Origin of the sequence: Neptunitalea lumnitzerae (assembly GCF_027924185.1) — a bacterium.
GTDB lineage: Bacteria > Bacteroidota > Bacteroidia > Flavobacteriales > Flavobacteriaceae > Neptunitalea > Neptunitalea lumnitzerae.
In genome coordinates this window covers 865,073-1,095,758 of record NZ_BRVO01000002.1, presented here as the reverse complement: position 1 = coordinate 1,095,758, position 230,686 = coordinate 865,073, and the positions used below count along the sequence as shown (strand labels likewise).

Sequence of the window (230,686 nt, the reverse complement as noted above, 5' to 3'; positions counted from 1 at the left end):
CGTGGATAGATTGAGTTTCGTGCTTACCAGTTAAACGCATATGGTTGTCTGCTCCATATACTTCAATGTGTTCTTTAACAACAGGTCTGAAAGCTTCACATATTTTCTCATAAGTTTCTTTAGAACCACATGTTCTAAGAACTTCATTAGAGAAGTTAGCGTGCATACCAGAACCATTCCAGTCAGTATCACCAAGAGGTTTTGGATGCCATACGATAGCAATACCATACTCTTCACCTAATCTTTCTAATAAATAACGTGCTACCCAGATATCGTCACCAGCTTTTTGAGCTCCTTTAGCAAAACATTGGAATTCCCACTGTCCAGCAGCAACTTCAGCGTTGATACCTTCAACATTAATTCCTGCATCAAGACATAAATCTAAGTGTCTTTCAATAATTTCTCTACCAAAAGCATTTTTAGCACCAACAGAACAATAGAATTGTCCTTGAGGAGTTTGATCTCTTGGGAAACCTAAAGGAAGGTTAGAGTCAACATCCCATAAAAAATATTCTTGCTCAAAACCAAACCAAAAATCATCATCGTCATCATCAATAGTAGCTCTACCATTAGATACGTGTGGAGTTCCATCAGCGTTTAAAACCTCTGTCATTACTAAATATCCATCTCTTCTAGCAGGGTCAGGATAAATAGCAACTGGTTTTAATAAACAATCAGAAGAGTTACCTTCAGCTTGTTGCGTAGAACTACCGTCAAAAGACCACATAGGGCAATCTTCTAACTTACCACTAAAATCAGTTTCAATTTTTGTTTTACTTCTAAGATTTGCTGTTGGTTTATAACCGTCTAACCAAATATACTCTAGCTTTGCTTTGCTCATTGTTAATTAGTATTGGATTGAACTTATTTTTCGCTGTAAAAGTAATTTTTTTTTAACATACCTCCTTATTTCTAGGGGGTAAATATTAAAAAAATATTAATTTTTACATTTAGTGTATCAAAATAAGGGGTGTGATGATTTTTTTTAAAAAATACCGTTTTCAATTTATATTTTTGTAAATAAATTAAAGTTTAGCTAGGATGTCGTCAGTAAGATTTGAAGTATTAAGAGAAATCTATAATAAAAAACCCATTTTTGTAGATAAAATTGAAAGAAGATCTGAAATCTTTGGGGAAAATGTGTTTAATCAGGCTGCAATGCGACAATATGTTAGCGAAGAGGCCTATCAAAATATTAAAAATGCCACCGAGTTTGGTAAAAAAATAGAAAGAAAACAGGCAGATCACATTGCCATTGGAATGAAAAATTGGGCAGTAGCTAAGGGAGCTACGCATTATACACACTGGTTTCAGCCTTTAACCGGGGCTACTGCCGAAAAGCATGAAGCCTTTTTTAGCGTTAGTGATGATCATATTCCGTTAGAGAAATTTGATGGAGAGCAATTGGTGCAACAAGAACCAGATGCTGCTAGTTTTCCTAGTGGTGGTAATAGAAATATGTTTGAAGCAAGAGGGTACACCGCTTGGGATCCTACTTCTCCTGCTTTTATTTATAATGGTACATTGTGTATACCTACTATTTTTGTATCGTACACAGGGGAGGCTTTAGATACTAAAACCCCTTTGTTAAAAGCATTGAATGCTATTGATGAAGCCGCAACCGAGGTGGCAAAGTATTTTGATAAGGCAGTTGAGCGAGTAAATGCTACGTTAGGTTGGGAGCAAGAGTTCTTTTTATTAGATAAAACATTGGTGCATGCCAGACCCGATTTATTGTTGGCTGGTAGAACGTTGCTAGGACACGTTGCTGTGGAAGGGCAGCATCTTGGAGATCATTACTTTGGTAGTATACCTGATAGAGTTATTGGTTTTTTACGTGAGTTGGAAATTGAGTGTATGCGCTTAGGAATTCCTGTAAAAACAAGGCATAACGAGGTAGCGCCTAACCAGTTTGAGTTAGCACCTATACACGAAGAAGCAAATAGAGCAGTAGATCATAACTCCTTAATAATGGATGTTATGGATAAAATTGCAGATAAGCATCAGTTTAAAGTGTTGTTTCATGAGAAGCCTTTTCAAGGGGTTAATGGTTCCGGAAAACATAATAACTGGTCGTTAACTACTAATGAAGGTGTAAACTTATTAAGTCCGGGGTCTACGCCCATGAAGAATCTTCAGTTTTTGACCTTTTTTATTAATACCATAAAGGCAGTACATGATTATGAAGAGTTATTGCGAGCCTCTGTGGCCACCGCGGGGAATGATCATAGATTGGGGTCTAATGAAGCGCCACCGGCTATCATCTCTGTTTTTATAGGGGACCAATTAACCAAGGTGTTAGATGAACTTGAGGGAGTTTCTAAAGGAAAATTGTCTCCACAAGAAAAAACAGAACTAAAGTTAAATGTAATAGGTAAAATACCTGATGTACTTTTAGATAATACCGATAGAAACAGAACTTCTGCTTTTGCATTTACAGGTAGTAAGTTTGAATTTAGAGCGGTTGGCGCTAAGTCTAATTGTGGTAGTGCTATGACGGTATTAAATACTATTGTAGCCAAACAATTGCACGACTTTAAAAAAGAAGTGGATGCTTTAATAGATAAAAAAGGACTTAAAAAGGATGAGGCTATTTTTAATATTCTGAGAGAATATATTAAGGCTTCTAAAAAAATACGTTTTGAAGGAGATGGCTACAGTGTAGATTGGGTGCAGGAAGCTAAAAGAAGAGGATTAAGTCACCATTCTATTGTACCAGAAGCTTTAAAAGTATTGCTACAGAAAAAAACTGCTACCCTCTATAAGGAAATGAAGGTTTTTAACGAGGCTGAAATTAAGGCACGTTATGAAATTGAGCTATTAGATTATGCGAGAAAATTACATATTGAAAGCCAAGTGTTGTATGAAATGGCTCATAATATGGTAATTCCGGCGGCATTACGTTACCAAAATGTATTAATTGAAAATGTGCAAGGATTAAAAGAAGTGTTTGGTGCTACTTACAGAGAATTGGGTACAGAACAATTAAACCTGATAGAACATATAGCTAATTCGGTTAAAGAAATTAGAAAGAAGCTCTTATTGATGAATACAGAAGCTGAAAAAGCAAAAAAAATAACTGATGTACAAAAATGTGCAGAGGCATATGGGTACAGAGTAAAGGCTTATACAATACAAATAAGAGAGTTGTGTGATGGTTTAGAAAGAATAGTAGCAGATGATTTTTGGCCATTACTAAAATTTAGGGAATTACTTTTTAGTAAATAGATTTAGATAATTGAAAATATTTGAAGAGGTAGCCTTTTTAGGCTACCTCTTTTTTTAGATTCGTACCAGTTATTATTTAAGTGGCTTGCGATTTTTCTTTAAAGTATTCTTTTAAAGTGTGTTTGCCGTAGGTAGGAGCAACCATATCTATATTCATGGTAGTTAAGAAAAATTCATAGGGTCCGTAAACTTTAGGTGTAGAGAATGTTCTTAAACTCCATAAGGTTAATTTTCTAATCCAATCGGGTAGGTGTATAATTTTTTCTTTTTTGCCATAGGTGTTTAAGGCAAGCTTACCTATTTCGTTTTGAGAAACTATTTGAGGACCACCAATATTAATTTCTTTACTCTTGTCTTTAATAGCGGTAATACAAATTTCAGCTAAATCTGCACCGTGAATAGGGTTTAGTTTTAGAGTTCCGTTCCCAAATAAATAAACTTTACCCATTTTAGCCATACTTAAAAAGTCGCCCATGTCGGAGAAAAAACCATTGGGGCGTATAATACAGTAATCTAAACCACTATTTTTTAAATAAGTAACCAGTTTTTCTTTGGCTTCACAAATTTTGGTTTGAGTTAATTGGTTTCCTTTAAAAACAGAAACATAGATAAATTTCTTAACACCAGATTTTTTAGCTTCTTCTATCAAATTTACATTGGCCTGATAATCTACATCCATATAGGTCAACCCGTCCTTTTGTCTAGTGATACCAATAGTGCTTATGACATAGTCAATGTTCTTGCAACTATCTTTTAAAGTTTCGGGCTGTGTTACTTCAGCCTCTTTTAATATAATATCCTTATTCTTAAAAGCGATTTTCTGTTTATTACGTACTAAGGCAACCGTTTTGTAGCCCATTTTTGGGAGCAACAACGTTATATAAGTTCCTAAATATCCTGTTGCTCCTGCAACTAATACTTTTTTAGGTATCATGTTTTTTATAATTATATTTTCATGTAAAAGTATGTGTTACTGTAGAAGAACTGCTTGACGATGATCAAGAACGTATTTTTAGTAAGGTTCTTTTTTTTATTCTGCTTAATGTCTCGGGGGAAACTCCTAAGTATGTGGCAATATATTGCTGAGGTACCTTTTGAAAAAGCTCTTTATTATTTTGTAGTAGTTGAATATAGCGCTCTTCTGGAGATTTTGTGATAAATGATTTTACCATGTGCTGATAATTAATTAGTTCAGTCTCTACCGCTATTCTTGCAATAATTTCAAACTTTGGGAAAGAAGCTAATAATTTTTCAATGTGTTTTCTTTTAAAAATGATAACCTCGGAGTTTTCAATGGCTTGAAAATTTTCAGAAGAAGGAGTTTGGTAAGTATAGCTTTCGCCTGCACAAATAAATTGATTAGAAAGATAAAAGAACGCTGTTTTTTCGTTTCCGTCTACATTATAGAATAAGCGGATTGCTCCTTGATTTAGAAAATATAGCTCGTTTGCAACAGCTCCTTCTTTAAAAAGTAGTTCATTTTTTTGTAAAGTAATTATTGTACAAAAAGGTTCAAGTGCTTTAAGCTCTTGATTAGTGAGTTTAATATAGGATGAAATATAGTTTATAAATTTGGTACTCATATTACAATATATGTCTTATATAAAGATACGCATTTATAATAGTATCTTTGAAGATATGGAGCACATAAAAATTATTAGCGCTGAAGAAACTATTGTAGTAAGACACCCTGTTTTAAGAGAAGGGAAACCTGTAGACTCTTGTGTTTTTGCTGGAGATGAGTTAGAAACTACGGTGCATTTAGGGTATTTTCAATCGGATAACCTACTGGGGGTGGTAACCTTGTTAGAGAAAAATTTTGACACCTACCAAGGTAATGGAATACAGTTAAGAGGTATGGCTGTAATGCCAAACCAACAAGGTAAGGGCATAGGGGGAAAACTGGTGGTACAGGCAGAGCAGGCAATGCAAAAAAAGAATGCCGCTTATATTTGGATGAATGCCCGATTGATAGCTGTTCCTTTTTATGAAAAATTGGGTTACCAAACTGTCTCTTCTCTTTTTGATATACCCTTGGTTGGACCCCATTATACAATGCTAAAAAAATTAGCAAAATTAGAGGATATTTAACGGTAATATATGATTTAATACAGTGAATAACCGGCAAATTGTTGCTATATTTGACGGTAAAACAACAACTAGAAAATTTAATTTTAATGAATAAAAAAGTTCTTCTAATGATACTTGATGGTTGGGGAAAATCTCCTAATCCGGAAGTGTCTGCAATCGACAAAGCCAATACTCCATTTATTGACAGTTTATATACAAAATATCCAAACGCTAGTTTAAAAACATTCGGTATGAATGTTGGTTTGCCAGATGGGCAAATGGGAAACAGTGAAGTAGGGCATATGAACCTTGGAGCTGGTAGAATTGTGTATCAGGATTTTGCTAAAATTAATATGGCAGTAAAAGAAAATACACTAAAAGATGAAAAAGAATTAAAAGATGCATTAGCTTATGCTAAAGAGAACGGTAAAGCAGTTCACTTTTTAGGTTTGGTTAGTGATGGTGGGGTACACTCACACATTAATCACTTAAAGGCATTGTTAGATGTAGCAGCTAAAGAAAATTTAGAAAAAGTGTTTGTACATGCTTTTACCGATGGTAGAGATGTAGACCCTAAAAGTGGGAAAGGTTTTATAGAAGAAGTACAAAAACATTGTACTAAAAGTAATGCTCGTTTAGCTTCTGTTATTGGTAGATACTACGCAATGGACAGAGATAAAAGATGGGAGCGTGTAAAATTAGCTTACGACTTATTAGTAAACGGAAAAGGGCAACCTGCTTTAAATGCACTAGAAGCAATACAAGAAAGTTATAACGAAGGGGTAACAGATGAGTTTATTAAACCTATTTGTTTACACGATGCTCATAACCATCCAATAGCTACTATTAGTGAAGGTGATGTAGCTATTATGTTTAACTTTAGAACCGATAGAGGTCGTCAGTTAAGTGATGCGTTAACGCAGCATGATTTCCCTGATTTTGACATGAAAAAATTAGATTTATACTATGTTACTATGACTAACTATGATGAGTCTTTTAAAAACGTTCATGTAATTTACGACAAAGACAATATAAAAGATACGTTAGGAGAAACCTTATCTAAGGCAGGTAAAAAGCAAATAAGAATTGCTGAAACAGAAAAGTATCCGCACGTAACTTTCTTCTTTAACGGAGGTAGGGAAGAACCATTTGAAGGTGAAGAACGTATTTTATGTCCGTCTCCTAAAGTAGCAACGTACGATTTACAACCAGAAATGAGTGCATACGATATTAAAGATAAAATTGTACCTGAATTAGAAAAAGAAGAGGTAGATTTTGTTTGTTTAAACTTTGCTAACCCTGATATGGTTGGGCATACAGGTGTTATGGAAGCTGCTGTAAAAGCATGTGAGTCTGTAGATGAATGTGCCAAAGCAGTAATTGAAACAGCTTCTGCTCATGGGTATACTAGTATAGTTATTGCAGACCACGGTAACTGTGATACGATGGTAAATACAGACGGTTCTCCTAATACGGCTCACACTACTAACTTAGTACCTATTATTTTAGTAGATGAAGATATTAAAGAAGTACATGATGGTGTTTTAGGTGATATAGCTCCAACAGTGTTAAAATTAATTGGTGTTGACCAGCCTGAGGCTATGACACAAAAACCTCTTGTAGACTAATTTTGAGAGGTTTTAAATATATAATAGTGGTTTTAGTGGTGTTGCAATTGGTTGCCTGTGGTACCAGCAATTCCACTAAAACTACTTTACCTACTTCTTCTGCTGTAGTTGATGTTAATGATGCTTCTGTAAACTTGATAGGAGTAATACATAGAGAAGATTTAGAAAGTGCGTATCCGTGGTTTTCTGAAGGGTATAACAATTATTCTGTTGACACAAAAACAATGGAAGCTGTAAAGCCTTATTTAGAAGGAGTGACAGTTAAAGTATATATGGGTACGTGGTGTAGCGATAGCCAACGAGAAGTTCCTAATTTCTTTAAGATTATGGATAGTGTAGATTTTCATAACATTCAAGTTTTTGGGTTGGATGAAGATAAAACATCACCTGATGGATTAGAAAAGGATTACAATGTGTTGAATGTACCTACCTTTGTTTTTCTTAAGGATGGAAAAGAAATCAACAGAATGGTTGAGTTTCCTTGGGATACCCTAGAAAAAGATATGCTTGCCATTTTTACTACAGAAGATTATAAAGACCCTTATAAGGAATAAAAGAGTGCTAATACAAAAAAAGAAAGTTATAGCAACTTTCTTTTTTTTGTATTATTTTAACTTTATTAGTGCTATAAAGAGTTTTGTTTGCTTTGTATTACTTCATTTAAACTCTTTATATTTGTATGATAATAATTAGATAAGTTATGTTTTTATTTATTAGTACTCCAGAGGTTATGTTTGCGTTGTTGGTGGTGGTGTTGATATTTGGGGCAGATAAAGTTCCGGAGATTGCACGTGGCTTAGGAAAAGGTATCAGACAAGTTAAAGACGCCACTAATGATATTAAACATGAAATAAGTTCCAGTGCTGAAAAAAGTGGGATAAATACGGATGTTGCTAAAGACATTCAGAACGAAATAAATGAGGTAAAAGGTAATATAGAAAGTGGAATAGAAGATATTACCGGAGGACCTATAAGTAGAAGACGCTAGTATAGATGTTTAAAAAGTTATTGACGTACGATACCGAACTATTAATTTTCCTAAATAACCTAGGATCATCGTATCAAGATACTTTTTGGTATTACATTACAAAAATTTGGTTTTGGGTGCCACTTTACATCTTTTTTATCTTCATGATTATTAAGCGTTACACCAAGCAAGAGGCGCTCAGAATTTTATATACATTTTTATCGTTACTAGCAGTAACACTTTCATTAACCTATTATGTTAAAGTGTACGTGTTACGCTCAAGGCCTGTAAATAATAAGGAGATATTTGAGTCTTTACGGATAATGATTCAGCCTATAGATTATAGCTTTTTCTCAGGGCATGCGTGTAATAGTTTTGCCATAACTACATTTTTCTATTTGTTTATGCGCAGAAAAATGAAGAATGCTTGGGTATTTTACCTTTGGCCTATATTGTTTAGTTATAGTAGGCTTTACTTTGCGGTACATTTTCCATCAGATGTACTAGTAGGTGCTTTGGTAGGTATTGCTACGGCAATTACCTCTTATAACTTATACAAGAAGTTTTCTCCTAAAATTACAAGAGATGATTTAGAGGTAGAGTCAGACTCTTAAAGTACTCTACTTATTGTTAGCCCGTCTCTAATAGGTAACAACACGGTTTCAACCCTTGGGTCTACTTTTAATAGTTTATTGTATTCTAGTAATGCATTGGTTTGCTTGTCATTACTTTTTACATCTTCTACAATCTTACCACTCCATAAAACATTATCAGATAGTAAAACTCCGCCTTTGTTCATCATCGGTAAAATAATATCAAAATAGGCAGGATAATTTTTCTTATCAGCATCAATAAATACCAAATCAAACTTTACAGGTAGGGTAGGTACAATTTCTTTAGCATCGCCAATGTGCTGTACAATTTTGTTGGCATTACCAGATTTTTCAAAATACTTTTGTTGTATTTCTTCCAGCTCCTCATTCACATCAATGGTATGTAGTGTACCACCTTCTTGCAGTCCTTCAGCAAGGCATATAGCAGAATACCCTGTATAGGTGCCTATTTCAAGAATGTTTTTAGGGTGTATAATTTTAGACAACAAACTTAACAGTCTACCTTGGTAATGGCCACTTAGCATTCTAGGTTGTAGAATTTTTAAATGCGTTTCACGGGTAAGTTCCTGTAAAACTTTTGGTTCGTTTTCAGAATGGTCTGTAGCGTATTGTTCTAAAGCTTCTGGTAAAAAATGCATTGTCTTATTTTTTGCAAAAATACACATTTCAAAAAATGAAACTAACACTCTAGTTGTTTTAGCTATTAAATTATAAAACTTATTTTTGGGAACAATTTTAAAATAGGGATGATGCAATTTCAAAATACATTAGCATTTGCTAGAGAATTAGATCAGCAAGATGAACTAAAACCATACAGACAAGAATTTCACTTTCCAAAAATTCAGGGTAAAGATGTAATCTATTTTACAGGGAATTCTTTAGGCTTACAGCCAAAGAGAGCTCAGAAATATGTAGATGATATAATGAAAGATTGGAGAGAGCTTGCGGTAGAAGGACATTTCTATGCAGAAAAGCCTTGGTGGGATTATCATGAGCGTTTTGCAAAACCACTATCTAAAATTGTAGGAGCATTACCAGAAGAGGTTACTGTAATGAATACCCTTACTGTAAACCTTCATTTACTAATGGTTTCTTTTTACAGACCTACGGCTAAACGATTTAAAATTATCTGTGAAGAGAAAGCCTTTCCTTCAGATCAGTATATGTTAGCGAGCCAAGTTCGTTTTCATGGTTTTGATCCTAAAGATGCCCTTGTTGAGGTGAAAAAGAGAGAAGGTGAGAATTGTTGGCGTACAGAAGATGTTCTAAAAGCAATAGAAGAAACTGGAGATGAACTTGCATTGGTGATGATGGGCGGTGTAAACTATTACAACGGACAGGTTTTTGACATGGAAGCTATTACCGCAAAAGCTAAAAGTTTAGGAGCTAATGTGGGATGGGATTTAGCGCACGGTGCAGGAAATGTGGAGTTGAAATTACATGATTGGGGTGTAGATTTTGCTGCTTGGTGTAGTTATAAGTATATGAATAGTGGACCAGGAAATGTATCAGGTATTTTTGTGCACCAAAAGCATTTAAATAAAAAAGACATACCAAGATTTGAAGGCTGGTGGGGACATGACAAGGAAAGACGTTTTTTAATGGAACCAGAGTTTACCCCTATGCCTAACGCAGAGGCTTGGCATATAAGTAATGCCGCTGTAATAGCTATGGCACCTTATTTAGCTTCTTTAGAGCTTTTTGAAGAAATAGGTATGGAGAAATTGATTGCAAAACGAAATGTAATTACAGCATACCTAGAGTTTATCTTGTTAGATATAGCTAAAGAAGTAGGGAGTTCTTTTGAAATTATAACACCATCAAACCCTAGTGAAAGAGCTAGCCAGTTGTCGGTATTTTTACATGGGGAAGGAAGAGCATTATTTGATTATTTAATGGAAAATGGAGTAATAACCGATTGGAGAGAGCCAAATGTTATTAGACTGGCTCCGGTGCCTTTGTATTGCTCTTTTGAAGATATGTATCATTTTGGTCAACTATTGAAAAAAGGTATTCAGAAAAATAAGTAAGTTTTACTAGATTGGTACATTTTCAGTAACTTATCTTGTTATTAAAAGTATTATAATAGCAATAACATTCAATCCCTTAGAGCTTCTAAGGGATTTTTGTTTTTATAAATGTATATTACATGAATATTTAGCATATTTGTTAGACTAAATTTACACGCCTATTTACTCAGTTGTTACATATACACCAAATTATAAAGAAGCATGGAATGCCTTTATAGCCACTGCTAAAAATGCCACGTTTCTGTTTCATAGAGATTTTATGGAATACCACAGTGATATGTTTACAGATTTCTCTTTACTTGTGTTTAAAGAGGATAAGCTAGTGGCAGTACTACCCGCTAATATAAAAGATGGGGTAGTGTATTCTCATCAAGGGTTAACGTATGGTGGCTTATTTACAAATTTCCCCATCAAGTTAGAAGACTATATAACTATCTTTTATGATATATTACAGTTTCTGAAAGAGCAACATGTAAAGAACTTAGTTATTAAAAAGATACCTTCTATATATTGTACTACTTCTAATGAGGCGTTGGAGTATGTTCTTTTTATTTTACAAGCGAACTTATTGAAAACAGAAACGCTAACCAGTATTGATAGAGGTTTAGACCTGCCTTTTTCTAGAAGTAGGGTAAATGGTAACAAAAGGGGGATTAAAAATGCCTTGACGATTAAAGAAGATGAAGATTTTGAAATGTTCTGGAAGCAAATTTTAGAGCCGAATCTTCAACATAGGTTTCAAACGCTTCCTGTTCATTCGCTAGACGAAATGAGATTGTTAAAGACTAGATTTCCTGAAAATATAAAACAGTTTAATGTGTTTAAAGAAGCTAATTTGGTAGCTGGTACCACATTATTTATAACGGATGATGTAATTCATTGTCAGTATATATCAGGGGATGAGGATAGAAATAAAAATGGTAGTTTAGATTTTTTGTTTACCAATCTTGTAAAAGATTTGTTTCCTGATAAAAGATATTTTGATTTTGGAACCTCAAATGAAAACAATGGTAAGTCTATAAATAAAGGACTCCAATATTGGAAAGAGGGTTTTGGAGGGCAAACCTATGTGCAAAACGTTTATGAGATAAATGTGAATAATCTTGATTTATTAAATTCAATCTATGATTAAGTTTTTAGACCTACATGCTATTAATGCCAGATTTGAAGCTGCTTTTCAAAGTAGTTTTAAAGCTTTTTTGGATAGTGGGTATTATGTATTGGGTACAAATGTAAAAGATTTTGAAAATGCTTTTGCATCCTATTGTGGAACCAACTATTGCATAGGGGTAGGTAGTGGCTTAGATGCCATACATTTAATCTTAGAGGGGTATAAATTATTAGGGAAGCTGCGTGATGGAGATGAGGTGATTGTACCAGCAAATACTTATATAGCTACCATACTGGCAATTTCAAGAGCAGGGTTGACTCCCATTTTGGTAGAACCAGATGAGAATACATTTAATGTAGATGTTACTAAAGTAGCAAAAGCTGTAACAGCTAAAACAGGTGCTATAATGGGGGTGCACTTATACGGTCAGTTGGCTGATATGAATGCTTTGCAACATCTTGCATCTAAACATAGTGTATTGTTGTTAGAAGATGCAGCGCAAGCCCATGGTGCTGTAGATGATAAAGGAAACAAGGCAGGGAACTTATCTGATGCCGCAGCGTTTAGTTTTTATCCAACTAAAAATTTAGGAGCCTTAGGAGAGGCTGGTGCGGTAACTACCAACTGTAAGGATTTGGCTGCCACGATAGGTAAGCTAAGAAATTATGGAACTTCACAAAAATATGTAAGTGATGTAAAGGGGTATAATGCCCGAATAGATGAAGTGCAGTGTGGTTTTTTAAATATTAAGTTGTCGTATTTAGATGCTGATAATGAAAGAAGAATAGCCATAGCAAACAGATACCTTACCGAAATTGAAAATTCTAAAATTGAGCTGCCCTATTTTTCAGGAAAAATGGATCATGTTTTTCATTTGTTTGTAATTAGAACTAAGGAACGTGAAAAATTGAAAATGTATTTAGAGGAGAACGGAGTGCAAACACTTATACATTATCCGGTGCCGCCACATAAACAATTAGCTTATGCTGAATTTAATGGGTATGAGTTTCCCATTACGGAGGCTATTCATAATGAAGTGCTAAGTTTACCAATAAGTCCTGTTATGAAAGATTCAGAGGTTTCAGAGGTGATAAAAGTTGTAAATAGCTATTAAGGTTAATTTTTTGATTGCCAGATTAAGTTTCTAGCAGCAATATTTAAAAAAATAAAATGTAATACAGAGGTAAAGCAAAATGCATAGGTAACCCCTATTAAACCAAATGTTTTAAGAAATAGATATGAGCTGCTACAAAATATAAGAGCCCATATTAACTGTAGTATTACAAAAGCTTTTGTTTTCACTTTGGCAATTAAGACGTTACCAATTACCCAAGAATGAATTCTGAATATATCTCCTAGCAATTGAAATAAGATAATTGACTTAATTGCTAAAAATTCTTTAGTAAATAATATTCTTATCAACAGATCTTTACCTAAAAAAATAGTCGCTGTAATTAGTAAGATTACAGGAAATGTAATTTTCCATATTTTAAGAACTTCATTTTTAAGTAAGGAATTTTCAATGGTTGAAAATGTTGGTAATAAGTAAAATTTAAAAGAAGAGGTTAGAAAAACAAAATATATGGCAGATAGTCTCCATAAACTATCCCATATACCTGCATCAAAAGTACTAAGTTCGTCTATAATTAAAGTTCTAATAAATAGAAGGGATAGGCTAAGAGAAATAATACCAGCTAGTGACATTAAAGAGAAGCCTAAAAGTTTAGGAACGTAGGTTTTATCTATTTTTAGTTTTATTTTTTTAAAAGGAATAAGTTCTTTTCCTCTTAAAAAAAATAAAGCAATTATTATAAATAAAATATTGTTGATACCTATAGAATAAAGGAGCCCTTGTAAACTAAATAGTTTCACTAGAATGATGGTGAGTATTGCAGAAACAACAGTTGCAGTAAGGGTTATAAACGTATGGGTTTTGATGTCTTTTAAACCATTTATAACGTGTAATAATAGGTTGTAAAGTGCTGCAAAAGTAAGTGTACTGCAAATAATTATAATGTATGAACTATAATCTTCTTTTTTGAATAGGACTTCATTTATTTGATTGTTGAATGCTAAAACAATCAACGAAGTTATAATGCTAGAAATAAGATGAATTGTTATAGAAGTACTTAAAAACTTACCATAATTGGTTTTGTTTGCTTGTGTTTCAGCAGTATACTTTACAATACCATTTTCAGTACCTAATTGACTAATGGAAGTAAGTAGTACAAATAAATCTTTAAATTGACCATATATAGCGAAATTAGCAGGGCCTACAAAAGCAATTACTTTATTCAATACAAGTCTTGCAACTATTGAAATAAGATTACTTACTGCTGATATGGTTGAGGTTTTAAAAAAATTCATTTAGTTGAAATCTTGCCATTCATTAAAATTCTTATTTGTAACAGTTTTTAAAAGTTTTACATCTTCTTCGTATAATGATTTTAACCATAGTCGTTCCTCTTTAGTGATAGTTGGATATTCTTTTGAAGTGGCTGTTAATTTGTATATAAATGTATGTATATTTTCATTGATATAGCGTCTTGTTTTTTCAGGGAAAAATGGTTTTAGTACTTTTTTAAATCCATACTCGTTAAAAGCTAGTTTTTTAGAAACTTTATATAAGAAGGGAAGTTTTAGTATTTTAGTAGAATTGCTTTTTTCCTTAATAGTTTCAGAAGCTATATTTTTTAATCCTAGAAAAGTAAAACAACTATTAAGTGTTTCCGTTTGGTTGTTAGCTAAATCTTCTGTAGTTATAATATGTATGTTAGATGCATTAAATTCATTGTAAAAACGCTGTATCCATTTGCCGTACAGACCAAATTGATAATACATTTTATAGGCGCCTTCAGCCAATTTTAAGTCTTGGTTTGGCGCTATGTTAAAATCATTTGAAATAGCTTTTTTTAAAGATAGGTTTTCACTACCTATACCTTTAAGCCACCAATAATGTGAGTATAACCTATCAATAGGATTTCTCAAAATGAAAATGAATTTAGGTGTAGTAGGGTAATGTTCTTTAATACGTTTAATAAAGAAAGGAAAACACATATATCCTGTACTTGATTCACCAAGATACTTTTTATCTTTTTCTTCAAATAAATCTAAATACTCCTGTAAATTTTTTGCAATATCAAGCTTAGGATTCGTCCAAAAATGAGGTTCTTTCATTGTAGACATGCAAATATCTGGGTGCTGATTAAGAAGTATATGAAGAGTAGAGGTACCAGATTTTCCGGCTCCAGGTATAAATAAATTAGGTAGCTTGTTATGTGATTCTTGAATCATATAGTTTTTTAGTTACTCCATTGCTTTACATATTCTTTTGCAACTGCTTTATAGTTGTGTTCTTTTTCAATAAAAGCTTTTGCATTTTTAGAAATTTCTAAAATTTTGTTCGGGTTTAAAATTAACCATTCTAATTTTTCTGCAATGATATTTTCATCAGGTACGGCATGTATGGCAACGGTATCTTCTTGTAAGTTGTAATGCTGTAACCATTGAGGCGAAGCGCCTGTAAATACAACTTTACCTCTTGCCATAGCTTCTAAGGCATTGTATCCTTGGTCATACGCTAGCGCTTGGTCTAACAGAATATGGCAACTGTTATATTTGGTCATGTATTCTTTATAAGGTAAACTTACCGCGGTTATAATGCTTACTTTATCAGGATATTTCTGCGCTACAATAGCTAAGGCTTTTTCAAAATACTCATTTCCTTTTTTATAGTAATTGACTTTATTGATACCGTGAAAAATAATTATTTTATTTTCAATTACAGGTTCTTGGTAGGCTAATAAATGCGTACGTACCGGAAAAGGTATAAGTGGTAAAGCCTTAGGGGTACCCTCATAGGCTAATACATAATCATAATCTCCTGGTATAATACCTTGCACATTCTTAAACACATATTCATATAGTTTTTTTGAAGCCTTGGTAATATAATGTAATGAATATGGATAGTATTTTTTTAAGTTATGATTATTGAAATAGGGGGTTAGAATATGATAGGGTAATTTATTTTCAAATAAATAACTGATATAGGTGTAATCGTCTCCACAAGCCGATAGAAATACTTTTTTATTATGAGTGAAAATATGTTTTAAGATACGTTTATCAACAGCACAATTTTGAGTAATGGGTTGTTCGTTAATTAAAAAAACAACATCGTAATTACTAAATAGCTCTTTATGTTTTTTAAAGATATAATAGGATTCCCAAATACCTATGTCGTACTTACTAACTTTATGGATAGCTTTTCTTATAAAAAGACCAATGCCTTTAGAGGTAAACTTAGGCTCAAAAGAAAAATCTACATCGTAGTTTTTAAAACCATCTTTTGCACCTGCTAGGGTAACATCATGTCCTATGGAAGTTAGTCCGGCTTTTAAAGAATTAAAAAAGCCACTATATTCTCCCAGTAGTAAAATCTTCATAAGATAACTATATTTGTGTGAAGATAAATGTTTCACCGAATGCGGCAAAATATAAATACAAGAATATGTTTAGTGGTAGATTGTTTGTCAACAGGTGGAGCAGAAAAGGCTGCAGCCAGACTCTCGGTTGAATTGGATAAACTAGGGTATAGTATAAGCATTATTACATTTCTAGATGATGTTGTTTATAATTATCAGGGGAAACTTGTTAATTTGGGAATTAAGGAATCTAGCATAAAACCTATACGACATTTTCAAAAGCTTTCACGATTACAACAATTTTTAAAGCAAGAACAACCTTCACTTATCATTGATTTTAGAATGCGCAATCATTGGTTTAAAGAGCGTATGCTCTATACTGCTGTTTTTAAAAAGTATGCTATGTGTTATGTAGTAAGCAGTTCTCATATAGCGTGGCATCTGCCCAAAGGTTCTTTTTTTAAGAAGGTGTACAACAATGCTCATGTTGTAGGGGTTTCTAAGTACATAGCTTCAAAATTAGCTAAAGATTATGCGTTAGAGAAAGTACATTATATTCCTAACTTTTATAATGAATTAGAAGAAGGAGTTCAAATAGCGAGACCTACAGATGTACCTGAAAATTATATTGTAGCTGTAGGCAGTTTGCGAAATGCCATAAAACAGTTCGATCAGCTAATTGCAACATACGAACGCAGTAGGTTACCTAAGCATCAAATAGCTTTGGTTATACTAGGAGAAGGGGAGGATAGAGAAAATTTAGAAAGCTTAATTTCAGCTTTAAACTTGACTAATAAAGTATTACTTTTAGGGTATAAATCAAATGTGGAAGCATATTTAAAATATGCCAACTTTTTGGTGTTAAGTAGTAAGTTAGAAGGTTTTCCTAATGTTATTTTAGAATCTTTGTCTTTGGGTACTCCGGTAGTTTCCTTTGATTGCGTTTCAGGGCCGTCTGAAATGATTACAGATAAAGAAAACGGTTTGCTGGTTGCTAATCAGAACTTCGGGGCTTTGCGTAAAGCGTTAGATGATTTTTCTACAGATAAAGAATTGTACAACCATTGTAAAACACACGCGCAACAAAATCTAACTAAGTTTTCAACAGATACCATTATGCGTAAGTGGTTAGAAATTTTAAAGTAAATGAATACAAGTATTAACGATATACAAATTATAGAAATACCTAAAATAGTAGACCACCGTGGTAATATTTCTGTAATAGAAAAAGAGGTATTACCTTATGAGGTAAAGCGTGTTTATTATTTATATGATGTACCTAGTGGAGCCGTAAGAGGTGGACATGCGCATATAGAACAGGCCGAATTTTTAATTGCAGTAAGTGGTAGTTTTGATGTGATTTTAAATGATGGTACTAACGAGAAAAAAGTTACGCTTAATAAGCCTAATAAGGGGTTGCTAATACCTAAAGGAATTTGGCGCGAATTAGAAGATTTTTCATCTGGGTCTGTTTGTTTGGTTTTGGCTTCTGATGTATATGATGAAGCTGATTATATAAGGGAGTACGCTAATTTTAAAGCACAGAAATAGTGTTAATAGGTACTTACTTTAATATTTTTTTTAAGTAGCCAAGCTTTTACAGCTTTAATGCTTTTTAAAAGTAGTAGCGGACTTTTTAATAGAAATTGCTGTTTGGAGTTGATGTTGTTAAAATTAATATCGTTTATCAATTTTTTAGCTTGCGTAGTGCTTCCTTCTAACCGTAAATTAATGGCGAAACTATACCTGTGAAAGTCTATATACTTTTGTAATGAAACATTGTTTGTAGCTAAATGTTCATACGATTTAAAATCAGGATATTTTTTGTCAGCTATAGATGAATAAACCATTTGGTTAGGGATGTCGTTACGGTACGTAACTAATGGTTTGTAACAATAGGCAAGTTTGTATTTTGAGAATGCCTTTATATAAAAATCAATATCTTCTGCATAGGTAATACTAGCATCAAACAAATGAGTAGTTTCTCCTAATATAGATTTTTTAAAGGTAAGACTACTTTGGCAAACAATAGGTTGACCTAAATTGCTGGAAAAAAAATCGTCCACTAAGAAATTAGAACCCGAACATTCAGCAGAAATTGTTTTGTTAGTTCTTAAGGTGCCAAAAAAAAATTGCTCTTCGTATTCGGTGCCGTAAAATTGAGCTTCAGGAAATTGTTGGTAGAGATTATGTATTTCTGTTAGAAAATTTGGTTTCCAAAGGTCATCGGCATCCAATAAACAGATAATTTCTCCTTTGGCATAGTTGAAACCGGTATTTCTAGAAGCAGAAAGTCCTTGGTTATTTTTGTGATGAATTATCTGTACTTGCTCGTTGGCTATAGTGGCTACCTTAGCAACACTTTTATCGGTAGAACAATCGTTTATTATAATAACCTCAAAATCAGAAAAGGTTTGATTGAGTACAGATGATAGGGTGTCCGCTATATAAAGCTCTTTATTGTAAAGAGGTATAATTACAGAGAATAGCGGCTGTTTCATGTAAGGCGTATAACTTTACAATAATTATCGTTTTTTAAGGTTTTTTTCTTTGGCCATTTGGTTGCAGAAATAACTAATTCTATACAAATCAAAAACAAATAAAGAAGGCTTGTAAGAGGTTAAATTACGCTCCATTCCTTTTCTAAAAACTTTGTAAAAGGTGTCTACTAATAATGATGCTTTTAATACATTTAATTTAGTGTACATTTTACCAAGCTTACTTTCCTTCATGTCTAAGAAGTTATAGTCGTGCAGGTAAACCAAGTTTTCAATAGCTCTATTAGTTTTCTTTAAATACTCAGATGAGTGGTCTTCAATGAAATGATAAATTTCATTTGAGATATGATGAACAGGAATGTTTCTGCGTTCTAAGTTTTTGATAAACAGATAATCCTCATAACCATATTCTGTTAGAGAAGATTCAAATCGTATAGAGTTAAAAATATTACGTTTAATAAGAATGTTAGACGTAAATGAACTTCTGTAAGGGTCTTTAATTCTTTCTTCTAATGGTAGTGCTTCTCTGTAAATACCAAAAAGCCAACGTAAATTTTGTTCTCTAGGAGTTACAGAGTATTCCCATCCTCCAAAAACTACTTCTTTGCCTTCTAAAATAGCATTGATATATCTATGAAAAAAGCTTACATTTTTAGGCAAAACATCACAATCTAAAAACAGTAAATATTCTTTAGTGGCTTTTTGCGCTAAAAAGTTTCTTGTTTGCGATCTACCCTTGTTGCGTTTAGAACGGAAATAGGTGCAATGAGGTAACTTGCTTAATTGTTTATTTTCTTCTAAAAATTGTGTAGAACCATCGTCACAACAAATAATTTCTATATCTAACTTTTCATCAAAATAGTAATTATGTAGCATAGTTACTAATTTGGTAGCATTATAATTGTAAACAGGAATAAGAACTGAAATACTAGTAAGACTTTCAATTTTTAAAGGAATTACTTTAGATTCTTTCGACTTCTTATTTGGTAAAACAGTTTGCTCTTGGTTAGCTAAGATCATTTGCTTTTTAATTTAGTTAAAAAAAGAAAGTTAGATACGATTAGGCACTTTTTTGTACTACTTCAAAAACTTTACTTCCATCACATTTTAGGGTTTTTGACGGGTATTTAAGTAGTAGCGCATAATCATGAGTAGCCATTAAAATGCTTCTTCCGTTAGCATTAATGTCTTTTAAAACTTTCATAACTTCTACACTTGTTTGCGGATCTAAATTACCGGTAGGCTCATCAGCTAGTATTAATTCGGGGTCGTTTAATAATGCTCTGGCAATAGCAACACGTTGCTGTTCTCCTCCTGATATTTGATGAGGAAATTTAAAACCTTTGGTTTTCATATCCACTTTCTCTAGAACTTCGTCAATTCTTTGAGAAATTTCTGTTTTGTCTTTCCAACCTGTAGCTTTTAAAACAAAAAACAAATTATCATAAATGGTTCTATCGGGAAGCAACTTGAAGTCTTGAAAAACAATTCCTATTTTTCTTCTTAAAAATGGAATTTCTTTTTCTCTCAAGGTTCTAAGATCAAAACCAACAATGGTTCCGGAACCTTGTGTTAACGGTAAGTCTCCATATAGGGTTTTCATAAAGCTACTCTTACCACTACCGGTTTTACCAATAAGGTATACAAACTCTCCTTTATTAATGGTTAGATTAATATCGGAAAGAACAAGACTTTCTTTCTGAAATATGGAAACATTATTTAGTTCTACAACTAATTCACTCATGTTATAGGTTGGAGCTATAAATTACAATATTCTGTAAATGTACTAACTTACTTAGTTAATTAAAAGCCTAACGTAGGTATTTATGACATATTGTATAAAGAGTGTTAAAAAATCCATTTTTATTAGCTAACTATTAACATAATTATTACAAACTTATTTCGTTATTAGATTATTGTTATAATTATATTTGTGTTATTCCTTCATAAAGACAACTTAAATGAGTAAATACTGTATTATTTTTCTATTATTTTGCGGACTTCTTATGCCCTCTTTTTCTGAGGCTCAGCAATCTGCAGTTTATGTAAACGATTTTAAAGAATATAGAGATGCTGTTTATCTGTATAACAACAAACAGTACCAAGCAGCTCAAAATATCTTTCAGCAAGTAAAAAGAACCACCGATAATAATGAGATTGAGGCAAATTGTTCTTATTACATAGCCAATTGTGCGGTGCGTTTAAACCAATTAGGAGCCGATGCACTTATGGAAGATTTTGTGCAAAGCTACCCGATGTCTACCAAACGTAATTCTGCTTATAAAGATGTAGCCGACTACTATTTTGAACAAGGTAAGTATGGCTATGCCCTTAAGTGGTATGAGAAAGTAGATGATTCTAATTTAAGCTACTCCGATAAAGAGCGTTATAACTTTAATATGGGATACGCACTTTTTAGTGCAAAGAGATATGACCAATCTAAGAAGTATTTTAATAGAGTTTCAGATTCTAAAACCTACGGCTCACAAGCAAAATATTATATAGGTTATATGGCTTATCAAGGAGATGATTATAATGCTGCTAACGAGTATTTTAGTCAAATCCAGGGGAGTAAGCAGTTAGATGAAAAGCTTGCTTACTACCAAGCAGACATGAACTTTAAACTAGGTAAGTTTGATGTTGCGTTGCAGCAGGCAACGGAGCAGTTAGAGAAAACTAGAGATCGTGAAGAAATTTCTGAACTTCATAAAATAGCCGGAGAAAGTTTATTCAATTTAAAAAGATACGAAGAGGCTATTCCGCATTTAGCAGCATATAAGGGTAAACAGGGAAAGTGGACCAATACCGATTATTATATGTTGGGGTATGCGTATTACCAACAAAAAGATTATGAAAGCGCTATAGGGCAATTCAATAAAATTATTGACGGTAGTAATTCAGTAGCACAAAATGCTTACTATCATTTGGCACAGTGTTACCTTAAAACAGATAAAAAACAACAAGCTTTAAATGCTTTTAGAAATGCTAACCAAATGGAGTTTGACGAAGAAATTCGTCAGGATGCAATGTTTAATTATGCTAAATTAAGTTATGACATAGGAAACCCTTATGAAAGTGTTTCGGCATTATTGTTATCATATTTAAGTAAATATCCAGAATCTGGACATAAAGAAGAAATTGAAACCTTGTTGGTTGATTCTTATATTACTTCTAAAAACTATGACGCTGCTTTACAATTGTTAGAGAAAAATAGAAATTATAGTAGTAAAGAAACCTACCAAAAGGTTGCTTTTTATAGAGCTGTTGAAATTTTTAACGAGGGTAATTATAAAGAAGCTATTTCTTATTTTGATAAGTCTTTAGCACAACCACAAAATGACCATTATACTGCTAGAGCTACTTTTTGGAAAGCTGAAGCTAATTACTTACTTAGTAACTATGAAGATGCGTTATATGGTTTTAAGCAGTTTGAATCTATGTCTACTGCTGGTTTATCTGAAAGTAAGATAGTTGATTATAATATAGCATATACCTATTTTAAACAGAAGAAATACGGACAAGCAGCAACCTATTTTGATAAGTATACAAAAGAAACAAAGGATACTCAGTATCTTAATGATGCTTACTTACGATTAGGTGATAGTTACTTTGTAGATAGAAAGTATTGGCCAGCAATGGAAACCTATAATAAGGCTATAGCAATGAATGGTGTAGATGCTGACTATGCAGCATTTCAAAAAGCTATTAGTTATGGTTTTGTAGATAGAAATGAAAAGAAAATAGAGGACTTAAATGCGTTTGTTGCTAGATTTAAGAAATCTGCATACCGAGATGACGCTTTATACGAATTAGGAAATGTTTATATAGCAGAAGACCAAGTAGAAAAAGGTGTTGCTGCCTATGATAAACTAGTTTCGGAGTATAAGAATAGCTCTTATGTGCCTAAGACTTTATTAAAGGCAGGATTAATATATTTTACCAATAATCAAGATGCAAAGGCATTAAGTAAGCTGAAGCAGGTAGTGGCAGATTATCCTAAAACACAGGAATCAATTCAGGCAGCTGGTACGGTAAAACAAATTTATACAGATCAGGGTAAAATTGATGAGTATGCAAATTGGGTACAGCAATATACTTTTATAGAGGTTACCGATGCTGAAATAGATAATGCTACTTATGAGTATGCCGAGAATCAGTTTGTTCAAAATAAAAATGACAAGGCCATTAAAGGTTTTGAGGAATACTTAACCAAATTTCCAACGGGCATTCATTCTACAAGTGCACATTTCTACTTAGCGCAATTGTTATATGGTAAAGATGAAAAAGCAAAATCATTACCACATTATGAAGTAGTAGCAAATCTTGAAAGAAACGAATTTACGGAGCAAGCTTTATTAAGAGTGTCTCAAATTTCCTTAGAGAATAAAAACTTTGATAAGGCTATTCCTGTATTAAAGCGTTTAGAAATAGAAGCAGATTACCCGCAGAATGTTAGTTTTGCACAGTCTAACCTAATGAAAGCTTACTACGAGAAAAAGGATTACGAGGCAACAGTTTTATATGCAGAAAGAGTTTTAGAAAATCCTAAGATAGACGACAGAATTGCAAGTGATGCACAGATTATGATTGCGAGATCTGCTATGAAAACAGGGAATGAGACAAGAGCTAAAAAGGCTTATGCCGAGGTGCAAAAAATAGCAACAGGAGCTCTTGGCGCAGAAGCCTTGTATTATGATGTTTACTTTAAAAATAAAGAAGGTAAATATGAAGCTTCTAATGAAGCTATGCAAAAATATGCGCAAGAGTATAGTGGTTATAAAGAGTATGCAGCAAAAGGACTTATTATAATGGCTAAAAACTGGTATGCATTAGAAGATTCTTACCAAGCTACTTATATTTTAAATAGTGTGATAACTAACTTTAAAACATATCCGCAAATAGTGTCGGATGCGCAAGTAGAGTTAAGTAAGATTAAAGCTGAAGAGGCTAAAACAAATGCTTCAGTAGAAACTGAAGATGTACCGGTAGAAAACCAAGAAAAAGAAGGCAATTAAAAATTAATAGAAAGATAAAAATATGCGTAAGCACATTATTCAAAGCATTAGTGTAATTGTATTAGCAATCACAGGTGTGTCTGCTCAAGATAAAGAAACAACGCAAGAAAAGGAAAAAGATTCTGTATTAGGAACCCAAACAGTTCACGTAGTACAGGCGTATAATCCATCGGTTTCTGATGCGTTCAAGATTAAAAGTAATCCTTCTATAAATGATTCGGTTACTGCTGTAAAAAAAGATATTAATTACACTATATTTTCGGTGCCCGTAGCTTCTACCTTTACACCTGCTAAGGGTAAGGCAAGTGGGGTTGAAAAAACACCACCAGAGAAAGTGTATAACTCTTATGCTTCTTTAGGGGTAGGTAATTATTTAAATGTATTGGCCGACTTTTATACCAGTCGTGCGTTAAGTAGAAATGAAACGTTAGATATTGGGTTTAATCACCATTCTTCGCAAGGAGGTATTGATGAAGTTGAGTTAGACGATCATTTTTTTGATACTAAATTAAGCGCTTCTTATTTTAAAAGAGAACGTGATATGAATTGGGGGGCAGATTTTAATGCACAACATCAGGCATATAATTGGTATGGGATACCCGAAGGTTTTTATACAGATGAGCAAATTGCTAACATAGATGAAAGTCAATCTTATTTAACCTTTGATTTAGGGGGGCATGTAAATTTTACAGATGGTTACGTAAAAGGAGGAGATGTATTGATAAGAAGATTTAGTGATGGAACTTCATCTGGTGAAACAAATATTGCTTTAAACCCTCAATTTGAGTTTCCTGTAAGAGATCAGGTAGTGAAGACTAATATATTTGTGAACTATCTTTCTGGTAATTTTGAGAGATCTATGGTAGCAGATGAAGAAGTAAAATATAGCAATGTACAATTAGGTATTAATCCTAGTATTAATTTGTTACTAAATGATGATATAGCCATTGAAGCCGGAGCTACTGTTGCTTATATGATGGATATGGAGAATAGTGATAATAAATTTTACGTGTATCCTAATGTAAAAGCTAGTTACCGTATTTTAGATGAGTTTGTAACTGCGTATGCAGGAGCAGAGGGTAAATTGGTTCAGAATACTTATTATGATTTTGTACAAGATAATCCGTTTGTATCACCTACTTTAATGGTAGCTCCATCAAGTCAACAATTTGATATTTATGTAGGACTTAAGGGGAGATTTTTACCAAACGTAAGCTACGATGTTAAAGGAGGTTATAACAGTACCGATGATTATGCCTTTTATCAAACAAATCCTGGTTTTATTCTTTCTGATGGAATTGAAGGGTATATGTATGGAAACTCTTTTGATGTAGTTTATGATAAAATGAGTACAATACATGTAAGTGGAGAGGTAAATGTAGATGTTTCTAATAAACTTTCTATTGGGGTGAATGCAGAGTACAATAATTATTCTACCGATTTTTTGTCAGATCCGTATAATTTACCAACTATTAAAGGCTCTTTGTTCTCTGACTTTACAATTGGTAAAAAATGGTTTGGAGGAGCTTCTATTTTCTTTGTTGGAGAGCGTTACGATCATATTACTTTATTAGAAAGTATTGACACCTTAGTACCTTACTATGGTGATACAGTTACTTTAGATAGCTATTTTGATGTTAACTTTAATTTAGGTTATAAAATAAATGATAAGCTTTCTGCTTTTACAAAATTGAACAATATTGCTAATAACGATTATCAACGTTGGGCAAATTACAAAGTGCAAGGTTTTCAAGTTGTACTAGGAGCATCTTATAAATTTGACTTTTAGTATTTTAAAATATAAATGAAGTGAAAAAATGCCGGCATGTCCGGCATTTTTTATGATATGTCTACCCAAATATTATCAACTTGATAATAGTAGCGTCCTTTATTACAATTGTTTAGGAGTATTATTTGAGATGTTCAAATAATACATACCTTTAGAAAGTGAAAAGAAGAAAATTCATTAGAAATTCAATATTAGGAGCACTTGCATTGGGTGCTCCTGTAGGGGTTTATAGTTGGCAAATAGAACCCTTTTGGTTGGAGTTTGTTCAATTAAAAATGCCTATAAAAAATTTACCTGATGCTTTACAAGGTAAAGTACTTATGCAGATAAGCGATATTCATGTAGGTAATGTAGTAGATACTGAATATCTGTTAGCATCTTTTAAAAAGGCACAAGGCTTTCAGCCCGATATAGTGGTTTACACAGGCGATTTTATTAGTTATGAAGATGATACTCAAATAGAGCAACTGCAAGAGGTGCTTAAACATGCTGTAAAAGGACGCTTAGGTACTGTAGGTATCCTCGGGAACCATGATTGGGGTATTGGGTTTAATGATCCTGTAGTGGCACGTAAGGTGACTAAAACTGTGGAGGCGGCTGGTATTAAAATTTTAGCTAATGATAAAGTTAATATAAATGGTTTGCAGGTAATTGGTTTTGATGATTTGTGGTCGTTAAACTTTTTTCCTGAAAAAGTAATGGATAGTTACGATGCTTCGCAAGCAGCACTAGTACTTTGCCATAACCCAGACGCTTGCGATTATGAAGTTTGGAATGGTTACAAAGGTTGGATTTTAAGCGGACATACGCATGGAGGACAATGTAGTGTGCCTCTAGTAGGGCCACCTGTATTACCTGTAGAAAATAAAAATTATACCTCAGGGTTAATTGATCTTAAAGACGGTAGAAATTTGTATATAAATCGAGCATTAGGGTATACCATGCCTGTACGCTTTAATGCTAGACCAGAAATTACGGTGTTTACCTTAGAAAAGGAATAATATAATCACTAATAAAAACAAAATAGGCTGTACGGTACCGTACAGCCTATTTTGTTTTATAATGTTGTTATCTAAAATTAGATACCTGTATAATTTGCAGGAGTGATAGCCTTTAGTTCTGTTTTAATAGCATCACTTACTTCTAAAGTGTCAATAAAACTAGCTATAGATTCTTGCGTAATTTTTTCGTTAGTTCTGGTTAATCCTTTTAACGCTTCGTATGGGTTAGGGTAGGCCTCTCTTCTTAAAATAGTTTGAATAGCTTCTGCCACAACCGCCCAGTTTCTTTCTAAGTCTTCTTCAAATTTAGCTTTGTTAAGCAATAATTTGTTTAAACCTTTAAGTGTAGATTGTAACCCTATTAATGTATGTCCAAATGGAACTCCAACATTTCTTAAAACAGTACTATCTGTTAAGTCACGTTGTAATCTTGAAATAGGTAATTTACCTGCTAAAAATTCAAAAATTGCATTTGCCATACCTAAGTTACCCTCAGAGTTTTCAAAATCAATAGGGTTTACTTTGTGTGGCATTGCAGAAGAACCTACTTCTCCCGCTTTAATTTTTTGCTTGAAGTAATCCATAGAAATATATGTCCAGATATCTCTATCTAAATCTATTAAAATGGTATTAATTCTTTTTAAAGCATCAAATAAAGAAGCAATATGATCGTAATGTTCAATCTGTGTAGTAGGGAACGAATGGTATAAACCTAATTTGTTTTCTACAAAGTCAGTACCAAAAGCTTTCCAATCAATAGATGGGTAAGCTACTTTATGAGCATTGTAGTTACCAGTTGCACCACCAAATTTAGCCGCAAACGGTATTTTTCTCATAAAGTTAAATTGCTCTTCAATACGTTTTACAAAAACTTCAATTTCTTTTCCTAAACGTGTAGGAGAAGCCGGTTGCCCGTGAGTTCTTGCTAACATAGGTACTTGGTCCCAATCTTTAGCTAAGTCCTCTAACTTATTAGTTACCTCTTTAAGCATTGGTACATAAACCGCTTCAAAAGCCTCCATTACAGATAAAGGTATAGCTGTATTGTTGATATCTTGTGAGGTAAGTCCAAAGTGAATAAACTCCTTATAGCTTTCTAAGCCTAATTTGTCAAATTCTTTTTTAATAAAGTATTCAACCGCTTTTACATCATGGTTAGTAACGCTTTCAATTTCTTTAACGGCTTCTGCATCTTCTGTAGAAAATTCTTTGTAGATGTTTCTTAAGTCCTCAAAAAGACTTTCAGAAACGTTTTCTAATTGAGGTAATGGTAATTCACATAAAGCTATGAAATACTCAATCTCAACTTGAATTCTATATTTAATAAGTGCTTCTTCAGAAAAATAAGCACTTAATGCTTTGGTTTTACTGATATAACGTCCGTCTATCGGAGAAATAGCTTGTAACGACATGATGTTAAGTTTTTTAAAGGTGCAAAGATACTTTATCTAAAGAAAAATAAAAGGTTTTGTTTAGGATTTGTTTAGGAAAAACCATTGAAACCCTATCATAGTTTTAAAATCGTTAATTTTTGTAATAAAATTTTTAGCTTCTGATACTGGAATTTTAATTAATTCAATGTCTTCATGCTCAATATCTAGTCCACCACCTTTAGCTATTTTATCAGCGCTAGTAACTTCTGAGAAGTACATATAAACGCGTTCTGTAGAACTTCCAGGAGAAGAGTAATACGTGCCAATATGGGTAAGCTCTTTAATATTATAGCCCAATTCTTCCATTGTTTCTCTCTTAGCAGTTTCTTCGGGAGTTTCTCCTTTGTCTACCATTCCTGCCGGAATTTCCGTCATCCAGAAATCACCATTGATAGAGGTCGGGTATCTAAATTGCTTGGTAAGTAAAAAGCTGTCTGAGTCTTTTTCATAGATAAGAATTCCAATAGCGTCTCCATGCGTTAGTGCCTGTCTGGTAAATGTTATAGGTGCCTCTTGGCGTGCTGTTTGTTGTTCAATTTCAGCTTTTCTTATTTTTAAATAATCTCTGTAAACTTCTTCTTCTTTAATTACTTTATAATTCATTTAGCTAGTTTTTTTAAAATTTCTTTGGCAGCGGCTTTATATCCAGCTGTGTGAAGGTGTATATTCTGCTCTAAGATAGGGTGCAATTCTTTATGAACCCAATTGTAATGTTGGCCTAGTATGTAAAGCATACGCATACTATGGCATTTTAAGGCTACTTTTTCATTACCTATCAACCAATCAAAACAGGTTTCTATTAAACGTTGCTCGTCTTTAGTGCTTAATACCTTTCTAAGCGAGTTGTTTTTATCTTCCAACTTTAAGTTTTCGTACAAGGCCCTACAAATAGGTCTTTTAATACTATCGTTGGTTAGCTTTGGTAAGTTTTTAATAATGTATGTGTAATGTGGCGTAATTAAGTAATTACGTTCCATACACACAAATTCAAAAACCCAACTGGCACGTTTAGCAATTTGTGTATCTGATGAAAAACAAAGTAATAAAAGTTCTTCAAAAAGTGCTTCGTGAGCTAGTATGTATTGAGCATTGTTGTGCCTGCTTTCTCTTGCTCCGCTAACTTTTAGTATACGTTCTTGTAAGGTTATCATTTACTAAGGCATCTCTTACAAAGATAGGGGAGCTGAGATAACTAAAAGTATGTTTAGGTTATAATTAAGAAAATCGTAATATTCTAGGTTTCCTTTATGTCTTTTTTAATCAATTCTTAAGGAAATCTTTTTTAATTGTTTCTTAATTTAGTAATCTAAAATCAAGGTGTTTCAAAAAGTTATTAAACCTTCAACTCATGGGAAAGAAAATACTATTAGCTATAGTTGTTATTGTAATTGTAATGCAATTTATTCAACCAGATAAAAATATATCAGAGGAAATTCCGCAATCAGATTTTATTGTTTTAAATACGCCACCTGCTGAGGTAGCTACTATTTTAAAAACATCTTGTTATGATTGTCACTCTAATAATACGGAATATCCTTGGTACGGAAATGTAGCTCCTGTTTCTTATATTTTGGCAAATCATGTGAATGATGGGAAACGACATTTAAACTTTTCTGAATGGGGAAAGTATAATCAAAATCAAAAGGAACACGCCCTTGAAGAAATTATTGAAGTAGTAGAACATAGAGAAATGCCTATGACTTCTTATATATCAATGCATGAAGAGGCTGCTTTAACAGACACAGAAGTTAAAGTGTTAAACGATTATATGACTACCAGTTTAAATATGACTTCTCTTTACAAACAAAAGGCAGAATAAATGCCAAAAAAACTACTTGTAATTGGTGCGGTATGGCCAGAACCTAAAAGTTCGGCAGCAGGAAGCAGAATGATGCAATTGATTGAAATGTTTCAGCGTAATGCGTATGAAGTTTCATTTGTTAGCAGTTGCTCTAAAACTGCAAATGCTGTTGATTTAGATGCGCTAGGAGTTCTAACAGGAAAGATAGTACTTAATAGTACTAGTTTTGATGATTATGTTAGAGAATTGGCTCCGGATGTAGTATTGTTTGACCGTTTTATGACCGAAGAACAATATGGTTGGCGTGTGGCTGAGGCGGTGCCTAATGCACTCAGAGTGTTAGACACAGAAGATCTTCATTGCTTACGGAAAGCTAGAGAGCAAGCTTTAAAGGATCATAATGAATTTTCAAATTCGTATTTATTTGAGACTGTAGATGCAAAAAGAGAGATAGCTGCTATTTATAGATGTGATATTAGTCTTATAATATCAACATTTGAAATGGAGTTATTGACATCTGTATTTAAGATTCCTGAAAGTATTTTGTATTATTTACCTTTTCTTTTATCTGATGAAGATATTAGTAATAGTAAGCCTAAGTTTTCTGAGAGAGTTGATTTTGTAACTATTGGTAGTTTTTTGCATAAGCCAAATTATGATGCAGTACTTCATTTAAAAAAGAATATTTGGCCTTTAATACGTAAGCAACTACCAGAAGCATCTATGCTTGTGTATGGTTCTTATGAGAGCCAAAAGGTTACTCAGCTAACAAATGCTAAGGAGCATTTTTTTATTAAAGGTTTTGCTGATGATGCTTATGAGGTAATGGAACAAAGTAGGGTGTGTTTGGCACCACTGCGTTTTGGAGCAGGATTAAAGGGGAAAATCTTAGATGCTATGGTAAGTGGTACGCCTTGTGTGATGTCTGCCATTGCTGCAGAAGGTATGTTTGACGAGCTTACTAATGGTTTTATTGCAGATGATGAGATTGAGTTTGCTAATAAAGCAGTACAACTATATACTAATGAAAATGTTTGGGAGCAGTTTCATCTTAATGGTTTTAAAATAATAAAACAGCGTTTTAGTGTGAGTACTTTTGAAAGTAACTTTATGAATGCAATAGAAACTACAACCCAAACGATACATAGTCATAGACAACAAAACTTTACGGGTGCTATGTTAATGCACCATACCTTGCAAAGTACTAAGTTTATGAGTAAGTGGATAGAAGCAAAAAATAAGTTATAATAAACTATCTACCACCTTTTTTACTCCTGAGGAAGCCTTTTCTGCAAAAATGGTTAAGTTAGGTAATTCAGATTCATTGATGTTAGGGTGAGGGTCTACAAAGTAGATAGTGGCATTGGTAGGAGCATAATGTACTAAACTAGCTGCCGGATATACTTGCATAGAAGTACCCACGATAATAACAGCATCTGCATTAGAGATTTCTGTAATAGCTTTTTCAAACATAGGTACAGCTTCTCCAAACCAAACAATATGTGGTCTTAATTGAGCACCTCTTTCACAAAGATCACCCAGATTAATGTCTTGATCGCAATATCTTATATCATTCTCGTATTTAGTACTTCTAATTTTCAATAGTTCTCCGTGTAGGTGTATAACATTAGTGCTGCCACCACGTTCGTGGAGGTCATCTACATTTTGAGTGATAACGGAAACCTCATGTTTTGTTTCTAATAAAGCTATTTGTTTATGAGCTTCATTGGGTGTAACCTCTAGGAGTTGTTTTCTTCGTTGGTTGTAAAAATCTAATACTAATTGTGGGTTTCTAACAAATCCTTCAGGAGATGCAACTTCCATTACATCATGTCCTTCCCATAATCCGTTAGCATCTCTAAAGGTTTTTAAACCACTCTCGGCACTTATACCAGCACCCGTTAAAACAATAATTTTCATTTTTTTTAATCTTCTTAAAACCAAATATAATCTTTCCTCGTATATACTATAAAAAAAGTTGTATTCTTCATAGATTCTAACAACATTTTCATAAAGTTTAGGTTAGGTTTTAGTATTAAAATTGTTTTAGTTTGGTTGTTAGAATAGTAAAGGGCTTCTTAATAAGAAGCCCTTTTTCCTTTTATACTTTTCCTAAGGTGTACAGTTGCGTGAGTGTAGGTGTTTCGCTTCCTCCTTCGGGTTCTAGTGTAATACCAAAACCTTGTGCCTCTGTTACATTGTCTATTTTAAATATTTTAATATCAGAATTCACATATCCGTCTAATACCCCTATGCTGGTAGGTACCAAAGCAGGTTCTAGCTGTAGCGACCATACTTGATATACTTTACCTTCTGGCGGCTCTGGTAGATTTTTAACATCTACATATACCTGATGCGATTCTTGATCCCAATAGATACTTGCAGATGAATTTGGAGCTACCGTTTGACCACCTAGTGCAACTCTGGTATATGTGGTTTCTCTAATCTCATTTAATACCGCTTTTTCACGGTTTAATTTTTCTACCTCATTTTTTAATTCTGTTTTTTCTGTACTTACCACTTCATAATTTTCTGTAGCTATGTTGTAGTTGTAAAAAACAAAACCTAATCCTATTAAGAATAATATAGATGCTGCATACCCAATAAAAGCGTGCGTTTTATAAGTTTTACCAATACTACGACTACTAATATTTAAGGCAGCCTTAATACGCTCATAATTTCTTGCGCTTAAGTAAGGAGATGAATATGTAGATAGCCTATATAAGGCAGTTTCAATAGCAGCAATCTCTTCTCTAATAATTTCGTGCTGCTTTGCCATTTGTATAATTTCTTCATTTTCTTCAGGGGAAAGTGATCCATATACAAATAATTCTAATTGTCCTGATGTAATTAACTCTTCTGGCGTCATTTTAATTATCTAACATGTTTCTTAATTCATTAATACAGGCTCTATTCCTGGTTTTTACAGTACCTAATGGAATATCAAGTTCTTCTGAAGCTTCTTTTTGTGTAAAACCTTTAAAAAATAAAAGGTCGATAATTTTAATACATGTGGGCTTTAGTTTTTTAATAAACTTTTTAATTCCAATAGCATCTGTACTAGCATTTAAAGAATAAGATCCTTTTATGATATCTACGAAATTTTCAGTGCTAAGGTTTTTCTTGTGGTTATTAAACCCCTTAGATCTGTACTTATCTATAGCCAAATTACGAGCAATATTTAGAATCCAAGTAAAAAATCGTCCCTTGTTATCATCGTATGCATCAAGATTGTTCCAAATTTTCACAAAGGCTTCTTGCAAAACATCTTCAGACTCTTCTTTATTTTTTAAAATAGTATGTATTACGCCAAATAAATTGTCGGCATACATATCGTATAAATAATCAAAAGACCTGGGGTCCTTTTTCTTAATTAATATCACTAACTCTTCCTGACTCATATTTTACACACTATTAATAGGGTTAATGTTTTCTTTTCCAGCTTTTGAAATCTTTAGATTTATAAAAATCAGTAATATCCGTTTTTACATAATCTATAAGATCATCTTTTGAGTAGCCATCACTAATTAAATCATCTAATAAGGTTACTACTCCTTTATTGTTTTTTAACTTATCGTAAGTTTGAATAAGCATCAGTTCTGCAGATAAAAAGGTAGGATAATTGTCTACTATATATTCAAAAGATTCTTGTGCTAAATGAAATTCTTCAATTTCATAAGCGTAGTTTCCTTTTAGGTATCGCAGAAAATCATCGTCTGTATAGTTTTCTAATTGATCTATGGCTCTAAATAAATTATTAAAGTCTTTGTCCATGTAATAATAATCAAGAGAAAGAAGTGCCAAATTAGGGTCTGAGGGAAATCGCTCTAAAACATCTTTCAAGCACTGCTTGTAATCATCATCACTTACAGTAGCAGCAGCCTTGGCTTTTAGTATCAGAAAGCTTTTACTTAAATACGTAGTGTCTTTAATTTTTTTTGCAACTTCATAAGCTTTAGAGTCCATGCCCATGTTTTTAAGCACAATAAATTTGTTATACAGGTTTTTATCGTTATCGCTATTTTTTACAAAAGAATTTCTAAAGGTATTGCCTAAAGTAGCACTTAAATACTCACCAGAGAGTAATATAAATACATCATTAATTACATAAGTACTGTCCTGTTTGCTTATTTTATATTGATGATAGTTAATACCAGTATCTTCAGAAAAGAGCCTGAATAGCGCATAATAGCTGTCTTCAGTATCTCCATCTGAGTAATTAATAAAGTCATAATAACTACCAGTAGAAATAGAAGTGTAGAGTTTGTGAGTAAATGATTTTAACCCTACAGTAATAGCTCTTTTGTATAAACTGTTGGTACTATCAGGAGATTGACTTAAAATCTTATCAATGGTATTAGTATCAAAATTATCTATAATAAAATCCTGATCATTTGTTTCAATAGCGTCATTTAAGTTTTGCACGTATTTAAAAAATACATCTAATGAATCTGTTTGAGAAACATCTTCACCTTCTTGTGCCCCTGATAATTGAATAAACAGGACATAGCAAATAAAAAGCAATGTCTTTATTTTCATAAGCTATTATAAAGTTAGTTTTTAGATTAAAGTGTTATTTGTTGATTTTTATAAAAATAACGAAATATGTTGAATAATCTTTACTATTCTTAAATAATCATATAAAATGTTTGTTATATTTAAATGCTAACTTATAAACTGTTACTAAGATGATGACCATTGTTTACATTCTTTTAATATTGATAACTGTCATTGCTTTTTTAGGCTTTATTGCTCCAAAAAATTATAATGTGCATAGGAGTATTATCGTGAAAACTGCAAGAGAAGATGTATTTGAATTTTTAAAGTATTTGAAGAATCAAGATTTGTGGTCTCCTTGGAATAAAAAAGATCCTGCTATGAAGAAAACGTATAAAGGAACAGATGGAACCGTTGGTTTTATAAGTGCTTGGGAAGGAAATAAGGAGGTAGGAGCAGGGGAACAGGAGATTTTAATGATTGTAGAAGGTGAATTGGTAGCTAGTAAATTAAGGTTTTTTAGACCTTGGAAATCACAATCAGATGCTTACCTAAGGGTAGAAGAGGTTACGGAAGGTACAAAGATAATCTGGGGATTTGCTGGGAAGAATAAGTTTCCGTTTAGCATTTTTATGTTATTTATGAATATGGATAAAGCTGTGGGGCGCGATTTTGAAGAGGGGTTAAGCAATTTAAAAGCTATATTAGAAAATAAGCCGGAACATTAAATGTTTTCCGGCTTTTCTTTTGCTAATAAAACCACGGTATGTGGCGTGGTAAATTTTATTCTTTTATGTTTTACAACTACCGGTATATGGCTATAAAACTCCAATAGCAATGTATCATCTGGGAATGTGTTACCTACAAAAAAGGATTTCTCACCCTCTGGTACATCAATACCTATTAAAACAGTATCGGTATAATCATCGGTAGTGTAGGTTCTACTAAAAAAGTAGGGGCTAGCACTTAACATTTTGTGTGCACCTGCACCTACAGCTGGGTGTTTAGCTCTAAATTGTCCTAATCGGCTATAATGCCTAAATAAATTTTTAATTAAAGGATTTCCAGATACATCTCCCCAATTCATAAATGAACGTAGGTTAGCATCTCCTTGAGCACCATCAACCCATAAAGAGCGGGCTGTTTCATCACCATAATAAATTTGGGATACTCCAGGTGCTAATAATAGTTTTGTAGCTGCATTAAATGGTCGTTCTCTGTTTCTGTCAAAAGGATCACCATCATCATGAGAGCTGGTGTAGTTCATAGTAGTATATCCTTGAAGATCGTGGTGTAAGTGAAAATCATTTTTGCTAAAAATACTTTCATAATCACCGTTAGCGTCTAGTTTAAACTGAAAATTGATAAGTGCATTAAAACCATAATCAAAATAGTTTACTTTTTTATCTCCAAAATCATACCACTGACCATCAGATATTCTATACCCATATACTTCACCAACCATAAAAAAATCGTTGTCATCTAAAACTTTATCAGGGTGTTGTGTTTTCCATTGGTCAAAGGCATAGTTGGCTTCTGCTCTTAAAATTGCCCAAACATCTTCATCTACATGTTTTACGGTATCTACTCTAAAACCATCAATACCAAATTCTCTAACATAGTCGGTTAACCATTTTACAATATGGTGCTTTGGAGATCTAGGGTATCCCGTTCTTTCAAAAAACGCATCTAACTCTTTAAGTTCTTGTTCAAGTCTACCTTCGTTTTGCCATTTTTCTTTTAAAAAATCGGGTAACTCAACATCTTCATTACTTTCGGTTCTAACATCTGGTAGGTTAGCAACCAAGGTACAGTCGGTGGTGTTTTCATAGTTGTTATAACTACATACGGGTCCGGTACGTACCCAATCTTGCGGCCATACAGGGTCTTTTTCTGTAATAGGCCCGGTATGGTTTATAACCACATCCATTAAAAGTCTAATGCCGTGGTTATGAGCAACAGTAACCAGTTCTTCTAAATCTGCTTCTGTACCAAAATTAGGATCAATAGCACTCCAGTCTTTAGCCCAATACCCATGATATCCGTAGGTGTTACCAGAACCTTCATCTACGGTTCCATGTATTTGTTCTACAATAGGAGTAAACCAAATGGCATTAACCCCTAAATCATTAAAGTAACCTTCTTTTATTTTACGAGTTATTCCTTTAAGGTCGCCCCCTAAAAAGTTTCGCAAACTACCTGTATCAAGGTTTCGTTCAAAATTAACATCGTTATCCGTTTTACCATTACAAAACCTGTCGGTTATTAAAAAATATACATTGGCACCTGCCCATACAAAGGGTGCTTTCTCTTTTTCAACGGGGGATATACTTTCAAATTTTTTAATTTCCATGCAATAGGGTATAAGTGTGAACAAAAAAAAATCTAACATCTTTTGATCGATGTTAGATTTAAAGGTAATTAAAAAATTATGTTGTTGTATTACATCTATGTAAATTAATTCGCTCTATGTAAAACTTTATACTCTTCATAACAGCCACTTATAGCATCTAGTATTTGCAAATCGTTTGCTGTTTTTATAAAACTTTTAGAGTAATTACAGTGTAATAAAATTTCTTCTAATTCACTTTCTTCTATTTGAAGTAGGGCTACTAGGGTTTCTCTATCGAATTTAGTAGCTAGCATAGATCTAATAGATTCATCATCTTTAATTTGTCTTAGCTTTCTCATTTGTTTTGGTTTTTTACCAAACATATTGTAGAGAAAGTCTGCAGGATTAAAAATGGCTCCTAAAACCTTGCTAACAGCACCCTTATTACTAGTACCAGCTTCGTAACCTAAGTTTAATCCAGCTATGCTGTAACGTTGGTTATCGTTTACTGGTGCATTTTTAGAATCTACTTCTAGATACCCAGTTAATTCATAAGGTTGTACAACTACTTCTTCTAAAGCATACGCTAATTCGGTAAGTTTAATAACCGTACCAGGTATATTAATCATATCGTTAGTTACCTTCACTTTAATAGATTTAAAACCTAAATAAGAAAAGTATAAAGTATCATTAGCAGATGCTTTTAAAGAAAACTCACCTTTGCTATTGGTAAGTGTACCTTTAACTCTACTAAGATTTAAAACATGGACACTGGAAATTGCTGAACCATCTTGCGCATTGATAACCTTACCAATAACAAGAGAATCATTCTCCTTTTCAGTTTGTCCGAAGGTTACTAACGTAAAAAATAAGAATATGCTTAAAAAGTAATATTTCATCTGTAAAACTATAGGCAATAAATGTACTAAAAGCTGCCAAAAAAAATGGCTAACTCAAGTAATTTTTAAATATTCTTTAACAAGAATAAATCTTATCTTCTGTTAGATCTTTTGCTTTTACCTTTAGAAAAGTTTTTACCAGAATCATTTCTTCTGTTAGAATTTCTTGAATCACCTCGTCTGTTAGAATCATTTCTGCGTCCGTCTCTTCTTCTTCCACCGCCGCCGTTTCCACGTCTTCCGGTGTTTTTAGAAATTTCAACATTAATAAATCTTCCATCCATTTTAAACTGGCTAAACATATTAAGTACAGCTTCAGTATGGGTAGCTTCTGTATTAAAAAATGAGAAGCTCTCTTTTACATCTACCTTAAATACGTCGTCTCTGCCTAGGCTAAGAGTTTCTTTAAGAAAATCTTTAAGTGTTTTCCAATCGTAACCATCTTTTTCACCAACGTTGATAAAGTATCTTACGTCTCCATCTGTAGGTAATTCATCTGGTCTGCTATTTCTATCTCTTTGCCCACCTGTAGCTTGTGCATTAAGGTCTTTAGCGTTTCTGTAATAGTTAGCAAATCTAGAAAACTCAACAGATACCATTTTCTTAATAAGATTTTCACGGTCTATACCTTCTAAAACATCTTGAATGGCTGGTAAAAAGTTTTCTACTTCGTCATTAATTTCAGTTTCTTTAATCTTACTAGCTAAGTGGTATAATTGAATTTCACAAATTTCTTCAGCATTAGGAATCTGCTTAGCTTCAAATTTGGTTTTGATAATACGCTCAATAGCTCCAATTTTTCTGCTTTCGCTACGCGTAATAATAACCATAGAAACACCTGATTTACCAGCTCTACCTGTACGACCACTTCGGTGTGTATAGGTTTCAATTTCATCTGGTAATTGGTAGTTAATTACGTGTGTAATATCATCTACATCAATACCCCTAGCAGCAACGTCTGTAGCTACAAGCATTTGAATTTGTCTGGTACGGAAAGATTTCATAACCAAATCACGTTGGTTCTGGCTTAAATCTCCGTGTAAAGCAGCTGCGCTATAACCATCTTCAATTAATTTTTCTGCAACACTTTGTGTGTCTCTTTTGGTTCTACAAAAGATTACAGAGAAAATATCAGGGTTGGCATCAGCTAATCTTTTCAGTGCTAAATAACGGTCACGACCACTAACAGTGTAATATTCGTGTTGTACGTTTTTAGAAGATGAGTTTTTAGTTCCCACAGTTACTTCTAGTGGAGAACTCATGAATTTTTTAGCAATTGCTGCTACTTCTTTAGGCATGGTAGCAGAGAATAACCATGTAGCTTTTTCTCTAGGCGTGTGTGATAAAATAGAAGAGATATCTTCATAGAATCCCATGTTTAACATTTCATCAGCCTCATCAAGTACGCATACATCAATATTAGATATATCAACCATATTACGGTTAATCATATCTTGCATTCTACCTGGGGTAGCTACTATAATATGAGCCCCTCTTCTTACTTCTCTAGCTTGCTCACTAATACTTGCACCACCATATATAGCTACTACTCTTAAATTATTTACAAATTTAGAATAGTTTTTAAGCTCTTGTGCAATTTGTAAACACAACTCTCTAGTAGGAGAAAGGATTAAACCTTGTGTTGTGTTGTTAAAGGTGTCAATTTTTTGAATTAAAGGAAAGCCGAATGCAGCTGTTTTCCCAGTTCCCGTTTGTGCAAGAGCAACCATATCTGTGTGTTGCTCTAAAAGGACCGGAATAGCTTTCTCCTGAACTTCTGACGGGGATTCGAAGCCCATTTCTCTAATGGCGTCTAGTAGCTGTTCGTTCAGTCCTAATTGTTCAAATTTATTCATATATGTATTTAAAATTGGCTGCAAAGGTATATTTAATTATTGGTATTGAATAATTTGTGGTTAATTATTTTAAATAACCAATTTGATAATCAAATATTTATGGGGTGTTTTTTATTCAATAATAGAGGTTAAATACCTTAATTATTTGTCTTTATTTAAAAGTATTGTTTAATAACAGCACCCTGTGAGCTTGTGCAGAAATGATAATTATTCTCTGCTGTTTAAAAATTTAATTAATTTTTGAATAGCTAAACCTCTGTGGCTTATTTTGTTTTTTTCTTCAAAACTTAGTTCTGCAAAAGTATTCTTGTATCCTGTTGGTAAAAAAATTGGATCGTATCCAAAACCTTGGTTTCCATGCTTTTCTTTAGTGATTTCTCCAGTGGCTATACCTTCAAAGGTGTACGTTTCATTGTTTAATGTTAATGCTATAACGGTTTTAAATTGTGCCTCTCTGTTGGTGTGTGAAGCTAATTCCTTTAAAAGTTTGTCCATATTAGCATTGGCATCTTTTTCTTCGCCTGCATACCTTGCAGAAAACACGCCAGGCGCACCATTAAGACTTTTTACTTCTAAACCGGTATCATCTGCAAAACAGTCGTAATTATAATTTTCCTTTATGTATTTAGCCTTTAAAACAGCATTGCCTTCAATGGTGGCTTCTGTCTCTTCAATTTCTTCAGAACATCCAATATCATTCAAACTTAAAATTTCTATGTGTTTGGGCAATAAGGCTTTAATCTCTTTTGCTTTATTTTCGTTACGGGTAGCAAAGACAATTTTCATAGTTATTTTATAAAGGTTTTTATGGTAATATGTTGTAAATTAGTGAACATGGTTTACTGTGCAAAGTTAACTATTAACCAAGAACCATCTTGTTGCTATGAAAAAAATTATTCTTATATCTATTTTAAGTATGCTTAGTGGTATGCTATATTCTCAAGAAGAAGGTAAAGTTAAAGAAACGCAAGATAAAAAAGTTGAATTTACCTTTATGCCTTATGTAAGTTACAATAGAAATCTTGAGTTTATGTTTGGGTTGGTACCTATGGTAATGTATAAGGTAAATCAAGAAGATAAATTGTCGCCAAAATCATTGTCTGGGGCAGCAGCAGTTTACACTACAAACGGTTCTTTTTTTGTAGTGGCTTTTAGTAGGTGGTATTTTAAAGAAGATCAATGGCGATTGCAATCTTATTTTGGAACGGGTGATCATAACTCTCAGTTTTTTATGTCTGATGAGTATTCAGCTGGTTTTTATGATTTTGCAACTAAAAGCACTTTCTTTAATGTAGGGGTGAAAAGAAAGGTGAGTAAAAAGCTGTATGTAGGATTAAGTTTTTCATACTTTGATTTTGAAACTGATTATTATGGAGTTACGGATGCTACTAGTAGTAAAACCTTTGCCTTAGAGCCTAACTTGCTATCAGATACTCGGGATAATGTATATTATCCAACAAGTGGGTATTTGGGTAAGTTTAGATGGCAAACATATCAAACCTGGTTAGGAAACGATGAACAGGCTAACAGAGTTTTTGTAGATTATAATAAATATTGGCCATTGCACAAAGGAAACGATGTGTTGGCAACAAGAGTTGCAGGGAGTTTTGGTTTGGGAGATATAGGTTTTGAGCAACAAGAGGTTTTAGGAGGAAAGGATATCAGGGGGTATACTGAGGGAAAGTATCGAGGGGACGGCTTGTTGTCTTTACAAGGAGAGTATAGATTGAATTTTGCCGATAGAATGGGAGTAACCGGTTTTTTAGGGCTAGCTACCATTTACGGTTCTGATACTGAAGATTTCAATTGGGATATTTACCCTGGTATAGGTGTAGGGTACAGATACAAGGCATTTAAAGATAGTCCGTTTACAGTAGGTGTAGACGGAGCTTTAGGGAAGGATGATTGGGGCGTGTATTTTAGAATAGGAGAAGCGTTTTAAATACCTTAATAATAAGTATATAATTATGTCTATTGTGGTTAAAAAGAAAATGGCGTATTTGTATTATTAGTAATCTTCCTGAACAATAGTTATTGATGGTGATAAGGCTCGTTTCTTAAAATAGTAAAAGCTCTGTAAATTTGCTCGGTTATAAATAAACGAACCATTTGATGCGAAAAAGTCATTTGTGATAATGATACTTTGCCTTGCGCTTTTTGATAGATAGCATCTGAAAAGCCATAAGGGCCACCAATTACAAAGACGAGTTGTTTAATGCCAGCATTCATTTTCTTTTGTAAATAGTCTGAAAATTGAACTGAATTAAATGTTTTTCCACGTTCATCTAAAAGAACCATAACATCGGTAGGTTGTAATTTTTTTAAAATTAAGTCACCTTCTTTATCCTTCTGTTGAGCCTCCGATAAATTTTTACTGTTTTTGATATCAGGAATAATATCAAGTTCAAAATTAACGTAGAACCCAATTCTTTTAGCATAAAGGTCAATTAGTTCTTTTAATTGCGCACTATCTGTTTTGCCTATGGCTATAATCTTAATATTCATATTGCAAATATAAGGAAGCTTTTATAAGAGATTTTGATGATGTTGTAACCTATAATTTTTTATTTTAGCTGTAAATTCTTAAAACATGATTTCAGAAACTCAATTTCAAGATGAGTTATCCATTATTATAGCCAATGCCATTAGAGAAGATGTTGGTGAAGGAGACCACAGTTCATTGGCATGTATTCCAGAAGACGCATTAGGAAAAGCAAAACTTTTAGTAAAAGACGAAGGCGTTATAGCCGGAGTAGAGTTTGCTAAAATGGTTTTAAATTATGTAGATCCTTTGTTAGAAACAGAAACCTTTATACATGATGGTCAGAAAGTTAAAAACGGAGATGTTGTTTTTTATGTTTCAGGTTCTTCACAATCTATTTTAAAAGCAGAACGATTATTATTAAATGCTATGCAACGTATGAGTGCTATAGCTACTAAGACAAAATTTTTTGTAGACCTTTTAGACGGTACAACTACAAAATTATTAGATACCAGAAAAACCACACCAGGTATTAGAGCACTTGAAAAGTGGGCGGTAAGAATTGGTGGTGGTGTAAATCATAGATTTGCATTGTATGATATGATTATGCTAAAAGATAATCATATAGATTTTGCAGGCGGTATCACACAAGCAATAAGTAAAACCCAAAGTTACTTAGAGGATATTCATAAAGATTTAAAGATTATAGTTGAAGCCCGTGATTTAGGAGAGGTTGAAGAAATCTTAAAAAGTGATGGGGTATATAGGATTTTACTAGATAATTTTTCATTTGAAGATACTAAAAAGGCGGTAGCATTAATAGGGGACAAATGTTTAACAGAGTCTTCTGGTAATATTAATGAAGAAACAATTAGACAGTACGCAGAATGTGGAGTTGACTTTATTTCTTCAGGTGCTATTACACATTCAATTTACAATATGGATTTAAGCTTAAAAGCTGTATAACCATGTCTGAAGCGGTAGAAAGTAAACTTCGGAAAATACCATTAGTAAGGAATTTAGTAGATGTTTTAAAGCGTTTTAAACTGAGTGCTTTTGAAGGTATCTCTCTATATGATGTACTTGAAATGTATATCTTAGGAATTGTAAAGGGAGCTCTTTCTTATAGAGCTGCTGCAATTTCTTATAGCTTTTTTATTGCTATTTTTCCGTTTTTACTTTTTCTGATGAACTTGATACCGTATGTTCCTGTAGACGATTTTCAGCATAATTTTCTAGGCTTCATTGAGGGTTTATTGCCGCCTAAAACTGCAAACTTTTTTGATCCTGTTTTTGAGGATATTGCCAATAGAAAAAGAGGGGGGTTGCTGTCATCGGTTTTTGTGCTTTCCATTTTTTTAATGGCTAATGGGGTAAATGCTATTTTTGGTGGTTTTGAAAACTCTTATCACAGTAAAGAAAAACGTAATTATTTTAGGCAATATTTAATGTCTATAATGGTGGCCTTAATGTTGTCATTATTGTTATTAATATTTGTAGCTGTTTTTATTTATTTTGAAGTGGATCTAGAAACTTATGTAGTTCAGAATTTAACAGATTACGGATATATAAGTAGTGATGAGATAGGAGTAACAATTGTGAAAGTTTTGTTATTTATTGTAATCACTTACCTATCTACAGCAATTTTATATTATTTTGGTACTGTTGATGGAAAAGAATCAAGGTTTTTTTCACCAGGAGCACTATTAACTACCATTCTTATTATAATTACCACCTATTTGTTTGGTATTTATATAGAAAATTTTAACAACTATAATGAGTTGTACGGATCAATTGGAGCCTTATTGATATTTATGCTTTATATATGGCTGAACTCTAATTTACTACTATTGGGATATGAGTTAAATGCTGCCCTGATGAGCCTTAAAAATAACGAATAAACTATGTTTTTAAGAAAAATTATGTTTGCAATCATAGCACTGAGCTTTGTTTGCAGCGGTAGTGCGCAATCTGTTTTGGGTAAGTGGAAAATGGTAGATGACAAAAATGGTAAAGCCCGTTGTATAGTTCATATTTATGAGAAGGACGGTATTGTATACGGTAAGATACTAGAGTTATTAAACCCAGATAAGAAAGATGCCGTGTGTAAAGATTGTGATGACCATAGGAAAAATAAAAAGGTAGAAGGTATGGTGGTTATTGAGAATATGAAGAAAGCTGGAGATAAATACGAAGGTGGTGAAATTTTGAATCCTGATTCTGGTAAATTCTACAGATGTAAACTATGGTTAGATGAGCATAATAGTGATGTTCTTCACGTGAGGGGATATCTTGCATTTTTTTACCGAACTCAGAAATGGTATAGAATAGAAGATTAACTTTGCGTTTATGACGTATTTTGTAGATGTAATTATACCAATTCCGGTAGAACGTTTTTTTACGTATGCCATAACGGAAGAAGAGGCTCAGTTTATTAAGCCAGGTATGCGTATAGCGGTACCTTTTGGTAAATCAAAAATTTACACTGCATTAGCTTATAGTTTACACAATGTACCGCCAATACATTACGAGGCAAAAGAAATACATCAAATTCTTGACGATGAACCTATAGTAACTGTTGCTCAAATAAAATTTTGGGAATGGATAGCTTCTTACTATATGTGTGCTATTGGTGAGGTTTATAAAGCGGCATTACCATCGGGTTTTTTGTTAGAGAGTGAAACTTTGGTATGCTTAAATGCCGATGTTGAGGTTGAGGAAGCAGAATTAAAAGATGATGATTTCTTAGTGTATGAAGCATTACAATACCAAGCATCAATAAGTATTCAAGATATTAATGCAATAGTAGATAAAAAGAATATACTTCCCATTATAAAAAGACTTTTAGCTAAGGATATTGTTGTTTTAAAAGAGGAAATAGTAGAGCAATACAAACCAAAGTTAGTTAAATGTATTAGGTTAAAGGAAGCATATACTTCAGAGGAAGCTTTGCAAGAATTGTTAGGTACATTATCAAGAGCCCGCAAACAGAGAGAGGTTATTCTTTCGTTGTTTACGCTAAGTGCTGTAACAGGAAAGTCTGTAAAAGTTACTGATTTAATGGCTAAGTCTGGGGTTTCCTCAGCTGTGATAAAATCTTTAGTGACTAAAGAAATATTAGAGGAGTTTTATGTTCAGCAGGATAGGGTAGAATATGATGGGGAAGAAGGAGTAGCTTCGGGAGTTTTAAATACTTACCAAGCGGATGCTTTTCATAATATAAAGTCTTCTTTTGAGAAACATACGGTAACCTTATTGCATGGAGTTACCTCTTCTGGTAAAACAGAAATCTATGTAAAACTTATTGAAGAGGTAATAGCGCAGGGAAAACAAGTACTTTATTTGTTACCAGAAATAGCGTTAACAGCGCAGTTGATACATAGATTGCAAAATTATTTTGCAGAGAAGGTAAGTGTATTTCATTCAAAGTATACTGTTAATGAACGCATAGAGGTTTGGAATAATGTTTTGAATAATAAATCTAAAGCACAGATAGTTTTAGGGGCGCGTTCTGCAATGTTTTTACCATTTCAAAATTTAGGGTTAATAGTGGTAGATGAAGAGCATGAAACTACATTTAAACAACATGATCCTGCTCCGCGATACCAAGCTAGAGATGCGGCCATAGTATTAGCTTCCCAGTTTAAGGCAAATGTTTTATTAGGATCTGCTACGCCAAGTTTAGAGAGTTATTATAATGCTATACAGGAAAAATATGGGTATGTAGTATTAAATAGAAGGTATGGCGATGTGTTAATGCCCGATATGGAATTGGTTGATATTAAAGAGGCGCACAGGAAAAAACGTATGAAAGGACATTTTTCTGAAAGGCTGATTAAAGAAATTGAAAAGACTTTAGAAGAAAAGGAACAAATAATACTTTTTCAGAATAGAAGGGGGTATGCGCCTATTTTAGAATGTAATACGTGTGGGCACTCTCCTCAGTGTCCAAATTGTGATGTTAGCTTAACTTATCACCAGTTTAAAAATCAGTTGCGTTGCCATTATTGTGGGTATCATATGGCTATGCAAGTAAAATGTCTTGCTTGTGGTAGTGACGATTTAGATACTAAAGGTTTTGGTACGGAACAGATAGAGGAAGAATTAAAAGAGCTTTTTCCAAAGGCTTCGGTGGCGAGGATGGACTTAGATGCAACTAGAGGTAAACATGCTCATGAAAAAATAATAACAGCCTTTGAACAACATGAGATTGATATATTGGTAGGAACTCAAATGGTTACTAAAGGACTAGATTTTAGAAATATTACGCTAGTGGGGGTAATGAATGCCGATAATCTCATCAATTTTCCTGATTTTAGAGCGCATGAGCGTAGTTTTCAATTGTTACAACAAGTAGCTGGTAGGGCAGGAAGAACAAAAAAACGAGGGAAGGTTCTTATTCAAACTTATAATCCATATCATCAAATTTTACAGCAAGTTACTGTAAACGATTATGAGCATATGAGCAAGGAACAACTTCAAGAACGTTATTTGTATAAATATCCTCCGTTTTATAAGTTAATAAAAATAACCTTTAAAGATAAAGATTACGCAAAAGTTAATAAAGCATCAGATTGGTTTGCTACTTCTATGCGTAATAGTTTTCAGAATCATGTATTGGGGCCGGAGTTTCCGCCAGTATCAAGAATTAGAAATTACTACTTGAAAAATGTGCTTTTAAAAGTGCCACCAAAACAGTCTTTACAGAAAACAAAAAAGGTATTAACTAAAATTAATACCAGTTTTTCTTCTATTCCTGAATTTAAAAGTGTGCGAGTTTTAATAAATGTAGATGTGTATTAACTTTTAAAGTTTTCTAAAGCCTCAGCTAGTGCTAATTTTTTGTTTCTACTTAAGGGTAATGATTTACCTCCAACTTCAACATTTTTACTGTTAAAGTTCTCTACACGTTCTAAATTGATAATGTATGATTTGTGTATACGTAAAAAACGATCTTCAGGCAATTCTCCTTCAAAAGATTTCATAGTAGATAGTACTACAATATTAGCTTCATCAGTAACAAGTTTAATATAGTCACCTAAAGCTTCAACCCATTTTATAGTTCCAAGGTATACTTTCCTCTTCTTTAAATTACTTTTAACGAAAATATGCTCATCATCGTCTGTAAAGCCTTTATTATTTTTAAGTTCGTACTGTGCAATGGCTTTTTTTACCGCCAAGTCAAAACGTTCTTTTTTAACGGGTTTGTGTAAGTAATCTGTAACATCATATTCAAAAGCCTTTAGAGCATATTCTGCTTTACCTGTAATTAAAATAATTTGAGGCGGCTCTTTTAATGATTCTAATAAATCAAAGCCACTGATAATAGGCATTTCTATATCTAGAAATATAAGGTCAGTTTTGTTATGTTTCAACGCATTTTTAGCATCCATTGCGTTGGAGTACTCTGCTAGTAGATTTAAAGCGGGGTGGCTAGAAACTAGCTTTGATATAGCAATTCTTTGAATAGCAGAATCATCAACTATGATACAATTTAGATTCATAAGTATTATTAGGGCGGTGTGTTTGAGTGTTAATTGAGAAACAATTTTAAAAAAAAATCATCACATAAACAATGAATATGGTACTTATAACGCTTTTTTTAACTTAAACTAGATAATTGTTTGTGTTTTCATTAATAAATACTACTTTTGCACTCTTAAAAATTATTATAATTATGAACCATTACGAAACTGTTTTCATTTTGAATCCCGTTTTATCTGAAACACAGATAAAGGAAACAGTTAAGAAATTTGAAGATTTCTTAATTGAAAAAGGTGCAGAGTTTGTATCTAAAGAAGACTGGGGTCTTAAAAAATTAGCGTATCCAATCCAAAACAAAAAAAGCGGTTTTTACCACTTATTTGAGTACAAAGTAGCTGGTGAAGCTATCGACGGATTAGAGTTAGAATTTAGAAGAGATGAGCGTATTATGCGTTACTTAACTGTTAGTTTAGATAAGCACGCTATCGCTTGGGCAGAGAAGAGAAGAAATAAATTAAACGCTAAAGCTTAAGAATTATGTCATCTATAGAACAACAAGCTAAAGGGAAAAAAGACGGAGAGATTAGATATTTAACTCCGTTAAACATAGAAACTAGCAAAACTAAAAAGTATTGCCGTTTCAAAAAATCAGGTATCAAATATGTAGATTATAAAGATCCTGATTTCTTATTGAAATTTGTAAATGAGCAAGGTAAAATTTTACCTCGTCGTTTAACTGGTACCTCTTTAAAGTATCAAAGAAAGGTGGCTACTGCTGTTAAAAGAGCACGTCACTTAGCATTAATGCCATATGTTGGTGATTTGTTAAAATAATAAAGGAGCAAACGAAATGGAAATTATATTAAAGCAAGATGTACAGAATTTAGGATTTAAAGATGACGTTTTAACTGTTAAAAATGGTTACGGACGTAATTATTTAATTCCTCAAGGGTTTGCTATTTTAGCTACACCATCAGCTAAAAAGGTATTAGCTGAAAATTTAAAACAAAGAGCATTTAAAGAGCAAAAAATAGTTGATGAGGCTAAACAAACTGCTGAAGCTCTTAAAGGTTTAGAAGTTAAGATTCCAGCAAAAACTGGTGGAACTGACAAACTTTTCGGATCTATTAGTAATGCTGATTTAGCAGAAATTTTTGCTAAAGAAGGTCATGCTATCGATAAGAAATTTATTAGCGTAGCAGGTGGTACTATCAAAAGAACTGGTAAGTATACTGCAGCGGTAAGACTTCATAGAGAAGTTATCCTTGATTTCAATTTTGAAGTAGTAGCTGAGGCTAACTAATTTCAAAATAATTATAAAATAGAAAAGGCTCTCCTGTTAAGGAGAGCCTTTTTTTATTGGCTTTATTGAGATGGCTTTTTTCTAATTTGATTGATTAGTTGAGCTTGGGTAGTAAAGGCTGGTTGAAGTAGAGTGCTGTTTTAAAAGGGGATAGGTGAAGTAATATGAAACTTTCTTAAATCTTATATTGTAAGATACGTTTAAAGTATATGAAGATATTTTAAAATGAAGGATAGGTAGTTATTTTAGGAATGTACCTCACTATTTTATTGAATAGTAAGATTAAGATTAATTAAAAAAAGTAAATATAGGGTACAAAAAAAGGAGCTTTTAAAGCTCCTTTTTTATATTGGGTATGTTGTTGTATTATCGTTTTAAAGCGAAGTGGCTATTAAACTCTTTTACTTGTCCAGTGGAAGGTTCTGTGTAAATAACCTTAAACCAATAGTCACTAGATGGTAATTGGTTACCGTTGAAAGTACCATTCCAGCCTTCACTGGTAGCACTCATTTGTTTCACCATTTTACCTTGGCGGTCAAAGATAAATACTTGAGCGTTCTCTTGGCTTTCTAAACCAATTACTCTCCAAGTATCGTTTACACCATCTCCGTTTGGTGTAAAGTACTTCATATAGTCTACCACGCTTACTTCTAAAGTTAGACTACCACATCCGTTTAGCTCAGTTATAGTAACTGTGTGTGTACCTGGTTCAACGTTGTTAAACGTGCCATTGTACTGCATAGAACCATTATCTAACTGGTATCCGTATTCAGATATTCCTGCTCCGTTAGCCGTTACAGAAATGGTATTCTGTCCGTCAAATATTTCAGACTGAACTACCGTTGGTGTTACTGCTGGTAAAGAAGCCTCTTCGTAATACACGTGGTTACTTTCGTAAGCACATTGGTTAATAGTGGTGTTGTCTGTTACGGTAACAAAGTATTCACCAGCTTCCGTTATTTCAATGGTAGGAGTAGTTTCTCCCGTATTCCATAGGTATGAGTATTCGTTTCCTAAATCGGTTCCTATAATAGGGTTATTAGTTGCATCGGTACAAATAATACCATCTGCATTATCTAAAGTAACCTCTGGTACTGGCTCAACTACCAACTCAATTACTATAGGATCTCCGTTAGTACATCCAGTGTTTACATTGGTTACTACTGCGTATAAAGTAATAGTTCCGGTAATATAAGGGTTTAACTCATCTGTAGGAATAGCGTTTATACCTGCTTCTGCATCTGCTAAGCTTGTGTAAATAGCTACAGGATATGTATCAGGATCTTGGCTACCTCTTATGGTTTCAATTACTGCTTCTAAATTAAACTCTTCTAAACCATCGTTATTAAAATAACCATCCGCTCCAAGCGTTTCGCAATACACCAAAGGTGCTGGTGTAAATGCTAATGGTGCTTGTTCAATATCAATTAAAAAGCTTACTATAGCAAAACATTCAGTAGTAGTGTTTTCTACCCTTGCATAAATTTGTTCAGTACTATTAATGGTAATATAAGGGCCAACATACTCAGCTTCATCATTGATAGCGTCTGATTCTGATGCATAGTAGTTAATTACTAAACCAGTAGCATCGCCACCATCTAATACAAAGCTATCCATGTCTGTTAATAAAATGGTTTCAACATCATCATTATCTACCTCACAAAGGAAGTATGTAGGCTCATCGGTTACCTCTGGTAACGGATGTACAATAAGGTCGATAGTGGTAATGGTTAAACAACCTGTGTTGTTGTTGGTAACACCTACATAAATGGTTTGAGAGAACTGTACCGAATTATAATATGCATCAGGATTAGGAATTGGGTTTGTTCCGTCAAAAGCATCTTCATAGGTTTCGTAGTACGTAGGAGTTACGTTTGTTTCTCCATTTAAAAGAGCATCTTCGTTTAAGGTTAAATCAAACTCAGCTTGTCCGTTGGTACTATCGCCATCTAAATCATCATCACACGTCTCTAATAATTCATTATTCATTAAAGGAGAAGGGTTGTTTAAAACACGTAAAGAAAGAGTTGTAGTGGTAAAACATCCTGTATTAGAGTTTTCAACTCTTACGTAAAGAGTATACGGGTTTTGATTTGTAGGATTAGTATAAGCGGTGTCATCTGCAACGGCATTTGTACCAGCTTCTGCGTCTGTTAAGCTTTCATAATAGGTAATGTTAAATCCGTTTAAACCTCCTGTTATTTCATCGTTTTCAACAGTTAAATCAAATACTGTTTGTTGATCGTTTGGTTGTCCAAAGTCATCACAAAGTGATAGGGTATGGTCATAAGTTGGATCTACAACTGGTTTAGGGTTTACTACTAAATCAAAAGTTCTAACGGTGCTACAACCAGTAATGTTGTTTTCTAAACGCACGTAAATTGGTTGTACATCTGGTATGTAGTTAGTGTAGTAGTTAGAAGGAATTTCGTTAATACCTTGTTGAGCGAACATTAGGTTATCATAATAACTAATGCTAAAGTCAGTTGTACTTTGAGATCCATAAACATTTGCATCTTGTTGACTTAAATCAAATTCAGCAAAGCCATCGTAGTTATCGTCACATACTTCTAAATCTTCTAAGTTATAAGATATTTCAGGCGTTGTGATAACGTTTAATTCTAACGGAACTACATCGTAGCATCCGGTAGTTTGGTTAAGTACACGTACATATATAGTTTGTGAATCTGGTACTGTGTTATCAAACGGACTACTAAAAGCTAAAACTCCGTTTTCTGCATCAGTTTGTGTAACGTGAAAAGATACATCATAACTATACCCGTCGTTAGGTACTACCTCCTGAGCAGGAACATCTAAATAAAACTCTCCGAAGCCATCGTTGTCATCGTCACAAAAATACATTGGAGTAGGGGTATTGGCTGTTGGTGCATCTGCTACAACTAACTCTAATGTGGTATCGTTTTTACATCCTCCAATAGTACTCTCAAGAAGTACATATATTGTTTGAGGGTTACTTGTGTTGTAATATAAACTAGGTAATTCGTTGTTTTCGGCTTGTAAATCGGCCATAGACCCATAGTAAGTAACTATTACGTCTGTTTGACCGTCTAAAATTTCTTCTGTTTTATCATTTAAGAAGAAGGCAACAGAACCTGTACCGTCATTACAACCGTATAAAGGGGTAGGTGTGTTAGCTTCTGGAATAGCTGTTACTGTTATATAGAAAAAAGTGATATTATAACATCCGGTTGCATTTTCTTCAAGTCTTGCGAATATTTGTTCAATAGGACTTGTATTTGTGTAATTGTCAGGATTGGTAATTTGGTTGATGCCATCCATGGCATCTGTTTCTGAAGTATAATATGTAACAGTATATTCTGTTGGGTCATTCACATCAAGAATAACATCTGTTTGCTCGGTTAAATCAAATACTTCCTCTAAATCGTTCAGGGTTACTTCATCACATAAATCAATGTTTTGAGGTGATCCAGGAATTGGTGATTCAACATGTATCATGAATGAAGTAATAGCATAACAGCCGTAAATATCATCTTCTAATCTTACATAGATAATCTGGTCGTCTGGAATTGTATTTTCATAAGCATCTGGTGTTGCTATAGGTGTAATTCCATAGGTAGCATCATTTTCACTAATGTAGTAACTTAAGGTAACATCTGTTTGTCCGTTTATAATTTGATTCTCTAAAACTGTTAAGTCAAAAGTGGTTAATCCGTCTAAAGTGTCATCGTCACACATAATCAACGGTTCTGTAATAGGGTCTATATTTGGTGGTTGTTCTACATACAAGAAGGTTCTTTCTACCCTTATTAAATCACCTGTAGCATTGTCAACTATTCTAGCATAAACTATTGTTGGGTTGTTTGAAGTATAAGCGTATAAGTTGTCAGGTAAAGTATTACTTGCTCCAGCTAATGCATCAGTTTCATTGTTGTAAAATGTAACGGTAATGTTGTTAGTGGAAGCAGTAATAATGTCGTTTTCAATTTCATTTAAATTAAAAAGTGCCTGTCCGTCTAGTTCATTATCACACTCGTGGTAGGTACCACCGTCAAATACACAATCAAGCTCAGCGTCTCCTCCAAACGTAATGGTAAAACCAGATTGAGATCCGCTCCATCTGTCTACAGCAATAAGAATCACATCTCCAGGAACTACATCATAGTATCTTACTAAACCAGGGTCAGGATTACCTGTAGAACCTCCTGCCTCACACAAATCGGTCGCATTTAAGTCTAATCCAATAGAATATACACCTGTAGCTGTAGGGTCGTTTTGTGAGCCTCTGTCTCCAGGCCCTAAGTTGGTCAGGTCAGGATTTTTCCAAGACGCAAAGTCAAAGTCTATGTTATTGGTTGGGGTAAGCAAAAAGGTAAATGTACTACCCGATTGTATTTGTATATAATAGAAAGCTAAGTTGCCTGATAAGGGGGTACCTGAGCAAGGCGTTAAAACGTTGTTAATTCCTGTGTTAGTAGGAGATTCTGCCTCTAGATCTTGAGAAGAACATATAGATGATATATAATCTGTCACATCTTGAGCAACAATCTGTTGGTTGATAATCAAACCAAAAAATAAAGATGTTAATAATAATTGCAGCGTTTCTTTTTTGATCATCTTTTAAGAAATTAAGAAAAAATAAGTTGTTAATGTTGGGTTGCTAATGCAATAAGTGCTTAAAAGTAAAAAAAATACTATTATTTTTTTCAAAAAAACACTTTTTTAATAAAATACAAAGGCATCTTGTTCAAAAGACGCCTTTGTGTTATTTATAGTATCATTAAATTATCGTTTAAGAGAGAAGTGGCTATTGAACTCTCGTACTTCACCACTGCTTGGTTCTGTATACACTACTTTAAACCAGTAGTCACTAGATGGCATTTGGTTGCCATTATAAGTACCATTCCATCCGTCACTAGTAGCACTCATTTGTTTTACTAACTTACCTTGTCGGTCAAAAATGAATACCTGAGCATTTTCTTGGCTCTCTAAACCTATTACTCTCCAAGTGTCATTCACACCATCTCCGTTTGGTGTAAAGTACTTCATATAGTCTATTACACTCACTTCTAATGTTAGACTACCACAACCATTCAATTCTGTTATAGTAACCGTATGAATACCTGGCTCAACGTTGTTAAACGTTCCAGAGTATTGCATAGAGCCGTGATCTAATTGATATCCGTATTCAGACACACCAGCTCCGTTAGCAGTTACCTGTACAGTATTCTGTCCATCAAATATTTCAGACTGTACTACTGTTGGTGTTACTGCTGGCAGCGAAGCCTCTTCGTAATACACATGATTACTTTCGTAAGCACATTGGTTGATAGTAGTGGTATTAGTAATTGTTACGTAATACTCGCCAGCTTCTGTTATCTCAATGGTAGGAGTAGTTTCACCTGTATTCCATTCGTAGGTATACTCAGCTCCTAAATCAGTTCCAATAATTGGATTGTTAGTTGCGTCGGTACAAATAATACCATCGGCATTATCTAAAGTAACTTCTGGTACTGGTTCAACTATCAATTCAATTACTATAGGGTCTCCATTAGTACATGTTGTGTTTACATTGGTTACTACCGCATATAAGGTAGTTGTTCCACTAGTATATGGGTTTAACTCATCTGTAGGAATAGCGTTTATACCTGCTTCTGCATCTGCTAAGCTTGTGTAAATAGCTACAGGATACGTATCAGGGTCTTGGCTACCTCTAATGGTTTCAATAACCTCTTCTAAGTTAAACACTTCAACACCATCATTGTTGTAATAACCGTCTGCTCCTAAGCTTTCACAATATACTATAGGGTCTGGTGTAAATGCCAATGGTGCTTGTTCAATATCAATTAAGAAACCAATAACGCTAATACACCCTGTTACAGTGTTTTCAACTCTTGCATAGATTTGCTCTGTGCTATTAATAGTTATATAAGGACCAACATACTCAGCCTCATCATCAATAGCATTAGTTTCCGTTTCGTAATAAGTGATAGTTAAATCAGTTGCATCACCATTATCTAATACAAAGCCATCCATCTCAGTTAACAGAATTGTTTCCACATCATCATTATCTACCTCACAAAGGAAATATGTAGGTTCATCTGTTACCTCTGGCAATGGATGTACAATAATATCAATAGTGGTAATAGTTAAACATCCAGTACTATTGTTAGTTACTGCAACATAAATTGTTTGAGCAAAAGGATCTACGTTATAATATGCTTCTGGGTTTGGTATTGGGTTGGTGCCATCAAAAGCATCATCATATGTTTCATAATATGTTGGAGTTACATTTGTTTCTCCGTTTAACAATTCACTTTCGTAAGTTGTTAAATCAAATTCTGCCTGTCCGTTGGTGCTATCACCATCAGAATCATCATCACAAACCTCTAAGTCTTGATTGTCTGCTAAAGGAGAAGGATTGTTTAATACTCTTAGAGTTACTGTAGTCAACGTGTAACATCCTGTGTTAGCATCTTCCACACGAACATGCATTGTGTAAGGACTTACCGTGTTAAAATAACTAGTATCATCAGGTACTGGGTTTATGCCAGCGTCTGCATCAGCTTCTGTTTCATAGTAAGATACTATATATCCGTTTATACCACCTGTAATTTCTTCGTTTTCAACTGTTAAATCAAATTCGGTGATTTCATCTCCTGGTTGTCCAAAATCGTCACATAACGCTAAGTCATTATCGTAACTTGGGTTAATAACTGGATTTGGATTTACAATCAAATCAAACTCACGCACTGTAAAACATCCGGTTACATTATCTTCTAATCGTACATATATTTCTTGAGAATATGGTATGTAGTTTGTGTAATATGTAGATAAAGCAGGTGTTCCTAAAACAGCATAATCGTATGTTAAGTGATATGTTATAGTGTAGTCTGTTGTACTTTGCGTACCAAATACATTGGCATTTTGTTCTGTTAAATCAAACTCTGCTCTACCATCAGCCAATTGATCATCACATATTTCTAAAGGCTCTAGGTTGTATGGAACTACCGGTGTTGGATTAACAATAAGTTCTAGTTCTACAATATCGTAACATTCTGTTAAGTCGTTTTCAACACGAACATACATTGTTTGGTTGTCTGCATAAATGTTTTCGTAAGGAGCAACTTGAGGGTTTTGGTCATATTCAGCATCTTCTTCTGTTTCGTGAATAGTTACTGTATAATTAGTAGTACCGTCAGGAATTACTTCGTCGTATACATAGTCAAAATAGAACTCTCCAAAACCATCATTGTCATCATCGCAAAAAGTTATCGTACTTGGTGTATTTGCAACAGGTGGTTCTGCAATTATTAATTCTAGTGTGGTTGTATTATAACATCCTGTCGTTCCATCTTGAAGTTTAACAAAAATAGTTTGACTAGGAGTAGCAGTGTTTACATATTGGTTTGGTAACGCTGCTGTATTAGCTTCTAAATCTGCCATACTAGCATAATAGTAAACATTCATACCTGTTTGACCATTCAATATTTCCGCGGTTTTATCACTTAGTGTAAAAGTGGTATATCCAGTTCCATCATAGTTACATCCGTACAATGGGGTAGGAGTTATAACTTGTGGTCTTGGGTTAACAATAAGTGTAAGGTCATTTGTCATAGTACAGCCAGATAAAGTATCTGTAACCGAAATGGTTAATGTCTCAGTATCTATGGTACTATTCACGTATGGGTTTGGTAGCGGTGTTGAAAGTAGGTTACCTGCAACATCGTAATATTCTACTGTATATCTTCCTATATCAGAAAAATCACTTTCTACTAAATCTTGAATGGTAGAAGTATCAAATTCAGCAAAGCCATCATCGTCTGTATCACATGTTTCAAGAGGAGTTATAGGTGTTAAGTCTAATGGAGTTACTCCAATTAAGTCAAAAGTAATGGAATCAGAACAACCTACATCTTGCTGTGCCCCACAAAAATTCTCAACTAGAACCATTTGGGTATTTGTTGCAGCACCAGTAGCGGCAGTAAAGCCCCAATAAACATATGGGTTACCTGCAAATACATCATTTAGCATATCTATAGTAGCTGTTTGTACTACAGTACCTTCATAAGTGATGGTATAAGTCATGGTGTCTGCATCCCAATTAAAGTTTACAGAATGCCATTGTCCATCTTCTATATTTCCTGCATCATAAGGAGTAGTGTATTCCGAGTGAGCTGGTAAGTTTGAAGCGTTACCATCAGAAATAATAGCAATATGATCATTAACCAATGGGTCATCTGCATTATTAAAGGTATCAAACTCTACAGCTAAAGAAGGAGCGATGCCTTCATAGCCTAGTCCACCACCAATAGTACCAGCACTTGCTGTTAATGGCTGTAATACGAAAGCTATACCATCAGCTCCCGCATTATAAAGTCCAAAATATAATTGTGCATCAATATTAAAGTCTTCCGTAATATCAAACATACTGTTAGCCCATGCACTACCCATATTACCATCAGCATCTGGTAATGATTCGTAATGAGTTAATTCAATGGTGTCATTAGTAGCAGTTGTATAATATGCGTCTCCATTTAGAGTAAAGTTAGAGCCATCAAAATTATAACATACAGGGTAACTGTCTGTTACCTGTGCTGTGATAGTTTGTGGAGCAATATCTAAAGGGTCTGGTAATTCATTACCTAAAGAGTTTCCATTAGCATCAAAGAATAAAACAGAATGCGATGCCCCATTAAGTATAGCCTCTGTAATACCATCGGTATCAAACGTAGCTAAACCTGTGGTTTCATCTAAGCAACCGTAAATATCATCTACTGGTGTTGCAGTAGGGGAATCATAAAATAAGATTTCAAAAGTTCCAATCTCGTAACAATCTTCATGATTTACATTTTCTACTCTTACATAAATAGTATGCGTTGTAGTTACAGCATTATAATTTAAAGAAAGCGGATATAAATCATCTTCTGCATTGTATAACGAACTGTGAAAGCTTACATTAAAAAGAGTATTATCTTGTGTACCTAATGCTTCGGCTATTTTGGGTGTTAAATCAATTTCCATGTAGGTTAACCCTTCGTCACATAAAGCAAACCCTTCCATTTGGTTTACAACAGGTTGTAATTCCGTACCTATTTCAAAAGCATCTATCTTTCTACATTCAGGATGGTCTGGGTTTACAATTACGGCGTAGATCATTTCTGGTGTGTTAGATGTATATGTATACGGTCCAGTAATAGGATTGGTTTCGTTTTCTGCATCTGTTTGCGTAAAGTAATAATTTACCGTAAAGTCGATAGGAGTATTACCCAAAATTTCAGCGTCTTTTTCGGTGAAATCAAATTCATAACTACCATCTAAATTAGAGGTACACGCTATCCATTCTATTAAATCAACTTCTTGATCAGGTAACTCGTATATTGTAATTTCATTCTTTACATTTTTCTCTATACATCCATCATGTATCGTAGCAATTACCTCAAAAGTTCCTGGATGTGTAAATACATGAGTAGCTGTTAAGCCCCCATTAGGCCCTACATAAATATTGTCAGGAGAATCGGGATCTCCAAAATCCCATTCAATATAGCCATTTGCTTCATTAAATTCATATAGTAATTCTATTTCTGTGGTGTCTGTCTCACAAATGTACTCTTCTTCAATATTTGTGTGCAGAAAACTAGAAATAAAAGGAGGTAAACCTTGTGTAGCTATTCCAGTTCCTAAATCAATTGCATTGTGTGTATAACCACAACCAGGGCCATAGACGTTCGGATGTTCAATTACACTTAAATAATTGGTTCCCGTAGTATAACTTAGAGGGACAGTTCTGTAAATACGACCGTCAATACCTAATTGTAGTGCACCTCTAAATACATTATTCCCTTCATGGAGGGTTATTTGCGATAGTTCAATATCATCAGCAGTTAAATCGTATTGAATTAAGTTAGATGAAGATGAACCATTATATGAATGACAATACAAAATATTACTATTGGTTGAAAATTCTAAACCGTATGGTGTGTCATTACTGGTGAATATACCCAAGTGTGTTTCATCGTATACAGCGCCCGTTGCTGGATCAAAATTGTAGAGGTATAACTCGTCTGCTGATGCCGATGCGCAGGCTATTTTAGTACCATCAGGTGAAATTTTTAAATAACCTCTAGAATCACTGTTTTGATTTAATGCTAAATTAGAAATAACTGGTGGTTGTACTCCTGCTGCAGTAATTTCGAAAGCTGCCATTGTTGTATAAGGAGGAGATGAATTTCCATAAGCGATCACCCAATAACCGTCATTATCAGATTCTGTAGCACAAATTTTTTCTGAGGTACTATTGAGTAGTAAAATGTTTTTTTGTGAAGCAACTACATCTCCAAAACCAGAGTCTAGTGACATATCCACTACGGAGTAGGCCAAAGGTCCTGAACCATCATCTACTGTGAAAATATAAAATTTTTGATCGTCGTCAGTAAACGGAACTATAATACCAGACTGCGTACTTGACGGGTCTCCAATTAAGCCTGAGCCGTTCGGCATTTGGGTATGATTACGATTGTAAACATAGGTTCCGTCTGTGTAAAATAATAAGGAACCATCTGATTTTTTACTAATGGAAGCACAACCTTCAGTAGTAGATAGCGCCCCATCATACAACACATGATCAAATTGTAAACTGTCACATGGGTCAAACGCAATTCCTGCATAGTTACCAAAGTACCAATTAGCGGCTTCTTTTTGAGATTTAACAATATTAACGGATACTGTTAAAAAAATTAAAAAAATGTACTTTTTTAGCATAGTTGGGTAGTTTAAGCCCCAAATATAATAATTAGTATTATAAATTTCTCTTTTTTAGTATGATATGTGTAAAAAAGATGAAAATAAATGTCCATGCTAAAGCAATCGCATATTCGTACCAATGTGTTAAGTAATCCTTTACAATTGTTTCTCCAATTAAGTTAGATGCTGTTTTTACAGGATTGAATCGTGTAACTGGTTCTTTCACCAAATTAGCTAAAGAATTAATAGGGAAAAAATTAAAAATTTTATCTGGTATGTTTGAATTGTCTGGAAAATAGTGGTTTAACGCTGAGTAGCCAATCCACTCTAGGATATACCATATAAATAGAAATCCTAAAGCAAAAGCAGATTTTCTTACTAGCATACCTAAAAATAAACAGATAGAGAAAAAACCTAGTAGTTTTACAAAGTACGCAAGCAAGTAGTCCGTATCTTTCAAAATTACCAGAGGAGTGTTAAAATCTGAAAAGATGAGTCCTAGTACTAATGTTAAAATACAAATGAATATTGTAGATACCAATGAAAAGATTAATACCATGTAAAACTTAGAAAGTACAAACTCTTTTTTACTTAATCCGTCAATTAAGTTTTGTTTTAAAGTTTTGTTGGTGTATTCATTAGACATCATGGATACAATGACTATTGCGAAGAATATTTTTAAAAAACCTGCAATCCAGGTGTTTAAATGCCAAATGTAAGGGAAGTTAAAAATACCTTGGTCTGCCAATCTAAAATGTATTTCACCAATATCAAACTTAATAGAAGCTAATATGCTGATTAATGATAGTATGGCAAAATATGCTATAATTAATATTTTACTAGCTCTGCTGTTCCAAAGCTTTATAAATTCTATTTGTAAAAGTCTTTTCATGCGAATTATTTGTTGGAGGTTAATTGTAAAAATTGGTCTTCAAGACTTTCCTTACGTTTTACTAAATGACTAAGTACAATACCTTTATTAAATAGGTACGTGTTTAGTTCTTCTGCAGCTATTTCTTTGGTTAAAAATGCAGTTACTTTATTTTCTTTTTCTACAATTTTGCCAATGGCATCATAGCTTTCTAAAGTTTTAAGTAGTTTTTCATTGTCAGCAGCCTTTAGTTCAACAAATCCATAACTGGCTACCATTTCATCTACCCGTCCTGAGTATAATTTAACACCCTTTCTTAAAATTACTACATGGCTACATACTTTTTCAACTTCATCTAAAAGGTGTGAAGCAAGTAAAATAGTAGTTCCAGTTGCTGCAATTTGCAAAATAAGTTCTCTTATTTGGTGAATCCCTTGAGGGTCTAGTCCGTTTGTAGGTTCATCTAAAATTAAAATCTCCGGGTCGTTTAACAGTGCAGAAGCAATGGCTAAACGTTGTTTCATACCTAAAGAGTAGGTTTTAAACTTATCGTTTCTTCTATCCCAAAGTTCTACTAATTTTAATTTTTCTTCAATTTTGGCGTTGCTTACTTCTTTAATCTTACATACTAATTTTAGATTTTGGTAAGCCGTCATATAAGGGTAAAAGTTTGGGCGCTCAATGATAGCTCCTACTTTTTTTAAGGCTTGATGTGTAGAAGTGTGTCCGTCAAACCAGAAAAAATCTCCAGAGGTTTTGTTAACCACATTAAGCACTATCCCTAAAGTTGTAGACTTACCACTTCCGTTTGGGCCAAGAATGCCGTATATATTTCCTTTTTCTATGGTGAAAGATAGATCGTTTACGGCGGTAAGTTTTCCAAATTTCTTGGTGAGGTTATTTATAGTTAGTATTGTTTTCAAAATTGAAATTTTGTTATGAGGTTCATTAAACATGACGAGTAATCCGTTGATTTGTTACAATAAATGTTATTTTTGATAAAACGATTTTACAATGGGAGACGATTTAATGTCTAAGAAAAAGCCTAGTTTTCCTATTTCAGAAAAACTAAATGAGTATTTAAATGAGTATAGTAGAAATATAAAAATACCTATATTTTATGAAGATTTACTTAGGTTTTCAGGTTCTATAGTGGTATACGATGAAGATGATAATGATACCCTTTGGTTACGTGTGTATTACAATGAATTTGAACGAGAAGAAATTGATTATGCATTAAAAAAAGTATATTCCATTCTTATATCTGATGGTAATGATGATATTTTGCAATACCTAAATGTAGATACCATAGATTTCTGTACGTTCGGAAATTCGCAACCCTTTAGAGTGAAGGTGAGAAATGTTTTGAATGATAACTTTACGTATTTCTATATTAAAAAAGCAGATGCTTCAAGAATTTATGGGTTAGAGTTAGAGCATATGTTGTCTCCTTATAACTTAAACTATTTAGTTTATAAAGATACCTTAATAGAAGAGCATATAGCTGGGATACCCGGAGATATTTTTATTAAAGAATTTTTACCTGATTGTACCGAGTTTCAAAAATCGCAAATTGCCAAAGAGTTTGTAAAGTTTAATGAGCGTTGTATGATTAGGCTTTTGGGTGATATGCGTAGTTACAACTATGTGTTTGTTGTAACCCCAGATTTTGATCATGTGGTTTATAAAGTGCGTGCTATTGATTTTGATCAGCAATGTTATGAGGGTAGATTAAAAGTATATAGACCTCAGTTTTTTAAAGAGAACAGAATTATGGTTGATTTAGTAAGGGCAAAACTTCAAAAAACATCCATAAATCAATACAAAGTAGAGGAACGTTCTATCGTAGCAAAGCGTATTTTAAATTCTTTAGAACAACTTAGAGATTTATTAAGTTGTATGAAAGCAGATCATATTTCTAAGCAAGAATATGTAGATAGTTTAAAGCTTGAAATTTTTGAATTTACTAATGATTTAGAGTTTAAGAAAGCTTCTAATATGGGTGAAATACTTACAGCTGCGTTAGATTTTATTAGAAGAAACTATGAAGATGTTAATATGACCAGATTAATGCAATAGTTGGTTTAAGTGGTATGCTAATTTATCGGGCTCAACATTCACTCCTATTATTTTTCTGTCTTCATTGATGAGGATGTTATAAGGAATGCTGTAAAATTGATAGTGTTCTACTAGTGGGCTTTCAAACTCGTTACCAGCTCTTAGGTGGTTCCAAGTAAGGTGGTCTTTTTCTATGGCTTTGTGCCAAGCATCTGTACCGTCTTCAATGGAAATACTTAATATGTCAAAACCATCATGTTGGTATTTTTTATATAGTTGTACCCAATCAGGATTTTGTTTTCTGCAGGGTACGCACCAACTAGCCCAAAAATCTACTAACAAATAGGGTGCTGTAACAGTGCTGCTGTTTTTTGTTTCATCATCTAAATCATATAAGTCAAAGTCTTTGAAAGTGGCACCTATACCAAATTCTTTCAATTTTTCTATGGCTTGATTTATTACAAATATGTCGGTTTTACTTTGCTTAGAGGTGTCAAGCTTGCTTTTTAGTAAAGACACTTCTTCCGCACTTAAAATCCAGGTTTCAGAAGCTATTTTTCCTAAAAACTTTGCACTTAAGCTATGCGATGGGTTTTCGGTTATAAAGGTTTCTAATGAATCTTTAAGAGCTGTGTCAAAATTAGCATCCTTATAATGCTCATTTAAAAAAGTTTCAAATTTGTGTTGTTTGGTGTGGCTTGCAGAACCTTTAATGTCTAGCACTTTTAAGTTACTAGCATTGTCTAAAGTAAGTTGAATATGGCTGTTTTCAATATACAGCCAAGCTAGTTTATCACTGTTTGTAGCGGTAAGCCATCCTTGAATAGGAAAATCGGTTTTCCCTGTAAAGGAAAACCGATTATTTTTTACTAATGAGCTATCTTTTTTATAAGGGGTATTAAGGTATATATACCCCTCAAAAACATAATTATTAAAGGTTCCTTCTATGGTGTAACCATCGTTGCTGTTTTTAGCGCAACTAGCAAAGATTACTAAAATAACAATGTAGCTCAGTAGTTTCATTAGTTCTTTTCTTCTTTGTTAAAGTATACTAAGTAGTAATACATTTGACGTTCTTCGTCCCAACCTTTTTCAACAAATTTTTCAGCGCTTTCCGGGTTAATGAAATCCATTTTAATCTGAACATTTGTATCAAGATTAATTACGTTTTTCATTTTTTTACGAGCATCTGAAACGGCTTTGTTAGCAATAGGGAAGCTACTTACATCTTCAATATTATACTTAGGTCCTTTTTCTGTTTTGTAATGTTTAAACTCTGGTATTAAATCTGGGTTATCAATAACCTCATTTAAAAATGCTGTTTCTTCAAAATCATCATTTTTAGCAAAGTGGTTTACAGCTCTGTTCATAAACATAACTTCTTCCTTTTTATCTTCAGCAGGAAGTACCACATCTTTAGCAAAGTCTTTACAGAATTTTAAATACTTTTTGGTAAAGAAAGTTTCATCGGTTAACGCATCAACATTTAAAAAGTTTTCTAACCAATATTTAGCATCATAGCGGTTACTGTCTATAGATAGTAATTTAAAACCATCTGCTTTATTGGTGTTTAATATAATACAACCTTTATCTAGTTTGTTTATATTAATACCTTGTTTAATTAAAATATTAATGTCGTTACCATTTTCTTCAAATTGAAGAAAGTCTTGCTTTAGCTCACTTTTAAAAATACCAATCGCGTCCATTTTCTCATTATCCAATACCACATCGTTTAGATAAGCCACATATACTTCTCCTGGCTTAATGTGTGGGTGGTTTGATTGTTCAAATAAATGCGTAGCTATTTTTTTAGAGTTATCATGAATAGAGGCAGGGTCTGTAAAAATTTCTACTGCTATTTTATAAAGCTCATTAAGCTCTACATCAACATCATCATCAAAACGTAAATAGTTTTCTTCTTTATCTCTAAATGGTTTAAAGAAGTATTCTTTTAATAATCCTAAGATTTCATCATTTAGCTGGTATGGGTTTTCAGAAAAGAAAACACCTTCGTTTTTGCTTTTGTTACCCACTTTGTGGATAGATAGGCTTTCAATGTGTGTAGGATATAAATTAATCATTCTTTGGTGTAAACTATTTATTTGGTTTATTTAAATAACCGGAATATTAATTCCAGTTCTCGTCAAAATCGTAATCGTCGTAATTGTTAAAGTCATCATCATCGTCATTGCCTTCAAGACTTCCAAAATCTGAACTCATTTCTTCTGCTTCAAAATCTTTTACAGGAGCAGATTCTGGTAACTCTCCATGAGAAAATAATAAACTAGGGTAAGCAACTTCATTATCATCTTCACTAACTTCTGCTAGCTCTACAAAGAATGTCCACATGCTAAAAAAGTCGTATACATAAATCAATTTGTTTTGATCTTCTGAAGCGGCATCGTCTAAAGAAGTTTCATTCATTAAACGAACTTCAGATGAGCCATCGCTCATGTCAAACAAAGATATTTCTTCTCCTTGGGTCCATTCATCATCACTTACATAGAAAGAAGCCATTTCTGTTCCGTCAAATCCAAATGCTTGTGTAATGGCATTATGAAAATCTTCCATGGTTGCCGATGATTCTATGGCAATGTCTCTAATTACATCATCCTCTGCATCAAGTATAACTCTAAACTTATATATCATTGTAAAAAATATGTTTAAACTGAAAAAATAATTATTTGCTAAACCTATGTAATGTATAGGTCATGGCGCTTAATAAAAAGAAAGCTCCTACTTGGTGTGCTACCCCTAACCAAACCGGTACGGCAAGTAAGATAGTAAAAACACCTAGTATAAATTGTAAAATTACAATAAACATTAAGGCTCTTAAACCTTTTTTTTGAGTAAGTGTAAGACTCATAGTTTTTCCTTTTAGGTATAAGACTAAAATGAAAATAACTACTACATATGCCAAATATCTATGAACAAACTGAACTCCGCTTTTACCTTCAAAAAAGTTTTTCATCAAAGGTTCTTGTTCGGTGTAAACTGTTGGGTGTATTAGTTTTCCTTCGCTCATTAATGGCCAATGATTATGAATAAATCCGGCATCTAACCCTGCAACAAAAGCACCCCATATAATTTGTATTAAAAGTATAATTAGGGCCAATCTAATTAGGTTTCTAAATTTTTTGTTGACCGATATTCTATCTGGATATATGATATCTAATGCTACCCAAAGTGTTGCAGCAAAAGTAATAAAGGCAGTAGTTAAGTGTAGTGCTAGTCTGTAATGGCTTACATCTGGGCGATCTACCAAACCACTTTTAACCATATACCAACCAAAAAAGCCTTGAAGCCCTCCCAATAGTAAAAGGATGACGGATTTTCTTATGGTAGAACTTGTTAATTGCTTACGTACTAAGAAGTACAAAAACGGAATTAAAAATATCATACCAATCATACGTCCTATAAGTCGGTGAAGCCACTCCCAAAAATAAATATCTTTAAAGTCTTCAATGGTAAAATGGGTATTCAGCTTTTGGTATTCTGGGTATTGTTTGTATAATTCAAAAGCTTCATTCCATTCTTGGTCTCCAATAGGAGGGATGGTTCCTGTAATTAATTTATAATCAGAAATGGATAAGCCAGAATGTGTTAATCGGGTTATACCACCAATTACTACCATGATGAATATTAAAAAGCATCCTGTAAGTAACCAGTACACTACAAATTTGTTGTCTTTTTTCATCTTATTTTACAGCTTTTAAGCCTAATTTTTTTCCTCTTTCTAGCATAAAGTGATAAGCAGCGTCATACTCATTAGGTATTTCACCTTCTAAGATAGCTTCCTTTATGGCATCTTTAATAATTCCTATTTCTTTAGAGGGTTGAAGATTAAAAACTTCCATAATTTGTTCACCACTAACTGGTGGTTGAAAATTACGTACATGATCTCGTTCTTCAACTTCTACAATTTTTTGTCTTACAATTTTAAAATTGTTATGGTATTTTGTAAACTTTTTAGGGTTTTTGGTAGTAATATCTGCTTCACATAGCGTCATTAAATCTTCTACATAATCTCCAGCATCAAATATTAATCTTCTTACCGCAGAGTCTGTAACAATATCTTGTGCCAACACAATAGGTCTAGAACTCATAAGTACCATTTTCTGAACAAACTTCATTTTGTCATTCAATGGCATGTGTAATCTTTTAAATAGTTTATACACCATTTTAGAGCCTACAAACTCATGTCCATGAAAAGTCCACCCTATTTTTTTGTCAAAACGTTTGGTAGGTGCTTTTCCTATGTCGTGCAACAAAGCAGCCCAACGTAACCACAGGTCGTCTGTGTTTTCAGCTATGTTATCTACTACTTCTAGCGTATGCCAAAAGTTGTCTTTATGTTTTTGCCCTTCTTTTTCTTCTATGCCTTGTAGAGCTGTTAATTCAGGAAGAATTAATTTTAGAAGTCCAGTTTGGTGTAATAATTTAAATCCAACAGAAGGTGTTTTGCTTAGTATTATTTTATTAAGCTCGTCTACAATGCGTTCTTCAGAAATAATTTTAATTCGCTCATTATTTCTTTTAATTGCTTCTAATGAATGATGTTCAATTTTAAATTGTAACTGTGAAGCAAATCTAATAGCGCGCATCATACGTAGCGGATCATCAGAATAGGTAATGTCAGGATCTAAAGGAGTTCTTATAATTCCTTTTTCAAGATCTTCTATACCGTTAAAGGGGTCTAATAGTTCGCCTCTGTTGTTTTTGCTTAAAGAAATAGCTAACGCATTAATGGTAAAGTCTCTTCGGTTTTGATCGTCTTGTAAAGATCCATCTTCTACCAAAGGTTTTCTAGAGTCTTCACGGTAACTTTCTTTTCTGGCACCAACAAATTCAAGTTCAATATCATCTGTTTTAACCATGGCAGTACCATAGTTTTTAAATACCTGAACTTTTGTTTTTTGAGGTAAAAGTGATGCAACTTCTTTGGCTAATTCAATACCACGCCCAACAGCAACCACATCAATATCTTTTGGTGTGCCACGTTGAAGCAAGAAATCTCTAACAAAGCCACCAATTACATAACAATCTACATTAATATTTTCTGCAGCTTGTGTTATGGTTTCAAATATAGGGTCTTGAATAGCTATGTTAGTATTTATTTCTTTCAAACTCTTTTGCATTTAATCTTTTATGTTTCTTCTTGCTCTAAGTGGTAGCGAGAAAAAAAGGTAAACTCCTTTTATTTTCTAATGATTTTTACCAGTCCGCTTCCACTTAATTTAATAATGGTAGAAGGTTGTGAGCAAATTTTTTCGCGGTGCAAATTTACTACATAGTCCACACCTGATAAAATTTCGTTGTTAATTTCTTTGAACGATTTTGGCGTAGGAGAGCCACTAATGTTTGCCGAGGTGGAAACAATAGGTCTGTTTAATTTTCTAATAAGTTGTCTGCAAAATTCATCTTTTACTACTCGTACGGCCAACGAATTGTCTTCTCCAATTAAATTTTTAGCAATACCCGACGGCTTATCGTATATAATGGTGGTAGGTTTATCTGTATGGTCAATAATATCATAAGCAGCATCTGGTATTTCTCTAAAAATACGCTCCAACATTACAACGTCTGATACCAAGCATATAAGAGCCTTGCTTTCTTCACGTTGTTTTAGCGCATATATTTTTTGAACAGCTTCTGCATTTGTGGCATCACAGCCTAATCCCCAAACTGTATCGGTAGGATACAGTAATGTACCTCCTGATTTTAGGGTTTTTAAAGAATTATGAATTTCTTCTTGCATAAAAAATTACTTTTGTGCAAAGTTAATCCATTAATTAAAACTTTATGAAAGATACCGCTTGCAAAATTCTTTATGTTTTACATAAAAAAGGAGAAAATAGTCATTATAAGGGGTTGGTGGCTTTGGCAGAGCAAAACAATATGCAGGTTAAGTTTAGAGAGTTCTCAATTATAGGGCGGTCTTTAAAAGGTATTTTTAAGTTAGATGGTAAATTATACGCTAAACAATGGGTGAACTTGTTTTTTATGTTAGGCTTGTTGTTTAGTAAAAATAAGCGTGTGGTTTTGGGTATTGCGCCTTACGATTATAAATTACGCTCGGTACTTTTCTTTTTGAAAAATCATAAGGTATACTATCATACAAGTTGGACGTCATGGGATGGTAGTTACTACCCTAAGAAGAAATTTGTAACTGATAAACTAAAACAAAAATGGGCAGACTTTTTAGAAACTACCTCAGAACATATTTTTGCAGTTTCTGGTAAAACAAAAGAGGAGTTAACTACGCATTATAATGTGCCCGCTAGCAAGGTAAGCGTTGTATACCACACTGTAGATCCTCAGTTTTTTATTGATTATAAGGTGCAAAAAAAACATGGGAGTTTTATCTATGTGGGCAGATTGTTAGAGGAAAAAGGATTAACAGAATTATTAAATTTTTTTGCTGAGAAACCTTCTTATACTTTTACTATTGTAGGTAATGGAACCCTTGAGAATATGGTAAATGAATATGCTGCTAAGTATCCTAATATTGTATATAAGGGGTATGTTTCTGATAAAGAGATGTTAGCAAAATTATATCAAGAACATCAATTTTTACTAATGAATTCTCAGCGTACGGAACGTTGGGAGGAATTGTTTGGAATGTCTATAGTTGAGGCTATGGCATGTAAAACAATACCTGTGGCAACTTCACATTCAGGGCCCAAAGAGATTATTAAAACGGGTGAAAATGGCATATTGGTGCAGGAAGGAAAAATGGTTTCTTTCCTGGAAAATGAGCTGTTAAATTTAGATATAGTGAAATTAAGTACGAATGCTTATCAAACAGCAGTTTTGTATACAGAGGAGGAGGTAGCTAAACGTTGGGAGCCTATTTTAGCTTAATTATTTTTTGCTCTTGTCTGTATGATTTGCTTAGAGGTAAACCAGTAAATAGCCCTATGGCTAAAGGGAAATATTTTGGTTTTACTAATGCGGTTAGAAAGTAGCGTATTAATAAAAAGTATCTAGCAATTAAGTAGCTAAAATATCCATTGTTTTTTTGCATCACATAAAGCATAGATGTTTTAAGTTCTAGCTTTTTCTTAATGGATGTTTTTTGACTTTTCCCTTCGTAGTGTATGTACTTAGCTGAGGGTAAAAAATAAGTGAATTTCCCCTTCTTTTTTAAGCGGTAAGAAAGGTCACTTTCTTCATAGAATAAAAATATGTTAGTGTCGAAACCACCAACATTATTAAAGTCTTCTGCATTACAAAACATAAAGCTACCATTTACGTAATCTACTTTTATGGGGCTAGTGTAGTTTATTTTACGTTTTGGTTTACCTGCTAATTTCTCCATAGCAGAACTTCCCAAGAAAAGCTTTCCTAGTGATATAAAATGATCGAAGCTATGAGATTGTTCAGTTTTGCTTTTTAGTATTTGCGGACCACAAATACCTGCATCTGGAGTATTTTCCATAAAGTTTAAGCACTCAGAGATGCAGTCGTTTTCAAAAATAGTATCGTTGTTTACAAACGCATAATAATTGGCATGTGCAAATTGTACGCCTTGCATATTACCACCACCAAAACCGGTGTTTATGCAACTTCTAAATAATGTGATTTTAGAATTTTGAAGTGCCTTTATACTCTGTTCTAAACTAAGGTAATCTTCAACTTCAGAGGTGTTGTCTATAACAATTATCTGATAATTAATGGAAGCATCTGTTTTGTTTAGAATGCTTTTAATGCAATCAATAGTGTAGGTTGCTGTATTGTAGTTTATAACTATAATTGCTACAGTATGCTTCATGTATTTAGATTATTATAGGTTAAAATGTTGGCTTAGGTTTTTCCATTGCTCCACATTAAAATCTTTCCCGATGTTTTGTTTTTTTAAAGAAACCTTCTGAGTAAACATTACGGGTATTAGTGGTATTGAGGTTTGTAACCGATACGTTTCAGTATTGTTTATGAGTGCCATGGCTTTAAACCATAAGTCATCAGCTTTTGGGCACAATGTAAGAAACAATTTGGTATTGGTAGCATCCTTGTGTAAAGCATGGGGCGGGTATAGAACACCTCCAACCCCTAATGGGAGTAATTTATCTGATTCATCCCCCTTGTTATAAGGCCAATTTTTATAAGGTTTTATACTACCGTCTTGTTTATAGCTAATCTCTCTAGAAAAATTGGTAATAACTTTTTTAGGGTTCGCTTTATGTGTGTTATAGATAGTTTCTAGCCAGTTGTTAGGGTATATCATATCATCATCACAAGTAACAATAATGCAATCGCTATGCTTGGCTAATGTTTCCACAAGTTTTAAATGCGGACATGATATACTTGAAAATTGTATAGAAAAACAAGACCCTTCTAATTTTTTTAAACTTTTAGGAATAGCGTTTTTAAGATCTTCGTGCAACCATAAAATTATTTTTTCAGGGGCTGTACTTTGATTTAAAATACTACGTATGGTAATATGTACTTTGTTTAACCTGTATGGAATTGTAGTTAATGAAACTATTACTGGTACAACGTTTTTAGGTTGTCTTAATTGTTTAGCACTTTTACTAACTAATTGGATAGTATGTGTTAAGGAAGGGATGAATTCTTTTAGTTTCATAAAAGTACCTTATAAAGATTTTAAAAAATCAATTAAATGATTTTTAAATAATTTAGGTTCAAATGCTGTGTAGAAAGTATCAATGCTTTCTATAATTTCTTTTCTTTTTAGACCTTGTAATGTTTCTGCTTTAAAGTCTTTTAAATGAACTGCTTGGTGTTTGTTTTCTTCAATAAACCACCCCGCTTTACCTGTAAAGGGAGCAAAAATAGCATACGTTGGTACTTTCAAAGCTTTTGCCATATTAATAGCGCCTCCTTCATTTCCAATAATGGCTTTGCACTGTGAAAGTAAGCCTAAGAAACCTCTTAAAGAATTTGAGAATACATCAAATTTAATATGTTGCTGCGTTTCTGGCTTGCATAAATTGTAAATTTCTCTTGCCTTTTTTTCTTGAGAAGGTATGTAGTTGAAAAGTATAGTGACTTTTCTAGTTTCTACGATGCTATCAATTACAAGTGCCATATACTTGGCAGGATAAGTTTTAATATCACTACTCCCTAGTACGCCTATCATTATAATTTCTTCATTTTCACCAATACCTTTGTTTTTTAAAAAAGTTTTGGCTTCAACTTTTTCTTCTGTTGTTAGATGAATAGTAGGAGATAGGATTAATTTTTCTTCAGGAATATTAAATGGTGTAAGAAGGGTCACACGATTTTTAATAGCTAAAGTCATTTTAGGGTCTGGATCATCATGCGTATGAAACGTTTGATTGTAAATCCATGATGTATAGGTTTTCGTGTATGAAATTTTTAAGTTAGAATTAGCAAAAAGTGAAATTAAATTACTTTCTAATTTACCATATGCGTCAATTACAGCATTATATTCTTTACGTTTTATATCCTTTAAAAACTTATAAAAGGCTGATTTGTTTTTGCGGTACTCCTTTTTAAACACAATAACGGTGTTAATGTGCGGATGGTTTTCTAATACTGCTAAGGTGTTTTCATTGGCAACGTAGTCAATGGAAGCCTTTGGGTACATGCGTTTTAGATTGTCGCAAATCATAGTGCTGGTGAGCACATCGCCAATCATCTTCTGCTGGATTATTAAAAATTTCGGTTCGGAAATCATAAATACGAAAGTATTGGTTTTTTTAAGAAAATAAAACAATCTATTTTTGTATAAATTAAATAATGTATGAAAATGAGTCCTATTTCTGTTATAATTAGTACTTACAATGCGGAAGAATGGTTGAAAAAAGTGTTGTGGGGCTATGATAATCAAGCTTTTAAAAATTTTGAGGTAGTTATAGCAGATGATGGTTCAGGAGAAGCTACAGCAAATTTAATTGATACTTTAAAAAAAGAAGTTTCTTACCCAATAGTGCATGTATGGCAAGAGGATGAAGGTTTTCAAAAATCTCGAATTTTAAACAAAGCTATAGAAGCATGTAGTTATGATTATATTTTGATGAGTGATGGAGATTGTATTCCTAGAAAAGATTTTTTAGAAGTGCATGCCGCCTACAGAGAGAAAGGTTACTTTCTATCGGGAGGGTATTTTAAACTTCCAATGGATATTTCTAAAAAAATAACCAAGGAGGATATTAATGCGGGTAATTGTTTTGATGTAAATTGGTTAAAACGTAACGGATTGAATTCTAGTTTTAAGAATACCAAGCTTACTGCAAAAGGTGGGCTATCAAAGGTTTTAAATACTGTGACCCCAACAAATGCTAGTTGGAACGGGCATAATGCATCTGGCTGGAAAGAAGATATTTTAGCTGTAAATGGGATGAATGAAAGTATGCAGTATGGAGGTCAAGATAGAGAATTAGGGGAGCGCCTTTTTAACTTAGGAATTAAGTCTAAACAAATACGTTATAGTGCTGTTTGTGTGCATTTAGATCATGCTAGAGGATATAAAACACCTGAATCAATTGCGTTTAACAGAGCGGTGAGGGATGAGGTAGCTTCGAAAAAAATAACTTGGACCCCAAACGGAATAAAAAAAGAAGCATAGATTTAAAATAAAGGATACTTTTGAATAGATTAGTTTAAACTTATTTAAATGAAAAAAATTATTGACGGCTTTACTTTTTTCAATGAATTGGATTTGCTTGAAATAAGGTTAGCGTATTTGTATGATATTGTTGATTATTTTGTAATTGTAGAGGCTGATACGACATTTAGTGGAGCTAAGAAAGAATACATTTTAGAACAGCATTTAGATAGGTTTGAGGCTTATAAAGATAAGATTATTTATTTGCCAGTGCTCATGCCAGACTTTGCAGAAGAGGCTAAAGTTGCTTGGAAAAGAGAAGAGTATCAACGAAATTGTATTTCAGAAGGGGTAAAGAAAATAGCTTTAGATCCTACAGATATCATATTGATTGGAGATTTGGATGAAATACCTCAAAAAGAAGTCTTGCTTACACTTCAGAAGGATGAAATGAGTAAGTTGAATACGCATACTTCTTATGGTAAGTTGTTAAAGATTTTTGTTTATACGCTTACCTCGTTATTTGCTAATGAAAGAAAAAAAGCAAAGTACCTTACCAGGATAAAACTATTGAAATACGTAATGTTTAAAGGTGGTAAACTACCTTTAATTTTTAATATGATGAACTGTTATTACTACGTAAACTATCAGAATATTGATAAAGGTTGGACGGGTATTATTAGTTTGGAAAATGACATGTTACAATATTTTTCTCCAGAGGAAATGCGTGCACTAAAAAATTATGGAGTTAAATCTGTAGATAATGCTGGGTGGCATTTTTCTTATTTAGGAGGAAAAGAAAAGATCAGATTTAAACTAAAGAATTTTGCGCATCAAGAGTTTAATATACCTGATATTGTGAATGATGAGTACATAGATTTTTGTATCTCAAACGGGTATAGTTTGTTTGAATATTACAAGGGGAATAAGAAAGCGCAGTATCAGAAATTTGGATTGGAAAAATTTCCAGAAAGCTTACAAACAGCTTTAGAGGGTAAAAATGATTTTGTTTTAAAGTAAATCTCTTATTTAAACTAGGTGGTACGTTTTTTAATCCTTTTAATTTCTTTGTAACGCTCGGCAACTCCTTTAGCGTTAATGCTAGCTATTTTGTAGCCTTTTCTTCCATCTAGTATACCTAGGCGAATAATGTACATATAGAAAAACTTAAAAGAAGGCTTAAATAAGGAATGGAAAATTGTAGCAGGCCTCTTTTTTTGATAAATTTCTTGTCCTTTTAAAGTACCATAGAATTTTATTCTACGCTTGTAATCTTCTTCAGATTTATAAAAATTATGATCTAATTTGTTTTTAAGAAAAGCCTCTGAACCTTTAGATATTATTTTTTCATGTACCAATTTATTGGGTACAAAGTGAGCTTTTGATTTGTTGAAAAGACGTAATTGTTTGTCTGTTTGAAAGCCACAAAATTTTAAAGGAACGTTGTTCATTATAAACTTTCGGTACACATAATAAGCGTCGGCTTTTGGAGCTTTTAAAACATCTTTTATTTCGTTTTTTAATGCTGTTGTAACAACTTCGTCTGCATCTACAAATAAAACCCAATTGTTAGAAGCTAAGTTTAAAGCAAACGATTTCTGATCGGTATAGTTTTTAAAAGTATTTTGATAGGCTTTAATTTGAGGGTGGTTTTGTAAAAACTCCCAAGTGCCATCTGTACTATAAGAATCAACTACAATTAACTCATCTGCAAAAGAAATACTATCTATGCATGTTTCTATGCAATTAATTTCGTTAAGTGTTATTAAAACCGCAGATAGTTTGTGCATTTTACCGAGTAAGCCTTAGGTTAGTTGAGGCAAATATAACATTAAATAAATGAAGAAAACTAATAGAAAAATGAAATATCAATAAGAGATTTCTTTCCTTATTTTCATGATTGGTTACTAAAAATAATTACTTGTTTTTCCAATTTAACGGAAAGTTTGTATAAATATTTTAATTGGTCGTATACCAATTTGATTTCTTTTAAGTTTTCTCTTAAAGATTCACTAATAGTTACTTGCCCCTGTAAAAATTCCTTTTCTCTTTGCGAAAACAACTTGTTGTATATGTCTGAAAGATAAGTATCGGCTTTTTTGATGTTTTCTAGCGCTTCGTCTAGCTGGGTTTCTTGTTTGTTTAATCCCATTACACAAGCCTCTAATATATTAATAATAGCATTTATATAATCTTCAAAGTAATCAGATGCTTCGGTGGTTTTGTGACTTTGAATGTAAGTGCCTAAAGCAGCAGCAGCAGATAAGAATGTGTGTTGTATTATAATAATATCATACAGTTGTTTTGTTTTAACTTGTTTAGATTTAGGTTCTTGCGACATTCTTTGGAATGCAGCGTGTAAATTACCAAGTTGCATAAAAGCTGTTTTTCTTGATAGTTTATATTTAGTAATGGGTTGTTTTTTGTTTACGTAAATAGAGGCTATTTCTTTTAAATATTTTTGATTAGCTTTTAATGAGCCTTGTAAAACTCTGTGTAAGTTAGACGACTCCCAAGCCGGATAAAAGAAATAATTAAATATTACTGCTAATAAAGAGCCTACAATGGTGTCTATAATACGTGAGTTGATAATACCGAAAGCATCATCTGAAACCATTGCAAAAACAAAAATTATATTAACCGTAATAGCAATAGCAGCTTTTAAATAATCGCGTTGAATATAAGCAAACGCAAAAATCATGGCTATGAAAGTTATAACGGCGTAAAGGTAAATGTTTGGGGTGCTATAGATTATCAAGTAAGAAAATAGAGCGCCTATAAAAGTACCTATGATTCTTTGAAATGTGCGTTGTTTGGTAATACCATAGTTAGGTCTCATAATAACCAAAATGGTAATAATAATCCAATAGGCGTTTTGAAATTCAAAAACAGTTCCTATAACAAAACCAGTTATAACACAGAGCATTAATCTAAGTGCATGTTTAAATGCTACCGATTTAAAATTAAAATTGTCTCGTAATGCTCTTAAAGAATAATCTTGATTGGTAATAAATTTTGTTGGTTGGTCGGGGTCTTCTGCTTCATGAAGGTTAAAATCGTTAGAAAGAATACTTTCAATAGTCTCTAGTTTCTGAATCTGTTGCTCTTCATAATCTGCTAAATTTCTAAGAAGAATTACGTTGTCTCTTCTTTCTTTGGTGGCCTCGAGTGTTTGTTTATAATTTTCAATAGCTTCATGAATCTTGCTTAATATTGCTCTTAGTTCAGAAGTTTTGTGCGATATTTTTTTATTTGAGATTTTAAAAGATAAGTCTACTAGTAACTCAGAGGATGTGTTAAGTAGTGTTCCAAATGGCTGTAAAACTTCTGAGTGGTCTTTAAAACGTTTATCTATGTCTTTGTAATTAATAGGGGTGGCTAATGCTAATTCTAAAATATCTACAAGTTCAATAAATATTAATAATTGCCTTCTGTGGTAACCACTACCCATTACTTTAGATTGTTGTCTTAAAACAATTGCACGTAAGCTTTCGTGTTTTTCGTTAATGCGTATTTGTAATGTTAGTAGTTTTTTTAGTAGCGGATCTCTATTGTTACTTAAGGGTAGGCTTGCTCTAGTTTTTAAATAAGAAGCAGTAAGCTGCATACATTCTACTAAGAGTTGTTCGCCTATTTGTTTTGGGCTAATAAGGTTTATAATAAAAGAAACTGAAATATAAACACCACTACCAATAAGAATAAAGAAAGCGCTTTTGTATAATTCAATCTCTGGACTTAAAGGTACAAAGCCTAAAGCAATGGCTAATAGACCAGAAAAAGAAACCATTGACGCTCTTAAACCATACACACAGATATAGGAATTTGTAAAGATGAGTATAGAGATAACCGTGCCTAAAAGCCAAGGGTTGTGTTTTGTTAAGTGTACAGAACAAAATGAAACAATAGCCAATCCTATGCCGGTAAGAATACCTATGTAGGTGTGTTTTTTGGTGCCTGGCACATCACTAATAGCGGAAAGTAAAATTCCCATTCCTAGCGTAATGCCAAAAGGAGTGTTTGGGAATAAGGTAAATCCTATAGCAACTAAAAGGAATCCTAGAGTAGCAAATAGGATTCCTTTTCTAAAGTCATATGTTTTTAAAAATAGAAGTAATTCTTGTTTCATGTAATCTGCGGGTTGTGTGCAAATTTACATATACTCATTGAATTATAAAGTGTTAATTTGAAATCGTTCTATATAACTTTCAATCTCTAACCTAATCTACATTTTCAGTAGTCTTTTCTGTTTCAATTTGGTTGTCGGGCTCTGTTTCTTTAGTTATAAGTTCTTCTTTAGGAGTGTTCTCAGGAAATTCTATAGGTAAATAAGCTCTTACTTTTCCCCAACCAACAACAAGGTTTACGGTATCTTCTTCATCTGTTTTGTCAAATGCTATAGAAAGTGCATCTAAAGATTCTTTACCTCCTTCAGAAGATGTTTTAATTCTTACTACATCTTTATTTTCATCATAAGAATAGGCTCCCCAGGTGTCAGTATCTTTATTAATAATAAAGGTCCATTCTCGTTTTTCAGGTATGGTTAATAGTGAATAAGTACCAGCTTTAACTAAGGTGTCGTTTATAATTACATCTTCATAAAAGTGAATTTCAGTAGCTTCATTTGCACCCGTTCTCCAAACTTTCCCGAATGGTGCTATTTCTTTACCTACGGCTCTACCTCTAAGTTGAGGTCTTCCATATAATACTTTAACTAATGGGGCTGCGTTGTTTTCTGTTCTGTAGTAAGCAATATCATGCGGACTCATGTCTAGCCCGCTAAATTTTTGAGCATTTACAGTGTTTAAAGTGCAGATTAATAATAAGGTAAATAAAAGGGCGCTTCCTGTTCTCAATTTCATAGTTTTATTTTTGCGCTAAATATCTTTAATTTTCTCGTGTTTAATAGTTAAATTATATTTAAAATTAAAAGACTTGCTTTGGAGTTATACTTTGTTAGAAATTATGATGCTTAAAAGGAGAAAAGCTTATTGTTTGTAATGTTTAATCTTTTTTAAAGTTACATTTTGTAACTAATAGTGAGTTTTATGTTTTTAAATTGAAATTGTTTAAGGACTTTTGACTTAACAATAATAATAAAATAGATTACCATGTGTGGAATTGTATGTGCATTTGATTTAAAAGAATCTGCGGAGGTTTTAAGACCTCAATTACTAGAGATGTCTAAAAAAGTGCGCCATCGTGGACCAGATTGGAGTGGGATTTTTAGTAACGAGAAAGCTATCTTAACTCATGAGAGATTAGCAATTGTTGATCCAGCTTCTGGTTCTCAACCCTTAGTTAGCGATGACGGTAAATTTGTATTGGTTGCTAATGGTGAGATTTATAATCACCGTGACCTAAGAGCACAATTAAATGGTAATTATAATTTCTTAACTGCTTCAGATTGTGAGGTTATTTTAGCATTATATAAAGAAAAAGGTGAAAAATTTCTTGATGATTTAAATGGTATTTTTAGTTTTGCAATATATGATGTTGAAAAAGATACATATTTTGTAGCTAGAGATCATATGGGAATTATACCTTTGTATATTGGTTGGGATCAGAACGGTACATTTTATGTAGCTTCAGAATTAAAAGCTCTTGAAGGTACTTGTACTAAAATAGAACTTTTCCCTCCTGGGCATTACATGAGTAGTGAAACTGGGGAAAAAGTAAGATGGTATGAAAGAGATTGGACTTCTTATGATGAAGTAAAAGAAAATGAAACCAGTATAGAGGATTTACGAGAGGCTTTAGAGGCTGCCGTGCATCGTCAATTAATGTCTGATGTACCTTATGGGGTGTTACTTTCTGGAGGGTTAGACTCTTCTGTAACCTCTGCGATAGCTAAAAAGTATTCTCAAAAAAGAGTGGAGTCTGGTGATACGGTAGATGCTTGGTGGCCGCAATTACACTCATTTTCGGTAGGATTAGAAGGTTCTCCGGATTTAGCGGCAGCACGTAAAGTAGCAGACCATATTGGTACTGTACACCATGAAATAAAGTTTACCATTCAAGAAGGGTTGGATGCTATTAAGGATGTTATATATCATTTAGAAACCTATGATATTACAACGGTAAGGGCTTCAACTCCAATGTATTTAATGGCTCGTGTTATTAAATCAATGGGTATTAAAATGGTGTTGTCTGGAGAAGGAGCGGATGAGTTATTTGGAGGTTATTTATATTTCCATAAAGCTCCGAGTCCTAAAGATTTCCATGAGGAAACAGTACGTAAGTTAGATAAGCTACATATGTATGACTGTTTAAGAGCTAATAAATCATTAGCAGCATGGGGTATTGAGGGTAGAGTGCCATTTTTAGATAAAGAATTTATGGATGTGGCTATGCGCCTTAATCCTAAAGATAAAATGATAACTCCTGAAAAAATGGAGAAGTGGGTAGTAAGAAAAGCTTTTGAAGACTATTTACCGGAAAGTGTTGCTTGGAGACAGAAAGAGCAATTTTCTGATGGTGTTGGATATAGCTGGATAGACACCTTGAAAGAATTGGTGAATGAAGAAGTGTCGGACGAACAAATGGCAAATGCTCATTTTAGATTCCCGGTACAGCCACCAAGAACCAAAGAAGAGTTTTATTACAGAACTATCTTTGAAGAGCATTTTCCGAGTGATGCAGCAGCTTTAAGTGTACCTTCTGTACCTTCAATTGCTTGCAGTACTCCGATAGCTTTAGAGTGGGACGAAGCATTTAAAAACATGAATGAGCCTTCTGGTAGGGCAATTTCTAAAGTTCATACAGATGCTTACGTTTCTTAATTAATTTGAATTTATGTAATGTTGGATGGTTAATAAATTGGGGATTAGGTGTTGCTTTTGCAACACCTTTTTCTTTTTTATCCGTTTGGTGTTTAATTATTTGGTGTTGTTTTTTTGGCTTCTAAGCAACCTATGTATAAAAATTACTGCTACGATTATTGTTAATGTTTAATTTAAGCTATGTTTCCGCTTTTTTAAGGCACTTTCTTGTGTTTTGATAAGTTGTTGATAATTCATAGTGCTAATCGTTTAAATAATTTCAAAATACGGCGCTATTTCTTATCTTTGTAGTTCACTCGTAATAAGTCTGTATTCCAGACGAGTTAACTTAAGACAAATAATTTATAGTATATGAGCGAAGAAGTTAAAAAGCAATATTCCGCCGATAGTATTCAGGCATTGGAAGGAATGGAGCACGTACGTATGCGTCCTTCTATGTATATTGGAGATGTAGGTGTTAGAGGTTTACATCACTTAGTATATGAGGTTGTAGATAACTCTATAGATGAAGCGCTTGCAGGATATTGTGATGTGATATCGGTAACTATTAACGAAGACAATTCTATAACTGTTGAAGATAATGGTAGGGGTATTCCTGTAGACTTACATAAAAAAGAAGGAGTTTCTGCTCTTGAGGTTGTAATGACAAAGATTGGAGCCGGGGGTAAATTTGATAAAGATTCTTATAAAGTTTCCGGAGGACTTCACGGTGTGGGGGTGTCTTGTGTAAATGCACTTTCAGATCATTTAAAAGCTACCGTTCATAGAGATGGAAAAATTTGGGAACAAGAGTATGAAAGAGGAAAGGCTATTTACCCTGTAAAATCTGTTGGAGAAACAGATAAGTCTGGTACTATAGTTACTTTTAAACCAGATGCTACAATATTTCAACAAACCTTAGAATATAATTATACTACGTTGGCTTCTCGTATGAGAGAGTTAGCATATCTTAATAAAGGTATTAGTATAACACTTACTGATAGAAGAAGTAAAAAGGAAGATGGTAGTTTTGAGGGAGAACGTTTTCACTCTGAGGAAGGGTTAAAAGAATTTATAAAATTCTTAGACGGTAACCGAGAAATGATTATTGCTGATGTAATTTCTATTGAAGGAGAAAAGAATGATATTCCTGTAGAGGTTGCTATGGTGTATAATTCTTCATTTAATGAAAATTTACATTCTTATGTAAACAACATTAATACACATGAGGGGGGTACGCATTTAGCTGGTTTTAGAAGAGGGCTTACAACAACTTTAAAAAAGTATGCAGATAATTCTGGAATGCTAGATAAGTTGAAGTTTGAAATATCTGGTGATGACTTTAGAGAAGGCCTTACTGCAATTGTTTCAGTTAAAGTAGCAGAACCTCAGTTTGAAGGGCAAACAAAAACTAAATTAGGTAACAGAGAAGTTTCTGCTGCAGTATCGCAAGCAGTTTCTGAAATGTTGACTGATTATTTAGAAGAGCACCCAGAGGATGCTAAAACTATTGTACAAAAGGTTATTTTAGCTGCGCAAGCACGTCATGCTGCTAAAAAGGCACGTGAGATGGTGCAGCGTAAAACTGTAATGAGTGGTGGTGGTTTACCTGGTAAGCTTTCTGACTGTTCTGAGCAGGATCCTGAAAAATGTGAAGTATTCCTTGTGGAGGGAGATTCCGCGGGTGGAACAGCAAAACAAGGTAGAGATCGTAATTTCCAAGCAATTTTGCCATTACGAGGTAAGATTTTGAATGTGGAAAAAGCGATGCAACATAAAGTTTTTGAAAACGAGGAGATTAGAAATATCTTCACCGCGCTAGGCGTTACCGTTGGGACAGAAGAGGATAGTAAGGCGTTAAACTTAACTAAGCTTCGTTACCATAAGGTAGTGATTATGTGTGATGCGGATGTGGATGGATCTCACATTGCTACCTTAATCTTAACATTCTTCTTTAGATATATGAGAGAGTTGATTGAGAATGGGTACGTTTATATTGCTACACCTCCTTTGTATTTGGTTAAAAAAGGAGCTAAAAAAGAGTACGCATGGAATGATAAGCAGCGTGATGAGATAAATGAAAGTTTTGGAGGTTCTGCAGCAGTACAACGTTACAAAGGTTTAGGAGAGATGAATGCTGAGCAGCTTTGGGATACAACCATGAATCCTGAGTTTAGAACGCTAAGACGTGTTACTATTGATAGTGGTTCTGAGGCAGATAGAATTTTCTCTATGTTAATGGGAGATGATGTTCCGCCAAGGAGAGAGTTTATTGAGCAAAATGCTGTTTATGCAAATATTGATGCTTAATAACTAGAAAGATTTAGCGTTTGTTTTTGATTTCGATTATCGAATAAAACATACATTTTAATTGAAAGCCTGTAATTTTTACAGGCTTTTTTTGTATACTGTTAAATGATAAAACGAAATGGAAGATGAAGAAAAGTTTTTTAGTAGCCATTCTTTTGGCTTGGTTTAGTCAAACAAAGGCGCAGGATTATACGAGTATTTTGGCAACAGGTATGGAAGCTTCGGAAGCTTATACGAAGCAGTATCTTTCGCCTGGGGCAGAAGCATTAGTATACTCTATAAATAATGGTTGGTTTAGTACAGCTGAAGCAAAACCTGTTTTAGGTTTTGAAGTGTCATTTATTGGGAATATAGCAACAATTAAAGATGAGCATAGAGCTTTTAATTTTGATGTGAGCGGATTTGAAGGGTTGATGTTTGAAGATGGTACAACCTCAAAAGAGGTAGCATCTATTTTAGGTGTTATAAGTCCTGATGTAACTTTAGAATATACCTATGTAGATCCTAGTACGGGAGCCTCAACAGTAGTTGCTATTAAATTGCCCGAAAGTTTAACCAATGAAGATGTGTTTGATTTGCCAAGTGGGTATTTGCAGGCTAGTATTGGTGTGTTGAAAGGTACTGAGGTTAAATTTAGAGTTTTTCCTAATGTAGAGATAAATGACTATCAGGTAGGGTTAATCGGTTTTGGTGTTCAGCATGAGTTTACTAAATGGCTGTCTGAAGACCGTAAGTTTCCAATAGCTATTTCTGGTTTGGTTGCTTATTCGGCTATGGATGCGGCGTATGACCTAGATAATGTGTCTGTGGTGGAAGGGAGTAGACAGCGTGTAGAGAATAAAATAGATTCTTGGCTTTTTCAAAGCATTTTTTCAACCAAATTACCTGTTATTAATTTCTATGCGGGTTTAGGGTATGTAATAGGAAATTCACACTCTAATATATTAGGAGATTATGAGGTGTATGATGTACAAGAAGGACAGAATATAATGGTAACAGATCCGCTTTCGGTAGAAAATGATTTTAAGGGAGTGAGAGCCACTTTAGGAACACGGTTGAAATTAGGTTTTTTTAGGCTGCATGCAGATTATTCTATAGCAGAATTTAATACAGCTTCTGTGGGAATGAGTTTTGGGCTTAGATAGTTATTTAGCAATAAATTTTATAATTTATATGATAAATGACATATTCTTTCATTTCATTTTCCGTATTTTTATAGGGTAAAAATTAATCATTTATAAAAAAAATAAACACATGAAAGTTACTGTAGTAGGTGCCGGAGCTGTAGGTGCCAGTTGTGCCGAGTATATTGCCATTAAAAATTTTGCTTCTGAAGTAGTTTTATTAGATATTAAAGAAGGCTATGCTGAAGGAAAAGCAATGGACTTAATGCAAACGGCTTCTTTAAATAGTTTTGATACTAAAATTGTTGGTAGTACTAATGATTATGCTAAAACTGCAGGTAGTGATGTGGTTGTTATTACTAGTGGTATCCCTCGTAAACCTGGGATGACTCGTGAAGAGTTGATTGGTATTAATGCCGGAATTGTAAAAGAAGTTTCTTCTAATTTAATTGAGCACTCGCCTGAAGCAATTATAATTGTTGTAAGTAATCCTATGGATACTATGACCTATCTAGTTCATAAAACTACCGGATTACCTAAAAATAGAATTATTGGTATGGGTGGTGCTTTAGATAGCGCTAGATTTAAATATAGATTAGCAGAAGCGTTAGAAGCGCCTATTTCTGATATTGACGGAATGGTTATTGGTGGTCACAGTGATACTGGTATGGTTCCATTAACTCGTTTAGCTACAAGAAATAGTGTTCCTGTAACAGAGTTTATTTCTGAAGAAAGATTAGACCAAGTAAAAGAAGATACTAAAGTAGGAGGGGCAACCTTAACTAAATTATTAGGTACTTCTGCATGGTATGCGCCAGGAGCTGCTGTGTCTGCTTTGGTTCAGGCAATTGCTTGTGATCAGAAAAAAGTATTCCCTTGTTCAGCTATGTTAGAAGGGGAGTATGGTTTATCAGATATTTGTATCGGTGTGCCAGTGGTATTAGGTGCTAGCGGTATTGAAAAAATTGTTGAGATTGAACTTTCTGATGCTGAAAAAGAAGCAATTTCTAACAGTGCAGAAGGTGTATCTAAAACAAACGGATTATTAAGTCTTTAAGATATTATTTGTATTTAAGAGAAAAAGAGCCTGATTTTTCAGGCTCTTTTTTTGTAATGTTAGGAGAAGTCTAAATTCTTCTCAATGAATTATTAAAAAAATAATTGTCATTGTATCTTGTAAATTATATATTTGCTCGTTTTAAAAAAATGACCTATTAAATAAAATACTAATGCAAAACAAGGGACTGATTAAACTGTTTGCTTTTTTATTTGGTATTGTAAGTATCTATCAATTATCATTTACTTTCATAACCAATAACATACAGAAAGAAGCTGAAACAGTTGCTGAGAGTAAAATTTCTGAAACCGAAGAAAATTATGTAGCAGAGAGAGCTAATTTCGAAAGAAAGTATTTAGACTCACTTAAAACCGAAGAAGTTTATCTTGGTTTTACATATGCTGAGGTTCAAGAAAGACAATTGAACAAAGGGCTTGACTTACAAGGTGGTATTAACGTGATTCTTCAAATTTCTGTAAAAGATATTTTAAGAGGACTATCTGATAAATCTACCAACAAGACTTTTAATGATGCTCTTGAAGCAGCAGACAAAGCTTCAAAAGATAGTGATGAGCCTTATTTAGATTTATTTTTTAGAGAATTTGAAAGTATTTCTCAAGGTCAGGTTAAACTTTCTTCTCCTGATATTTTCTTCAATAGATCATTAGAAGATGCTAATATTGAGATGGGAGCTGAAAACTCTGTTGTTGAGGCTGCTATTAGAAAAAAAGTAGATGAGTCTGTAAACTCAGCTTTTGAGGTTTTAAGACAACGTATAGATAAATTTGGTGTAACACAACCAAATATTCAACGTTTAGGTACTTCTGGTAGAATTTTAGTTGAGTTACCAGGTATTAAAGATGTTGATAGAGCTAAAAAATTACTTCAGAGTACTGCTCAGTTAGAGTTCTGGGAAACTTACACTAACCAAGATGTAGTTTCTTATTTCTACCAATTAAACGAAGAACTAAAGAAAGATCTTAAAGCTGAAGAAGCAGTAGCTGAAACAACTGTAGATACTACAGAAACAGCAGAGCCAAGTGATGATATTGAAGATTTATTAGCAGATGCTGATAAAGATTCTTTAGATCAGCAGGTTCAAAACCCATTATTTGAAATTATGGGAGTTCCTAATGTTCAGCAAAAATCAGTTGTTGTTGGTTTTGCTGCTAAAAAGGATACAGCTACAGTAAACTCTTACTTAAATAGTGCAGAGGCTAAAAGATTAATTCCTTCAAATTTACAATTTGTAAAATTTGTTTGGGGTAAAGAAGAAAAAGGATCTAGCGTAATTAGCTTATATGCTATTCAAGGTAACAGAGACGCTGAGCCACCTGTAAGTGGAGATGTTATTGTTGATGCTGGAGATTCTTTTGATAACGCTGGTAAACCAATGGTAAGAATGGTTATGAATGGTGTTGGTTCTAAACAATGGGAAAACTTAACAGGGGCAGCTGCTAAAAATAGTACTGCTATTGCTATTGTACTTGATAATACAGTGTATTCTGCGCCAACAGCAAGACAGGCTATTACTGGAGGTATTTCTTCTATTGAAGGATCTTTTACTATTGAAGAGACAAAAGATTTAGCAAACATTTTAAGAGCTGGTAAATTACCTGCTAAAGCAGATATTATTCAGTTTGAGGTTGTAGGACCATCTTTAGGTCAAGAAGCTATTGATAGTGGTTTCATGTCGTTTATGATTGCTATGGTAATTGTATTGGTATGGATGATGGTTTACTATGGTAAAGCAGGTATATTCTCTAACATAGCGTTAATATTTAATATCTTATTAATTTTTGGTGCATTAGCTAGTTTAGGTGCGGTACTTACGTTACCTGGTATTGCTGGTATTGTATTAACCATTGGTATGGCGGTAGATGCTAACGTAATTATCTACGAGCGTATTAAAGAAGAGATGGCAGCAGGTAAATCTCTTAACGATGCTATTAAAGACGGATTTGGAAATGCATTATCATCTATTTTAGATGCTAACATAACTACAGGGTTAACAGCAATTATTTTATTAATTTTTGGTACAGGACCAATCCAAGGTTTTGCTACTACATTATTAATAGGTATTCTAACATCTTTATTTACTGCTATCTTTATTACTCGTGTAATGATAGAAGGTTATGTTGGAGCTAACAAACGTAGTTTAGACTTCTATACAGGAGTAACTAAAAACTTATTTAAAAACATTAATGTAGATTTCTTAAGCAAACGTAAAGTAGCTTATATCTTATCTAGTGTTTTAATTATTGGTGGTTTAGTTTCTTTATTTACTAAAGGATTAGATCAAGGTGTTGACTTTGTTGGGGGTAGAACTTACCAAATTAGATTTGATAAGCCTGTAAATGCATCAGAAATTGCTTCAGATTTAGAAGGTGTGTTTAATAGTGCTGTTCAAGTAAAAACTATTGGTAACGATAGTCAAATTAAAGTAACTACTAAATATAAAGTAGACGAAGAAGGTCTTGAAGTAGATGATGAAATTCAAACTATGTTATACCAAGGTCTTCAGAAATATTTACCAGATGGTGTTACAGAAGAAGATTTTGTTACTGTAAATGATGATCAAGATGTTGGTATTGTACACTCTATTAAAGTAGGACCTACCATTGCAGATGATATTCAACAAAGTGCAATTTGGGCTGTATTAGGATCTTTAGCAGTTGTATTCTTATATATCTTATTAAGATTTAGAAGATGGCAGTTCTCTTTAGGTGCTGTTGCTGCAGTATTCCACGATGTTTTATTAGTATTAGGTGTGTTCTCTATAACATATTCTTTCATGCCGTTTAGTATGGAAATAGACCAAGCATTTATTGCAGCTATCTTAACGGTTATTGGTTACTCTTTAAATGATACTGTAATTGTATTTGATAGAATTAGAGAGATTACTAATGAGCGCGGATGGAAAGGTGGAGAAAACGTAAACCAAGCTTTAAGTAGTACTTTAGGTAGAACCTTAAATACATCTTTAACTACTTTAGTAGTTATGATTGCCATCTTTGTTTTTGGTGGTGATTCTTTAAGAGGGTTTATGTTTGCTATGATAGTAGGTATTGTTGTAGGTACGTATTCATCTTTATTTATTGCAACGCCAATTATGTATGATACCATAGAGAAGAAAAACTCTAAAAGTGTATCTGAAGAAGAATAATTGATATTATATTATATATTTAAAAGCCATCCGGTTACGGATGGCTTTTTTGTTTTAACGTCCTTTAGAATTTCTTTAAAAAAGTTGTAACAGTGTTTCTAATTGTGAGTAGGTATCTTTGAAGTAGTTAATGTTTAACCAGAAAAAAATACTTTATGAGTTTAGAAAAGAAAATTGCAATTTTAGCAACCAATGGATTTGAAGAGAGTGAATTGTTTAGTCCTAAAGAGGCTATTGAAAACCAAGGATGGTCAGTAGATATTGTTTCTTTAAATGAAGGAACAATTACTTCTTGGAAAGATGGAAACTGGGGTGCAACATTAAAAGTAGACAAAACAGTAGATGAAGTTAAAGCTGAAGACTACAATGCGTTGGTATTGCCAGGTGGGGTTATGAATCCTGATACATTGCGTACTAACGAAGATGCTTTAATTTTTACTAGAGACTTCTTTAGTCAACATAAAATTGTTGCGGCTATATGCCATGCACCATCGTTATTAATTAGTGCAGGGGTAGTAGAAGGTAGGACCTTAACTTCCTATAAGTCTATTAAAGATGATTTAGTAAATGCAGGAGCTAACTGGGTAGATAAAGAAGTGGTTGTAGACGAAGGTTTTGTTACAAGTAGAAATCCGGGAGATTTAGAATCTTTTAATGCTAAGATAGTGGAAGAGGTGAAAGAAGGTAAGCACGAGGAACAACATGCTTAATATTAGTGTTTACTAGTTATAAATAAAAAGAGGCCATTAGGCCTCTTTTTATTTTTTCAAATTGTTTCTTTTATGTTTTTCAAGTAATACATCTCCTGGTAATTTAGGATTGTCTTTTGTACCTCTTAAATGAATTACAAGTCCGTTTAAAAAATTTCTTAATACCTGGTCTCCGCAATTTTTGTAGTTAGGATGATCTTCTTTTCTAAAGAAAGCACTAAGTTCAGTTTTACCTATTGCAAAATCTGCATCTTTAAGTATTTCCACTATATCATCATCACGAAGAGCAAGAGCTACTCTAAGCTTTTTTAAAACGTCATTATTAGTCATAGTTCATATATTATATTAAAAGTTTAAAATTAAGCTATTATTTATTAAATTCAGCTTTTCAACTAAACTAATACAATGAATAGCAAGAGTAGAGAAGTAAAACTAAGTATTTTGTCTGAAATGATATCAATGGCAACCATTGATAATGATCTTAAAGAAAGAGAGTATAACTTTTTGTTAGCAGTAGCGAAGCAATTAGATGTATCTAAATTAGATTTAGATAGGCTGTTTAGTGCACCTGCACCTTTTAAACCTCAGAAATCAGAATCTGAGCGAATTATACAGTTTTACCGTTTGGTATTAATGATGAATATAGATGAAGACAAAGACCCAAGAGAAGAAAAGTTAGTAAAAGAATGTGGGCTACGTATGGGATTAAATCCTATTGCGATGGATAAGGTATTGGTTATAATGGAGCAATATGAAGACCATATTGTACCTACTTCTGTGCTATTAGATATTTTTAAGACGCATTATAATTGATAGTTTGACATACTTAATTATATAAAAGACGACAAAATGTCGTCTTTTTTTATTGTATAAATGACATAATGGCGTTAAAATATAGTTTTTTTCGGATGGTACAGGATTTGTCTATTACTAAGCGAATTTGAAATTGAAAAAAGTATAACACTAAAAAATAATAATTATGAGCTTAGTAAAAAGAAATAACAATGTTTGGTTACCTAATTTATTAGATGAATTTTTAATGAAGCCAGATTTATTTGGAGGCGTTCAAAATTTAGGAAACAATACTCCGGCTGTTAACATTAAAGATAATGAAAAAGAATTTTTGTTAGAGTTAGCAGTTCCTGGAAGAAAAAGAGAAGATTTTAATTTAGAAGTTGATGAAGGTGTACTAACTATTTCTTCTGAAGTTAAGTCTGAAAATGAGGTAAAAGAACACAACTACACCCGTAGAGAGTTTAATTACTCGTCTTTTAAACGCGCTTTCACATTACCAGAAACGGTTAATGAAGATGCTATAAAAGCCAATTATGAAGATGGAGTGTTAAGTATTGAGTTGCCTAAAAAAGAAGAGGCTTTACCGAAGCCAAAAAGATCTATTGAGATAGGATAAAGATGAAGAGTAAGTTTTTTTCATAATGTTAGTTGGTTAGTTGAGGCCCTGGTTTTATATCAGGGCCTATTTTTATATCTTCTCTTGTAGCTGTTTTATTTCGTCTCTGTATTTAGCTGCTTGCATAAAGTCTAGTTCTTTTGCAGCTTTTTCCATGGCTTTTCTTTTTTCTCTTATCAGTTTCTCAATATCCTTTTTGCTTAGATAGTCTGTATTAGTTTCGGCAGCCATATTAGCTGAAAGTTGTTTTTCAGCTTCTTCTTTATTGCTTTTCCCTAAAACGCTTCCTTCAATTTTTTTGTTAAGGGCTTTTGGCGTTACATTATTTTCTTTGTTATAAGCAATTTGTTTGCTTCTTCTGTACTCTGTTTCGTCAATGGTTTTCTGCATACTGTCTGTAATCTTATCAGCGTACATTATAGCCTTACCATTAAGGTTTCTAGCGGCTCTACCAACGGTTTGGGTAAGTGAACGATTACTTCTTAAGAAACCTTCTTTATCGGCGTCTAAAATAGCTACTAACGATACTTCTGGTAAATCTAGACCTTCTCTAAGTAGGTTTACTCCAATAAGTACATCAAAAAGTCCTTTTCTAAGGTCTTGCATTATTTCAACTCTTTCCAATGTATCCACATCAGAGTGTATATATCTACATCTAATGGCAATTCTTGTTAAATAGGTAGTTAACTCTTCAGCCATACGTTTGGTTAGTGTGGTTACCAAAACACGTTCGTCTTTTTCTACACGTAGTTGAATTTCTTCTACAAGATCATCAATTTGGTTTTCGCTTGGTCGTACTTCAATAACCGGATCTAAAAGCCCTGTAGGTCTTATAATTTGCTCTACAAAGGTACCTTCTGATTTTTGTAGCTCATAATCTGCTGGTGTTGCAGAAACATAAATTACTTGATTTTGTAAAAGTTCAAACTCTTCAAACTTAAGAGGTCTGTTATCCATAGCAGCTGGTAAGCGGAAACCGTATTCAACTAGGTTTTCTTTTCGGCTTCGGTCACCACCATACATGGCATGTACCTGTGGTATGGTAACGTGGCTTTCATCTACCACCATTAAGTAGTCATCTGGAAAATAATCTAACAAACAGAAAGGTCTTGTACCTGGTTCTCTGCCGTCTAAATATCTAGAGTAATTTTCAATACCAGAGCAGTAGCCTAATTCTCTAATCATTTCAAGGTCAAAATTGGTACGCTCTTCTAGGCGTTTAGCTTCTAGAGGTTTTCCTATTTCTTTAAAATAATCCACTTGTTTCACCATGTCTTGTTGAATTTGCCAAATGGCATTTTGTAAAACATCAGGTGAGGTAACAAACATATTAGCAGGGTAAATGTTTAGCTTTTCGTATTTTTCAATAACCTGATTGTTTACAGGGTCAAAGGCCTCTATTTCTTCTATTTCATCTCCAAAGAAATGAATTCTAAAAGCTTCATCGGCATAACTAGGGAATACGTCTACCACATCTCCTTTAACTCTAAAGTTACCATTTAAAAATTCTGCGGTGGTTCTAGAATATAAACTTTGTACTAGTTGTTGTAAAAATTTGGTTCTTGAAAGTACTTGGTCGCGTTCAATTGCAATTACATTTTTTTGAAACTCTATTGGGTTTCCTATACCATATAAACACGATACCGAAGCAACTACTAAAACATCTCTTCTTCCGGATAATAGGGAAGAGGTAGCGCTTAAACGTAGCTTTTCAATCTCTTCATTAATAGATAAGTCTTTTTCTATATAGGTTCCTGTTACGGGTATATATGCTTCTGGTTGGTAATAGTCGTAATAAGAAACAAAGTATTCTACCGCATTATCAGGAAAAAATGCTTTAAATTCTGAGTAGAGCTGTGCTGCTAATGTTTTGTTATGTGCTAATACTAGCGTAGGGCGTTGTACTTCTTCAATAACATTGGCAACGGTAAAGGTTTTACCTGAACCAGTAACCCCTAAGAGTACCTGAAACTGGTCGCTGCTATCTATACCTTTTACTAATTGGTTAATAGCTTGCGGTTGGTCTCCTGTTGGTTGAAAGTCTGATGCAATTTTAAATCTCATTTTGCAAAATTAATGACTATCAATTAAAGAAAGGTATAAAGAAAATATAATTATCTATTTGATAATGAAAAATGGATAAAATACTTAGAATAAAAAAAACCTTCTGACATTCAGAAGGTTTTTTAAGTATGAGATAATTTATCTTTTCAGTGTAAAGTGACTTCTAAATACAAAAGGTTCTTCTACGCCATCATTAATGGTGGCTTCAAACCAATAATCATTAGAAGGGAGCATGTGGCCGTTAAATGTACCATCCCATCCTTCGTCTCCATGATTAATAACTTTAATTAGTTTTCCGTATCTATCAAAAATGGTAATATATGAATCTGATAAGGTTTCAAAACCAAAAATACTCCATTGGTCGTTAACGCCATCTCCGTTAGGTGTGAAATATTTAGGGAAACCTAAAATAACAATGTCATCAATAATAGTAGCGTCACAACCTTTAAGGTCGGTGATTTCAACACTATGATAACCTATTTGTACATCTTCAAATACATTAGAAGATTGGAAAGGTCCACCGTCTAATGAGAATTCATAAATACCACTACCTGATACTTGAATTGTGATAGAATTATTATCTGAAAAACTAGTGGTTTCTACATCTACAACAAAAGCAGATTCTGATTCGTTAACGCCAAAATACTTGGTGTTAGTACATCCGTCAGGTGAAGTAACTGTAACACCATATGTACCCGGTTCTGAAATTGTGATAGCAGATGTTGTTGCGTTGTTTTGCCACACATAAGTGTCTTCAGGGTATCCTGTGTATGCATCTACTACAATAGAGCCTCCTTCGGTACAAATAACATATGTATTGTCTAGTGGAATAGTAGGTCTTCTGTATAGGATAACATCAAACTTAGGGATTGCAAAACATCCTGTATCGGAACTTTCAACTCTAACAAAAATTCTTTCATCATCATGTGCAACGTATGTTTGCGGAGATGTAATAGCATTCATGTTGTTTTCTGCATCTAGTTGCGTTGTGTGGTAGCTTACAACTAAATCAGGATTGTTAGTAATAAGAGTTGGAAGATTTTGTGTTAAATTAATAGTATGTGCAGTAATATCTAAAGCACATGTGCTAATATCATCTATTGAAAATGGTCCTGGTTTTTGTAATAGGTTAACGGTTACGTTTGTAATGTTAGAACATCCTGAAACAATGTTTTCAGCTCTTACATAAAGTGTAACTGTGCTATTTGTTAAGTTGATATTATTGCCTAATGCGTTGGTTTCTGCTACTGCATTAGCATAGGTGTAATAATATGAAAAAGTGAACTGGTCAGCATCGTCTATTACTAAATCATTAAGGTCTGCTAAATGTAATCTGTTCACGTTTTCAGCACAAATATCTAATGTGGTATCCTTGTTAAATTGAGGGATCTCGTAAATATAGATTTGTAGTGGAACATACAAAGAGCATAGACTATTCGTATTTGTAGCTGTGATGTATACCGTTGTAGGTGTGCCGTTACCAACACTTACCGAATAGTTTTCAGGATCAGTAATTGGGTTTGTTCCATTAATAGCATCTTGTTCAGTTTCGTAGTAAGCAAGGTCAATGTTGTTTTGTCTAATCATTAAAACTTCAACATCTTCACCAGTAAGATCTACTATTTCAAAACCATTTTCATCATCATCACAATAAGAGATAGGAGATGGTTGTTGAATTTGTCCTACAGAAACAACGTTTAATGTAATGGCTTCTAATTGGTAACACCCTTCTGTTGTTTCAATTCTAGACCAAATTGTTTTTGGGTTTACATTATTCGTATAAATTGAATCTAAACTATTTAAGTTGTTTTCAGCCTCGTTCTTATTTTCGTGAAAAGTAATGGTTAGGTTAGGGTTGTTTAGTGTGCTTGTTGTAAACGCATCTGTTAACGTGAAATCAGCAAAACCATCATTTGAAATATCATCACATAAAAATAAACCATTAGGGGCATCATATTCAGGATAATCACTTATGTGAATATTTATAAGATCTACTCTTGCACAATCATTATCATAAATGCTATGTCTTCTAACATAGATAAGTTGTGGGTCGGTAGTGTTAAAATAAGCACTGTTTTTATCAATAGGGTTGATGTTTAGATCTGCATCATTTTGAGATTCAAAATATAAAACTTCAACATCAACTACTCCTTGTGCTATGGCAGCATCATAGTTTTCTAAATAAATAGCCTCTATACCATCTCCATCACTTTCGCAAACCGTAAAGTTGCTATTTTCTGCTGTAAGATCTGGGAAATAGGTAATGTATAAGGTGTATGATTGTATGTTGTAACAACCTGTTAAGTCATTAATACTTTTTACATAAATGTTAGTGGTAGATGTGTTAAAGTTACTAGGAGTAGTAATCATATTTGTTCCATCAACAGCATCATTTTCAGAGGTGTAAAATTCTATAGTAACATCTGTTGTGTCGCTAATAAGTTGTGGTATAACATCGTTAAGATTAACGTTGTAAATACCATCGTCATTATCGTCACAATACTGCATGTCATTTAAAGTATTTGTATCTGGCGCTGATAAAACTTCAATTTCAAAATCTATAACATCTGAACAAATACCCTCTTCATCGGTTACTACTGCCCAAATGGTTTGTGGGTTAGTAGTGTTGGTAAATAAAGTGATAGGGTTACTTTGGTTGTTAGCATCATCTTCAGAAATATAATACTTAACAGTATAATCGTTACCATTTATGATAGTTTCCGTAAAGTCTTCTAGCATTACGGTTGTAAAGCCATCACTATTATCATCACAATACGTTTGGTTTGGTATTCCGGTAACCTCAAAGTAAGGGTTTATTACCAAGTTAATATCATCATAAAAAATACAATCATCGTCATTACTAATGGTAATGTAAAGTTGCTGAGGATTCGTTGTATTGAAATATGGTACTGTTTGGTCAATAGGGTTAACCTCATTGTTCATATCATTTTCAGTAGCATAGAAAGTAACTGTAACATCTCCAAGTCCGTTAGCTATGTACGTGGCTACGTATGATAGGTCAAATTCTTCAACTTCATCATTTGTAATATCATCACAGGTATAGAAATCTGCTCTGTTAGTTTCAGAAGACAATACAGCAGCATAAACATTTATTCTTGCTATAGAAGCACAACCGGTAACAGGATCTACAATGGATACATAGATGCTTTGAGTGTCTTCTACACTATTGTTAAAGTTAGCAGGATCTGTTATAGGGTTGTTATTGTTTTCTGCATCGGCTAATGATGGATAAAATGTAATATTGTAAACAGAAGTGTCTTGTACAAAATGTTCTAGTATGCTAGTAAGATCAAATATAGCAAACCCGCTACCTTGTGGATAACATGCATCCATGTCATACTCATCCATTAATAGGTCAGGACCTTGATTTACGTGTAGGGTTACCGTTGTTAAATTGGAACAGCTAGTAATGGTATCAGTAGCTTTTATATAGATAATTTGATCTGCTACTTGACTTTCGTAATTTAAATCGGTAATTGGGTTTAAATTATTTTCTGCCTCATTTAAACTTTCATAATAAGCAACTTCTAAGTTATTGGTATTACCAATAGTTTGGTTACCTGCAATAGAAAGATCAAAGAAACCTGTAGTAACTCCTGTTTCTTCACAAATCTGTAATTCATCTGGATCTATAATATCAGGTAATGAATTTACCACAATATTAAAAGGAGTGTACCCTACACATCCTGAAACAGGATCTATAACTTTAGCAACTAATGCCTGTGGATTGGTAGTGTTCTGAATTGCTGCTGTTATTTCATTTGCTCCGTTTTCAGCATCTGAAAGTGTATAGTAATATTCAATACTAGGGTTTGTAAAATCTACCGAAGTAGCAATTACAGCATTGTAGTTTGTAAGGTTAAAGGTAGCAGTGTTACTTCCAAAAGATTCCTCGCATAACTCAAAATCATCAACTTCCGTAGTCATGGCATCTCCATCTACAGTAACAGAAATGGTGTCGCTAATAACACATTGGTTTAGTCCGTATGGTATGGTAACTACTACTTCATAATTACCAGTTTGGTCGGCTATTATGGCAGGTGTATTATCACTTAATAGTGTTCCGTTATAGTACCATTCAAAAATAGCTTCAGGATTGTCAATTTCTGTATCTAATTCTAAACTAGCATCACAAGTACTAATAGTATTTCCTAGTTCTAGTTCTTGAGTAAAGGTGTTACCTTCAATAAATACCGCTGAATCAAAGTTTTCATCAAACTGATCTGCAATAACCAACTTTATGTGGTATGATGTGTTAGGAACGATATCTGCAGTTGCGGTTAAAATGGTGGTTCTTCCATTGTAATTGGTGTCTCCTACATTATAGCCTTCAAAATATTCCTCGTTAAGTGCATCACAGAAACCAACAATGTTAGGTCTAATATTCTGTGTAGAAACATTGGTATTAGTACCTGGTATTAATGTAATGTTTGTATAAGGAGCAGAGCCATTATTAGGTCTTATCAAAAAACCAAAACTATCTGAATAGTTACATGGGTAATCATTCAAATATTCTTCTGAAGCAAGAATATAGTTGAAATTAATTTGATTAGAAGCTGCTACAACATCAAATTCTATTACCGTAGCGTTTAGGGTATTTGAAACACCAAGTACATTTTCCAAATCACTATCGGTACCCCAATTGTCGGTACCATTATTTAGCGCATTGGTGTTAAAAGGGTTTCCAGAAGCGTTAACATCTCCGGTAGTTAGTACAATTCCGTTGTTAAAAGGGAAATTGGAATTCGCACTTTCAAAATAGCCATAACTCATGAGCCCGTCTACAGACCCGTTTACAGATGAGCTTACGTTAGATACATCAATACATCCTTGGAATAGTACAGTTTCAATTAATTCCTCTGGGGTTAGAGTATCATCGATAGAGATTTGTTGCGCATGAGATACAATAGTAGCCCACACACAAACTAAAAAAAGTTTATATTTCATACTTCATTAACAAAAGCAGAAAAAGTTTGGGGAAACTTTTTCATAAGTAGGTTTGACATTAATTCTTTTTAAGGCAGAACAAATATAAAAAAAAGTTAAAAAAATTAACGTATTAAGGAGAAATTATTAAAATAAGAGTCTCCGTTGTTAAAAGTTACTGAAAACCAGTAATCTGTAGATGGGGCAGCCTTGTTGTTGTATGTGCCATCCCAGCCAATGTTATCAGGTTTGAAAGAATAAACTAGTTTTCCGTACCTGTCAAATATGTTAATTACTTTAACAGTTGAGTAAAGATAATTGTCGCCTAGAATATTCCACGTATCATTAACTCCATCATTATTTGGGGTGAAATAATTTGGGAAATCTATTATGTAAAATGTAACTGAATTTGAACTACAGCCATTTAGATCCTCTACAAAAACCGTATGAGGACCAGTAGTTAAGTTATAAAAAACATTTTCATTTTGTGGAGTATTTCCATCCAACGAATACACATAATTACCGTTTCCTTCAGCGTAAATAATAGCGTTGTTATTACCAATATTTCCAGTTATTTCGTAACTAACACTAGCTTGTGAAGATGCTATAACCTTAATGTTTCTTGTAGTGCTGCAACCATTGTAGTTGGTAATAGTAACACTATAATTACCTGGCTCATTTATATGAATATTAGGGGTGGTTTCTCCATTGCTCCATAAGAAGTCATATAAATAGGTGCTTGTTTGCACACCCGATGTTAGGTTTATAGTAGCCGGATAGCTATCGGTACAATAAATTCTTTCTGTATCTTCTGGTAGAGTGGGGTTATTATATACTCTTAAGTAAACATTACCTATACCAAAGCATCCGTCTTGGTTGTCTACGCGTGCATATAATGTTTGCCCAGGTGTAGTTGTGTTTGTAAAAGTATTCCCTACGCTATTGATATCTAAAAAAGCATCTTCTGCTGAAAGAAAATAAGAAACGGAAACTGTTTCGTTTATAGAACCTGTAATTTGACTAGTAGCTTCGTTTAGATTAAAAGTGGTGTAGCCATCTGGTGTGCCGTCTGAGTCACATATATTTATATAAGCGTTGGAAATATTATTTTGCATACTGTTTAAGTGCACAGTAACGCTTGTGGTACAGCCAAATTCATTTATAACACCTGCATATACTACTTGATTGGGTGTGGTATTGTAAAAAGCATCTGGATTACTAAAAGGTGCTATACCATTGATTGCATTAGATTCAGAAGCGTAAAAACCTGAAACTTGTAAACCTTGACCATTGGCTAATATGTCATTCTCTGCAATGTTTAAGTCGTAAACAGTTAGTCCATCTCCATCTGTATCACATTGGTTAAGGGTGATGTCTGGTAAAGCAAAAGGTGCAGAGTAATCTATAATAACCTCGTCTCTAGCACTACAGCCATTTGCTAATGTAGCTACTACTTCATAAGAGCCAGCTTCAGTTACCACTAGTTGGTCACTGGTTTCATTAGAGAGAAGAATATCATCTTTATACCAAGAATAGGATGAAACGGTTTGGTTAACAGTAGGTGTTAATATAATAGATTCATTAGCACAAACAGGATTGTCATTGGCAAAAGACCTATCATCTCCTAAATTAGCAGAAATGGTAAAACTTTCAGCTTCTAAAAATACAGCTGAATCATATCTGTAATTTTGTTCGTCAGCAATAATTAATTTTATGTGGTACACTGTGTTAGGTACTACTGCGGCTTCAGCGGTTAATACAGCTGTTTGACCATTAAAGTTAATAGGTGCATTACCATTATTGAAAGAACCAAAATAGGTTTCATTTTCTGCAGCACAACCTCCTGGAATTTCAGGGTGTACAGTAGTTACTTGAACTGGTATATTGGTATTCGGTACCACTGCAATATTTGTGTAATTACCTCCTTGTGGTTTAATTAAGAAAGCAAAAACATCTGAGTAAATACAGGTGTTACTGTTGTTTTCTTGATATTCCTCTGATGCAAAAATGTAATTAAACCTAATATTATCTGAATTAGGGGTGAAGTCAAACTCTAGTACTGTGGCGTTTAGCGTGTTGTTAATCCCTAAGGTGTTGTTTAGGTCGGTGTCACCTCCCCAGTTGGGTGCGTCATCATCACTTAAGGTATTGTTTGGTCCGGGAACATGGTTTAGTCTTCCGGTGCTCATTACAATGCCTCGTTCAAAAGGAAATGTAGTACCCATAGCAGAAAAGTAACCAAAACTTTTCATTCCGTCAGAGAAATTACCGCTAACAGTATTTGTTACATGTATATCTGTAATACAATCACTGTTAATTAAAATATCTTCTACTAACTCTTGAGCGGAATATAAATTGGAATTTACTTGAATATTTTGACCAGTAGTTAACTTGCACATTATCAATACTACAAACAACAAGATCCTTTTCATTTTATTGTAAATTTGTTAAGGGGAGGCAAATGTACATTATAATTTTTAAAATAGGTGTTAAGGTTACCTATTCAAATAAACCCAGCCTGTATATAGGTTATATAATTCATCTTCTAGCTTAAGAATGTAGAAATATGTTCCGGTGGGTGCTTTTTCTCCAATCATTGTATTACAGTTAGCAATACCGTCCCAAGGTGTTGTATTTTCATTGCCTTCGTAAACTAATGTTCCATACCTGTTGTAGATTTTTAGTTCAAATTTTTCAAATACATTCCAAAGACCTTGAATATTAAACGTTTCATTATAAATGTCTCCATTAGGGGAAAATCCTTGCGGAATAATAGGGGGGCAATTAGTAGTGGTTAATTCAAAGCTACCTAAGGTATAACAGTTAGCATTGTCATATCTATAATAAATAAGTTGAGGATCTTCTGTAGAGGTAAAAGTTGTGGGTGTTAAAATAGGATTGTCTAGACCTTCTGCATCTAATTCCGAAAGGTAAAAGCCCGAAAAAGTTAAATCTTCCTGCGCATTAGTGTTGGCTTCAGTCAAATCAAATTGGGCGGTATTAAAACCAATATCACAAGATTCTAAATTATTAAACAGCGGTATGGTGGGCGAATATATGAGTGAAGCATCTATCTCAGTAGTATTGTTGGTTTCATCAAACTCTTCTAAGTTGTTATTTTCATCTACTATAATGGTAATAGTAAAATTATCTCCAACAGATAATGGTATGTTTAATAGTTGGGTAAAGTATTCTTCGGTTCCGGGGAGTAGATTTGTAGTGGTTGCAACAGTATCTAAATAGGTGCTGTTAACATAAATGGTAGCTTCTGTACCTTGTGGTAAAGTGCCAGATGTATTGTAGTTGGTAATGGCAAAGTCTAGTGAAACAAATCTACTGTCGCATTCTACTGTTGTATTATTGGCTATTACAGATGCGTCTGGTATTACATAGCTGTTTAATACGGTTACAATATTATTAACCATTACAAAGTCTTGTAGTGAACTTAATGAAATAGCTAAACTGGTATCGTTAACACTTATGTAATTTTCAAGATTGTAATAATCTATATCCATATTATATAAGTTGGTAGCCCCTGTGAAGGCATTGGTGCCATTAAAAGCATTATCGCCTGGGTTGGTAGGTAAATTTTCTACTACGGTACCATTTATAGTTAGTGATTCGGTTGCTAATAAAGAATCGCCTTCCCAAGCTAAAAAACCTATTTTAGCTCCTTGGGTATCGTATACGTCTAAATTATCTAAAAGAATATCTACACTGCTAGGTACATTTTCTAAACCATCATAAATATTTACTTGCCTTAAAGGGTATGTGTTATTTTCTAGAACAATAACAATAGCCCAACCACCAAAATTAGTAGAGGTATTACAATAAATAGGGTCACTAGCAATGACGTTGGTCAAATCTAAATCAGATAATAAATAGGTGCCCGTTCCAGTATTTTGTACTTGTGTTGTAACATCTGCAAATGCCGAAAAAAAAGTTCTTGTAAAATAATTTACAGTAAAGGTGCGCTGTGCAGTAATGGCTTGTCCGTTAAGGGTTACAGAAAAATCTCCTGAACCTGAACCAGCCCAATATAAATATGCTGCATGTACAGAGTCTCCCGGATTCAAAACAAAATCTGCACTAGAACTAGTTAATATAGAGCATAAACTGGTGCTATTGTTTTCGGCGGTGTTTAATGTGTTTCCTATGGTAGTATAGTCGTATCTTCCGTTAAACTGAGTGTATAATGAAATAGGTGAACTTTGAGCGTTACACCAGAGGATTTGTAGAAAAATTAGTGGAAAAAGTAATTTTTTTATCCTATCCATTCTTCGTTTAAGGTTATAAAAACTATAAATATACTAAAACCATTTGTACTATTTTCAGTACAGAATTATATTTTTGCACTAAATTGATATTATGAAGTACACTAGACTTACCAAAGAGCAACTGGAAGAGATGCATGAAGAATTTGCTAGATTTTTAGCTACACAACAAATTAATGTAATTGAATGGCAAAAAATTAAGCAGGAAACTCCTGAGGTAGCAGAGCAAGAAATAGATGTTTTTAGTGATTTGGTTTGGGAGAAGGTATTAGGTAATGTAACCCATTTGAGTAAAGTGGATGCACAAAGTGTTTTTCTTTTTCATGTTGAAGAAGCATCTATGAAATTAATTGTTGTTAAATGTAGTACAGGTGGAATTGATTTGACAACCAAAGAAGGGATGACATGGGTGCTAGAAAATTATAAAAATGATGCGGTTACTATTTATAATGCCCAAAAACCTTTTTCTGACGATAAAAAATTAGACATATTTAAGTTGATAGAGCAGGGGGCTGCTATATCAGATGGTGCTTACTACGAGTACTTTAAAAAGTTAATAGCTTAATTATTCGTATCTCAATGCTTCTACGGGGTCTAATTTTGCAGCTTTTATTGCAGGATAAACACCTGAAATAAGCGCTACAAACCCTGATATTATGATAGCAACCACAATGGCTGTCCATGGTATAATAAAGTCGAATTCAATAGCTAATGAAACGGCTAAGCCAATACCTACCCCAAATAGAATACCTACTAAAGCTCCAATTTGAGCAACAAGCATGGTTTCTATAAAGAATTGAAATACAATTGAATTCTTTTTAGCGCCTAATGCCTTACGTATACCAATCTCTCTGGTTCTTTCTGTAACCGAAACTAGCATGATATTTAATAGAGCCACGGAAGACCCAAAAATGGTAATGGCACCAATTATAATACTCACAATACCTAAAACATCGGTCATTTCAGAAATTCTGTTAATTAAATCGTCAGATCGTCTAATACCAAAATCACTTTCTTCTAGAGGAGTTAGTGTTCTTATGTTTCTAAAAGTAACGGTAGCATCTCCAATAGCAGTTTCTAGAAATTGTTTGTCAGATACTCTAACACTTATATTGTAGTTAATATTTGGTAACGCATATAAAGAGCGTGCTACTTGTATAGGTATGAGTACTCTATTGTCTTGGTTGTTACCAAAGGTAGAACCTTTCTCTTCTAAAATTCCTATAATTTTAAACTTAGCACCACGTATACTAATAATCTTATTTATAGGGTTAACATCTTTCAGTAGTTTATTTTTAAAAGAAGACCCAACAATACATACGTTTACATTGTTTTTAATGTCTGAAGGAAAAAAGTTACGTCCATTTTCTATTTCTAATCCGCTATTAGATAAGAAATAATCGTCTACACCTAAAACAGAAACTTCCGGATCTGTTTTTTCACTTAAATATTTTACTTCGGCAGTAGCAGTTGCTGTAAAGGAGGTGCTGGTTTGTATATAAGGGTAGTCAAACTTTTCTTTAAATTCCTTAGCTTGGGCATAGGTTATTTGAGGGTTTATCTTTTCCTTTTCTCCCGAACCTTGTGCTCTAAAGTCGCTATCATACCTAGTTAGGTTAAAGGTGTTAGCTCCCATAGAAGCAAAATCGTTACTTAATGTATTTTTAAAAGCGCTAACTACACTTAACATACCTACTAATGCGGTAATACCAATAGAAATAATGACCACCGTTAAAATGGTTCTAAGCATTTGACCTTTAATAGCATCAAAAGCTATTTTTATGTTTTCAGCAACTTGTGTTAATTTCATAATACTGCGTTAGACACGTTTTTTATATATATGTTACAATTTTTTAAAAGTAATCTTGATTTATTTCAGAAAAATTAGATGTACTATTGTTATGAAAATTATCAAATGTTATAAATATAACAACGTGTTGTATTTTTATTTATAATTAGTATAAAATTTTTCCCATTGATGCTACTATTATACATTTGATTAAAATTGTTTAAAATGACACAGAAAGACTTGTTAGCAATTGCAGGTGAGTACGGGAGTCCTGTATATGTTTATGACGCAGAGAAAATAGTTAGTCAGTACAGAAGATTAACAGATGCATTTAGTGATGTAAGTAATTTAAGAATCAATTATGCTGTAAAAGCATTGTCTAATATTTCTATATTAAAGCTTTTAAAGAATCAAGGCAGTTGTTTAGATACTGTTTCTATACAAGAAGTAAAGCTTGGTGTAATAGCTGGTTTTGAGCCACAAAGAATTATTTATACTCCTAATGGTGTTTCTTTAGAAGAAATTGAAGAAGTGGCAGCAATGGGGGTGCAGGTGAATATTGATAACCTTTCTATTTTAGAACAATTTGGAAGTAAGCATCCAAACATTCCTGTGTGTATTAGAATTAATCCGCACGTAATGGCTGGGGGTAATAGTAATATATCTGTAGGACATATAGATTCTAAATTTGGAATTAGTATACATCAGATTCCTCATTTACTAAGAATTGTAGACAATACTAAAATGCGTGTTAACGGTATTCATATGCATACCGGAAGTGATATTTTAGATATTGAAGTGTTTTTGTATGCTGCCGAAATTTTATTTGAAACGGCAAGCCAGTTTAAAGATCTAGATTTTATTGATTTTGGTAGTGGGTTTAAAGTGCCTTATAAGCCAGGAGATATAGAAACTAATATAGAAGAGCTTGGAGAAAAATTATCTGCCAGATTTAATGAGTTTTGTGCTGCTTATGGTAAAGAGTTAACCTTAGCATTTGAGCCTGGTAAATTCTTAGTGAGTCAGGCAGGGAACTTTTTAGCAAAAGTGAATGTTGTTAAGCAAACTACCTCTACTGTTTTTGCAGGTATTGATAGTGGATTTAACCATTTAATACGTCCGATGTTTTATAACTCTTATCATCAGATAGAGAATATTTCAAACCCTGAAGGTAGAGAGCGTTTTTACTCTGTAGTAGGATATATTTGTGAAACAGATACTTTTGGTAATAACAGACGTATTGCCGAAATTAATGAAGGAGATATTTTATGTTTTAGAAACTCAGGGGCATATTGTTTTACTATGGCTAGTAATTACAATTCTCGTTTTAGACCGGCTGAAGTTTTATGGTATAACGGAAAAGCACAGTTAATTAGAAAAAGAGAATCTTTTGAAGATTTATTACGAAATCAAGTAGAGGCTACTTTTGATGAAGATGTAGTTTCTGAGGTTAGAAAAGCTAGTGCTAAAAAAAAAGTAATTAATGACGGGGCAGTAGTTGCCTAGTTAGTCTAATATTATTGTTTAGTTGTAAAAAGAAAAACCGATACATAGTATGTATCGGTTTTTTATTTTTATAATGAAGGCTAGTATTATTTACGAGCCATTACTTTTTCTACTTTTTCAATGATAGCAGCGCTGTTTAAGCCATACTTATCCATTAATTGAGCAGGAGTTCCAGATTCTCCAAAAGTATCCATTGTAGCAACAAATTCTTGCGGAGCAGGAAGTTTAGTGGCTAATAAGCCAGAAACACTTTCTCCTAAACCACCTAAGTAGTTGTGCTCTTCACATGTAACTACACAACCTGTTTTAGCAACAGACTTTAAAATAGCCTCTTCATCTAAAGGTTTAATGGTGTGTATGTTAATAATTTCTGCAGAGATACCTTTTTCAGCTAATGCTTCACCTGCTTGGATAGCTTCCCATACAAGGTGACCTGTAGCTATAATAGTAACATCTGTACCTTCATTAAACATTACCGCTTTTCCAATTTCAAATTTTTGGTCAGCTGGTGTGAATATAGGAATAGAAGGTCTACCAAAACGTAAGTAAACCGGTCCTTCGTGCTCTGCAATAGCAATAGTAGCCGCTTTAGTTTGGTTGTAATCACAAGGATTGATAACAGTCATACCAGGTAACATTTTCATTAACCCGATATCTTCTAGAATTTGGTGAGTAGCACCATCTTCACCTAGCGTTACCCCAGCGTGAGAAGCACAAATTTTTACATTTTTTCCAGAGTAAGCAATACTTTGACGAATTTGATCATAAACCCTACCAGTAGAGAAGTTAGCAAATGTTCCTGTAAAAGGAATATAACCACCAATTGTTAAACCGGCAGCAATACCCATCATGTTAGCTTCTGCAATTCCAATTTGGAAAAAACGTTCAGGATTTTCTTTAATAAAATCACCCATTTTAAGGGAAGGAGTAAGGTCGGCACATAAAGCAACTACTTTATCGTTGGTTCTTCCTAGTTCAGCAAGACCAGCACCAAAACCACTTCTTGTATCTTTTTTCTCGGTATATGTGTATTTTTTCATAATTGTCTTTTTAAAAAAAGGATATTAATAATCACCTAAAGTTTCAGCGTTTTGAGCTAAAGCACTTGCTAATTGCTCGTCGTTAGGAGCTTTACCGTGCCATTCGTGAGTACCCATCATAAAGTCTACACCGTGACCCATAACAGTATGTAGTAATACACAAACTGGTTTACCTTTTCCTGTTTTTGCTTTCGCTTCGCTCATACCGCTAATGATAGCGTCAAGATCATTTCCTTTTTCAATATCTAGAACGTCCCATCCAAAAGCTTCAAATTTAGCTCTTAGGTCGCCCATATCTAATACTTCTTTTGTAGAACCGTCAATTTGCTGACCGTTATAATCAATAGTAGAAATAAGGTTATCTACTTTTTTAGCACCAGCATACATAATAGCTTCCCAGTTTTGTCCTTCTTGTAATTCACCATCACCGTGAAGTGTATATACTAAATGCGTGTCTTTATTTAATTTTTTTGCCTGTGCAGCACCTAACGCAACAGACATTCCTTGTCCTAATGATCCAGAAGCAATTCTAACACCTGGTAACCCTTCGTGTGTAGTTGGGTGGCCTTGTAATCTTGAATTGATTAAACGAAAAGTACCTAGTTCTTCAACAGGGAAGTATCCTTTTCTAGCTAATACGCTATAAAATACAGGAGAAATGTGACCGTTAGATAAGAAGAAAAGATCTTCACCAATGCCATCCATTTCAAATTCTTCTTTTACTTCCATAATTTCATTGTAAAGGGCTACAAGAAATTCGGTACATCCCAAAGATCCTCCTGGGTGTCCTGAATTAACTTTATGTACCATTCGAACGATATCTCTTCGAACCTGTACTACTAGATCGTTAAGTGGTTGTTTACTAGACATGTTATTTTTAATTTTATAAGGCTAAAATACGTTAATTGAAATCAGGCACAAAATTAAGTATTGTAAACTATTGTTAAGTACTGAATTCTTAACAAAGATACAAATAAATGTAAATTATACACTTATTATTTATAGATTTTTGCCTTAGAAAATTACTATTTATATAAATAATAAACTTATTTACTGGTTTTAAGGGAAAAAAATAGGCATCTTGTCTATATTTGCCGATTCATAATACAGATGATAGTTACATGCAATTTGATTTAGAAAAGAAATGCGAGGGAACCAAGGCAAGAGCTGGTAAAATTACTACAGATCATGGAGTTATAGAAACTCCTATATTTATGCCTGTTGGTACCGTAGGAACCGTAAAGGGGGTTCACCAGAGAGAATTGAAGGAAGAAATTAATCCGGATATTATTTTAGGGAATACCTATCACTTATACTTACGCCCTCAAATAGATATATTAGAAAAGGCGGGAGGGTTACATAAATTTATGAATTGGGACCGCAATATTCTTACCGATAGTGGAGGGTATCAGGTGTATTCGCTTTCTGATAATAGAAAGATTAAAGAAGAGGGAGTACGTTTTAAAAGCCACATAGATGGTTCTTACCATTTCTTTACGCCAGAAAATGTAATGGACATTCAACGAAGTATTGGTGCTGATATCATTATGGCGTTTGATGAATGTACACCTTACCCATGTGACTATAATTACGCCAAAAGATCTATGCATATGACGCATAGATGGCTTGACAGATGTATTAAAAGATTGGCAGAGACAGACCCTAAATATGGTTATGAACAAGAATTGTTTCCTATTGTACAAGGGTCAACCTATAAAGATTTAAGAAAGCAGTCGGCTGAGTATATTGCCAATGCAGGAGCATTTGGTAATGCAATTGGAGGACTATCTGTAGGGGAACCAGCAGAGGAAATGTATGCAATGACTGAGGTAGTAACCGAAATTTTACCAGAGGAAAAACCTCGTTATTTAATGGGGGTAGGTACACCTATTAACATTTTAGAGAATATAGCCTTAGGGGTAGATATGTTTGATTGTGTAATGCCAACCCGTAATGCTAGAAACGGTATGTTGTTTACTGCCCATGGTACCATTAACATAAAAAATAAAAAATGGGAAGATGATTTTTCTCCTATTGACGAAATGGGCATAACTTTTGTAGATACGTATTACACCAAAGCTTATTTGCGACATCTTTTTGCAGCTAATGAGTTTTTAGGTAAGCAAATAGCGTCCATTCATAATTTAGGATTTTACTTGTGGTTGGTTCGTGAAGCTAGAAAGCATATTTTAGCAGGAGATTTTGCTACATGGAAAAATCAAATGGTACAACAAATGAATAAACGTTTATAGTGAAAATAATAGATTGGTATATACTTAAAAGGTATTTGGTTACTTTTTCTTTAATGTTGGCGCTCTTTGTACCTATTGGTATAATGATTGACATTTCTGAAAATGTAGATAAAATGATAGAACAACAAGCTCCTATGACTGAGATTTTGTGGTACTATTTTTATTTTACATTGCATTATGCCAACTTATTATTTCCGTTTTTCTTATTTCTATCCATTATTTGGTTTACTTCTAAACTTGCAAATAATACAGAAATCATTGCTATTTTAAGTTCAGGAGTTTCTTTTATGCGCTTTCTACGTCCTTATTTTATTGGGGCAACTTTAGTGGCAATTGTGGTATTTTTTATGGGTATGTTTATTGTACCACAAGCAAGTAAGGGGTATAATGAGTTTAGGGAAGTATACATACATAAAAATAGAAATAAGGTTAGTACGCAGGCGCTTTACAACCAGATAAATGATAATGAAATTATTTATGTAAGAAGCTTTAACCCGTCTAACCAAACTGGGTATGATTTTACTCTAGAACATTTTGACGGTAACAAAATGGAGTATAAAATATCGGCTCAGTATATACAGTTTAAAGATTCTGTATATAGTTTAAATAATTATGTAAAGCGTACTATAGGAGAACGTGAAGATATTATAGAAAAAGAACGTAAGAAAGACACTATGTTTGAGTTTGAAATGGAAGATATGGTGCCGGTTTCTTATGTAGCAGATACTAAGAATTTAATAGAACTTAACAGATTTATAGAAAGTGAGAAACGAAAAGGTTCTGGTAATATTAGTACCTATCAGTTTAACTTGTATAAAAGGTGGAGTGCGCCTTTAACAGCATTTATTTTAACCTTAATAGCTGTAGCTGTATCTTCAATGAAACGAAGAGGAGGTATGGGAATTAACTTGCTGTTTGGTGTTGCTGTAGCCTTTGTGTTTATTTTCTTTGATAAAGTATTTGGAGTGCTAGCAGAGCAGTCCGGTTTCCCTCCATTATTGGCGGTTGCTATACCTATTTTAGTTTTTGGAATTTTAGCGGTGGTTTTAGTTAGAAATGCTAGGCGATAAAGTAAAGAATTATTTACACCTCCATATAATCGTTTTTTTATGGGGGTTTACAGCAGTTTTAGGGGCGTTAATTACATTAGAAGCACTACCGTTAGTATGGTATAGAATGCTTATTGCCTCTCTAGTTTTGGGTGTTGTGTTAGTTTTTAAGAAAAGAAAAACGAAACTATCCTTTAAGCTTTTAATGCAGCTTTTTTTAGCGGGCTCTACCTTAGCGCTGCATTGGGTTTGTTTTTTTGAAGCTATAAAGGTGTCTAATGTTTCGGTTACTTTAATATGTATAGCTACAGGAGCTTTTTTTGCTGCTATATTAGAACCCATATTTTACAAGAGAAAAATAGTTCTTTATGAAATAATATTAGGGACTATTACCATTTTAGGGTTGTTGTTTATCTTTAATTTAGACACACACTACTTATTAGGTATTGTTTTAGGATTAAGTGCAGCATTCCTTTCTGCATTGCTATCTATTTTAAATGGTAAGCTAGCCAAGCAATATGATGCGGCTTTAATTTCCTTTTACGAATTATCTTTTGGGGTTTTGTTTATAACCGGTATGTTACTATTTAGAAAGCCTGAATTTTTTGAAACAATATTTACCTTAACATTTGAAGATTTTTCGGCATTACTAGTTTTAGCGGTGGTTTGTACGGCTTACGCATTTTTGAGCTCTGTGAAAGTAATGCGCTTTTTAAGCCCTTATACAGTAATGCTAACCATTAATTTAGAGCCTGTTTATGGGGTAGTTTTGGCTTATTTATTTTTAGATGAATCAGAACGGATGAGTGTAGGTTTTTATGTAGGCGGACTGGTTATTTTAGCTACAGTTTTGTTAAATGGTTACCTTAAAACCAGAAAAAAAAGAAAAAGCGTCCCATCTACAACTTAAGTTGTAAGAGAAAATTTTATATTTGTGCGCTAACAATAATTTAAAGTAAGACTAATGGAATATTTAGATTTTGAATTACCCATTAAAGAACTGGAAGAGCAGTTACAGAAATGTCAGGTTATTGGAGAAGAGAGTGCGGTAGATGTTACTGATACCTGTAAGAAGATTGAAAAGAAATTAATAGATACTAAGAAAGATATTTATAAAAACCTTACAGCATGGCAACGTGTTCAGTTATCTAGACATCCATCTCGTCCGTATACCTTAGACTATATTAGAGCTATCTGCGGAGATACTTTCTTTGAGTTATTTGGAGATAGAACCGTAAAGGATGACAAAGCCATGATTGGTGGTTTAGGTAAAATTGGAGATCAGAGTTATATGTTTATTGGTACTCAGAAAGGTTTTAATACCAAAACTCGCCAATACAGAAACTTTGGTATGGCAAATCCTGAAGGGTATAGAAAGGCGTTGCGTTTAATGAAAATGGCAGAGAAATTTAAACTTCCTGTTGTTACCTTTATAGATACTCCTGGTGCGTATCCTGGAATTGAAGCAGAAGAGCGCGGACAAGGAGAGGCTATTGCCAGAAATATTTTAGAAATGACACGCTTAACGGTTCCAGTAATTGTGTTTATTATTGGTGAAGGAGCTTCTGGTGGAGCTTTAGGTATAGGTGTTGGAGATAAAGTGATGATGTTAGAGAATACTTGGTATTCTGTAATATCTCCAGAATCTTGTTCTTCAATTTTATGGAGAACTTGGGAAAATAAAGAACGTGCTGCTGATGCTTTAAAACTAACGGCACCAGATATGAAAAAGCTTCATTTGGTAGACGATATAATTAAAGAGCCACTTGGTGGTGCACATTCTGATAGAGAAACTACTTTTAAAACAGTTACTAAAACTATTGTAGATACCTATAATGAGTTAAAAGACTTACCTGTAGAAGAGCTAGTAGAAAAAAGGATGGAGAAATATTTCAACATGGGTGTTTTTAAAGAATAACTCAGAAGAAATTATAAAGTATATGCAAAACCGAAGTATTATACTTCGGTTTTTTTGTTATCAACAAAAAATAAAACTTATTAACAGGTTGATTGTTAATGGTTAGTGGATACTAAGAGGTGTCTTTTAACCATTAACAAAATCATTTTTAATACATTCGTGTTTATGGAAAACACCAAACCAGTACAAACATATAAAGATCTTAGAGGAGAGGTTATTAGTCTCGGAAAAGGAAAATTACCTCCTCAAGCTATTGATTTAGAAGAGGTTGTGATTGGTGCGATGATGATTGATAAAAAAGGGGTAGATGAGGTAATTGATATTTTAAGCCCAGAAGTTTTTTATAAAGATAGTCACAGAGCAATTTTTGAAGCTGTTATTAAACTTTTTGAATCTACTGAGCCAATTGACTTGTTAACAGTATCTACGCAATTAAAAAAAGATGGTAAGCTAGAGTCTGTTGGAGGAGATTTTTACCTTATTCAATTAACCCAAAAGGTATCATCTTCTGCGCATATTGAATTTCACGCTCGTATTATTTTACAAAAGTACATTCAAAGGCAGTTGATTAAAATTTCTTCAGAAATTATTGAACAGGCGTATGATGAAACTACTGATGTATTTGATTTATTAGATAATGCCGAAGCTAAATTATATGAAGTAACGCAAGGAAATATTCAGAAATCTTCTGAGTCTGCAATGAGTTTAGTACTTCAGGCTAAAAAGAAGATTGAAGAAATTTCTAATAAAGAGGGGCTTAGTGGTATTCCAACAGGGTTTAATAAGTTAGATGCATTAACCTCTGGGTGGCAGCCTTCAGATTTAATTATTGTGGCAGCGCGTCCGGGTATGGGTAAAACCGCCTTAACGCTTTCCATGGCTAGAAATATTGCTGTAGACCAAGATATTCCTGTTGCTTTTTTCTCTTTGGAGATGTCATCGGTACAGTTAATTACACGTTTGATTTCTTCTGAAACAGGTTTGTCTTCTGAGAAATTAAGAACAGGTAAGTTAGAAAAACACGAGTGGGAGCAGTTAAACGTAAAGGTAAAGAGTCTTGAGAAAGCACCTTTGTTTATTGATGATACCCCATCGCTGTCTATTTTTGACCTTAGAGCAAAAGCAAGACGTTTGGCTTCTCAGCATGGTATACGTTTAATTATAATTGACTACTTGCAGTTAATGACTGCTGGAGGGTCTTCAAAAGGAGGGAACAGGGAGCAAGAAATCTCGATGATTTCTCGTAACCTAAAAGCTTTGGCAAAAGAACTTAATGTACCGGTAATTGCGTTATCTCAGTTATCGCGTGCGGTAGAAACCAGGGGAGGTAGTAAAAGGCCTTTACTTTCTGACCTTAGGGAATCTGGAGCGATTGAGCAGGATGCCGATATTGTATCGTTCATCTATCGTCCTGAATATTATAAGATAGAAGAATGGGATGATGAAGAGCGCTCACCAACTGCTAACCAGGCTGAATTTATTATTGCAAAACACAGAAATGGTGGTTTAGAGAATATTAGGTTAAAATTCCTTGGACATTTAGGTAAATTTGATAACTTAGATGAGTTTGATACACCTTTTGAGTTTCAATCTAAAATGAATGCAGGGGAAGAAAATACATTTTCAACCAAAGGACTTCCTGATGCAAATGAAGCTTTTGGTAGTAGTATGAATGACAATTTTAACCCAAGTGATGATGAAGTTCCGTTCTAAAAAATATATAGCTTTAAAAGTTACCAAAAAGGTAAAGAGTTTAGTACTCTTTACCTTTTTGTTTTTGAATACAATGGCATGTTTTGCCAATTTTATTTTAATACCTATGGATGCGGAAACGCAGACAGATCATTTAAAAGCGTATGGTATTACGTATTGGGTATTGAATAAGCAACACAAGGTGCAGTGGTTACTAAATTATAGAGGAGGTGCTTTTTTGATGGCAGATGATACTGATATTAGAAGGGAGTGTACCATACGTGGAGTTAGCTACGAAATAATATCTAATAGTGATGCGGCTTCTATTTTAGATGAAATAGCAAGTCCGTCTCAAAATATGGAAGCTGTTATTTTAGAGAAAGCTCCTAAGGTAGCGGTCTATAGCCCTAAGGGTAATTTACCATGGGATGATGCTGTAACAATGGTGTTAACCTATGCAGAGATACCCTATACTACTATTTATGATGAGGAGGTGCTGAATGATGAATTGCTTTTATATGATTGGTTGCACTTGCATCATGAAGATTTTACCGGACAGTATGGTAAATTCTACGGGCACTATAGAGCTGCTGCATGGTACATAGAAGATAAGAAAAATGCAGAAGCACTTGCTTCTAAGTTAGGGTATTCTAAAGTATCTGAAGAAAAATTGGCTGTTGCTCTAAAGATTAGAGATTATGTAATTGGGGGAGGGTTTATGTTTGCCATGTGTTCGGCTACCGATAGTTTTGATATAGCTTTATCTGCAGAAGGAGTAGATATTTGTGAACCGATGTTTGATGGAGACCCTTCAGAGGCTAATTATCAGTCGAAAATAGATTATAGTAAAACTTTTGCTTTTACCAATTTTACTTTGGAAAGAAATCCTAGTGTATATGAGTTTTCATCTATAGATATGACAAGAAAACGTCGTGTGCCTATGGAGTTAGACTATTTTAGTCTTATGGAGTTTTCTGCGAAGTGGGATCCAGTACCTACTATGCTGTGCCAAAACCATACGGCATTAGTAAAAGGTTTTATGGGGCAAACTACAAGTTATGATAGAGAAGAGATTAAGCCAACTGTACTTATTATGGGTGAGAATAGAAGTAATGGTGAAGCTAGGTATATTCACGGAGTAAAAGGGAAGGGGTTCTTTACATTCTATGGAGGACATGACCCAGAGGATTATCAGCACAAAGTGGGAGATCCTAAAACAGAGCTTGAATTACACCCTAATTCTCCTGGTTACCGTCTTATTTTAAATAACGTGCTGTTTCCTGCAGCTAAAAAGAAACATCAAAAAACATAATTTTTTCATGCACTTTTATCAAAAGGAGTTTAGATTACCTGCTTATAAAAGAGGTTTTCATTTGGTAACAGATATTATAGAAGCTGAGTTTTCAGATATTAAACATATTAAGATGGGTATGTTGCAGGTGTTTATTAAACATACTTCTGCTAGTTTAACTATTAATGAAAATGCAGACCCAACCGTACGTAAAGATTTTGAGAGCCATATGAATAAAATGGTTCCTGAAAATGCACCTTACTATATTCATACCTATGAAGGACCGGATGATATGCCAGCTCATATTAAATCATCTTTAATGGGGGCAAGTGTGCAAGTGCCTATAACGAATGGTAGATTGAATCTTGGTATTTGGCAAGGTATCTACTTATGTGAACACAGAAACTATGGGGGTGCTAGAAAAATTGTAGTTACCGCATTTGGTAGCTAAGTTTAATGTTAGTTGTTGCTTTTTTTAGCTTCAAGTACTTGGGCTAATACGTATTCTACACCTTGTTCATCATTTGATTTGGTAATCATGGTAGCGGCTTCAATAATATTAGGATGTGCATTTTTCATAGCCACACTAATTCCTGCCTGTGCAAACATTTCTAAATCGTTGTTATAATCTCCAAAAACCATGGTTTCTTCTTTAGAAATACCTAATTGTTCTTGTAGTTGAGAAAGCGCATAGCCTTTATTGGCATGCAAATGTGAAAGGTCTAACCAAAATTCTCCTGAAACTTTAACTTGTAGTCTATCAGCTAGGTGTTTTACTTTAGGGTATAAGTGCTCTTCTGAACCTTCAGCACAGTAGATAGCTATTTTTAAAAAATCATCATCTGTAACTTTGGTAATGTCCGACACTATTTGGTATTCAGAATAAAACTCTTTAAAGAAGTTTATAAAATCTTCATTTTCTTGTTCAATGTATGCTTTTTTGTTACCGCAGAGTACATAATAGATTTCGGTATCATTAAAACCTCTTAGCATGGTAATAAGCTCATCTGTTTCTAATTTAGTTAAATTAGTAAGTAGTAAAGTTTTATCTTCTTGCTTGGTAACAGCTCCGTTTTCTGCTATAATGGTAATTTCATTTTTAATTTTATCTAGTTTAGAAACAATACTATGATATTGTCTTCCGCTAGCAGCAACAAAATGAATATTGTGATTTTTTAATTCGTGATATAATTCAAAAAAACTTGGATGAACACGCCCTTTAGAGTCTAATAGTGTTCCGTCCATATCTGTTGCAATAAGTTTAATGTCTGCTAAATTCATATCAAAAAATTAAGCCACAAAAATAGCAGTAATAAACGGATTAGCTAGTTGTGAAATGTTATAAAAACGATAATGTTTATGGTAACTTTGAGTAAAAAATAGAAAAGGAGCTTCTCTGAGATATGGATTAGTTTTTGGTAAAACTGATTTTATCTCCTATTTCAATACCCCATTTATCCTTCATGCCTCCATTAACTTCTAGTACGTACATTACTGGAAATTGTGAAGGTAGGGAAGTTTCATCGTATGGTGTAGCATTTTCAACAACACTTACAATTTCAAAGTCTTTATTTATATACAGAATGTCTAACGGTATACGTGTGTTTTTCATGTAGAAAGAGTGTATACGTTCATTGTTGAATATAAATAACATACCTCTGTTTTCTTGCATTTTACTTCTATACATTAAACCGGTTTGTGTTTCGTAAGAAGTCTCGGCAATTTCAATTTCTAGTTTTTTCTTTACTATTCCCGTGGTGTCAATAATAGCGAGCTCTCCTTCTTTGTTGAAAGCAATTTCATCAGTATTTATAATTTTGGTAGGAACTCTTTTAGCTCCTTTAAAATACGTGATAACATAGGTAGATAGAAACCCTAAACAAATTAATGCTACTATTATTTTTGTGGTATGCCTTTTCATGTACAAGCGGCTTTAGAAATATTAAACGTAACTAAGAGGCTTTTGTGGAGCTTGCTTTTCTGAACATTAAGTAGAAACCAGCTATAATAAACGGGATACTTAATAACTGTCCGGTAGAGAGTACATTGTTAAATGCTGATTCTAAACCACCTTGACTTTGTTTTACAAATTCCACTAAGAATCTAACGGTCCATAGGAGTACAAGAAACACGCCAAAAATGTAACCTGGTTGATTTTTTTTGTCGGTTTTCCAATATAAAAACCAAAGGATGATAAAAACAATGATGTACCCTACAGCTTCGTATAACTGCGCCGGATGTCTGAATGGTATTGTGTCTAATATTTGAGAAAATTTAGGATCAGATTCTATTAGATTGTAAGCTTCGTTATAGGTTTTAGCTCCGGTTCTTCTAATAGCAACATTTTTAGTTAAATTTTCTTCCCCTCTAATAAAGCGTACTGCAAATGGAAATGATTTTTCTGTTACTTTACCTAGTATTTCAGAATTAAAGAAGTTACCTAATCTAACAAAAACACCTCCAATACTAATAGGTAACACAATGCGGTCTAATAACCAAAGCAGTTTAATGTCTTTAAATTTACGAATGTATAGGTATACAGCTATTAATATACCAATGGCTGCACCGTGGCTAGCTAAACCAGAAAATCCGGTAAATTCAAATTCGGGTCTTGTTCTTATAGGTAAAAAAACTTGAAGAAAATCTTCTTTAAATAACTCTGGTTGATAAAAAATAACATGGCCTAAACGAGCTCCTATTAAAGTAGCTAATACTACATATATGAAAAGAGAATCTAGTTTGTCTAAAGATTTGTTTTCATTAACAAAAATTTGCTTCATGAGGTACCAGCCTAATGAAAAAGCTATAACAAACATTAGACTATAATATCTTATTTGTATAAAACCAAGATCTGCTAAAATCTCGTTAGGGTTCCAGGTTATGCTGTTGAAAATCATTATCAATTTTTTTAGTGTTTAAATATATGTATTATCAATTAATCTAAAGTTACGAATACTTGAAAATTAATTAAGGAACCGGATCATGTCCGCTACCTCCCCAAGGATTGCAACTAATAATACGTTTTAAAGCCAACCAACTACCTTTTATAAGCCCATGTTTATTTAGAGCTTGTAAGGCGTAGGTAGAGCAAGTAGGTGTGTAACGACAGGTGGCTGGGGTAAAAGGAGAAATAAAACTTTTGTAAAATTTAATTATAAGAATAAAGGGAGCTATACTTATTTTTTTAAAAAAATGCATAGCTCCTTAAATTTTAAGAATTTATAGTGAAGGTTGTACCTTCTTTACTGTCTTTTAACTGAATACCGGCTGCCAACAGTTCATCTCTAATTTGATCTGAAAGTGCCCAGTTTTTATTAGCTCTTGCTTCAGCTCTTAATTTAATAAGTAATTCCACAGAGCCATTTAATGCTTTTTGGTTAGAGGCAGAACCTTCTTTAGATTCATCTCCTTTAGTTAAGCCTAATACATTAAATGCAAATGCTTCTATAGTTTCATTTAGTGTAGTTAAATCTTCTGCTGTAATGGTTTCTTTGCCATCATTAATCAGATTGATAAACTTAATAGCCTCAAAAAGATTTGCAATTAAGATTGGCGAATTAAAATCGTCATTCATAGCATCATAACAGCTTTGTTTCCATTTAGCTACATCTACAGATGATTTATTAGCTACAGGAAGTTTTTCTAAAAGCTTCATGCTTTCCATTAACCTGTTATATCCTTTTTCTGCTGCTAAAAGAGCATCATCACTAAAGTCTAGTATACTTCTATAGTGTGCTTGCAATATAAAAAAGCGTACTACATTGGCAGAATAAGCTTTACTTAGGTTGCTATTATCGCCTGTAAATAACTCGTTAGGTAAAATATTATTACCTGTAGATTTAGCCATTTTTTTACCGTTTAAGGTAAGCATATTGGCATGCATCCAATAGTTTACAGGAGATTGATGATTGCAAGCTTCGGCTTGTGCAATTTCACATTCATGGTGAGGGAATTTAAGGTCCATACCACCTCCATGAATATCAAAACGTTCACCAAGATATTTGGTGCTCATGGCAGTACATTCCAAGTGCCACCCAGGGAAACCGTCACTCCAAGGAGATGGCCATCTCATTATATGTTGTGGCTCGGCTTTTTTCCATAGTGCAAAATCTTGAGGATTACGTTTGTCACTTTGCCCGTCAAGTTCACGGGTGTTGTGAATCATATCCTCAATATTTCTTTTGCTTAGCTTACCGTATTGATGATCTTTATTAAACTTATTTACATCAAAATAAACCGAACCATTAATTTCATAAGCATAGCCTTGTTCAAGAATTTTCTTGATTATTTCAATTTGCTCAATAATATGTCCGGTAGCAGTAGGCTCAATACTTGGTGGTAAAAAATTGAATTTGTCTAGGATGTTGTGAAAGTCAACAGTATAACGTTGTACAACTTCCATAGGTTCAATTTGTTCTAACCTTGCTTTTTTTGCAATTCTATCTTCTCCTTCATCAGCATCATTTTCTAAATGTCCAGCGTCTGTTATGTTTCTTACGTATCTAACTTTGTAACCTAAATGTTTTAGGTATCTAAAAATTAAATCAAAAGACATAAAAGTTCTTACGTTTCCTAAGTGTACATTACTATATACGGTAGGGCCGCAGACATACATACCTACATAACCTTCGTGAATGGGTGTAAATGTTTCCTTAGTTCCTGAAATAGAATTGTATAATTGAATTTCCTGCTCTTTGTAAGCTTGCATTGTTTTATTATTGATGTTGTTAAGAACTGTATTACTCTTAAAAAAGATTTACAATTCCGTTTTTAAATTAATGTAATTTAAAAATTCCTTTCTAGTTTGTTCGTTTTTAAACTGTCCGCCAAATTCGGCAGTTACGGTACTACTATCAATATCTCTAATACCTCTTGAGTTCACACAAAGGTGTTTTGCGTCAATTACGCAGGCTACATCTTCAGTACCAAGAATTTCTTGCATCTCTTTTACAATCTGCATGGTTAAACGTTCTTGTACCTGTGGTCTTTTTGCGTAATAATCTACAATACGATTCATTTTAGAAAGACCTACAACTTTACCTTTGGAGATATACCCTACATGTGCTCTACCTACAATAGGTAATAGGTGGTGCTCGCAAGTAGAATACAGTACAATATTCTTTTCCACTAGCATTTCACCATACTTATATTTGTTATCAAAAGTAGAAGCGTTTGGTTTTCTGTCAGGATGCAATCCGCCAAAAATTTCTTTTACAAACATTTTAGCAACTCTTCTTGGGGTACCTTTCAAACTATCATCGGTAAGGTCCATACCAAGGGTTTCTAAAATCTCGTATACATTACTTTCTATACGTTCCATTTTGGTGTCGTCAGAAAGATCAAAAGCATCTTTTCTTAAAGGTGTTTCAGAAGAAGACCCAATGTGGTCATCTCCATACTCTTCAAACTGTTGCTCTATTGCTTTATCAATTTTCATGAATTCAAACTTAAATAAAGGTGCAAAGATAGTTAATATGTACTAAATATAGGACAGTTAAATATTCTTAAAAAAATTAGAATATTGATATGTTTACTTAAATTTTGTTAAATTTCGGCCTTAAAAGCTACAATTAGTTAATAAAAATAACTTTGTTTTTACGTTTTTATACTAGGATTTGATAATAACTTAATAGATGTAAGATTATTTTTTGTAAATGAAAATTTATAAAGGCTAAATTGAAGTTTTTTCAACACGATAAAATAGCAAAATACACTTTGATTTTTTAAATCTTTAGACTCCTTAACAAATGAAGAAAATTTTATTGTTTTTACCTGTTTTGTTTTTTTGCATTCAGGGTTTTTCTCAAAAAAGTAATGACGGATGTACGTTTGATTACAATTTAGAAGTAACTAAACGTGATGACTTTATGACGACTAGAGACTTAACGGCTACCTTTAAATGGGATTTTACTAAGTTAAATTGGGAAGCATCAGATGTTAAAATTGAAGTTATTCCTATTAAAGATTGTATGAATGAAATACAGGGAACTGAATTTAAAGATGGTTTTCGAATTGTTTTGAAAGAAGCTACCGGTTCGCAAGAGTTAAGTCATAGAGCTATGGGAACAAAATGTTTCAAATGGCGTTTGGTAGTAAGTTCTGAAGGATGTGAAAAAACATACTCTTGGACTTATTTTAGTTTTGTTGATTAAATAACCCCCCGTTTTTTAACTTTTTATGAAATATTTATATTTATTATCCTTTTTAATATTATTTACAATTAAACTGCAAGCTCAAGGAGGTTCTACATGTGCTGCTATTGAGCCATTTTGTGCAGAATGTACTGGAGGACTTGCATTTGATAATGTAAGTAATGGTAGTACAGCAGAGTCTGGTATTAACTACGATTGTTTATTGACTCAACCTAATCCGGCTTGGTACTATCTAGAAGTTGCCGATTCAGGTGATCTTGATTTTGAAATATCTCAGGTGAACACTGCTGGTAATGGTATCGATGTTGATTTTATCTGTTGGGGGCCTTTCCCTGATGCTTCTGATATTTGTGGACCTGCTAACTTAAACTCAGGTACCCAAGTAGACTGTAGTTATTCAACAGCTCCTATTGAAACCTTCTCCATTACAGGTGCTCAAGCTGGTGAGATTTATGTGCTATTAATTACTAATTATAACGGAAGTGCTGGTAGTATTACGTTAACACAAACCAATTTGGGTACAGGTACCTCTTCTGGTAGTACTAACTGTTCTATGTTAGAAGATGATTTAACCGGTGAAACTGACCCTTGTGAGGGCGATGTTGTAGAACTTACTTCTTCTACTGCAAATGTGGTTTCTTTCCAGTGGTTTTATGATGATTTAAATGGTACAGGAAGTGTTGCTATACCAGGTGCTACAAATGCAAACTATACAGTTCCTTCAAATCAATCAGGTGCATACACTATTGAGAAGACCGATTGTACGGGAGATGTGGTAACTAATCATATCGAAGTTAATTTTCACCCTATGCCAGTGGTACCTTCAAACTTAAGTACAATTGCTTTATGTGATGAAATAACTCCAAATGATGGTTATGAGGAGTTTGATTTAACTACCATGGAAGATGAGATTTTAAATGGGCAAACAGGTATGGTTCTAACGTATTATACTAGTTTTACAGATGCATTAAATGGTTTTCCTGCCAATCAAATTTCAACACCGGAAGCATTTACAAATACAAATATTGATTCGCAAGATATTTATGTAAGATTAGAAAGTGGAGCTTCTGGTTGTTATAATGTAGGTTCTTTTACCATAGATGTAGTTTCATTACCACAGGCTATTGCGCCAACACCATACTATGGTTGTGATTATGATGGTACTGGTGTTGTGACTTATTATTTAAATAATAAGACTGATGAGATTTTAAATGGACAAACAGGAGTTAGTATAGCATATTATGGTACAGAGGCAGATATGGAGGCTCAAACTAATGCGCTGCCAAATACTTATGTAAGTTCTGTAGATACACAAACTATTTATGTGCGTTTAGATAATCCTGGTACAGGATGTTTTAATACAACATCTTTTGAGTTAATTAATGTTGATGTGCCTGTAATGAATACACCAACTACATTAACTTTTTGTGATGATGATAATGATGGTTTTGGTGAGTTTTATTTAGAGCAGACAGCTTTAGATGTAGTGCCTGCTGATGGTAATAATTATACTGTAACTTTTCACGTAACAGAAACAGATGCAGAGAATGATGTAAACGTATTTACAAGTCCGTTTGAAAATATTGTACCTGATGCTCAAACCATTTACATACGTGTAGAGAATGATTTAACGGGTTGCTATGATGTAGATCCTTTAGAGTTAATAGTGAACCCTACACCGGTTGTACCTTTTGATTTACCGGATTTAGAACTTTGTGACGATCAATTAGTAGATGGTAGAGCTGAGTTTGATTTAACTGAGCAAAATGCAAATGTATACGGTTCTCAAAGCACGGCAGATTTTACTATTAGCTATTATGAGACTGAGATAGAAGCAGTAGATGGAGTTAATGCTATATCTACAAGTTATTATGTAAATCAAGTGGCTTTTCAGCAAACTATTTATGTTCGTTTAGAAGATAATACAACTGGTTGTGCTACTATTAGAGCGTTTGATTTATTAGTACATCCAAATCCGGTTATAAATCCTAGTTATGATTACGACTTAGCTTTATGTGATGATTTTGGTCAACCAGGAGATGGTATTACTGTATTTGATCTAACTGTAAAGAATGATGAGATTACAGGTGGCGTTAATGGTTACGTAGTAACTTATTATGAGACAGAAGCCGATGCAGAGGTAGGTGTAAATGCTATTGCAGATGATACAGCTTATGAGAATACTGTAAGTCCGTATACCTTACATGTGAGAGTAGAGGATGCTAATACAGGTTGTTATAGCTTAACTACGTTAACGTTGAGAGTATTAAATAACCCATCACCACAAGAAGTTAATCCTGAATTGGAGGTTTGTGATGATGATTCTGATGGAGATAGCACCAACGGGCAAGCAGAGTTTGATTTAACCTTAAACGAGGAAGAATTATTAAATGGTGAGTTAGGGGTAACTGCAACCTACTATGAAACATATCAGGATGCTTTTGATGGTACCAATGCAATACCAAACCCTGAGGCGTATTATAATACGGTTCAGTTTGCGCAAACTATTTATGTTGCCGTAACCAATGATGATACGGGTTGTTTAACTATTGTAACTATTGATATTAATGTGAATTCATTACCAGAGGTAACAGAGGAGCCTACGTATTTCCTTTGTGAGGTAGATAATGATGATGTAGAAACCATTCTGTTAACAGATATGGATAGCTTTGTATTAGATGGTGGTGATGCTACAGGGTTAGAAATTACTTATTATGAGACAGAGGCTAATGCTATAGATGACGAGGAGGAGTATGTAAATTCTACCATTACTATAAATGGTACTGAGCAAATTTATGCAAGAGTTGAAAATACCGATACTGGATGTTATAGTGTTGTAGGTTTCTTAATTGATATTGAACAAGCGCCATTGGCATTTACGCCAGACCCAATAGTATATTGTGAAAGTCTAGGAGCAGATGGATATTACAACAATGATGGAGTTGAGGTATTTAACTTAGAAGAGGTAATTGAAACCATTAGAGGTAGCCAAGACCCTGATACGTATCCTGTAGCTATCTACACAAGCTTAGCAGATGCAGAAAATCAAGAGAATGCTATTCCTGTAGATGAGTTAAATCCATATACTAGCGGAACAGCTACCTTATATGCAGTAGTAACCAATGCAAATACAGGGTGTACAAATGGAGACCCTATAGTAATAGAATTGATAGTAGAACCAGTGCCAGAGGTTACTTTAGATAATGCAGATGGTGTTATTTGTACCGATGCTACTAATAATCCTGTGATAGGAACTGATTTAGGAGCTGAGTATACTTACGAATGGAATACAGGTGAAACTACTCCTACTATTGAGATAACAGAGGCTGGTGAGTATTACGTAACAATTACTAATACCACTACTATCAACCAATGTGCTTACGAAAGTAACCATGTGTATTATGAAGAGGCTTCTTTACCGGCAGTAACACCAACCGTAGTACAGTCTGAAATATTTGATGGACAAAATACTGTACAGGTAACTGCTAACGGAGCTGGTGTATCTGAATACGGGTATCAATTAGATAATGGAACCATACAGTATAATGGTACTTTCAATGATGTGGAGCCAGGTGTTCATAATGTTACTATAACAGAATTGAATGGTTGTGGTAGCTTAACATTAGAAGTGAGTGTAATAGACTATATGAAGTACTTTACACCAAACGGAGATGGTGTAAATGACACTTGGAGAGTAATAGGTTTAGAAAGCCAAGAAAATGCTCAGGTATTCATTTTTGATAGATATGGTAAAATGGTAAAACAAATGAACGCTACTAGTGATGGGTGGAATGGTACTTTTAACGGTAACCAAATGCCATCTAGTGATTACTGGTTTAAAGTAGTGTATACAGAACCATCGACAGGTGAAGTAAGAGAATTTAATAGTCACTTTGCTTTGAAGAGATAAGGTTTAATAAATTAATAAAAAAGGCTCTTAGTATTTTACTAAGAGCCTTTTTTATTGCTTATAAATTACTTGATGATTGATTTTGAGGTGGTTATAGTAGTTACGTTTCAGAGGTGAATGGTTAGTTATTTATTTATTGTAGTTTATTTCTGGTTATTTAGAGTTTTTAAAAATAACATTTGTAAGTTTTTGAATAACAGAAATGTAAGTTTTATTAGGTGTTGTTTAACATTTATTAAACATTCTTTAAATGTTTAATAACATACATTTGGTCTGTAATAATTCAATAAATAAGAATATGAAAAAATTAATTTTAGCTGCTATTGCAGTTTTAGGTTTTGTTTCTTTCTCTAATGCGCAGGAAGGATTTAAAGTTGGAGCAAATGTTGGTTTACCTGTAGGAGATGCTTCAGATTACGCTTCATTCAGTGTAGGACTTGATGTTGCTTACTTAGCAGAACTAGGAGATTCTTTCTACTTAGGGGGTGCTACTGGTTTTATTAATGGTTTTGGTGATGACCAAACTGTTAGTGTAGCTGGTTACACAGTTACAGCTGAAGCAGACGATGTACAGTACATTCCTGTTGCTGCCTCTGCAAGATATTTATTCACTGATGCTTTTTATGTAGGAGCAGATTTAGGGTATGGTATTGCTATTACTGATGGTTTAGATGGTGGTTTTTACTACAAGCCAAAAGTAGGATATCAAATTTCTGATTTAATTGGTGTTAATGTTTCTTATGTTGGTGTTGCAGAAGATGGAGCTTCATGGAATACCGTTAATGCAGGAGTAGAATTCAGTTTCTAATTATTAGATAGCAGATCAATACAAAGTAGACTTGCTTCTGGAAGTTTACTTAAAAGTATACTTTGTTTTAAACCCGAAACATTTGTTTCGGGTTTTTTATGTAATTGATTTTAGTATATTTACTCTATGAAGCAAATACTTATTTTAAATGGTCCTAACTTAAATTTGTTAGGAAAAAGGGAACCAGAGGTTTATGGATCGGAATCTTTTGAAGCGTACTTTCTAACCTTAAAAAATAAGTTTCCTAGTCTGTCGTTATCTTATTATCAAAGTAACTCAGAGGGAGCGTTGTTAGATAAACTTCATGAGGTAGGTTTTGAGTATGATGGAGTAGTATTTAATGCTGGTGCTTATTCGCATACCTCAATAGCTTTGTATGATGCTATAAAGGCTATTACAACGCCGGTTATAGAGGTGCATATATCTAATACTTTTAGTAGAGAAGCGTTTAGACATCACTCTTATATATCTCCTAATGCAGCAGGAATAGTAGTTGGGTTTGGATTGAAAGGATATGAGTTAGCTTTGCAATCATTTATATAACTATAACTAAATAAAATTTTATGAAAAAGACACTTATTGTATTATTACTGTTAGTGGGTATTACGGCAAATGCTCAGCAAAAGCACTTGGGCCTTAAAGCGGGTGTAAACTTTGCATCTTTAACAGGAGATTGGGCAGATGATCTTGATAATAAAACTGGTTACCATATTGGGGTTACTGCAGAATTAGGTTGGAAAGATAGTTTTTCTATTCAGCCAGAGGTTATTTATTCTACGCAAGGAGCAGAATTAGAGGATATAGATTTTAAAATAGACTATCTTAATGTACCTGTGTTGGCTAAAATTTATATGGTAAAAAAGAATTTAAGCTTTATGGCGGGGCCTCAATTTGGATATGTAATTAATGATAATTTTGACTCTGATGATTTGAAAGAATTTGATTTAAGTGGAGCTGTAGGCTTAGAGTTAAAGTTGCTTAGCTTTTATGCACAAGCAAGGTATAACTTTGGTTTTACCGATGTAACAAATGTAGGTGGTAAAAATGGCGTTTTTCAGCTTTCTATAGGGCATAACTTTCTATAGTATTTAAAGCTTTAAATAGTATAAATAAAAAATCCCTTTCTAAGCAGAAAGGGATTTTTTTGTGATATTATAAATCTAATACTAGATGTGTATTACTTCATCATAAGCAGCAGCAACAGCTTCCATAACTGCTTCACTCATTGTTGGGTGAGGGTGAACTGCTTTTAATACTTCATGACCTGTAGTTTCTAATTTTCTAGCTACTACTGCTTCAGCAATCATATCTGTAACACCAGCACCAATCATGTGGCATCCTAACCATTCGCCATACTTAGCATCAAAAATAACTTTTACAAAACCATCAGAATTACCTCCGGCTTTCGCTTTTCCTGAAGCTGTGAATGGAAATTTACCAACTTTAATATCGTATCCTGCTTCAATTGCTTTTTTCTCTGTATATCCAACAGAAGCAATTTCTGGAGTACAATAGGTACAACCTGGTATATTACCATAATCTAATGGCTCAACATGCATACCTTTAATTTTTTCAACACATAAGATACCTTCAGCAGAAGCAACGTGTGCTAATGCTTGTCCTGGTACTACATCTCCAATAGCGTAATATCCTGGAATATTTGTTTGGTAGTAATCGTTTACTAAAATTTTATCTCTATCGGTAGCAATTCCTACTTCTTCCAATCCAATACCTTCAATGTTAGTTTTAATACCAACAGCAGAAAGAATTACGTCAGCTTCTAAAGTTTCTTCACCTTTAGCAGTTTTAACTGTAGCTTTAACTCCTTCACCAGAAGTATCTACTTTAGTAACTTCTGCAGAAGTCATAACTTTAACTCCCATTTTCTTAAAGCTTCTTTCTAATTGCTTAGAAACATCTTCATCTTCAACAGGAACAATATTTGGAAGATATTCAACTACGGTAACTTCAGTTCCCATAGAGTTGTAGAAATATGCAAACTCAATACCAATAGCACCACTACCAACAACAATCATTTTCTTAGGTTGTTCTGGTAATGTCATAGCTTCACGGTATCCAATTACCTTTTTACCATCTTGTGGTAAATTAGGTAATTCTCTAGAGCGAGCACCTGTAGCAACAATAATGTGGTCTGCACTGTAATCTGTTGTGCTACCATCTTTAGCCGTTACTTGAACTTTTTTACCTGGTAAAAGTTTACCAAACCCGTCAATAACGTCAATCTTATTTTTTTTCATTAGGAACTGAACTCCTTTGCTCATTCCTTCTGCAACGCCTCTACTTCTTTTTACAACAGCTTCAAAATCTTTGTCAAATTCACCTACAGTTAAACCGTAGTCAGAAGCATGTTTTAAATATTCAAAAACTTGAGCACTCTTTAAAAGTGCTTTTGTAGGTATACAACCCCAGTTAAGGCAAACTCCACCTAAGTTTTCTTTTTCAATAACTGCAGTTTTAAAACCTAATTGGGAAGCGCGAATGGCAGTTACATATCCACCCGGTCCACTTCCTAAAACGATAACATCGTACTTACTCATATGTTATAATTTAAATGTCCAATAAAAGAGGTTACGAAGTTAATCATTTCATTTTAAAAAGGGGAGGTTCTCAAATTCTTTTGAGTGTTGTTTTAGAATAAAAAATGATATGAAACAAAAGCAGTTAGATATGTTAGGTAAGCACTAAACATTTTTTATCTTTGCTGCTCATTTAAAAAAGGAAAAATGGAAAACGGTATTTACGCAAAATTTAATACTACTAAAGGAACAATTTTAGTAAAACTTACGTACGATAAAACTCCTGGAACTGTTGGAAACTTTGTTGGTTTAGCAGAAGGGAATCTTGAAAATGAAGTAAAATCTCAAGGACAACCTTATTATGATGGTCTTGCTTTTCACAGAGTGATTAGTGACTTTATGATTCAAGGAGGATGCCCAAAAGGTACTGGAGTAGGTGGGCCAGGGTATCAGTTTGATGATGAATTTCATCCTGATTTAAAACACTCAGGACCTGGAGTACTTTCTATGGCTAATGCGGGACCTGGAACAAATGGTTCTCAGTTTTTTATTACACATGTAAAAACTGATTGGTTAGATGGTAAGCATACCGTTTTTGGTTTTGTACAAGAAGGACAAGATGTGGTAGATGCTATTGCACAAGGAGATAAAATTGAAACTCTAGAAATAGTTAGAGTAGGAGAAGAGGCAGAGAAGTGGAACGCTATTGAAGCGTTTAGAACTTTTGAAGGTGAGCGTGAAAGAAGAGTTGCTGAGGCTAAACAAAAAGCTGAAGAGGCTTTAGAAAAATTAGCTGCCGGTTTTGATAAAACGGATAGTGGTTTACGTTACAAGATTATTCAAAAAGGAAATGGTGTAAAAGCTGAAAAAGGTAAAACTGTTTCTGTACACTATAAGGGTATGTTTGAAGATGGTGGAGTTTTTGACTCTTCGTTTAAAAGAAATCAACCTATTGACTTTACTTTGGGAGTAGGACAAGTAATTAGTGGATGGGATGAAGGAATAGCACTTTTACAGGTGGGTGATAAAGCTCGTTTTGTAATACCTTCTCATTTGGCATACGGAAGTAGAGGTGCTGGTGGAGTAATACCTCCTAATGCTACTCTTATTTTTGATGTAGAGTTGGTAAATGTTAAGTAAAAATTATTTGTATATATAGAAAGAGCCTCTAAGTTTATTAGAGGCTCTTTTTTTATGTTAACTAACTATGTAATTATATAGTTTTACTATTACTCAGCTTCTTGTTTTTCCTTTTCTAATTGTTCTACAGTGGCTCTTAGCTGTGCTTTCTTTTTTTCAATTTCTTCTTTAAAGGCTTGGTGGGTAGAGTCTATTCTTTGTTGTTCTTTCTCTAGGGCAGCCTTATTTTTAGCCTCTTGCTCTGCATTTATAATTTCCTGCGGATTTATATACATCTGCTGCTGTCTATTTCGTAATTCTTGTCGGTGATACTTCATGTAAGTTCTACCGGCGGCGGCAATAATAACCAATAGAATAATACCTATTAAACTTAATGTAGATTTCTTTTTCATAAGCACTGTTATTTGATTGATAACAGCGTAAATATAAGTACATTATGGGTAACAAAAAAGCCTACATGTGTAGGCTTTTTATATTTTGACGTTATTTTTAAAATTAATCCAGATTTGGTTGTGGAGTTAATCTTAAATATGGTTTTACTTCTTTGTATCCTTTAGTAAAAATGTTTTTAGCATCTTCATTAGAAACTGATGGGCTAATAACTACTTCCTCACCATGTTTCCAGTTAGCAGGTGTAGCTACTTTGTGGTACGCTGTTAGTTGTAATGAGTCAATTACACGTAGCAATTCTTCAAAGTTTCTACCGGTAGAGGCAGGGTAGGTAATAATTAATTTTATCTTTTTATCAGGTCCTATAATGTATACAGATCTTACGGTAAGTGTAGCGTCTGCGTTTGGGTGTATCATATCATATAGTTCAGATACTTTTTTGTCTTCATCTGCAATAATAGGAAAGTTAACTGTAATGTTTTGAGTCTCGTTAATATCACTTACCCATCCTTTATGAGATTCTAAGCCATCAACACTAAGTGCTAATACTTTTACATTACGTTTTTCAAATTCATCTTTATATTTTGCTACAGCGCCTAATTCAGTTGTACAAACAGGAGTATAGTCTGATGGATGCGAAAATAACACACCCCATCCGTCTCCTAAATAATCATAGAAATTGATTTCACCTTCTGTTGATTGTGTAGTGAAATTTGGTGCTGTATCACCTAATCTTATTGTAGCCATAATTTTTTATTTTTTATTAGTCTACAAAGTTAGTAGATTATATAGAGTAAGAATGATGAATTACCGTAAAATTTAGTTAAAGTTTCCACTTAATATTACAACCAATACTCGGTTTTTGTCTTTCAGGAACATTTTTATCCTCTAAAATGGCGTTTAGAGCAGTTCTTATATCAGTTCCAGTTACCGTAATTCCGTTACCTGGTCTTGAATCGTCTAATTGACCTCTGTAAACCAATGCTTTGTTTTTATCAAAAATGTAAAAATCTGGTGTACAAGCAGCATCATATGCTTTCGCTACTTCTTGTGATTCGTCGTATAGGTAGGGAAATGTGTATCCTTCGGTAATAGCTGTTTCTTTCATTAACTCAGGGGAGTCATCGGGGTAATTTTCTACATCGTTACTAGATATTGCTACAAATTCAATTCCCTTAGGCTGATAATCTTTAGCTAATGAAACAAGCTCCTCGTTTACATGTTTTACAAACGGGCAGTGATTGCATGTAAACATGATAACAGTAGCATTTTTACCGCATAACTCATTTAGGTTATAGGTGTTTCCTGATACAGTGTCTGGTAATGTAAAATGAGGTGCCAATGTACCTAATGCTAACATGTTACTTGGGGTTCTAGCCATAATTTATAATTGTGTTAAGAGTAAATATGATTTAATTAAGACACGTTTACATGTATTGTAAGTACCTTAATAATGCAAAATTAAGAAGAATACCTTGGTTACTAAAATTGTAAGTTAAGAGTTCTGAAAAAAGGAAAAACTGAAGTAGAAAAAATTAAAAAAAAATGTATTATGAAAGTAGTATACGACACACTATCAGAAGGAGTAGAAGACCTAAAAAAAAGAGGGTACGAGGAAGATTTTAACATTCTTGAAAATGGAATTGAAAATAAATCTAAAAAACAGCTGTTTAAAACAGATACATTTAATGTAGTTGAAGTACATAGATTTGAGGGGTATACTAACCCTGATGACAGTTCTATTTTATATGCTATTGAAACTATATCTGGAGAAAAGGGTATCTTAGTAGATGCGTACGGAGCTTACGAAAGTATCTCTAGAGAAATGATAGATAAATTAGCAATGCATGATAAATAATTTAACCTGGGAAGAATTTTCAAAAGTAAAGATGGCTGTAGGGACTATTATGAAAGTTCAAGATTTTCCTGAAGCCAGAAAACCAGCCTACCAGTTATGGATAAATTTTGGAGAGGAGATAGGAGAAAGAAAAACTTCTGCTCAAATAACAGATAAGTATTCTAAGGAAGCACTAATAGGGAAACAAGTTGTTGCAGTAATTAACTTTCCTGAGAAACAAATTGCCAACTTTATGAGTCAATGTTTACTGTTAGGAGCCGTAGGAGAGGGGAATGAGGTTACTATAATTTCTCCAGAGTCAAAAATAGAAAACGGATTGTTTATATCCTGATAAAAATAAAAGCCGCTCTTCAGCGGCTTTTATATTACGTAATTAAAACTAAATTTCTCTTTACGAGTAATTCTCAATTGTTAAGAAAAATACTATTTAAATATCTTCAAAGCTTATATCTGTAAACTTTTCAGTACCGTTAGAAGTTTCTTCTGTCTCAAAGAAAGATTCTTTTTTGAAATCTTTTTGGTGACGTTCGGAAATAACTTCTGCTCCCTTTTCATCAATCACAAAGTCGGTCATCTCACACAAGATTTCTTTAAAAGCTGTAAAGTCTTCTTTGTAAAGGTAAATTTTGTGTTTCTTGTAATGGAAAGATCCATCGTCATGAGTGAACTTTTTACTTTCAGTAATCGTTAAATAGTAATCTCCGGCTTTTGTAGCTCTAACATCAAAGAAGTATGTTCTTCTACCGGCTCTAAGTACCTTTGAGAAAATCTCATCTTTCTCTAGTAAGTCTTTATCATTCATAATTCCCTCTAACTTGTTTAGTTGTATAGTATTTTGTTCAAAAATGTGAAAAAAATCATAATATCGCAAGAAATTAATGACTTTCTTTTTCGTGAAGTTGATTTATATAGAGTTCCTTGTAGTATCCTTCTGTTTTTATAAGTTGATTATGAGTACCTTGTTGAACAACCTTTCCATCGTCTATGATTAAAATTTTATCTGCATTTTTAGCCGATGATATTCTATGGCTTACAATGATAGTTGTAGTGTCTTCAGCCATTTCTAATAGGTTATTTAAAATCTTTTCTTCTGTTTCTGTATCTACGGCTGATAGACAGTCATCAAACAAATAAAACTTAGCATTTTTAATAAGCGCTCTTGCTATAGAAACACGTTGTTTTTGCCCTCCACTTAGGGTTACACCGCGTTCGCCTAAAACAGTATCATACTTGTTAGCAAACTTCTCAATGTTTTTATGTACAGATGCTTTTTTAGCTGCTTGTATTACCGCTGCATCTGTAGCATTGCTATTACCAAAAAGTATATTATTCTTAATACTGTCTGAGAATAAAAACGCATCTTGTGGTACCGATCCTATAGCACTTCTTAAGCTAGTTAGATTTAATTGCTGAATAGGGGTGTTGTCTATTAATATTTCTCCTGCAGTAACGTCATACATCCTGCCAATTAAATCTAAAATGGTAGATTTCCCAGATCCTGTTTTACCAATTATGGCTAAGGTTTCTCCTTTTTTTACTTCAAAAGAAACATTGTTTAAAGCTTGTATATTGGTGTCTTCATATATAAAAGAAACATTTTTGAAGGTAATAGTACCATTTACTGGAGTTTCTTCTAAAGTATTGTTTTGTATAGAGGGTACTTCGTTTAAAAATTCATTAATTCTTTTTTGTGAAGCTTCGGCTTGCTGAATAATTGAACTTACCCAACCCACTGTTGCTACTGGCCAGGTTAGCATTAATACGTACATAACAAACTCTGCTATAACCCCAACACTTTCAATTTCGCCATCTATGTATAAAGATCCTCCAACATAAATAACTATAATGGTACTCATACCAATTAATAATAACATTAACGGAAAAAACCATGCTTGTACTTTTGCTAAGTTCATGCTTTTATCTTTTCCTTTGTGGGCTAAGTCTTCTAGTTCGTCGTTAATTCTAGACTCTATACCGTACGCCTTAATAACACTTACCCCTGAAAAAGTTTCTTGCGAAAAGGTAGATAGCTCCGATAAAAATTCTTGTACTTTAGTAGTTCTTTTGTGTATGGTTTTACTAATGTAATATATAAGTACCGATAATATTGGTAAAGGTATTACGGTATATAGTGTTAAGGTTGGGGAAGAGGATATCATTAGCGGTATAATACATACAAATAAGGTGAAGGTTTGTATACTATACATAATAGCCGGGCCGGCATACATTCTTACTTTACCAACATCTTCACTAATACGGTTCATTAAATCTCCAGTTCTATTTTTTTTGTAGAAGTTAAGAGATAGGTTTTCGTACTGTTTAAAAACATCGTTTTTAAGGTCAAATTCTATATATCTAGATACATTTATAATGGTTTGTCTCATTAAAAATGTAAATAGCGCATACATAATAGCAGAGCCAATAATAATAGCTATATAGGTAATAAGTGTACTCTTAATACTTGAAATTGGGTCTCCGTTTTCTATACTTTGTTGAACAGCATCAAGGGTTTTTCTAACATAAGGAGGCATTACCAAATTGAAAACTCTGGCAACAATAGTAATGAGTAATCCAATTAATAATTTATATTTATATTTAAAGAAGTATTTATTGAGGTATTTTAATTCTTTCATGCACTTAAAAAATTCAGCTGTGGTATTTTTTTGGTGTAGCAAAGATAAAGTAATAAAATGTTCCCTAACTATAAAGTTATATTAATCTATAACTATAGTAGAAATTAATGGCAATTTTACGTCGTAATTTAAAATATGTATTATTTTTGCGGCGAAAGAAAATTTCTTTCATCTTTTAAATTTTTTAAGTTCTTACTTATATGTTAACAAGAAGACACATCAGAGTTAAGGTAATGCAGTCTTTGTACGCATTGTCACAATCTAAAACTGTTAATTTAGAAAAAGAAGAGAAGTTTCTTTTGACAAGCATGGACAATACGTATAACTTGTACCTTACGTTGTTAAACTTGCTTATAGAAATTCATGAGTTAGCGGCTTCTCGTTTAGATGCTTCACAGAAAAAGTATTTAGCTACCGCTGAAGACAAAAATCCAAACCGAAAATTTATTAATAACGAAGTGCTTACCATGTTGGTAAATAACGAGTTGTTGAAAACAGAAATTGAGGATAGAAAACTAAATAACTGGTATTTAGATGAAGAGTATGTGAAAATACTGCTTGATGAAATAGAAAACAGTGAGCTTTATAAAGATTATATGAAAGAGAAATTATCTTCATTTAAAGAAGATAAAGAGTTTATTGTAGATATTTATAAAGAGATTATTGCACCAAACGAAAAGCTTTATGATTATATAGAAGATTATAAACTTACTTGGATTGATGATTTACCTGCTGTAAATACTATGTTCTTGAAGTTCTTAAGAAAATTAAAGAACAACAATTATCCTGAAGAGCATTTTTTACCAAAACTCTTTAAAGACGAAGATGATAAAAAGTTTGGAGTAGATCTTTTAAAGAAGACTATGTTAAACGATGAAATGTTGCAGGAGCATATAAATGGTAAAACACCTAATTGGGATACCGATAGGATTGCTGATTTAGATAATGTTTTACTTAAAATGGCAATATGTGAGTTTTTAAAATTTCCATCTATTCCTATCAAGGTGTCTATTAATGAGTATTTAGAAATAGCGAAAGAGTACTCTACGCCAAAAAGTAGTATTTTTATTAATGGAATTTTAGACAAGATTGTCAAAGATTTTGAAAAAACTGAAAAATTAAATAAAGTAGGGAGGGGACTTCTCTAATTTATAATTAGTACATTTAACCTCAAATTAAATATATTACATATGAAAAAAAGTATTTTATTAGTTTGCTCTATGGCTTTAGCAATAGGTTTTACTTCATGTGAAGGTAAGGCTGTAGATAAAGTGAAAGCTGAAAATGTGGAAGCTGCTGCAGTAAGAGACGCAAACGCAGATAAGTTTGCTGAAATGAAATTTGAAGAAAAAACTTTTGATTTCGGAAAAATTGAAAGAGGTCAAAAGCAAGAACATACTTTTAAATTTACAAATACAGGAGATGTGCCTTTAATTGTTTCTAAAGTAAAAAGTTCTTGTGGTTGTACAGTGCCAGAAAAACCAACTGAGCCAATTCAACCAGGTAAAGAAGGAGAAATTAAGGTAACTTATAACGGTAGTGGTAAAGGGCAAGTAACTAAAACTATTACTATTACTGCAAATACAGAGTCTGGTACAGAGCGTGTATCTATTAGAGCTTTTGTAGAGGTTCCTTCTGTTACAGAAACTACAACTGAGAGATAAAAATAATCACATATAATGCAAGGATATTTATTACTTGCCATGTTGGTGGTAATGGTCTTTTTTATGATCATTCCTCAATTTAAAAGGCAAAAACAGGAAAAAAAATTCGCAGAGGCTCTTAAAGCTGGGGATAAAGTAATTACTAAAAGTGGTATGCACGGAAAAATTATTCAATTATCGGATGATTCTTGTGTTATAGAAACACTTTCAGGTAAGATTAAATTTGAAAGATCTGCGATTTCAATGGAGTTATCTTCTAAGTTAAATGCTCCAGAGAAAGACAAGAAAAAAGACAAAAAGTAATTAATTACTTTCTGTAAATAAAAAAACCGACCATTAGGTCGGTTTTTTTATTGGTGTATATATTTCTTATTCTTCTTCAGAATCATCATCCTCAGCTAGTGAATTAATGCGTTTAAGCTTCTCTTTCCAAAGTTCTAAAGACTCCTTATGCTTGTCTATGTTTTTGATAACTTCTCTCACTAGAGGGTTGCTTTCATCTACATTGGTAAAGAATTGCATATTGTTTTCTAACTGACGTATTTCTGCTTTTACCTCGTCAATTTTTCTTCTAATAAAAATGTGTTCGCTCTGTAATTGGCGTTCACTATTTTCTTCATTAGCTAGGTGGTCTAATCTGTTACCATACTTAATAAGTTCAGCTTGTTGTTTATCCATGTCTAGTTTCTTAAACAAGGCATCAATAATCTTATTAAACTTACTTTCTATGTTTCGCTTGTTAAACGGAACCTTTCCTATGGCTTTCCAGTCAGAAATGTATTTTTTAATATCTGCTAAATCTTTCTCGTTGTCACCAGATAATTGATAATCTTTTAAATCATCTAAGAATGCTTTTTTCTTATCTAGGGCTTCAAACTCTACTTTTTGAGCAGCATTTCTTTCCGAGTGTAATTTATTAAAGTAATGATTGCATGCGGCTTTAAAGTCTTTCCATACCTTATCAGAATGTTTTCTAGGAACATGACCAATGTGCTTCCAATCTTCTTGAATCTTCTTCATTAGAGGAGTGGTCGCTTCAAAGTCGTCATTATCTTTGTTAGCTTCTGCTATGGCAACTAATTCAAGCTTTTTGTTTAAATTATCTTGTTGCTCTTTTTTAAGGTTTTTGTAAAAGGCATTCTTATTTCGGTTAAAGGTTCTCACGGCGTCTTTAAAAGCTGCCCAAGTGTCTTCGTTAACCTTAGCAGGTACTTTACCAGCGCTAAAGAAATCTTCTCTTAATTGCTCAATTTCTTTAATAAGCTTTTGCCATTGATTATGAGAAGTTACCTTAGTTTGTGCTAGGCTCTCAATACTAGAAATAATCTCTTGTTTTCTTTCAAGATTTTTCTCGTAAGCTTTCTCAATGTTTTTATAGTAATCTTGTCTTCTGTCGTGAATGGTTTTGGTAGCGTTGCTAAAACGTTCCCAAATTTCTTCACGTTGTTCTCTTTCTACAGGTCCAATATCTTCCTTCCAAACCTTGTGAAGTATCTGAAGTTCTCTAAAGGCTTTATTAATGTCTTGCTCTTGAGCAAGCTCTTCAGCCTTTTCAATTAATTTTAGTTTTTCTTCAAGATTATGTTTAAAGTCTAAATCTCTAAGATCTCTGTTCAGATCTAGAAAATCGTAAAACATTTCAGTATGGAAATGATAGTTTCTCCAAACGTCGGTATAATTAGCTCTTGGTATAGGCCCTGCGTTTCTCCATTGGTCTTGCAGGTCTTTAAAGTGCTTGTACGTAGTATTTATATTTTCTTCTACGTTGATAAGTCCTTTAAGTTCTTCTATAATGGCTAAGCGCTTTTCTAAGTTTCCTTTAAGGGTAAGCTCTATATTTTTATAATAACTGTTTCTTCGGTCTCTATACTCGTTATAAAGGGTATTGAATGTTGCTTTTTCGGGTACGTGGTAACTAAAATCAATTTCGTTACCTCCTTTAGAGATGAAGTCGTCTTTTTTCTCTTCTAATAACTGACTATACTTTTGGTCAAACTCACTTTTAATGTGATCAACGTGTTCTTTTATAGCCTGAACTTTATGGTTTTTTAATAAGGTATCAAGTTCTGAAACCAAAGATGCCATGTTCATAGCATGGTAATCAGGCATAGGGATTGAGTGTCTCTGATGATTATCTTCATCTTCTGCATCTTCTGCATTGGAGTCGTCAATCTCTTTATGAACTTCATCATCTGATGATGAGTCTAACGTAGTCTCCTGAGTTTCTTCTTCTTTAGTTTCAGGAGTTTTCTCTGTAGATTCGTTGGTAGATTCCTCGTTACGAATCGGTTCTTGTCCGTCTGCATTAAGCAGGTTGTCGTCTTTTTCTTCTAACATTTGAGCAATGTTTTAATAAATGAGTAATCAGTTGTTGAGCATGAAAGATACTAACAACAAATTATATGACAAAGAAAAATAAAAAATTACCTACTATTTTTTTAACAAAATTTATAAATTAAGGTTCTGTTTCCATATTTCCCACGCCTTTTCAGCTTGAAGTACTAACATTTTAGAGCCGTTTGCAATACTGGCTCCTTTTTCTTCACCCAAGGTTAAGAAGGTTGTTTTTTCAGGGTTGTAAATAAGGTCAAACAATAAATGTTTCTCTGTTAGTAAATTGTAAGGGATGTCAGGTTTGTTTGAAATTTCAGGAAATGTACCTAATGGGGTAGTATTTATAATTAAATGGTACTTATCTAAAATTTCTGTGTTTAGATTGTTATAAGTTAATTGATGAGGTTTAGAAGTTCTAGATACGAGGTTGTAATCTATTTTTAAAAGTCGCATTACGTATGCTACAGCTTTAGCGGCGCCACCTGTGCCTAGTATAAGAGCTTTTGTGTGATTCTTATTTAGATTTGGCTCTAAAGACTTCATAAAGCCATAATAATCGGTGTTGTGACCTATTAATTTGCTGTCTTTTACCTCTATGGTATTTACCGCGCCAATAGATTTTGCAGTATCATCTAACGTGTCTAGGTATGGTATAATGCTTTCTTTGTAAGGTATGGTTACATTGAAGCCCTTAATATTAGGATGTTGTTTAATTAATTTAGGAAATTCTTCTATACTTGGTATATCGAAGTTTGTATAAAAACAGTTTGTAAGGTGTTCATTTTCAAACTTGGTTTTAAAATAACCTCGAGAAAATGAGTAATTGATATTTTTACCTACAAGTCCGAAAAGATATTTATAATCGTTTTTTTGATTTACTTCCATACCAATCTAGTATTAAAATTATAGCAATGCCCACTAAAATAAAAATAATGGCTATCCATGTTTCTAAGTTAGAAAAATCTGGTATATAACGTTTGTAATTCTGAATAACCTTTACGTTATTAGAATCATACAGAATATTACCTAATTCATCTTTTTTATATACGGTGTATTTCCAAGGCCATACAACACCTAACGATCCTGTTATAAAGCCTATGATAACCGCGGTAGTAATATGTTTAAAGTGTTTAAGTACATAGTTTAGTAAGTGAGAAAGAGTTACCAAACCTACCGTAGAGCCAAATGTAAAAACACCTAAAATTTCTAATGTTTGTATTCTTTTTGGGTTTGTTGTAAAACTAAAATCACCTGTAAAAATTTCTTTAAAAGTATCATATAGTGCATTTACAGAGTCTACCAGTAGTAGTACATAATTTCCTAGTAGAATAAGTATGAACGATCCTGAGAGTCCCGGAAGCGTCATGCCAGAAACACTTATAATACCGCAGAAAAAGACGAAAAGTAAATTGTCATTTTCTTTAGCGGGGCTCAAAAAACTGATGGAAATACCCACTGCTAAACCTATGATAAAAGAAGTGATGGTTTTTCTGTTCCAATAATGAAACCCTTTAGAGATATAGTAGATAGACCCTACAATCATACCAAAAAAAGCAGACCATACATACAGTTCTTTTTGGGCAATAAAATAGTCTAGTAGTTTTGAAATACTAAAGTAGCTTATTAACATCCCGAAAATAAGTAACGATAAAAATCCACCGTTAATGTATTTGTATAAGCTTTTAAACCTACCGTTAATAAGTAGTTTAAATGCCTTACCATTTACTTTTTGTAAAGAATAAATAAACTCTTCATAAAAGCCAGCAACAAAGGCAACAATACCTCCAGAAACCCCAGGTACTTTATTAGCAGCACCCATGGCAAGTCCTTTTACAACTAGAAAAAACTTGTCTCTGAATGTACGCTCTTTGTAATACATTTACTCTTTATTAGGGGTGTTTGCTAATTTTTCAAGAAGTATGATTGTAAAAAATCCTATACACATTAGCACTATAGCCCATAGTAATTGTGGATTGCCCTCGTATGCCATAGGTAAAATATTTTGCTCTTTTAAAATAACCTCTTTGTTATGAATGATGGTAGTTTCTAAAACTTGTTTCCAAGGCCATATTTTGTTTAATGATCCTAAAATAAAACCAGTTAAAATAGCTAAGATTAAATTTCGTTGATGATTAAAAAGCCATTTCAAAAGTCTAGAAAAGGTAAGCAGGCCAAAAATAGCGCCTAAACCAACCACAGCAATAATTTTAAAATCACGGTTATCAACGGCATCTAAAATTGTCTTATAAGCACCTAGTAAAACCAGTATAAAAGCTCCTGAAATACCAGGTAGTATCATAGCGCAAATAGCTAGAGAACCAGCAAAAAATAAGAACAGTGTACTATCTGTATTGCTAAGTGGAGGTAAAGAAGTTATGTAATATGCAATGGCAGCAAAGGCTAATAAAGCTAATACAATAACAACAGACCATTTAGTAATTTGCTTAGCTACAAAATAAATACTGGCTAGTACCAAGCCAAAAAAGAATGACCACAAAAGGATGGGTTGATTTTCTAACAACCAACTGATGCCTTTAGAAAGGCTTATAACGCTAATAGCTATACCTGCAAGAAGGGCTACTAAAAAGTTTCCGTTAGCTTGTTTCCAAGCAGCAGCTATACCTTCTTTCTGTAAGGTTTTTAGCAAACTAAGGTTAATGTTGTTTATAGAAGTAATAAGCTCTTCATATATACCTGAAATGAAAGCGATAGTACCTCCTGAAACACCAGGAACTATATCTGCTGCACCCATGGCAATACCCTTAAGAGTAACTACCAGATAGCCTAAAAAAGATCTTTGCATGATAAACGTTATGAGTCATTCAAGCAAAAATAGGATTTTTTTTCAGGACGCCTTTTTAAAATTTGTTATAAAATTCTTAACACTTGGTCTGTCATAGATAGCAGGGAATAACCTCGATGCATCTTCGTAGGCATCGTAATTATGTTTTAAAGCATTAACCAAATGGTATTGTCCTTTAATATCATCGTTAGATAAATAATAAAGTGCAGCTAAACGGTATTCTAGCTTACTATGGTCTGGGTAAAATTCTAAACCTTGTAAAAGCGTTATAACAGCAGTATCATACTCACCTAAATGTGTTAGGATATCTGCCCACGAAATCCATGTTTCTAACTCGTAGTTTCCTAATTCTACAGTTTTTTGGTAGGCGATATCAGCCTCTTCGAAAAACCCTAGCTGCTTGTTTATTTCTGCACTTCTTTTCCAGTAAAGTACATTCTCTTCGTCTATGTTTAGAGCTTTGTTTATGTAGTATTGCGCTTTTCTAAAATTTCCTTCTTTGTAATAGAAATCAGTAATAGCTATCCAACCTTTATCTAACAAAGGATCTTCATGTACCGTTTTATAGAAAAACTGTTTTGCTAGTTCACTATTTCCTAAACGCTCATGACATTTACCTATACGTAAATACGCAAAAGACGTAGGATCGTCTAGTTGTAAGGTGTATTCATAGTTTTCAATAGCTTCATTATACCTTTTAAGCTTTTCTAAAACTTTACCTTTTTCTAAATAGGCTCCAATAAAAGTGTCATCAGAAATAATAGCAAATTCAAAAGCAGAAACAGCTTCTTTGTATAATTTTTTGCTGAAGTATTGTTTTCCTAGCTGGTGCCATGCAACTTCACAGTACGGATTTATTTCTAAGTAATCGTTTAAATACGAAATACAGCCATCGTAATCTTCTAAAAATTCAAAGCAATATACTAGATTGTATAAAGATGCGTAATCTAAATAATCTACCGTTAAAGATTTTATGAAAAACTCTTTAGCATCTGCATAATTATCAAGAAATAAGTACTCCATACCAATCATAGAATAAATATCTCCAGACATTTCTTCATCTAATTCTAACGCTTTTTTAAGCATATGTATAGCTTCTGTATGCTTATCCTTTTTACTTAAAATATTGGCTCTTTGAATGTAGACTTCTTCATTACCAGGTTGTAATTCTTGAACTTGATTTAAAAGTTTTTCGGCAAGGTCTAACTTATTTTCAAATACAAAAATCTCAATCTGTAGCAGTTTTAACTCGGAAGAAGAGGGATGTTGTTCAAGGCCTAATTGTATGGCTTTCTTAGCCTTAGAGATTTTTCCTTCATCTAAGTAATGAGTGGTAATTTGTTCAAAATCAGTCGAGTCGAAGAAAAAAACATTATTTGTTTTTAGCATTGATTCGAATTTAGTCAACGGTAAATTGTAATCATCATTTGAACTAAACTGCATAGGCGATGCTTTTTTAGATTTCTATATTCTTAAAGTTAATGTATGAAAAGCGATTTTCAACAAAAAAGCGGTTATATTATCAACAATTTAGTTAACAATTATTGCTTATAGGCGTTTAATGCTTCTATTATGTAATTACAGCCTTCTCTAATTTCTTCATCAGAAATAGTAAGGGGAGGAGTTATACGAACTGCTTTTGGCTCAAACATAAGCCAAAATAATATAAGTCCTTTTTTAAAGCTCTCCAGAATTACATGGTTGGCAATGTCTTGATTTTTTACCATTATAGCAAGCATAAGTCCTTTTCCTCTAACGTCAGTTATTAACGGATGTTTTAAAAGGTCTCTAAAAAGTTTTTCTTTTCTTATCGCTTCGCTCATTAAATCTGTTTCAAGTACTTCTTTTAAAGTGGCTAAGCTGGCTGCTGCTATTACAGGATGCCCTCCAAAAGTGGTAATATGTCCTAGTTTAGGTGCGTTGGTAAGTAGTTGCATATGTTTGTAAGATGCTACAAAAGCACCAACTGGCATTCCGCCAGCCATTCCTTTTCCTATGGCTAAAATATCGGGTACTACATTAAATTGCTGAAACCCGAACAAAGAACCTGTTCTGCCAAAACCAGGTTGAATTTCGTCTAGTATTAAAAGTGCTCCAACCTCTTCGCAGCGTTCTTTTACTTTTCGTAAATAATCGTTTTGCGGAGGTACAAAACCTGCACTTCCTTGTATAGTTTCTAAAAGTACGCCTGCCGTTCTTTTAGTTATTTTTTGTAAATCTTCTTCGTTATTAAACTCAATAAAATCAACATCAGGTAATAGTGGTCTAAAAGCTTGTTTTCTTTCCTCATTACCCATCACACTCATAGAGCCTTGCGTGTTGCCGTGGTAAGCATTGTATGCCGATATTAATTGTGTTCTTCCGGTAACTCTTTTGGCAAGTTTTAATGAGCCTTCTACAGCTTCGGTACCAGAGTTTACTAAGTAGGTGCAGTCTAAAGGTGAAGGTAAGTTTTCAGCTAATAACTTTGCAAAACTCACTGCAGGTGATTGTGCAAACTCGCCATACACCATTACGTGCATGTATTTTTCAGTTTGTTCTTTTATTGCGTTTACAACTTTTGGGTGGCAATGCCCCAAAGTACAAGCGGAAACACCTGCAACAAAATCCAAGTGCTTTTTGCCATCTGTATTATAAACATAACTTCCTTGTGCGTGCGAAACCTCCATAAATAGGGGGTGAGGAGAAGTTTGTGCCTGATATTTAAAAAAATCTTCCTTCATAATTCAATCTCTTTCTAGGCTGTTTAAGGCGCTGTAGGTAATTGTTGTGTTCTATTTGGTAGCAAATTAAGTGTAGGTCTTAAATTTGGAGCTGTTGGTTTTTTATTAGGATGCTCTTGCTTTTCCTGTTTCTCTACTTTCTCGTAATCTAATTCTGTTCCTTCTTCTGGTACGGTAGAGGTACGTCCCATTTCTTCCATGTCAATACTAATAGGGGAATCAATACCTCTAATTTTTACAAGCTCAACGTTTAGGTCGTCTTCGTCAAAAATATCATCTTTGGTGAAAATTTGCTCGTCTCCACGCCAATAAAATCCTGGTAGTTTTCTAGCGTTTTTTGGTAAATCTTCATCTCGGTGAATGGTAGATTCTGTATCTATGTAGTTGGTAATGGAAGATATGGCATTATTTTCCATCTCAATTTCTATTCTACTACATATAGCTTTATCAATACCTACAAATTCTTGTTTATCATATACATAATACAGTGATTCTGTATTTTTAATGATGTCTATCTTGTAAAGTTTGTTATCATCGTTAAAAAGTCCGTAGAGGTTTTTACCTTTTACTTGGTTATATCCTTCTCCTATGGTATCTCTTTCTATGATGAATGCATTATTCATAACTTTTAAGGAGTCAAGTTTTTCCTGTTTGGTGTTAGAAATTAAGTGAATACTATCACCGGTCATTTGACTGCCGCCATTCCATAATACGGGGTTGTATTTGAAATGGTCTCTTTCAGGAGTGTTTTTAGGTATTCTACGTATAAATTGGGTAATACCTGTTACTTGACTAGAATGAATAGAATCACATTTACCAGCAAGATCAGATTTGTAAAATTTAGCATTTCTGAATGCCTTAATAATACGTTCGTTTTCCTTACCAGTAAGCATTAGTGTATCTCCGTGAATATATACTGAATCGTTTTCTACTACATTTATAGCTACAGCTTTTTTAGTTACAAACATTGAGTCTTTGGCTTTCCATACCTCTCCGTAGTGTCCTTTAATTAAACCATTATTTACGGTGTCTGTAATTTTTATGTTGTTGGTTGCAGCAGCAAATTCTCTAGGCTTGTCAAAATATACACTATCACCGTTTATAATACGTTGATCATAGTCTATTTGTGTGTTTTTAACTCCATATCCTTTTTCTACAGTGGTGTCGTAAAAACCGCGTTCACAATAAAATACGTAATCTTGACCATTAACTGTTGAAGGACCGTATAAATACGCGTGCTTACTACGCTCATAATAATCAAGTTCATCAGAATCTAAAACGAAGTCTTTGTTTACTAAATGAACGTTTTTTCTAAATTGGAACTTTTCCGTTTCAATATAGTATTTACCGCTATTACTTGTTAATACATTTTCAGGATCGGTAACGGTACCAAAACTATTATAATAGCATTGTTGCAACGTTCTGTTGAAATATAGTTTTTGAGTTTCTAATTTCATGTTTTTACTGCGTAACACTACATCTTCTTCGGCAATAGCAAGCTTTGTGTTACCTTCATACTCTATGTAGTTGCAGTTCATTTTTACAGAGTCACCTTGCTGCAAGTAAACATGACCAGAGGCTTGAATAAAGTTTTCCTTTTGGTAGTAAACAGCAATATCACACCAAACATCAATTCCTTCATGTCTAAATTGAACTTGTTTAGTGTCTCCATTAAAAATAGAAGCTCCGGGAAATTTTTCTTCGTCTTTGTGAAAATTCCTTCCGTCTACAATTTCTATTTTTTTCTTTTGATCTTGCGCTTGTAATTGAAAAGCACAGAAACAAAGAATAAATAAAGAAAAATATGATTTTAACTTCATGAAATCAATTAATGGTTTAATTCAAAAATACAATATTTCTTTACAAGAAATATGCCGAATTTATATAATAAAAAAGACTATTTAAAAGGAAATTCTAGTTGTGTAAACTATAGTAACCTTTTAAATAGTCTTTAAATAATTAAGGATTTAATTATCTGTGTATTGTTTGTGTTCTATCTGGACCTACAGAAACTATTTTAATAGGCACTTCTAATTCTTTTTCTAAGAATTCAATGTAATCTGTTAGTTCTTTAGGTAATTGGTCTGCCGATGTCATTTTGGTTAAATCAGCATTCCAACCTTTTAATTCTGTATAGATAGGTGTTACGTTTTCCTCTTCAATATTATATGGTAGGTGATCAATGGTTTCTCCTTTGTATTTGTAGGCTGTACAAACTTTTAAAGTTTCAAAACCACTTAAAACATCACTTTTCATCATCATTAATTGGGTAACTCCATTCACCTGAACAGCATATTTCAATGCAATAAGGTCTAACCAACCACAACGTCTTGGTCTTCCTGTAACAGCACCAAATTCATTACCAATTTTAGCCATTTTTTCTCCTACTTCATCAAAAAGTTCGGTAGGGAATGGGCCACTACCAACACGGGTAGTATATGCTTTAAAAATACCAAAAACTTCACCTATTTTATTAGGTGCTACACCTAAACCAGTACAAGCACCAGCAGCTGTAGTGTTAGAAGAAGTAACAAACGGATACGTACCAAAATCAATATCTAATAAAGATCCTTGCGCTCCTTCAGCTAAAATAGTTTTGTTTTCTTTTAAAGACTTGTTTAAAAACTCTTCACTATCTATAAAAGTAAGTTCTTTTAACGCTTTAACAGCAGCAAAAAACTCAGCTTCAAGTTCTTCAAGATCGTACTGAATGTCAACTTTGTAAAAGCTAATCATTTCTTCGTGCTTATCTGCAAGTGCTCTGTATCGTTCTTTAAAGTCTTCTAATTCTAAATCACCAACACGTAATCCGTTACGTCCGGTTTTGTCCATGTAAGTAGGGCCAATACCTTTAAGCGTAGAACCAATTTTGGCTTTACCTTTAGAAGCTTCAGAAGCTGCATCTAACAAACGGTGGGTAGGTAATATTAAGTGCGCTTTTCTAGAAATTATTAATTTCTTTTTATAGTCTATATCAAACTTGTTTAAACCTTCTAATTCGCTAACAAATACTACAGGGTCAATAACAACTCCGTTACCTATTACATTAATAGATTCTTTGTGAAATATACCAGAAGGAATTGTTCTTAAAACATGTTTAATACCGTCAAATTCTAAAGTATGTCCTGCATTAGGGCCACCTTGAAAACGGGCTATAATATTATAGTTTTTAGTTAAAACGTCTACAATTTTACCTTTTCCTTCATCTCCCCATTGAAGTCCAAGTAGTAAGTCTACTGCCATTTTATTTTATTAAAGTGTGTTATTTTCGTCTTTTTTCTGTGTTCCGTAGAAGTACAAAGAGTGGTTATGAATCTTAATATTAAATACTTCTTCGATTGTTTGCTTTATACTTTGAATACGTGGATCGCAAAATTCCATTACCTCGCCAGTGTCGGTTAAAATTACATGGTCGTGTTGTTTGTCAAAGTATGATTTTTCGTAGTGTGCTTGGTTTTGTCCAAATTGATGTTTACGCACCAAATTACATTCTAATAACAATTCAATAGTGTTATATAATGTAGCTCTACTTACACGGTAATTTTTATTTTTCATTTTAATATAAAGAGACTCTATATCAAAATGTTCTTCACTATCGTAAATTTCTTGTAGAATTGCATAACGCTCAGGGGTTTTACGATGCCCCTTTTCTTCTAAAAACTTTGTAAAAACGTTTTTTACAATTTCTTGATTTTTTTCATTTGCCATGATACACGCATCAAATTCCAAACAACAAAAGTAGTGTTTATATTTTGTATCTGAAAAAGTAAAGTTTACATTCTTATAACTTTGTCAATACCATTGATTTTTTTCAGATTTTCTATTAAAGTTTTCAACATATTTCGGTTCTTCACATTTAAGGTGATTTTACCAGAGAAGATACCATCATCGGTATCAAAACTTATGTTTTTCATATTTACATGCATACTGTCTGAAATCACCTTTGTAACATCACTCACTAATCCCATGTGGTCTATACCAGTTAATTTTATAACTGCTGTAAATTCTTGTTGCGAAGAATCTATCCACTTTGCAGATAATATTCTATAAGCATAGTTAGATTGAAGTGAAATTGCATTAGGACACGATTTTTTATGAACCTTAATACCTTCACTAATAGTTATAAACCCAAAAACATTATCACCAGGAATTGGGTTACAACAATTGGCTAGCTTGTACTCTAATTTTTCTTCTTCCTTGCCAAAAACTAGCATATCATACTTAGCCGTAATTTCATCTTTATGAAGATCTTCTGAAATTTGATTAGGTCTTCTAATCTTATTTTTAAAGAAGTTCATAAAGGTATTACTACGACTATTAGCATACTCTTTTAGGGCATGGTTATCAATAGTACCAACACCAATTCTGTAGAATAAATCTAAGCTTGTTTTAAGTTTAAAGAAAACAACCAATTCATTCACAATATTCTCGTTGAAATTGATTTTAAGTTGTTTCAACTTTCTACGAAGTACTTCTTTTCCTTCTTCGGCAATATCTTTTTTCTCTTCTCTTAAAGATGATTTAATTCTAGTACGCGCTCTAGCAGTAGTGGCATAGTCTAACCAATGTACCGTTGGTTTGGCAGATTCGGAAGTTATAATTTCTACCTGATCTCCACTTTTTAATTTGTGACTTAGCGGAACTAACTTTCCGTTTACTTTTGCACCACGGGTATGCACTCCAATCTCTGTGTGAATACTAAATGCAAAATCTAATGGGGTAGCTCCTTTGGGTAGCGATTTTAAGTCTCCATTAGGAGTAAACACAAATATCTCTTTTGAGTATAGGTTAAACTTAAATTCTTCTACAAAGTCTATAGCACTTAGTTCAGGATTTTCTAGTGCATCCTGAAGTCTGTTTAGCCAAACATCTAACCCTTGTTCAGCTTGTTCGCCATGCTTATATTTAAAGTGGGCAGCGTATCCTTTTTCTGCAATTTCGTGCATACGTTCACTTCGTATTTGCACCTCTACCCATCTACCTTTAGGACCCATTACCGTAATATGTAATGCCTCATATCCAGTAGATTTTGGAGAAGAAATCCAATCTCGTAAACGTACTGGGTTGGGTCTAAAGTGATCTGTGACAATAGAATATATTTTCCAAGCTAAGAATTTCTCATTTGCAGCATCAGATCTATATATAATTCTAATAGCAAATTTGTCATATACTTCGTCATACGAAACATTCTGAGCCTTCATTTTTCTTCTGATGGAAAAGATAGATTTAGGTCTGCCTTTTATCTCGTAATTAAGCCCTTCGTGGTCTAAGCTATCTTTTATAATTTTAGAGAACGATTCTATATAGGCTTTTTGCTCCTCTTTGCTCTCTTCAATTTTGTTGGCAATATCGTTATATACTTTAGGTTCTGTATATTTTAAACCTAAGTCTTCTAGCTCGGTTTTAATATTATACAATCCAATGCGGTGGGCAAGTGGTGCATAGATATAGAGAGTTTCTGAGGCTATCTTTTCTTGTTTATGCGGAGGCATGGAATCCATGGTTTGCATGTTATGCAAACGATCTGCTATTTTTACTAGAATAACACGAACATCGTCGTTCATAGTAAGTAGCATTTTTCTAAAGTTTTCTGCCTGTAAAGAAACATCATTGCCCTTACTAAGACTAGATATCTTTGTTAACCCATCTACAATTCTTGCAATAGTTGGGTTAAAAAGTTTTTCAATATCTTCTAGCGTATAGGTGGTGTCTTCTACAACATCATGTAATAGGGCACAAGCTATAGCAGTAGCATCTAGTCCAATTTCAGAAGCTACAATTTTAGCTACTCCAATTGGGTGAAAAATGTATGCCTCGCCACTTTTTCTTCTCTGATCTTTGTGCGCATCAACAGCAGTATCAAATGCTAACCGAATGAGTTTTTTATCTTCATCTGAAAGTGATTGATAACTAATTCTTAATAACTCCTTATACTCCCGTGCAATCGCCTTGTTTTCCTGTTCGGTATCAATTACTGCCATATATAGTCCTCTCTTTATATAAAATTAGTATAAAGTTTTAAGATTTCAAATTTTTAAAACGTTGCAATAAGGTAGGATGTGAATAATGAACAAACACATATGCCTTATGCGGAGTTAAATTGCTTAAACTATTTTTAGACAATTTTTTTAAAGAGGTTATTAATGGTTCGGCAGCAAAAGTTTCTTTAGCATAGTTATCTGCTTGATATTCAAATTTTCTGGAAAACATATTCATTATTAAACCTGTTAATTCAGATATGGGACTATACAATATACCAAAGGCCACCAGCCCAATATGAAAGCTTGGAGTAGAAACTCCTAATGCTTCAGACAAAAGTGGTTCATTTATGAATAATGATAACAAGAAAAAGGTAAAACCGGTAAGAAGTATTGAAGTGATTAAATTAAAAATGATATGATTTTTTTTATAATGCCCAACTTCATGAGCCAAAACAGCTACAATTTCTTTCGTAGTAAGGTCATTGATAAGGGTATCAAATAAGGTGATTCTTTTAGTAGCTCCGAACCCAGAAAAATAGGCATTTGCTTTAGTAGATCTTTTGGAGCCATCAATTACGTATATAGCATTTAGTTTAAAGCCTACCTTATTAGCATATTCGGTTATTGCATTTTTAAGTTCTCCATCTTCTAAAGGAGTTTGTTTATTGAATAGCGGAACAATAAGTTTAGAGTAAAACATATTCATAAAAACAGAAAAAACAGCTACCAGTCCCCAAGCGTATAGCCAAAACTTGCTTTCTGTTAATTGATAAAACCATATGATTAAAGCCAAAATTCCACCACCTAAAATAGCTGTCATAAAAAAACCTTTAATTTTATCTAAAACAAAAATCTTTTTAGTCATTTTATTGAAACCAAATTTTTGCTCTATAACAAAGGTGTTGTAGTATGAGAATGGTAACGATAATATACTACTACCTAACATGATGATGCCAAAGAAAACCAATGCCATAAGAATTTCATTATTTGAAATACGGCGAGCAATTTCATCTACAAATTCAAAACCGCCAAGAACAAAAAAGAGCAGTGTAGCAATAAATGATATGGTACCAGAAATGGTGCTAAACTTATGCTTAGCTTGTTTATAAGCTTGCGATTTTTCATATTCTTCAACATCATACACATCCTTTAGCGGTTCTGGTATGGGGTCGTTATATTTTTTTGCGTTTAGGTGGTCTAGCCATCCATCTACAATAAAATCAAGAATAAGTAAGCCTATTATTATATAAAATAATGTAGTTGCTGTCATAGTAAACTATCTACTTTAGAGTAGCTATTTTAAAGTTTAATTAATCGAAATTTCGTTGTCTCTTAGCCTCAAATATAAGAATAGCTGCTGCTACCGATACGTTCATAGAATCTATTTCTCCTTGCATAGGAATAATAATATTCTGTGAGGCGTTAGATAACCATGTATCACTTAAGCCTGTAGCTTCTGTACCCACAACTATAGCAGTTGGTTGGGTGAAATCTTGAGTTTGGTAAGGTATAGAGGCACTCAAAGCAGCACAATTAATAGTAACAGATTTTGCTTTTAGGTATGTTATGATTTCTTCGGTAGTTCCTGTAGCTATATTGTTGGTAAATATACACCCAACACTAGACCTAAGTATGTTTGGGTTGTACATATCTGTTTTAGGGTTTGCTATAATAACTGCATCTAAGTTTGCAGCATCTGCGGTTCTTAGTAGAGCACCAATATTTCCTGGTTTTTCAGGAGCTTCTGCTACCAAAATTAACGGAGCTTCTCTTTTAAATGATAAGCTTTCAAGGGTAAGTGCTTTACTTTTAGCAATAGCTACAATACCTTCGGTTGTTTCTCTATATGCAATTTTTTGGTATACCTCTTTAGATATTTCTATAACTTCTGGCGTTAAAGTAGTAGGTATAATTTCGTTTAGCACAGATGTGCTGCAAATTTCTGGGTAGTATAAAATGGATTCAATGTTATAGCCCCCTTTTATGGCAAGTGAAATTTCTCGTTGCCCTTCAATTACAAAGGTTTGTGTTTTTTTTCTAAGACGAGATTTCTCCTTTAACTGAAGAATGTTTTTTATAAACGGATTTTGAATGCTAGAAATAATTTTCACCTGCTTAAATTTTAGCAAAAATAAAGTTTTTAATTGCAATAAAGTTGTTATCTAAATAAAATTGATTTTACTTAATTGTAGCGATTTAATGTTCTGAGAGTTTCCTGATCTTTAAATTCTTTAGTCTATTTTTAATAACTACTTTGAAGATTTATTCTTAATACTATTTATAAGAGAGTCGTTTTCTTTTTTAACAGTGTCTCCATGTACTAATATAAATTCGTTGTCTATTATAGCAAGGTATGGAGTGTAGTATACTTTAAAATGTTTTAGTAAGCTGTTAAATGTTTTTTGATTTACGTAGTAAACCTGATCAGAGTTCTTAAAATTAATAGCTTCTTGTTTATTTATAGGAGTATCTAATATTAGATAGAAACCATTTTTATTTATAGGCTTAATTAACTCAGATTTTTGCATATCTTCTATCAAGTAAATCTCTTTTTGGCTGTTATTGGTTTTAGAGATAATAGATTTTAGAGTGTTTTGCGTATTAGTAATATCTAATAATACCTGATCAAGTATTTCATTAGGTATTATAGTACTTTCTTTTTTGAGTTTGGTTCTGTACATACTAGATAGAACAACATCTAACTTTCCTTTGTTATTGCGCGCGTATTCTTTTAATTCTGACGCTAGAAATGTAATACCGCTAACAGATTTCTTTAGGTTTTGGTTATAGTAATCAATATACATTCGTCTTAACAAATAGGAGTTTAGTGCTCCATCAAAATGTTTATTGACAAACTGTTTTTCTGCTTTAAAATTTTCTATTGAATAAGTGAATTTCTCTTCCTTCAAAAAATAAAATTTTATAAAATGGGGTAGCGCTTTTTTTAAATAATGATTTTCAAATAAATCTGGTCTCTTAAAAACTTCAATAGATAATGAATCAAGGTAGGTAGTTAAATTCAGATTTTTATTATGATGAATCGTATTATAATGAATCACTTCTTGAATGCCGGGCAGTTTTTTGTAACCATTTGTTTTATAATATCCTGAAACACCGTTAGGAAGTAGCAAATTGGTATAATATTCGAAGAAAAATTCTGCTTCTGTATAATTTTTAAAAGTAGTTGAAACTGTATTTTCCTCAGCATAGGTTTTTAAAAAGTTTAATTTAGCCTTGTAAGTGTCTAAAGCCATTTTTTTATAGGCGTCTAGGTTTCCTTTAAATTTTGGGTATTCATACTGTTGAGTATTCAAATAGTTATAGAAGTTATACTGACTTTCATAAGCGCCACTAATAGCAATAGTATCGTTATCAATATGAATGTACAAACTATCTTCAGGTACAATAAATATTTTATAGAATTCCTGTTGTATTTCAAGCTCTTTATAACTTGGTATTTCTTGATTAAAAGTAATTTTTAAGGTGTCATTGGTTAGTTTTTCTACAGCATTATTTTGGTGTGCTTTATAAATTCTTTCATAATTAAGAATATCTACGTTTTGAAGCGTTCCTTTTTTGGAAGCAGTAACATAAATGTTTACTGGTTTTAAAGGGGGAGTATGAAGATGGTTCTTATTACTTGAACTATGTTCCTTTTTTGTATTTTCTTTAGTACAGGAGTAGAAGGTCAAGCAAAGAATTATAAATAGATGTTTAACTTTCATATAAGCTAGTTGCTACCATTTATTTTTTGATTGTATCTGTGGTATAATTCCGTTTGATGAGTTTCTAAACTAATGGCCCTACCTTGAATAAATGCTTTTGAAAGTATGTTTGTTCTCATATCAAGCGCATCTCCTTCAGAGATGAACAGTGTAGCATCTTTTCCGCTCTCTAAGGTTCCCATAGTATCTTCTACACCTAAAATTTTAGCAGCATTTAAAGTAATAAGACTTAGTGCATCTTCTTTGTCTAAACCATAGGCAGCACAAGTACCAGCATAGAATGGAAGGTTTCTAGAATTCATTCGCTCCATATCTCCATTAGGGTCTATGGAAACAACAACTCCTTTATTGGCTAACTCAGCAGCCAATTTATAAGGCTCTTTTACGTTATCATCTTCAGCGCTAGGAAGGCTATGAGGTCTGGTAACAATTACAGGGATATTGTTTTCGATTAAAAAGTCTGAAATTTTAGTAGCTTCATTTCCTCCAATAATTACTATTTTATGTATCCCTGCATCTTTAGCAAAGTTTACAGCATCCATGATTTCTCTTGCTCCATTAGCGTTTATATACAAGGTTTGCTTTTCTGTAAATAATCCTTGCATAGCCTCAAACGGTAAGTTTCTGGTTGCTGCTTTTTCTAGGTTGTAGACTTTTGCTTTTTCAAAGTATATTTTTAAATCGGCTATAATTTTAGCATATTTTTTGTTTGGTTTTAACGTTGGGTCTTCACCTAACCACCATTTACCTCTGGTTAGGCTATTTGGCCAATTCATGTGAATACCATCATCCTTTTTAAGGGCAGCATCTTCCCAGTTCCATGCATCAAACTGAACAATTGATGAGGTTCCAGAGATACGTCCGCCACGAGGCGTTATTTGTCCCGCCAAAATTCCATTTGGTCTCATGGTTTCTATTACTTTCGATTCTGTGTTATAAGCAATAAGACTTCTTATGTTAGGGTTTAAATCTCCTAATTCACTTTCGTCATCTGAAGCTTTTACAGCATCAATTTCAACCAAGCCCAAGGTAGAGTTACAAACAATAAAACCAGGATATACATGCTTACCTGTTGCATCTATTTTTTCGTCGTACTGTGTTGGGTCAATTTTTGTTTTAGTAGCATCGGTAACTAATGTTATCTTACCATTTTCAAAGGCTACATAGCTATTTTCAATTACTTTACCATTTCCAATATGGGCAGTAGCATTCATAATTAAAATGCGTTGGCTCTGTTTTTCGGCAGGAGTTTGCTGTGCTTTCGTAATTGAAATAACAGCCAATAATAGTAGTAATGTATATATATGTTTTTTCATAATTGTCATAGATTAAAGGGTGTCACAGTGCATTAATTCTTTTTTCTTTTCTTTAGGAGCCTGTGTTTTCATTCCTTTATTTTTAGCTTCTAACATTTGATTGATTAGGGTGTTTTTGGTAGCTTCAATTTCCTTTTTCATTTGCTCCATAGTTTCGTAATCATAGTAAATAACTCCTTCAATCATTGTTTTTTCTGCAATAGCGTATATAGATAGTGGGTTATCGCTCCATAAAACAATATCAGCATCTTTACCTACTTTAATACTACCAATGGAATCATCAAGGTGTAATAATTTAGCAGGATTTATCGTAACCATTTTCCAAGCTTCTTCTTCTGTCATTCCACCATATTTTATGGTTTTGGCAGCTTCTTGGTTTAATCTTCTAGACATTTCAGCATCATCAGAATTAATGGCTACAACAATACCGGCATCATGCATAATAGCTGCATTGTAAGGTATGGCGTCATTCACCTCAAATTTATAAGCCCACCAATCTGCAAAGGTAGAACCACCTACACCATGAGCTTTCATTTTGTCGGCAACCTTATAACCTTCTAAAATATGGGTAAATGTGTTTACATTAAAGTCAAATAGGTCTGCTACTTTCATAAGCATATTAATTTCACTTTGTACATATGAGTGGCAGGTAATAAAGCGTTCTTTATTAATAATTTGAGCCAGTGTTTCAAGCTCAATATCATATCTAGGTGCATTTGTTTTTGCTTTTTCTTTTTTAGAAAGACTTTTGTAGGTGTTCCATTTTTGGTCGTATTCTTTTGCACGTTGAAAATAATCTATAAAAACCTGTTCAACTCCCATACGACTCTGAGGAAATCTTCCGCCTCCCCAATTAGATTGTTTTACATTTTCACCTAGGGCAAATTTTATAAAAGGCGAGGCATTTTCAAGTAAAAGTTCTTGAGCACTAACTCCCCAGCGCGGTTTTATAATAGCCGATTGACCACCAATAGGGTTAGCAGACCCATGTAGTATTTGAATAGTAGTAACACCACCAGATAAATTTCTGTAAAGATTTATATCTTCAGGGTTTAGCACATCTTGTATAGAAACCTCTGCAGAAGAGTTTTGTCCTGCTTCATTTACGGCGTCTGTACCAATATGAGAGTGTTCATCTATAATACCACTGGTTAAATGTTTTCCTTTAGCATCTATAACAATGGCATTGGTAGCCGATAAATCTTTTCCAATGGCTTCTATTTTTCCATTATTTACAAGTACATCAGTTTCTTTTAGTATACCTTCTTCTTCATTAGTCCATACAGTGGCATTTTTAAATAAAATACGTTGTTGCTTTGGTAGTGAGTCAAAACCATAAGCCATGTTAGGAAAAGTAACTGGCATTATGGTTCTTAAATTTTTCTCTGTTTTATTCTTCTTATTGGCTTTATGCTCGGCAGTTTTCTTTTTGGTCGCTGTCCAAGCAATTACTTTTCCATTAGGTAGATTACCATTTCCTTTTAAAATAGTATCTGTAATTAATCCTGTTAATCGGGTATATTCTGTTTTGGTACTGTCTGCATCAATGCTGTTAAAGAAAATGTTTACCCATCCATCTTGGTAAGTTATTTTACTTTTAAGCTCTAGACTATCCTTCATTAATTTGAGTGCGGGTTTCTCAGGGCTTCCCTTAATGTGCATGGTATATGATAAGGTATCTATAGTAAGTACATAGTCACCACTAATATCTATCGTATTTCTATTACTTAGGATGTTAGCATTTCCTTGAACCCAATTTTCGTATATAGTAGTTTCTTTATCAAAAATGGGTCCTGAGGTAATTAGAAAATTAGCTATATATCCCTTTTTTAAAACACCAATTTCATTTTGTTTTCCTAACAATTTAGCCGGTACTGTAGTTAATGCTTCTAATGCCTTGGTTTCAGATAAACCATAAGAAATAGCACTTTGTAGATTGCTGAAAAATTCATCTACTTTTTTATTTTCACTTGCTGTTAAAGCAAAATTTACTTGATGCTCTTCTAAAACCTTTGGATTTGTAGGAGCCTGATTCCAATAGAGCATATCTGACAATGCAATTTTATTAGCTATGTATGGGTTAGAAACATCATAGGCATCTGGGAAGTCTAACGGAATAATAAAAGATGCTTTTGTATTAACTATTTCATCAATACGTTGGTATTCATCTCCACCACCTTTAAGGATGTAATTTTGTTTAAATTCTTTGGCTATTTTATCAGCTCTAAGCGCATTTTTTCTATCTTCAGCATCAAATATTTGCGGAATACCTTTGTTTTCTAGAAATGCTTCTATGGCTAAATCTTTGGAATTGCTATTTCCTTTGTTGTACCAATCTGTATCATAATAAAATTGTCTTAATAAAGCTATAGCTCCCATGCGTGATGTAGGGTAGCTTTGTTTAGATCGTTTACTTTTTTTAAAGGAAAAGTACTGAGCAGATTTTTGGTCTAATATTCTAAGATTATTGTCCTGAAAATTATTTAAAGCAATTAGAGTACCAGTACCTTGTACTATTCCATCGTTTACATGGGTACTTACAATACCAAAACCATTTTTAATATATTCTTTAGCTTTAGCGTTATCATAGTTAAATACTTCAATAGCACTTTGGTCAGGTCTAATATGGTCATTCCAATAATAGCCTTCTCTGTTGGCATCATAAAGTGTTTGGTTGCTGTCTTTAGGTAGACTTTCGGTATTCACACCAAAATTAGAATACATGTCTATAAAAGAGGGATAGATGTATTTATCTTTTAAATCAACCTGTACAGCATTCTTTGGGATAGAAATGCTAGCCCCCACATTTAAAACTTTGCCCTTTTGTATTAATAAGGTACCATTTTTTATAATTTCAGATGGCGAAACATAAATGGTAGCATTGGTAAATGCTACAATAGCATTGTCTGTGGTTTTAACTCCATCATTTTTAGGGAAATACTCTTGTGCATATATTGCTATGTGCAAGCATAGAAATATAAATAATAAGATTTTTTTCATTAAGCTTTAGAATTGGTATGATGTTTTAAATATACAATTTTTTATAATTCTCTGTTAGTGTAATAGTTAACCAATAATGAAATTACATAGTTGTAACTTTTAATACCTTCTTTTTGCTTATTAGCTTTTAAGAAGGTGTTATAAGTACTTTTAAAAACGGGCTCTGCTTTGTTTTGATATTGAGACCAGAACTTAGCAACTTCCATGTAGTTTAAAATAATGCCGTAGTTTATGGTAGTATTGTAAGATTCAAAAACTTCTTCATCTCTAGCTCTTAGCTCCCCTAAGCAATAACGTAATACAAAAATGTACGCAGAGTATTTAAAATAAATATCATCATTAGATACAGCTGCTAGGTACCCTATAAAGTTTGCCTCATTTTCAGCAGAATATCCTAACTGGTGTGCTATTTCATGACAAGTAGTAGTAGGGAATTTAAAATTGTAAATAAGTCCGTTTACTTGTGCTTCATTGGTAAAAGGATTTAAATAACCGCTATATCCCATATAGGTGAGTCCTTTGCTGTACAAAGATTTTTTAACACTTGTAGGATGATACGAAAATTGAGGATATTTTTCTGCTAGGTGGTCGTATCCGTTTTGGGTCATTTTAAAAATTTCTTGTTTGGTGTAGGGTACCGTAACTTTTAAAGAGTCGTTTCCTGTAATTTGCAAATGAACCTCGTTGGCTTTTGCAATAAGTCTGGTAGTGAAATTTTTTAATTCTTCAGTGGTGTAGTCTTCTTTAATCTGTAAACTTTCGTGCAACGGAAGCCTATAATAATTAAATGCCCATAAAAAATGAAATAAGGCATAAGCAATAGAGATTACTACAAATATTTCTTTAAAAAAAACTCTGGTTTCTTGTATAAATAAGCGTCCTTTTAAATAGAAAAATCTACAGATTAATAGTCCTAGAATTGTATACAGAATATCACCTATAGAAAAAGGTACCCAACCAAAGATATATCTCGAAATTTTTGAAATAAATTGGTAAATACCGGTACTGTAGTATTTTTCTACAAAATCAGGATGAGTACCTAGGTACTTTACCAAAAATATTTGTGGAATAATTGAAAATGCAATTAGTGTTTTAAATTTTTCAGACATGCTTCAAAAATAACTAAAATACCTTATTAGTAATTATGATTCGTTATTTTTGCTTGAATCTAAACTACAAAAATTAAAAGATATGAGTTCCGAAATACGTAACCTTGAACCAAAGTCTGTATGGAATAGTTTTGCCGATCTGAATGCGGTTCCAAGGGCATCTAAAAAAGAAGAAAAAGTAATTGCATTTATGAAGGCTTTTGGAGAAAAGCTGAATTTGGAAACTTTTGTAGATGAAGTAGGAAATGTTATTATAAGAAAACCTGCTACTCAAGGAATGGAGAACAGGTTGCCCGTTGTACTGCAATCTCACTTAGATATGGTACACCAAAAAAATGCAGATACCGATTTTGATTTTGCTACTCAAGGTATTGAAATGTTAGTAGATGGTGATTGGGTAAAAGCTAATGGAACTACCTTGGGCGCAGATAACGGACTAGGGGTAGCAGCAATTATGGCTATCTTGGAAAGTACTGATTTAGCTCACCCAGATATAGAAGCTTTATTTACCATTGATGAAGAAACAGGAATGACTGGTGCTATGGGGTTAAAAGGAGGCTTATTAAAAGGACAAGTACTTTTAAACCTAGATACAGAAGAGGATGATGAAATTGATATAGGGTGCGCTGGTGGTATTGATGTAACCGCTAAGCGTAGCTACAAAGAAGAAGAAGTACCAGAAAATGTGGTTGCCTATAAAATTACTGTTAAAGGTTTACAAGGCGGGCATAGTGGAATGGAGATTCATTGCGGTTTTGGTAACGCCAATAAAATAATGAACCGTTTATTGTTTGATGGTTTTGAGAATTTTGGACTAAGAATATCTGAAGTAGATGGGGGAGGGCTGAGAAATGCTATTCCTAGAGAAAGTTTTTCTACAGTGGTGGTAGACAATGTGCACCATGATGCATTTGCTTTAGAATTTAACCAATTGGCAGCAGAAATTAAGAAAGAATTAAAGCACACAGAGCCTAATTTAAAAATTACTGCTGAGGTTATTGGTGTACCGGAAAAAGTAATGGAACTAGGTGTACAAGAAGGTATTACCAGAGCTATCTATACAGCACATAACGGTGTTTATAAAATGAGCGCTAGTATGGAAGGGTTGGTAGAAACTAGTAACAATATTGCTAGGGTTATTGTTAAAGATGGAAAAATAAAAATTAGTTGTTTAACTAGGTCTTCTGTAGAATCTTCTAAATTAGATTTAGCAAACGCATTACGTTCTTGTTTTGAGCTTGTAGGTTGTCAAGTAGATTTTTCTGGAAGTTACCCAGGGTGGACACCTAATGTAGATTCTGCTATTTTAAAAGTTTTAAAGTTAAAATATACTGAGTTGTTTAATGAAGAGCCCGATGTAGTGGCTTGCCATGCAGGATTAGAATGTGGTATTTTAGGACAAAACTATCCAGATATGGATATGATTAGTTTTGGGCCCACCATTAAAGGTGCGCATTCTCCTGATGAAAGAGCTAGTATTACTTCAACTCAAAAGTTTTGGAGCTTTTTAAAGGAGATTTTAAGTAACATTCCACATAAATAATGTTATAAAATTTCAGATAAGTGTAAAAAAATAACTTTTCGTTTTTTTTTACTAAAAAAAATATATTTTTGGATTCTTATAAAATAACTAACTATCCAACACATTAAATGTACTTATCTGAAGCACGGAATAAATCCGTGATTAATAAAGAAAGTATAGTACCGAATTGCGAACGTTTTTCGGTACTTTATATTTTTGCTATGTGCACTAATCTTTTATGTAGTGTTCTTATGAAGCAAGGATATCCTGCATTTTCTTGTAAAGGTGCTGTTAGTTTATTGAAAAATTACAAATGAAAAAACTAATAGAATATTAACTTTTAAGATTTTAATTCTTAACGCCCCTAGCCTTTGCATTCTCAAAACCTAAAATATCGTTTAACTTACGAGGCATTTTCAAAATACTCCAGTAAGCTATCAACTATCAATTCTATTAAGGAGTTGGCAGAGGTAACAAGCCATAGTCTAAAATTTTTCTTCACATTTAAAGAGATGCGTATTCATATTACCAAGAATGGTATCTCAAGAGTTATACTATTTAAACCAAAAAAGTATGAGTTTATAAATGGTATAGACTTGTTTCCGTATGAAAAAGAACTTAGTTTAACTAAGGTGCCCATTTATAGAGAGTTAGATGCTAAATTAGACATGTATTTACCTTTTTGTGTATCTAAATGTTCAAATCCTAAATTGTGGTCATGGTATTTTGACTATTCAAATGCTGAAATCTATTTATCGTTATTATCAGATGATACCGAAGTCTTTCAAATAGAAGATTTAGATATTTTAAGATTGTTTGTAGAAACTTTTTCTGGAAAGTATCAGCAGTTGATACTTAGAAGAGAGCTTGAAAAAAATAACAAAAACTTACGAAAGGCTTTAAAAGAGATTGAGAAAAAAAATGAAGAAATTAACTCCATAATTTCTCATCAAAAAGAAATTATTAGAAAAAGAACTAAAAGCATTAAGGAGAAGAATAATATGCTTTTAGAAATGATTTCTGTGAACTCACACAATGTGAGAGAGCCGTTAACTAGAATTTTAGGTTTGTTAGATACTTGTGATACTACAGATTGTACCGAATTAGTTACTGTAATATTGCCTTATTTAAAAGCTAGTGCACAAGATTTAGACACTATAATTAAAGCTACCATAGCCAAAAGTTATGATGTAGTAAATAATAAAAAGTTTGAGTAAAATTTTTTAATATGAACCCCACAATCCCTAAAACTGTTTTTTTAGTAGACGACCAGAAAATATCTAATTTTATTAATAGACGTCTATTTACAAATTGCAATTTTTCTGGAGATATTTATTGTTTTGAAGACCCGGCTGATGCGCTTAGTGCGCTTGAGGAAATTTTACCAGATATGATTTTGTTAGACCTAAATATGCCTAAGATAAATGGGTGGGATTTTCTTGAAATTTTATCTAACAACAAAAAATTTAATACAATTCGCATTGTAGTAGCCACTTCTAGTACAAGCCCAATAGATAAAAATAGTGCAAAGCGCTTTCCTCAAGTAAAAGATTATTTGATAAAACCTTTAAATGGTAGTATGATTAATAAATTACTTCACAATGCAGGTTCTAATTGATTTATGGAATTCGTTTATATAAAAAAACGGCTGTACTTACTACAAAGTACAGCCGTTTTTTATTTACTGATATTTTTATTTAGTTTCCTGTAGGGCTACTTTTAATACCTACAATTTCAAGATCAAATACTAAGTCTGCGTTTCCTGGTATTACACCACCTGCGCCTCTTTCACCATATCCTAGATAAAATGGTATAAATACCCTTACTTTATCTCCCACTTTCATTTGCAATAGTGCTTCTTTAAAGCCAGCAATAAGGTTAGAGCTATTTTTGTAATCCATTGGAGAAGGAGTGTAACCATTCATCTGGTCTCTTCTAGCATCGTACTTACCAAATTGTTCTGCTACCTCTTTAATATTAGAATCGAAAAGGGTACCATCTTCAGCTAAGTAACCAGCATAGTTAACTAATACTTTACTACCTAATTCTGGCTTTTCACCTTCTGATTTGTTTAGGTAATAGATTTGTATTCCAGAGTCTGAGGTGATAGCCTCTTGTTTTTGTTTTGCTGTTTCTTCTAAAAATTTAGCTTTATGAGCTGCTAATTTCTCTGCGGCTTCTTTTTCTTTTAGTTCTTTATCAACAAAGTATTTTTCAAATACTTCAGCAGCATCAAATTTCTTAGCTGCTTTACCATTTTGTATAATTTCTACATGTTTAACTGTAATAGGTTGTAAAGGTTTGTTACTTCTTTGTTCTACTTTTACAGCAGCAATAGTATCAACTACTTCAATACCTTTAACAACTTTTCCGAAAATGGTATGTCTACCAGTTAACCATGGAGTTTCTTTGTGTGTTATAAAAAATTGACTTCCGTTAGTACCAGGTCCAGCATTAGCCATTGCTAAAATACCTTTTCCATCAAATTTTAATGTATCAACAATTTCATCTTCAAATTGGTAACCAGGTTTTCCTGCACCAGTACCTAAAATATCTCCACCTTGAATCATAAAATCTTTAATAACTCTGTGGAATATTGTATTGTCATAAAAAGGTTTTCCTTTTAATGAATCAGCTACTTTTGGGTTTGTACCATTTGCTAAAGAAACAAAGTTAGCTACTGTAACAGGGGTTTCTTCAAAGTATAATTTAACAATAATATTGCCTTTATTTGTTTGAATGTCGGCAAAAAGGCCGTCGCCTAAATTTTTGTAATCTTTCTTTTGGCAGCTACCAGCAGAAACAGCTAGTAACGCAAATGCGCAAAGCATAAAGAGTTTCTTCATAATTAATTTGTTGTAATTGAATCGTTTGATTTTTGAATTTCTAATATTTGTAAGGTACTTTTTAAAGGGGTGTTAACGCCTATTTTTTTCTGATCACCAATATAGCCGTAGGCTAGAGAAGAAGGGAAGAAAAATGTTGCTTTTTCACCCTTTTTTAGCAATTTTACAGCTTTTCTAAGTCCTAAGAATAAGTTTTCTTGCTTGTCTACTTTGTACAGGGTAGTATCAATAACAGCCTTGCTATAAATGGTTTTCCCGTTTAAAGTTTGTATATCATAAATAAGTGCAACTAAATCATTTTCTTTCGGAGTATAATCGGTATCATCTCTTTTATCGGTATACGTAAACCAAAAACCTTCTTCAGAAGGGTAATAGGTATGTGTAGAATCTTTTTCAATAATTTTTTGAATATACGATTCTTCTTTTTCAAGAATCTTTTTATTTCGTTCTACCGACTCTTTAAAAAAGGTTCCTGATGTAGAAGTAATAGGTTTTCTCGGTTCAGGGTCTGAACATGAAAAAACAAATAAGGTTAAACTTAAAATTGCAAAATATTTTTTCATTTAATCAACTAATTGATCTTGGTGGTACTTTACTAATTCTTCAAATCTTTTTGTAGTTTCTTCTAAAGATAAATCACTTCTACCTCCTGCAGCATTAATATGTCCGCCGCCATTAAAATGACTTCTAGAGAACAAATTAACATCAAAATTTCCTTTAGAGCGCAAAGATATCTTTACAAACGCTTCGTCTGAATTAATATTTTCTATAAAAATAGCAGCAAATTTAATTCCAGTTAAAGAAAGTCCGTAGTTTACAAATCCTTCGGTATCTCCTTTTTCAAAATTATAAGAAGTTAATTCCTCTTTGCTTAAGGTAATATAGGCAGTGTTATATTCAGTGAGAACCGTAAGATTTTTTAGAGCACAACCTAATAAATGTAATCTACTTATACTGTTGGCATCATAGATGTTAGAATGTATTGCAGCGTTTTCAGCTCCACAATCTATTAAGGCAGCTATAACTCTATGTGTTGTGCTAGTAGTGCTAGCAAATCTAAAAGAGCCTGTATCTGTCATGATACCTGTATATAAGCAATCTGCTATTTCTTTGGTAATATTAGCTGTGTCTCCTAAGTAGTTTATAAAGTGATACACCATTTCACAGGTAGAACTCATTGTAGCATCTGAATAGGTGACAGTAGCATAGTCGCTTGGACTTTGATGATGGTCTATCATTACAAATTTAGCAGAAGCAGCTTCTAGATAAGGTTGTATTCTGTCAGTTCTGCTAAAATCATTAAAGTCTAAAGTAAATATTAAGTCGGCCTCTTTTATTTTTCTAATGGCTACATCATATTCGCTATCAAACTTTAAAACTTCTGATTCACCTGGTAACCATTTTAAAAAGGTAGGGTAATCATTAGGGCTAATAATGGTAGCGTTGTGTCCTTTAGATTTTAAGTAATGCCATAATCCTAAAGTAGATCCCATAGCATCACCGTCAGGGTTTTTGTGAGGTATTATTATGATATTCTTAGCGTTAGCTAATAAATCTTTTAAAAGCGTAATTTCTTGTGTATTCATAATAATGCGAATATACAGATTTTATACCTTACCTGTAAACATTAGGGCTTTAGCTTGCGGATAATGTCAAAAAGAGTAAATTTGTTGAAAAATAATTATTAAACGATGGCAACTAATAGAACTTTTACAATGATTAAGCCTGATGCGGTTGAAAATGGCAATATCGGGGCTATTTTAGAGAAAATTCAAACAGCAGGATTTAAAATTGTAGCAATGAAGTATACCAAACTTTCTAAAGAAGACGCAGAAGCGTTTTATGCGGTACACAACGAACGTCCGTTTTTTGGAGAGCTAGTTACTTTTATGACAAGAGGTCCAATTGTAGCAGCTATTTTAGAAAAAGAAAATGCTGTAGAGGATTTCAGAACTTTAATAGGAGCAACAAATCCTGAAGATGCAGCAGAAGGTACCATACGTAAAACCTTTGCAAACTCTATACAAGAGAATGCAGTACATGGATCTGACAGTGATGAAAATGCAGCTATTGAAGGAGCATTCCATTTTTCTGGAAGAGAAATATTTTAAAGAATAAAAAAAGAGGCTTTAAAGCCTCTTTTTAATTTTTTCACCTAGATTCTAATACCAACTGGTAATAAATCTTTGTAGATCATTCTGTTTTTTCTTAGGAACTTTGCTATTTGTGGACTTGTTGGAACTACTCGGCAGTTTTTCTCCTCAATTTTCTTTAGGACTGCTCTTATAAAGTCATCTTTAAAAGAATCTTCAGCATCTTCAGGGATGCTTAATTTTGTTAAGAATACCTTTTTTTCTTGTAAAGCGTATTCAATTTTAGCAAGTTCTCCATTTATTTCTACTTCAAACTGACGTAAAAAATCATTATCATTAATTTCTAAACTCATCATATATGGATTATGTGTTATCTAACTATTGAAAACAGTATAATCTGCTTGAAAAAGCAAATAGTAGATACCTTACATGAGGTATTACTACACCAAAATGTTTGTTAACATTTGGAAGTGCCGCTAAATGTTTTAGGATATTATACTACTTTTACAATACAAATTTACAAAAAATCTCAGATATAGTAAGTTAGAATTGATTTTATGAGTGTTAAAAAGAAAATTCCGGTCTATTTTATGCCTGGAATGGCTGCTAATAAAAAAATTTTTGATCATATAGAATTGCCAGAAGAAACCTATGATGTTCATTACTTGGAATGGTTAATTCCTGAGAAAAAAGAACCCATTGAGGTATATGCAAAACGACTTACTGAAAGTATAAAAGAAGAAAACCCAGTGTTAATTGGGGTTTCATTTGGTGGAATTTTAGTTCAGGAAATGGCTAATATTATTAAAACTAGGAAAGTAATTTTAATAAGTAGTATTAAACATGAGTCTGAAATGCCTTCAAGAATGCATTTTTCTAGAATAACACATTTACATAAGTTATTGCCAACAAGGTTAGTAAGTAATATTGAGCTACTTGCCAAGTATGCTTTTGGAGAAACTGTTAGTGATAGATTGGAACTTTATAAAATGTATCTATCGGTTAGTGATAAACAATATATTGATTGGGCATTAGATACCATTATAAATTGGAAACAAAAGCACCCTGTACCAGTGGTTCATATTCAAGGTGATAACGATAAAGTTTTCCCTATACATAGAATTAAAGACTGCATTACAGTAAAAGGGGGTACGCACGTTATGATTATTAACCGTTTTAAATGGTTTAACGAACATTTACCATCTTTGATTACAAGTATTTAGTATATTTGAAATAACCCTATAAATTTTGCTTATGTTAATACCCTTGAAAAAAATAGCAGGAGGAGTTGGTGTTGTATTATTGGCAGCTGTTTTAATTAATGCCGTGAGTGATACAAGAGAGCACGCCCCTGACAAAGAAAATGATACGAAAGAAGAAATCACAAAAATTTATGCTTTACAAATTCCTGATAGTTTATCTTTTTCTGGAGAATTAATGCCTACTGATGATCCGGAAGTTTTAGAGCGTATAGATAGAGAGCTGTTAGTAAATACATATTGGCAGTCAAATGCCTTACTGTTGTTTAAGCGTAGCGAAAAATACTTTCCTGTAATAGAGCCTATTTTAAAGAAACATGGTGTGCCAGATGATTTTAAATATTTGGCAGTTATAGAGAGTGGTTTGCAAAATGTTACTTCCCCTGCAGGGGCTAAAGGTTTTTGGCAGTTTATGGAAAGTACTGCTAGAGAATACGGGTTAGAGGTAAATAGTAACGTAGATGAGCGTTATAATTTAAAGCTAGCAACGGAGGCTGCTTGTGAGTATTTAAAAGATGCAAAAGAGCGTTTAGGTAGTTGGACATTGGCTGCTGCGGCTTACAATGCAGGACAAAGTGGTATAAGTAATCAATTAGAGCGTCAAGAGGCGTCTAATTACTATGACTTATTATTGGGTGCTGAAACTGGAAGATATGTATTCAGAATTTTGGCAATTAAAGAAATTATGTCCAACCCTGATAAATATGGATTTCAGTTTGAGAAGTCGGATTTATATAAAGAAGTTCCTTCTTATGAGGTAAAGGTAGATACTGCTGTGAAAGACTTTGTAGCGTTTTCTAAAAAATTTGATATTAACTACAAAATACTAAAGGTGCATAACCCTTGGTTAAGAGATACGTACTTAAACAATAAATCTAGAAAGGTATACTACATAGAAATACCAGAGAAAGGGGCTTATCTAAGTAAAAGATGATAGCACTTTTTATAAGCCTAACTACTTGGCAGATAATCTTAATTATCAATTATGCGTTAGTTATAGTTGCTGCTGGTACATTGTTGTTGAAAAATAGTAATCCTACCAAAACATTAACGTACTTAATAGTCTTAATGGTGTTGCCATTGGTGGGCTTAATTGTTTATTATCTTTTTGGTCAAGAATATAGAAAGCAAAAATTATTTAGAAGAAAGCATATTCTTAATCAATCTACTATTAAAAAGTATAATGAAGAATTAAAGTTAGACGATGAATTACTTAGTGAGATAGAAGAAGATTTTCTTGAAGGAAAAGTAAAGCTAATTAAACTTTTAAATTCGTGTAAAGATGCTCCTTTAACTAGTTGTAATACTATAGAGGTTATTAGAAATGGTGAAAATACCGTACCTAGAATTGTAGAGGATATTTCTAAAGCGTCTCAGTTTATACATCTGGAATATTATATTTTAAAAGATGATGAGACTGGGTTAGATATTATTAACGCTTTGTGTGAAAGAGCTGAAAACGGAATAGAGGTTAAGCTTAGTTATGATTATGTTGGTAGTAGCTTGTCTAATGCTACGTTAGATAGAATGACGGCTAGTGGTGTAGAGTATAACCCGTTTATGCCAGTATATTTTCCTAAGTTTACCAGTAAACTTAATTACAGAGATCATAGAAAAATAGCAATTATAGATGGGCAAATAGGATATTTAGGAGGGGTGAATCTTTCTAATACGTATTACAATGGTAGAAACCCTAGGTATTGGAGAGATACGCATGTTAGAATAGAGGGGCAAGCAGTAGGATCGTTGCAAATGCACTTTTTTATGACTTGGGACTTTGTAACTGAAGAAAAGTTTCAAATAGAACGATTTCATTTTCCGAAATGTGAAATTGATACGCAAACTGCCATTCAAATTGCGGCAAGCGGACCAGATACCGATTGGGCTAATATTATGGAAGCTATATTTACAGCTATTAATTTGGCCGAAGACTACGTGTACATAACAACTCCATATTTTATTCCGAATGACGAAATGCTTACAGCTTTAGAAGTAGCTGCTAAGAGTGGGGTAGATGTTAGAATAATTGTGCCTGAAATTTCAGACTCTAAAATTGCTCAATATGCAAGTGCTTCTTATTTTGAAAGAGTATTAGAGGCAGGAGTGAAGATATTTTTATATACCAAAGGATTTGTGCATGCTAAAACCATGGTGGTAGATGGCGTTTTTTCTACAATAGGTACTTCTAATATGGATTACAGAAGCTTTAATATAAATTTTGAGATTAATGCTTTGGTTTACAATAAAGATAATGCAGCAACCATGGTATCACATTTTAATGAAGACCTAAAAGAGTGTAAGCAAATAGATTTTAAAGAATGGAAAAATAGAGGAATTAGACAGAAGATAAAAGAATCTGCCATGCGTTTATTTGCACCTTTATTATAAAACGAGGATAGAGGATAGGAATTAATTAGTAACCACTCCTGTATTCTTTACATTTACAAGTAATTCTTTAATAAAGCTAAAGTGCTTATTAAAGTTAGCTTCATATACTAAATCTTGTTCTGTATAGAAAGGTTTTTTAAGTCCACCTCTGTCAATAGAAATAATACTCATGTCTGAGTTTAAGAAAAAGAAGGTAGGGAAACCAAATATATGCTTGATTTTACCAACAATATAAGCTCCTTTGTTATCTCTTTCGTCAAAATAAGTGAATTTAAGATGTGAGTTAAATATTTTACTAGCTTTTTTTGCGGCTCTTTTGTTACCCCAATACAGTACTACAAACTCTATATCTTTATGGTATTTGTTTGCTAATTCATTGATAGCTCTAACTTCTCCCTCGGTTAATAAATGCCAAGTAGTTAAGGTGATTAGCATTACAGGTTTGTCAAACTTTCTTAAAGATATTTCTTTACCACTAAATTTTTTGATTTCAAAATCATCAAAATAAGTACCCTTTAAATAGATGTTAGTAATAGAATCAAACAAGAAATTTACGCGCTCCATATCGTTATATAACATGGCTTTGCTGCACTCTTGTTGGTACTTTAATCCTGAGTTTACTAAGGCATCTGACAGTAACATAGTATTGTCATGAGTTTGGGCAAACGATGCACCAAACAGCATAAATATACCGATAGATAATAACTGTCTCATTTCTTGGGTTTTAAATTTTTTGTAAAGATATGCAAAAAACAGATTGAAATTATATATTTATCAAAAAAAAGGCGTAAAAATATAATTTTATCGATTTTCGACCCAAAAATTAAGCTAGAAATAAATTTGTGTTAAGTTTTAAAGTGTAAGTTTAAAAAAACGTTTAGCTTTTAATTTATATTCTTTTAAGCTGTTGTTGCATCATTTTTATCTGATCTGTAAGCATATTTTGCTTATCTAGCTTCTTAGCTTCAGCTAAAAGTGAAGTAGCTTCTCTTTTACGTCTTTTCTGCATTGCAATACCAGCCAAGCTTAATTTAGCCATAGCTAAATCATAATCCATTGAAAGCCCTAACTTAATAGCTGTTTTAAAATACTTTTCTGCAACGGTAAGATTTCTTTGAGAATTTAATATCCCTTTTAAGTAATTGTAGTATCCTTGTTGTTTGGTAATAAGAGCAGCTTCTGGGTTTTTAATTTTGTCTAACCATTTTTCAGTAGCTTCAAAATCTTGTTTACGCATTTGTAAAAATGCAAGTAAAATAAACTCGTTTCTAAAGTATAAGAATATAAAAAATGCCGCTAAGAATATAAGTGCAATTCCATTTCCTATATTGCCTTCTATAAATTGGTATACAGCCCATGCAAATATGAGTGCTGCAATTACTATTTTTAAATTTTTATTGAACATAATTTGGTATTACTTTTTTAGGCTGGCAAAGATACTAAAAACAATGAAAAATATTTTTACTTTATGATTTGTAAAAAATAAAACTCTTTGTATATTTGCGCCCAGCTTTTGGATAAGGCTGGTTCGTACACACTAATACTAAGATAAGCGGTTAATAAAGATATTACAAAATGAAAAGAACATTTCAACCATCGAAAAGAAAAAGAAGAAACAAGCACGGTTTTAGAGAAAGAATGGCGTCTGCCAATGGAAGAAAGGTGCTTGCCAGTAGAAGAGCTAAAGGAAGAAAGAAACTATCTGTTTCATCTGAGCCAAGACATAAGAAATAATATGATATAGCATAATTGTTTATATTTAGGGTGTTACTTTTTTAAGAGTAACACCTTTTTTGTACCTTGAAATCCCATTTTTTAATCTGCACAACTATATTACAATGCCAAAAAGAAAAGACCTTAAGAGTATATTACTTATCGGATCAGGACCAATTATTATTGGTCAAGCTTGCGAATTTGACTATTCTGGTTCTCAGGCGTTACGTTCATTAAGAGAGGATGGTATTGAAACCATACTTATTAATAGTAACCCTGCTACCATCATGACTGACCCTTCTATGGCAGATCATGTATACTTAAAGCCTTTAACTACAAAGTCTATTGTAGAAATACTTAAAAAACATCCAAATATTGATGCTGTTCTACCAACAATGGGTGGACAAACAGCTTTGAACCTGTGTATTGAGGCAGATGAAAAAGGTATTTGGGAAGATTTTGGAGTAGAAATTATTGGTGTTGATATTGACGCTATTAATATTACCGAGGATCGTGAGAAGTTCCGTGAATTAATGTTACAAATCGGAATTCCAATGGCGCCTCAGGCAACCGCAACTTCTTACTTAAAAGGAAAAGAAATTGCTCAGGAATTTGGTTTCCCATTAGTAATTAGAGCATCGTTTACTTTAGGAGGGGCTGGTGCTTCTTTTGTACATCATAAAGACGAGTTTGACGAATTGTTAACACGTGGATTGGAAATTTCACCTATCCATGAGGTAATGATTGATAAGGCTTTATTAGGTTGGAAAGAGTATGAGCTTGAGCTTTTACGTGACGATAATGATAATGTGGTAATTATTTGTACCATAGAAAATATGGATCCGATGGGAATCCATACAGGAGATTCTATTACAGTAGCACCTGCTATGACTTTAAGTGATAGAACTTTCCAAAAAATGCGTGATATGGCAATTCATATGATGCGTAGTATTGGTGATTTTGCCGGAGGATGTAACGTACAGTTTGCGGTAAGCCCAGATGATAATGAAGATATTATTGCCATTGAGATTAACCCTCGTGTATCGCGTTCTTCTGCATTAGCTTCTAAAGCAACAGGATATCCTATTGCAAAAATTGCAGCTAAATTAGCTATAGGGTATACTCTTGACGAGTTAGAAAACCAAATTACAAAATCTACTTCAGCACTTTTTGAGCCTACTTTAGATTATGTTATTGTAAAAATACCAAGATGGAACTTTGATAAGTTTGAAGGATCTGACAGAACTTTAGGACTTCAGATGAAATCGGTTGGTGAAGTAATGGGTATTGGTCGTTCTTTCCAAGAGGCGTTACACAAAGCTACCCAGTCTTTAGAAATAAAGAGAAACGGTTTAGGTGCCGATGGTAAAGGATATAAAGATTATAACTTAATTTTAGATAAGTTAGCACATGCTTCTTGGGATCGTGTGTTTGTAATTTATGATGCTATTCAAATGGGGATACCATTAAGTCGTATTCATGAAATTACTAAAATAGATATGTGGTTCTTAAAGCAATATGAAGAACTATACTTTTTAGAAAAAGAAATTTCTAACTATACTATAGATACCTTAAACAGAGATTTATTATTAGAGGCTAAACAAAAAGGATATGGTGACCGCCAGATTGCCCATATGTTAGGATGTTTAGAGAGCCAGGTATATAATAAGCGTGAAGAATTAGGAATTAACCGTGTATACAAATTGGTTGATACCTGTGCGGCTGAGTTTAAGGCAGCAACACCTTATTATTACTCAACATTTGAAAGCGAAGTTACTACACCAGATGGTCAAACCTTTGTAGAGAACGAGAGTGTAGTGTCTGATAAAAAGAAAATAGTAGTATTAGGTTCAGGACCTAACCGTATTGGACAGGGTATTGAATTTGATTACTGCTGTGTGCATGGTGTATTAGCAGCGGCTGAAGCTGGTTACGAAACCATTATGATTAACTGTAACCCTGAAACCGTTTCTACCGATTTTGATACGGCTGATAAATTATACTTTGAGCCGGTATTCTGGGAACATATTTATGATATTATTCGTCATGAGAAACCAGAAGGTGTTATTGTTCAGTTAGGTGGGCAAACGGCTTTAAAATTAGCCGAGAAATTAGATAAGTACGGTATTAAAATTATTGGTACCAGCTTTGAATCATTAGATTTAGCAGAAGACCGTGGTAGCTTTTCTACATTGTTAGCTGAAAACGATATTCCTTATCCTAAATTTGGTGTAGCAGAAACTGCGGATGAAGCTTTGAAACTTGCAGATGAGCTAGACTTTCCTCTATTAGTACGTCCGTCTTATGTGTTGGGAGGACAAGGAATGAAGATTGTTATTAATAAGGATGAGTTAGAAGCACATGTTGTAGACTTACTTAAGAGCATTCCTAATAACAAGTTATTGTTAGACCACTATTTAGATGGTGCTATTGAAGCAGAAGCAGATGCTATTTGTGACGGTGAAGATGTGTACATTATAGGTATTATGGAGCACATTGAGCCTTGTGGTATTCACTCGGGTGACTCTAACGCTACATTACCTCCGTTTAACTTAGGAGATTTAGTGTTACAACAAATTAAAGATCATACCAGAAAAATTGCCTTGTCGTTAAATACTGTTGGTTTAATAAACATTCAGTTTGCTGTGAAAGATGATGTAGTGTACATCATTGAGGCAAACCCAAGAGCATCACGTACGGTTCCGTTTATTGCGAAAGCATACAAAGAGCCTTATGTAAACTATGCTACTAAAGTAATGTTAGGCGATAAGAAAATTAAGGACTTTGATTTTAAACCTGAATTAGAAGGGTATGCTATTAAACAACCTGTATTCTCTTTCAATAAGTTCCCTAAAGTAAATAAAAACTTAGGACCTGAAATGAAGAGTACCGGAGAGAGTATCTTGTTTATAGATAGTCTTAAAGATGATGAGTTTTATAACTTATATGCTCGTAGAAAAATGTATTTAAGTAAATAAGATTACAACATTATATAAAATAAAAAAGAGGCGTTAAGCCTCTTTTTTTATGTGCTATTTTTTATAAAAGATCAATCTTTACACGTTCATCTTTAAGTTGTTCTACGGCTTCTATAATATCAAACTTAAAGTTTTTGGTAATTGCTTTGTGTTGCTTAGAAAGGGCTTTTAATTGTAACGATCTGGTAAATCTTCGTACATCGTTTTTAGAAGTTAATAATAACCCTGGTACCGGAACACTTTTACCTGCTTCACTACGGGCAACCATGGTAAAGTAAGAAGAGTTACAGTGTTTTACTACCCCAGTTTGTATGTTTTCGGCATCTACTCTAATACCAACAACCATAGAGGTATTACCTACATAGTTTACACACGCTTTCATGGTTACCAATTCACCTACTTCTATAGGGTTTAAGAAGTTAACAGTGTCTACCGATGCAGTAACGCAATAGGTGCCAGAGTGTTTACTGCCACAAGCAAAAGCAATTTGGTCCATAAGAGATAGTATATAACCACCATGTACTTTGCCGTTAAAATTAGAAGTAGAGGGTAACATAAGTTCTGAAAAAGTAACCGCAGATTCCGATACTTTTTTGTATTGTGTATGCATGTGTTTTAAGTTGTATTTGGTTTGTAATATGAAAATACAAAATTTACTGGATAATTGATATGAAATCCAGTGATGATTTACCTATAGGTGAATAAACTTGTTTTCTTAGGAATATGTTAACTGCCCTTTAACAGCGGATAGACAACTTATTTTGTTCCTTGCCGAAAAAAGAAATACAAATGAAAGTTTTAATTGTTGGAGCACATGGAAAAATAGGTAAAATTATCTCAAAAAAGATGAGTGATTCTGAAACCTATTCTCCAGTTGCTTTTATTAGAAAAGAAGAACAAAAAGCATATTTTAATGATATAAATGTGCCTACGGTAGTATCTTCTTTAGAGTATAGTATAGATGCCTTAAAAGACATTATAAAAGATTTTGATGCTGTAGTGTTTACTGCAGGTTCAGGTGGAAGTACGGGTGATGATAAAACTTTAGAAATAGATTTAGACGGAGCTGTAAAAACCATGATTGCTGCTAAGGATGCTGGAGTAAATCGTTATGTTATTGTAAGTGCTGCTTATGCAGACGACCGTGAATTTTGGAATTCAGCTTCTATTAAGCCGTATTATATAGCCAAACATTATGCCGATTTATATCTAAAAAATAGCGGTTTGGATTACACTATTTTGCGTCCAGTGGCATTGACTGATGACCCTGCACAAGACAGTTTGGTATTTTTAGAAACCGATGGTAAACTAAACAAACAAGTATCTCGTGAAAATGTGGCTATTTTGGTATTAGAAGTATTACCAGATGCAACCCACTTTAAAAAAGTACATGAGTTTAGTAATTAATACTACTTGTTAAGGTAAAGTCTTTTTCTCCTGTTCAATTTTTGCTAGCAATTGTTTAAAGTTGTTATTATACGGATTTAAAACTATCAGTTGCTGACAAACTTTTTGAGCAGGGGTGTACTTTTTTAATTGCATGAGTGCAATTAGTTTTACATACAATAGATCAGAATTATCAGGGGCTTGCTCTAAGGCTTTGTCTAATACTTCTATAGACTGCTGAAACTTGCTTTTCTCCTGTAGTTTTACTGCATAATTATAAAAAGCTCTTAGGTTAAAAGGTTCTCTTTTACAGGCTTCTCCTAAATATTTTAATGTAGCATCGTCTTTTCCTGCTTCGTTTAATAGCAGACCTAACATATAATAAGGGTAACTATTATCGGGTTGTAACTCAATAACTCTTTGGTACAAGCTACCTGCTTTTTTAATATTCCCTTTTTGGTAGTATAAATATGCTAAGCTTAGGCGTGCATTGTTGTTATAATCATCATAAGCTACGGCTTTTTCGTAGGCTTTTATAGCGCCTTCTACATCATTTTTTAAATATTTGTATTCCGCTATTTGTGCTTGACCCGATGAAAAATCGGCATTGGTGTTTAAAAAGGTTTCGAATTCTTTATTGGCTTTTTTAAAACTTTCCGTTTTTAATTCAGGGGCTCCGTAAACACTAATAAATTTAGCACTAAGAATACGTGCCGAACGTAACGAATCGGTAAGCAGTTTGGCAATCGCTTTAGTTTGTGTAGTATCCCCAATTTTAAAATAGGCATTTAAGGTTTCTGTTTTCACCATGATAGAAGAATCTTTTAGGTATTTTTTTAACCCATTTACTTCTTGTGGTGTAAGATTCATGTTAGTGTAATTCTGCAAAGCAGTAGCTCTTATAATATCAGGATAGTTATGATTATCTATTATATACTGAAAAGCCTGTTTATCGCCTGCATACCCAGCCAACAGATAATCAGAGTAATGAGATTTAGCATCCATTGCTTTGGTAGCTCCCCAAGCTTTTAAACTATTCACAGCCCATTCTGCACTTTTATCTGTATGGCAATTGTTACATGCGTTGGGTGTTCCGTACGCTACACTTTGGTCAGGCCTTGGTATTCTAAAACTATGATCTCTTCTAAAATCGTTTTGCATATAATATTTACCCGTCATGTGGCAATTAATACATAAAGCGGCATCGGTACCTAATGTATGGTTGTGGTGTTGTGGCGTATTATAAGCTGGTTCATGACAGTTTAAGCATAACTGATTGCCTGTTGCCTTTAGCTGTAAAGAATGCGGGTTATGGCAATCTCTACACGATACCCCATTTTGGTACATTTTACTTTGTGTAAAGGAACCATATACATACACCTCGTCTTCAATTTGTCCATCACCTTTATACAACGGTGGTGAAAGTAGGGTAGGCATATAATGATTGTGAAACCCTTCGTTATGTGTAAAGTCAGCCGTAATTTGTGAACGTCTGGAATGACACCTAGCACACTCATCTACCAATTGTTTGGCAGTAGTGCTGCTAGTCATAAGTAGTTTTTGCACATAAGCCTCCGTTTCTCCTTTGCTATAGTGGTTCACATGATCTCCGGCAGGCCCGTGGCAAGCCTCGCAGTTTACATTAATATATTTAAATGTAGTGTGGTAGGCTTCAGTTTCAGGTGTGTAATTCTTTTTTAAATCGGTAGAATGGCAATCGGCACAAGCGTTGTTCCAACGCATTGCTTCACCTGTCCAATGGATACGCTCGTTAGTAGCAATTTCCAAATCGGGGTACAAGTTAAACCACTTATTTTGGTTACTATCCCAAGCAATAGTTAGACATTGAAATTTACCATTATCTAATTCGGCAATGTATTGTTGTAAAGGGGTAAACCCAAAGGTGTATTTTATTTCATAATCGTGGTATGCATTATCTGGGCCTTTTATATTTACAAAGTAAGAAGTATCTTTTTTAAAAAAAGTAGCCTTACCACCTTTATAGGTAAAAGTAATGTTATTAAAATTCCCTAATACACTATTAGAATCAGCTATTTTCATAGCCTGATCGTGGTGAGACCCTTTCCACAGGTCGTACTCTTTGCTATGGCAGTTTACACAAGCTTGATCTCCTACAAAATGAGGTATTGCAATAGCAGTATTGGTTTTGTCAATGGTAACGTAGTTGTCTTTTTTACAAGATATAGTGCTAGCCATAAGCACTAAAAGCAGTGTGCAGAGTTTGTTTGTCATTCCATTGGTTATCTGCTATTAAATGTAGGAATAAAGGTGTATAAAACCAAAATAAAAGCTATGAGTTCTTTCATGGCTTTTGGTATAAAAGAAAGGAATATGAATTTACCATTTGGTAAAAAGAGGGGGGGGGTAGAGGTGTTTGGATTTTATATTCTTTTATAAATTTCATTGATAATACTACTTTCGGCACTTGATAGGCGACCATTTTCTTTGAACATGGATAGATTTTTTTTAAATTCATTTTTATCAAGTGTTTTAAATTCTCTTTCTGGATTCTTTATGAAATCAGGTTTTTTCTTTGTTAATAGAGTTTCAATATTCTCAAGAGCATTTAATCTTATGTTTGGGTTTTTCAAATTTCGAGAAAGCAAATCTTTTTGTATTGATTCTTTTATTGTGTGCCAACTCATGATAATATATTTTATGAGGTTTGTAGTTATTTTATTTCTTAGTGTGTATGAAAGATTTAGTATTGTAAAAAATACATACTACTTATGACTTTTAATGTAATTTAAAGTGAAACCTTTTTCTTCCTTCCAAATAATTAAATAGACTCCATTCTTTGAGTTTATATTTATGTTACTGTTTACGGCATCTTGAGCATATTCAATACACTCTTTTAATAGGGTTTCTTGTTGTTTAATTGTTCTGGTTACAAAAACTTTTAGCGAATTTGTTGCTACTAATAATTTATCAAAATCTTCTTTAAATCCTCCAAAACTGATTTTGCTTATTTCACTTTCTAGAACTAGCGGAATATCTATTATAGTAGTTTTATCGCCATTTAAATGCAATTTGGACCAGACCAAGTCAAACATCCATTCTCCTTCCTCTAATTCAGGTAAACCTCCTGTATTAACAAAAAAGCCATTTTTTTCTCCAATATCTTTAATAATAGTTTTTAAAAGCTTTGTCCACTGAGTTTGCCAGGTTAAGCCGGAATGTAGTAGGCTAGTAAATTGTTTTTGTTCTTTATTTAGATTAAACATTATTTCATCTACGTGTTGAGACATATTCTTTAAATTTTAATTAAATGTTATTTGAGTGTAATGTTTGTTAATTTGTATCTTCAAAGAAATCATTATCAAGTTCCTTTACTTCATAGGTAGCTTTTATTTGGATACCAACATTATATTGATGCATAAGGTCAACCAATTTTATGCCATTAATTAAAATAATAGTATGATGAGCATCATGAGCTTTTTTTATAGCTCCTTTGTCAAATGAAGAAGTTGTTACAAAAACTCCTTTTTGTGTATCACCACTCATTGCTCCAATAAAGTTACGTATATCTTTTTCTCTAACTTTATTTTCTCCATACCGTTTAGCTTGTATGTATATTTTATCTAAACCTAATTTGTCTTCGTTAATTATGCCATCAATTCCTCCATCACCAGTTTTTGTTGTTTCTACAAAATCACCGTATCCCATTTTTTTTAATAGAATTAAAATAACTTTCTCAAAGTAGAAAGGGTCAATTTCTTTTAGTTTTTCAAGGAGTTCATCTTTTACTTGAATATCAATCTGATTAAAACCTTCATCTATTAAATCTTGTGGAGAGGCATTTTCAATAACTGAAGGAGAAGAGCTATTTTTAGAATTTTCTTGATTATAAAATTCTAGATAATTATCTGAGTTTTCAACTTGTTTTAAAGTCAAATTATCATTTACATGAGATTTTCCTTTTTCAGTTATTTTAACATAACCTCGTTTTGGAAATTCGATATATCCTCCTTTTTTAAGATAAGATTTCCCCCATGCTATTCTATTTATGATTAAAACATCACCACTCTTTGTTTTTTGTTCGATTTGTTCTTTTGAAAGTTTAGAGTAAAATTTATCTATAACATTCTGGTACATTTCTCTAGCTTGTAGAGTTTTTCCATTTTCCAAGACTTTTAAGATAGGAACGAATGTTTCATGAAACTTTGGTATTTCCATTAATAATATTCTTTATCTTTTATTAAAATCAAAGATACGTATAACTATAAAAATACAATTGATTCTTTTACACCTTCTCTAAAATATAATTAATCCCCAACCTCAAAATTCAGTTGCTTCAATACAAAGGACGTTATAATATAAGGAACTTTTAAGAAAGAGGGTATTCGTAATCTTTTAAGCATAAATAGCTGTTTAGTGCAATAAAAAGCATAGAAAGTACCCTGTTAAAAAAGCTTTGTTTACTGATAAATATTCTTTTTTAGTTATTTTTGCCTTGTTTTATTACACATTATATTGAAGCAAACATTTCTAATACTATTATTTTTAGTTCATACGGTAAAACCTATTGTACCCTTTGTGCAATATGCGTTTAATTATGACTATATAGTGTCTGTTTTATGTGTAAATAAAGATAAGCCACAAATGCAATGTAACGGTAAGTGTCATTTAACTAAAATGGTAGCAAAAAACACCGATACAGACTCTAAAAAAGATATGCCTACCTCTAAACTAGAGGTACTATTTACACCTTTGTTTTTTCAAGAAGTTACAAGTGTACCAATGATTCCCATTTTTAACGAATGGAAAAAGAATACCATAGCTTATGAAAATGAGGTGTATTCCTTCGCTTTTATAAATACCTTATTTAAGCCTCCTATTGCTTAAGATTTTTAAATAACCCGTATTAAAGCCACATTTGTATATGCTTAGTGGGCTTGCCCTAAAGCTAGTTATTAGTCAGTTATATGTGCTATTTGTACGCTTGTATATGCTTGCATTTTATAGCAATACCAGTACGTGTATTTGCTAGTGTATATAAAAGATAATTTGAAGAGGTTTTAATCAAGGTTTAAGTTATGGGGTGTTTTAGTATTTCATAATGTGTTTCATATTGTACTTAAGAGATTCCTTTTAAGTGCCTATCATGTATATTATTAATACCATAAAGTAACAGTATTGCTATAAGCAAGCACGGCTTTTTATGAAGAGATTTATAATCATATTTGCATTATTTATGCTAATGAAACCTATTATTCCGGTGATGGAATACATAGTGTTTTATGATTATATTAAAAACGAACTTTGTGAAAATAAAGATAAGCCCGAAATGCATTGCGATGGTAAATGTTATTTAGCCAAGCAATTGGCTAAGGCTTCGGAAACAGAAAAAGATAGTAAAGAGAAAAAACAGTTAACCAGTAATACTGTGTTAGAGTTTTACCAGGAGCTACCTGCTAGTTTTAACTTTTACACTAGTAGCGGGTTTACACAACCTAAAACAACTGCTTATAAATGTATATTTTATAAGCTTTTAGATACCACACGTTTGCTACGCCCACCTATCAGCTAATTTTAAAACTATATGAAAATGTTGGGCTTCTACTAACATTCATATAATACAACACTGTAGTACTTTTAGCTACAGTATATGCTAACAGTTTTAAAATTACGAAATAATGAAGATGATACATCTTGTTGTAGCCGTATGTATTGGTATGGTTATAACAGCCTGCACGCTTGATAAAATCGATTATGAGGCAGAGCTAGCTACTGCTATTCCGCAAGCATATGAGTTTGAAGAAGTAGTATTAATAGAAAGTAATGGCTACCGAATAGAAATTGAAGCTTTAAATGGTACTTTTTATAAAGGGTATAATGAGCTTCACTTTACAGTAACCAATATGTCCAACAACCAAACGGTGGATGATGCCGCTATTACATGGTTGCCTATTAGGCAATTGAATACAGCGGCGTACTCTTGTCCACATAGTTACAATGTGTTGTATGATGCCACAAATGGCTACTATTCTGGCTACTCGGTTTTTGATTATGAAAGCGGACTTGAAGGTACTTGGGAATTCTATATGAGTGTAGAAATTAATGGCGAATTGTTTACCATACAACAGGGTATAGAGGTAATGGCGCAGCCTAATATGAATTTGAACATGACCACTTTTACAGGTGCCGATGGTATTAGCTATTACATAGCACTTGTAGCACCTGTAAGTCCTAGTGTAGCAGAGAATGATTTAGTAGCGGGTATTTACCAGTATAATCAACCGGAGGAGCCAGCAGGTGTTTTTCCTGACCCGTCACAATTTTCGTTTAGCGAAGTGCAAGGGGCTACTGTATTGCTAGACCCAAGAATGCCCGAAGCTTCTATGGGAAATCATTCATCTCCTAATAATGAAGATTTAACACAAATGACCGAGGGTTTGTATCATGGGGTGGTGAATTACACCATGACAGGTAACTGGACCCTTAATTTTATGTTTTTAGATGCGGATGGAAACCTATTAGCAGGAACCGAAGTACCTACCGATTTTACCCCGGGAATAGAAGGTGCTAAAAGTGAACTATATATTGATATTTTATTTTAGCATGAGGCAGTTACTAATAATATCATTCTTGTTACTATCATTGACAATGGTGGGACAAGAAAAAGAAGTTTCCTTAGATAGTGTACAGCAATTAGAAGCGGTTGAGATAACCGATAAAATGAAAAAAGAACTAGAAACAGCCATGAAAATGAATGTTTCTGTAGATGAGTTTTTGGCTTCTTCTAGTAGCATTAGCTTTATTAAAAGAGGTGCTTATGCGTGGGAGCCCATGCTTAATAATATGAGCTCTGAACGTGCTACCATTACCATAGATGGTATGCATGTATTTGGAGCTTGTACCGATAAAATGGATCCGGTAACCTCGTATGTAGAGAGTAATAATTTAGCCGCTGTAAATATTACTTCGGGTCAGCAGGGGAATGCTAACGGATCTACAGTTTCTGGGAGTGTAGACTTGCAAAGAAAAACAACACCTTTTAGTATGCAACCCAAATGGGAAGGCGCATACCAGTCGGGTTTTGAGTTGAATAATGAGCAATTTTACCATCAGGGGAATGTGGCGTATGCCAATAAAAAGTTGGTAGCTCAAGGGAGTATATCTTACCGAGAAGCAGGTAATTATACCGATGGAAACGGAGAAGAGGTGAACCATTCTCAATTTAAAAAGTTTAATACTTCTGTAGGAGCAGCATACAAAACTGGGGAATTATCATCGGTACGGGTAGATGCTATTTTTGATGTAGCTAAAGACGTAGGCTACCCAGCATTGCCAATGGATTTGTGGCTTTCTAGAGCGCTTATCACCTCGGCAACGTATAAACAGTTGTACGAAGATGGATGGGTACGTGCTTGGGATACCAAAGTGTATTACAATACTGTAGAACATTATATGGATGATACTACACGACCAGAAAATTTGGTGCACATGGATATGCCAGGGTGGACAACCACCTATGGACTGGTTTCTAAAGCTCATGTAATGAAAGGGAAGTACCATGCCGAAGTGCAATTAAATGCCTATGATAATTTGTCTATTGCAGAAATGCGTATGTATCCGCAAGACAGAAGTGAGCGTACTATGTTTGCTTATAGCTGGCCTTGGGTAACTACTAGGTATGCAGGGTTGTCTATTAATAATTCGTTAGAAATAGCACCTAAAAGTGAGTTGAATTTTGGCGGAGCCTTGGGAGTAAATTACAATTATGCTAAGTACATAGATTTTAATTGGATATTTCATCCCGGAGCGCCTCAGGAAAAAACAAGATGGTTACCTAGTGTATATGCAAACTACACCCTAAAAGTTAATGATTTTGATTTTTCGGTAGGGAGTGGGTATGGCCATAGAGCTCCTTCGGTTTCTGAAGGTTATGGGTATTACATTTATAATAGTTTTGATAGGTATGATTACATAGGAAATCCAAATTTGAAAAATGAAGTTTCTTATGAGGTAAATGCTAGTGCAGGTTACCAAACCGAAAAAGTTCAAGTGAAAGCTAAAGTAAATTACTTTTACATTAACAATTACATTATTGGGCGTATTTTAAATATGGGTAGCCCTATGAACTATCAGTCGGTTGGGGTAAAGGGATATACTTCTTTAGACTATGCTACTTTATTTAATTTCTCTTTAAATACCAGTTATGCACTCACCAATAATTTACATTGGGAGGGTACACTAACTTATGCCAGAGGAATGGATGAAGACCAAGGAAATTTACCTTTCATTAGACCTTTAAGCTATCAAACCTCAGTACACTACAAGTACAAAGAATTTGGTTTTCAAACCAGTTTTAATGGCGACTTAGCACAATCAAATTTTAGTCCGGAATACGGGGAAGATTTAACGCCGGCGTATTCCATTTTAAATGTTTCGGCAGATTATACATTTCAGCTACATAATTTTAAAACCGTAGTACAGGTAGGAGCAGAAAACCTATTCAACCAATACTACAGTACCTATGCAGATTGGGGTAATATACCGCGAATGGGTAGAAATATTTTTACATCATTACAAATTAAATTTTAATAACAATTTTAAACACATTAAACTAATGAAAAATTTTAAATATATACTAAGCATCGTTTTTTTAGCAGTAACTATCGTATCATGTTCTAGTGATGACGGTACACCTGCAGCAAACAATGTTACCTTAGCTTTTCATAATACGTTTCAAGATACCACTATTGAGTTAGGAGATGCTAGTTCTACTTCAGCCACCGAAAATATTTCGTTAGAAGGACAAGTACATCATTTTTCTGAAGTAAAGTATGTAATAAGTAACATTGTTTTGGTACAAACAGACGGTACCGAAATACCATATCATATAAATAATTTAGATGAAGGAGCTACCGTAGTAAATGTAGCCGATGCTTCGTCTTTAACTTATGAGCTAACTAACATTCCGTCTGGCGAATATGCACAGCTTAAATTTGGTCTTGGCGTACGCAATGATTTGAATGTTTTAGATGAGGTTAATAACCCTACCTTTTATGCTTTAGCTGGTGCCAATGATACCCAAATGATGTGGGAGTGGGGTACAGGTTACCGTTTTACCAAAATAGAAGGATTTTACGGAGCCGATGATTCTACACTTTCTATACACACAGGAAGTACCGTAGAAGGTACCGAAGGAGATGAGTCTACCTATACGCAAGGAGTAGATGCATATAGAGAAATTACCTTAGACTTAACCACAACAGCTATAGTGGGTAGTAGTGCACCTACCATTACTATAAAAGCAGATTTTGACAACCTATTAAGTGGTGCAACAAACACTATTATTTTAGGAGATACAAATGCTACTCCTAGCATACATACGGCTGCTAATATGGTGTTGTTTGTAGATAACTTAGGGGGTAATGGTACTACCGATCATCAGGGAATGTTTTCTGTAGAAAACGTTCAAAACTAACAATAACTTCAACAGGCTGCTTGTGCCCGTTTTGCAAGCAGCCTTTTCTAAATAGGAGTGTTATGATTAAAAAGTTAATGCTGATAGTAGCAACCGGTTGGTTAGTGTCTTGTACTAGCACTAATGATGAATTAATAGTAACAGACAACCCTGAAATTGGAGTTACAATTCCAGAAAATTTCCCGGAACTAAATACTGCGGTGTATAACAATATGCCTACAGAACACGGGGTGGCATTAGGGAAACAATTGTTTTTTGATAAACGGTTTAGTACAGATAATACCATTTCTTGCGCTAGTTGTCACATTCAAAGCAATGCATTTGCCGATGCTAATACCCAAGCAATTGGTGTGGAAGGTAGAGTAGGGTTACGCAATGTGCCCCCAATTCAGAATTTGGCTTTTATGAATTTTTATAATTGGGATGGTAGCAAACTACAATTAGAAAAACAATCGTTGGTACCTATTATAACCCATGAAGAAATGGACTCTTCTATTTTAGAAGTAATAGGAAAGCTATCTGAAGATGCTTTGTATACCCTATTGTTTAGCAACGCCTATGGGGATAGTGAAATAACACCTGAGCGAATTTATAATAGTATAGCACAGTATGAATATACCTTAGTTTCTGCCAACAGTACATATGATAAAGTACAAAGAGGAGAAGGCATTTCTTTTACTGAAAGCGAAGCACGTGGGTACAATACTTTTCAGCAAAAATGTGTGAGTTGCCATAGTACAGCCTTGTTTACCGACCAAAGTTTTAGAAATATTGGGTTTCCTATAAATACCAGTGTAGATGAAGCAGGAAGAGCAAGGGTAACCGGCAATATGAATGATTATATGAGTTTTAGAGTGCCTACCTTACGAAACATAGCTTATACGGCACCATACGGTAGTTTTGGTCAGTTTGCTACGTTAAAAGAGGTCTTAGATTATTTAGATGAAGGAGTTTTGTATGCAGATAATTTAGACCCTATTTTAAAAGATAATAATAACCGTATTCCACTTACTGAAACAGAGAAATCAGATTTAATAGCGTTTATGAATACACTAAGCGATACAAATTTTATAACAGCCGATTAAGTTTTTGATTAAGTAGGAGGGATGTAGTTTAATTTTGTGACCTAGAAGTAGGTTCACCTAACTATTCCCATTTTTCAATGAATTGCGTTATTCCCTTTTTGATACCTTGGTAAGGTTTTCCCTTTTTTAGCTCAGGTATAATAACCGATTGTATTACTTCGCTACAAATTTCATTTGTTAATACAGTTTGGGTTCCGGTGCCTGTAGCAATACCTATTTGTCGGCAGGGCATGCATACCACCATGGTAAGACCATTATTTTTATTTGTGGCACCAACAGCCCTTTCTTATCTGCAAGTTGGTGTTTTTTGTTTTTATAAGAAATAGAAAGGCGGATAGCTACAAAAGTTATTAATGTTATATTTATACTTAATTATGATTAGAGCCATAGAATAATGAAGGATTTTATGAATTTTTTACGAGCTAGCGGCCAGTTAGTTTTCATCGTATTATACATACTTATAGGAAAGTTAGTATTTCAATTTAAGATTCCAGGCTATAAAATAGTAACTGATGGTGATGAAGGTTTTATTGCTTTTTTTTACTTCTTGTTAATAGTATTAGGTTTAGGGTTGCTGTTAAATTCATATATTTTTCTTTTAAAGGGGCACTGGAAAAAATTTCGTATTGCTGTTATGCTTATTGTATTTGTGTTGGCTTTAGTTTTTGGTGTACCAAGTAAAGTTGTAAATAGTTTTTATTTTGGAGAACAAGTTTCAACGTATAGTAGTATCCAAAATGAAGATCTTATTTGGACAGATATTAAACTATTTGAGAATCATAAGTTTCTGTATTCTTCTTCATTGGGAGGTGAAATAATGGTTGAAAATATAGGGACCTATGAGATGAAAAATAACTCTTTGAAATTGTTTTTTGAAAATAAACAATTTGATTATAGAGAAGAATATTACAAAGTGTTATATGAAAATATAGGAACAGAGTATACTCTTGATAATGATACATTAGTATGTGAAAACTGTAAAAGTGATATTCAATTAATTAAAAGGTAAAAGATAAAGATATGATTACCCCACTACTCAATAGCGATATAACAATAAAAATATACAACGCCCACCTTTTTAAAAGAGGTGGGCTTTTTTACAGCAAATAGTTTTAACTAAGAAACTTCTTACTATATTGCAATTACAATTTATTATTAGCAGTTATAAAAGAAGCTCTTATTTTGTAAGAAGCGCTACATAAAAATGTAATGAATACGAATACAGATACAGCACAATGCCAAAAGTGCGGAACAAAATTTAGTGGGGAGTTCTGCGCTACTTGCGGAAACCCGAAAACATTGAAAAGAATTGATGGGCGCTATGTGTTATCGGAAATAGAAAGTGTACTAAACTTTGATAAAGGGATTTTCTATACCATAAAAGAACTGATTGTTAGGCCTGGTAAAACAGTACATAAGTTTATTAATACTGATAGAAGCGGACTTGTAAAACCATTGTCTTTTGTAATTATTTGTTCTTTTTTATATACCATAGCACAACAGTTTTTAAGGTTTGAAGATAAGTATGTAAGTGCAGGTGGTTTAGGAGACTCTTCTGTAGGCGTTATTTTTGAATGGATACTTAAAAATTACGGATATACAAATATCTTAATGTCGGTTTTTATTGCCGGGTGGATAAAGCTATTTTTTAAAAAGTACAGGTATAATTTTTTTGAAATAGTAATACTCTTGTGTTTTGTAATGGGCATAGGTATGTTATACTATACCGCCTTTGGATTATTAGAAGTTATTACTAATATCAATGTGCTAAAAACAGGGGCAGTACTAAGTTTTATTTACACAGCCTGGGCAATAGGACAGTTTTTTAATCACAAGAAAGCACTTAGTTACATTAAAGGGTTAGTAGCTTATGTGTTGGGGATGATATCGTTTTATACGCTGGCAATGTTGTTAGGCTTAGCCATTGATTTAGTAGCTAAGAGATGATGAAAGAACCAACGATTTTTAACTACTATCTAAACAACTATAACCAATGAATACAAAACCAAGAACAGTAAAATTAACTACTATCTTTAACTTATTTAAAAGGAAACCAATACCCATGTTTATAGGCTTTCTTTTTACGCTACTTCCTGTTTTTATAGTAACGGTTTTGGTAATTGTATTTTCTATTATAGGAAACGATACACCATCGGTTAACATTGACCTTATAAAAGAAAAAGGGACAGAAAAAACGGCAGAAATAACAGATTTAGATACTCAGTATAACATTACTATAAATAATGTTAACCCTACCATTATTCACTATACGTATGAAGACAATGGTAAAACCATACAATCTAAATACCGGGTATTAGAGAAAAGAAAAATAGAAGACCTAGAAATAGGCAGCGCTATTACAATAAAGGAGTATGAGGGAGACAGCATCATTATGGGGCTTAAACCTTATGATTTTGGAATTTGGTGGATTTTATTATTACCAATTCCATTTTTATTTATTGGTCTGCCGTTACTTATCTATTCCATTTTACAAGTTAGAAAGGAAGTAAACCTTTATAAATACGGAACATTAAGTAACGGTAAAATTATTTCTATGATGCCCAAATCAGGACTTCCTATTACCAACATAGGACAGGGGGTTATTATACATTATGAGTACGAAGTAAACGGAACCAAAATGATTGGGGAGTCTATTACCACTGATTTTTCTATTATCAGTAATAAGAAGAAAGATGATATGGTACCAATTTTTGTTGCTACTAAACAGCCTAACAAAACATGTATAGTACCTAAAATTGAAGCACTTAAAAATAATTGGAATGTTCAATTTGATTAGGAATAAAAATTCCACTTCTCTGGAGAATAAAATAGAATATTGTGTATTTTTATACGGATATCAGGATTTGCCATCATTATAATGAAAAATCTACTAACATTAGTTTTTACATTCATAAGTCTTTGCCTATTTGCCCAATCTGAAAATAGGCAAAAGAAGATTGACACAGTTGATGTGACTTATAGCATATACAAACTTTTTTCGGATATTAGACTGCAACAAGAAATCTCGGAATTAAAAATAGAATTTGACACAATAACTAAATCGGAATTTGAAATTTATAGAGAAAAATACGGGCAAAAAATTGACACAATTTCAAACACTACAACAAGTAGAAAAAATTGCTTTTCAATACGCATAGCAGATACAATTTTCAAATTCCCAAGCATAATGGGCAGAAGTCACTATTATGGCGGATTTTATCCAAAACTAAAATGTCATTTAGTTAAAGTTGCAGGAGAAGGAATTTGTGAAATGTTTTTGATTGACCAAAAAACTGGAACTGGATTGGCTTTACCAGCTTTTTATGATGGTAGTTGCAATCAGCCAATGATATCAAATGATAACCAATTTTTAATGACTTACGGGACTTGTTCAGAAGGCAATGGTTGTTTCAATTATTACGAACATATTTCAATGATTTCGATAATTAATTTAAAAGACACTAATTCAATAACTGAATTAACAAACTTTAGAGTCATTGGAATTAATGACTTTGCTATAAAAGACATTTTTTGGATAGATAATAATTTCATTGTTTTAAAAGTTTTCGATGAAATTGCATTTGACGAAAAAGGACATGACTATCTAAAAAATATTAGATATATTAAAGGAAAAATAAAATGGTAAAAAGTACTGGTGGCAACAATGTATATAGCAAATAGGCGAGTCAGTAGTAAATTCACTGGTCGTAGCCCACTTCAATTTCGTGGTGGATTGATAAAATATTTCGGATAGAGAATAATAACGAGCCTGTGGAGAAAACACCAACTCGAAAAATTGATTTTATTCAAATAACAACCGATTGAAACGCCGATCCTGTTCTGCCTAAAGTTAAATTGATTATTGACGGAACTGACTTAATAGTAGAAATTTTTATAAATCATTACGTGTTCGAAAATTATAAAAAAAGAGACAAAGTTAAAATATGAATTGGAATTTAAGCAAAGATGTTTTTAAGTATAGACGGATGGAAAACAGACAAAATTAAAATAGATAATATGAAGTTATTTTATATATTTTTTTTTGCATCAATCAATCTGCTTTTGTTTTCATTTATGACACAAAAACTAAAGTTAAACGATAGATTAAAGGCTATGTTTGCAATTTATATTCTAGGGATGATAATTGTTCACTTTGTAAATCCTTTTGGTTTGTCTATACCAAATAAACTGTTCTTCATTTTATTAGGTTTTAGTACTGTACTTATAGTCTTTTACATTATGCCCAAAATTGTAATTTTATTTAATGATTTACAGCAAGATGAATTATTATATAAATGGTATGAATTTTGGATGACTTATGTTATTTATACGCTTATTTTTGTATTTCAATGTGCTACAATTATCCAAAACTAACATGTCATTTAGTGAAAATAGCAGGAGAAGGAATTTGTGAAATGTTTTTGATTGACGAAAAAGGACATGACTATCTAAAAAAATATTAGATATATTAAAGGAAAAGTAAAATGGTAAAAAGTACTGGTGGCAACACCGTATAACCTCAATCATAACAAGTTCTACTACTTCCGAATACTAAAACAAGAATTTACCTCAAAACAAGACAAACTAAACTAATAACATACGGTTATACAATACCGTTTTACATATTTATGACTTTCCAAACGTATAGAAACATCATTGTAGGGATTTTAATATCAGCTATGATTATCAAGGCAATATTTGACATGAGAAATGACCGAAAAAAAAGTAAACAGAATAAAAAGCGTATGGAAGATTTTGTACAGCAAAAAATGAAAAATGATTATCCTGAAATTCATAATAAATTATTAAACGAAAGAGTTACAGTAACTGAAAACAAAATTTATATAACCAATCAGAAACAAAACCTAAGAAATATTGATTTTGAACTGCTTCCTGTATTTGAGTTTAAAGAAGAAAAACCAGTTATAGAAATTTATGAAGATGATAAACTGATACGAAAATTTGTAATTGATACAAAGAATGATAATCCAGATTTAACAGGACAATTTTTTCATAGCTCTATCAGAATTAACAGAAATTCATCTGTTCAAATTGACGGAATTATTTCAGACAACCCAGATACCCATGAAGAAAACGGAGAAGGAATTAGATTTCAGCCTTTTTTCTTATCAGATAGAGAAGAAATGAATGCATCACTTGTTGGAAAAGGGATGTTTCAAAGAGGGCTTCATTATGCTGGGCTGATTTCATCAGGGAATACACGATTAATTTGCATTTGTGATTTCTGTTCCGCAAGTTTTAGTGTACAATTCTATCATGCTGGGTTCTCAGAAATTCAGTATTTCTATTCAAGTAACAGCAAGGAAACATTACTTGTAAGATACGAAGCTATTAAAGATTTACCTGCTCAAACGCAGAATGAAATAGACCCAAACAAATTGGCTGAAGTTGAACGTCAGTTACCTAAAACAAAAGATGGAAGTTTTAAGTATTACAATAATTTCTGTTGTCCAAAATGTAGTAAACCTTTCATTAATTTTCAGGAAAATAAAGAAATACGACCTAATGAATATTATGTGAATGTTTATATCAATGAAAAACCAATTTCATATGTAAAAAATAACGAGGCATAATATCAATTCCAGTTAACACTATGTTAATCAGTGATTATCTTAAAGTTCTTCTTCTCTGGAGCATAAATAGTAATATTATGTATTTTTATGGATGTATAATGAGCTACCAAACATTTAACCGCATACCATGAAAAATACGGAGGAATTATTTGATTATTTTTATAAACACACTTCCATTGAAATTCCGGAAAACATAGTGAAATTTTATGAGAAAAATCAAAATGAAAATTCACAGTTCATAAGACTTTTTAATTCTCAAATAGAATCTATTAAAAGAGGGAGTAAACCTGAGTTAAGTATTTTAATTTCGGAAAAATTTGCTTTAGAAATTTTAAAAGTAATAGATGAAATTCCAATAGAGGAGCGCTACGATAAGCTATTTCAAAAACTTGAAGTTTATGACACTTCTTTTTATAAAGGAAGGAAAATGACGCTGTCATTAGATTCTGTAAAATCTATTATTGAAGAAATTTTAAGCTATTTAAACGATTATGACTATAAAGAGAATAGATTTAAATTCCCACTAATTCAAAAAGCATATGAAAACCTTACGTCAGATTACAATGAAATGAAAGTGATATTAATTTTATATTCAGATTGTGGTGGTGAAGGTGGCATAATTGTAAGAGGTAAAAATGTAGGATGTAACTCTGGATATCCATTTAACGAATCCTCTGAAATAGAATTTAATGGAGAAACTATTGAATACAGTGGTTACTTTTTTGAAGAACACGAAAAATTACACAAACCAGTGTAAAAAATTTCAAACATTAATAAACATAATGATATTAGTATTTGACACATATTACTATAATGACAATGCCAAAACCATTTGCTTAAGTTTTGAAGACTGGAATAAAGAAGATTGCTTTAATGTTTATTCGGAAACCATATCAGGTATAGAAGAATACGTTTCGGGAGAATTCTATAAAAGAGAACTTCCGTGCATTTTAAGCTTAATTTCACAAATTGATTTAGATAAAGTGCACGTAATCATTATTGATGGCTTTGTGTATTTAAATGACAATAACAAATATGGGTTAGGAGCATATTTATATGATGCTTTAAATAAAGAAATTCCTGTGATTGGTGTGGCTAAAAGAGACTTCGCATCAATTAATAAAAACAGGGAAGTTGTGTTTAGAGGGATAAGCCAAAACCCATTGTTTATTACTTCAGTAGGAATAGACCTAAAAACCGCTTCGGAAAGAATAAAGGAAATGAATGGTGAATTTAGAATACCAACTTTACTTAAAGAGGTGGATAGACTAACAAGAGAGAAATAAAAAACGATTTGGTAATAATGGTGGTCGTTGTACAACTATAAACGGTTCTTTTATTAGTAACAAAAATAGTGATTTCTAACTTTTAAATAAGGAATAAAAATTCCTTTTACATTGGGTTTAAAGAGAAATATAGTGTATTTTTATACAGCTATAAGAGTTAACCACAAGTTGGGCAAAAGAACAAATATAGCATATGGCAAGCAGTTTTATTTACATTAATGATTACGGATTTTGGGCAAGAGATGGATTTGTTGAAGCTATGCAATTGTGTCTAGTAAATGAAATCGAAAATCAAAAGCTTGATTCAATTGATTGGATTAATGATTACAAAATTGAATTAGCATTACAATCATTACCTTTGATTTATGGTGGAATGTCGATGACACTTGAAAATTTTCTGACAACGAATGAACGTAAAGCTCAAATCGTAAAATTAATAGATATAATAATTGAGAAAATTGACTTAACTGACAATTATATAACAGGAGCTAATTTGCATGAATTGAGAAAAAGAGCAATGACAATGCTTTCTGAAACCGGAAATTTGAACTTTAAGAGTCAAAAAGAATTAGATGAAACAGTAAATGACTCTGGATGGAATAAATCTGATCAAATTGCAGATGTGAAAGACAGATATCAACATGCATTTAAACTTTTAAAAAATCTAATCAACGATGAGATGAAAACAACTGCATCTTCACCAATTGATTATTGGAATTATTAAAGAGCAGTTGCTAACAATGGTAATAAATAATTACTTGTTCTCGTATACTTACTAAGTTAACCGCTAAACCACTCAATTGTTCTTAGACAAACCTTTGTTTTTCATACTGAAACCCAGCAGAAAAATAGTATACTTGGTTTTTTCTATACTAATAATCCTACCCAAAAGAACAAAAGAGCTGTTTTTAGCCAACATTGTACTTAATAATCGTTGAAAAAATTGTTAAGAAAACAAGCAAATAATTGCCTGAAAAAAATTATATTCTGCGCATATTTGGAAAATGAAAATGAGCAAAAAATATTCGGACATTAGAGAAAAATTAAAAATCGTTGTAGATAAGAAAACTACTAACGAGATGGCTTATTTAACTCATTATTTACAAAATCAAAAAAATGGAGTTTATCAATATTACAGACCAGCAGCAAAGGAATATTTAGCTGAATTACACGAAAATTTAGAGATAGCTCAAGAACCAGATTTTCAATATTATTTACCGATAAAATGGGATATTCCATTTCCACCACCAGAAAACCCAACCTTCAAATTCATCGACCTTTTTGCAGGAATTGGAGGAATTCGACTTGCATTTCAAAATAATGGAGGGAAATGTGTTTTTACTAGTGAATGGGATTCTTTTGCAAAAAAAACATATGAAGCTAATTTTGGAGAAGTTCCTTTTGGAGACATAACCCAAGTTTCTGAAAAAGAAATTCCAGACCATGATATTTTATTAGGCGGTTTTCCTTGTCAACCTTTTTCCATTGCAGGTGTTTCAAAGAAAAATTCTTTAGGCAGACAACACGGATTTTTAGACAAAACCCAAGGAACATTGTTTTTTGATATTGCGAGAATAATTGAGCATAAAAAACCAAAGGTTTTTATGTTGGAGAATGTAAAAAACCTTGTTTCTCACGACAAAAAGAAAACTTTTAAAGTTATTACTGAAACACTAACAGAACTAGGCTATTCAATTCATTATAAAGTTTTAGATGCAAAATATTATGTTCCTCAACACAGAGAAAGAATCATAATTGTTGGGTTTAAAAAATCTGTTTTCAAAGAAAAGGAAACTTTTGAATTTCCTAAACCACCAAATGTAGAATTGGCAATTAGAGAAATTTTAGAAAAAAAAGTTGATCCAAAATATACTTTGTCTGATAAACTTTGGAATTATCTTCAAGAATATAAGAAAAAACATCAAGCTAAAGGGAATGGCTTTGGTTTTGGACTAACCGATTTAAATGGAGTTTCTCGTACTTTAAGTGCAAGATATTATAAAGATGGCGCTGAAATACTGATACCACAAAAAGGAAAAAATCCAAGAAGATTAACACCTAGAGAATGTGCCAGAATTCAAGGTTTCCCAGATAAATTTATTATTCCTGTTTCTAACAATCAAGCATATAAGCAATTTGGTAATTCTGTAGCTATGCCATTAATACAAGCGATTGGAAAGAACATTGTAAAAGAACTTTTGAAAATCAATGAACCTAAAAAATCTAAAGTCGCTATTCATCAATAATAGTTGTGATGAAATCTATATAAAAAGACTTGCACCAAACGACAATTCAAAAAACCAAGTTTATTTTGGAGGTAACTTTGAGATACTTAATGTTCTTCCCATTTCAAGTATAGAAACAGTTGAGGCTGGAGATTGGAGACGAGAACGTTTTAAAGCTTCATTAAATTTTTCTTGGATAACAGACGAGGGCAACTTATCACCTGCAAAGCATACTCAATTGATTCTTTACCCTAAATATCCAGAAGTGAGATTTTCAGGTTTTCTTTTAGGTTCTAAAAATGCACCTTCCGAATTAATGACTCAAAGAATCGCAGATAGACTATTGTTCATTGGAGTTGGTAAAAGTGGAACTGTTTTGGGCTACGTTGCTCATCCAGAATCTGAGATTGCAAATGAATTCGCATTAGAAAAGAATTTGGGAGAATACGGTGTATTTTCAATAATCGAATTACCACGTACAGCAAATAATCGTTTTGTCTTATTACAAGAACTAGCACGAATTCATAATCAAGGTTGGATAGATTCAAAACGATTAGATTCTGAAGGTCATATTTTGCCTTGTCGAGCATCAAATTGTGGAGGTTATACGCTTGAAGCTGAACTAGGTGTTACACCAAATGGATATTCTGAACCTGACTTTTTGGGGTGGGAAATCAAACAATTTGGCGTTAAAAAATTCGAAAACATAAACTCTTCTGTAATAACATTGATGACACCAGAACCTACAGATGGACTTTATAAATCTGAGGGAACAGAATACTTTATAAAAACCTATGGTTATCCAGATAAACTTGGAAGACCTGACCGAATGAACTTTGGGGGTGTTCACAAAGCGGGAGAATTACATCCAACGACCAAATTGGAAATGAGGTTAATTGGTTTTGACCAAGAAAGCGGAAAAATCAGAAATTCAAACGGAAGTATTTCATTAATTGACCAGGCTGGAAATGAAGCGGCTTCATGGAGTTTTTCATCTATGCTCTTACATTGGAACAGGAAACACGATAAAGCTTGTTATGTTCCATCTCTTTCCGATACAAGAGGAGATAGAAAATACAAATATGGTAACAACGTGATTTTGGGGACTGGAACGGACTTTCAACTTTTTCTTGGACAAATGGCAAACGGAAATATTTATTATGATCCAGGAATTAAATTAGAAAATATGTCAACGAACCCCAAAATTAAGAAAAGGAGTCAGTTTAGAATTAAATCAAGGTTTCTAACAAACTTGTACAAAAAAAATGAAATTATAAATCTAACTGAATAATAACAACGCCAAAAGTCATGCACATTTGCAATTCCTCAGCTCCCGTTACTGTCTCGCGAGTAGCGGCAGAAATGAGAAAGATATACAAAGCCTACCTTTTTAAAAGAGGTGGGCTTTTTATTTGTAATAGTTTTAATTTAAGAAACGTCTTACTATATTTAAATTGATAAAAGTTTACTATTTGATTTGCTTATAACTAATAACTATTATTACGGTGCCCGCTATTACAACCCTAAAACCAGTATTTGGTTAAGTGTTGACCCATTAGCGGACGATTACCCGGGGTGGTCTCCGTATAATTATTGTATGCAGAACCCTGTGATGTTGACAGATCCTACGGGGATGGGAGTTTTTAATCCTGTGTATGGTTCTGATGGGAGTTATAGAGGAGATACTATTGAAGGTTATACAGGAGAAATATTAATATTTGATGGTACGACTAATAATTCAAAAGGGTATGTAATAGGAAATACAGCTAGACATTATTATTATAGTACTGGTAAATATTTATCTAGTAATAATATATATAAGAGTTTAATAGCAAAATATAAAAGTTATGTCCCAAAAGCTTGGCTACCGTTTGTACGATAAGTATCAATATATAATGGTTCTTTTAATTCTTTTAATTTTTAATGACTGTACTCCAAAGAAGAAAAGGAGTGTTGAAGTTGATGTTGTAATAAATTTTACTTCATCAGTTGGTGAATTAAAAGAATATAGGATTGATGGAGAAGAAATTTTTTTCAGAAAATTAAAAGGGGAAACTGAATTTTATAGAAAATTTAAAAGTAAAAAAGTTTCCAATTATCTTAAAAATTATGAATTTAAGGATATGAAACTACCAAATTCGGAAGCGGATAATATATATATAAATAGTTTCGATAAAGATGGTATTGAAAGGAAGTTTAGAAATGACTACAATCTTGTGTTTATGATTGATTCGTTGCTTAGACATGAAAAACAGATAAAAGTATCTTACCAACCATTATTTAGTTCTTATTTTGTTTTAAAAGGAATAGAAAATGATTCAATTAACCTTTTTATGACTAAAGGTTTTTATTTCTTAACTGAATTAATATCCAAAAGTGGGTATTTAGGGACTTATAAAAATGAGATTGATGAGAAAAATAGTGCTGTGAGAAAAGTGTTTTATGACAACCTCAGTTTAATGAATAATGATATTATTGATGATATGTTTATTGATATATCATTAAATCGCTTGTATTTGGTTAAAAAGGATAGCGTTATGAAATATGAGATTGATTTTAATGTAGAAAATTTTATAAATAAGATACGAAATTAACCCCAGCTCCCGCTAGCGTCACGCTAGTGGCAATATGAGTAAGAAAGATATACAGAGCCCACATTTTTAAAAGAGGTGGGCTTTTTACGGGGTGGTCACCGTATAATTATTGTATGCAGAATCCGGTTAATTTGATTGATCCGAATGGGATGGCACCATTTACAACGATAGTATCAGATAATGGAGATGGAACATATACTGTTCAAGATTGAGTTGATGATGGTAAAACAGATGTTGTTTTGGAAGATGGGACAAAAGTAGGAGAGTCTTTAACCACACATTCATTTGTAGCTAATGGTAAGGCTGTTAAGGGTACAGTCATTGATACTTATTCTAGTGAGGGGGCATGTTTTATAGAGAATGAAATTATTGGAGCAGATCCCGAGATAATCCCTTATATGTGGAATGGTCGTGGAAATAAACCATATGATTTCAAAACCAGAGATATCAAAGAAAATAAGGGAGAACAATCAGCGTTACAATATATGTATAGAGGAAGTATGACTTCAGATGGAAAAATGGCATCTGCACGAGATTTTGGTAATTTGGGAGCTGGAATTGTAGCTGGAAGGTTTGGTCTGGGCTGGGGAGGCTCTCGTTTTGGCTTTGATGCTTTACAATCTTGGCAAGATTCAAGACTTGAAAGAGGTTATCTTGAAATTGGCGATGGATATTTAAGTTATATATTTTTTAACTTTACTTGGTCAGTTGAAGGTATACCAACTCAGAAAGCTCAGTATATAGGTTGGTTAATTGGTGTTGAATTGTATAATAAGGATATTGAAAAGTTGTATCAACCATATAAAGCACCAGCTAATCAGGTTTATTGGACTACTTATCCATATTATAGACCTTAACGATATAATACATTATATTTAAATAAAAATTAATACTAATGAATAATAGAATCTATTTTTTATTTAAAACAATATTCTTATCATTAATATTTAGTAGCTGTATAGATGATAGACATGATTTGATTTACCTATATCCCAGAGATAAATCACAGGTAATTACAGTGATGACTAATTACAGCAGTAAAGAACGAATTATTTCAGTAGGCAAATTAAAATCTTTCGAATTTTTTAGTGAAAACTTTGTTATTCTTGATATTAGTGGTATTTATTTGGATGCAGATGAAATTGGTGTGTGTTGGAATAAGAATGGACACAAATGGGAATTGGTAAATGATGGAGCGATAATAAAAGAGAATAAGCTGGATGCTACTCGATATATATTCAGAAATCATTTGTTTGAAGATGAAAAAGGTATTCCCAATATTGGGTATTATATAGAAAATCAGTGTGGTACTGTAGGAACCGTAGAAGGTGTAATCTATCAAAATGATTCCGATATTATAATTGAATATGATTGAAATATTTGAAGAGAGTTCAAAATGCCCTAACAGGGAGAATTATATAATAATCTAGTACTAGTGCACTTTTGTAAAGTATGTCTATTTTATGAGATATTTGTTATATAAAATAATGTTTTGGATAACTTTAATTTCAACTACTATTACGTTGCACGCTACTACAACCCAAAAACCAGTATTTGGTTAAGTGTTGACCCATTAGCGGATAAAGGATTAGAGTTTTCTCCATACGTTTATTGTTTAATATTCCGGTTAGCATGGTTGATCCTATGGGATGAGTGTTGAAGGGGATGCTACTGATCCTCCTCTAAAAAATATTCAAATTAATGAAAATGGTGTCAAAGCAATTAGATAAAATTATTATGAAAAAGTATTATATAATATTATTATTTCAACTACTATTTTCAAGTGTTTATGCTCAAACTGGTTTTAATGATTTTCTTTCAAGACTGAATATGTCTAATAAGGATACTTTGACATTTTCAGAGAGTAGAAAGGTTGTGGATAGCTTAAATTTTGATTTAGTAAAAACTAATAGTGATTTAGTTTATAAACATCCTCAGAAGGATTTAGAATTATTGTTTATTAAATTAAAGGTTTATAAAGGTGTTTCAATTTATGGTGTTCTATCTACTGAATCACCTATTTTAAGCATGGAAAATTTAACTATGAGTGGAATTAATTCATTTTTAGTTATAGATGATAATGAAAAGTTGATATATATTTTGATGTATAATAATGAAGGTTCGCCTATATCTTCTTTGGAAAATAATAAATATGTTATACAAACAAATTTTCAATCAAATTTAAATCAGATTGTGCTAATAGATAAAAATTTTGAACCTATTTCTAGTGTATTAATTGATTTTGATCAAGAAGATTTACTTAAAATAAAAGTATCTTATATTAAAACTTCAGATAAATGGTCAAAATCTGTAAACGATATTTCATTTAAAAATTATTATGTAAGAACTGTAAGCTATAATAATATTATTCAAATATTGTTAACTAAGGATGTAAATGGTGCATTTAGTCCATGCAACAGTACTGATGATTATTACTTTTTTATAAATCTCTATTAATAATTGGAATGACTATAAGGGTTTTTTAATTTCTAAGTTAGTGCGAGGGTCTCGCTCGTACTCCCTAACAAAAAATAACAAAAACGTATGGTATAGAAGCCGTGCGCTTTTATTTGAATTGTTGGCAGTTATAAAGATGGGGATCCCGAATACAAGGAACAAAAGACACTTATGATGCCAATGGTAATCAATTAGAGATTAAGCAGATGGTATGAGAGTTTTTAATCCTGTGTATGGTTCTGATGGGAGTTATACAAAATTCGTATCCCAATATGATTAAAAGGGTAATTTGATAGTGCAAGATTGGTTGAATGAACAAGATGAACTAACGCACCAAATGTCTTTCGAATATGTTTACAACGAAAATGGAAATTGGATTTCAAAAAGAAAAAGTCAAATGGAAAATTGGAATTGGTTTGGGAAAGAAAAATAGAATATTAATAATTTTTCTGCAATTATTCTCAAGTATTGTTTTCAGTCAAGAAATAGAGAATGATACTATCCTTTTATGGCAACTAGATAGACCTTTAGAATGGATAGATTTTCAAGGAAAAGAGAAAATAGAACCAAATGTGACACATAAGAGTGATGCTGTAACATCAGTAAAATTTTTATTTATAAGCATGTCGAATAGTGAGGGAATCATATATCCCTATCCGGTATGTTACTTTTTAAAAAATATATCATGGACCATATCAAATTCAACAAGTTTATTAAATCATGAGCAAACACATTTTAATATATCTGAATTATATGCTCGGAAGATACGAAAGGAATTTTTAGAACTGCTAAAGAAAGAGAATATTATTCAAGAAGACTATGAAAAAATTTCAAATAAATATATAAAAGAAGTTTATGAAAGGCATATCTTATATGATGAGGAAACTGTACATGGTAGGATACAAGAAGCACAGAACGAATGGGATAAGAAAATTAGAAAAGAACTTGAAGAGTTAAAAGAGTTTGAATTTGGTCCACATAAATTATCCGAATAATTAATATAGTAATTGGTAATGTCCCCAGCTCCCGCTAGCGTCACGCTAGTGGCGGTATGAGTAAGAAAGATATACAGAGCCCACATTTTTAAAAGAGGTGGGCTTTTTACGGGGTGGTCTCCGTATAATTATTGTTTGCAGAATTCTATTAGATATGTTAATTTAAATGGTTTGGAACCTACCCCGTATGAAGCCGCACTGATGGCAGCTGATGTATATAATCCGGGTTCAATACAATTAGTAGGGGATGGGAATTATCATATATAATTGATTATGATCAAAATAATGAAAATAATGGGTTAAAAAGTACGATGTATCAAAGACTAAAATCTGATGGTACTTTTGAATATGCATACATATATGCTGAAACAGAAGATTTTTTTGTAATAGATGGATCACAAAATTTAAAACAAGTAGCTGGGGCTTCTGAACAATACGACCGTGAAGCTAAATTGGCTAGAGAAATGTCAAAAGATTTTGGAGATATTGAGTTAACGTTCGTGGGTCATTCTATGGGAGGGGGGGGTAATAAGTTTTGGGCGGCTTACATGATTGGAACTGTTATTGAGACAATTAAAAAAAACAATCAGGCCACCCAACATAAAGGAAGTGGTAATGATGAAATTGTTAAAAGTCCTCGAAATATGTATTAATAATAAAATATTTACACCATGAGTTTAAAAACTTTGAAAAACCTTGTTTTATTTAATTCTTTCTTATCCATTTGTTGTTTGGCATGTTCAATGGAAAATGCTATGCCGGGTTTTCGCTTTAGTAATTTTGAAAAAACTCCAAATTGGGAGCTTGCCTTAGCAGTTAAAAATAACAATGTAAGAGAAATAGAAAAGCAGATTAAGGATTATAATGTATCTATTGATTTTCAAGATCCTAAATATCATATGACACTACTAGCATTAGCTATAGTGAATGATAAAAAAGATGCTTTTGATTGTTTGTTAAAGCATAGAGCTAATCCTAATTTAGTTATAGGAAATTACTATGATATAACACCTTTTATGTGTTCAATAGAATATAATCAAAAATGCAATAATTATTATTTTGAAACATTATTAAAAAATGGAGGTAAGCCGAACTTTGAAATAGAATATAATCATAATGGGCGTATAAGAAAGTCTTCACCCCTTTTATTGGCAATAAAAGCAAATGATGAAGTTGGAAATTTTTGTGTTGAAATGGTCAAAGAACTTTGTGAGAAGGGAGCTGATATGGATACATATGAATATGATAAAATGACTGATTTTCAAGAAGGTGTTATTTATTATTGCCTCTTTCATAAAAACATGCTTGCTTTACGTTATTTTATAATAGAGAAAGGAATTACAATACCTGAATATGTTTATACAACTGGGGGAGCTGGGCAAAGTACTATTCGTTATTATACATTGGAAGAAATGCTAAAAAAAGATAGCTTTAAGTTCAATTTATACAGAGCAAATGAAAAAGCGAAGCAGGATGTTTTAGACTATTTAGAAAAGGAAAAGTAATTTGATAATGTAAAATTTGAGTGAACTTTTAAAATATAAGGGTGAAATCCCCCAGTTTCCGCTACCGTCGAGCTAGTGGCGGTATGAGTAAGAAAGATATACAGAGCCACGTTTTTAAAAGAGGCGGCTTTTTATTGTTACAATCATAGTATTTCTAAAATACGTTAGCAATTTTAAAATAGAGGTTGTTTATTCTACTTTATAGCTATTTTGTTGTTTGCTGTGGTAAAATATTAGTATTATTTAAAAGATTGCTTTGAAGGGCTTCTAAAAGCTGTTTAACGAGTGTGTAATAACAGGGAGTAGATAAGTATTAAAAACAAGAAAGCCTTTGATTTCTCAAAGGCTTTGTTCTTGTGATCGCGACAGGATTCGAACCTGTGACCGTCTGCTTAGAAGGCATAAATTAGTTGCAAAACAAAAAAATAGCATCACAAAACAAAACACACTAAAAGACTTGTAAATAAAGAGTTTAAACTAATTTAATTAAACTATTTTTATTGTTTATTTTACGTTGTTGTGTTACATTTGTGTTACAAACGTGTTACAAAACGGCAACAACATGAAAGCTACAGCAGAAATTTACCTTGACCCACGACAAAAAGCAACGGGAAAATGTTCGGTTAAGATTAAAGTTACCTTTAATAGATTACGTAGACATTATACTACTGGTGTAGACCTTACCCCAAACGAATACGAAACACTATTTTCAGCTAAAAGAAGAACCCAAGAACAAAAAGCCACCCTTATCAAATTAGAAGCTTTTAAGGCTAAGGCTAATAAAATTATTGATGGGTTAGAAATATTCACGTTTGCAAAATTTCAAGAGGGGTATTTTGAAAGCAGAGACGTTAACAACGATGTATCATACGCATTTGATAAGAAAATTGCAGAACTAAAAGAAAATAGTAAAATAGGTACAGCCGTAACTTATGAATGTGCTAAAAAAAGTATTATTGATTTTAAACCAAACCTAACTTTCGCCGAAATAACTCCCGAACTGTTACGCAAGTATGAAAAGGTTATGTTTAAGAATGAAAGAAGCACTACTACAGTTAGTATGTACCTTAGAAGTTTAAGAGCTATCTACAACGCTCAAAACATAGATAAAACCCTTTACCCTTTTGGGCGTGGTAAAGATAAATACACCATACCAACCGCCAAGAATACCAAAAAAGCTTTAACCTCTGCTGAGGTTGCTAAAATCTATAATTACGAACCTGAAACGGATAGTGAAGCAATGGCACGTGATTATTGGATGTTTTTGTATTTATGTAATGGTATGAATGTAAAAGATTTTTGTTTACTGAAATGGGAAAATATAAACGATGAAATTTTAACCTATGAGCGTGCTAAAACCTCATCTACCAATAGTGATAAAAAAGGAATACGCATTGCTTTAAAAGATGAAAGCAAAGCAATCATTAAAAAATGGGGTGTGAACTCGTTAAACCAAAAAGCTTTTATCTTTCCGCATATTAACGAAACCATGACACCCGAAAGACAAAGGAGGGTTTACCAAGACTTAACCAAGTTGATAAATAAATACATTCAACGTATTGCCAAAAAATTAGAAATACCTCATCATGTAACTACGTACAGCGCACGCCATAGCTTTGCAACTGTTTTAAAGCGTTCAGGTACTAATATTGCAATGATAAGTGACCTGCTAGGGCATAGTGATTTAAAAGTTACTCAAAACTACTTAGATAGCTTTGAGAATGAACAAATACAAGCACAAACCGATGTACTAACGCAAGGGTTTAAAAAAGCGAATTAAAAAGTTTGTTTTTATACTTCACTTTTTTCACTAATTTCACTTTAACGTAAAAAAGGACACATTCAATAATGTTCTTAAAAAATAGTTACAAAATGGAGTATTTAGGCAATACAAATTTATTTGCTTCACATTTTATTATAGGTACTAAAGATTGCGAAACAAAAGCATACAACAACATTGCTTCAAGCTTACGAAAGTGGCTAGACTACAAAGACAATGACCCTTTTATGGGAAAGTACAGGACTAAAAATACTCAATTTGTTGACTTTTCACATTATATTGATATAAAAGCTTTTCAATCCATAATAACTGATTTAGTATTAATTTATAAAAAGGCTTATCCTTACTCTAAAAAACAGCATTTTCTAAATCATGTTTTTACTGAAACCCTTAATAGACTTGAAAGTTTTATTGAGACTGACTTTATACCTTATGGTACTCCTACTTTTAACTGTGAATATGACTTTTTTGTAGCTTCTACACCTAGTTATGAACGGTTAGAGTATGTTATAGAATCAAAATACGATATCGATTTTATAAAGCAATATTTCAAAACTATAATTGAAATAATTAATAACATAGATTTTGAAAACATTAAGCAACGTTTTAAAAGAACTATAACAGTGAATGAGCATTACAATTTACACTATGAGTATTTTAAATCTATTAACCCGAAATCAGATGAACTATTTTTTATAAATCATCAATTAGAAAAATTAGAGAAACGACTTGAGAAAGAATATAAGGAAATTGATTTTGATAATGACGGTAATTCGACGATAGAAGATTTTTTAAATGATGAAAACCGTAAAACCTTTTTTTTTAATAAAGAATATGCAGAGTATTTAAAAAATCGGAAATCTATTTTTCTAAAATTAAAAAATAAAGAATTTATAAATTATGAGGATGTTTTTTTTGTTCACTACCAATGCGACAATTTTAATGAAGGCGAACAAATTTCAGCGCTTTGCATTTATTCAGACGGAAAGGCAAAAGAATATTTAGGTAATGAATCAGAGAACATTAAAGACTTTACATTAAAAGTAAATGAATTATTAAGTGAAGGTTTAATATTAGTCCATTGGAATCAAGACAGACCTAATTACGGCACAGACCACATAAATAAACGATATAAAGAATTAACAGGTAAAAATTTAAATTTAGAATATCGAAATCAAATAAACTTAGCTGAATGGTTAATTTTTATTTATGGACAAGATTATATCTCACACCCTCGTTTAGATAATTTGGCTAAATTAAATCAGTTCTATGGAATTAGAGAAACAGAACTAGGACAAAAAACTTTTGCCACTAATAGACTTCTTTTATTAACTAAAATATATTTTAATGCCTTACATAAAACCTTGAAAACTAATATCAATGCGCATCAATCAAAAATAATAGATAATGAAAAAAAAGAATTAAAGACCTTAAGACGTAAGTTTGATATAGCTATTAACGAACTAGATAGCTTCTACCCAATTATAAATACTGCTTTTACTAAATCTTCAGAAAACATTAATTACTGTCTATTTAAAAAAAGTATTCGTGAATTAAACCAAACCTTTAGACTCTTAATAGGTCAAGACTCTATTGATAAGATTATATCTGAAGCAAAACTATATCTAAATGAAGAAGAACTAAAACGTTTTTATATTTATACTAAAGAACAAATTCAAGTAAGACAAAATACTTTGGATTTAATTATTGAAAGTCTTGATAGAAATTTAAGTGATGACGAAAACTTAAAATTAGAAGAAATATTTCATACACATTTAGAGGTTGGGCTAACATATTTACCTAGAACAAGTATTGAGCGAAATAAAAATTTCACAAATGATCTTATAGATGGAATCAAAAAATATTTCAATCTATTTGAAAGCAATATTAACAAAATCTATAACCACAATAGCGACTCAAAAAATGAAAAAAAGGAAAATCAAAAAGCTTTAAGACAAGGTTTAAGAGTAACAATTGAATTTTCTTATTTTAATTTATTAAAAGATTACTTAAATACTAATTTACTAGCTTCTGAGATAGATTTTATAAACTACATATCTAAAAATCAAGAGAAAGAAATTCAACAACTCGAAGAATCAACAGATTTTTACTTTGATGATGCTATAAATACGGATGAGGACTATCAAAATAAGATTAACCAAGATCATTATTGGTATTATCAAGAATATCAAAAATTTTTAGATGACAGAAGAAAAGAATTAGACGTAAACAACAATGAAATTCAAAGCGGAAAAATAACCAATATCCAAAGTACTCAAGAAAGTAATGAAATAAACATCAAACCTAGTATATCAGAAAATCATTTAGAAGAAATTTTAAATGTTTTAAACCCTTATTTTGATTCTAAAGAACATCAGCAACTACGAAATATACTAAGTAATTTTAGAGATACGAATAATAAATTATTATTTAAAGGTCAATCAAATAGACTTTCTGACACCTTTAAACAACTTATAGAAAAAGATATTATTATAGGTGTACAAAAGAAAGATATAATCGAATGGATTACATCTAATTTTAAGTATCTAAACAAAAAAACACCAACTGAGTTTAAATACAAAAGTGTTGAAGCTATAATCTCAGGAAATCAAACACCTTGCAAAAATCCATTAATTGAGATTATAAACGGAACAATTATAAAAAAGCATTAATAAATATTAATAATCTTATAGGGTTTGACTGGGGTTGATAATATCCCTATTGCAACCCTGCAAACGTCAAAAATACATTGCAAGAAATTTTTAAAAGCACTTGTAATGGAACAAAATTTATCTTTTGACCAGTTACCTAAAGCGGTAACGATGCTAACAAAAGAAGTTAGCGAATTAAAAAGTCTGTTATTAGCTAAAAAAGCACAGACAGAACCTAAACAAACCGAAACATGGTTTGACCTCAACGACCTTGTAAAGTACGATCCTGAAAAACGTACAAAGCCAACTTGGTATTCCAAAATTTCCCGTAATGAAGTACCATATTACAAACGTGGTAAAAAAGTCTATTTCTTAAAATCTGAAATTGATGAATGGTTAAAAACAGGCAAGCGTAAAACTAATACAGAAATAGAACAAGAAGCGCAAGAATTTTTGTCTAATAAAAAGAAAGGGTTGCACTATGGAAAATAACCAAAAGAACAACCCGAAGAGCCACGGGCAAAATACAAAAAAAGAAGCACTTTTAAGTTACTTAGAGAGTTTAAAAAAATTTCCAAATGTTTCAGAGCATAAGATGATTGCTAAACAATTTGGAGTGTTAAATTACCAGTCCACATTTAAAAAAGAAGCAATAAACAGGGTTTTAAAAGTTACAGAAAAAGAAGCTCAAACAGCTTCAATGATTGAAAGTAAAACCAATGTGAAGCAAAAATACTTTTGTAGATTAAAATCTCAACTTGTTAATCAAAACAAATTACAAGTTGTGTTTTTAGGACAATGTAAAATCACATTAAGCAAAGGCGTTCAGTACGTATCAAGTGACAAATCTCTTTTTAATAACCTCTTAAACAATAAGAACAATGGAAATTAAAAAGATCAACCCAAAGTTTGAGGATTTGAATACGCCTGAAGCGTTTGTAAATCATATCGGAAAGCTAACAAATGCTAACCTTATTCCGCATACCCAAATCCTAAGTAAACTATTAGAGCAGTTTAAAACTGTAGATTTTGAAGCATTGGCAAACCCTCACGGTGTAGACGACTTTAAACTTAAAAGAAATCATTTGTTAGTGCTTTCAATTGAAGAAGTTTTTAACGTAGCTAAAAGCAATGAATGGGGACTATGTAAAAACCATGATTTTATTTATTTATACAATGGTAGTTATTGGAGTGAAGTAGATAAAGAAAGCTTTCAAAAATTCTTAGGCGAAGCATCCGAAAAAATGGGGATTGAAAAACACACCTCACGCCATTATTTATTTAGGGAGCAGTTATACAAGCAGTTTTTAGGTACGGCATATTTAGAACCTAAACTAGCTTTACCCAATGAGGTATTTATTAATTTATTGAATGGTACTTTTGAGATTAACAACAAAGGCACGCAGTTACGCCCTTTTAATCAATTAGATTTTATAACCTATCAATTACCATTTGAATACAACCCAACGGCAAAAGCCCCTTTATTTGAAGTATACTTAAACCGTGTATTACCAGATAAAGAACGCCAAAAGGTATTGGCTGAATATTTGGGTTTTGTGTTTGTTAAGCATGGTAACAATAGGCTTAAAGAAGAAAAAGCCTTAATACTTTACGGTACGGGCGCAAATGGTAAATCGGTATTTTTTGAGGTGGTTAGTGCTTTGCTAGGTAGTGAAAACACAAGTAACTATTCATTACAAAGTTTAACCAACGATAACGGCTATTTTAGGGCTAAGCTTGCTAATAAGTTGGTAAACTATGCCAGTGAAATAAACGGTAAGTTAGAAAGCTCTATTTTTAAACAGTTGGTTTCAGGCGAACCCGTAGAAGCACGCCTACCCTACGGGCAACCTTTTACATTGAAACAGTATGCAAAGCTTATCTTTAATTGCAATGAGTTACCTAAAGATGTAGAACATACAAACGCCTATTTTCGTCGATTTTTAATAATTCCGTTTGACGTTACCATACCACCCGAAGAACAGGACAAAAGATTGCACAATAAAATTATTGAAAATGAGCTTTCAGGCGTTTTTAATTGGGTGTTAGATGGGTTACATAGGTTATTAGAACAGAAACATTTTACAGAATGTGAAGCCGTTAATATTGCTATTGAACAATACAAAAAGGAATCCGATAGCGTTAAAATGTTCTTAGATGATTTTGAATATAAAAATTCAGTTGACGAATATACCAAAATGGTTGACCTATACCGTCAATACAAAAGCTATTGCTTTGAGGACGGTTTTAAGCCCGTAAACAAAACTAATTTTAAAAAACGTCTTTCGGGCTATGGTGTAATTTTCCATAGGTTAAACGTGGGTAATGTTGCCTATGTAAGTAACGGTAACCCCCCTTTTTAGTATGAATACTCAATACAGTTACATATTAGAAAAAGGCAGTAAAAAGCATCTTTGCCCCTCATGCGGTAAAAAACGTTTTGTTAGGTATGTAAATACAGAAACAGGCGAATATTTACCGCATACATACGGGCGATGCGATAGAGAGATTAATTGCGGTTATCATGTTACCCCATACAAAAATGAATATGACAACAACACAATTATACAGACCTCAACAAGAAAGCTAATACGCCAAAAGATAGCAGTACAAAAAGCGGTTTATATTCCTGATGAGGTGTTTAAAAGCACTTTAACAGGATTTGAAAAAAATTTGTTTATTCAAACTTTACTCACAACCGTTGCTTACCCTTTTGAGGTTGCCGACATAGAAAAAGTAATTGCACTTTATTACTTGGGTACTGTTACTAAAACGGGCGCTACTACATTTCCTTTTATAAATACTTTTGGTAGGGTAGTAGCTATACAAGAAAAGATTTTTGATAGTAACAACCACACCGATAAAACTAAAAAGTATCATACTACTTGGTTACATACTCGTTTACAATACACGCTATACAGAAATAAGCCATTACCTAAATGGTTAGAAGCTTATAATAACAATGAAATAAAGGTTTCCTGTTTATTTGGCGAACATTTGTTACACAAATACCCTTACAACCCCGTTGCATTGGTAGAGGCACCAAAAACGGCTATTTATGGTACTTTGTATTTTGGTTTCCCTGAACAACCTACCAATTTACTTTGGTTAGCCGTGTTTAATTTGAGTAGTTTAAATTTAAAGAAATGCCAGGCGTTAAAAGGTAGAAAGGTGTTTTTGTTTCCTGACCTATCCAAAGGTAGTAAAGCTTTTGAGTTATGGAATACCAAAGCCATACAGCTACAGAAGCAACTACCTAATACCTCTTTCATGGTTTCTAATTTGTTGGAACAATTAGGAACGGAACACGACAAAGAACAGGGAAAAGACATAGCCGACTATTTAATACAATACGATTGGCGAAAGTTCAGAAAAGAAAATACAAAACAGTTGCCCGAACCTTTACCAGTGGTAACCTCAACCAGTGAAAAAAGTGAAAATTGTGAAGCTCCAAAAACAACTTATTTTTCTTTTGAAAGTCCTCTAAATATTGATGAGGTTGAGAAAATCAAACGAAATGAACTACCTAAAAGAGAAAATTGGCAAAATGAGATTGAACTATTAGAGATTTTCTTTAATCAAACGGAATTACCAAAAGCAGCTATTCAATTAAATAAAGGCTCTAAAATCTTTGATGTACAAAAGTTTATTTCAAGCCATTTAAGCACCGTAAAAGCAAATAATGGTATTACGGTTTACTTACCCTATCTAAACCGATTACAACAGCTAAAAGAAGTATTAACCCTGTAATGTTCCCTAAAGATTTAGGTTTCATTCTTTATACAAATTTATCATGCCTAAAACACATACATTTCCAACTTTATACGATGAGGTTAAACAGATAAATATTAGCAATCTTAAAAAATGGGGGTATTTACAGCCTAACCAAATTAAAAGCAGTGTTATATCATGGAGTTGCAACGGCGCTAAAACGGGTAGCATTAGTATATTGGTTAACACTACAGATGTACCTTTTATCGAATTGAATTATAATAGCAACGATAAACCTAGACATTACCGTGTTTATTTAATACAATACCCCTCTAATTTAGGTAAGGGGTTTATTTGGTATTTCATTTGTCCGCAAACAAATAAGAAATGCCGAAAGCTTTACTTAGTAGACGGATATTTTTTGCACCGTGAAGCCTTTAAAGGGTGTATGTATGCAAAGCAAACCCAAACTAAAAAATGGCGTGAAATAGAAAAGGTTTACGGCTCTTATTTTGACGAAGAAAAGCATTACAAAGAATTACATAGTAAACACTTTAAAACACACTACAACGGCAAACCTACCAAACGGTATTTAAAATTGATTGCAAAACTTAAAGAAGCTAATAGGGTTAGTTGTGAAGATATTGAGAGGTTGTTTTTTATGTAAATCCGTATTGTAAAACATTTATTCTAAATTAGGGTTTATTAATAAATAATTTACAATGAAAAGAAAATTCTATGTTATAGATAAGGATAACACTATTCTAAAACAGATAACAGACAATGAAAAAACACAATTAGATAAAGCAATAAATGAAATAAGCGAAAACAATATGCGTAATTGGGGATTTATTTTTATAAATCAGAATTATAGATCCTTATTTATTGAAAGTAATAAGTTGTTTTCAAAATTGTCCAAAACTCATGTAAATAGCTTTGAGGAAATGGAAGAAGCTACTAAATTATTAAACTATCATTTCTTTAACTACCTTTCTTCTATAAATACATTTATTGACCACACTACAAAGTTTATTACTAATCGCTATAAGGAAAAAAAAGAAGTAATAACAGAATTTAAAAAACTTACAAACAGGATTTATGATAGTCATTTTGAATATCGCTTACTGTATTCACTAAGAAACTACACACTACACGCTGGATATTCGATTTGTACCATAATTGTAAAACATAATGAAAAACAAGTCTCATACATTCCATGTATAAATAAATCTTCTTTATTGGAAAAAGGAAAGAAATCCTTCAATGCTATTTTAAAAAAGGATTTCGAGTTACAACCTCAGCAAATACCAATTTTCGAATTAATTAAAAAATCTATAAATCACTACAAGGAGATAAACAATTTCATTGAAGAACTTATTAAAGATAGTAACATCGAAAACAAACGTACTCTCAGGGAAATTTATGGAATAAAAACAAACGAAAGCATTATTAAAAGTTTTATGATAGATAATGGTAATGAAAAATTAGTTTTTGCAATACCATATCAATATTTATAACTAAATACACCCCTTAAAAAGATATTGTGTTACAAAAGTGTTACAAAACTTAAAAAGCACCTACAGTTAAACTGTAAGTGCTTGATTTTTAAGTGATCGCGACAGGATTCGAACCTGTGACCGTCTGCTTAGAAGGCAGATGCTCTATCCAGCTGAGCTACGCGACCAGTATGTCATTTTTTTGTCGGGGTGGCAGGATTCGAACCTGCGACCTCCTGCTCCCAAAGCAGGCGCGATAACCGGGCTACGCTACACCCCGTCGACAATTTTAAAGAGTTATCAACTCTTTCTGCGGAGAGACCGGGATTCGAACCCGGGGACCAGAAACCCGGTCACAGCTTAGCAGGCTGCTGCATTACCACTCTGCCACCTCTCCTTTGGCTATTCTGTAATAGAACGTGCAATTCTTATTTTGCGGTTGCAAATGTAGCAGTTCATTTTATATACCGCAACTATTTCTTGTCTTTTTTTTAATATTTTTTCTCTTTTTTTTCTATCTCTATGAAAAACAGTAAACTACTATTCGGGGTATTCTATGCGTAAATGGTAAATGTTTACCAATTTCTGCTTTAGTATCTTTTTTATCTGCTCAATTTCTTTAAAAGTAATGTTGGCATTTAAAAACTGTCCTTCGTCCATTTGCTTGTTTATAATCTTTTCTACAAACATATCTATAACCCCATAAGTAGGGTTTTTAAGGCTCTTAGAGGCCGCTTCTACAGAATCTGACATCATAAGTATAGCGGTCTCTTTTGAGAACGGTATAGGCCCTGGGTATCTAAAATCTTCCTCTTTGGCATTTTCAGGGTCGGTATCTACTTGTTTCTTGTAAAAGTAATATACCAACGAGGTTCCGTGGTGGGTACGTATAAAGTCAATAATTCTATCAGGGAGATTATTTTTCTTAGCCATAGAAATTCCATCTATCACATGGTTAATGATAATAGAAGCACTTTCTTTAGGTTCTAACTCGTCATGCGGATTCATAGAACCTTTTTGGTTTTCGGTAAAAAAAGTAGGGTTGTTCATTTTACCAATATCGTGGTATAGGGCTCCTACACGTGCTAGCATGGCGTTGGCACCAATTTCTATGGCAGCCGCTTCTGCCAAGTTAGCCACTTGTAAGGAGTGATGAAACGTACCTGGTGCCTTTTCAGAGAGTTCTCGCAACAATCTAGAGTTGGTGTCTGATAGTTCTAATAACGATACATCAGAGTCTAAACCAAATAGCTTTTCGTAAATGTAAATTAGTGATTGTGCAGATACTACGGTAATTAATCCGTTCAGTAAAAAGAACCCAAAAATCCATAAGTTTTCAGTGTTAAAATCGCCCTCACTAATAATATAAAATGCAAAATAAGCAATAAGGTACACCAAGGTAATTTGACCTACCGAAATAAATAAAGAAGCTCTTTTGTACAGTTCAGATACCGTAATGATGGTTACAATTCCGGCTATTATTTGTATAAATATATACTCAAAACTATTGGGTACAATAAACCCTAAAAGCATAATGGTAAGTACGTGCACAAAGAGGGCAGTTCTTGAGTCAAAAAATGCTTTTATAATAATGGGTAAAATGGTAAGCGGAACTATGTAAATGTATAATACATTGTATTTTATAGATAAGCTGGTTAAGAAAACCATAAATACAATGTTTAAAAATATAAAAGTAACCTTCGTGTTGTTATTGTAAATAGAGGTTCTGTTCTTTTTCAAAAACATGAGTAGCATTAACAGGGTAAGACCAATTAAAACCACATACCCAATTACAATGTAGGTATAACTGCTTTCGCTCCACAATTGCGATTCGTATTCTTTTTTTAATGAGTTAAGAATGTTGAATTTATCACCTTCAACAACTTCTCCTTTAACAATAATAAGCTTACCAGCATCTACAGTACCACGGGTGTACGATATTTTACTAAGGGCTTCTTCTTTAGCTTTCTCGGTAAAATTTTCGTTTTTAATTACGTTGGGTTTTAAAACATCAAATAGCAGTTCGTAAATATTATCGGTATAAGATACATAAGGTTCTTCTTTAAACGTATTGGTTAAAAAGTTATGTAACTGACTTATTTGAAAGATGTTTTTGGTATTGGCTTCTTTTACCTGGTTTCCTTCTCTAATTAGGTTAATGGTTCCTTTATCATTCTCGGGGAACGACATTACCACGCCTTTTTTGTAGATGTCTTTAACCGTAGTATTAATTTTCGTTTTAACCGTAGCAGGTACACTATCGGCAAAATAGTTACTGTACACATTATCAATATCGTTTAGTACAATAGCTTCTACTTCAGCATCGTAATTGTAATACGGATTTACGGTTTTAGTTACTTTTTCTTTCTCTAGGGTAATCTCTTCGTCAGATTTGTGAATAGGAAAGTCAAAGGGGGCTAATAAGTTTTCGTATTGCCACGGTTTTCCTTTCTGAAATTCATATTTAAACTGACCTCCTTTGGGAAATAAATATAAAATTCCGGCTGTGGTGGCTATGTAAAGAAAAACTTTATAGACTAAAGATTGATTTCTGTATAATTGGTCTGATATTTTCTTCATTAAGGCTTTGTATGAACTTCAAAAATAATTAAAAATACTTAGTCTGTGGCATATCAAAAACAGAATATGCCCATGAGTTTCGCTTTTATTTAATTAAATTCGCAAAACATAAAAGATATATAAAATGGCTAATAAAGTTGTTATAGTTGCCGCGGCACGTACTCCCATAGGTAGTTTTATGGGTAGCTTGTCGGGTATCCCGGCTCCTCAGTTAGGAGCTATTGCTATTAAAGGCGCGTTACAAAAAATTAATTTAGACCCAACCTTGGTAGATGAGGTGTTAATGGGGAATGTGGTTCAGGCTGGTGAAGGTCAGGCCCCTGCAAGGCAGGCTGCTATTTTAGCAGGTATCCCTAACACGGTACCTTGTACTACGGTAAACAAAGTTTGCTCTAGTGGTATGAAAGCCGTAATGCAAGCGGCACAATCCATTGCCTTGGGCGATACCGATGTGGTAGTAGCTGGTGGTATGGAAAACATGAGTTCTATACCGCATTATGTACCTATGCGTAACGGGGTTAAATTTGGACCAGCTACTATGGTAGATGGTATGCAAAAAGATGGTTTGTTAGATGCGTATAGCAATGAGGCTATGGGTGTTTGTGCAGATGCTTGTGCGTTGGAGTATGAGTTTTCTAGAGAAGACCAAGATGAATTTGCTATTACCTCTTATAAAAGATCGGCAGCTGCTTGGGAAGCTGGTAAGTTTGCAGATGAGGTGGTGCCAGTAGAGGTTCCGCAACGTAGAGGAGAACCATTAGTGATTAGTGAAGATGAAGAATATAAAAATGTAAAGCTTGAAAAAGTACCCATGCTACGTGCAGCTTTTACAAAGGATGGTACGGTAACCGCTGCTAATGCATCTACCATTAATGATGGAGCAGGAGCTGTGGTGTTAATGAGCGAGGCAAAGGCAAAAGAGTTAAACTTAGAGCCTTTAGCAACTATTACAGGCTATGCAGATGCAGCACATGAGCCTGAGTGGTTTACTACTGCACCGGCAAAGGCATTGCCAAAAGCTTTGGCAAAAGCTGGTAAGTCTTTAGAAGAGGTTGACTTTTTTGAATTTAATGAGGCTTTTTCGGTAGTAGGATTGGCTAATATGAAAATTTTAGGACTTTCTGCAGATAAGGTAAATGTAAATGGTGGGGCAGTATCTTTAGGGCATCCGTTAGGGTGTTCTGGGGTTAGAATTATCATTACTTTATTGAGTGTTTTAAAACAACAAAATGCTAAAATAGGAGCAGCTGCTATTTGTAATGGTGGTGGTGGTGCTTCGGCAATAGTACTTGAGAAAAATTAATTTATTAGAGGAATGAACGCTTTTATATATCTTTGGGGTGTATAAAAGCGTTTTTTAATTTAAACTTAATACATGCAATTTGGAATTTGTAACCTTAGTATTGTTCCGTTACGTTTAGAGCCTTCTGATGCTAGTGAAATGGTGTCTCAGGTGTTGTACGGCGATCATTTTAAAGTACTCGAGCAAAGAAAAAAGTGGAGTAGAATAAGGTTGGCATTTGATAAATACGAAGGGTGGATAGATAATAAACAGTTTGTGTTGGTAGATGATATTACTTATTCGCAAATTGAAAACAGAACACCTGCGTATTCTTCTGATATTATTGAGTTTGTAGAAGCGCAACAACAATTGGTGCATATTCCGTTAGGGGCTGTAGTAAGTAATATAGATGTGCTGAATGCACATTTTGAGGGCGAAACCATTTCTGGGGTAAGCGCTAAAGAGGCTATTGTAGCTACTTCTTTTAAATATTTAAATACCCCGTATTTATGGGGTGGTAAAACACCGTTTGGCATAGATTGTTCTGGCTTTACGCAAATGGTGTATAAAATGAATGGATATAGCTTGCTTAGAGATGCTTCACAGCAGGCTACACAAGGGGAGCCGTTGAGCTTTATTGAAGAAAGCGAACCTGGTGATTTGGCATTTTTTGATAATGACGAAGGACAAATTATCCACGTGGGTATTATGATGGAGGATAATTATATTATACACTCTCATGGTAAGGTAAGGATTGATAGAATAGACCATTCCGGGATTTTTAATATAGATTTAAAGCGTCATACTCATAAGTTAAGGGTTATAAAAAAGATTATATAAAATTTTAGTACAGGATGTTTATCCTGTATTTTTTTCCTGATAATTAGCGGTTGTTTTCTCGGTGTTTATAATTCTGTTTTTTAAAATGAACTATAAATGCAATTCTTCTTGGTAAGTTATGTGTTGCGATAATATTGGTATTACTTTTGCAGGGTGCTAATTAAATATGATTAAAAATAATTAGATGTTTAAAGGGTTTATTATTGCGTTTATAGTTTTGCTTGGTTTTAGTGCAACGGCACAGCTAAGTGAGCTAAAAAAAGATTTTGTATTTGTAAAAGGAAGTTCAGATACCATACCTGTGTATAATCCTGATTTTTTTGGTAGTGAAGAAGATACCTTGCCAGAATATTTAGTGGATGAGTTAAAAGACTTTTACATAAGTAAAACCTGTGTGAGTATAGCAGATTACAAGAAGTACTGTGAATATACCTTTAAAAAAATGCCTGATGCACCAAAGTGGGGTTGGGGAGATGAAAGCAAGCCTATGACTAATATTAGCTATAAAGATGCGGAGGCTTACGCTGAATGGATTGGAAGTGAGTATAATGTAAAAGTAAGACTACCGCACCAAACAGAGTGGGTGTTTGCAGCTAATGGAGGAGATTTTGTAGACCCGGTATATTTTGATACGGTTTATGATGATGTTACCACTACTGCTGTGTTTAAGGATAATGCTGGTGATGTACCTAAATGTGTATCGTGTGGAAAAGCGAACAGTTTGGGATTGCACAATATGCTAGGAAATGTTTGGGAATGGGCTGATGGATGGTTTTACAATGCCAATGATGATGCTCCTGAAACTGACGAAGAAAAACACATGATAGTAGGAGGGAGTTATCTTTCTCCTAAAGAAGATATGTTTTATCAAAAAGCCTTAATGATACCCGAAAGTGCGCAACAAAAAGATATTGGTTTTAGGTTAGCTATTAGTAAAGTAGACTATGAACAAGCTGAGCTGCTTGAAGAGTTAAATGCTATTAGGGTTAAAATATGGAAAAAAGACAACATTGTTTTTTCTTTAAAAGGAATAGAATTTTTGGATGTAGATAAAGTGTTTTTATGGAATGATGAGCTGTCATTTGAGCAAGTTAATAGTGTAGTTGTAATAGCAAATACAGACGGTAGTGGTTCTTTGCCTTATAGCGAGGAGTTTGCTGATGATGTTCTAAAAATGAATAAATATTTCACTACTTATCTGATAAACTTTCTTGATGAGCAAAAAGTAGAATAAGAGTGGTAGTTTTTTAACTAGGGGCAATGTGTTACTTTTGTCCTTTAAAAAATAAAATTAAATGGAAATAAAAGCTCCTGTAGCAAAACAAGTTCCTGAAACTTTAGAAATACATAATGATGTTCGTGTTGACAATTATTTTTGGATGCGATTATCAGATGAACAAAAGGAAGCTGAAACGCCCGATAGTCAAACCCAAGATGTGTTAGATTATTTGAATGCTGAAAATGATTATGCCGATGCGGTAATGGCGCATACCAAAGATTTTCAAACAAGTCTTTTTGAAGAAATGAAAGGCCGTATCAAAGAGCAAGATGAGTCGGTGCCTTATAAATACAACGGATATTGGTATATTACTAAGTATGAAGAGGGAAAAGATTACCCTATTTACACCCGTAAAAAAGAAACTTTAGATGCTCCTGAAGAAATTATGTTTGATTGTAATGAAATGGCAAAAGAGCATAGTTACTTTAAGTTGAGTGGTATAAATATTAGTCCTGATAATAAATATGCTGCCTTTGGTGTTGATACTGTAAGTAGGAGAATTTACGTAATTAAGATTAAAAATCTGGAGACTGGTGAAATACTTCCTTATGAGATAGTTAATACTACAGGTGGTAGTACTTGGGCTAACGATAATAAAACCTTATTCTTTACCCGTAAAGACGAACAAACTTTAAGGTCTAATCGTATTTTTAAATATAAATTAGGCGAAGATACTGCAGCTGCTAGTTTGGTTTTTGAAGAAACAGATGAGTCTTTCTATGCGTTTGTATATAAATCGAAGTCTAGAAAATATATCATTATTGGTTCTACGAGTACGCTTACTTCAGAATATCAAATAGTAAAGGCAGATACTCCTGATGAAGATTTTAAACTGTTTCAGCCTAGAGTACGAGGTATGGAGTATAGTATAGCACATTATGATGATTCGTTTTATATTATAACCAATGCAGATGAGGCAAGCAACTTTAAGTTGATGAAAACCAATGAAAATACTACTGAAAAGGAGTATTGGACAACTGTAATGCCGCATAGAGAAGAGACTTTACTAGAGGATATAGATATTTTTAAAGACTTTTTAGTAATTAGTGAACGCACAAACGGATTGAACAAAATTAGAATTCAGTCTTGGGATGGTGCTACCGATTATTACTTGCCTTTTGATAACGAAACCTATACCGCATATACTACTTTGAATATAGAGTTTGATACTAAAGTGTTGCGCTATGCGTATAATTCTTTAACAACACCAAGTTCGGTAGTAGATTTTGATATGGTAACCAAAGAGAAAACTGTACTAAAAGAGCAAGAGGTGCTAGGAGGTACATTTGATAAAGATAATTACACATCTGAAAGAGTATGGGCCACCGCAGCTGATGGTACTAAAGTGCCAATTTCTTTAGTGTATAGAAAAGATACTCCTAAAAATGAAGCAACTCCTTTGTTATTGTATGCTTACGGGTCTTACGGATCTACTATAGATCCTTATTTTTCTACCATACGTTTAAGTTTGTTAGACAGAGGCTTTATATATGCCATTGCACATATTAGAGGTGGGGAGTATTTAGGAAGACAATGGTATGATGATGGTAAATTATTGAATAAGAAAAATACATTTACCGATTTTATAGATTGTGCTAAGCACTTGGTTAAAGAAGAGTATACTTCGCCTGCACACTTGTATGCTATGGGCGGATCTGCCGGTGGTTTATTAATGGGAGCTGTGGTGAATATGGCGCCAGAATTGTTTAATGGAGTTATAGCAGCGGTACCTTTTGTAGATGTAGTGTCTACTATGTTAGATGAAACTATACCGTTAACTACGGGAGAATTTGATGAATGGGGAAATCCTAAAGATGCTGAATATTACAAATATATCAAGGAGTATTCACCATACGATAATGTGGTAGCGCAAGCATATCCTAATATGTTGGTTACTACTGGTTATCATGATTCTCAAGTACAATATTGGGAGCCTGCAAAATGGGTGGCCAAGTTAAGAATGTTAAAGTTAGATACTAACAGCTTATTGTTAAGAACTAATATGAAAACGGGTCATGGCGGGGCTTCCGGGCGTTTTGAGTCGTTAAAAGAAGTGGCAGAAGAGTATGCTTTTTTATTAGATTTGGAAGGTATTGTACACTAATTAAAAAAAATAAATTACATTTGTATGGTTTTGTGGTTTTAAAAAATTTAATGAACCATTACCCTAACAATAACAATATGGAACATAAGATAGATGCTTATAACAACGTATTAGAGCTTGTAGGCAAAACTCCACTGATTAAATTAAGTAAAATCACTTCAGAGTTTAAAGGCAATTTTTTCGCCAAAGTTGAAGCTTTTAATCCAGGGCACTCTTCAAAAGACAGAATAGCGCTTCATATTATAGAAGATGCAGAAAGAAGAGGGATTTTAAAACCTGGAGACACTATTATAGAAACTACTTCTGGTAATACAGGTTTTAGTATAGCAATGGTAAGTATTATTAAGGGTTATGAGTGTATTTTGGCAGTTAGCTCAAAATCATCTCCTGACAAAATTGATATGCTTAGAGCTATGGGAGCAAAGGTATATGTGTGTCCTGCACACGTAAGTGCTGATGATCCTAGGTCTTATTATGAGGTGGCAAAACGTTTACATGAAGAAATTAAAGGGTCGATTTATATTAATCAGTACTTTAATGACTTGAATTTAGAAGCTCACTACAAAAGTACCGGACCAGAAATTTGGGAACAAACGAAAGGTCAAATTACACATTTAATTGCTTGTAGTGGTACAGGTGGTACAATTTCTGGTACTGCTAAATATGTTAAAGAACAAAATCCGGAGGTAACCGTTATTGGTGTTGATGCTTATGGTTCTGTGCTTAAAAAGTATCATGAAACCAGAGAGTTTGATACTAATGAAATTTATCCATACAGAATTGAAGGTTTAGGGAAGAATTTGATTCCTACTGCTACCGATTTTGATGTAATTGATAAGTTTATTAAGGTTACAGATGAAGAAAGTGCACATACTGCAAGAGAAATTTCTAAAACAGAAGGTTTATTTGTAGGGTATACTTCTGGTGCAGCAATGCAAGCTATTAAACAACTGTCGGAAGCTGGCGAATTTGATGAGAATAGTGTTGTAGTAGCAATATTCCCTGATCATGGTTCAAGATACATGAGTAAAGTGTATAGTGATAAATGGATGGCAGATCAAGGTTTCTTTGATAGTAAGAATGTTGAAGAGGCACAAAAGATTGAATACATAAAATAATTGAATTTTATATATTATAAAAGCAACCCTTTTGGGTTGCTTTTTTTATTGTTAAAACATTGTTAACTTATTGAAATCTAGAAGGTTTGTTGTTTTAAATATTGTGTTTAAGCTTTTCTCTTAGTGTTTAAAGGCGTTTAAGGGAACTTAACATCACAAATTGCAAAGTAAATAATTATGAATGCTAACTAAAATTAATTACTTTTGCCTGATTTCAAATACAATTGCTTCATAAAATGGTAAAAGATTTATTCGAGAGAATACAGCAAAATAAGGGCCCTTTAGGTAAATGGGCAACGCATGCAGAAGGATATTATGTATTTCCAAAATTAGAAGGAGAGCTTAGCCCGAAAATGAAATTTCGTGGAAAGGATATTTTAAACTGGAGTATTAATGATTACTTAGGTTTAGGTAATCATCCTGAAGTACGAAAGATTGATGCTGAGGTAGCTCAGGAATATGGTGCTGCTTATCCTATGGGAGCAAGAATGATGAGTGGGCACACAACGGTTCACGAACAATTACAAGATGAGTTAGCTGAGTTTGTTAAGAAAGAAGCTGCTTATGTTTTAAACTTCGGATACCAAGGTATGGTTTCTATCATTGATGCATTGGTTACTAAAAACGATGTAATTGTTTATGATGTAGATTCTCATGCATGTATTATTGATGGTGTTCGTTTACACCACGGTAAACGTTTTACATACCAACATAACGATATTGAAAGTTTAGAGAAAAACTTACAACGTGCTACTAAAATTGCTTCTGAAACTAATGGAGGTATTTTAGTAATTAGTGAAGGTGTATTTGGTATGCGTGGGCAACAAGGTAAACTAAAAGAAATTATAGCCCTTAAAGAGAAATTTAATTTTAGATTCTTAGTAGATGATGCTCATGGATTTGGTACGCTAGGTGCTACTGGTGCTGGTGCAGGTGAAGAGCAGGGATGTCAAGATGGAATTGATGTTTACTTTTCTACATTCGCAAAATCTATGGCTAGTATTGGTGCTTTTGTGGCTGCCGATAAAGATACTATCGATTACTTAAAATATAACTTACGTTCTCAGATGTTCGCTAAATCATTACCAATGATTTATACGAAAGGTGCATTAAAGCGTTTACATATGCTTAAAACAATGCCTGAGCTTAAAAATAAGCTTTGGGAGAATGTAAATAATTTACAAAACGGGTTAAAAGAAAGAGGGTTTAATATAGGTGATACGAACACTTGTGTAACTCCTGTGTATTTAGAAGGTAGTATTCCAGAAGCTATGGCTATGGTAAATGATCTTCGTGAAAACTACGGAATCTTTTTATCTATTGTAGTTTATCCTGTAATTCCTAAAGGTATTATTTTATTAAGAATGATTCCTACGGCTTCTCACTCTTTAGAAGATATTCAGGAAACTTTAACCGCTTTTGAAGCTATTAGAGAGAAATTAGTTAATGGTACTTATAAGCGTATTTCTGCTGCTGTAGCGCAAGCTATGGGTAGCTAATGAAACTGCTTTAACTATATAATGAAAAAGGCTTTATCATATGATAAAGCCTTTTTTAGTTTAGGTTATAATTAGGATAGGTGTTTCGGTTATATTTTAAAAATAACTCCGAAACCTATAAGTCTTTCGTAGAAAAAGAAATGTTGTTTTGCCTTGTCAGAAGTATCGTTGGTAGTTCTAATGTTTGGCATGTCAATAAATCCTCCTTTAAGAGATCCTCTCACAAAAAAGTGTTTGAAAAAAGTAAGGTTTACACCAACATCTGCCGATACTCCATATCCTGAAACGTGAAAATCGTCATGGCGCTCTTTACTTAATAATGTGGCGTTTGTTTTTGGTAATAAAATACCACCACCAATACCTTCGGTTACGTTTATTTGAAAAACATCAGTATTAATAGGTCCTAATAAACTGGTTACATCATCAAATCTTGAAAGCCCTAGGTGTATGTAATTAAGTCCGTCTGTATGCTCAAACATTAAAAAATCTTCGGTCATATAAACTTCATCATTATTATAGATACCATTAAACTCAGATCCGGCTTCAGATTCGGGTAAATTAATAAGTCCGCTCACTGTTGCTTGTTGATATTGAGTCATTACGTATTTCATGTGATCTACTTTAAATGAAACATTGTAATGATCGGAAATAAAATAACCAACTTCAAAGTTTGTTTGCGGTATGGTCATTCTAGAAGGGTTAATGTAATCTATGCTCCATCCACGTGGTTTGTCGTGTGCAATAGCGTCATGTACTGTAAAGTTATAACCATTACCTCTAAAGTGAATATCAGACTTGGTGTAGTTAGAACCGTTACCACCCCAATAAAAGAATATTTTTCCTTTATTGTGGCTAGTGTATTTATCATCTTGCTTTTCTTCTTGAGCAAAGCTGGCTACAGTTGCAAAACATATACAACTAATAGCTAATAATTGTTTAAGCATTAATAGGGGAGTTATTCTAAATTATTAATTGTTTTTCTAATAGCCGTTAGATTGGTAAGTACTTTTTCTAGATAGTCTAAATGTAGCATATTAGCTCCATCACTTTTAGCATTCGCTGGGTCAAAATGTGTTTCCATAAATAAACCATCTACACCAGTAGCAATACCTGCTCTGGCAATAGTTTCAATCATGTCTGGTCTTCCTCCTGTAACTCCACTAGTTTGGTTAGGCTGTTGTAAACTGTGCGTAACATCTAACACGGTAGGAGCATATTGTTTCATGGTAGGGATACCTCTAAAATCTACAATCATATCTTGGTAGCCAAACATGGTACCTCTATCGGTAATCATTACTTGCTGGTTATTACAGTCTTTTACCTTAGTAACTGCATGTTTCATGCTTTCCGGACTCATAAACTGTCCTTTTTTAAGGTTTACAACTTTTCCTGTATTGGCTGCCGCAACCACTAAATCTGTCTGTCTTACTAAAAAGGCAGGTATTTGTAATACATCTACATATTGGGCTGCTAATGCTGCGTCACTAATTTCGTGAATATCGGTAACGGTAGGTACACCAAAAGTTTCAGAAACTTTCTTTAGAATTTTTAATGCTTTCTCATCTCCAATTCCAGTAAATGAATCTATTCTACTTCTGTTTGCTTTTTTAAAACTACCTTTAAAAATGTATGGTATTTCTAGTTTATCAGTAATAGCAACTACTTTTTCAGCTATTCTTAAAGCCATGTCTTCTCCTTCAATAGCACACGGTCCAGCTAAAAGGAAGAAATTATTGCTATCCAAATTTTTAAGTTTGGGTATTGCATTTAAATCCATAAAAAATCTTCTTAAAAAAAGTGTTGCAAAGATACAATATTATAGTTGTATAGATTGTGAAATAGTTATTTATAAATGTTAGGAAACTTGCTTGTATAGCCTGTGTTTTGTAACGGTTTAATTATTAATTGGTTAAGATTTTTAATAATTGTTGTAAATAGTACATAGAAGTTAAAAAATAAAACTAAATTTGCGCCCTTAAATACATACTTAATGACAGCCATTAAAAACATTGCCATTATTGCACACGTTGACCACGGTAAGACTACGTTGGTTGATAAAATATTGCATCACTGCGAATTATTTAGAGACAATCAGGATACAGGAGAATTGATTCTTGATAATAATGATCTTGAAAGAGAGCGTGGAATTACTATTCTTTCTAAAAACGTTTCTGTTAACTATAAAGGAACAAAAATCAATATTATTGATACTCCTGGTCACGCCGATTTCGGTGGAGAGGTAGAGCGTGTACTTAACATGGCAGATGGTGTGTTATTGTTAGTAGATGCTTTTGAAGGACCAATGCCTCAAACACGTTTTGTGTTACAGAAGGCTATTGAAATGAAATTGAAACCATGTGTGGTTGTAAATAAGGTAGATAAAGAAAACTGTACTCCTGATGAAGTTCATGAAGCTGTTTTTGACCTTATGTTTGAATTAGGAGCAGAAGAGTGGCAGTTAGACTTCCCTACAGTTTATGGTTCTGCTAAGAACAATTGGATGTCTGATGATTGGCAAAACCAAACAGAGAACATTGAGCCATTATTAGATATGGTAGTAGAGCATATTCCTTCTCCAAAAATAGAAGAAGGTTCTACTCAAATGTTAATTACTTCTTTAGATTATTCTTCTTTTACTGGTAGAATTGCTATTGGTAGATTACAAAGAGGTGAGCTTAAATCAGGTATGAACGTTTCTTTGGTAAAAAGAGATGGAAAGATTGTAAAATCTAAAATAAAAGAACTTCAGTTATTTGATGGACTTGGAAGAGTAAAAGTTGAAGAGGTACAAGCTGGAGATATTTGTGCTATTGCTGGTTTAGAAGGATTTGATATTGGTGACACCATTGCAGATTTTGAAAATCCGGAAGCATTACCAACTATTGCTATAGATGAGCCTACCATGAGTATGTTATTTACTATTAACGACTCTCCTTTCTTTGGTAAAGATGGTAAGTTTGTTACTTCTAGACACATTAAAGACCGTTTATCTAAAGAATTAGAAAAGAACTTAGCTTTACGTGTAGAAGATACTGGAAGTGCTGATAAATTTATGGTTTTTGGTAGAGGTGTATTACACTTATCTGTACTTATAGAAACTATGAGAAGAGAAGGGTATGAGTTACAAATTGGGCAGCCACAGGTTATCATCAAAGAAGTTGATGGTGTGAAGTGTGAGCCAGTTGAGGAGTTAACTATTGACCTTCCTGAAGATGTATCTGGTAAGGCTGTTGAAATGGTTACTTTACGTAAAGGTGAAATGCTTAGTATGGAACCAAAAGGAGAGCGTATGATTATTAAATTTAATATTCCTTCTAGAGGTATTATTGGTTTAAGAAATCAATTACTTACAGCTACTGCTGGTGAGGCTATCATGAACCACAGATTCTTAGAGTTCCAACCTTATAAAGGTGAAATTCCAGGAAGAAATAATGGATCTTTAATTTCAATGGAAAAAGGTACTGCAATTCCTTATTCTTTAGATAAATTACAAGAGCGTGGTAAATTCTTTGTTCACCCAGGTGAAGAGATTTATACAGGTCAGGTAATTGGAGAAAACTCACGTAGTGATGATATGGTTGTGAATGTAACTAAGACTAAGAAATTATCTAACGTACGTTCTTCAGGAGCTGATGATAAAGTAAAATTAGCACCGCCAATTAAATTCTCTTTAGAGGAAGCTTTAGAATATATTCAGAAAGATGAATATGTAGAGGTTACTCCAAATTCAATGCGTTTACGTAAAATCTATTTAGATGAAAACGAGCGTAAGCGTATGGAAAAACAAATAGGATAATAATAGCTATTATTTATATAAAAAAGGCTCCCAATTGGGAGCCTTTTTAGTTATATATTCTTTTTAATTGTTTTTTCGGATAAGGTAAATCATCAAGTATAGATTAGTCAAAGACTTGATAGTTTTCATGTAATTGAATTCTTATAACGATTAGGAATTAGGATGAATTCGAAGTTTTATTAATAAAAAACATACCTATGGAGCTTGCTACTATACCTTGAAGTATTCCTAAATATATATTGGAACTTTGAAGCCATTCAATAACATTTATATTTTTAACACCTAATACAGTTAATAGTACTAACAGATAAAATAAGGAAAGATAGAAAGAAAGTCGAAATCTAAATTTATCAATAGTTACTTCGGTTAGATGGTCTTTTCCATCAGTGAAGAAAGAAGATATTATCAGCAGTAGGGTAGGAGATAGATTTTGAGTAAACCATCCCCACGCTTCATTAATATGGTCATCAAATTTACCAGTAATAGTTCTTGCAAGCATTAATATAAAAATAATGGCTGCAACGCTAAACCACAATAGGGCTATTTTTTTTCTTGCTTTTGTAAAATTAATCATTTTCTAAAGTTTTTAAGATTCCTGATAATTTTAAATTTTCTCCTGGATTAGGGCTTAATTTTATATGACTGGCAATCTTTTCATTCTCTCTTTTTTCAAATTGATAAATAAAAACGGTAACCTTATAATTTTCTGCCATTTTAGTTTTTAAATCATCGGGTAGATCACGATAAATTGCATTGCTTAAAATATCTTTTGCTATTTGTGAATTAATGGCTGTTCTAGGAGAAATTTGTACAGTTTCATTGTGTACTAAAAAAATAAAAAATCTATAATATCCTTTTACAGGATAAAGCCAGTAATAGAAATAGTTTTCTGAGGGATCTCTAGCAGGCTCATTACCTACTACCCACCTATTTGCATCATTTAATGATACCCAATTTTTATTCGTTTGTTCAATTTGAGTAATGATAGCATACCCTTTATCTTTAATATAATACCTTATATTTTTATATCCTGAATTTGCAAGTGCATTTGTGAGCTTTAGATCTAAATCGTTTAGCGTTTTACTTGTTGAAAATAAATGGGGACTTAGTTTTTCAATTTCTGATGGTGAAGGAATATCCAATTCATTAGTTTCGTAGTTAAGAATTACAATATCCGCTCTTCTGTTTTTCTGAAGGTCTTCACTAGTACAACCAGCTTTGCAATCAATCAAAGGGTTTATCTCTCCCATACCTTCACTAATGAGTCTTTCTTCCGAAATACCTCTAGAAATGAGATACTGTTTTAAAGTTTTAGCTCTTTTATCAGTAAGTTTTAAGTTGTAACTTTCACTACCTCTTATATCTGCATATGCTTCTATTTTAATATTTATCCCTGGGTATTTCTTCATAAGTTCAGTCAAAGCATCTAGTTGTACCTTATTTTCTGTATTTATATTCGTATCATTTACGTCAAAAAATATAGGATTAAAAGAAAAATTAGCATAAGGATTGGATGATTTAAGAAGAGGCTCTAAATTAATTTCTAATATTATAGGGATGTTATTCACGTATTTTATTTCTATCATCTTATTTTCATAACCTTCAGAGTAAATTTCTAATTTATAATCTTTTTTACAGGGTAAGTTTATAGCTATAAAACCATCTCTATTCGCTGTTAATATTTTTAATATGTTATTATCACTATCCTTAATCTTTAATAAAGAATTAGGGATAAGTTCTCCAGTCCCCATGGCTTTTATAGTTATTAAGAATAGGACGTTACAATTTACTTGACTTTGTACCTCTATGGGGTTAAGAGTAGGCCTATTGTTAGGTGGTTCGTTAGCAAAAGCTTTCATATCTAAAAACATTGCCAGACTTAAATATATATATATTATAGATTTAATGAAATTCATACAAATCAATTTTAATTAGCACTTGTAATATATGTTTAAAATACTGTTTTTCAAATACTTATATTTAAGTAATTTTTAATTTGATCGTTTCTATAATAAGTCGTTTTTTCTTAAGAAGCTTTATTTTAAGTTGGATCTAACGTATAATAGCGTTAAAATTATTTTAAAGCAACTTAGTTGCATTAATAGATAGTTTGTTATATTTGCATTGTAGTTGCAATAAAATGAGTCATTATTTTATTGTTTTAAAGAATAGCATGTAAAACAAACTTAAAATGAAAAAGCTTCCCGTTACTGTACTTAGTGGATTTTTAGGAGCAGGAAAAACCACATTACTCAATCATATATTACACAATAAAAAAGGGCTTAAGGTTGCAGTTATTGTAAATGATATGAGTGAAGTAAATATTGATTCCCAACTGGTAGAAAATGAGCATATATTATCTCGGACAGACGAAAAATTAGTAGAAATGAGTAATGGTTGTATTTGTTGTACGCTTAGAGAAGACTTGATGATTGAAGTAGAGAAGTTAGCTAAGCAAGACAGATTTGATTATTTACTTATAGAAAGTACTGGTATTAGTGAGCCTATACCTGTAGCACAAACTTTCTCTTTTGAAAGTGCAGACGGAACAATTGATTTAAGCTCTTTTAGTTATATTGATACCATGGTAACGGTAGTAGATGCGCTTAATTTTTTAAAAGACTTTTCTAGTTCCGACTATCTAGCTACCCGTGATCTTACAGATATACCAGATGACAATAGAACAATTGTAAATTTATTAACCGATCAAGTAGAGTTTGCCAATGTTATTGTTTTAAATAAGGTTGATTTAATTACAGAAGAACAGTTGAAAGAGTTGTATGCAATACTTCAAAAGTTAAATGCAGATGCTCTTATATTACCTACCCAACATAGTAATGTGCCCATTGAAAGCGTTGTGAATACTGGATTGTTTGACTATGAGAAGGCAGAGCGTTCTGCCGGTTGGATAAATGAGCTAGAACATGAACATACTCCTGAAACAGAAGAATATGGTATAAGTTCTTTTGTTTTTAATAGTAGGCGCCCCTTTCATCCAGATAGATTTATGGATTTCATAAATCAAGAATTTCCAAGAAATGTAATTAGAAGTAAGGGATTATTTTGGATGGCGTCAAGACCAGATCAAGCACTTATTTGGAGTTCTGCTGGAGGATCTTGTAAAGCAGATAGTGCTGGTGTATGGTGGGCATCTATGCCGTTTAATAGACGAATAAATTATGCTCCATTTTTAGAAAATCAACAAGCTATAGAGGCTAATTGGGATTCGGTATTTGGAGATCGAAAAATAGAATTAGTATTTATTGGTCAATATTTGCAAAAAAATAAAATAATTGAAAAACTAAATGATTGTTTATTAACCGATTTAGAAGTGAAGATGTTTGAAAATGGTGGGATTCTAGAAGAAGATTCTTGGCCTATAGTAACTTATAATTAATTATACCCGATAAACACATGATTCAGACATTAGACATTACTTTTGGTTATGATAGTAAAGATGAGGTATTTAAATTTCCTAATATTAACCTTAAAGCTAAGGAGCATCTACTTATAGTAGGGAAATCTGGTATTGGTAAGACAACATTATTACATCTACTAGCCGGATTATTACCGATAAAGACCGGTTCTATATGTATCAACTCTACTAGAATTGAAGATTTATCACAAAAAAAGCTAGATGCTTTTAGGGGAGAGCACATAGGACTTGTTTTTCAAAGAAACCATGCGCTTAAATCGCTCACAGTAGCTAAAAATTTGCAAGCTCGACTTTTCTTTAGTAGAAAACCTATTAACTATAAAAGAATAAATGAAGTGCTTACCACTTTAGATCTTTTAGATTATAAAGATAAGAGTATACAAACATTAAGTACGGGCCAGCTCCAAAGATTAGGTATCGCTATGGCTATTATTCATAACCCTAAACTTATTTTAGCAGATGAGCCTACATCTAGCCTTGATGATGAAAATTGCGAAAATGTAATGAATCTACTTTTAAAAGAGGCTCAAAGGCATCAAGCAAATTTAGTTGTGATTACTCATGATAAGAGAATTGTTTCAAAGTTTTCTAAAGTATTGATGTTATGATGAATGTTTGGAAAATAAGTATTGATAATATCAAACACAAACCTTTAAATTTTGTTTTAAGTGTACTTTTCTTGGCTGTTGGTTTTGCGCTTTTGTTAGGAGTAGAAGAGTTGAATATGTCTTTTAAAAGTCAATTTAATAAAGGATTAAGTGGTGTAGATCTTGTTGTTGGAGCAAAGGGAAGTCCGTTGCAATTAGTGATGGCTTCTCTTTTACAAATTGATAATCCTATTGGAAATATTTCGTATCAAGAAGCGGAAAAAATAGGAAGGAATAGGTTAATAGAAAAAGCGGTACCTATATCCTATGGAGATAATTATAATGGATTTAGAGTTGTAGGTACTACAGATGCCTATGCCTCCTTATTTCATGGAGAGATAGTAGAAGGTCGTAAACCTATAAAGCCTTTTGAGGTAGCTGTAGGAAATGCAATAGCAAAAAAGGAACTTTTAAAGGTAGGTGATACCTTTAAAAGTTCTCATGGAGTTGTTACTGGTGGGCATTTACATGATAAAGATTTGGTTGTAACAGGTGTGTATCAAGCCACAGAAACAGTATTAGATAGGTTGGTAATAACGCCGTTAGAAAGTGTTTGGGAGATGCATCATCATGAAGAAAAAGGAGAAATTCATCATGAACATAAGCATGAAGATAAAAATGAACATATTGAGAAAGAAATAACTGCTTTGTTGGTTGTTTTTAGGTCTCCAACGGGTTTGTTAACCATTCCTCGTAAAATTAATGAAACCACTAATATGCAGGCTGCATTGCCTAAATATGAATTAGAAAAACTATATAATTATACTGGTGTAGGAGTAACTATCATCAGTTATATAGCTTACCTCATACTTAGTCTATCATGTTTTACATTGTTGTTGAGTTTATTTAAAATGATTTCGGAACGTGTATTTGATTTAGCATTACTACGTACGTATGGTGCTAAAACTTCAGAATTGCTAAAAATGGTTTTTTATGAAGGTATTATTTTAATAACTATAGCAATTACTTTAGGTACTTTAATATCACAAATTATTGTGCTTTTGGTTACTATGATTTTAAAAGATGATTATTTGCAAGGGCTTTCGTTTGATATGCCATACCTTCAGTTTTTTAAAATAGTTTTTTTATTGCTAGGTGTTTTATTTATCGCGGTTTTAGTTAGTATTATTCCATTATCAAAAATTAAAATTTCTAAAGTATTAAATCATGAGTTATAATAAGCATTTAATTATATTCATATTTTTTGTGGTAGGAATACAGTTGTCTTACGCACAAAAAATAGTTACATGGAAAGATTTATCACATATTACATTTAGTGAAGAATACTACTCGGAATATGATGAATATTATTTAACACCAAAGTTTGAGGAAGTTGTAAAAGAATTGGAAGGTAAACAGATAATTATAACGGGATATTTTTTAAATATAGCTCCTGAAGAGAACGTATATATTCTTTCAAAAACTCCCATGTCTGCTTGTTTTTTCTGTGGGGTAGGAGGTCCAGAAACGGCAATAGAGCTTGAGTTTACTAATAAACCATTGTTTAAAACAGATAAAGTTGTTTCTGTTACTGGAATTTTAAAACTTAATGGAACCGATGTTGAACATTTTAATTATATATTAACATCATGTACTGCTAAATTAGCTAATCAAAGTGAAAGATGATTAATAATTTGTTTTACTTATAGATTTTTAGAGTTTATCTATTTGGAAAAACTAGTTATAAAAAAGGCTCCCAATTGGGAGTCTTTTTAGTTTAAAAGTATCTTATAAAATAGTATATCCTAAAATAATTGCGGTAGAGCTGTAGTCTGCAGTCCATAAGGTATAACTTTCTAATATATCTCTATCGGTATTATATTTTAGTTGAATACTGAACTTATCATATTTATATCCTACACCAAAACCAAAGTTAGAACGAGAAGATAATTCATTATAATCTGTTCTGTTAGACATTTTAAATTCATCATTTATCAAAAAATCAAAAGCATAGTAGCAAGCATCTATAAAAAAGGCATTCTTATCATTAAGGTACATATAG

At 33.1% G+C, this 230,686-nt stretch carries 201 protein-coding genes, 3 tRNA genes and 2 pseudogenes (2 of these 206 cut by a window edge); 110 read left to right on the top strand and 96 right to left on the bottom strand.

Annotation, left to right across the window (positions count from 1 at the left end):
* Positions 1–841: the 5' portion of a glutamine synthetase beta-grasp domain-containing protein gene (locus Y10_RS12040; RefSeq protein WP_281765637.1), read on the bottom strand. The gene continues 167 nt to the left of window position 1, outside the view; 841 of the gene's 1,008 nt are visible here — the first part of the coding sequence; the start codon lies at positions 839–841; the stop codon falls past the left edge of the window.
* Between the two features lie 200 nt (positions 842–1,041).
* On the opposite strand from Y10_RS12040, the gene Y10_RS12035 reads away from it, so the two are divergent.
* A complete protein-coding gene (locus Y10_RS12035; protein ID WP_281765636.1) occupies positions 1,042–3,228 on the top strand; it encodes a glutamine synthetase III family protein in 2,187 nt (728 codons plus the stop codon).
* Positions 3,229–3,304: 76 nt separating this feature from the next.
* On the opposite strand, the gene Y10_RS12030 is transcribed toward Y10_RS12035, so the two are convergent.
* Together Y10_RS12030 and Y10_RS12025 are read right to left on the bottom strand one after the other, a co-directional pair.
* Positions 3,305–4,162: an SDR family oxidoreductase gene (locus Y10_RS12030; protein WP_281765635.1), complete on the bottom strand. Its 858-nt coding sequence runs from the start codon at positions 4,160–4,162 to the stop codon at positions 3,305–3,307.
* Between the two features lie 64 nt (positions 4,163–4,226).
* Positions 4,227–4,811 carry a Crp/Fnr family transcriptional regulator gene (locus Y10_RS12025; RefSeq protein ID WP_281765634.1) on the bottom strand — a complete coding sequence of 195 codons (585 nt, stop codon included), beginning with the start codon at positions 4,809–4,811 and terminating at the stop codon, positions 4,227–4,229.
* A 55-nt stretch (positions 4,812–4,866) separates the two neighbouring features.
* Between Y10_RS12025 and Y10_RS12020 the strand changes: the two genes are divergently transcribed.
* The 5 genes from Y10_RS12020 to Y10_RS12000 all read left to right on the top strand — a co-directional run bounded on the left by Y10_RS12020 (position 4,867) and on the right by Y10_RS12000 (position 8,507).
* Positions 4,867–5,319 (top strand): GNAT family N-acetyltransferase, encoded by a 453-nt coding sequence (locus Y10_RS12020; protein WP_281765633.1) that lies wholly within the window; start codon positions 4,867–4,869, stop codon positions 5,317–5,319.
* Positions 5,320–5,405: 86 nt separating this feature from the next.
* Entirely contained in the window at positions 5,406–6,926 is a 1,521-nt protein-coding gene (gene gpmI, locus Y10_RS12015) for a 2,3-bisphosphoglycerate-independent phosphoglycerate mutase (RefSeq protein WP_281765632.1), read from the top strand.
* Positions 6,927–6,928: 2 nt separating this feature from the next.
* Positions 6,929–7,480, top strand: a complete 552-nt coding sequence (locus Y10_RS12010) for a TlpA family protein disulfide reductase (protein WP_281765631.1) — start codon at positions 6,929–6,931, stop codon at positions 7,478–7,480.
* Between the two features lie 146 nt (positions 7,481–7,626).
* The gene (locus tag Y10_RS12005; RefSeq protein ID WP_281765630.1) at positions 7,627–7,914 is read left to right on the top strand and encodes a Sec-independent protein translocase subunit TatA/TatB; all 288 of its coding nucleotides are present in this window, start codon (positions 7,627–7,629) and stop codon (positions 7,912–7,914) included.
* Positions 7,915–7,919: 5 nt separating this feature from the next.
* Positions 7,920–8,507, top strand: a complete 588-nt coding sequence (locus Y10_RS12000; RefSeq protein WP_281765629.1) for a phosphatase PAP2 family protein — start codon at positions 7,920–7,922, stop codon at positions 8,505–8,507.
* On the opposite strand, the gene Y10_RS11995 is transcribed toward Y10_RS12000, so the two are convergent.
* Complete coding sequence (locus Y10_RS11995) at positions 8,504–9,145, bottom strand: O-methyltransferase (protein WP_281765628.1); 642 nt, start codon at positions 9,143–9,145, stop codon at positions 8,504–8,506. The genes Y10_RS12000 and Y10_RS11995 overlap by 4 nt on opposite strands.
* A 111-nt stretch (positions 9,146–9,256) precedes the next feature.
* Between Y10_RS11995 and kynU the strand changes: the two genes are divergently transcribed.
* From kynU to Y10_RS11980, 3 genes are all read left to right on the top strand, one after another.
* Positions 9,257–10,537, top strand: a complete 1,281-nt coding sequence (kynU, locus tag Y10_RS11990; RefSeq protein WP_281765707.1) for a kynureninase — start codon at positions 9,257–9,259, stop codon at positions 10,535–10,537.
* A gap of 259 nt (positions 10,538–10,796) precedes the next feature.
* Positions 10,797–11,669: a GNAT family N-acetyltransferase gene (locus Y10_RS11985; RefSeq protein WP_281765627.1), complete on the top strand. Its 873-nt coding sequence runs from the start codon at positions 10,797–10,799 to the stop codon at positions 11,667–11,669.
* Positions 11,662–12,762, top strand: a complete 1,101-nt coding sequence (locus tag Y10_RS11980) for a DegT/DnrJ/EryC1/StrS family aminotransferase (protein WP_281765626.1) — start codon at positions 11,662–11,664, stop codon at positions 12,760–12,762. Before Y10_RS11985 ends, Y10_RS11980 begins: the two co-directional genes overlap by 8 nt.
* Before the next feature lie 2 nt (positions 12,763–12,764).
* On the opposite strand, the gene Y10_RS11975 is transcribed toward Y10_RS11980, so the two are convergent.
* Genes Y10_RS11975 through Y10_RS11965 form a run of 3 tightly spaced genes read right to left on the bottom strand, consistent with a single transcriptional unit; the run spans position 12,765 to position 16,090 of the window.
* The gene (locus Y10_RS11975; RefSeq protein WP_281765625.1) at positions 12,765–14,015 is read right to left on the bottom strand and encodes an O-antigen translocase; all 1,251 of its coding nucleotides are present in this window, start codon (positions 14,013–14,015) and stop codon (positions 12,765–12,767) included.
* A complete protein-coding gene (locus tag Y10_RS11970; RefSeq protein WP_281765624.1) occupies positions 14,016–14,942 on the bottom strand; it encodes a sulfotransferase family protein in 927 nt (308 codons plus the stop codon). It abuts the gene before it with no gap.
* Between the two features lie 8 nt (positions 14,943–14,950).
* The gene (locus Y10_RS11965) at positions 14,951–16,090 is read right to left on the bottom strand and encodes a glycosyltransferase (RefSeq protein ID WP_281765623.1); all 1,140 of its coding nucleotides are present in this window, start codon (positions 16,088–16,090) and stop codon (positions 14,951–14,953) included.
* A 39-nt stretch (positions 16,091–16,129) separates the two neighbouring features.
* Between Y10_RS11965 and Y10_RS11960 the strand changes: the two genes are divergently transcribed.
* Entirely contained in the window at positions 16,130–17,215 is a 1,086-nt protein-coding gene (locus Y10_RS11960) for a glycosyltransferase (RefSeq protein WP_281765622.1), read from the top strand.
* Entirely contained in the window at positions 17,216–17,620 is a 405-nt protein-coding gene (locus Y10_RS11955) for a sugar 3,4-ketoisomerase (RefSeq protein WP_281765621.1), read from the top strand.
* A 2-nt stretch (positions 17,621–17,622) separates the two neighbouring features.
* On the opposite strand, the gene Y10_RS11950 is transcribed toward Y10_RS11955, so the two are convergent.
* The 3 genes from Y10_RS11950 to Y10_RS11940 are packed head-to-tail and all read right to left on the bottom strand — an operon-like array spanning position 17,623 to position 20,311.
* Entirely contained in the window at positions 17,623–18,570 is a 948-nt protein-coding gene (locus Y10_RS11950) for a glycosyltransferase family 2 protein (RefSeq protein ID WP_281765620.1), read from the bottom strand.
* 24 nt (positions 18,571–18,594) lie between these two features.
* Positions 18,595–19,587, bottom strand: a complete 993-nt coding sequence (locus Y10_RS11945; RefSeq protein WP_281765619.1) for a glycosyltransferase family 2 protein — start codon at positions 19,585–19,587, stop codon at positions 18,595–18,597.
* A 40-nt stretch (positions 19,588–19,627) separates the two neighbouring features.
* Positions 19,628–20,311, bottom strand: coding sequence for a cell division ATP-binding protein FtsE (locus Y10_RS11940; RefSeq protein ID WP_281765618.1), 684 nt, complete (start codon positions 20,309–20,311; stop codon positions 19,628–19,630).
* Positions 20,312–20,528: 217 nt separating this feature from the next.
* On the opposite strand from Y10_RS11940, the gene Y10_RS11935 reads away from it, so the two are divergent.
* From Y10_RS11935 to Y10_RS11925, 3 genes are all read left to right on the top strand, one after another.
* A complete protein-coding gene (locus tag Y10_RS11935; RefSeq protein WP_281765617.1) occupies positions 20,529–23,582 on the top strand; it encodes a tetratricopeptide repeat protein in 3,054 nt (1,017 codons plus the stop codon).
* A 22-nt stretch (positions 23,583–23,604) separates the two neighbouring features.
* Positions 23,605–25,371, top strand: a complete 1,767-nt coding sequence (locus tag Y10_RS11930) for a TonB-dependent receptor (RefSeq protein ID WP_281765616.1) — start codon at positions 23,605–23,607, stop codon at positions 25,369–25,371.
* Between the two features lie 158 nt (positions 25,372–25,529).
* Positions 25,530–26,372, top strand: coding sequence for a metallophosphoesterase (locus tag Y10_RS11925; RefSeq protein ID WP_281765615.1), 843 nt, complete (start codon positions 25,530–25,532; stop codon positions 26,370–26,372).
* 77 nt (positions 26,373–26,449) lie between these two features.
* On the opposite strand, the gene purB is transcribed toward Y10_RS11925, so the two are convergent.
* From purB to Y10_RS11910, 3 genes are read right to left on the bottom strand one after another with little or no spacing between them, the layout of a single operon-like run.
* Positions 26,450–27,784, bottom strand: coding sequence for an adenylosuccinate lyase (gene purB, locus Y10_RS11920; protein WP_281765614.1), 1,335 nt, complete (start codon positions 27,782–27,784; stop codon positions 26,450–26,452).
* A gap of 60 nt (positions 27,785–27,844) precedes the next feature.
* On the bottom strand, positions 27,845–28,408 hold the full coding sequence (locus tag Y10_RS11915; protein ID WP_281765613.1) for an NUDIX domain-containing protein: 564 nt from the start codon (positions 28,406–28,408) through the stop codon (positions 27,845–27,847).
* Positions 28,405–28,956, bottom strand: a complete 552-nt coding sequence (locus Y10_RS11910) for a hypothetical protein (RefSeq protein ID WP_281765612.1) — start codon at positions 28,954–28,956, stop codon at positions 28,405–28,407. The genes Y10_RS11915 and Y10_RS11910 overlap by 4 nt, the downstream gene beginning before the upstream one ends.
* Positions 28,957–29,153: 197 nt before the next feature.
* Here Y10_RS11910 and Y10_RS11905 point away from each other — a divergent pair, with 197 nt between their 5' ends.
* Positions 29,154–29,624, top strand: a complete 471-nt coding sequence (locus Y10_RS11905; RefSeq protein ID WP_281765611.1) for a heme-binding domain-containing protein — start codon at positions 29,154–29,156, stop codon at positions 29,622–29,624.
* Complete coding sequence (locus Y10_RS11900; protein ID WP_281765610.1) at positions 29,625–30,854, top strand: glycosyltransferase; 1,230 nt, start codon at positions 29,625–29,627, stop codon at positions 30,852–30,854.
* Here the strand turns inward: Y10_RS11900 and Y10_RS11895 are convergent.
* The 4 genes from Y10_RS11895 to Y10_RS11880 form a co-directional block, all read right to left on the bottom strand.
* Complete coding sequence (locus Y10_RS11895; RefSeq protein ID WP_281765609.1) at positions 30,849–31,526, bottom strand: SIR2 family NAD-dependent protein deacylase; 678 nt, start codon at positions 31,524–31,526, stop codon at positions 30,849–30,851. The two genes, Y10_RS11900 and Y10_RS11895, sit on opposite strands and share 6 nt — an antisense overlap.
* Before the next feature lie 181 nt (positions 31,527–31,707).
* Entirely contained in the window at positions 31,708–32,475 is a 768-nt protein-coding gene (locus Y10_RS11890; protein ID WP_281765608.1) for an anti-sigma factor, read from the bottom strand.
* Position 32,476: 1 nt separating this feature from the next.
* Positions 32,477–33,007, bottom strand: a complete 531-nt coding sequence (locus Y10_RS11885) for an RNA polymerase sigma factor (protein WP_281765607.1) — start codon at positions 33,005–33,007, stop codon at positions 32,477–32,479.
* A gap of 22 nt (positions 33,008–33,029) precedes the next feature.
* Complete coding sequence (locus Y10_RS11880) at positions 33,030–34,145, bottom strand: tetratricopeptide repeat protein (protein ID WP_281765606.1); 1,116 nt, start codon at positions 34,143–34,145, stop codon at positions 33,030–33,032.
* A gap of 149 nt (positions 34,146–34,294) precedes the next feature.
* Here Y10_RS11880 and Y10_RS11875 point away from each other — a divergent pair, with 149 nt between their 5' ends.
* Entirely contained in the window at positions 34,295–34,831 is a 537-nt protein-coding gene (locus Y10_RS11875) for an SRPBCC family protein (protein WP_281765605.1), read from the top strand.
* Here Y10_RS11875 and Y10_RS11870 read toward each other — a convergent pair.
* The 4 genes from Y10_RS11870 to Y10_RS11855 form a co-directional block, all read right to left on the bottom strand.
* On the bottom strand, positions 34,828–36,456 hold the full coding sequence (locus tag Y10_RS11870) for an alpha-amylase family glycosyl hydrolase (RefSeq protein ID WP_281765604.1): 1,629 nt from the start codon (positions 36,454–36,456) through the stop codon (positions 34,828–34,830). The two genes, Y10_RS11875 and Y10_RS11870, sit on opposite strands and share 4 nt — an antisense overlap.
* Positions 36,457–36,560: 104 nt before the next feature.
* On the bottom strand, positions 36,561–37,334 hold the full coding sequence (locus Y10_RS11865; protein WP_281765603.1) for a carboxypeptidase-like regulatory domain-containing protein: 774 nt from the start codon (positions 37,332–37,334) through the stop codon (positions 36,561–36,563).
* A 92-nt stretch (positions 37,335–37,426) separates the two neighbouring features.
* On the bottom strand, positions 37,427–39,190 hold the full coding sequence (locus Y10_RS11860; RefSeq protein WP_281765602.1) for a DEAD/DEAH box helicase: 1,764 nt from the start codon (positions 39,188–39,190) through the stop codon (positions 37,427–37,429).
* Between the two features lie 207 nt (positions 39,191–39,397).
* Positions 39,398–39,976 carry a non-canonical purine NTP diphosphatase gene (locus tag Y10_RS11855; RefSeq protein ID WP_281765601.1) on the bottom strand — a complete coding sequence of 193 codons (579 nt, stop codon included), beginning with the start codon at positions 39,974–39,976 and terminating at the stop codon, positions 39,398–39,400.
* A 97-nt stretch (positions 39,977–40,073) separates the two neighbouring features.
* Between Y10_RS11855 and Y10_RS11850 the strand changes: the two genes are divergently transcribed.
* Positions 40,074–41,132, top strand: a complete 1,059-nt coding sequence (locus tag Y10_RS11850) for a BamA/TamA family outer membrane protein (protein WP_281765600.1) — start codon at positions 40,074–40,076, stop codon at positions 41,130–41,132.
* Between the two features lie 89 nt (positions 41,133–41,221).
* Here the strand turns inward: Y10_RS11850 and rlmH are convergent, their stop codons facing one another.
* Positions 41,222–41,695: a 23S rRNA (pseudouridine(1915)-N(3))-methyltransferase RlmH gene (rlmH, locus tag Y10_RS11845; RefSeq protein ID WP_281765599.1), complete on the bottom strand. Its 474-nt coding sequence runs from the start codon at positions 41,693–41,695 to the stop codon at positions 41,222–41,224.
* Between the two features lie 85 nt (positions 41,696–41,780).
* Here rlmH and nadC point away from each other — a divergent pair, with 85 nt between their 5' ends.
* From nadC to priA, 4 genes are read left to right on the top strand one after another with little or no spacing between them, the layout of a single operon-like run.
* The gene (gene nadC, locus Y10_RS11840) at positions 41,781–42,638 is read left to right on the top strand and encodes a carboxylating nicotinate-nucleotide diphosphorylase (protein ID WP_281765598.1); all 858 of its coding nucleotides are present in this window, start codon (positions 41,781–41,783) and stop codon (positions 42,636–42,638) included.
* Positions 42,639–42,640: 2 nt separating this feature from the next.
* The gene (locus tag Y10_RS11835; RefSeq protein WP_281765597.1) at positions 42,641–43,573 is read left to right on the top strand and encodes a YihY/virulence factor BrkB family protein; all 933 of its coding nucleotides are present in this window, start codon (positions 42,641–42,643) and stop codon (positions 43,571–43,573) included.
* Between the two features lie 21 nt (positions 43,574–43,594).
* Positions 43,595–44,011: a DUF2147 domain-containing protein gene (locus tag Y10_RS11830; RefSeq protein WP_281765596.1), complete on the top strand. Its 417-nt coding sequence runs from the start codon at positions 43,595–43,597 to the stop codon at positions 44,009–44,011.
* Between the two features lie 10 nt (positions 44,012–44,021).
* The gene (gene priA, locus Y10_RS11825; protein ID WP_281765595.1) at positions 44,022–46,475 is read left to right on the top strand and encodes a replication restart helicase PriA; all 2,454 of its coding nucleotides are present in this window, start codon (positions 44,022–44,024) and stop codon (positions 46,473–46,475) included.
* Here the strand turns inward: priA and Y10_RS11820 are convergent.
* Positions 46,472–47,176 carry a LytR/AlgR family response regulator transcription factor gene (locus Y10_RS11820; RefSeq protein ID WP_281765594.1) on the bottom strand — a complete coding sequence of 235 codons (705 nt, stop codon included), beginning with the start codon at positions 47,174–47,176 and terminating at the stop codon, positions 46,472–46,474. The two genes, priA and Y10_RS11820, sit on opposite strands and share 4 nt — an antisense overlap.
* Positions 47,177–47,349: 173 nt before the next feature.
* Between Y10_RS11820 and rpsF the strand changes: the two genes are divergently transcribed.
* The 3 genes from rpsF to rplI are packed head-to-tail and all read left to right on the top strand — an operon-like array spanning position 47,350 to position 48,459.
* Positions 47,350–47,688 carry a 30S ribosomal protein S6 gene (gene rpsF, locus Y10_RS11815; RefSeq protein WP_281765593.1) on the top strand — a complete coding sequence of 113 codons (339 nt, stop codon included), beginning with the start codon at positions 47,350–47,352 and terminating at the stop codon, positions 47,686–47,688.
* Between the two features lie 2 nt (positions 47,689–47,690).
* A complete protein-coding gene (rpsR, locus tag Y10_RS11810) occupies positions 47,691–47,990 on the top strand; it encodes a 30S ribosomal protein S18 (protein ID WP_281765706.1) in 300 nt (99 codons plus the stop codon).
* Between the two features lie 16 nt (positions 47,991–48,006).
* Complete coding sequence (gene rplI, locus Y10_RS11805; protein ID WP_281765592.1) at positions 48,007–48,459, top strand: 50S ribosomal protein L9; 453 nt, start codon at positions 48,007–48,009, stop codon at positions 48,457–48,459.
* 366 nt (positions 48,460–48,825) lie between these two features.
* Here the strand turns inward: rplI and Y10_RS11800 are convergent, their stop codons facing one another.
* The 4 genes from Y10_RS11800 to Y10_RS11785 all read right to left on the bottom strand — a co-directional run bounded on the left by Y10_RS11800 (position 48,826) and on the right by Y10_RS11785 (position 60,975).
* Positions 48,826–53,055 (bottom strand): T9SS type B sorting domain-containing protein, encoded by a 4,230-nt coding sequence (locus tag Y10_RS11800; RefSeq protein ID WP_281765591.1) that lies wholly within the window; start codon positions 53,053–53,055, stop codon positions 48,826–48,828.
* Between the two features lie 168 nt (positions 53,056–53,223).
* Positions 53,224–59,199, bottom strand: coding sequence for a lectin-like domain-containing protein (locus Y10_RS11795; RefSeq protein ID WP_281765590.1), 5,976 nt, complete (start codon positions 59,197–59,199; stop codon positions 53,224–53,226).
* Between the two features lie 37 nt (positions 59,200–59,236).
* On the bottom strand, positions 59,237–60,073 hold the full coding sequence (locus tag Y10_RS11790; RefSeq protein ID WP_281765589.1) for an ABC transporter permease: 837 nt from the start codon (positions 60,071–60,073) through the stop codon (positions 59,237–59,239).
* Positions 60,074–60,078: 5 nt separating this feature from the next.
* On the bottom strand, positions 60,079–60,975 hold the full coding sequence (locus Y10_RS11785) for an ABC transporter ATP-binding protein (protein WP_281765588.1): 897 nt from the start codon (positions 60,973–60,975) through the stop codon (positions 60,079–60,081).
* Between the two features lie 91 nt (positions 60,976–61,066).
* Here Y10_RS11785 and Y10_RS11780 point away from each other — a divergent pair, with 91 nt between their 5' ends.
* Positions 61,067–62,131 carry a hypothetical protein gene (locus Y10_RS11780; protein ID WP_281765587.1) on the top strand — a complete coding sequence of 355 codons (1,065 nt, stop codon included), beginning with the start codon at positions 61,067–61,069 and terminating at the stop codon, positions 62,129–62,131.
* On the opposite strand, the gene Y10_RS11775 is transcribed toward Y10_RS11780, so the two are convergent.
* The 6 genes from Y10_RS11775 to Y10_RS11750 are packed head-to-tail and all read right to left on the bottom strand — an operon-like array spanning position 62,120 to position 67,868.
* Positions 62,120–63,133 carry a TlpA disulfide reductase family protein gene (locus tag Y10_RS11775; RefSeq protein WP_281765586.1) on the bottom strand — a complete coding sequence of 338 codons (1,014 nt, stop codon included), beginning with the start codon at positions 63,131–63,133 and terminating at the stop codon, positions 62,120–62,122. The two genes, Y10_RS11780 and Y10_RS11775, sit on opposite strands and share 12 nt — an antisense overlap.
* Complete coding sequence (locus Y10_RS11770; RefSeq protein ID WP_281765585.1) at positions 63,133–64,191, bottom strand: nucleoid-associated protein; 1,059 nt, start codon at positions 64,189–64,191, stop codon at positions 63,133–63,135. The genes Y10_RS11775 and Y10_RS11770 overlap by 1 nt, the downstream gene beginning before the upstream one ends.
* Positions 64,192–64,237: 46 nt before the next feature.
* The gene (locus Y10_RS11765; RefSeq protein ID WP_281765584.1) at positions 64,238–64,759 is read right to left on the bottom strand and encodes an IS1096 element passenger TnpR family protein; all 522 of its coding nucleotides are present in this window, start codon (positions 64,757–64,759) and stop codon (positions 64,238–64,240) included.
* Positions 64,760–64,790: 31 nt separating this feature from the next.
* Complete coding sequence (locus Y10_RS11760) at positions 64,791–65,807, bottom strand: COX15/CtaA family protein (protein ID WP_281765583.1); 1,017 nt, start codon at positions 65,805–65,807, stop codon at positions 64,791–64,793.
* Between the two features lies 1 nt (position 65,808).
* On the bottom strand, positions 65,809–67,248 hold the full coding sequence (locus Y10_RS11755; RefSeq protein ID WP_281765582.1) for a CCA tRNA nucleotidyltransferase: 1,440 nt from the start codon (positions 67,246–67,248) through the stop codon (positions 65,809–65,811).
* 59 nt (positions 67,249–67,307) lie between these two features.
* Complete coding sequence (locus Y10_RS11750) at positions 67,308–67,868, bottom strand: L-threonylcarbamoyladenylate synthase (protein WP_281765581.1); 561 nt, start codon at positions 67,866–67,868, stop codon at positions 67,308–67,310.
* Between the two features lie 44 nt (positions 67,869–67,912).
* Between Y10_RS11750 and Y10_RS11745 the strand changes: the two genes are divergently transcribed.
* Entirely contained in the window at positions 67,913–68,974 is a 1,062-nt protein-coding gene (locus tag Y10_RS11745) for a glycosyltransferase family 4 protein (protein WP_281765580.1), read from the top strand.
* Here the strand turns inward: Y10_RS11745 and Y10_RS11740 are convergent.
* The 3 genes from Y10_RS11740 to Y10_RS11730 are packed head-to-tail and all read right to left on the bottom strand — an operon-like array spanning position 68,961 to position 71,735.
* Positions 68,961–69,884: a glycosyltransferase family 2 protein gene (locus tag Y10_RS11740; protein WP_281765579.1), complete on the bottom strand. Its 924-nt coding sequence runs from the start codon at positions 69,882–69,884 to the stop codon at positions 68,961–68,963. The genes Y10_RS11745 and Y10_RS11740 overlap by 14 nt on opposite strands.
* 12 nt (positions 69,885–69,896) lie before the next feature.
* Positions 69,897–70,697, bottom strand: a complete 801-nt coding sequence (locus Y10_RS11735; RefSeq protein ID WP_281765578.1) for a hypothetical protein — start codon at positions 70,695–70,697, stop codon at positions 69,897–69,899.
* Positions 70,698–70,706: 9 nt separating this feature from the next.
* Entirely contained in the window at positions 70,707–71,735 is a 1,029-nt protein-coding gene (locus Y10_RS11730) for a glycosyltransferase family 9 protein (RefSeq protein ID WP_281765577.1), read from the bottom strand.
* A 105-nt stretch (positions 71,736–71,840) separates the two neighbouring features.
* Between Y10_RS11730 and Y10_RS11725 the strand changes: the two genes are divergently transcribed.
* Complete coding sequence (locus Y10_RS11725) at positions 71,841–72,665, top strand: glycosyltransferase family 2 protein (protein ID WP_281765576.1); 825 nt, start codon at positions 71,841–71,843, stop codon at positions 72,663–72,665.
* A gap of 48 nt (positions 72,666–72,713) precedes the next feature.
* The gene (locus tag Y10_RS11720; RefSeq protein WP_281765575.1) at positions 72,714–73,664 is read left to right on the top strand and encodes a glycosyltransferase family 17 protein; all 951 of its coding nucleotides are present in this window, start codon (positions 72,714–72,716) and stop codon (positions 73,662–73,664) included.
* Positions 73,665–73,678: 14 nt separating this feature from the next.
* On the opposite strand, the gene Y10_RS11715 is transcribed toward Y10_RS11720, so the two are convergent.
* The 3 genes from Y10_RS11715 to Y10_RS11705 form a co-directional block, all read right to left on the bottom strand.
* Positions 73,679–74,434 carry a glycosyltransferase family 2 protein gene (locus Y10_RS11715; protein ID WP_281765574.1) on the bottom strand — a complete coding sequence of 252 codons (756 nt, stop codon included), beginning with the start codon at positions 74,432–74,434 and terminating at the stop codon, positions 73,679–73,681.
* 104 nt (positions 74,435–74,538) lie between these two features.
* Positions 74,539–76,770: an FUSC family protein gene (locus Y10_RS11710; protein ID WP_281765573.1), complete on the bottom strand. Its 2,232-nt coding sequence runs from the start codon at positions 76,768–76,770 to the stop codon at positions 74,539–74,541.
* A 91-nt stretch (positions 76,771–76,861) separates the two neighbouring features.
* Entirely contained in the window at positions 76,862–77,503 is a 642-nt protein-coding gene (locus tag Y10_RS11705; RefSeq protein WP_281765572.1) for a DUF2911 domain-containing protein, read from the bottom strand.
* A 249-nt stretch (positions 77,504–77,752) separates the two neighbouring features.
* Between Y10_RS11705 and asnB the strand changes: the two genes are divergently transcribed.
* The 6 genes from asnB (at position 77,753) to Y10_RS11675 (ending at position 87,769) form a co-directional block, all read left to right on the top strand.
* Positions 77,753–79,423 (top strand): asparagine synthase B, encoded by a 1,671-nt coding sequence (asnB, locus tag Y10_RS11700; protein WP_281765571.1) that lies wholly within the window; start codon positions 77,753–77,755, stop codon positions 79,421–79,423.
* Positions 79,424–79,774: 351 nt separating this feature from the next.
* On the top strand, positions 79,775–81,712 hold the full coding sequence (gene gyrB, locus Y10_RS11695) for a DNA topoisomerase (ATP-hydrolyzing) subunit B (protein WP_281765570.1): 1,938 nt from the start codon (positions 79,775–79,777) through the stop codon (positions 81,710–81,712).
* A gap of 125 nt (positions 81,713–81,837) precedes the next feature.
* Positions 81,838–82,857 (top strand): DUF6588 family protein, encoded by a 1,020-nt coding sequence (locus Y10_RS11690; RefSeq protein WP_281765569.1) that lies wholly within the window; start codon positions 81,838–81,840, stop codon positions 82,855–82,857.
* 109 nt (positions 82,858–82,966) lie between these two features.
* Entirely contained in the window at positions 82,967–83,893 is a 927-nt protein-coding gene (mdh, locus tag Y10_RS11685; RefSeq protein WP_281765568.1) for a malate dehydrogenase, read from the top strand.
* 172 nt (positions 83,894–84,065) lie between these two features.
* Complete coding sequence (secDF, locus tag Y10_RS11680) at positions 84,066–87,059, top strand: protein translocase subunit SecDF (protein ID WP_281765567.1); 2,994 nt, start codon at positions 84,066–84,068, stop codon at positions 87,057–87,059.
* A 155-nt stretch (positions 87,060–87,214) separates the two neighbouring features.
* Positions 87,215–87,769 (top strand): type 1 glutamine amidotransferase domain-containing protein, encoded by a 555-nt coding sequence (locus Y10_RS11675; RefSeq protein ID WP_281765566.1) that lies wholly within the window; start codon positions 87,215–87,217, stop codon positions 87,767–87,769.
* Between the two features lie 51 nt (positions 87,770–87,820).
* Here the strand turns inward: Y10_RS11675 and Y10_RS11670 are convergent.
* Positions 87,821–88,099, bottom strand: a pseudogene (locus Y10_RS11670) (DUF1456 family protein); the annotation flags it as partial.
* A gap of 75 nt (positions 88,100–88,174) precedes the next feature.
* Here Y10_RS11670 and Y10_RS11665 point away from each other — a divergent pair.
* Positions 88,175–88,582 (top strand): TerB family tellurite resistance protein, encoded by a 408-nt coding sequence (locus tag Y10_RS11665; protein ID WP_281765565.1) that lies wholly within the window; start codon positions 88,175–88,177, stop codon positions 88,580–88,582.
* A 166-nt stretch (positions 88,583–88,748) separates the two neighbouring features.
* The gene (locus Y10_RS11660; protein WP_281765564.1) at positions 88,749–89,180 is read left to right on the top strand and encodes an Hsp20/alpha crystallin family protein; all 432 of its coding nucleotides are present in this window, start codon (positions 88,749–88,751) and stop codon (positions 89,178–89,180) included.
* 72 nt (positions 89,181–89,252) lie between these two features.
* Here the strand turns inward: Y10_RS11660 and uvrB are convergent, their stop codons facing one another.
* The 4 genes from uvrB to Y10_RS11640 form a co-directional block, all read right to left on the bottom strand.
* Positions 89,253–91,244 carry an excinuclease ABC subunit UvrB gene (gene uvrB, locus Y10_RS11655; RefSeq protein WP_281765563.1) on the bottom strand — a complete coding sequence of 664 codons (1,992 nt, stop codon included), beginning with the start codon at positions 91,242–91,244 and terminating at the stop codon, positions 89,253–89,255.
* A 138-nt stretch (positions 91,245–91,382) separates the two neighbouring features.
* Positions 91,383–96,212: a T9SS type B sorting domain-containing protein gene (locus Y10_RS11650; RefSeq protein WP_281765562.1), complete on the bottom strand. Its 4,830-nt coding sequence runs from the start codon at positions 96,210–96,212 to the stop codon at positions 91,383–91,385.
* 104 nt (positions 96,213–96,316) lie between these two features.
* Complete coding sequence (locus Y10_RS11645; protein WP_281765561.1) at positions 96,317–98,623, bottom strand: T9SS type B sorting domain-containing protein; 2,307 nt, start codon at positions 98,621–98,623, stop codon at positions 96,317–96,319.
* A 63-nt stretch (positions 98,624–98,686) separates the two neighbouring features.
* Complete coding sequence (locus Y10_RS11640) at positions 98,687–100,468, bottom strand: T9SS type B sorting domain-containing protein (RefSeq protein WP_281765560.1); 1,782 nt, start codon at positions 100,466–100,468, stop codon at positions 98,687–98,689.
* A 91-nt stretch (positions 100,469–100,559) separates the two neighbouring features.
* Between Y10_RS11640 and Y10_RS11635 the strand changes: the two genes are divergently transcribed.
* Positions 100,560–101,030, top strand: coding sequence for a DUF6495 family protein (locus Y10_RS11635; RefSeq protein ID WP_281765559.1), 471 nt, complete (start codon positions 100,560–100,562; stop codon positions 101,028–101,030).
* Here the strand turns inward: Y10_RS11635 and Y10_RS11630 are convergent, their stop codons facing one another.
* Entirely contained in the window at positions 101,031–102,275 is a 1,245-nt protein-coding gene (locus tag Y10_RS11630; RefSeq protein ID WP_281765558.1) for an ABC transporter permease, read from the bottom strand.
* Between the two features lie 204 nt (positions 102,276–102,479).
* Between Y10_RS11630 and lysA the strand changes: the two genes are divergently transcribed.
* Positions 102,480–103,760, top strand: a complete 1,281-nt coding sequence (gene lysA, locus Y10_RS11625; protein WP_281765557.1) for a diaminopimelate decarboxylase — start codon at positions 102,480–102,482, stop codon at positions 103,758–103,760.
* Positions 103,761–103,846: 86 nt separating this feature from the next.
* On the opposite strand, the gene Y10_RS11620 is transcribed toward lysA, so the two are convergent.
* Both Y10_RS11620 and Y10_RS11615 read right to left on the bottom strand, forming a co-directional pair.
* Complete coding sequence (locus tag Y10_RS11620; protein ID WP_281765556.1) at positions 103,847–104,800, bottom strand: transketolase family protein; 954 nt, start codon at positions 104,798–104,800, stop codon at positions 103,847–103,849.
* Positions 104,801–104,824: 24 nt separating this feature from the next.
* Entirely contained in the window at positions 104,825–105,670 is an 846-nt protein-coding gene (locus tag Y10_RS11615) for a transketolase (RefSeq protein WP_281765555.1), read from the bottom strand.
* Between the two features lie 251 nt (positions 105,671–105,921).
* Between Y10_RS11615 and tgt the strand changes: the two genes are divergently transcribed.
* The 7 genes from tgt (at position 105,922) to Y10_RS11580 (ending at position 113,453) form a co-directional block, all read left to right on the top strand.
* Entirely contained in the window at positions 105,922–107,052 is a 1,131-nt protein-coding gene (gene tgt / locus Y10_RS11610) for a tRNA guanosine(34) transglycosylase Tgt (protein ID WP_281765554.1), read from the top strand.
* Positions 107,052–108,122, top strand: a complete 1,071-nt coding sequence (locus tag Y10_RS11605; RefSeq protein ID WP_281765553.1) for an LptF/LptG family permease — start codon at positions 107,052–107,054, stop codon at positions 108,120–108,122. The genes tgt and Y10_RS11605 overlap by 1 nt, the downstream gene beginning before the upstream one ends.
* Positions 108,109–109,011 (top strand): DMT family transporter, encoded by a 903-nt coding sequence (locus tag Y10_RS11600; protein WP_281765552.1) that lies wholly within the window; start codon positions 108,109–108,111, stop codon positions 109,009–109,011. Before Y10_RS11605 ends, Y10_RS11600 begins: the two co-directional genes overlap by 14 nt.
* A 54-nt stretch (positions 109,012–109,065) precedes the next feature.
* Complete coding sequence (locus Y10_RS11595) at positions 109,066–110,019, top strand: acetyl-CoA carboxylase carboxyltransferase subunit alpha (protein ID WP_281765551.1); 954 nt, start codon at positions 109,066–109,068, stop codon at positions 110,017–110,019.
* Between the two features lie 165 nt (positions 110,020–110,184).
* Positions 110,185–111,732: a replicative DNA helicase gene (gene dnaB, locus Y10_RS11590; protein ID WP_281765550.1), complete on the top strand. Its 1,548-nt coding sequence runs from the start codon at positions 110,185–110,187 to the stop codon at positions 111,730–111,732.
* A 73-nt stretch (positions 111,733–111,805) separates the two neighbouring features.
* A complete protein-coding gene (locus Y10_RS11585; protein ID WP_281765705.1) occupies positions 111,806–113,023 on the top strand; it encodes an asparagine synthetase B in 1,218 nt (405 codons plus the stop codon).
* A gap of 7 nt (positions 113,024–113,030) precedes the next feature.
* Positions 113,031–113,453, top strand: coding sequence for a secondary thiamine-phosphate synthase enzyme YjbQ (locus tag Y10_RS11580; RefSeq protein ID WP_281765549.1), 423 nt, complete (start codon positions 113,031–113,033; stop codon positions 113,451–113,453).
* An 8-nt stretch (positions 113,454–113,461) separates the two neighbouring features.
* Here Y10_RS11580 and Y10_RS11575 read toward each other — a convergent pair whose 3' ends face one another.
* From Y10_RS11575 to folE, 6 genes are all read right to left on the bottom strand, one after another.
* Entirely contained in the window at positions 113,462–114,283 is an 822-nt protein-coding gene (locus Y10_RS11575) for an HAD family hydrolase (RefSeq protein WP_281765548.1), read from the bottom strand.
* A gap of 127 nt (positions 114,284–114,410) precedes the next feature.
* On the bottom strand, positions 114,411–114,923 hold the full coding sequence (locus Y10_RS11570; protein ID WP_281765547.1) for a DUF192 domain-containing protein: 513 nt from the start codon (positions 114,921–114,923) through the stop codon (positions 114,411–114,413).
* A 31-nt stretch (positions 114,924–114,954) separates the two neighbouring features.
* Positions 114,955–115,899, bottom strand: a complete 945-nt coding sequence (lgt, locus tag Y10_RS11565) for a prolipoprotein diacylglyceryl transferase (RefSeq protein WP_281765546.1) — start codon at positions 115,897–115,899, stop codon at positions 114,955–114,957.
* 70 nt (positions 115,900–115,969) lie between these two features.
* Positions 115,970–116,200 carry a membrane protein insertion efficiency factor YidD gene (gene yidD, locus Y10_RS11560; RefSeq protein ID WP_281765545.1) on the bottom strand — a complete coding sequence of 77 codons (231 nt, stop codon included), beginning with the start codon at positions 116,198–116,200 and terminating at the stop codon, positions 115,970–115,972.
* Positions 116,201–116,213: 13 nt separating this feature from the next.
* Complete coding sequence (gene cysS / locus Y10_RS11555; protein ID WP_281765544.1) at positions 116,214–117,710, bottom strand: cysteine--tRNA ligase; 1,497 nt, start codon at positions 117,708–117,710, stop codon at positions 116,214–116,216.
* A gap of 48 nt (positions 117,711–117,758) precedes the next feature.
* Positions 117,759–118,439: a GTP cyclohydrolase I FolE gene (gene folE, locus Y10_RS11550; RefSeq protein ID WP_281765543.1), complete on the bottom strand. Its 681-nt coding sequence runs from the start codon at positions 118,437–118,439 to the stop codon at positions 117,759–117,761.
* 310 nt (positions 118,440–118,749) lie between these two features.
* Between folE and Y10_RS11545 the strand changes: the two genes are divergently transcribed.
* From Y10_RS11545 to Y10_RS11525, 5 genes are all read left to right on the top strand, one after another.
* Positions 118,750–119,154: a hypothetical protein gene (locus Y10_RS11545; protein WP_281765542.1), complete on the top strand. Its 405-nt coding sequence runs from the start codon at positions 118,750–118,752 to the stop codon at positions 119,152–119,154.
* Positions 119,155–119,179: 25 nt separating this feature from the next.
* Positions 119,180–123,064 carry a T9SS type B sorting domain-containing protein gene (locus Y10_RS11540; RefSeq protein ID WP_281765541.1) on the top strand — a complete coding sequence of 1,295 codons (3,885 nt, stop codon included), beginning with the start codon at positions 119,180–119,182 and terminating at the stop codon, positions 123,062–123,064.
* Positions 123,065–123,362: 298 nt separating this feature from the next.
* The gene (locus tag Y10_RS11535) at positions 123,363–123,872 is read left to right on the top strand and encodes an outer membrane beta-barrel protein (protein WP_281765540.1); all 510 of its coding nucleotides are present in this window, start codon (positions 123,363–123,365) and stop codon (positions 123,870–123,872) included.
* Between the two features lie 126 nt (positions 123,873–123,998).
* Positions 123,999–124,415, top strand: coding sequence for a type II 3-dehydroquinate dehydratase (locus Y10_RS11530; protein WP_281765539.1), 417 nt, complete (start codon positions 123,999–124,001; stop codon positions 124,413–124,415).
* 20 nt (positions 124,416–124,435) lie between these two features.
* A complete protein-coding gene (locus tag Y10_RS11525; RefSeq protein WP_281765538.1) occupies positions 124,436–124,957 on the top strand; it encodes a porin family protein in 522 nt (173 codons plus the stop codon).
* A gap of 81 nt (positions 124,958–125,038) precedes the next feature.
* On the opposite strand, the gene lpdA is transcribed toward Y10_RS11525, so the two are convergent.
* The gene (gene lpdA, locus Y10_RS11520; RefSeq protein WP_281765537.1) at positions 125,039–126,430 is read right to left on the bottom strand and encodes a dihydrolipoyl dehydrogenase; all 1,392 of its coding nucleotides are present in this window, start codon (positions 126,428–126,430) and stop codon (positions 125,039–125,041) included.
* Positions 126,431–126,616: 186 nt separating this feature from the next.
* Between lpdA and Y10_RS11515 the strand changes: the two genes are divergently transcribed.
* Positions 126,617–127,549 carry a peptidylprolyl isomerase gene (locus Y10_RS11515; protein ID WP_281765536.1) on the top strand — a complete coding sequence of 311 codons (933 nt, stop codon included), beginning with the start codon at positions 126,617–126,619 and terminating at the stop codon, positions 127,547–127,549.
* Positions 127,550–127,638: 89 nt separating this feature from the next.
* Here Y10_RS11515 and Y10_RS11510 read toward each other — a convergent pair whose 3' ends face one another.
* From Y10_RS11510 to Y10_RS11500, 3 genes are all read right to left on the bottom strand, one after another.
* On the bottom strand, positions 127,639–127,941 hold the full coding sequence (locus tag Y10_RS11510; protein ID WP_281765535.1) for a hypothetical protein: 303 nt from the start codon (positions 127,939–127,941) through the stop codon (positions 127,639–127,641).
* 103 nt (positions 127,942–128,044) lie between these two features.
* A complete protein-coding gene (locus Y10_RS11505) occupies positions 128,045–128,686 on the bottom strand; it encodes a peroxiredoxin (RefSeq protein ID WP_281765534.1) in 642 nt (213 codons plus the stop codon).
* 76 nt (positions 128,687–128,762) lie between these two features.
* Positions 128,763–129,320 carry a thioredoxin family protein gene (locus Y10_RS11500; RefSeq protein WP_281765533.1) on the bottom strand — a complete coding sequence of 186 codons (558 nt, stop codon included), beginning with the start codon at positions 129,318–129,320 and terminating at the stop codon, positions 128,763–128,765.
* Between the two features lie 171 nt (positions 129,321–129,491).
* Here Y10_RS11500 and Y10_RS11495 point away from each other — a divergent pair, with 171 nt between their 5' ends.
* Both Y10_RS11495 and Y10_RS11490 read left to right on the top strand, forming a co-directional pair.
* On the top strand, positions 129,492–129,797 hold the full coding sequence (locus Y10_RS11495) for a phosphoribosylpyrophosphate synthetase (protein WP_281765532.1): 306 nt from the start codon (positions 129,492–129,494) through the stop codon (positions 129,795–129,797).
* Positions 129,787–130,128: a tRNA-binding protein gene (locus Y10_RS11490; RefSeq protein WP_281765531.1), complete on the top strand. Its 342-nt coding sequence runs from the start codon at positions 129,787–129,789 to the stop codon at positions 130,126–130,128. Before Y10_RS11495 ends, Y10_RS11490 begins: the two co-directional genes overlap by 11 nt.
* A gap of 96 nt (positions 130,129–130,224) precedes the next feature.
* Here the strand turns inward: Y10_RS11490 and Y10_RS11485 are convergent, their stop codons facing one another.
* On the bottom strand, positions 130,225–130,599 hold the full coding sequence (locus tag Y10_RS11485) for a PUR family DNA/RNA-binding protein (protein ID WP_281765530.1): 375 nt from the start codon (positions 130,597–130,599) through the stop codon (positions 130,225–130,227).
* 73 nt (positions 130,600–130,672) lie between these two features.
* Positions 130,673–132,430 (bottom strand): ABC transporter ATP-binding protein, encoded by a 1,758-nt coding sequence (locus Y10_RS11480; RefSeq protein ID WP_281765529.1) that lies wholly within the window; start codon positions 132,428–132,430, stop codon positions 130,673–130,675.
* 200 nt (positions 132,431–132,630) lie between these two features.
* On the opposite strand from Y10_RS11480, the gene nusB reads away from it, so the two are divergent.
* Genes nusB through yajC form a run of 3 tightly spaced genes read left to right on the top strand, consistent with a single transcriptional unit; the run spans position 132,631 to position 134,397 of the window.
* Positions 132,631–133,578 carry a transcription antitermination factor NusB gene (gene nusB / locus Y10_RS11475; protein ID WP_281765528.1) on the top strand — a complete coding sequence of 316 codons (948 nt, stop codon included), beginning with the start codon at positions 132,631–132,633 and terminating at the stop codon, positions 133,576–133,578.
* A gap of 42 nt (positions 133,579–133,620) precedes the next feature.
* The gene (locus tag Y10_RS11470; RefSeq protein WP_281765527.1) at positions 133,621–134,094 is read left to right on the top strand and encodes a DUF1573 domain-containing protein; all 474 of its coding nucleotides are present in this window, start codon (positions 133,621–133,623) and stop codon (positions 134,092–134,094) included.
* 15 nt (positions 134,095–134,109) lie between these two features.
* Positions 134,110–134,397, top strand: a complete 288-nt coding sequence (gene yajC / locus Y10_RS11465; protein WP_281765526.1) for a preprotein translocase subunit YajC — start codon at positions 134,110–134,112, stop codon at positions 134,395–134,397.
* Positions 134,398–134,463: 66 nt separating this feature from the next.
* Here the strand turns inward: yajC and Y10_RS11460 are convergent, their stop codons facing one another.
* The 16 genes from Y10_RS11460 to Y10_RS11385 form a co-directional block, all read right to left on the bottom strand.
* The gene (locus tag Y10_RS11460; RefSeq protein WP_281765525.1) at positions 134,464–136,431 is read right to left on the bottom strand and encodes a DUF349 domain-containing protein; all 1,968 of its coding nucleotides are present in this window, start codon (positions 136,429–136,431) and stop codon (positions 134,464–134,466) included.
* 111 nt (positions 136,432–136,542) lie between these two features.
* Entirely contained in the window at positions 136,543–137,313 is a 771-nt protein-coding gene (locus Y10_RS11455; RefSeq protein WP_281765524.1) for a shikimate dehydrogenase family protein, read from the bottom strand.
* The gene (locus tag Y10_RS11450) at positions 137,285–138,307 is read right to left on the bottom strand and encodes a DUF368 domain-containing protein (protein ID WP_281765523.1); all 1,023 of its coding nucleotides are present in this window, start codon (positions 138,305–138,307) and stop codon (positions 137,285–137,287) included. Before Y10_RS11450 ends, Y10_RS11455 begins: the two co-directional genes overlap by 29 nt.
* A complete protein-coding gene (locus tag Y10_RS11445) occupies positions 138,308–139,231 on the bottom strand; it encodes a polyprenyl-phosphate transporter (RefSeq protein WP_281765522.1) in 924 nt (307 codons plus the stop codon).
* 42 nt (positions 139,232–139,273) lie between these two features.
* On the bottom strand, positions 139,274–140,674 hold the full coding sequence (locus Y10_RS11440) for a tetratricopeptide repeat protein (RefSeq protein ID WP_281765521.1): 1,401 nt from the start codon (positions 140,672–140,674) through the stop codon (positions 139,274–139,276).
* A 98-nt stretch (positions 140,675–140,772) separates the two neighbouring features.
* The gene (locus Y10_RS11435; RefSeq protein ID WP_281765520.1) at positions 140,773–141,954 is read right to left on the bottom strand and encodes an aspartate aminotransferase family protein; all 1,182 of its coding nucleotides are present in this window, start codon (positions 141,952–141,954) and stop codon (positions 140,773–140,775) included.
* Positions 141,955–141,977: 23 nt separating this feature from the next.
* Positions 141,978–143,774, bottom strand: a complete 1,797-nt coding sequence (locus Y10_RS11430) for an OstA-like protein (protein WP_281765519.1) — start codon at positions 143,772–143,774, stop codon at positions 141,978–141,980.
* A gap of 151 nt (positions 143,775–143,925) precedes the next feature.
* Complete coding sequence (locus tag Y10_RS11425; RefSeq protein WP_281765518.1) at positions 143,926–145,197, bottom strand: adenylosuccinate synthase; 1,272 nt, start codon at positions 145,195–145,197, stop codon at positions 143,926–143,928.
* A 9-nt stretch (positions 145,198–145,206) separates the two neighbouring features.
* A complete protein-coding gene (locus tag Y10_RS11420) occupies positions 145,207–145,662 on the bottom strand; it encodes a Fur family transcriptional regulator (protein ID WP_281765517.1) in 456 nt (151 codons plus the stop codon).
* A gap of 65 nt (positions 145,663–145,727) precedes the next feature.
* On the bottom strand, positions 145,728–147,935 hold the full coding sequence (locus Y10_RS11415; RefSeq protein ID WP_281765516.1) for a RelA/SpoT family protein: 2,208 nt from the start codon (positions 147,933–147,935) through the stop codon (positions 145,728–145,730).
* 37 nt (positions 147,936–147,972) lie between these two features.
* Complete coding sequence (locus Y10_RS11410) at positions 147,973–149,205, bottom strand: M48 family metallopeptidase (protein WP_281765515.1); 1,233 nt, start codon at positions 149,203–149,205, stop codon at positions 147,973–147,975.
* A 40-nt stretch (positions 149,206–149,245) separates the two neighbouring features.
* Positions 149,246–150,046, bottom strand: coding sequence for a TrmH family RNA methyltransferase (locus tag Y10_RS11405; RefSeq protein WP_281765704.1), 801 nt, complete (start codon positions 150,044–150,046; stop codon positions 149,246–149,248).
* Between the two features lie 138 nt (positions 150,047–150,184).
* Positions 150,185–151,627: a hypothetical protein gene (locus Y10_RS11400; RefSeq protein WP_281765514.1), complete on the bottom strand. Its 1,443-nt coding sequence runs from the start codon at positions 151,625–151,627 to the stop codon at positions 150,185–150,187.
* 38 nt (positions 151,628–151,665) lie between these two features.
* Positions 151,666–152,976 carry an amidohydrolase family protein gene (locus Y10_RS11395; RefSeq protein WP_309297829.1) on the bottom strand — a complete coding sequence of 437 codons (1,311 nt, stop codon included), beginning with the start codon at positions 152,974–152,976 and terminating at the stop codon, positions 151,666–151,668.
* Positions 152,977–152,988: 12 nt separating this feature from the next.
* Positions 152,989–155,976 carry an amidohydrolase family protein gene (locus tag Y10_RS11390; RefSeq protein WP_281765512.1) on the bottom strand — a complete coding sequence of 996 codons (2,988 nt, stop codon included), beginning with the start codon at positions 155,974–155,976 and terminating at the stop codon, positions 152,989–152,991.
* 41 nt (positions 155,977–156,017) lie between these two features.
* Entirely contained in the window at positions 156,018–157,085 is a 1,068-nt protein-coding gene (locus Y10_RS11385; protein WP_281765511.1) for a DUF3810 domain-containing protein, read from the bottom strand.
* An 82-nt stretch (positions 157,086–157,167) separates the two neighbouring features.
* On the opposite strand from Y10_RS11385, the gene Y10_RS11380 reads away from it, so the two are divergent.
* From Y10_RS11380 to Y10_RS11370, 3 genes are all read left to right on the top strand, one after another.
* Positions 157,168–158,628, top strand: a complete 1,461-nt coding sequence (locus Y10_RS11380; protein ID WP_281765510.1) for an aminoacyl-histidine dipeptidase — start codon at positions 157,168–157,170, stop codon at positions 158,626–158,628.
* Positions 158,629–158,978: 350 nt separating this feature from the next.
* Positions 158,979–159,824, top strand: a complete 846-nt coding sequence (locus Y10_RS11375; protein WP_281765509.1) for a hypothetical protein — start codon at positions 158,979–158,981, stop codon at positions 159,822–159,824.
* A gap of 11 nt (positions 159,825–159,835) precedes the next feature.
* The gene (locus Y10_RS11370; RefSeq protein ID WP_281765508.1) at positions 159,836–160,225 is read left to right on the top strand and encodes a response regulator; all 390 of its coding nucleotides are present in this window, start codon (positions 159,836–159,838) and stop codon (positions 160,223–160,225) included.
* 79 nt (positions 160,226–160,304) lie between these two features.
* Here Y10_RS11370 and Y10_RS11365 read toward each other — a convergent pair whose 3' ends face one another.
* From Y10_RS11365 to Y10_RS11355, 3 genes are read right to left on the bottom strand one after another with little or no spacing between them, the layout of a single operon-like run.
* Positions 160,305–161,453, bottom strand: coding sequence for a peptidylprolyl isomerase (locus Y10_RS11365; RefSeq protein ID WP_281765507.1), 1,149 nt, complete (start codon positions 161,451–161,453; stop codon positions 160,305–160,307).
* A 2-nt stretch (positions 161,454–161,455) separates the two neighbouring features.
* Positions 161,456–162,016 carry a gliding motility-associated peptidyl-prolyl isomerase GldI gene (gene gldI, locus Y10_RS11360; RefSeq protein WP_281765506.1) on the bottom strand — a complete coding sequence of 187 codons (561 nt, stop codon included), beginning with the start codon at positions 162,014–162,016 and terminating at the stop codon, positions 161,456–161,458.
* Positions 162,017–163,039: a DHH family phosphoesterase gene (locus Y10_RS11355; protein ID WP_281765505.1), complete on the bottom strand. Its 1,023-nt coding sequence runs from the start codon at positions 163,037–163,039 to the stop codon at positions 162,017–162,019.
* A gap of 105 nt (positions 163,040–163,144) precedes the next feature.
* On the opposite strand from Y10_RS11355, the gene Y10_RS11350 reads away from it, so the two are divergent.
* Entirely contained in the window at positions 163,145–163,564 is a 420-nt protein-coding gene (locus Y10_RS11350) for a nucleoside-diphosphate kinase (protein WP_281765504.1), read from the top strand.
* Positions 163,565–163,608: 44 nt separating this feature from the next.
* Here the strand turns inward: Y10_RS11350 and Y10_RS11345 are convergent, their stop codons facing one another.
* A complete protein-coding gene (locus Y10_RS11345) occupies positions 163,609–163,902 on the bottom strand; it encodes an N-acetyltransferase (RefSeq protein ID WP_281765503.1) in 294 nt (97 codons plus the stop codon).
* 201 nt (positions 163,903–164,103) lie between these two features.
* On the opposite strand from Y10_RS11345, the gene Y10_RS11340 reads away from it, so the two are divergent.
* Genes Y10_RS11340 through cls form a run of 3 tightly spaced genes read left to right on the top strand, consistent with a single transcriptional unit; the run spans position 164,104 to position 167,193 of the window.
* Positions 164,104–164,769, top strand: a complete 666-nt coding sequence (locus Y10_RS11340; protein ID WP_281765502.1) for an alpha/beta hydrolase — start codon at positions 164,104–164,106, stop codon at positions 164,767–164,769.
* Positions 164,770–164,800: 31 nt separating this feature from the next.
* Positions 164,801–165,739, top strand: a complete 939-nt coding sequence (locus tag Y10_RS11335) for a lytic transglycosylase domain-containing protein (protein ID WP_281765501.1) — start codon at positions 164,801–164,803, stop codon at positions 165,737–165,739.
* A complete protein-coding gene (cls, locus tag Y10_RS11330) occupies positions 165,736–167,193 on the top strand; it encodes a cardiolipin synthase (RefSeq protein WP_281765500.1) in 1,458 nt (485 codons plus the stop codon). Before Y10_RS11335 ends, cls begins: the two co-directional genes overlap by 4 nt.
* 21 nt (positions 167,194–167,214) lie before the next feature.
* On the opposite strand, the gene Y10_RS11325 is transcribed toward cls, so the two are convergent.
* Positions 167,215–167,907, bottom strand: coding sequence for a TlpA family protein disulfide reductase (locus Y10_RS11325; RefSeq protein WP_281765499.1), 693 nt, complete (start codon positions 167,905–167,907; stop codon positions 167,215–167,217).
* 175 nt (positions 167,908–168,082) lie between these two features.
* Positions 168,083–168,598, bottom strand: coding sequence for a DUF2892 domain-containing protein (locus tag Y10_RS11320; RefSeq protein ID WP_281765498.1), 516 nt, complete (start codon positions 168,596–168,598; stop codon positions 168,083–168,085).
* 170 nt (positions 168,599–168,768) lie between these two features.
* On the opposite strand from Y10_RS11320, the gene rpmH reads away from it, so the two are divergent.
* Together rpmH and carB are read left to right on the top strand one after the other, a co-directional pair.
* Positions 168,769–168,927 carry a 50S ribosomal protein L34 gene (gene rpmH, locus Y10_RS11315; RefSeq protein WP_093024383.1) on the top strand — a complete coding sequence of 53 codons (159 nt, stop codon included), beginning with the start codon at positions 168,769–168,771 and terminating at the stop codon, positions 168,925–168,927.
* A 104-nt stretch (positions 168,928–169,031) separates the two neighbouring features.
* Positions 169,032–171,884 carry a carbamoyl-phosphate synthase large subunit gene (carB, locus tag Y10_RS11310; protein WP_281765497.1) on the top strand — a complete coding sequence of 951 codons (2,853 nt, stop codon included), beginning with the start codon at positions 169,032–169,034 and terminating at the stop codon, positions 171,882–171,884.
* A 61-nt stretch (positions 171,885–171,945) separates the two neighbouring features.
* Here the strand turns inward: carB and Y10_RS11305 are convergent, their stop codons facing one another.
* Positions 171,946–172,494 (bottom strand): acyl-CoA thioesterase, encoded by a 549-nt coding sequence (locus tag Y10_RS11305; RefSeq protein WP_281765496.1) that lies wholly within the window; start codon positions 172,492–172,494, stop codon positions 171,946–171,948.
* 179 nt (positions 172,495–172,673) lie between these two features.
* Here Y10_RS11305 and Y10_RS11300 point away from each other — a divergent pair, with 179 nt between their 5' ends.
* Complete coding sequence (locus Y10_RS11300; RefSeq protein WP_281765495.1) at positions 172,674–173,291, top strand: SDR family oxidoreductase; 618 nt, start codon at positions 172,674–172,676, stop codon at positions 173,289–173,291.
* A gap of 9 nt (positions 173,292–173,300) precedes the next feature.
* Here the strand turns inward: Y10_RS11300 and Y10_RS11295 are convergent, their stop codons facing one another.
* The 4 genes from Y10_RS11295 to Y10_RS11280 all read right to left on the bottom strand — a co-directional run bounded on the left by Y10_RS11295 (position 173,301) and on the right by Y10_RS11280 (position 177,467).
* Positions 173,301–175,487 (bottom strand): tetratricopeptide repeat protein, encoded by a 2,187-nt coding sequence (locus Y10_RS11295; protein WP_281765494.1) that lies wholly within the window; start codon positions 175,485–175,487, stop codon positions 173,301–173,303.
* A 185-nt stretch (positions 175,488–175,672) separates the two neighbouring features.
* Positions 175,673–175,936: a hypothetical protein gene (locus tag Y10_RS11290; protein WP_281765493.1), complete on the bottom strand. Its 264-nt coding sequence runs from the start codon at positions 175,934–175,936 to the stop codon at positions 175,673–175,675.
* A gap of 78 nt (positions 175,937–176,014) precedes the next feature.
* A complete protein-coding gene (locus Y10_RS11285) occupies positions 176,015–176,539 on the bottom strand; it encodes a hypothetical protein (RefSeq protein WP_281765492.1) in 525 nt (174 codons plus the stop codon).
* Between the two features lie 43 nt (positions 176,540–176,582).
* Entirely contained in the window at positions 176,583–177,467 is an 885-nt protein-coding gene (locus Y10_RS11280) for a restriction endonuclease (RefSeq protein WP_281765491.1), read from the bottom strand.
* A 297-nt stretch (positions 177,468–177,764) separates the two neighbouring features.
* On the opposite strand from Y10_RS11280, the gene Y10_RS11275 reads away from it, so the two are divergent.
* The 6 genes from Y10_RS11275 (at position 177,765) to Y10_RS11250 (ending at position 183,809) form a co-directional block, all read left to right on the top strand.
* Complete coding sequence (locus Y10_RS11275) at positions 177,765–178,136, top strand: hypothetical protein (RefSeq protein WP_281765490.1); 372 nt, start codon at positions 177,765–177,767, stop codon at positions 178,134–178,136.
* A gap of 316 nt (positions 178,137–178,452) precedes the next feature.
* On the top strand, positions 178,453–178,821 hold the full coding sequence (locus tag Y10_RS11270; protein WP_281765489.1) for a hypothetical protein: 369 nt from the start codon (positions 178,453–178,455) through the stop codon (positions 178,819–178,821).
* 106 nt (positions 178,822–178,927) lie between these two features.
* Positions 178,928–179,851 (top strand): hypothetical protein, encoded by a 924-nt coding sequence (locus Y10_RS11265; RefSeq protein ID WP_281765488.1) that lies wholly within the window; start codon positions 178,928–178,930, stop codon positions 179,849–179,851.
* 46 nt (positions 179,852–179,897) lie between these two features.
* The gene (locus Y10_RS11260; RefSeq protein WP_408733617.1) at positions 179,898–181,838 is read left to right on the top strand and encodes a TonB-dependent receptor plug domain-containing protein; all 1,941 of its coding nucleotides are present in this window, start codon (positions 179,898–179,900) and stop codon (positions 181,836–181,838) included.
* 25 nt (positions 181,839–181,863) lie between these two features.
* Positions 181,864–182,724 (top strand): MbnP family protein, encoded by an 861-nt coding sequence (locus Y10_RS11255; RefSeq protein ID WP_281765486.1) that lies wholly within the window; start codon positions 181,864–181,866, stop codon positions 182,722–182,724.
* 62 nt (positions 182,725–182,786) lie between these two features.
* Positions 182,787–183,809, top strand: a complete 1,023-nt coding sequence (locus Y10_RS11250) for a cytochrome-c peroxidase (RefSeq protein ID WP_281765485.1) — start codon at positions 182,787–182,789, stop codon at positions 183,807–183,809.
* A gap of 61 nt (positions 183,810–183,870) precedes the next feature.
* Here Y10_RS11250 and Y10_RS11245 read toward each other — a convergent pair.
* Positions 183,871–184,074: pseudogene (locus Y10_RS11245) on the bottom strand (TPM domain-containing protein); the annotation flags it as partial.
* A gap of 141 nt (positions 184,075–184,215) precedes the next feature.
* Between Y10_RS11245 and Y10_RS11240 the strand changes: the two are divergent.
* From Y10_RS11240 to Y10_RS11115, 26 genes are all read left to right on the top strand, one after another.
* Positions 184,216–184,818: a hypothetical protein gene (locus Y10_RS11240; protein WP_281765484.1), complete on the top strand. Its 603-nt coding sequence runs from the start codon at positions 184,216–184,218 to the stop codon at positions 184,816–184,818.
* A 200-nt stretch (positions 184,819–185,018) separates the two neighbouring features.
* Positions 185,019–185,756 carry a DUF3667 domain-containing protein gene (locus Y10_RS11235; RefSeq protein WP_281765483.1) on the top strand — a complete coding sequence of 246 codons (738 nt, stop codon included), beginning with the start codon at positions 185,019–185,021 and terminating at the stop codon, positions 185,754–185,756.
* A gap of 46 nt (positions 185,757–185,802) precedes the next feature.
* The gene (locus tag Y10_RS11230; protein WP_281765482.1) at positions 185,803–186,606 is read left to right on the top strand and encodes a hypothetical protein; all 804 of its coding nucleotides are present in this window, start codon (positions 185,803–185,805) and stop codon (positions 186,604–186,606) included.
* Positions 186,607–186,687: 81 nt separating this feature from the next.
* Positions 186,688–187,455 (top strand): hypothetical protein, encoded by a 768-nt coding sequence (locus Y10_RS11225; RefSeq protein WP_281765481.1) that lies wholly within the window; start codon positions 186,688–186,690, stop codon positions 187,453–187,455.
* A gap of 982 nt (positions 187,456–188,437) precedes the next feature.
* Complete coding sequence (locus Y10_RS11220) at positions 188,438–189,403, top strand: hypothetical protein (RefSeq protein WP_281765480.1); 966 nt, start codon at positions 188,438–188,440, stop codon at positions 189,401–189,403.
* A gap of 127 nt (positions 189,404–189,530) precedes the next feature.
* A complete protein-coding gene (locus Y10_RS11215) occupies positions 189,531–190,160 on the top strand; it encodes a hypothetical protein (protein ID WP_281765479.1) in 630 nt (209 codons plus the stop codon).
* Between the two features lie 25 nt (positions 190,161–190,185).
* The gene (locus tag Y10_RS11210; protein ID WP_408733616.1) at positions 190,186–190,689 is read left to right on the top strand and encodes an endonuclease V; all 504 of its coding nucleotides are present in this window, start codon (positions 190,186–190,188) and stop codon (positions 190,687–190,689) included.
* Positions 190,690–190,882: 193 nt separating this feature from the next.
* Positions 190,883–191,413 (top strand): hypothetical protein, encoded by a 531-nt coding sequence (locus Y10_RS11205; RefSeq protein WP_281765477.1) that lies wholly within the window; start codon positions 190,883–190,885, stop codon positions 191,411–191,413.
* A 286-nt stretch (positions 191,414–191,699) separates the two neighbouring features.
* On the top strand, positions 191,700–192,935 hold the full coding sequence (gene dcm, locus Y10_RS11200; protein WP_281765476.1) for a DNA (cytosine-5-)-methyltransferase: 1,236 nt from the start codon (positions 191,700–191,702) through the stop codon (positions 192,933–192,935).
* The gene (locus tag Y10_RS11195) at positions 192,898–194,205 is read left to right on the top strand and encodes an MvaI/BcnI family restriction endonuclease (RefSeq protein WP_281765475.1); all 1,308 of its coding nucleotides are present in this window, start codon (positions 192,898–192,900) and stop codon (positions 194,203–194,205) included. The genes dcm and Y10_RS11195 overlap by 38 nt, the downstream gene beginning before the upstream one ends.
* A gap of 186 nt (positions 194,206–194,391) precedes the next feature.
* Positions 194,392–194,796 (top strand): RHS repeat-associated core domain-containing protein, encoded by a 405-nt coding sequence (locus Y10_RS11190; RefSeq protein WP_281765474.1) that lies wholly within the window; start codon positions 194,392–194,394, stop codon positions 194,794–194,796.
* On the top strand, positions 194,762–195,508 hold the full coding sequence (locus tag Y10_RS11185; protein WP_281765473.1) for a hypothetical protein: 747 nt from the start codon (positions 194,762–194,764) through the stop codon (positions 195,506–195,508). The genes Y10_RS11190 and Y10_RS11185 overlap by 35 nt, the downstream gene beginning before the upstream one ends.
* A 239-nt stretch (positions 195,509–195,747) precedes the next feature.
* Entirely contained in the window at positions 195,748–196,365 is a 618-nt protein-coding gene (locus tag Y10_RS11180; RefSeq protein ID WP_281765472.1) for a hypothetical protein, read from the top strand.
* 164 nt (positions 196,366–196,529) lie between these two features.
* The gene (locus Y10_RS11175; RefSeq protein ID WP_281765471.1) at positions 196,530–196,883 is read left to right on the top strand and encodes a hypothetical protein; all 354 of its coding nucleotides are present in this window, start codon (positions 196,530–196,532) and stop codon (positions 196,881–196,883) included.
* A 362-nt stretch (positions 196,884–197,245) separates the two neighbouring features.
* Positions 197,246–197,965: a hypothetical protein gene (locus Y10_RS11170; protein WP_281765470.1), complete on the top strand. Its 720-nt coding sequence runs from the start codon at positions 197,246–197,248 to the stop codon at positions 197,963–197,965.
* Positions 197,966–198,330: 365 nt separating this feature from the next.
* A complete protein-coding gene (locus Y10_RS11165; RefSeq protein WP_281765469.1) occupies positions 198,331–198,960 on the top strand; it encodes a DUF922 domain-containing protein in 630 nt (209 codons plus the stop codon).
* Between the two features lie 311 nt (positions 198,961–199,271).
* The gene (locus Y10_RS11160; RefSeq protein ID WP_281765468.1) at positions 199,272–199,613 is read left to right on the top strand and encodes a hypothetical protein; all 342 of its coding nucleotides are present in this window, start codon (positions 199,272–199,274) and stop codon (positions 199,611–199,613) included.
* 18 nt (positions 199,614–199,631) lie between these two features.
* Positions 199,632–200,465 (top strand): ankyrin repeat domain-containing protein, encoded by an 834-nt coding sequence (locus tag Y10_RS11155; RefSeq protein WP_281765467.1) that lies wholly within the window; start codon positions 199,632–199,634, stop codon positions 200,463–200,465.
* A 562-nt stretch (positions 200,466–201,027) separates the two neighbouring features.
* On the top strand, positions 201,028–202,245 hold the full coding sequence (locus Y10_RS11150; protein ID WP_281765466.1) for a tyrosine-type recombinase/integrase: 1,218 nt from the start codon (positions 201,028–201,030) through the stop codon (positions 202,243–202,245).
* Positions 202,246–202,337: 92 nt separating this feature from the next.
* Positions 202,338–204,917, top strand: a complete 2,580-nt coding sequence (locus tag Y10_RS11145; protein ID WP_281765465.1) for a hypothetical protein — start codon at positions 202,338–202,340, stop codon at positions 204,915–204,917.
* 24 nt (positions 204,918–204,941) lie between these two features.
* Positions 204,942–205,388, top strand: coding sequence for a helix-turn-helix domain-containing protein (locus Y10_RS11140; RefSeq protein ID WP_281765464.1), 447 nt, complete (start codon positions 204,942–204,944; stop codon positions 205,386–205,388).
* Entirely contained in the window at positions 205,378–205,788 is a 411-nt protein-coding gene (locus tag Y10_RS11135) for a hypothetical protein (RefSeq protein ID WP_281765463.1), read from the top strand. Before Y10_RS11140 ends, Y10_RS11135 begins: the two co-directional genes overlap by 11 nt.
* Positions 205,778–207,259, top strand: a complete 1,482-nt coding sequence (locus Y10_RS11130) for a DNA primase family protein (RefSeq protein ID WP_281765462.1) — start codon at positions 205,778–205,780, stop codon at positions 207,257–207,259. Before Y10_RS11135 ends, Y10_RS11130 begins: the two co-directional genes overlap by 11 nt.
* Position 207,260: 1 nt before the next feature.
* Positions 207,261–208,646, top strand: coding sequence for a DUF6965 family protein (locus tag Y10_RS11125; protein ID WP_281765461.1), 1,386 nt, complete (start codon positions 207,261–207,263; stop codon positions 208,644–208,646).
* 43 nt (positions 208,647–208,689) lie between these two features.
* A complete protein-coding gene (locus Y10_RS11120) occupies positions 208,690–209,274 on the top strand; it encodes a hypothetical protein (protein ID WP_281765460.1) in 585 nt (194 codons plus the stop codon).
* A 55-nt stretch (positions 209,275–209,329) separates the two neighbouring features.
* The gene (locus tag Y10_RS11115; protein ID WP_281765459.1) at positions 209,330–210,124 is read left to right on the top strand and encodes a hypothetical protein; all 795 of its coding nucleotides are present in this window, start codon (positions 209,330–209,332) and stop codon (positions 210,122–210,124) included.
* 93 nt (positions 210,125–210,217) lie between these two features.
* Here the strand turns inward: Y10_RS11115 and Y10_RS11110 are convergent.
* From Y10_RS11110 to Y10_RS11095, 4 genes are all read right to left on the bottom strand, one after another.
* A tRNA-Arg gene (locus Y10_RS11110) sits at positions 210,218–210,291 on the bottom strand.
* Positions 210,292–210,308: 17 nt separating this feature from the next.
* Positions 210,309–210,383 (bottom strand) — tRNA-Pro (locus Y10_RS11105).
* Positions 210,384–210,416: 33 nt separating this feature from the next.
* Positions 210,417–210,500 (bottom strand) — tRNA-Ser (locus tag Y10_RS11100).
* A 143-nt stretch (positions 210,501–210,643) separates the two neighbouring features.
* Complete coding sequence (locus tag Y10_RS11095) at positions 210,644–212,683, bottom strand: HD family phosphohydrolase (protein ID WP_281765458.1); 2,040 nt, start codon at positions 212,681–212,683, stop codon at positions 210,644–210,646.
* 124 nt (positions 212,684–212,807) lie between these two features.
* Here Y10_RS11095 and Y10_RS11090 point away from each other — a divergent pair, with 124 nt between their 5' ends.
* The 6 genes from Y10_RS11090 (at position 212,808) to Y10_RS11065 (ending at position 220,805) form a co-directional block, all read left to right on the top strand.
* A complete protein-coding gene (locus Y10_RS11090; RefSeq protein WP_281765457.1) occupies positions 212,808–213,986 on the top strand; it encodes an acetyl-CoA C-acyltransferase in 1,179 nt (392 codons plus the stop codon).
* A gap of 72 nt (positions 213,987–214,058) precedes the next feature.
* Positions 214,059–214,805 carry a C40 family peptidase gene (locus tag Y10_RS11085; RefSeq protein WP_281765456.1) on the top strand — a complete coding sequence of 249 codons (747 nt, stop codon included), beginning with the start codon at positions 214,059–214,061 and terminating at the stop codon, positions 214,803–214,805.
* A gap of 184 nt (positions 214,806–214,989) precedes the next feature.
* Positions 214,990–216,039 carry a formylglycine-generating enzyme family protein gene (locus tag Y10_RS11080; RefSeq protein WP_281765455.1) on the top strand — a complete coding sequence of 350 codons (1,050 nt, stop codon included), beginning with the start codon at positions 214,990–214,992 and terminating at the stop codon, positions 216,037–216,039.
* Between the two features lie 61 nt (positions 216,040–216,100).
* Positions 216,101–218,188, top strand: coding sequence for a S9 family peptidase (locus Y10_RS11075; protein WP_281765454.1), 2,088 nt, complete (start codon positions 216,101–216,103; stop codon positions 218,186–218,188).
* 77 nt (positions 218,189–218,265) lie between these two features.
* On the top strand, positions 218,266–219,306 hold the full coding sequence (locus tag Y10_RS11070) for a PLP-dependent cysteine synthase family protein (protein ID WP_281765453.1): 1,041 nt from the start codon (positions 218,266–218,268) through the stop codon (positions 219,304–219,306).
* A 236-nt stretch (positions 219,307–219,542) separates the two neighbouring features.
* Entirely contained in the window at positions 219,543–220,805 is a 1,263-nt protein-coding gene (locus Y10_RS11065; protein WP_281765452.1) for an aminotransferase class I/II-fold pyridoxal phosphate-dependent enzyme, read from the top strand.
* A gap of 89 nt (positions 220,806–220,894) precedes the next feature.
* Here Y10_RS11065 and Y10_RS11060 read toward each other — a convergent pair whose 3' ends face one another.
* On the bottom strand, positions 220,895–221,749 hold the full coding sequence (locus Y10_RS11060) for a hypothetical protein (protein ID WP_281765451.1): 855 nt from the start codon (positions 221,747–221,749) through the stop codon (positions 220,895–220,897).
* 11 nt (positions 221,750–221,760) lie between these two features.
* On the bottom strand, positions 221,761–222,582 hold the full coding sequence (kdsA, locus tag Y10_RS11055) for a 3-deoxy-8-phosphooctulonate synthase (protein WP_281765450.1): 822 nt from the start codon (positions 222,580–222,582) through the stop codon (positions 221,761–221,763).
* A 213-nt stretch (positions 222,583–222,795) separates the two neighbouring features.
* On the opposite strand from kdsA, the gene typA reads away from it, so the two are divergent.
* Positions 222,796–224,601, top strand: coding sequence for a translational GTPase TypA (typA, locus tag Y10_RS11050; protein ID WP_281765449.1), 1,806 nt, complete (start codon positions 222,796–222,798; stop codon positions 224,599–224,601).
* Between the two features lie 157 nt (positions 224,602–224,758).
* Here typA and Y10_RS11045 read toward each other — a convergent pair whose 3' ends face one another.
* Both Y10_RS11045 and Y10_RS11040 read right to left on the bottom strand, forming a co-directional pair.
* On the bottom strand, positions 224,759–225,175 hold the full coding sequence (locus tag Y10_RS11045; protein WP_281765448.1) for a hypothetical protein: 417 nt from the start codon (positions 225,173–225,175) through the stop codon (positions 224,759–224,761).
* The gene (locus Y10_RS11040) at positions 225,168–226,517 is read right to left on the bottom strand and encodes an OmpA family protein (protein ID WP_281765447.1); all 1,350 of its coding nucleotides are present in this window, start codon (positions 226,515–226,517) and stop codon (positions 225,168–225,170) included. The genes Y10_RS11045 and Y10_RS11040 overlap by 8 nt, the downstream gene beginning before the upstream one ends.
* Before the next feature lie 275 nt (positions 226,518–226,792).
* Here Y10_RS11040 and Y10_RS11035 point away from each other — a divergent pair, with 275 nt between their 5' ends.
* Genes Y10_RS11035 through Y10_RS11020 form a run of 4 tightly spaced genes read left to right on the top strand, consistent with a single transcriptional unit; the run spans position 226,793 to position 230,310 of the window.
* Positions 226,793–227,998, top strand: a complete 1,206-nt coding sequence (locus tag Y10_RS11035) for a GTP-binding protein (protein WP_281765446.1) — start codon at positions 226,793–226,795, stop codon at positions 227,996–227,998.
* Between the two features lie 17 nt (positions 227,999–228,015).
* On the top strand, positions 228,016–228,645 hold the full coding sequence (locus tag Y10_RS11030; RefSeq protein ID WP_281765445.1) for an ABC transporter ATP-binding protein: 630 nt from the start codon (positions 228,016–228,018) through the stop codon (positions 228,643–228,645).
* Positions 228,642–229,862: an ABC transporter permease gene (locus Y10_RS11025; protein WP_281765444.1), complete on the top strand. Its 1,221-nt coding sequence runs from the start codon at positions 228,642–228,644 to the stop codon at positions 229,860–229,862. Before Y10_RS11030 ends, Y10_RS11025 begins: the two co-directional genes overlap by 4 nt.
* Positions 229,852–230,310, top strand: a complete 459-nt coding sequence (locus Y10_RS11020; RefSeq protein WP_281765443.1) for a hypothetical protein — start codon at positions 229,852–229,854, stop codon at positions 230,308–230,310. Before Y10_RS11025 ends, Y10_RS11020 begins: the two co-directional genes overlap by 11 nt.
* A gap of 102 nt (positions 230,311–230,412) precedes the next feature.
* On the opposite strand, the gene Y10_RS11015 is transcribed toward Y10_RS11020, so the two are convergent.
* On the bottom strand, positions 230,413–230,686 hold the 3' portion of the coding sequence (locus Y10_RS11015) for a tRNA modification GTPase (protein WP_281765442.1). Its footprint extends 953 nt past the window's final position; 274 of the gene's 1,227 nt are visible here — the last part of the coding sequence; its start codon lies off the right edge, out of view; its stop codon occupies positions 230,413–230,415.

What these genes read in the sequence shown, in the direction of transcription:
- Y10_RS11940 (WP_281765618.1), bottom strand. Translation starts at nt 20,311, where the DNA reads ATGAGTGAATTAGTTGTAGAACTAAATAATGTTTCCATATTTCAGAAA.
- lpdA (WP_281765537.1), bottom strand. Translation starts at nt 126,430, where the DNA reads ATGAGTAAGTACGATGTTATCGTTTTAGGAAGTGGACCGGGTGGATAT.
- Y10_RS11295 (WP_281765494.1), bottom strand. Translation starts at nt 175,487, where the DNA reads ATGGCTAGCACTATATCTTGTAAAAAAGACAACTACGTTACCATTGAC.
- Y10_RS11705 (WP_281765572.1), bottom strand. Translation starts at nt 77,503, where the DNA reads ATGAAATTGAGAACAGGAAGCGCCCTTTTATTTACCTTATTATTAATC.
- Y10_RS11125 (WP_281765461.1), top strand. Translation starts at nt 207,261, where the DNA reads ATGAATACTCAATACAGTTACATATTAGAAAAAGGCAGTAAAAAGCAT.
- Y10_RS11735 (WP_281765578.1), bottom strand. Translation starts at nt 70,697, where the DNA reads ATGAAACTAAAAGAATTCATCCCTTCCTTAACACATACTATCCAATTA.
- priA (WP_281765595.1), top strand. Translation starts at nt 44,022, where the DNA reads ATGACGTATTTTGTAGATGTAATTATACCAATTCCGGTAGAACGTTTT.
- uvrB (WP_281765563.1), bottom strand. Translation starts at nt 91,244, where the DNA reads ATGAGATTTAAAATTGCATCAGACTTTCAACCAACAGGAGACCAACCG.
- Y10_RS11145 (WP_281765465.1), top strand. Translation starts at nt 202,338, where the DNA reads ATGGAGTATTTAGGCAATACAAATTTATTTGCTTCACATTTTATTATA.
- Y10_RS11505 (WP_281765534.1), bottom strand. Translation starts at nt 128,686, where the DNA reads ATGGCTACAATAAGATTAGGTGATACAGCACCAAATTTCACTACACAA.
- Y10_RS11570 (WP_281765547.1), bottom strand. Translation starts at nt 114,923, where the DNA reads ATGAAAAGGCATACCACAAAAATAATAGTAGCATTAATTTGTTTAGGG.
- Y10_RS11620 (WP_281765556.1), bottom strand. Translation starts at nt 104,800, where the DNA reads ATGAAAAAATACACATATACCGAGAAAAAAGATACAAGAAGTGGTTTT.
- Y10_RS11195 (WP_281765475.1), top strand. Translation starts at nt 192,898, where the DNA reads ATGAACCTAAAAAATCTAAAGTCGCTATTCATCAATAATAGTTGTGAT.
- Y10_RS11530 (WP_281765539.1), top strand. Translation starts at nt 123,999, where the DNA reads ATGAAGCAAATACTTATTTTAAATGGTCCTAACTTAAATTTGTTAGGA.
- Y10_RS11710 (WP_281765573.1), bottom strand. Translation starts at nt 76,770, where the DNA reads ATGAAACAAGAATTACTTCTATTTTTAAAAACATATGACTTTAGAAAA.
- Y10_RS11045 (WP_281765448.1), bottom strand. Translation starts at nt 225,175, where the DNA reads ATGATTAATTTTACAAAAGCAAGAAAAAAAATAGCCCTATTGTGGTTT.
- Y10_RS11905 (WP_281765611.1), top strand. Translation starts at nt 29,154, where the DNA reads ATGGGAAAGAAAATACTATTAGCTATAGTTGTTATTGTAATTGTAATG.
- Y10_RS12035 (WP_281765636.1), top strand. Translation starts at nt 1,042, where the DNA reads ATGTCGTCAGTAAGATTTGAAGTATTAAGAGAAATCTATAATAAAAAA.
- Y10_RS11120 (WP_281765460.1), top strand. Translation starts at nt 208,690, where the DNA reads ATGCCTAAAACACATACATTTCCAACTTTATACGATGAGGTTAAACAG.
- Y10_RS11975 (WP_281765625.1), bottom strand. Translation starts at nt 14,015, where the DNA reads ATGAATTTTTTTAAAACCTCAACCATATCAGCAGTAAGTAATCTTATT.
- Y10_RS11340 (WP_281765502.1), top strand. Translation starts at nt 164,104, where the DNA reads ATGAGTGTTAAAAAGAAAATTCCGGTCTATTTTATGCCTGGAATGGCT.
- Y10_RS11225 (WP_281765481.1), top strand. Translation starts at nt 186,688, where the DNA reads ATGAAAAATCTACTAACATTAGTTTTTACATTCATAAGTCTTTGCCTA.
- kynU (WP_281765707.1), top strand. Translation starts at nt 9,257, where the DNA reads ATGCAATTTCAAAATACATTAGCATTTGCTAGAGAATTAGATCAGCAA.
- Y10_RS11910 (WP_281765612.1), bottom strand. Translation starts at nt 28,956, where the DNA reads ATGATAACCTTACAAGAACGTATACTAAAAGTTAGCGGAGCAAGAGAA.
- Y10_RS11235 (WP_281765483.1), top strand. Translation starts at nt 185,019, where the DNA reads ATGAATACGAATACAGATACAGCACAATGCCAAAAGTGCGGAACAAAA.
- Y10_RS11740 (WP_281765579.1), bottom strand. Translation starts at nt 69,884, where the DNA reads ATGAAGCATACTGTAGCAATTATAGTTATAAACTACAATACAGCAACC.
- Y10_RS11585 (WP_281765705.1), top strand. Translation starts at nt 111,806, where the DNA reads ATGGCATGTTTTGCCAATTTTATTTTAATACCTATGGATGCGGAAACG.
- nusB (WP_281765528.1), top strand. Translation starts at nt 132,631, where the DNA reads ATGTTAACAAGAAGACACATCAGAGTTAAGGTAATGCAGTCTTTGTAC.
- rpmH (WP_093024383.1), top strand. Translation starts at nt 168,769, where the DNA reads ATGAAAAGAACATTTCAACCATCGAAAAGAAAAAGAAGAAACAAGCAC.
- Y10_RS11545 (WP_281765542.1), top strand. Translation starts at nt 118,750, where the DNA reads ATGAAGAAAATTTTATTGTTTTTACCTGTTTTGTTTTTTTGCATTCAG.
- Y10_RS11345 (WP_281765503.1), bottom strand. Translation starts at nt 163,902, where the DNA reads ATGATGAGTTTAGAAATTAATGATAATGATTTTTTACGTCAGTTTGAA.
- Y10_RS11755 (WP_281765582.1), bottom strand. Translation starts at nt 67,248, where the DNA reads ATGCAAAAGAGTTTGAAAGAAATAAATACTAACATAGCTATTCAAGAC.
- Y10_RS11175 (WP_281765471.1), top strand. Translation starts at nt 196,530, where the DNA reads ATGACTAATTACAGCAGTAAAGAACGAATTATTTCAGTAGGCAAATTA.
- Y10_RS11535 (WP_281765540.1), top strand. Translation starts at nt 123,363, where the DNA reads ATGAAAAAATTAATTTTAGCTGCTATTGCAGTTTTAGGTTTTGTTTCT.
- Y10_RS11285 (WP_281765492.1), bottom strand. Translation starts at nt 176,539, where the DNA reads ATGTCTCAACACGTAGATGAAATAATGTTTAATCTAAATAAAGAACAA.
- yajC (WP_281765526.1), top strand. Translation starts at nt 134,110, where the DNA reads ATGCAAGGATATTTATTACTTGCCATGTTGGTGGTAATGGTCTTTTTT.
- Y10_RS11115 (WP_281765459.1), top strand. Translation starts at nt 209,330, where the DNA reads ATGAAAAGAAAATTCTATGTTATAGATAAGGATAACACTATTCTAAAA.
- folE (WP_281765543.1), bottom strand. Translation starts at nt 118,439, where the DNA reads ATGAAAATTGATAAAGCAATAGAGCAACAGTTTGAAGAGTATGGAGAT.
- Y10_RS11150 (WP_281765466.1), top strand. Translation starts at nt 201,028, where the DNA reads ATGAAAGCTACAGCAGAAATTTACCTTGACCCACGACAAAAAGCAACG.
- Y10_RS11440 (WP_281765521.1), bottom strand. Translation starts at nt 140,674, where the DNA reads ATGCAGTTTAGTTCAAATGATGATTACAATTTACCGTTGACTAAATTC.
- Y10_RS11575 (WP_281765548.1), bottom strand. Translation starts at nt 114,283, where the DNA reads ATGAATTTAGCAGACATTAAACTTATTGCAACAGATATGGACGGAACA.
- Y10_RS11985 (WP_281765627.1), top strand. Translation starts at nt 10,797, where the DNA reads ATGGAATACCACAGTGATATGTTTACAGATTTCTCTTTACTTGTGTTT.
- Y10_RS11955 (WP_281765621.1), top strand. Translation starts at nt 17,216, where the DNA reads ATGAATACAAGTATTAACGATATACAAATTATAGAAATACCTAAAATA.
- Y10_RS12005 (WP_281765630.1), top strand. Translation starts at nt 7,627, where the DNA reads ATGTTTTTATTTATTAGTACTCCAGAGGTTATGTTTGCGTTGTTGGTG.
- cls (WP_281765500.1), top strand. Translation starts at nt 165,736, where the DNA reads ATGATAGCACTTTTTATAAGCCTAACTACTTGGCAGATAATCTTAATT.
- Y10_RS11305 (WP_281765496.1), bottom strand. Translation starts at nt 172,494, where the DNA reads ATGCATACACAATACAAAAAAGTATCGGAATCTGCGGTTACTTTTTCA.
- Y10_RS11885 (WP_281765607.1), bottom strand. Translation starts at nt 33,007, where the DNA reads ATGAGTCAGGAAGAGTTAGTGATATTAATTAAGAAAAAGGACCCCAGG.
- Y10_RS11270 (WP_281765489.1), top strand. Translation starts at nt 178,453, where the DNA reads ATGAAGAGATTTATAATCATATTTGCATTATTTATGCTAATGAAACCT.
- purB (WP_281765614.1), bottom strand. Translation starts at nt 27,784, where the DNA reads ATGTCGTTACAAGCTATTTCTCCGATAGACGGACGTTATATCAGTAAA.
- Y10_RS11220 (WP_281765480.1), top strand. Translation starts at nt 188,438, where the DNA reads ATGACTTTCCAAACGTATAGAAACATCATTGTAGGGATTTTAATATCA.
- Y10_RS11395 (WP_309297829.1), bottom strand. Translation starts at nt 152,976, where the DNA reads ATGAAAAAACATATATATACATTACTACTATTATTGGCTGTTATTTCA.
- Y10_RS11365 (WP_281765507.1), bottom strand. Translation starts at nt 161,453, where the DNA reads ATGAAGAAACTCTTTATGCTTTGCGCATTTGCGTTACTAGCTGTTTCT.
- Y10_RS11205 (WP_281765477.1), top strand. Translation starts at nt 190,883, where the DNA reads ATGGCAAGCAGTTTTATTTACATTAATGATTACGGATTTTGGGCAAGA.
- Y10_RS11830 (WP_281765596.1), top strand. Translation starts at nt 43,595, where the DNA reads ATGTTTGCAATCATAGCACTGAGCTTTGTTTGCAGCGGTAGTGCGCAA.
- Y10_RS11510 (WP_281765535.1), bottom strand. Translation starts at nt 127,941, where the DNA reads ATGAAAAAGAAATCTACATTAAGTTTAATAGGTATTATTCTATTGGTT.
- Y10_RS11875 (WP_281765605.1), top strand. Translation starts at nt 34,295, where the DNA reads ATGATGACCATTGTTTACATTCTTTTAATATTGATAACTGTCATTGCT.
- Y10_RS11260 (WP_408733617.1), top strand. Translation starts at nt 179,898, where the DNA reads ATGGTGGGACAAGAAAAAGAAGTTTCCTTAGATAGTGTACAGCAATTA.
- Y10_RS11650 (WP_281765562.1), bottom strand. Translation starts at nt 96,212, where the DNA reads ATGAAATATAAACTTTTTTTAGTTTGTGTGTGGGCTACTATTGTATCT.
- kdsA (WP_281765450.1), bottom strand. Translation starts at nt 222,582, where the DNA reads ATGGATTTAAATGCAATACCCAAACTTAAAAATTTGGATAGCAATAAT.
- lysA (WP_281765557.1), top strand. Translation starts at nt 102,480, where the DNA reads ATGACACAGAAAGACTTGTTAGCAATTGCAGGTGAGTACGGGAGTCCT.
- yidD (WP_281765545.1), bottom strand. Translation starts at nt 116,200, where the DNA reads ATGCATTTTTTTAAAAAAATAAGTATAGCTCCCTTTATTCTTATAATT.
- Y10_RS11385 (WP_281765511.1), bottom strand. Translation starts at nt 157,085, where the DNA reads ATGTCTGAAAAATTTAAAACACTAATTGCATTTTCAATTATTCCACAA.
- typA (WP_281765449.1), top strand. Translation starts at nt 222,796, where the DNA reads ATGACAGCCATTAAAAACATTGCCATTATTGCACACGTTGACCACGGT.
- Y10_RS11085 (WP_281765456.1), top strand. Translation starts at nt 214,059, where the DNA reads ATGCAATTTGGAATTTGTAACCTTAGTATTGTTCCGTTACGTTTAGAG.
- Y10_RS11595 (WP_281765551.1), top strand. Translation starts at nt 109,066, where the DNA reads ATGGAATATTTAGATTTTGAATTACCCATTAAAGAACTGGAAGAGCAG.
- Y10_RS11490 (WP_281765531.1), top strand. Translation starts at nt 129,787, where the DNA reads ATGATAAATAATTTAACCTGGGAAGAATTTTCAAAAGTAAAGATGGCT.
- Y10_RS11030 (WP_281765445.1), top strand. Translation starts at nt 228,016, where the DNA reads ATGATTCAGACATTAGACATTACTTTTGGTTATGATAGTAAAGATGAG.
- Y10_RS11135 (WP_281765463.1), top strand. Translation starts at nt 205,378, where the DNA reads ATGGAAAATAACCAAAAGAACAACCCGAAGAGCCACGGGCAAAATACA.
- Y10_RS11790 (WP_281765589.1), bottom strand. Translation starts at nt 60,073, where the DNA reads ATGAAAAGACTTTTACAAATAGAATTTATAAAGCTTTGGAACAGCAGA.
- dnaB (WP_281765550.1), top strand. Translation starts at nt 110,185, where the DNA reads ATGGAAAACACCAAACCAGTACAAACATATAAAGATCTTAGAGGAGAG.
- mdh (WP_281765568.1), top strand. Translation starts at nt 82,967, where the DNA reads ATGAAAGTTACTGTAGTAGGTGCCGGAGCTGTAGGTGCCAGTTGTGCC.
- Y10_RS11280 (WP_281765491.1), bottom strand. Translation starts at nt 177,467, where the DNA reads ATGGAAATACCAAAGTTTCATGAAACATTCGTTCCTATCTTAAAAGTC.
- Y10_RS11335 (WP_281765501.1), top strand. Translation starts at nt 164,801, where the DNA reads ATGTTAATACCCTTGAAAAAAATAGCAGGAGGAGTTGGTGTTGTATTA.
- Y10_RS11255 (WP_281765486.1), top strand. Translation starts at nt 181,864, where the DNA reads ATGAAAAATTTTAAATATATACTAAGCATCGTTTTTTTAGCAGTAACT.
- Y10_RS11300 (WP_281765495.1), top strand. Translation starts at nt 172,674, where the DNA reads ATGAAAGTTTTAATTGTTGGAGCACATGGAAAAATAGGTAAAATTATC.
- Y10_RS11935 (WP_281765617.1), top strand. Translation starts at nt 20,529, where the DNA reads ATGAGTAAATACTGTATTATTTTTCTATTATTTTGCGGACTTCTTATG.
- Y10_RS11775 (WP_281765586.1), bottom strand. Translation starts at nt 63,133, where the DNA reads ATGAAACTACTGAGCTACATTGTTATTTTAGTAATCTTTGCTAGTTGC.
- nadC (WP_281765598.1), top strand. Translation starts at nt 41,781, where the DNA reads ATGATTTCAGAAACTCAATTTCAAGATGAGTTATCCATTATTATAGCC.
- Y10_RS11615 (WP_281765555.1), bottom strand. Translation starts at nt 105,670, where the DNA reads ATGTCTAGTAAACAACCACTTAACGATCTAGTAGTACAGGTTCGAAGA.
- Y10_RS11250 (WP_281765485.1), top strand. Translation starts at nt 182,787, where the DNA reads ATGATTAAAAAGTTAATGCTGATAGTAGCAACCGGTTGGTTAGTGTCT.
- Y10_RS11675 (WP_281765566.1), top strand. Translation starts at nt 87,215, where the DNA reads ATGAGTTTAGAAAAGAAAATTGCAATTTTAGCAACCAATGGATTTGAA.
- Y10_RS11070 (WP_281765453.1), top strand. Translation starts at nt 218,266, where the DNA reads ATGGAACATAAGATAGATGCTTATAACAACGTATTAGAGCTTGTAGGC.
- Y10_RS11760 (WP_281765583.1), bottom strand. Translation starts at nt 65,807, where the DNA reads ATGAAAAAAGACAACAAATTTGTAGTGTACTGGTTACTTACAGGATGC.
- Y10_RS11455 (WP_281765524.1), bottom strand. Translation starts at nt 137,313, where the DNA reads ATGGAAGTAAATCAAAAAAACGATTATAAATATCTTTTCGGACTTGTA.
- Y10_RS11645 (WP_281765561.1), bottom strand. Translation starts at nt 98,623, where the DNA reads ATGAAAAGGATCTTGTTGTTTGTAGTATTGATAATGTGCAAGTTAACT.
- Y10_RS11525 (WP_281765538.1), top strand. Translation starts at nt 124,436, where the DNA reads ATGAAAAAGACACTTATTGTATTATTACTGTTAGTGGGTATTACGGCA.
- Y10_RS11265 (WP_281765488.1), top strand. Translation starts at nt 178,928, where the DNA reads ATGAAGATGATACATCTTGTTGTAGCCGTATGTATTGGTATGGTTATA.
- Y10_RS11730 (WP_281765577.1), bottom strand. Translation starts at nt 71,735, where the DNA reads ATGATTGGCGATGTGCTCACCAGCACTATGATTTGCGACAATCTAAAA.
- tgt (WP_281765554.1), top strand. Translation starts at nt 105,922, where the DNA reads ATGCAATTTGATTTAGAAAAGAAATGCGAGGGAACCAAGGCAAGAGCT.
- Y10_RS11745 (WP_281765580.1), top strand. Translation starts at nt 67,913, where the DNA reads ATGAAAGATACCGCTTGCAAAATTCTTTATGTTTTACATAAAAAAGGA.
- Y10_RS11965 (WP_281765623.1), bottom strand. Translation starts at nt 16,090, where the DNA reads ATGAAGATTTTACTACTGGGAGAATATAGTGGCTTTTTTAATTCTTTA.
- cysS (WP_281765544.1), bottom strand. Translation starts at nt 117,710, where the DNA reads ATGCAAGCTTACAAAGAGCAGGAAATTCAATTATACAATTCTATTTCA.
- Y10_RS11445 (WP_281765522.1), bottom strand. Translation starts at nt 139,231, where the DNA reads ATGCAAAGATCTTTTTTAGGCTATCTGGTAGTTACTCTTAAGGGTATT.
- Y10_RS11795 (WP_281765590.1), bottom strand. Translation starts at nt 59,199, where the DNA reads ATGCTAAAAAAGTACATTTTTTTAATTTTTTTAACAGTATCCGTTAAT.
- Y10_RS11160 (WP_281765468.1), top strand. Translation starts at nt 199,272, where the DNA reads ATGTATCAAAGACTAAAATCTGATGGTACTTTTGAATATGCATACATA.
- Y10_RS11415 (WP_281765516.1), bottom strand. Translation starts at nt 147,935, where the DNA reads ATGGCAGTAATTGATACCGAACAGGAAAACAAGGCGATTGCACGGGAG.
- Y10_RS11715 (WP_281765574.1), bottom strand. Translation starts at nt 74,434, where the DNA reads ATGCACAAACTATCTGCGGTTTTAATAACACTTAACGAAATTAATTGC.
- Y10_RS11750 (WP_281765581.1), bottom strand. Translation starts at nt 67,868, where the DNA reads ATGCAAGAAGAAATTCATAATTCTTTAAAAACCCTAAAATCAGGAGGT.
- Y10_RS11480 (WP_281765529.1), bottom strand. Translation starts at nt 132,430, where the DNA reads ATGAAAGAATTAAAATACCTCAATAAATACTTCTTTAAATATAAATAT.
- Y10_RS11820 (WP_281765594.1), bottom strand. Translation starts at nt 47,176, where the DNA reads ATGAATCTAAATTGTATCATAGTTGATGATTCTGCTATTCAAAGAATT.
- Y10_RS11865 (WP_281765603.1), bottom strand. Translation starts at nt 37,334, where the DNA reads ATGAAATATTACTTTTTAAGCATATTCTTATTTTTTACGTTAGTAACC.
- Y10_RS11640 (WP_281765560.1), bottom strand. Translation starts at nt 100,468, where the DNA reads ATGGATAGGATAAAAAAATTACTTTTTCCACTAATTTTTCTACAAATC.
- Y10_RS11835 (WP_281765597.1), top strand. Translation starts at nt 42,641, where the DNA reads ATGTCTGAAGCGGTAGAAAGTAAACTTCGGAAAATACCATTAGTAAGG.
- Y10_RS11720 (WP_281765575.1), top strand. Translation starts at nt 72,714, where the DNA reads ATGAAAAAAATTATTGACGGCTTTACTTTTTTCAATGAATTGGATTTG.
- Y10_RS11060 (WP_281765451.1), bottom strand. Translation starts at nt 221,749, where the DNA reads ATGCTTAAACAATTATTAGCTATTAGTTGTATATGTTTTGCAACTGTA.
- Y10_RS11500 (WP_281765533.1), bottom strand. Translation starts at nt 129,320, where the DNA reads ATGGCTAGAACCCCAAGTAACATGTTAGCATTAGGTACATTGGCACCT.
- Y10_RS11915 (WP_281765613.1), bottom strand. Translation starts at nt 28,408, where the DNA reads ATGAATTATAAAGTAATTAAAGAAGAAGAAGTTTACAGAGATTATTTA.
- Y10_RS11765 (WP_281765584.1), bottom strand. Translation starts at nt 64,759, where the DNA reads ATGATATATAAGTTTAGAGTTATACTTGATGCAGAGGATGATGTAATT.
- Y10_RS11390 (WP_281765512.1), bottom strand. Translation starts at nt 155,976, where the DNA reads ATGAAAAAAATCTTATTATTTATATTTCTATGCTTGCACATAGCAATA.
- Y10_RS11515 (WP_281765536.1), top strand. Translation starts at nt 126,617, where the DNA reads ATGGAAAACGGTATTTACGCAAAATTTAATACTACTAAAGGAACAATT.
- gldI (WP_281765506.1), bottom strand. Translation starts at nt 162,016, where the DNA reads ATGAAAAAATATTTTGCAATTTTAAGTTTAACCTTATTTGTTTTTTCA.
- Y10_RS11095 (WP_281765458.1), bottom strand. Translation starts at nt 212,683, where the DNA reads ATGAAGAAAATATCAGACCAATTATACAGAAATCAATCTTTAGTCTAT.
- Y10_RS11995 (WP_281765628.1), bottom strand. Translation starts at nt 9,145, where the DNA reads ATGCATTTTTTACCAGAAGCTTTAGAACAATACGCTACAGACCATTCT.
- Y10_RS11170 (WP_281765470.1), top strand. Translation starts at nt 197,246, where the DNA reads ATGAAAAAGTATTATATAATATTATTATTTCAACTACTATTTTCAAGT.
- Y10_RS11020 (WP_281765443.1), top strand. Translation starts at nt 229,852, where the DNA reads ATGAGTTATAATAAGCATTTAATTATATTCATATTTTTTGTGGTAGGA.
- Y10_RS11900 (WP_281765610.1), top strand. Translation starts at nt 29,625, where the DNA reads ATGCCAAAAAAACTACTTGTAATTGGTGCGGTATGGCCAGAACCTAAA.
- rplI (WP_281765592.1), top strand. Translation starts at nt 48,007, where the DNA reads ATGGAAATTATATTAAAGCAAGATGTACAGAATTTAGGATTTAAAGAT.
- Y10_RS11290 (WP_281765493.1), bottom strand. Translation starts at nt 175,936, where the DNA reads ATGAGTTGGCACACAATAAAAGAATCAATACAAAAAGATTTGCTTTCT.
- Y10_RS11470 (WP_281765527.1), top strand. Translation starts at nt 133,621, where the DNA reads ATGAAAAAAAGTATTTTATTAGTTTGCTCTATGGCTTTAGCAATAGGT.
- Y10_RS11850 (WP_281765600.1), top strand. Translation starts at nt 40,074, where the DNA reads ATGAAAAAAATTATTCTTATATCTATTTTAAGTATGCTTAGTGGTATG.
- Y10_RS12000 (WP_281765629.1), top strand. Translation starts at nt 7,920, where the DNA reads ATGTTTAAAAAGTTATTGACGTACGATACCGAACTATTAATTTTCCTA.
- Y10_RS11210 (WP_408733616.1), top strand. Translation starts at nt 190,186, where the DNA reads ATGATATTAGTATTTGACACATATTACTATAATGACAATGCCAAAACC.
- Y10_RS11725 (WP_281765576.1), top strand. Translation starts at nt 71,841, where the DNA reads ATGAAAATGAGTCCTATTTCTGTTATAATTAGTACTTACAATGCGGAA.
- Y10_RS11370 (WP_281765508.1), top strand. Translation starts at nt 159,836, where the DNA reads ATGAACCCCACAATCCCTAAAACTGTTTTTTTAGTAGACGACCAGAAA.
- Y10_RS11435 (WP_281765520.1), bottom strand. Translation starts at nt 141,954, where the DNA reads ATGAAGGAAGATTTTTTTAAATATCAGGCACAAACTTCTCCTCACCCC.
- Y10_RS11425 (WP_281765518.1), bottom strand. Translation starts at nt 145,197, where the DNA reads ATGGCAGTAGACTTACTACTTGGACTTCAATGGGGAGATGAAGGAAAA.
- secDF (WP_281765567.1), top strand. Translation starts at nt 84,066, where the DNA reads ATGCAAAACAAGGGACTGATTAAACTGTTTGCTTTTTTATTTGGTATT.
- Y10_RS11930 (WP_281765616.1), top strand. Translation starts at nt 23,605, where the DNA reads ATGCGTAAGCACATTATTCAAAGCATTAGTGTAATTGTATTAGCAATC.
- asnB (WP_281765571.1), top strand. Translation starts at nt 77,753, where the DNA reads ATGTGTGGAATTGTATGTGCATTTGATTTAAAAGAATCTGCGGAGGTT.
- Y10_RS11600 (WP_281765552.1), top strand. Translation starts at nt 108,109, where the DNA reads ATGCTAGGCGATAAAGTAAAGAATTATTTACACCTCCATATAATCGTT.
- Y10_RS11040 (WP_281765447.1), bottom strand. Translation starts at nt 226,517, where the DNA reads ATGAATTTCATTAAATCTATAATATATATATATTTAAGTCTGGCAATG.
- Y10_RS11855 (WP_281765601.1), bottom strand. Translation starts at nt 39,976, where the DNA reads ATGAAAATTGTCTTTGCTACCCGTAACGAAAATAAAGCAAAAGAGATT.
- Y10_RS11860 (WP_281765602.1), bottom strand. Translation starts at nt 39,190, where the DNA reads ATGAATAAATTTGAACAATTAGGACTGAACGAACAGCTACTAGACGCC.
- Y10_RS11800 (WP_281765591.1), bottom strand. Translation starts at nt 53,055, where the DNA reads ATGATCAAAAAAGAAACGCTGCAATTATTATTAACATCTTTATTTTTT.
- Y10_RS11230 (WP_281765482.1), top strand. Translation starts at nt 185,803, where the DNA reads ATGAATACAAAACCAAGAACAGTAAAATTAACTACTATCTTTAACTTA.
- Y10_RS11635 (WP_281765559.1), top strand. Translation starts at nt 100,560, where the DNA reads ATGAAGTACACTAGACTTACCAAAGAGCAACTGGAAGAGATGCATGAA.
- Y10_RS11780 (WP_281765587.1), top strand. Translation starts at nt 61,067, where the DNA reads ATGGGAGACGATTTAATGTCTAAGAAAAAGCCTAGTTTTCCTATTTCA.
- Y10_RS11895 (WP_281765609.1), bottom strand. Translation starts at nt 31,526, where the DNA reads ATGAAAATTATTGTTTTAACGGGTGCTGGTATAAGTGCCGAGAGTGGT.
- Y10_RS11185 (WP_281765473.1), top strand. Translation starts at nt 194,762, where the DNA reads ATGTCCCAAAAGCTTGGCTACCGTTTGTACGATAAGTATCAATATATA.
- Y10_RS12030 (WP_281765635.1), bottom strand. Translation starts at nt 4,162, where the DNA reads ATGATACCTAAAAAAGTATTAGTTGCAGGAGCAACAGGATATTTAGGA.
- rpsF (WP_281765593.1), top strand. Translation starts at nt 47,350, where the DNA reads ATGAACCATTACGAAACTGTTTTCATTTTGAATCCCGTTTTATCTGAA.
- Y10_RS12020 (WP_281765633.1), top strand. Translation starts at nt 4,867, where the DNA reads ATGGAGCACATAAAAATTATTAGCGCTGAAGAAACTATTGTAGTAAGA.
- Y10_RS11690 (WP_281765569.1), top strand. Translation starts at nt 81,838, where the DNA reads ATGAAGAAAAGTTTTTTAGTAGCCATTCTTTTGGCTTGGTTTAGTCAA.
- Y10_RS11035 (WP_281765446.1), top strand. Translation starts at nt 226,793, where the DNA reads ATGAAAAAGCTTCCCGTTACTGTACTTAGTGGATTTTTAGGAGCAGGA.
- lgt (WP_281765546.1), bottom strand. Translation starts at nt 115,899, where the DNA reads ATGATTTTCAACAGCATAACCTGGAACCCTAACGAGATTTTAGCAGAT.
- Y10_RS11980 (WP_281765626.1), top strand. Translation starts at nt 11,662, where the DNA reads ATGATTAAGTTTTTAGACCTACATGCTATTAATGCCAGATTTGAAGCT.
- Y10_RS11870 (WP_281765604.1), bottom strand. Translation starts at nt 36,456, where the DNA reads ATGGAAATTAAAAAATTTGAAAGTATATCCCCCGTTGAAAAAGAGAAA.
- Y10_RS11380 (WP_281765510.1), top strand. Translation starts at nt 157,168, where the DNA reads ATGAGTTCCGAAATACGTAACCTTGAACCAAAGTCTGTATGGAATAGT.
- Y10_RS11770 (WP_281765585.1), bottom strand. Translation starts at nt 64,191, where the DNA reads ATGATTAATTTATATCCTACACACATTGAAAGCCTATCTATCCACAAA.
- Y10_RS11325 (WP_281765499.1), bottom strand. Translation starts at nt 167,907, where the DNA reads ATGAGACAGTTATTATCTATCGGTATATTTATGCTGTTTGGTGCATCG.
- dcm (WP_281765476.1), top strand. Translation starts at nt 191,700, where the DNA reads ATGAGCAAAAAATATTCGGACATTAGAGAAAAATTAAAAATCGTTGTA.
- Y10_RS11075 (WP_281765454.1), top strand. Translation starts at nt 216,101, where the DNA reads ATGGAAATAAAAGCTCCTGTAGCAAAACAAGTTCCTGAAACTTTAGAA.
- Y10_RS11960 (WP_281765622.1), top strand. Translation starts at nt 16,130, where the DNA reads ATGCGGCAAAATATAAATACAAGAATATGTTTAGTGGTAGATTGTTTG.
- Y10_RS11410 (WP_281765515.1), bottom strand. Translation starts at nt 149,205, where the DNA reads ATGACAGCAACTACATTATTTTATATAATAATAGGCTTACTTATTCTT.
- Y10_RS11065 (WP_281765452.1), top strand. Translation starts at nt 219,543, where the DNA reads ATGGTAAAAGATTTATTCGAGAGAATACAGCAAAATAAGGGCCCTTTA.
- carB (WP_281765497.1), top strand. Translation starts at nt 169,032, where the DNA reads ATGCCAAAAAGAAAAGACCTTAAGAGTATATTACTTATCGGATCAGGA.
- Y10_RS11155 (WP_281765467.1), top strand. Translation starts at nt 199,632, where the DNA reads ATGAGTTTAAAAACTTTGAAAAACCTTGTTTTATTTAATTCTTTCTTA.
- Y10_RS11355 (WP_281765505.1), bottom strand. Translation starts at nt 163,039, where the DNA reads ATGAATACACAAGAAATTACGCTTTTAAAAGATTTATTAGCTAACGCT.
- Y10_RS11165 (WP_281765469.1), top strand. Translation starts at nt 198,331, where the DNA reads ATGGAAATTGGATTTCAAAAAGAAAAAGTCAAATGGAAAATTGGAATT.
- Y10_RS11450 (WP_281765523.1), bottom strand. Translation starts at nt 138,307, where the DNA reads ATGTATTACAAAGAGCGTACATTCAGAGACAAGTTTTTTCTAGTTGTA.
- Y10_RS11320 (WP_281765498.1), bottom strand. Translation starts at nt 168,598, where the DNA reads ATGTTCAATAAAAATTTAAAAATAGTAATTGCAGCACTCATATTTGCA.
- gpmI (WP_281765632.1), top strand. Translation starts at nt 5,406, where the DNA reads ATGAATAAAAAAGTTCTTCTAATGATACTTGATGGTTGGGGAAAATCT.
- Y10_RS11580 (WP_281765549.1), top strand. Translation starts at nt 113,031, where the DNA reads ATGCACTTTTATCAAAAGGAGTTTAGATTACCTGCTTATAAAAGAGGT.
- Y10_RS11950 (WP_281765620.1), bottom strand. Translation starts at nt 18,570, where the DNA reads ATGAAACAGCCGCTATTCTCTGTAATTATACCTCTTTACAATAAAGAG.
- Y10_RS11240 (WP_281765484.1), top strand. Translation starts at nt 184,216, where the DNA reads ATGAATTTTTTACGAGCTAGCGGCCAGTTAGTTTTCATCGTATTATAC.
- Y10_RS11485 (WP_281765530.1), bottom strand. Translation starts at nt 130,599, where the DNA reads ATGAATGATAAAGACTTACTAGAGAAAGATGAGATTTTCTCAAAGGTA.
- Y10_RS11215 (WP_281765479.1), top strand. Translation starts at nt 189,531, where the DNA reads ATGAAAAATACGGAGGAATTATTTGATTATTTTTATAAACACACTTCC.
- gyrB (WP_281765570.1), top strand. Translation starts at nt 79,775, where the DNA reads ATGAGCGAAGAAGTTAAAAAGCAATATTCCGCCGATAGTATTCAGGCA.
- Y10_RS11090 (WP_281765457.1), top strand. Translation starts at nt 212,808, where the DNA reads ATGGCTAATAAAGTTGTTATAGTTGCCGCGGCACGTACTCCCATAGGT.
- Y10_RS11460 (WP_281765525.1), bottom strand. Translation starts at nt 136,431, where the DNA reads ATGTTAGAAGAAAAAGACGACAACCTGCTTAATGCAGACGGACAAGAA.
- Y10_RS11130 (WP_281765462.1), top strand. Translation starts at nt 205,778, where the DNA reads ATGGAAATTAAAAAGATCAACCCAAAGTTTGAGGATTTGAATACGCCT.
- Y10_RS11970 (WP_281765624.1), bottom strand. Translation starts at nt 14,942, where the DNA reads ATGATTCAAGAATCACATAACAAGCTACCTAATTTATTTATACCTGGA.
- Y10_RS11080 (WP_281765455.1), top strand. Translation starts at nt 214,990, where the DNA reads ATGTTTAAAGGGTTTATTATTGCGTTTATAGTTTTGCTTGGTTTTAGT.
- Y10_RS11420 (WP_281765517.1), bottom strand. Translation starts at nt 145,662, where the DNA reads ATGGCAAATGAAAAAAATCAAGAAATTGTAAAAAACGTTTTTACAAAG.
- Y10_RS11660 (WP_281765564.1), top strand. Translation starts at nt 88,749, where the DNA reads ATGAGCTTAGTAAAAAGAAATAACAATGTTTGGTTACCTAATTTATTA.
- Y10_RS11025 (WP_281765444.1), top strand. Translation starts at nt 228,642, where the DNA reads ATGATGAATGTTTGGAAAATAAGTATTGATAATATCAAACACAAACCT.
- Y10_RS11540 (WP_281765541.1), top strand. Translation starts at nt 119,180, where the DNA reads ATGAAATATTTATATTTATTATCCTTTTTAATATTATTTACAATTAAA.
- Y10_RS11430 (WP_281765519.1), bottom strand. Translation starts at nt 143,774, where the DNA reads ATGAAGTTAAAATCATATTTTTCTTTATTTATTCTTTGTTTCTGTGCT.
- Y10_RS11665 (WP_281765565.1), top strand. Translation starts at nt 88,175, where the DNA reads ATGAATAGCAAGAGTAGAGAAGTAAAACTAAGTATTTTGTCTGAAATG.
- Y10_RS11890 (WP_281765608.1), bottom strand. Translation starts at nt 32,475, where the DNA reads ATGACGCCAGAAGAGTTAATTACATCAGGACAATTAGAATTATTTGTA.
- Y10_RS11880 (WP_281765606.1), bottom strand. Translation starts at nt 34,145, where the DNA reads ATGAAAATAAAGACATTGCTTTTTATTTGCTATGTCCTGTTTATTCAA.
- Y10_RS11630 (WP_281765558.1), bottom strand. Translation starts at nt 102,275, where the DNA reads ATGAAATTAACACAAGTTGCTGAAAACATAAAAATAGCTTTTGATGCT.
- Y10_RS11495 (WP_281765532.1), top strand. Translation starts at nt 129,492, where the DNA reads ATGAAAGTAGTATACGACACACTATCAGAAGGAGTAGAAGACCTAAAA.
- Y10_RS12025 (WP_281765634.1), bottom strand. Translation starts at nt 4,811, where the DNA reads ATGAGTACCAAATTTATAAACTATATTTCATCCTATATTAAACTCACT.
- rlmH (WP_281765599.1), bottom strand. Translation starts at nt 41,695, where the DNA reads ATGAATATTAAGATTATAGCCATAGGCAAAACAGATAGTGCGCAATTA.
- Y10_RS11350 (WP_281765504.1), top strand. Translation starts at nt 163,145, where the DNA reads ATGGCAACTAATAGAACTTTTACAATGATTAAGCCTGATGCGGTTGAA.
- Y10_RS11945 (WP_281765619.1), bottom strand. Translation starts at nt 19,587, where the DNA reads ATGATCTTAGCTAACCAAGAGCAAACTGTTTTACCAAATAAGAAGTCG.